This is a genomic window from Tritonibacter scottomollicae, assembly GCF_032924845.1.
GTDB classification, from domain to species: Bacteria; Pseudomonadota; Alphaproteobacteria; order Rhodobacterales; family Rhodobacteraceae; genus Epibacterium; species Epibacterium scottomollicae.
This window is the reverse complement of the sequence record NZ_CP136704.1, coordinates 3,100,839-3,329,316: the sequence shown is the minus strand read 5'-3', so window position 1 is coordinate 3,329,316 and position 228,478 is coordinate 3,100,839. Positions and strand designations below refer to the sequence as shown.

The 228,478-nt window shown below is 58.3% G+C and carries 217 protein-coding genes, 2 tRNA genes, 2 pseudogenes and 1 riboswitch (2 of these 222 only partly in view); of the genes and pseudogenes, 106 read left to right on the top strand and 115 right to left on the bottom strand.

The window, feature by feature from the left end; translation table 11 throughout:
• The 5 genes from R1T40_RS16530 to R1T40_RS16510 form a co-directional block, all read right to left on the bottom strand.
• Positions 1–127, bottom strand: the beginning of a protein-coding gene (locus tag R1T40_RS16530) for an ABC transporter permease (RefSeq protein ID WP_317384897.1). The gene continues 1,553 nt to the left of window position 1, outside the view; the window shows 127 of its 1,680 coding nt (coding positions 1–127); it begins with the start codon at positions 125–127; its stop codon lies beyond the left edge, outside the window.
• A 136-nt stretch (positions 128–263) separates the two neighbouring features.
• Positions 264–1,367 carry an extracellular solute-binding protein gene (locus tag R1T40_RS16525; protein WP_317384896.1) on the bottom strand — a complete coding sequence of 368 codons (1,104 nt, stop codon included), beginning with the start codon at positions 1,365–1,367 and terminating at the stop codon, positions 264–266.
• 95 nt (positions 1,368–1,462) lie between these two features.
• A complete protein-coding gene (locus tag R1T40_RS16520; RefSeq protein WP_106162710.1) occupies positions 1,463–2,563 on the bottom strand; it encodes an ABC transporter ATP-binding protein in 1,101 nt (366 codons plus the stop codon).
• Between the two features lie 311 nt (positions 2,564–2,874).
• Positions 2,875–4,272: an aspartate aminotransferase family protein gene (locus R1T40_RS16515; RefSeq protein ID WP_317384895.1), complete on the bottom strand. Its 1,398-nt coding sequence runs from the start codon at positions 4,270–4,272 to the stop codon at positions 2,875–2,877.
• A 64-nt stretch (positions 4,273–4,336) separates the two neighbouring features.
• A complete protein-coding gene (locus R1T40_RS16510) occupies positions 4,337–5,083 on the bottom strand; it encodes a GntR family transcriptional regulator (protein ID WP_317384894.1) in 747 nt (248 codons plus the stop codon).
• 86 nt (positions 5,084–5,169) lie between these two features.
• On the opposite strand from R1T40_RS16510, the gene R1T40_RS16505 reads away from it, so the two are divergent.
• The 5 genes from R1T40_RS16505 (at position 5,170) to R1T40_RS16485 (ending at position 10,484) form a co-directional block, all read left to right on the top strand.
• Positions 5,170–6,255, top strand: a complete 1,086-nt coding sequence (locus tag R1T40_RS16505) for a polyamine ABC transporter substrate-binding protein (RefSeq protein WP_317384893.1) — start codon at positions 5,170–5,172, stop codon at positions 6,253–6,255.
• A gap of 89 nt (positions 6,256–6,344) precedes the next feature.
• Positions 6,345–7,484 (top strand): ABC transporter ATP-binding protein, encoded by a 1,140-nt coding sequence (locus R1T40_RS16500; RefSeq protein WP_317384892.1) that lies wholly within the window; start codon positions 6,345–6,347, stop codon positions 7,482–7,484.
• Complete coding sequence (locus R1T40_RS16495; RefSeq protein ID WP_243394928.1) at positions 7,484–8,365, top strand: ABC transporter permease subunit; 882 nt, start codon at positions 7,484–7,486, stop codon at positions 8,363–8,365. The genes R1T40_RS16500 and R1T40_RS16495 overlap by 1 nt, the downstream gene beginning before the upstream one ends.
• Positions 8,362–9,180 (top strand): ABC transporter permease, encoded by an 819-nt coding sequence (locus R1T40_RS16490; RefSeq protein WP_106162403.1) that lies wholly within the window; start codon positions 8,362–8,364, stop codon positions 9,178–9,180. Before R1T40_RS16495 ends, R1T40_RS16490 begins: the two co-directional genes overlap by 4 nt.
• A complete protein-coding gene (locus R1T40_RS16485; RefSeq protein ID WP_317384891.1) occupies positions 9,177–10,484 on the top strand; it encodes an NAD(P)/FAD-dependent oxidoreductase in 1,308 nt (435 codons plus the stop codon). The genes R1T40_RS16490 and R1T40_RS16485 overlap by 4 nt, the downstream gene beginning before the upstream one ends.
• Here R1T40_RS16485 and R1T40_RS16480 read toward each other — a convergent pair.
• The 3 genes from R1T40_RS16480 to fliK form a co-directional block, all read right to left on the bottom strand.
• Positions 10,457–11,302 (bottom strand): phosphotransferase family protein, encoded by an 846-nt coding sequence (locus R1T40_RS16480; protein WP_317384890.1) that lies wholly within the window; start codon positions 11,300–11,302, stop codon positions 10,457–10,459. The genes R1T40_RS16485 and R1T40_RS16480 overlap by 28 nt on opposite strands.
• Before the next feature lie 66 nt (positions 11,303–11,368).
• The gene (locus R1T40_RS16475; protein WP_317384889.1) at positions 11,369–12,067 is read right to left on the bottom strand and encodes a flagellar hook capping FlgD N-terminal domain-containing protein; all 699 of its coding nucleotides are present in this window, start codon (positions 12,065–12,067) and stop codon (positions 11,369–11,371) included.
• 4 nt (positions 12,068–12,071) lie between these two features.
• Positions 12,072–13,439: a flagellar hook-length control protein FliK gene (fliK, locus tag R1T40_RS16470; protein ID WP_317384888.1), complete on the bottom strand. Its 1,368-nt coding sequence runs from the start codon at positions 13,437–13,439 to the stop codon at positions 12,072–12,074.
• Positions 13,440–13,808: 369 nt separating this feature from the next.
• Here fliK and R1T40_RS16465 point away from each other — a divergent pair, with 369 nt between their 5' ends.
• The 6 genes from R1T40_RS16465 (at position 13,809) to R1T40_RS16440 (ending at position 18,342) form a co-directional block, all read left to right on the top strand.
• Positions 13,809–14,099, top strand: a complete 291-nt coding sequence (locus R1T40_RS16465) for a rod-binding protein (protein ID WP_106162408.1) — start codon at positions 13,809–13,811, stop codon at positions 14,097–14,099.
• A complete protein-coding gene (flgN, locus tag R1T40_RS16460) occupies positions 14,096–14,464 on the top strand; it encodes a flagellar export chaperone FlgN (protein WP_106162409.1) in 369 nt (122 codons plus the stop codon). Before R1T40_RS16465 ends, flgN begins: the two co-directional genes overlap by 4 nt.
• Positions 14,465–14,679: 215 nt before the next feature.
• Positions 14,680–15,528 (top strand): flagellin N-terminal helical domain-containing protein, encoded by an 849-nt coding sequence (locus R1T40_RS16455; protein WP_317384887.1) that lies wholly within the window; start codon positions 14,680–14,682, stop codon positions 15,526–15,528.
• An 86-nt stretch (positions 15,529–15,614) separates the two neighbouring features.
• A complete protein-coding gene (gene flaF, locus R1T40_RS16450; protein ID WP_106162411.1) occupies positions 15,615–15,986 on the top strand; it encodes a flagellar biosynthesis regulator FlaF in 372 nt (123 codons plus the stop codon).
• A 2-nt stretch (positions 15,987–15,988) separates the two neighbouring features.
• Entirely contained in the window at positions 15,989–16,393 is a 405-nt protein-coding gene (gene flbT / locus R1T40_RS16445) for a flagellar biosynthesis repressor FlbT (protein WP_106162412.1), read from the top strand.
• A complete protein-coding gene (locus R1T40_RS16440) occupies positions 16,390–18,342 on the top strand; it encodes a DUF1217 domain-containing protein (RefSeq protein WP_317384886.1) in 1,953 nt (650 codons plus the stop codon). The genes flbT and R1T40_RS16440 overlap by 4 nt, the downstream gene beginning before the upstream one ends.
• Positions 18,343–18,909: 567 nt before the next feature.
• Here R1T40_RS16440 and R1T40_RS16435 read toward each other — a convergent pair.
• From R1T40_RS16435 to secA, 3 genes are all read right to left on the bottom strand, one after another.
• Positions 18,910–20,463 (bottom strand): phosphate ABC transporter substrate-binding/OmpA family protein, encoded by a 1,554-nt coding sequence (locus R1T40_RS16435; protein ID WP_317384885.1) that lies wholly within the window; start codon positions 20,461–20,463, stop codon positions 18,910–18,912.
• 23 nt (positions 20,464–20,486) lie between these two features.
• Positions 20,487–21,029, bottom strand: a complete 543-nt coding sequence (locus R1T40_RS16430) for a hypothetical protein (protein ID WP_317384884.1) — start codon at positions 21,027–21,029, stop codon at positions 20,487–20,489.
• A gap of 486 nt (positions 21,030–21,515) precedes the next feature.
• The gene (gene secA, locus R1T40_RS16425; protein ID WP_317384883.1) at positions 21,516–24,209 is read right to left on the bottom strand and encodes a preprotein translocase subunit SecA; all 2,694 of its coding nucleotides are present in this window, start codon (positions 24,207–24,209) and stop codon (positions 21,516–21,518) included.
• A gap of 177 nt (positions 24,210–24,386) precedes the next feature.
• On the opposite strand from secA, the gene R1T40_RS16420 reads away from it, so the two are divergent.
• Genes R1T40_RS16420 through mutT form a run of 3 tightly spaced genes read left to right on the top strand, consistent with a single transcriptional unit; the run spans position 24,387 to position 26,912 of the window.
• Complete coding sequence (locus tag R1T40_RS16420; protein ID WP_317384882.1) at positions 24,387–25,238, top strand: peptidylprolyl isomerase; 852 nt, start codon at positions 24,387–24,389, stop codon at positions 25,236–25,238.
• A gap of 34 nt (positions 25,239–25,272) precedes the next feature.
• Complete coding sequence (gene argJ, locus R1T40_RS16415) at positions 25,273–26,499, top strand: bifunctional glutamate N-acetyltransferase/amino-acid acetyltransferase ArgJ (protein ID WP_317384881.1); 1,227 nt, start codon at positions 25,273–25,275, stop codon at positions 26,497–26,499.
• A gap of 2 nt (positions 26,500–26,501) precedes the next feature.
• Entirely contained in the window at positions 26,502–26,912 is a 411-nt protein-coding gene (gene mutT, locus R1T40_RS16410; protein WP_317386990.1) for an 8-oxo-dGTP diphosphatase MutT, read from the top strand.
• Between the two features lie 276 nt (positions 26,913–27,188).
• Here mutT and infB read toward each other — a convergent pair whose 3' ends face one another.
• From infB to pip, 6 genes are all read right to left on the bottom strand, one after another.
• A complete protein-coding gene (gene infB / locus R1T40_RS16405; protein WP_317384880.1) occupies positions 27,189–29,693 on the bottom strand; it encodes a translation initiation factor IF-2 in 2,505 nt (834 codons plus the stop codon).
• A gap of 8 nt (positions 29,694–29,701) precedes the next feature.
• Positions 29,702–30,319, bottom strand: a complete 618-nt coding sequence (locus tag R1T40_RS16400; RefSeq protein ID WP_106162420.1) for an RNA-binding protein — start codon at positions 30,317–30,319, stop codon at positions 29,702–29,704.
• A 28-nt stretch (positions 30,320–30,347) separates the two neighbouring features.
• Positions 30,348–31,964, bottom strand: a complete 1,617-nt coding sequence (gene nusA / locus R1T40_RS16395; protein WP_106162421.1) for a transcription termination factor NusA — start codon at positions 31,962–31,964, stop codon at positions 30,348–30,350.
• Entirely contained in the window at positions 31,964–32,575 is a 612-nt protein-coding gene (gene rimP / locus R1T40_RS16390) for a ribosome maturation factor RimP (protein ID WP_106162422.1), read from the bottom strand. Before rimP ends, nusA begins: the two co-directional genes overlap by 1 nt.
• A gap of 284 nt (positions 32,576–32,859) precedes the next feature.
• On the bottom strand, positions 32,860–33,717 hold the full coding sequence (locus R1T40_RS16385) for an ABC transporter substrate-binding protein (RefSeq protein ID WP_317384879.1): 858 nt from the start codon (positions 33,715–33,717) through the stop codon (positions 32,860–32,862).
• Positions 33,714–34,694, bottom strand: a complete 981-nt coding sequence (pip, locus tag R1T40_RS16380) for a prolyl aminopeptidase (protein ID WP_317384878.1) — start codon at positions 34,692–34,694, stop codon at positions 33,714–33,716. Before pip ends, R1T40_RS16385 begins: the two co-directional genes overlap by 4 nt.
• A gap of 50 nt (positions 34,695–34,744) precedes the next feature.
• Between pip and ubiG the strand changes: the two genes are divergently transcribed.
• Positions 34,745–35,488: a bifunctional 2-polyprenyl-6-hydroxyphenol methylase/3-demethylubiquinol 3-O-methyltransferase UbiG gene (gene ubiG, locus R1T40_RS16375; RefSeq protein ID WP_317384877.1), complete on the top strand. Its 744-nt coding sequence runs from the start codon at positions 34,745–34,747 to the stop codon at positions 35,486–35,488.
• 293 nt (positions 35,489–35,781) lie between these two features.
• Here ubiG and R1T40_RS16370 read toward each other — a convergent pair whose 3' ends face one another.
• The 4 genes from R1T40_RS16370 to R1T40_RS16355 form a co-directional block, all read right to left on the bottom strand.
• Positions 35,782–36,222: a MarR family winged helix-turn-helix transcriptional regulator gene (locus tag R1T40_RS16370; protein ID WP_106162426.1), complete on the bottom strand. Its 441-nt coding sequence runs from the start codon at positions 36,220–36,222 to the stop codon at positions 35,782–35,784.
• Positions 36,222–37,055, bottom strand: a complete 834-nt coding sequence (locus R1T40_RS16365) for a carbon-nitrogen hydrolase family protein (RefSeq protein ID WP_317384876.1) — start codon at positions 37,053–37,055, stop codon at positions 36,222–36,224. The genes R1T40_RS16370 and R1T40_RS16365 overlap by 1 nt, the downstream gene beginning before the upstream one ends.
• Positions 37,056–37,060: 5 nt before the next feature.
• Positions 37,061–37,318, bottom strand: coding sequence for a glutaredoxin 3 (gene grxC, locus R1T40_RS16360; RefSeq protein WP_106162428.1), 258 nt, complete (start codon positions 37,316–37,318; stop codon positions 37,061–37,063).
• A 71-nt stretch (positions 37,319–37,389) separates the two neighbouring features.
• Positions 37,390–38,121, bottom strand: coding sequence for a ComF family protein (locus R1T40_RS16355; protein ID WP_317384875.1), 732 nt, complete (start codon positions 38,119–38,121; stop codon positions 37,390–37,392).
• Between the two features lie 11 nt (positions 38,122–38,132).
• Between R1T40_RS16355 and R1T40_RS16350 the strand changes: the two genes are divergently transcribed.
• Both R1T40_RS16350 and hemH read left to right on the top strand, forming a co-directional pair.
• A complete protein-coding gene (locus R1T40_RS16350) occupies positions 38,133–38,972 on the top strand; it encodes a methyltransferase domain-containing protein (protein ID WP_317384874.1) in 840 nt (279 codons plus the stop codon).
• A 105-nt stretch (positions 38,973–39,077) separates the two neighbouring features.
• Positions 39,078–40,139 (top strand): ferrochelatase, encoded by a 1,062-nt coding sequence (hemH, locus tag R1T40_RS16345; RefSeq protein ID WP_317384873.1) that lies wholly within the window; start codon positions 39,078–39,080, stop codon positions 40,137–40,139.
• 107 nt (positions 40,140–40,246) lie between these two features.
• Here the strand turns inward: hemH and R1T40_RS16340 are convergent, their stop codons facing one another.
• Both R1T40_RS16340 and R1T40_RS16335 read right to left on the bottom strand, forming a co-directional pair.
• Entirely contained in the window at positions 40,247–40,429 is a 183-nt protein-coding gene (locus tag R1T40_RS16340; protein WP_106162432.1) for a hypothetical protein, read from the bottom strand.
• Positions 40,430–40,567: 138 nt separating this feature from the next.
• Positions 40,568–41,185, bottom strand: a complete 618-nt coding sequence (locus R1T40_RS16335; RefSeq protein WP_106162714.1) for a L,D-transpeptidase — start codon at positions 41,183–41,185, stop codon at positions 40,568–40,570.
• Between the two features lie 168 nt (positions 41,186–41,353).
• Here R1T40_RS16335 and R1T40_RS16330 point away from each other — a divergent pair, with 168 nt between their 5' ends.
• The gene (locus R1T40_RS16330) at positions 41,354–41,848 is read left to right on the top strand and encodes a CAP domain-containing protein (protein WP_106162433.1); all 495 of its coding nucleotides are present in this window, start codon (positions 41,354–41,356) and stop codon (positions 41,846–41,848) included.
• Between the two features lie 84 nt (positions 41,849–41,932).
• Here the strand turns inward: R1T40_RS16330 and R1T40_RS16325 are convergent, their stop codons facing one another.
• From R1T40_RS16325 to hslO, 8 genes are all read right to left on the bottom strand, one after another.
• Entirely contained in the window at positions 41,933–42,448 is a 516-nt protein-coding gene (locus R1T40_RS16325) for a L,D-transpeptidase family protein (RefSeq protein WP_317384872.1), read from the bottom strand.
• Positions 42,449–42,523: 75 nt separating this feature from the next.
• On the bottom strand, positions 42,524–43,309 hold the full coding sequence (locus tag R1T40_RS16320) for an ion transporter (protein ID WP_106162435.1): 786 nt from the start codon (positions 43,307–43,309) through the stop codon (positions 42,524–42,526).
• A gap of 25 nt (positions 43,310–43,334) precedes the next feature.
• Positions 43,335–44,579: a class I SAM-dependent RNA methyltransferase gene (locus R1T40_RS16315; protein ID WP_317384871.1), complete on the bottom strand. Its 1,245-nt coding sequence runs from the start codon at positions 44,577–44,579 to the stop codon at positions 43,335–43,337.
• 56 nt (positions 44,580–44,635) lie between these two features.
• Complete coding sequence (locus tag R1T40_RS16310; RefSeq protein WP_317384870.1) at positions 44,636–46,480, bottom strand: ABC transporter ATP-binding protein; 1,845 nt, start codon at positions 46,478–46,480, stop codon at positions 44,636–44,638.
• A complete protein-coding gene (locus R1T40_RS16305; RefSeq protein ID WP_317384869.1) occupies positions 46,477–48,315 on the bottom strand; it encodes an ABC transporter ATP-binding protein in 1,839 nt (612 codons plus the stop codon). Before R1T40_RS16305 ends, R1T40_RS16310 begins: the two co-directional genes overlap by 4 nt.
• 242 nt (positions 48,316–48,557) lie before the next feature.
• Positions 48,558–49,712, bottom strand: a complete 1,155-nt coding sequence (locus tag R1T40_RS16300; protein ID WP_317384868.1) for a CCA tRNA nucleotidyltransferase — start codon at positions 49,710–49,712, stop codon at positions 48,558–48,560.
• Positions 49,709–50,308, bottom strand: coding sequence for a CoA pyrophosphatase (locus R1T40_RS16295; protein WP_317384867.1), 600 nt, complete (start codon positions 50,306–50,308; stop codon positions 49,709–49,711). The genes R1T40_RS16300 and R1T40_RS16295 overlap by 4 nt, the downstream gene beginning before the upstream one ends.
• A 4-nt stretch (positions 50,309–50,312) precedes the next feature.
• Positions 50,313–51,290, bottom strand: coding sequence for an Hsp33 family molecular chaperone HslO (gene hslO / locus R1T40_RS16290; RefSeq protein WP_106162440.1), 978 nt, complete (start codon positions 51,288–51,290; stop codon positions 50,313–50,315).
• A gap of 77 nt (positions 51,291–51,367) precedes the next feature.
• Here hslO and R1T40_RS16285 point away from each other — a divergent pair, with 77 nt between their 5' ends.
• Positions 51,368–51,811, top strand: a complete 444-nt coding sequence (locus R1T40_RS16285) for an NUDIX hydrolase (RefSeq protein ID WP_317384866.1) — start codon at positions 51,368–51,370, stop codon at positions 51,809–51,811.
• An 18-nt stretch (positions 51,812–51,829) separates the two neighbouring features.
• Here the strand turns inward: R1T40_RS16285 and R1T40_RS16280 are convergent, their stop codons facing one another.
• Positions 51,830–53,062 carry a PP2C family protein-serine/threonine phosphatase gene (locus tag R1T40_RS16280; RefSeq protein ID WP_317384865.1) on the bottom strand — a complete coding sequence of 411 codons (1,233 nt, stop codon included), beginning with the start codon at positions 53,060–53,062 and terminating at the stop codon, positions 51,830–51,832.
• Positions 53,063–53,274: 212 nt separating this feature from the next.
• Between R1T40_RS16280 and R1T40_RS16275 the strand changes: the two genes are divergently transcribed.
• Positions 53,275–53,598: an Hpt domain-containing protein gene (locus tag R1T40_RS16275; RefSeq protein WP_106162443.1), complete on the top strand. Its 324-nt coding sequence runs from the start codon at positions 53,275–53,277 to the stop codon at positions 53,596–53,598.
• Between the two features lie 14 nt (positions 53,599–53,612).
• On the opposite strand, the gene ilvA is transcribed toward R1T40_RS16275, so the two are convergent.
• Both ilvA and R1T40_RS16265 read right to left on the bottom strand, forming a co-directional pair.
• On the bottom strand, positions 53,613–54,839 hold the full coding sequence (gene ilvA / locus R1T40_RS16270; protein WP_317384864.1) for a threonine ammonia-lyase IlvA: 1,227 nt from the start codon (positions 54,837–54,839) through the stop codon (positions 53,613–53,615).
• An 85-nt stretch (positions 54,840–54,924) separates the two neighbouring features.
• On the bottom strand, positions 54,925–55,683 hold the full coding sequence (locus R1T40_RS16265) for a hypothetical protein (RefSeq protein WP_317384863.1): 759 nt from the start codon (positions 55,681–55,683) through the stop codon (positions 54,925–54,927).
• 131 nt (positions 55,684–55,814) lie between these two features.
• Between R1T40_RS16265 and R1T40_RS16260 the strand changes: the two genes are divergently transcribed.
• The 4 genes from R1T40_RS16260 (at position 55,815) to R1T40_RS16245 (ending at position 58,361) form a co-directional block, all read left to right on the top strand.
• The gene (locus R1T40_RS16260; RefSeq protein ID WP_106162446.1) at positions 55,815–57,038 is read left to right on the top strand and encodes an argininosuccinate synthase; all 1,224 of its coding nucleotides are present in this window, start codon (positions 55,815–55,817) and stop codon (positions 57,036–57,038) included.
• Positions 57,038–57,499, top strand: a complete 462-nt coding sequence (locus R1T40_RS16255) for a DUF1810 domain-containing protein (RefSeq protein ID WP_106162447.1) — start codon at positions 57,038–57,040, stop codon at positions 57,497–57,499. The genes R1T40_RS16260 and R1T40_RS16255 overlap by 1 nt, the downstream gene beginning before the upstream one ends.
• Before the next feature lie 101 nt (positions 57,500–57,600).
• Entirely contained in the window at positions 57,601–57,987 is a 387-nt protein-coding gene (locus R1T40_RS16250; RefSeq protein WP_106162448.1) for a DUF1036 domain-containing protein, read from the top strand.
• Positions 57,988–58,079: 92 nt separating this feature from the next.
• Positions 58,080–58,361, top strand: a complete 282-nt coding sequence (locus R1T40_RS16245) for an SCP2 sterol-binding domain-containing protein (protein ID WP_106162449.1) — start codon at positions 58,080–58,082, stop codon at positions 58,359–58,361.
• Between the two features lie 26 nt (positions 58,362–58,387).
• Here the strand turns inward: R1T40_RS16245 and R1T40_RS16240 are convergent, their stop codons facing one another.
• Positions 58,388–59,101: a sulfotransferase-like domain-containing protein gene (locus R1T40_RS16240; RefSeq protein ID WP_317384862.1), complete on the bottom strand. Its 714-nt coding sequence runs from the start codon at positions 59,099–59,101 to the stop codon at positions 58,388–58,390.
• Positions 59,102–59,280: 179 nt separating this feature from the next.
• On the opposite strand from R1T40_RS16240, the gene msrA reads away from it, so the two are divergent.
• On the top strand, positions 59,281–59,946 hold the full coding sequence (msrA, locus tag R1T40_RS16235) for a peptide-methionine (S)-S-oxide reductase MsrA (protein WP_317384861.1): 666 nt from the start codon (positions 59,281–59,283) through the stop codon (positions 59,944–59,946).
• Between the two features lie 75 nt (positions 59,947–60,021).
• Here msrA and R1T40_RS16230 read toward each other — a convergent pair whose 3' ends face one another.
• A complete protein-coding gene (locus tag R1T40_RS16230) occupies positions 60,022–60,894 on the bottom strand; it encodes a ribokinase (RefSeq protein ID WP_317384860.1) in 873 nt (290 codons plus the stop codon).
• Positions 60,895–60,915: 21 nt separating this feature from the next.
• Positions 60,916–63,171, bottom strand: coding sequence for an NADP-dependent malic enzyme (locus R1T40_RS16225; RefSeq protein WP_106162453.1), 2,256 nt, complete (start codon positions 63,169–63,171; stop codon positions 60,916–60,918).
• Between the two features lie 322 nt (positions 63,172–63,493).
• On the opposite strand from R1T40_RS16225, the gene R1T40_RS16220 reads away from it, so the two are divergent.
• The gene (locus R1T40_RS16220; RefSeq protein WP_106162454.1) at positions 63,494–64,339 is read left to right on the top strand and encodes a flagellin; all 846 of its coding nucleotides are present in this window, start codon (positions 63,494–63,496) and stop codon (positions 64,337–64,339) included.
• A 125-nt stretch (positions 64,340–64,464) separates the two neighbouring features.
• Complete coding sequence (gene mutS, locus R1T40_RS16215; protein ID WP_317384859.1) at positions 64,465–67,119, top strand: DNA mismatch repair protein MutS; 2,655 nt, start codon at positions 64,465–64,467, stop codon at positions 67,117–67,119.
• Positions 67,120–67,189: 70 nt separating this feature from the next.
• Here the strand turns inward: mutS and R1T40_RS16210 are convergent, their stop codons facing one another.
• On the bottom strand, positions 67,190–67,753 hold the full coding sequence (locus tag R1T40_RS16210) for a nucleotide exchange factor GrpE (RefSeq protein WP_106162455.1): 564 nt from the start codon (positions 67,751–67,753) through the stop codon (positions 67,190–67,192).
• A 9-nt stretch (positions 67,754–67,762) separates the two neighbouring features.
• Positions 67,763–68,827 carry a heat-inducible transcriptional repressor HrcA gene (gene hrcA, locus R1T40_RS16205; RefSeq protein WP_106162456.1) on the bottom strand — a complete coding sequence of 355 codons (1,065 nt, stop codon included), beginning with the start codon at positions 68,825–68,827 and terminating at the stop codon, positions 67,763–67,765.
• A gap of 141 nt (positions 68,828–68,968) precedes the next feature.
• Here hrcA and rph point away from each other — a divergent pair, with 141 nt between their 5' ends.
• From rph to R1T40_RS16185, 4 genes are read left to right on the top strand one after another with little or no spacing between them, the layout of a single operon-like run.
• Positions 68,969–69,682, top strand: coding sequence for a ribonuclease PH (gene rph / locus R1T40_RS16200; RefSeq protein ID WP_317384858.1), 714 nt, complete (start codon positions 68,969–68,971; stop codon positions 69,680–69,682).
• Positions 69,679–70,293: an RdgB/HAM1 family non-canonical purine NTP pyrophosphatase gene (gene rdgB / locus R1T40_RS16195; protein ID WP_317384857.1), complete on the top strand. Its 615-nt coding sequence runs from the start codon at positions 69,679–69,681 to the stop codon at positions 70,291–70,293. Before rph ends, rdgB begins: the two co-directional genes overlap by 4 nt.
• On the top strand, positions 70,286–71,440 hold the full coding sequence (hemW, locus tag R1T40_RS16190) for a radical SAM family heme chaperone HemW (protein ID WP_317384856.1): 1,155 nt from the start codon (positions 70,286–70,288) through the stop codon (positions 71,438–71,440). Before rdgB ends, hemW begins: the two co-directional genes overlap by 8 nt.
• 3 nt (positions 71,441–71,443) lie before the next feature.
• A complete protein-coding gene (locus tag R1T40_RS16185) occupies positions 71,444–71,797 on the top strand; it encodes a YbaN family protein (RefSeq protein ID WP_317384855.1) in 354 nt (117 codons plus the stop codon).
• Here the strand turns inward: R1T40_RS16185 and R1T40_RS16180 are convergent.
• From R1T40_RS16180 to R1T40_RS16150, 7 genes are all read right to left on the bottom strand, one after another.
• On the bottom strand, positions 71,787–72,686 hold the full coding sequence (locus R1T40_RS16180; RefSeq protein WP_317384854.1) for a ParB/RepB/Spo0J family partition protein: 900 nt from the start codon (positions 72,684–72,686) through the stop codon (positions 71,787–71,789). The genes R1T40_RS16185 and R1T40_RS16180 overlap by 11 nt on opposite strands.
• 18 nt (positions 72,687–72,704) lie before the next feature.
• On the bottom strand, positions 72,705–73,517 hold the full coding sequence (locus R1T40_RS16175) for a ParA family protein (RefSeq protein ID WP_106162461.1): 813 nt from the start codon (positions 73,515–73,517) through the stop codon (positions 72,705–72,707).
• Positions 73,510–74,127, bottom strand: coding sequence for a 16S rRNA (guanine(527)-N(7))-methyltransferase RsmG (rsmG, locus tag R1T40_RS16170; protein WP_317384853.1), 618 nt, complete (start codon positions 74,125–74,127; stop codon positions 73,510–73,512). Before rsmG ends, R1T40_RS16175 begins: the two co-directional genes overlap by 8 nt.
• Complete coding sequence (gene mnmG, locus R1T40_RS16165; protein WP_317384852.1) at positions 74,124–76,007, bottom strand: tRNA uridine-5-carboxymethylaminomethyl(34) synthesis enzyme MnmG; 1,884 nt, start codon at positions 76,005–76,007, stop codon at positions 74,124–74,126. The genes rsmG and mnmG overlap by 4 nt, the downstream gene beginning before the upstream one ends.
• Before the next feature lie 3 nt (positions 76,008–76,010).
• A complete protein-coding gene (gene mnmE / locus R1T40_RS16160; RefSeq protein ID WP_317384851.1) occupies positions 76,011–77,297 on the bottom strand; it encodes a tRNA uridine-5-carboxymethylaminomethyl(34) synthesis GTPase MnmE in 1,287 nt (428 codons plus the stop codon).
• 29 nt (positions 77,298–77,326) lie between these two features.
• Entirely contained in the window at positions 77,327–78,598 is a 1,272-nt protein-coding gene (gene rho / locus R1T40_RS16155) for a transcription termination factor Rho (protein ID WP_106162464.1), read from the bottom strand.
• 129 nt (positions 78,599–78,727) lie between these two features.
• A complete protein-coding gene (locus tag R1T40_RS16150; RefSeq protein ID WP_317384850.1) occupies positions 78,728–79,183 on the bottom strand; it encodes a CopD family protein in 456 nt (151 codons plus the stop codon).
• A gap of 417 nt (positions 79,184–79,600) precedes the next feature.
• Here R1T40_RS16150 and R1T40_RS16145 point away from each other — a divergent pair, with 417 nt between their 5' ends.
• Genes R1T40_RS16145 through dnaQ form a run of 4 tightly spaced genes read left to right on the top strand, consistent with a single transcriptional unit; the run spans position 79,601 to position 82,344 of the window.
• Complete coding sequence (locus R1T40_RS16145) at positions 79,601–80,200, top strand: Maf family protein (RefSeq protein ID WP_317384849.1); 600 nt, start codon at positions 79,601–79,603, stop codon at positions 80,198–80,200.
• A complete protein-coding gene (locus R1T40_RS16140) occupies positions 80,197–81,030 on the top strand; it encodes a shikimate dehydrogenase (RefSeq protein ID WP_317384848.1) in 834 nt (277 codons plus the stop codon). Before R1T40_RS16145 ends, R1T40_RS16140 begins: the two co-directional genes overlap by 4 nt.
• Positions 81,027–81,620 (top strand): dephospho-CoA kinase, encoded by a 594-nt coding sequence (coaE, locus tag R1T40_RS16135; protein ID WP_317384847.1) that lies wholly within the window; start codon positions 81,027–81,029, stop codon positions 81,618–81,620. The genes R1T40_RS16140 and coaE overlap by 4 nt, the downstream gene beginning before the upstream one ends.
• The gene (gene dnaQ / locus R1T40_RS16130) at positions 81,613–82,344 is read left to right on the top strand and encodes a DNA polymerase III subunit epsilon (RefSeq protein WP_317384846.1); all 732 of its coding nucleotides are present in this window, start codon (positions 81,613–81,615) and stop codon (positions 82,342–82,344) included. The genes coaE and dnaQ overlap by 8 nt, the downstream gene beginning before the upstream one ends.
• 62 nt (positions 82,345–82,406) lie before the next feature.
• Here dnaQ and secB read toward each other — a convergent pair whose 3' ends face one another.
• Positions 82,407–82,898 (bottom strand): protein-export chaperone SecB, encoded by a 492-nt coding sequence (gene secB / locus R1T40_RS16125; protein ID WP_106162470.1) that lies wholly within the window; start codon positions 82,896–82,898, stop codon positions 82,407–82,409.
• Between the two features lie 64 nt (positions 82,899–82,962).
• On the bottom strand, positions 82,963–83,460 hold the full coding sequence (locus tag R1T40_RS16120) for an FxsA family protein (protein ID WP_317384845.1): 498 nt from the start codon (positions 83,458–83,460) through the stop codon (positions 82,963–82,965).
• Between the two features lie 114 nt (positions 83,461–83,574).
• Between R1T40_RS16120 and R1T40_RS16115 the strand changes: the two genes are divergently transcribed.
• From R1T40_RS16115 to R1T40_RS16105, 3 genes are read left to right on the top strand one after another with little or no spacing between them, the layout of a single operon-like run.
• Positions 83,575–84,231, top strand: a complete 657-nt coding sequence (locus R1T40_RS16115) for a Tim44/TimA family putative adaptor protein (protein WP_317384844.1) — start codon at positions 83,575–83,577, stop codon at positions 84,229–84,231.
• Positions 84,228–85,286 carry a murein transglycosylase A gene (gene mltA / locus R1T40_RS16110; protein WP_317384843.1) on the top strand — a complete coding sequence of 353 codons (1,059 nt, stop codon included), beginning with the start codon at positions 84,228–84,230 and terminating at the stop codon, positions 85,284–85,286. The genes R1T40_RS16115 and mltA overlap by 4 nt, the downstream gene beginning before the upstream one ends.
• Positions 85,286–85,888, top strand: a complete 603-nt coding sequence (locus R1T40_RS16105; protein ID WP_317384842.1) for a Smr/MutS family protein — start codon at positions 85,286–85,288, stop codon at positions 85,886–85,888. The genes mltA and R1T40_RS16105 overlap by 1 nt, the downstream gene beginning before the upstream one ends.
• 3 nt (positions 85,889–85,891) lie before the next feature.
• Here R1T40_RS16105 and R1T40_RS16100 read toward each other — a convergent pair whose 3' ends face one another.
• The 4 genes from R1T40_RS16100 to hslV all read right to left on the bottom strand — a co-directional run bounded on the left by R1T40_RS16100 (position 85,892) and on the right by hslV (position 90,024).
• The gene (locus tag R1T40_RS16100; protein WP_317384841.1) at positions 85,892–87,013 is read right to left on the bottom strand and encodes an alpha/beta hydrolase; all 1,122 of its coding nucleotides are present in this window, start codon (positions 87,011–87,013) and stop codon (positions 85,892–85,894) included.
• A gap of 75 nt (positions 87,014–87,088) precedes the next feature.
• On the bottom strand, positions 87,089–88,399 hold the full coding sequence (gene hslU, locus R1T40_RS16095) for an ATP-dependent protease ATPase subunit HslU (protein WP_317384840.1): 1,311 nt from the start codon (positions 88,397–88,399) through the stop codon (positions 87,089–87,091).
• Positions 88,400–88,414: 15 nt separating this feature from the next.
• Positions 88,415–89,470 (bottom strand): hypothetical protein, encoded by a 1,056-nt coding sequence (locus tag R1T40_RS16090; RefSeq protein ID WP_317384839.1) that lies wholly within the window; start codon positions 89,468–89,470, stop codon positions 88,415–88,417.
• Positions 89,467–90,024 (bottom strand): ATP-dependent protease subunit HslV, encoded by a 558-nt coding sequence (gene hslV / locus R1T40_RS16085; protein ID WP_106162478.1) that lies wholly within the window; start codon positions 90,022–90,024, stop codon positions 89,467–89,469. Before hslV ends, R1T40_RS16090 begins: the two co-directional genes overlap by 4 nt.
• Before the next feature lie 235 nt (positions 90,025–90,259).
• Here hslV and R1T40_RS16080 point away from each other — a divergent pair, with 235 nt between their 5' ends.
• Positions 90,260–90,454, top strand: coding sequence for a DUF1127 domain-containing protein (locus R1T40_RS16080; protein ID WP_106162479.1), 195 nt, complete (start codon positions 90,260–90,262; stop codon positions 90,452–90,454).
• A gap of 142 nt (positions 90,455–90,596) precedes the next feature.
• On the opposite strand, the gene trxA is transcribed toward R1T40_RS16080, so the two are convergent.
• The 8 genes from trxA to regB all read right to left on the bottom strand — a co-directional run bounded on the left by trxA (position 90,597) and on the right by regB (position 102,501).
• Positions 90,597–90,917 (bottom strand): thioredoxin, encoded by a 321-nt coding sequence (gene trxA, locus R1T40_RS16075; protein WP_106162480.1) that lies wholly within the window; start codon positions 90,915–90,917, stop codon positions 90,597–90,599.
• A gap of 62 nt (positions 90,918–90,979) precedes the next feature.
• On the bottom strand, positions 90,980–94,345 hold the full coding sequence (gene addA / locus R1T40_RS16070; protein ID WP_317384838.1) for a double-strand break repair helicase AddA: 3,366 nt from the start codon (positions 94,343–94,345) through the stop codon (positions 90,980–90,982).
• A complete protein-coding gene (gene addB, locus R1T40_RS16065) occupies positions 94,342–97,275 on the bottom strand; it encodes a double-strand break repair protein AddB (RefSeq protein WP_317384837.1) in 2,934 nt (977 codons plus the stop codon). Before addB ends, addA begins: the two co-directional genes overlap by 4 nt.
• Positions 97,268–97,957 (bottom strand): nucleotidyltransferase family protein, encoded by a 690-nt coding sequence (locus R1T40_RS16060; protein WP_317384836.1) that lies wholly within the window; start codon positions 97,955–97,957, stop codon positions 97,268–97,270. The genes addB and R1T40_RS16060 overlap by 8 nt, the downstream gene beginning before the upstream one ends.
• Positions 97,954–98,952 carry an aminoglycoside phosphotransferase family protein gene (locus R1T40_RS16055; RefSeq protein ID WP_317384835.1) on the bottom strand — a complete coding sequence of 333 codons (999 nt, stop codon included), beginning with the start codon at positions 98,950–98,952 and terminating at the stop codon, positions 97,954–97,956. Before R1T40_RS16055 ends, R1T40_RS16060 begins: the two co-directional genes overlap by 4 nt.
• A complete protein-coding gene (gene tsaE / locus R1T40_RS16050) occupies positions 98,949–99,425 on the bottom strand; it encodes a tRNA (adenosine(37)-N6)-threonylcarbamoyltransferase complex ATPase subunit type 1 TsaE (RefSeq protein WP_317384834.1) in 477 nt (158 codons plus the stop codon). Before tsaE ends, R1T40_RS16055 begins: the two co-directional genes overlap by 4 nt.
• A gap of 41 nt (positions 99,426–99,466) precedes the next feature.
• Positions 99,467–101,017 (bottom strand): PAS-domain containing protein, encoded by a 1,551-nt coding sequence (locus R1T40_RS16045; protein WP_106162485.1) that lies wholly within the window; start codon positions 101,015–101,017, stop codon positions 99,467–99,469.
• 86 nt (positions 101,018–101,103) lie between these two features.
• Positions 101,104–102,501: a sensor histidine kinase RegB gene (regB, locus tag R1T40_RS16040; protein ID WP_317386989.1), complete on the bottom strand. Its 1,398-nt coding sequence runs from the start codon at positions 102,499–102,501 to the stop codon at positions 101,104–101,106.
• Positions 102,502–102,620: 119 nt separating this feature from the next.
• Here regB and R1T40_RS16035 point away from each other — a divergent pair, with 119 nt between their 5' ends.
• The 3 genes from R1T40_RS16035 (at position 102,621) to R1T40_RS16025 (ending at position 105,106) form a co-directional block, all read left to right on the top strand.
• Positions 102,621–103,244, top strand: a complete 624-nt coding sequence (locus R1T40_RS16035; RefSeq protein ID WP_317384833.1) for an SCO family protein — start codon at positions 102,621–102,623, stop codon at positions 103,242–103,244.
• 81 nt (positions 103,245–103,325) lie between these two features.
• The gene (locus R1T40_RS16030; RefSeq protein ID WP_106162488.1) at positions 103,326–103,880 is read left to right on the top strand and encodes an ActR/PrrA/RegA family redox response regulator transcription factor; all 555 of its coding nucleotides are present in this window, start codon (positions 103,326–103,328) and stop codon (positions 103,878–103,880) included.
• A gap of 74 nt (positions 103,881–103,954) precedes the next feature.
• Positions 103,955–105,106: a glycosyltransferase family 61 protein gene (locus tag R1T40_RS16025; RefSeq protein ID WP_317384832.1), complete on the top strand. Its 1,152-nt coding sequence runs from the start codon at positions 103,955–103,957 to the stop codon at positions 105,104–105,106.
• Positions 105,107–105,120: 14 nt separating this feature from the next.
• Here R1T40_RS16025 and R1T40_RS16020 read toward each other — a convergent pair whose 3' ends face one another.
• Positions 105,121–105,717, bottom strand: a complete 597-nt coding sequence (locus R1T40_RS16020) for an HD family hydrolase (RefSeq protein ID WP_317384831.1) — start codon at positions 105,715–105,717, stop codon at positions 105,121–105,123.
• Positions 105,718–106,085: 368 nt separating this feature from the next.
• Here R1T40_RS16020 and ahcY point away from each other — a divergent pair, with 368 nt between their 5' ends.
• Both ahcY and R1T40_RS16010 read left to right on the top strand, forming a co-directional pair.
• On the top strand, positions 106,086–107,471 hold the full coding sequence (gene ahcY / locus R1T40_RS16015; protein WP_317384830.1) for an adenosylhomocysteinase: 1,386 nt from the start codon (positions 106,086–106,088) through the stop codon (positions 107,469–107,471).
• Positions 107,472–107,701: 230 nt separating this feature from the next.
• A complete protein-coding gene (locus R1T40_RS16010; protein ID WP_317384829.1) occupies positions 107,702–108,043 on the top strand; it encodes a DUF2853 family protein in 342 nt (113 codons plus the stop codon).
• 462 nt (positions 108,044–108,505) lie between these two features.
• Here the strand turns inward: R1T40_RS16010 and R1T40_RS16005 are convergent, their stop codons facing one another.
• Genes R1T40_RS16005 through tsaD form a run of 4 tightly spaced genes read right to left on the bottom strand, consistent with a single transcriptional unit; the run spans position 108,506 to position 111,258 of the window.
• Positions 108,506–108,928 (bottom strand): EVE domain-containing protein, encoded by a 423-nt coding sequence (locus R1T40_RS16005; RefSeq protein ID WP_106162493.1) that lies wholly within the window; start codon positions 108,926–108,928, stop codon positions 108,506–108,508.
• Positions 108,928–109,200: a YciI family protein gene (locus tag R1T40_RS16000; RefSeq protein ID WP_317384828.1), complete on the bottom strand. Its 273-nt coding sequence runs from the start codon at positions 109,198–109,200 to the stop codon at positions 108,928–108,930. Before R1T40_RS16000 ends, R1T40_RS16005 begins: the two co-directional genes overlap by 1 nt.
• A gap of 1 nt (position 109,201) precedes the next feature.
• Positions 109,202–110,164 carry an NAD(P)H-dependent glycerol-3-phosphate dehydrogenase gene (locus tag R1T40_RS15995; protein ID WP_317384827.1) on the bottom strand — a complete coding sequence of 321 codons (963 nt, stop codon included), beginning with the start codon at positions 110,162–110,164 and terminating at the stop codon, positions 109,202–109,204.
• Complete coding sequence (tsaD, locus tag R1T40_RS15990; RefSeq protein WP_317384826.1) at positions 110,161–111,258, bottom strand: tRNA (adenosine(37)-N6)-threonylcarbamoyltransferase complex transferase subunit TsaD; 1,098 nt, start codon at positions 111,256–111,258, stop codon at positions 110,161–110,163. Before tsaD ends, R1T40_RS15995 begins: the two co-directional genes overlap by 4 nt.
• A gap of 74 nt (positions 111,259–111,332) precedes the next feature.
• Between tsaD and R1T40_RS15985 the strand changes: the two genes are divergently transcribed.
• Genes R1T40_RS15985 through R1T40_RS15975 form a run of 3 tightly spaced genes read left to right on the top strand, consistent with a single transcriptional unit; the run spans position 111,333 to position 114,951 of the window.
• Positions 111,333–112,070, top strand: a complete 738-nt coding sequence (locus tag R1T40_RS15985; protein WP_317384825.1) for a uroporphyrinogen-III synthase — start codon at positions 111,333–111,335, stop codon at positions 112,068–112,070.
• 51 nt (positions 112,071–112,121) lie between these two features.
• Positions 112,122–113,435, top strand: a complete 1,314-nt coding sequence (locus R1T40_RS15980) for a COG4223 family protein (protein WP_317384824.1) — start codon at positions 112,122–112,124, stop codon at positions 113,433–113,435.
• A 10-nt stretch (positions 113,436–113,445) separates the two neighbouring features.
• Complete coding sequence (locus tag R1T40_RS15975) at positions 113,446–114,951, top strand: heme biosynthesis protein HemY (protein ID WP_317384823.1); 1,506 nt, start codon at positions 113,446–113,448, stop codon at positions 114,949–114,951.
• 277 nt (positions 114,952–115,228) lie between these two features.
• Here R1T40_RS15975 and R1T40_RS15970 read toward each other — a convergent pair whose 3' ends face one another.
• Complete coding sequence (locus tag R1T40_RS15970) at positions 115,229–115,993, bottom strand: substrate-binding periplasmic protein (RefSeq protein ID WP_317384822.1); 765 nt, start codon at positions 115,991–115,993, stop codon at positions 115,229–115,231.
• A 212-nt stretch (positions 115,994–116,205) separates the two neighbouring features.
• Positions 116,206–116,349: a hypothetical protein gene (locus tag R1T40_RS15965; protein WP_317384821.1), complete on the bottom strand. Its 144-nt coding sequence runs from the start codon at positions 116,347–116,349 to the stop codon at positions 116,206–116,208.
• A gap of 182 nt (positions 116,350–116,531) precedes the next feature.
• Between R1T40_RS15965 and R1T40_RS15960 the strand changes: the two genes are divergently transcribed.
• Complete coding sequence (locus R1T40_RS15960) at positions 116,532–118,088, top strand: trimethylamine methyltransferase family protein (RefSeq protein ID WP_317384820.1); 1,557 nt, start codon at positions 116,532–116,534, stop codon at positions 118,086–118,088.
• 120 nt (positions 118,089–118,208) lie between these two features.
• Here the strand turns inward: R1T40_RS15960 and R1T40_RS15955 are convergent, their stop codons facing one another.
• The 4 genes from R1T40_RS15955 to R1T40_RS15940 are packed head-to-tail and all read right to left on the bottom strand — an operon-like array spanning position 118,209 to position 122,687.
• A complete protein-coding gene (locus tag R1T40_RS15955; protein ID WP_317384819.1) occupies positions 118,209–119,549 on the bottom strand; it encodes an NAD(P)/FAD-dependent oxidoreductase in 1,341 nt (446 codons plus the stop codon).
• Entirely contained in the window at positions 119,546–121,045 is a 1,500-nt protein-coding gene (locus R1T40_RS15950) for an aldehyde dehydrogenase (protein WP_317384818.1), read from the bottom strand. Before R1T40_RS15950 ends, R1T40_RS15955 begins: the two co-directional genes overlap by 4 nt.
• A 4-nt stretch (positions 121,046–121,049) precedes the next feature.
• Positions 121,050–121,967: a dihydrodipicolinate synthase family protein gene (locus R1T40_RS15945; RefSeq protein WP_317384817.1), complete on the bottom strand. Its 918-nt coding sequence runs from the start codon at positions 121,965–121,967 to the stop codon at positions 121,050–121,052.
• Between the two features lie 9 nt (positions 121,968–121,976).
• On the bottom strand, positions 121,977–122,687 hold the full coding sequence (locus tag R1T40_RS15940) for a GntR family transcriptional regulator (protein WP_317384816.1): 711 nt from the start codon (positions 122,685–122,687) through the stop codon (positions 121,977–121,979).
• A 157-nt stretch (positions 122,688–122,844) separates the two neighbouring features.
• Here R1T40_RS15940 and R1T40_RS15935 point away from each other — a divergent pair, with 157 nt between their 5' ends.
• The 4 genes from R1T40_RS15935 (at position 122,845) to R1T40_RS15920 (ending at position 126,965) form a co-directional block, all read left to right on the top strand.
• Positions 122,845–123,942, top strand: coding sequence for a quaternary amine ABC transporter ATP-binding protein (locus tag R1T40_RS15935; protein ID WP_317384815.1), 1,098 nt, complete (start codon positions 122,845–122,847; stop codon positions 123,940–123,942).
• A gap of 15 nt (positions 123,943–123,957) precedes the next feature.
• Positions 123,958–124,932: an ABC transporter permease gene (locus tag R1T40_RS15930; protein ID WP_317384814.1), complete on the top strand. Its 975-nt coding sequence runs from the start codon at positions 123,958–123,960 to the stop codon at positions 124,930–124,932.
• A gap of 24 nt (positions 124,933–124,956) precedes the next feature.
• Positions 124,957–125,946, top strand: coding sequence for a glycine betaine/L-proline ABC transporter substrate-binding protein ProX (gene proX, locus R1T40_RS15925; protein WP_317384813.1), 990 nt, complete (start codon positions 124,957–124,959; stop codon positions 125,944–125,946).
• A gap of 68 nt (positions 125,947–126,014) precedes the next feature.
• Positions 126,015–126,965: a GlxA family transcriptional regulator gene (locus tag R1T40_RS15920; protein WP_106162508.1), complete on the top strand. Its 951-nt coding sequence runs from the start codon at positions 126,015–126,017 to the stop codon at positions 126,963–126,965.
• 158 nt (positions 126,966–127,123) lie between these two features.
• On the opposite strand, the gene R1T40_RS15915 is transcribed toward R1T40_RS15920, so the two are convergent.
• The 6 genes from R1T40_RS15915 to R1T40_RS15890 all read right to left on the bottom strand — a co-directional run bounded on the left by R1T40_RS15915 (position 127,124) and on the right by R1T40_RS15890 (position 130,644).
• A complete protein-coding gene (locus R1T40_RS15915; RefSeq protein ID WP_317384812.1) occupies positions 127,124–127,792 on the bottom strand; it encodes a lysozyme in 669 nt (222 codons plus the stop codon).
• Positions 127,793–127,854: 62 nt separating this feature from the next.
• The gene (locus R1T40_RS15910; RefSeq protein ID WP_106163722.1) at positions 127,855–128,181 is read right to left on the bottom strand and encodes a hypothetical protein; all 327 of its coding nucleotides are present in this window, start codon (positions 128,179–128,181) and stop codon (positions 127,855–127,857) included.
• Positions 128,182–128,190: 9 nt separating this feature from the next.
• On the bottom strand, positions 128,191–128,598 hold the full coding sequence (locus R1T40_RS15905) for a DUF4376 domain-containing protein (RefSeq protein ID WP_317384811.1): 408 nt from the start codon (positions 128,596–128,598) through the stop codon (positions 128,191–128,193).
• A complete protein-coding gene (locus tag R1T40_RS15900) occupies positions 128,595–128,930 on the bottom strand; it encodes a hypothetical protein (protein ID WP_317384810.1) in 336 nt (111 codons plus the stop codon). Before R1T40_RS15900 ends, R1T40_RS15905 begins: the two co-directional genes overlap by 4 nt.
• A 523-nt stretch (positions 128,931–129,453) precedes the next feature.
• Positions 129,454–130,419 (bottom strand): tyrosine-type recombinase/integrase, encoded by a 966-nt coding sequence (locus R1T40_RS15895; protein ID WP_317384809.1) that lies wholly within the window; start codon positions 130,417–130,419, stop codon positions 129,454–129,456.
• Positions 130,420–130,568: 149 nt separating this feature from the next.
• Positions 130,569–130,644 (bottom strand) — tRNA-Thr (locus tag R1T40_RS15890).
• A 425-nt stretch (positions 130,645–131,069) separates the two neighbouring features.
• Here R1T40_RS15890 and R1T40_RS15885 point away from each other — a divergent pair.
• From R1T40_RS15885 to R1T40_RS15865, 5 genes are all read left to right on the top strand, one after another.
• Positions 131,070–133,328 carry a hybrid sensor histidine kinase/response regulator gene (locus R1T40_RS15885; RefSeq protein ID WP_317384808.1) on the top strand — a complete coding sequence of 753 codons (2,259 nt, stop codon included), beginning with the start codon at positions 131,070–131,072 and terminating at the stop codon, positions 133,326–133,328.
• 221 nt (positions 133,329–133,549) lie between these two features.
• Positions 133,550–133,764: riboswitch (cobalamin riboswitch) on the top strand.
• Positions 133,765–133,851: 87 nt separating this feature from the next.
• The gene (locus tag R1T40_RS15880) at positions 133,852–134,571 is read left to right on the top strand and encodes a (2Fe-2S) ferredoxin domain-containing protein (protein ID WP_317384807.1); all 720 of its coding nucleotides are present in this window, start codon (positions 133,852–133,854) and stop codon (positions 134,569–134,571) included.
• Positions 134,558–135,490, top strand: coding sequence for an ABC transporter substrate-binding protein (locus R1T40_RS15875; protein ID WP_317384806.1), 933 nt, complete (start codon positions 134,558–134,560; stop codon positions 135,488–135,490). The genes R1T40_RS15880 and R1T40_RS15875 overlap by 14 nt, the downstream gene beginning before the upstream one ends.
• 21 nt (positions 135,491–135,511) lie before the next feature.
• Entirely contained in the window at positions 135,512–136,498 is a 987-nt protein-coding gene (locus tag R1T40_RS15870; protein ID WP_106162512.1) for a FecCD family ABC transporter permease, read from the top strand.
• Positions 136,488–137,282 carry an ABC transporter ATP-binding protein gene (locus R1T40_RS15865; RefSeq protein ID WP_317384805.1) on the top strand — a complete coding sequence of 265 codons (795 nt, stop codon included), beginning with the start codon at positions 136,488–136,490 and terminating at the stop codon, positions 137,280–137,282. Before R1T40_RS15870 ends, R1T40_RS15865 begins: the two co-directional genes overlap by 11 nt.
• A gap of 11 nt (positions 137,283–137,293) precedes the next feature.
• On the opposite strand, the gene R1T40_RS15860 is transcribed toward R1T40_RS15865, so the two are convergent.
• Positions 137,294–139,471, bottom strand: a complete 2,178-nt coding sequence (locus tag R1T40_RS15860; protein WP_317384804.1) for a methyl-accepting chemotaxis protein — start codon at positions 139,469–139,471, stop codon at positions 137,294–137,296.
• 279 nt (positions 139,472–139,750) lie between these two features.
• Between R1T40_RS15860 and R1T40_RS15855 the strand changes: the two genes are divergently transcribed.
• The 7 genes from R1T40_RS15855 (at position 139,751) to R1T40_RS15825 (ending at position 149,113) form a co-directional block, all read left to right on the top strand.
• On the top strand, positions 139,751–141,379 hold the full coding sequence (locus tag R1T40_RS15855; protein WP_317384803.1) for a GMC family oxidoreductase: 1,629 nt from the start codon (positions 139,751–139,753) through the stop codon (positions 141,377–141,379).
• A gap of 37 nt (positions 141,380–141,416) precedes the next feature.
• Positions 141,417–143,030, top strand: coding sequence for a long-chain-fatty-acid--CoA ligase (locus R1T40_RS15850; protein WP_317384802.1), 1,614 nt, complete (start codon positions 141,417–141,419; stop codon positions 143,028–143,030).
• 230 nt (positions 143,031–143,260) lie between these two features.
• Positions 143,261–144,100 carry a flagellar motor protein MotB gene (locus R1T40_RS15845; RefSeq protein ID WP_106162516.1) on the top strand — a complete coding sequence of 280 codons (840 nt, stop codon included), beginning with the start codon at positions 143,261–143,263 and terminating at the stop codon, positions 144,098–144,100.
• Between the two features lie 130 nt (positions 144,101–144,230).
• On the top strand, positions 144,231–145,499 hold the full coding sequence (locus R1T40_RS15840; RefSeq protein ID WP_317384801.1) for a flagellar hook protein FlgE: 1,269 nt from the start codon (positions 144,231–144,233) through the stop codon (positions 145,497–145,499).
• Between the two features lie 51 nt (positions 145,500–145,550).
• Entirely contained in the window at positions 145,551–146,999 is a 1,449-nt protein-coding gene (gene flgK / locus R1T40_RS15835; protein ID WP_317384800.1) for a flagellar hook-associated protein FlgK, read from the top strand.
• Between the two features lie 3 nt (positions 147,000–147,002).
• Positions 147,003–148,010 (top strand): flagellin, encoded by a 1,008-nt coding sequence (locus R1T40_RS15830; RefSeq protein WP_106162519.1) that lies wholly within the window; start codon positions 147,003–147,005, stop codon positions 148,008–148,010.
• On the top strand, positions 148,010–149,113 hold the full coding sequence (locus R1T40_RS15825; RefSeq protein WP_106162520.1) for a flagellar basal body P-ring protein FlgI: 1,104 nt from the start codon (positions 148,010–148,012) through the stop codon (positions 149,111–149,113). The genes R1T40_RS15830 and R1T40_RS15825 overlap by 1 nt, the downstream gene beginning before the upstream one ends.
• A gap of 428 nt (positions 149,114–149,541) precedes the next feature.
• Here the strand turns inward: R1T40_RS15825 and fliP are convergent, their stop codons facing one another.
• From fliP to fliF, 4 genes are read right to left on the bottom strand one after another with little or no spacing between them, the layout of a single operon-like run.
• A complete protein-coding gene (gene fliP / locus R1T40_RS15820; RefSeq protein WP_317384799.1) occupies positions 149,542–150,288 on the bottom strand; it encodes a flagellar type III secretion system pore protein FliP in 747 nt (248 codons plus the stop codon).
• Positions 150,285–150,581, bottom strand: a complete 297-nt coding sequence (locus R1T40_RS15815) for a FliM/FliN family flagellar motor switch protein (protein WP_106162523.1) — start codon at positions 150,579–150,581, stop codon at positions 150,285–150,287. Before R1T40_RS15815 ends, fliP begins: the two co-directional genes overlap by 4 nt.
• On the bottom strand, positions 150,574–151,170 hold the full coding sequence (locus R1T40_RS15810) for an ABC transporter ATP-binding protein (RefSeq protein WP_106162524.1): 597 nt from the start codon (positions 151,168–151,170) through the stop codon (positions 150,574–150,576). The genes R1T40_RS15815 and R1T40_RS15810 overlap by 8 nt, the downstream gene beginning before the upstream one ends.
• Positions 151,167–152,843, bottom strand: a complete 1,677-nt coding sequence (gene fliF / locus R1T40_RS15805; RefSeq protein ID WP_317384798.1) for a flagellar basal-body MS-ring/collar protein FliF — start codon at positions 152,841–152,843, stop codon at positions 151,167–151,169. Before fliF ends, R1T40_RS15810 begins: the two co-directional genes overlap by 4 nt.
• A gap of 119 nt (positions 152,844–152,962) precedes the next feature.
• On the opposite strand from fliF, the gene R1T40_RS15800 reads away from it, so the two are divergent.
• The 9 genes from R1T40_RS15800 to R1T40_RS15760 all read left to right on the top strand — a co-directional run bounded on the left by R1T40_RS15800 (position 152,963) and on the right by R1T40_RS15760 (position 162,616).
• Positions 152,963–153,487, top strand: coding sequence for a flagellar basal body-associated FliL family protein (locus tag R1T40_RS15800; protein ID WP_317384797.1), 525 nt, complete (start codon positions 152,963–152,965; stop codon positions 153,485–153,487).
• A 9-nt stretch (positions 153,488–153,496) separates the two neighbouring features.
• Complete coding sequence (locus tag R1T40_RS15795; RefSeq protein ID WP_106162526.1) at positions 153,497–153,967, top strand: hypothetical protein; 471 nt, start codon at positions 153,497–153,499, stop codon at positions 153,965–153,967.
• Entirely contained in the window at positions 153,967–154,584 is a 618-nt protein-coding gene (locus tag R1T40_RS15790) for a MotE family protein (protein WP_317384796.1), read from the top strand. The genes R1T40_RS15795 and R1T40_RS15790 overlap by 1 nt, the downstream gene beginning before the upstream one ends.
• Positions 154,585–154,658: 74 nt before the next feature.
• Complete coding sequence (gene motA, locus R1T40_RS15785) at positions 154,659–155,528, top strand: flagellar motor stator protein MotA (protein WP_317384795.1); 870 nt, start codon at positions 154,659–154,661, stop codon at positions 155,526–155,528.
• Positions 155,525–157,939, top strand: a complete 2,415-nt coding sequence (locus R1T40_RS15780) for a hypothetical protein (protein ID WP_317384794.1) — start codon at positions 155,525–155,527, stop codon at positions 157,937–157,939. The genes motA and R1T40_RS15780 overlap by 4 nt, the downstream gene beginning before the upstream one ends.
• A 372-nt stretch (positions 157,940–158,311) precedes the next feature.
• Positions 158,312–160,351 (top strand): flagellar biosynthesis protein FlhA, encoded by a 2,040-nt coding sequence (gene flhA, locus R1T40_RS15775; RefSeq protein ID WP_394804997.1) that lies wholly within the window; start codon positions 158,312–158,314, stop codon positions 160,349–160,351.
• Positions 160,348–161,127, top strand: a complete 780-nt coding sequence (locus tag R1T40_RS15770; protein WP_317384793.1) for a flagellar biosynthetic protein FliR — start codon at positions 160,348–160,350, stop codon at positions 161,125–161,127. The genes flhA and R1T40_RS15770 overlap by 4 nt, the downstream gene beginning before the upstream one ends.
• Complete coding sequence (flhB, locus tag R1T40_RS15765; RefSeq protein WP_317384792.1) at positions 161,124–162,215, top strand: flagellar type III secretion system protein FlhB; 1,092 nt, start codon at positions 161,124–161,126, stop codon at positions 162,213–162,215. Before R1T40_RS15770 ends, flhB begins: the two co-directional genes overlap by 4 nt.
• Positions 162,212–162,616, top strand: coding sequence for a hypothetical protein (locus R1T40_RS15760; RefSeq protein WP_317384791.1), 405 nt, complete (start codon positions 162,212–162,214; stop codon positions 162,614–162,616). Before flhB ends, R1T40_RS15760 begins: the two co-directional genes overlap by 4 nt.
• Before the next feature lie 101 nt (positions 162,617–162,717).
• Here R1T40_RS15760 and R1T40_RS15755 read toward each other — a convergent pair whose 3' ends face one another.
• Genes R1T40_RS15755 through R1T40_RS15715 form a run of 9 tightly spaced genes read right to left on the bottom strand, consistent with a single transcriptional unit; the run spans position 162,718 to position 167,311 of the window.
• Positions 162,718–163,239, bottom strand: a complete 522-nt coding sequence (locus R1T40_RS15755) for a flagellar basal body-associated protein FliL (RefSeq protein WP_106162534.1) — start codon at positions 163,237–163,239, stop codon at positions 162,718–162,720.
• 9 nt (positions 163,240–163,248) lie between these two features.
• Positions 163,249–163,986, bottom strand: a complete 738-nt coding sequence (gene flgH / locus R1T40_RS15750; protein ID WP_106162535.1) for a flagellar basal body L-ring protein FlgH — start codon at positions 163,984–163,986, stop codon at positions 163,249–163,251.
• Complete coding sequence (gene flgA / locus R1T40_RS15745) at positions 163,986–164,402, bottom strand: flagellar basal body P-ring formation chaperone FlgA (protein ID WP_106162536.1); 417 nt, start codon at positions 164,400–164,402, stop codon at positions 163,986–163,988. The genes flgH and flgA overlap by 1 nt, the downstream gene beginning before the upstream one ends.
• Position 164,403: 1 nt before the next feature.
• A complete protein-coding gene (gene flgG / locus R1T40_RS15740) occupies positions 164,404–165,189 on the bottom strand; it encodes a flagellar basal-body rod protein FlgG (protein ID WP_106162537.1) in 786 nt (261 codons plus the stop codon).
• A 9-nt stretch (positions 165,190–165,198) separates the two neighbouring features.
• Positions 165,199–165,915 carry a flagellar hook-basal body complex protein gene (locus R1T40_RS15735; protein WP_317384790.1) on the bottom strand — a complete coding sequence of 239 codons (717 nt, stop codon included), beginning with the start codon at positions 165,913–165,915 and terminating at the stop codon, positions 165,199–165,201.
• Positions 165,915–166,190, bottom strand: coding sequence for a flagellar biosynthetic protein FliQ (locus R1T40_RS15730; RefSeq protein WP_106162539.1), 276 nt, complete (start codon positions 166,188–166,190; stop codon positions 165,915–165,917). The genes R1T40_RS15735 and R1T40_RS15730 overlap by 1 nt, the downstream gene beginning before the upstream one ends.
• Positions 166,191–166,193: 3 nt before the next feature.
• Positions 166,194–166,490: a flagellar hook-basal body complex protein FliE gene (gene fliE / locus R1T40_RS15725; RefSeq protein WP_106162540.1), complete on the bottom strand. Its 297-nt coding sequence runs from the start codon at positions 166,488–166,490 to the stop codon at positions 166,194–166,196.
• Between the two features lie 23 nt (positions 166,491–166,513).
• Positions 166,514–166,906: a flagellar basal body rod protein FlgC gene (flgC, locus tag R1T40_RS15720; protein ID WP_317384789.1), complete on the bottom strand. Its 393-nt coding sequence runs from the start codon at positions 166,904–166,906 to the stop codon at positions 166,514–166,516.
• 15 nt (positions 166,907–166,921) lie between these two features.
• Positions 166,922–167,311 carry a FlgB family protein gene (locus R1T40_RS15715; RefSeq protein ID WP_207796886.1) on the bottom strand — a complete coding sequence of 130 codons (390 nt, stop codon included), beginning with the start codon at positions 167,309–167,311 and terminating at the stop codon, positions 166,922–166,924.
• 88 nt (positions 167,312–167,399) lie between these two features.
• Here R1T40_RS15715 and R1T40_RS15710 point away from each other — a divergent pair, with 88 nt between their 5' ends.
• Positions 167,400–168,728, top strand: coding sequence for a FliI/YscN family ATPase (locus R1T40_RS15710; RefSeq protein ID WP_317386988.1), 1,329 nt, complete (start codon positions 167,400–167,402; stop codon positions 168,726–168,728).
• A gap of 408 nt (positions 168,729–169,136) precedes the next feature.
• On the opposite strand, the gene radC is transcribed toward R1T40_RS15710, so the two are convergent.
• From radC to dnaK, 3 genes are all read right to left on the bottom strand, one after another.
• Positions 169,137–169,901 carry a RadC family protein gene (gene radC, locus R1T40_RS15705; protein ID WP_317384788.1) on the bottom strand — a complete coding sequence of 255 codons (765 nt, stop codon included), beginning with the start codon at positions 169,899–169,901 and terminating at the stop codon, positions 169,137–169,139.
• Between the two features lie 154 nt (positions 169,902–170,055).
• Positions 170,056–171,213, bottom strand: a complete 1,158-nt coding sequence (gene dnaJ / locus R1T40_RS15700; protein ID WP_317384787.1) for a molecular chaperone DnaJ — start codon at positions 171,211–171,213, stop codon at positions 170,056–170,058.
• Between the two features lie 76 nt (positions 171,214–171,289).
• Complete coding sequence (gene dnaK / locus R1T40_RS15695) at positions 171,290–173,221, bottom strand: molecular chaperone DnaK (RefSeq protein WP_106162545.1); 1,932 nt, start codon at positions 173,219–173,221, stop codon at positions 171,290–171,292.
• Positions 173,222–173,428: 207 nt separating this feature from the next.
• Here dnaK and R1T40_RS15690 point away from each other — a divergent pair, with 207 nt between their 5' ends.
• Positions 173,429–174,031, top strand: coding sequence for an alpha-ketoglutarate-dependent dioxygenase AlkB family protein (locus R1T40_RS15690; RefSeq protein ID WP_317384786.1), 603 nt, complete (start codon positions 173,429–173,431; stop codon positions 174,029–174,031).
• A 17-nt stretch (positions 174,032–174,048) separates the two neighbouring features.
• On the opposite strand, the gene R1T40_RS15685 is transcribed toward R1T40_RS15690, so the two are convergent.
• Positions 174,049–174,870 carry an ABC transporter permease gene (locus tag R1T40_RS15685; RefSeq protein WP_106162547.1) on the bottom strand — a complete coding sequence of 274 codons (822 nt, stop codon included), beginning with the start codon at positions 174,868–174,870 and terminating at the stop codon, positions 174,049–174,051.
• 120 nt (positions 174,871–174,990) lie between these two features.
• Between R1T40_RS15685 and cysQ the strand changes: the two genes are divergently transcribed.
• The 8 genes from cysQ (at position 174,991) to R1T40_RS15645 (ending at position 184,050) form a co-directional block, all read left to right on the top strand.
• Positions 174,991–175,788, top strand: a complete 798-nt coding sequence (gene cysQ, locus R1T40_RS15680) for a 3'(2'),5'-bisphosphate nucleotidase CysQ (RefSeq protein ID WP_317384785.1) — start codon at positions 174,991–174,993, stop codon at positions 175,786–175,788.
• Complete coding sequence (kdsB, locus tag R1T40_RS15675; RefSeq protein WP_317384784.1) at positions 175,789–176,589, top strand: 3-deoxy-manno-octulosonate cytidylyltransferase; 801 nt, start codon at positions 175,789–175,791, stop codon at positions 176,587–176,589.
• 170 nt (positions 176,590–176,759) lie between these two features.
• On the top strand, positions 176,760–177,653 hold the full coding sequence (galU, locus tag R1T40_RS15670; protein WP_317384783.1) for a UTP--glucose-1-phosphate uridylyltransferase GalU: 894 nt from the start codon (positions 176,760–176,762) through the stop codon (positions 177,651–177,653).
• A gap of 101 nt (positions 177,654–177,754) precedes the next feature.
• Positions 177,755–178,738: a UDP-glucose 4-epimerase GalE gene (gene galE / locus R1T40_RS15665; protein ID WP_317384782.1), complete on the top strand. Its 984-nt coding sequence runs from the start codon at positions 177,755–177,757 to the stop codon at positions 178,736–178,738.
• Between the two features lies 1 nt (position 178,739).
• Complete coding sequence (locus R1T40_RS15660; protein WP_317384781.1) at positions 178,740–179,774, top strand: glycosyltransferase family 2 protein; 1,035 nt, start codon at positions 178,740–178,742, stop codon at positions 179,772–179,774.
• Between the two features lie 159 nt (positions 179,775–179,933).
• Entirely contained in the window at positions 179,934–180,920 is a 987-nt protein-coding gene (locus R1T40_RS15655; RefSeq protein ID WP_317384780.1) for a glycosyltransferase family 2 protein, read from the top strand.
• Complete coding sequence (locus R1T40_RS15650; protein WP_317384779.1) at positions 180,917–182,617, top strand: DUF5927 domain-containing protein; 1,701 nt, start codon at positions 180,917–180,919, stop codon at positions 182,615–182,617. The genes R1T40_RS15655 and R1T40_RS15650 overlap by 4 nt, the downstream gene beginning before the upstream one ends.
• 5 nt (positions 182,618–182,622) lie before the next feature.
• Positions 182,623–184,050: a sulfotransferase family 2 domain-containing protein gene (locus tag R1T40_RS15645; protein ID WP_317384778.1), complete on the top strand. Its 1,428-nt coding sequence runs from the start codon at positions 182,623–182,625 to the stop codon at positions 184,048–184,050.
• A gap of 63 nt (positions 184,051–184,113) precedes the next feature.
• Here R1T40_RS15645 and R1T40_RS15640 read toward each other — a convergent pair whose 3' ends face one another.
• The 6 genes from R1T40_RS15640 to R1T40_RS15615 all read right to left on the bottom strand — a co-directional run bounded on the left by R1T40_RS15640 (position 184,114) and on the right by R1T40_RS15615 (position 188,017).
• The gene (locus R1T40_RS15640; RefSeq protein ID WP_106162556.1) at positions 184,114–184,578 is read right to left on the bottom strand and encodes a PTS sugar transporter subunit IIA; all 465 of its coding nucleotides are present in this window, start codon (positions 184,576–184,578) and stop codon (positions 184,114–184,116) included.
• Positions 184,579–184,633: 55 nt separating this feature from the next.
• Positions 184,634–185,197, bottom strand: a complete 564-nt coding sequence (hpf, locus tag R1T40_RS15635; RefSeq protein ID WP_106162557.1) for a ribosome hibernation-promoting factor, HPF/YfiA family — start codon at positions 185,195–185,197, stop codon at positions 184,634–184,636.
• Between the two features lie 278 nt (positions 185,198–185,475).
• Entirely contained in the window at positions 185,476–186,234 is a 759-nt protein-coding gene (lptB, locus tag R1T40_RS15630; RefSeq protein ID WP_106162558.1) for an LPS export ABC transporter ATP-binding protein, read from the bottom strand.
• Positions 186,234–186,731, bottom strand: a complete 498-nt coding sequence (gene lptA, locus R1T40_RS15625) for a lipopolysaccharide transport periplasmic protein LptA (protein WP_317384777.1) — start codon at positions 186,729–186,731, stop codon at positions 186,234–186,236. Before lptA ends, lptB begins: the two co-directional genes overlap by 1 nt.
• A 3-nt stretch (positions 186,732–186,734) precedes the next feature.
• Complete coding sequence (lptC, locus tag R1T40_RS15620; RefSeq protein ID WP_106162724.1) at positions 186,735–187,334, bottom strand: LPS export ABC transporter periplasmic protein LptC; 600 nt, start codon at positions 187,332–187,334, stop codon at positions 186,735–186,737.
• Between the two features lie 68 nt (positions 187,335–187,402).
• Positions 187,403–188,017 (bottom strand): ribonuclease D, encoded by a 615-nt coding sequence (locus R1T40_RS15615; protein ID WP_317384776.1) that lies wholly within the window; start codon positions 188,015–188,017, stop codon positions 187,403–187,405.
• A 491-nt stretch (positions 188,018–188,508) separates the two neighbouring features.
• Here R1T40_RS15615 and R1T40_RS15610 point away from each other — a divergent pair, with 491 nt between their 5' ends.
• The 7 genes from R1T40_RS15610 to R1T40_RS15580 all read left to right on the top strand — a co-directional run bounded on the left by R1T40_RS15610 (position 188,509) and on the right by R1T40_RS15580 (position 196,403).
• Positions 188,509–189,195, top strand: coding sequence for a potassium channel family protein (locus tag R1T40_RS15610; RefSeq protein WP_317384775.1), 687 nt, complete (start codon positions 188,509–188,511; stop codon positions 189,193–189,195).
• Positions 189,192–190,538 carry a TrkH family potassium uptake protein gene (locus R1T40_RS15605; protein ID WP_317384774.1) on the top strand — a complete coding sequence of 449 codons (1,347 nt, stop codon included), beginning with the start codon at positions 189,192–189,194 and terminating at the stop codon, positions 190,536–190,538. The genes R1T40_RS15610 and R1T40_RS15605 overlap by 4 nt, the downstream gene beginning before the upstream one ends.
• Before the next feature lie 187 nt (positions 190,539–190,725).
• Positions 190,726–190,986 carry a hypothetical protein gene (locus R1T40_RS15600; protein WP_317384773.1) on the top strand — a complete coding sequence of 87 codons (261 nt, stop codon included), beginning with the start codon at positions 190,726–190,728 and terminating at the stop codon, positions 190,984–190,986.
• A gap of 337 nt (positions 190,987–191,323) precedes the next feature.
• Positions 191,324–192,775, top strand: a complete 1,452-nt coding sequence (xylB, locus tag R1T40_RS15595) for a xylulokinase (RefSeq protein ID WP_317384772.1) — start codon at positions 191,324–191,326, stop codon at positions 192,773–192,775.
• The gene (gene xylA / locus R1T40_RS15590) at positions 192,772–194,082 is read left to right on the top strand and encodes a xylose isomerase (RefSeq protein ID WP_317384771.1); all 1,311 of its coding nucleotides are present in this window, start codon (positions 192,772–192,774) and stop codon (positions 194,080–194,082) included. Before xylB ends, xylA begins: the two co-directional genes overlap by 4 nt.
• Complete coding sequence (locus R1T40_RS15585; RefSeq protein ID WP_317384770.1) at positions 194,083–195,096, top strand: aldose epimerase family protein; 1,014 nt, start codon at positions 194,083–194,085, stop codon at positions 195,094–195,096.
• Positions 195,087–196,403 carry a cytochrome-c peroxidase gene (locus R1T40_RS15580; protein WP_317384769.1) on the top strand — a complete coding sequence of 439 codons (1,317 nt, stop codon included), beginning with the start codon at positions 195,087–195,089 and terminating at the stop codon, positions 196,401–196,403. Before R1T40_RS15585 ends, R1T40_RS15580 begins: the two co-directional genes overlap by 10 nt.
• A 5-nt stretch (positions 196,404–196,408) precedes the next feature.
• On the opposite strand, the gene R1T40_RS15575 is transcribed toward R1T40_RS15580, so the two are convergent.
• A complete protein-coding gene (locus tag R1T40_RS15575) occupies positions 196,409–197,947 on the bottom strand; it encodes a CRTAC1 family protein (RefSeq protein ID WP_317384768.1) in 1,539 nt (512 codons plus the stop codon).
• A complete protein-coding gene (locus R1T40_RS15570) occupies positions 197,934–199,148 on the bottom strand; it encodes an ROK family transcriptional regulator (protein ID WP_317384767.1) in 1,215 nt (404 codons plus the stop codon). Before R1T40_RS15570 ends, R1T40_RS15575 begins: the two co-directional genes overlap by 14 nt.
• A gap of 186 nt (positions 199,149–199,334) precedes the next feature.
• On the opposite strand from R1T40_RS15570, the gene xylF reads away from it, so the two are divergent.
• The 3 genes from xylF (at position 199,335) to R1T40_RS15555 (ending at position 202,529) form a co-directional block, all read left to right on the top strand.
• Positions 199,335–200,363 (top strand): D-xylose ABC transporter substrate-binding protein, encoded by a 1,029-nt coding sequence (gene xylF, locus R1T40_RS15565; protein WP_106162570.1) that lies wholly within the window; start codon positions 199,335–199,337, stop codon positions 200,361–200,363.
• An 85-nt stretch (positions 200,364–200,448) separates the two neighbouring features.
• Positions 200,449–201,747, top strand: coding sequence for a sugar ABC transporter permease (locus R1T40_RS15560; RefSeq protein WP_106162571.1), 1,299 nt, complete (start codon positions 200,449–200,451; stop codon positions 201,745–201,747).
• Positions 201,747–202,529, top strand: a complete 783-nt coding sequence (locus tag R1T40_RS15555) for an ATP-binding cassette domain-containing protein (RefSeq protein WP_106162572.1) — start codon at positions 201,747–201,749, stop codon at positions 202,527–202,529. The genes R1T40_RS15560 and R1T40_RS15555 overlap by 1 nt, the downstream gene beginning before the upstream one ends.
• Positions 202,530–202,565: 36 nt before the next feature.
• Here the strand turns inward: R1T40_RS15555 and R1T40_RS15550 are convergent.
• Positions 202,566–202,879: pseudogene (locus R1T40_RS15550) on the bottom strand (transposase); the annotation flags it as partial.
• Positions 202,880–203,111: 232 nt separating this feature from the next.
• On the opposite strand from R1T40_RS15550, the pseudogene R1T40_RS15545 reads away from it, so the two are divergent.
• Positions 203,112–203,380 (top strand): annotated as a pseudogene (locus R1T40_RS15545) (integrase core domain-containing protein); the annotation flags it as partial.
• Here R1T40_RS15545 and R1T40_RS22355 read toward each other — a convergent pair.
• The gene (locus R1T40_RS22355; protein WP_455569311.1) at positions 203,343–204,911 is read right to left on the bottom strand and encodes a helix-turn-helix domain-containing protein; all 1,569 of its coding nucleotides are present in this window, start codon (positions 204,909–204,911) and stop codon (positions 203,343–203,345) included. The pseudogene R1T40_RS15545 and the gene R1T40_RS22355 overlap by 38 nt on opposite strands.
• Before the next feature lie 151 nt (positions 204,912–205,062).
• Between R1T40_RS22355 and R1T40_RS15535 the strand changes: the two genes are divergently transcribed.
• Positions 205,063–205,764 (top strand): hypothetical protein, encoded by a 702-nt coding sequence (locus R1T40_RS15535; protein WP_317384766.1) that lies wholly within the window; start codon positions 205,063–205,065, stop codon positions 205,762–205,764.
• A gap of 686 nt (positions 205,765–206,450) precedes the next feature.
• Here the strand turns inward: R1T40_RS15535 and R1T40_RS15530 are convergent.
• Positions 206,451–206,527 (bottom strand) — tRNA-Arg (locus R1T40_RS15530).
• A gap of 122 nt (positions 206,528–206,649) precedes the next feature.
• Between R1T40_RS15530 and R1T40_RS15525 the strand changes: the two genes are divergently transcribed.
• Positions 206,650–207,675: a LacI family DNA-binding transcriptional regulator gene (locus R1T40_RS15525; protein WP_106162727.1), complete on the top strand. Its 1,026-nt coding sequence runs from the start codon at positions 206,650–206,652 to the stop codon at positions 207,673–207,675.
• Positions 207,676–207,748: 73 nt separating this feature from the next.
• Here R1T40_RS15525 and R1T40_RS15520 read toward each other — a convergent pair whose 3' ends face one another.
• From R1T40_RS15520 to R1T40_RS15505, 4 genes are all read right to left on the bottom strand, one after another.
• Positions 207,749–209,254: a TRAP transporter large permease gene (locus tag R1T40_RS15520; protein WP_106162592.1), complete on the bottom strand. Its 1,506-nt coding sequence runs from the start codon at positions 209,252–209,254 to the stop codon at positions 207,749–207,751.
• Positions 209,251–209,832, bottom strand: a complete 582-nt coding sequence (locus tag R1T40_RS15515; RefSeq protein ID WP_317384765.1) for a TRAP transporter small permease — start codon at positions 209,830–209,832, stop codon at positions 209,251–209,253. Before R1T40_RS15515 ends, R1T40_RS15520 begins: the two co-directional genes overlap by 4 nt.
• Before the next feature lie 90 nt (positions 209,833–209,922).
• Positions 209,923–210,969 carry a TRAP transporter substrate-binding protein gene (locus R1T40_RS15510; protein WP_106162594.1) on the bottom strand — a complete coding sequence of 349 codons (1,047 nt, stop codon included), beginning with the start codon at positions 210,967–210,969 and terminating at the stop codon, positions 209,923–209,925.
• A gap of 212 nt (positions 210,970–211,181) precedes the next feature.
• On the bottom strand, positions 211,182–213,050 hold the full coding sequence (locus R1T40_RS15505) for a putative bifunctional diguanylate cyclase/phosphodiesterase (protein WP_317384764.1): 1,869 nt from the start codon (positions 213,048–213,050) through the stop codon (positions 211,182–211,184).
• Positions 213,051–213,624: 574 nt separating this feature from the next.
• Between R1T40_RS15505 and betC the strand changes: the two genes are divergently transcribed.
• The 4 genes from betC to amaB all read left to right on the top strand — a co-directional run bounded on the left by betC (position 213,625) and on the right by amaB (position 218,458).
• A complete protein-coding gene (betC, locus tag R1T40_RS15500) occupies positions 213,625–215,142 on the top strand; it encodes a choline-sulfatase (RefSeq protein WP_317384763.1) in 1,518 nt (505 codons plus the stop codon).
• Positions 215,143–215,272: 130 nt separating this feature from the next.
• Positions 215,273–215,701, top strand: coding sequence for an Lrp/AsnC family transcriptional regulator (locus tag R1T40_RS15495; RefSeq protein WP_106162597.1), 429 nt, complete (start codon positions 215,273–215,275; stop codon positions 215,699–215,701).
• Between the two features lie 118 nt (positions 215,702–215,819).
• A complete protein-coding gene (locus tag R1T40_RS15490) occupies positions 215,820–216,941 on the top strand; it encodes a saccharopine dehydrogenase family protein (protein ID WP_317384762.1) in 1,122 nt (373 codons plus the stop codon).
• 8 nt (positions 216,942–216,949) lie between these two features.
• On the top strand, positions 216,950–218,458 hold the full coding sequence (gene amaB, locus R1T40_RS15485; protein ID WP_317384761.1) for an L-piperidine-6-carboxylate dehydrogenase: 1,509 nt from the start codon (positions 216,950–216,952) through the stop codon (positions 218,456–218,458).
• A 135-nt stretch (positions 218,459–218,593) separates the two neighbouring features.
• Here the strand turns inward: amaB and R1T40_RS15480 are convergent, their stop codons facing one another.
• The 3 genes from R1T40_RS15480 to R1T40_RS15470 form a co-directional block, all read right to left on the bottom strand.
• Positions 218,594–220,144: a DUF427 domain-containing protein gene (locus R1T40_RS15480; protein ID WP_239368008.1), complete on the bottom strand. Its 1,551-nt coding sequence runs from the start codon at positions 220,142–220,144 to the stop codon at positions 218,594–218,596.
• Between the two features lie 230 nt (positions 220,145–220,374).
• Entirely contained in the window at positions 220,375–221,076 is a 702-nt protein-coding gene (locus R1T40_RS15475; RefSeq protein ID WP_317384760.1) for a winged helix-turn-helix domain-containing protein, read from the bottom strand.
• The gene (locus tag R1T40_RS15470) at positions 221,048–221,341 is read right to left on the bottom strand and encodes a hypothetical protein (protein WP_005624313.1); all 294 of its coding nucleotides are present in this window, start codon (positions 221,339–221,341) and stop codon (positions 221,048–221,050) included. The genes R1T40_RS15475 and R1T40_RS15470 overlap by 29 nt, the downstream gene beginning before the upstream one ends.
• Positions 221,342–221,510: 169 nt before the next feature.
• Between R1T40_RS15470 and R1T40_RS15465 the strand changes: the two genes are divergently transcribed.
• The 4 genes from R1T40_RS15465 to R1T40_RS15450 all read left to right on the top strand — a co-directional run bounded on the left by R1T40_RS15465 (position 221,511) and on the right by R1T40_RS15450 (position 225,507).
• Positions 221,511–221,978 carry a hypothetical protein gene (locus R1T40_RS15465; RefSeq protein ID WP_106162601.1) on the top strand — a complete coding sequence of 156 codons (468 nt, stop codon included), beginning with the start codon at positions 221,511–221,513 and terminating at the stop codon, positions 221,976–221,978.
• 106 nt (positions 221,979–222,084) lie between these two features.
• Complete coding sequence (locus R1T40_RS15460) at positions 222,085–222,702, top strand: ribonuclease HII (protein WP_317384759.1); 618 nt, start codon at positions 222,085–222,087, stop codon at positions 222,700–222,702.
• 108 nt (positions 222,703–222,810) lie between these two features.
• Positions 222,811–223,917: a site-specific DNA-methyltransferase gene (locus R1T40_RS15455; RefSeq protein WP_106162729.1), complete on the top strand. Its 1,107-nt coding sequence runs from the start codon at positions 222,811–222,813 to the stop codon at positions 223,915–223,917.
• A gap of 192 nt (positions 223,918–224,109) precedes the next feature.
• Positions 224,110–225,507: an adenylate/guanylate cyclase domain-containing protein gene (locus R1T40_RS15450; protein ID WP_317384758.1), complete on the top strand. Its 1,398-nt coding sequence runs from the start codon at positions 224,110–224,112 to the stop codon at positions 225,505–225,507.
• 61 nt (positions 225,508–225,568) lie between these two features.
• Here the strand turns inward: R1T40_RS15450 and R1T40_RS15445 are convergent, their stop codons facing one another.
• Together R1T40_RS15445 and mutY are read right to left on the bottom strand one after the other, a co-directional pair.
• Positions 225,569–226,711 (bottom strand): alkane 1-monooxygenase, encoded by a 1,143-nt coding sequence (locus tag R1T40_RS15445; protein ID WP_317384757.1) that lies wholly within the window; start codon positions 226,709–226,711, stop codon positions 225,569–225,571.
• Positions 226,712–226,785: 74 nt separating this feature from the next.
• Positions 226,786–227,856: an A/G-specific adenine glycosylase gene (gene mutY / locus R1T40_RS15440; protein ID WP_317384756.1), complete on the bottom strand. Its 1,071-nt coding sequence runs from the start codon at positions 227,854–227,856 to the stop codon at positions 226,786–226,788.
• A gap of 84 nt (positions 227,857–227,940) precedes the next feature.
• On the opposite strand from mutY, the gene R1T40_RS15435 reads away from it, so the two are divergent.
• Together R1T40_RS15435 and R1T40_RS15430 are read left to right on the top strand one after the other, a co-directional pair.
• Entirely contained in the window at positions 227,941–228,462 is a 522-nt protein-coding gene (locus tag R1T40_RS15435) for a DUF721 domain-containing protein (protein WP_106162606.1), read from the top strand.
• A 2-nt stretch (positions 228,463–228,464) separates the two neighbouring features.
• Positions 228,465–228,478, top strand: the 5' end (the start) of a protein-coding gene (locus tag R1T40_RS15430; protein ID WP_106162607.1) for a DsbA family protein. It continues 679 nt past the right edge of the window; 14 of the gene's 693 nt are visible here — the first part of the coding sequence; its start codon is at positions 228,465–228,467; its stop codon lies off the right edge, out of view.

Genomic DNA, 228,478 nt, shown 5'->3' with positions numbered 1-228,478 from the left:
AGAGCAGAAGCGGTGCGATAAGCATCAAGGCCCGCACCTTCTGCATCCTCAACGCACGGGCCAGGCTGCGCTTCAGCGGCGTACCGTCTGCCGCAAGGACCGGGCCGGATTGAGTTGTGTCACTCATGATTGTCCCTGTTGTCTTCCCGCGTCGTTTTTTGAGAGCGGGGTTTATCTCTTCGCCGCAGGCGGGTCATGCGATGCCGCGCCGAAGAGGAGACCGGAGAGCGAAGATCGCTCTCCGGTACGGGCGGTGCGCCCTATTACTTAGCGAGCCAGGCTTGGAACTTCGCATCGATATCGTCGCGGTAGTCAGCCCAGAAAGAGTAGTTGTACAGGAAGGTGTTCGTGGCGTTTTCCGGATCGGTCGGCATGTGCGGCGCCATGTCGATACCCAGTTCGGCATGCTGACCAACCAGCGGTGCGGAAGACGCACGGGCCGGACCGTAGGAGATGTACTTGGCCTGATCCGCAAGACGCTGGGTATCGGTGGCAAAGTAGATGTAGTCCAGAGCACGGGCCTTACGCTCGTCCGAGAGACCTGCCGGGATGATCCAGCCGTCCAGGTCGAACACCTGCGCGTCCCAAAGCATCGCAACCGGCTGGTCCTGCTCCTCGATCACCGAGAACAGACGACCGTTGTAGGTGGAGCCCATAACGACTTCGCCATCTGCCAGCAACTGCGGCGTATCTGCACCAGCGGACCACCAGATCACGTTGTCTTTGATTGTGTCGAGCTTCGCCAGTGCGCGTTCCTGACCTTGCTCGGTTTCGAGAACGTCGTAGACTTCTTCCTTGGCAACGCCATCACAGAGCAGCGCCCATTCCATGTTGTTGATCGGACGCTTTTCCAGGGCGCGCTTGCCCGGGTAGGCTTCGAGATCAAAAACATCACAAACGCTGGTCGGCGCGGTGTCACCCACGAGGTCCGTACGATAGCCGAAAGTGGTGGAATAAACGATCTGCGGGATGAAGCAGTCGGACACCAGCAGGTCGCCAAAGTCTTCCTCGGCGGAGGTGCCATCAGGTGCTGGGGCGAGATGCTCGTCCGGGTCGATTTCCATCGCCAGGCCTTCATCGCACAGACGCATCGCATCCGCCGCAACGACGTCAACAACGTCCCAGGTCACATTGCCCGCTTCGTCCATTGCACGCAGCTTGGCAACAGCCTCGGCAGAGCTTTCGTCATTGATGATCTTAACGCCGGTCTTTTCGGCATAGGGCTCGTTGTAGGCTTTGATCTGGGAGTTGGAGTAAGCTCCGCCCCAGGACACGATGGTCATCTCATCCGCCATATCCGCGGCAAAGGCCATCGGCGCGCAGAGTGCGGTCGTGGCGACAAGTGCCGTCAGTTTACGCAGTTTCATATTCGTATTCTCCTTGTTGAGACACTAATTTTCAGATGTTTCGTCCCCCGATCCTTTGGTCTTGCCGGGGGTTCCGATACGCAGTCGAACGCCGTTCAGGCGTCCAACGCGCGACAGTCTTCGGGCAGCCAGCCGATTTCGATCTGCTGTCCGGGCTGAAGACGAACCTGGTCAGGAGCGTTCCGGGTCTTGATGATGAACTCATCATTGCCCGCCACTTTCAGACGCGTGCGGAAAATATCACCCATGTAGATGAATTCCAGCACCTCGGCCTTGAGCGTGTGAACACCCTCCTGCAGGCGTTCCTTGTTGTATTCGACACGCTCCGGGCGGATCGAAACGCGGGTGCGCTGACCGACTTCGGAAACGTTGATCGGCATGGCATCGATGACTTCGCCGCCGTCCAACTCGACCAGCGCACGACCGTCACTGATTTCCTTAATCACACCCTCAAGCGTGTTATTCTCCCCGATGAACTGCGCCACAAAGCTGTTCGCAGGCTCTTCATAGAGCTGATCCGGCGGTGCCAGCTGCTGAATGCGGCCATCGTCAAATACTGCGACGCGGTCCGACATGGTCAGCGCCTCGGTCTGGTCGTGGGTCACGTAAACGGTTGTAATCCCCAGCTGGTGCGCAAGATGCGTAATCTCGAACTGCATCTTTTCGCGCAGCTGCTTGTCGAGGGCGCCAAGCGGTTCGTCCATCAGAACCAGTTCCGGTTCGAAAACGAGAGCGCGTGCGAGTGCGACACGCTGCTGCTGACCGCCCGAAAGCTGAGAGGGGCGACGGCCGCCGAAGCTGCCCATCTCTACCATATCCAGGGCGCGGGTCACTTTGGCTTCACGCTCGGACTTGCCCATGCCACGCACCTCAAGCGGGAAGCTGAGGTTTTCGGCAATGGTCATATGCGGGAACAAGGCATAATTCTGGAACACCATACCAATACCGCGTTTGTGCGGCGGGATGTTGTTGATCGAGACCCCATCGAGGCGGATGTCGCCGTGAGTGGCAGTCTCAAAACCAGCCAGCATCATAAGGCAGGTGGTTTTCCCCGACCCTGACGGCCCAAGCATTGTCAGGAATTCGCCCTTGGGCAGAGTGAGGTTCAGGTCTTTGACGACGAGTGTCTCACCGTCATAACTCTTTTGCACGCGTTCGAATTCAACGAACGCATCAGTATTCGACGCATCGGCCAAATCAGGCTCCCCGTTTGTTTTCTTTTTAGCGGCGGTTTTGTCCCGCTCTTTGTCTCTTAGTGTAAGCACAGCGCCGTTCCACTGTGCAACCGGATCATTGCTGTCCATATCGGCGTCTTGACCACTGCCTCGACACTCCGGGACGATCGGGTCACCAACGCCAGATATAGCGACCCAATAATGTCCATTTGCGTCATATTGGGATAATTTCACCCGTGAGTACAACAGGTGACGCTACTATTTTTTTCGCAATGCACAAAAAAGGGGCCGATGACGGCCCCTTTCCAGATGTTCGAATCACGGCCTCTAGATCAATCAGCTGCCTTCAGCAGTCCTTGGTCCTTCAGCTCTGCGTAGCATTCGTCGAGCGATTTGGTAGCGCGCGCGATCAGCGTGTCGATTTCCTCACAGGTGATGACCAGCGGTGGAGAGATGATCATGCGGTCGCCGACATGGCGCATCACCAGGTTGTTGGCAAAGCAACGCTCACGACAGATGAAGCCGACTGTCCCTGCCTCAGCTGCAAATGCGGCGCGCGTTTCCTTGTTCGGCGTCAGCGCGATGGAGCCCATCATACCGACGATCTTGGCCTCCCCCACCAGAGGATGATCGCTCAAGGCCTCCCACTTCTCTTTCAGGTAGGGTCCGGCCACATCACGAACGTGCTCCACCACCTTTTCTTCCTCGATGATTCGCAAGTTCTCAAGTGCGACGGCCGCCGCCACCGGGTGACCGGAATAGGTGTAGCCGTGGTTAAACTCGTCCTGCGCAATCACGCCTGCAATCTCATCCGATACGATCGACCCGCCGATCGGCGCATAGCCTGACGACAGGCCCTTGGCGATCGTCATGATGTCGGGACGGATGCCCATGGTCTCGGATCCAAACCAGTTTCCGGTACGGCCAAACCCGCAAATCACCTCGTCCGCGATCAACAGGATCTCATATTTATCGCAGATGCGCTGGATTTCCGGCCAATAGCTCGCAGGTGGCACAATCACGCCCCCAGCCCCCTGCACCGGCTCCGCGATAAACGCGGCGACGCGGTCTTCACCCAGCTCAAGGATCGCCTGTTCAAGCTCCTGCGCCCGAGCGAGGCCGAACTCCTCAGGATCGTGGTCACCCCCTTCGGCCCACCAGTTAGGCTGGTTGATGTGATGAATGTCGGGGATGGGCAGCCCACCCTGCGCATGCATTCCCGACATGCCCCCGAGTGATCCGGAACCCACGGAAGAGCCGTGATACGCGTTTTTGCGCGAAATGAGGATCGACTTTGTCGGCTTGCCCTTCATTGCCCAGTAGTGACGCACCATACGGATGTTCGTGTCATTTGCCTCGGAGCCGGAGCCCGCGAAGAAGACATTGTTCAAATCCCCCGGTGCCAGCTCGGCGAGCTTCGCCGCCAGCGCGATGGCGGGCACATGGGTGGTCTGGAAGAAGGTGTTGTAATAGGGCAGCTCGCGCATCTGGCGCGCGGCAACCTCGGCCAGCTCGTCACGACCATAGCCGATGTTGACGCACCACAGACCCGCCATCGCGTCGAGGATTTCGTGGCCCTCGCTGTCGGTCAGGGTGACCCCGCTGGCGCGCGTGATGACGCGAGCCCCCTTCTGCGCGAGGCCGCCGTTGGCCGTAAAAGGGTGCATGTGATGCGCCGCATCCAGCGCTTGCAGTTCTTCGGTAGGTAGATGGTTGGTAATGACCGTCATTGATGACACTCCTGAGCGAGACCTTTTGCTCAGAATATGATCAAAAATGGGACTGTCAATCGAATCAGTTGATCGGCGTCAGCCCCGCTCGGACCTGCTCCATGCCCTGCAACACGTCCCGTTCCATCGCCAGTGCCACCAAATCCGCATCTTTTTTGCGCAGCCCCTCAAGGATGTCCTTGTGGCGGTCCGGAAAGCTCTGGGTGCCGAAGCGCCCGCAGACGACCCGGAGCGACGGGCCGAAGCGCAGCCAGAGCCGATCAGCCAGGTCCGCGAGAATGGGTGCATTGGCATGGGCATTCAGCTCAGTATGGAATTGGTAGTTGAGCGCGAGATACCCGGGAACGTCGCCAGTTGCTATGGCCGTGTCCAACGTCAGATCAAGCGCCTCCAAAGCGTCTACATCAGTCTCTGGCATGCGTGTCGATGCGCGACGGGCAAGTTCACACTCTATTGTTTTTCTTGCAAAAATCAGTTCATCCACATCCTCTGCTCGCAATTCGGGCACCGAAACGCGACGATTGCCCTGAAACACCAGCGCCCCATCAGAGATCAACCTGCGGATCGCCTCACGCACAGGCGTCATGCCGGAGTCCAGCGCCTCCACCAGACCCTGAATGGTGACCGCTTGTCCCGGCGCCAGTTCCCCGAACAGGATCTGCGCCCTCAGACGCTGGTAGACCTGCTCGTGGGCGGGCAGTTTGGCGGCCCCTTCAGTGGGGGAAACAGATGGCGAATTTGGCACATTCACGAAGCTCGGATCCTTCTCAATTTCGGGCAGCTTGCACCAACGAAATGCAGATGAAAACATAAAGTGTCTTGCCGGATGCGGCAAAACTTGATCAAAATAGCCCACAGCCGGACGAAAAGACTCCGGCATACACAGGGGAGATTCTCATGACACTCAAAACGGCCACCATCGTGTCCGCCATCGCGCTCGGTGCCACTGCCGCCTCGGCGGACGAAGTGCGCGTCTACAACTGGTCCGACTATATCGACGAATCACTGCTAGAGAAATTTGAGCAGGAAACCGGGATCGACCTGATCTACGACGTCTTCGACTCCAACGAGCTTCTGGAGACCAAGATGCTCGCTGGCGGCTCCGGCTATGACGTCGTGGTGCCCACCGGCTCCTTCCTGCAGCGTCAGGTTCAGGCTGGTGTGTTCCAGAAGATCGACCAATCGAAGCTGGAGAACTACGGCAACGTCTGGGATGTGATCCAGGACCGCACCGCACGGTTTGATCCGGACAATGCCTATTCCATCAACTACATGTGGGGCACCACCGGCATCGGCGCCAATCTCGGTAAGGTCACCGAAGCGCTGGGTGAGGATGCCCCCGTGGACAGCCTGGCACTGGTGTTTGACCCTGCCAACATGGAAAAACTCTCCAACTGCGGCGTGCATTTCCTCGACGCCCCGGACGAATTGATCCCGGCGGCGCTCACGTATCTCGGCCTCGACCCGAACAGCCACGACAAGGATGACCTCGAGCAGGCCGCCGGCGTTCTGGAAGCGGTGCGCCCCCATGTGCAGAAATTCCACTCCTCCGAGTATATCAACGCGCTGGCCAATGGTGATATCTGTGTGGCCTTCGGCTGGTCCGGCGATATCCTGCAGGCCCGTGATCGCGCCGCCGAGGCCGACAACGGTGTCGAAATCGCCTTTAACGCACCCTCCGAAGGGGCGTTGATGTGGTTCGACCAGATGGCGATCCCGGTGGATGCACCAAACCCGGAAGCCGCGCATAAGTTCCTCGACTTCATCCTTGATGCCGAGAACATGGCCGCTGCCTCCAACTACGTCTACTACGCCAACGGCAACAAGGCCTCGCAAGAGTTTCTGGCCGAGGACGTGATCGGCGATCCGGCGATCTACCCGACCCCCGCGGCGATGGACAACACCTACATCAAGGCCCCCTACCCGCAAAAAGTGCAGCGCGTGGTGACACGCCTGTGGACCCGAGTGAAGTCCGGCACCTGATCCGATATCAGGCCGATCCTTACGGCAGGGCGTGCTTTTGCGCCCTGCCCTCACTACAGACAAGAACGGGCCGGCCACACGCCGCCCGCATGGGGGCAGATTTGGCAGTACCGGTTTTTGAACCCTGGACCGATCCGCAGGCGAAGCCGCTGATCCAGTTCCAGAACGTGACCAAGCGCTTTGGCGATTTCACCGCGATCGACGACCTGACCATCGACATCTTCGAGTGCGAGTTCTTTGCACTACTAGGGCCATCGGGCTGTGGCAAAACCACGATGATGCGCATGCTCGCCGGGTTCGAAGCCCCTACTGAGGGCAAGATTTTCCTTGCTGGTCAGGATATTGCCCCCGTTCCGCCGAACCAGCGCGCGGTCAACATGATGTTCCAGTCCTATGCGCTGTTCCCGCATCTGAGCATCTGGGAAAACATCGCCTTCGGTCTCAAGCGCGAGGGCATGCCCCGCGCCGAGATCGCCGCCCGCGTTGAGGAAATGCTGCGATTGACGCGACTAGAGAAATTCGCCCGCCGCAAGCCGCATCAGATCTCCGGCGGCCAACGCCAGCGAGTTGCCTTGGCCCGCAGCCTCGCCAAGGCCCCGAAACTGCTGCTTCTGGATGAGCCGCTCGGCGCGCTGGACCGCAAGCTGCGCGAGGAAACCCAGTTCGAGCTGATGGACATCCAGGAAAAAACCGGCACCACATTCGTGATCGTGACCCACGATCAGGAAGAGGCGATGACCGTAGCCAGCCGGGTCGCGGTGATGGACAATGGCAAGGTGATCCAGGTGGCCACCCCCGCCAACATCTACGAAGCGCCGAATTCGTCCTATGTGGCTGATTTCATTGGCGACGTGAACCTCATCCAGGGTCAGGCCACCGCCACCGGCGAAGATACTTATGCCCTGCATTGGCGCGAGGGCGCGGCGCCGCTTACCATCAAGTCGCCCAATGCGATCTCCGACGGGCAAACCGCGCATCTGGCGATCCGGCCCGAAAAGGTCACCATCAGCGCCGACAAGCCCGAAGGGGCTGACAATGTGGTGCAGGGCAAGGTGCTGGACATCGCCTATCTCGGCAATCTCTCCACCTATCACGTGGAGCTGCCCACCGGGGATGTGATCAAGGCGCAGACGGCGAACACCCGCCGCATTTCGCGCCGTGCCTACACTTGGGAAGACACCGTCTGGCTGTCCTGGACAGCCACCGGCGGCGTCTTGTTGGCCGACTGATGCGCCGCTTTGTCCTGATCGCCGTCCCTTATGTCTGGCTCCTGGCGCTGTTCCTGGTGCCCTTTGTCATCGTCCTGAAGATCTCGTTGTCGGATGCGGCCATTGCGCGTCCGCCCTATGTTCCGCAATTCGACTGGGTCGAAGGCATCTGGGCCTTCCTGTCACAGCTGGATTTCGAGAATTTCACTTGGCTCATAGAGGATGACCTCTACTGGAAGGCCTATCTCAGCAGCCTGCAGATCGCGCTCACCTCGACCTTGCTGACGCTGATCGTGGGCTACCCGATCGCCTATGGCATGGCCCGCGCGCCGCAGGAGTGGCGCCCGACGCTGATGATGCTGGTGATCCTGCCGTTCTGGACCTCCTTCCTGATCCGCGTCTATGCGTGGAAGGGCATCCTGTCGAACGAGGGCTTCCTGAACCAGTTCCTGATGTGGACGGGTCTGGTGTCAGAACCGCTGCAGATCCTGAACACCACCACCGCCGTCTATATCGGCATCGTCTACACCTATCTGCCGTTCATGATCCTGCCGATCTATGCGGCTCTGGAGCGCATGGACGACAGCCTGATCGAAGCTGCCGAGGATCTCGGCTGTTCGCGCATGTCGGCCTTCTGGCTGGTGACCATACCGCTGTCCAAGGGCGGCATCATCGCAGGCTGTTTCCTCGTCTTCATTCCGGCGATGGGCGAATTCGTGATCCCCTCACTGCTGGGCGGGTCGGATACGCTGATGATCGGCAAGGTGCTGTGGGAGGAGTTCTTCTCCAACCGGGACTGGCCGGTGGCAAGCGCGGTCGCGGTGATCCTCTTGCTGATCCTGGTAGTGCCGATCGTGCTGTTCCAGCGTAACCAGCAGAAAGAACAGGAGGGCGACGCATGAAACGTCTGAGCGCATTCAATGTGGTCTCGCTGACGCTGGGCTTTGCCTTTCTCTATATCCCGATGCTGATCCTGATCCTGTTTTCCTTCAACGAAAGCAAGCTGGTGACGGTCTGGTCGGGGTTCTCGACGAAATGGTACGGCGAGCTGATGCAGAACGAGGCGATGCTGCAAGCTGCCTGGGTCACGATCAAGGTTGCGGTAATCTCTTCCAGCATTGCCACCGTGCTGGGCACCATGGCCGCCTACGTCATGGTGCGCAGTGGACGCTTTCTGGGCCGGACCCTGTTTTCCGGTATGATCTACGCGCCGCTGGTGATGCCCGAGGTGATCACCGGCCTGTCGCTGCTGCTGCTGTTCATCGGCATTGGGCTGGACCGCGGCGTGCTGACCATCGTGCTGGCGCATACCACCTTTTCCATGTGCTACGTCTCGGTGGTGGTCTCCTCGCGGCTGGCGACCTTTGACATGTCGCTGGAAGAGGCGGCGCGGGATCTGGGCTGTTCGCAGGCGCAGGCCTTCCGGCTGGTGACCCTGCCGATCATCGCGCCTGCGGTGGTCTCCGGCTGGCTTCTGGCCTTCACTCTGTCGCTGGACGATCTGGTGATCGCCTCGTTCACCACAGGCCCTGCCGCAACCACCCTGCCGATCAAGATCTTCTCGGCGGTGCGTCTTGGGGTCAGCCCTGAGATCAACGCGCTGTCGACCATCATGATCGGCATCGTAACAGTTGGCGTGATCAGCGCCTCACTGGTCAGCAAACGGGCGCTGGTGAAACAGCGACGGGAGGAACAGGAAGCGGTACGCGCAACATGATGCGCCGGATCTTCCCCGACTATGCCTATGGTCTCGGCCCGCGCAGTAATTGCTGGTGGGACGAGACCTGCCCCGCCCCGAGCTGGCCGCGCCTCGAAGATACCCGTCAGGTGGATGTGGCTATTGTAGGGGGCGGTTTCACCGGCCTTTCCACAGCGCTGCATTTGGCCGAAGCAGGTCTCGAGGTCGCGGTGCTGGAGGCCGAGACACCCGGCTGGGGCGCGTCCGGGCGCAATGGCGGTTTTTGTTGCCTCGGCGGGGCCAAGCTCGGCTCCCACGCGATGGCACGCCTGCACGGGGAGCGCGAAACGCAGGTCTATCAGGCGGGCGAGGAGAGCGCTGTCCACCTTGTTGAACATCTGATCGCCCGCCATGACATCAACGCTGACACCCACTCGCAAGGTGAAACGGTCATGGCGCACCGCCCCAAGACACGGGACGCGCTGATGAAAGAAGCGCATGCCTCAGGGGCCGAATTCATCGATGGCCCCGATCTCGTCAAAAACGGGCTTGGGGGCGAATTCCATGGTGCGCTGACCACGCCAACGGGTTTCGCTCTCAACCCGCGCAAATATCTATTTGGGCTTGCCCGCGCTGCGCAGTCCGCAGGGGCGGAACTATATCAAAACAGTGCAGCTTTCGACGTGCAGAACAATAGTGGGCTGTGGCATATCTCCAGCCCCAAGGGCCGGTTGAGCGCATCGCGCTTGGTCATCGCCACCAATGGTTACTCCAGTGAAAACCTGCCTGACTGGCTTGGCGGACGTTACATGCCCGCGCAGTCGACGGTGATGGTAACAAGACCGATCACGCCAGAAGAACAGGCCGTGCAAGGATGGACCACGGCGCAAATGGCCTATGACACCCGTCATATGCTGCATTATTTTCGCCTGATGCCCGACGGTCGTTTTCTGTTTGGCATGCGCGGCGGTCTGACATCGTCTCCCCGCTCAGAGGCTAAGATCCGCGCCCTGCTGCGCCGCCATTTCGAGCAACTGTTCCCCGCCTGGCGTCAGGTTGAAACCACCCATAGCTGGTCTGGCATGGTCTGCCTGTCGCGCAACCTCGTTCCGTTTGTGGGGGCCGTGCCCGAGCATCCAGGCCTGTTTGCCGGGCTATGCTATCACGGCAATGGCGTTGCGATGGGCAGCTATGCTGGCGCGTTGTTGGGGGACCTCGTGCAAGGCAAGGCACCAACGCTCCCCTACTCCAAGATCATGCAAAGGTTGCCGAAGTTTCCGCTGGGCCGTGCGCGCCGTGCTTTGATGCCGCCTGCCTATGCGGCTCTGGGTTTGCTGGACTGAAGCGCAGCCACCTCCAGCCCCATCGCATCAAGATCTCCACGCCAGCAGCAGTAGGCCGCCATGCGCCAGTGGAACCAGGGCTTCAGCGCATAGTACCGTGCGACAACGCGATGATCCGGATATGCGGCAGCGAATTGCGCTTCTTCATCACGCGTCAGAACATTCCCACGATAAAGCGACTGCATCGCCGGTGACAGGAACATCGCCAGATCCTCTGCCGGATCACCGTTCTGAGGACATTGCCAATCGATCAGCGCCAACGTCCCGTCATGCGCCAGTAGATTGCCCGGAACCGGATCACCATGAATAAGGCAGGTCTGCGCGACGGCAGGCACCAGGCCGATAGGTTTGCAGTCCATCAACGCTTTTCCGCCCGGGCACTCCTGCAGGATCGTCACAGTTTGTGCTTCCAGCGCGCGCGATCCATTGCACCCCTTTGGAAGGTCATCGAAACCTGCCTGATCGTGCAAGATCCCCAGCAATCGTGCCACATGCGCTGTGTCCTCCTGCCAAGGCGCACCAGCCAGATGGCTGTAGATCAACCAGTCCTGATTCTCCCACGATCCATGCGCGATGTAGCGTGGCGCCATGCCAGTGCCGCCCAGCGCCTTGAGGACCTCGCGCTCCCGGATCGGGTCGTTTGCAAACAGTGGGTTGCTGCGACGGGCGGGGTAGAGTTTCACCACAAGATCGCCGGATTTCCAGACATGATTGCTACGCCCCCCCAGCAGCTGGGTCGGCTCCAAAAGAGACCAGCCCTGCCGCGCAAGATGGCGAAACAGGGCTGGGTCTGTCTGTGTCTGCTCCGGTGTCAGCATTTCTGCTCCGCCGTTCGCATCGCCGCCACGCCCCGGCGATCAGAGGGGCCTGGTCAATGCCGCAGGTCAGGAGGAGCCGGTGTCAGCATCCGGATCCCGAAGCGCGGTGACCGAGGATGCAAGGATGGCGCTTCCGCTCTCCAGGATCAAGGCAACTTCACCGTTGACGCTCTGGGTTTCCTCGACACGACCGTAGACTTCCGCAACCTCCGACAGGATCACTTCATCATCGGAATAACTTTCGACAACAAATGTATAGGAACCCTCTGGCAAGGTCTCACCATCGCCATTGTCCCCCTGCCACTGGTAGGGTTCGGCAGAGACCGGAAGATCGATACGCCCGACTTCATTCTCTTCTGCATCATAAATGACCATCTTCACCTCATCGGCAACAGCGGCCGGATTTGGTGCGATGGCAACCGGGGTCGATCCGTCAAAGTGGGCGGCGGCCTGCGCACGAACCTCTTTACCAACCCAGCCTGTCAATTGAGACATGTTCGACAATGACAGCGCGCTCAGCATGCTGGTCAGTGTCTCATTGGTCATGACCTGCTGTTCAACCGAGGAGAACTGCGCCAGCTGCGCGGTGTAGTCTGACGAATCCATCGGCTCCAACGGATCCTGATACTTCGCCTGTGTCGTCATCAGCCGCAGGAACGTCTCGAAATCGGACGTCAACGCCGACGTCGCGGATTGGCTCCCAGCGGCTCCTCCAGCGCTATTCGTTGGTGGCGGAGCGCCTGCACCAGTAATTGCTGTAGTCATGCTCTCAGATCCTCATATCCAGCCCATCGGCTGCAATGTTTAAGTGTTGCGACAGGGGCAAATCGGGCTGCCCTTCTTCAACGGCATCCCCCTCACCCTTCAGACCGGCACCGCCAGCATCGCCAGAGGTCCCTCCTTCACCGGATTGCCCGGTCTGGGCATCAGATCCGAACTGGAAGGAAATATCAGAAAACCCCATGTCCTTGAATTCGCGAGCGAGGTCCTGAATGTGTCGCCGCATCAAGTCTTCGGTCTCGGGCCGTTCTGCATTGATAACGACGGTGACCCCGACATCCGTTGTCGTGACCCGCATGTTGACATGGCCAAGTTCGCGCGGGTTCAGCGATACATCGACGTTGCGTTTGCCAGCAGTGGCGACTGCCTCAGCCAACTGCTGCGCTACGTGGCGCGGTGTTTCTGCACGAAAACTCGATGCGCCTGAGCGTACCGACGCTTCGGCAAGCATTTGCGGCAATGCAAAACTCTCGGCCCCGCGCTGTGTCAGAATTTCTTCACCGGGGCGAGGCGTATGTTCGCTGCCCGCGATACCTGTCACCACCGCCGAAGTCGACTGCAGTACCGTATTGGCTACCAGGCTTTGTGATTGCGCGGTCGTCTGCACGCCGCCAGCAGGATTTGCCACCCGCACGTCAGCTATATTAGCCTGAGCTCGCACGGTGGGTGACATCGCCACAGCCTGTACCGCCTGAGGCATTTCGCGCAGTCGAACGGGAGTGTCCTGCAGTTCGGCAGTCACTGGTTTGCCCGGAGTTTGTCCCTCAGGCTTTGTGAGCGCAGCGTGCGGAACCTCAGCCTGAGACCGGACGGCGGCAGGTTGCTGTCGCGCCACCTCCCGATGCCCGTCCAGCAGAACCGAAGTGCTGTTTCGAAGTTTCTGATCGGTCGCAATATCCGCACGCGGTGAAGTCTCGCCCCCCATTTCCTTCGCCGAAATGGGAAGCGCGCCGCTCTGAGGAGCCGTATCAGCTCCACCCTTTGACGCGAGGCCGTCTGGTGCACGCGCAGCAGCAGCTCCATCAAGAGTGACATCGGATTTCGCCGCCGTCGCGCTGCTATCCGGCGCCGTGGGCAAAACAGCACCACCAGAACCCGTTTTGACGGCAGCTTCTTGTACTTGGGCAGACACCTCGGCCGACTGAAGCATCTCACCTTGCGTAGAATCGGGGTCAGTTCGTGTGCTCTGGAGCGGGATATCCGTCGGAGGCTGTTCTTTTGGCCCATCGGAGCTCGCCTCGACAGGCTCGTCAGGCAGATCTGTCTCCCGCTCGAGCGACGATGCATCCCCCTCTTCATCGGGTGACGCTTCTGAAATTTCCTTTGAAGGGTCTCCACTCACCTCGGTGTCGGGCACCTCAGTCTTGGGTTCGCTGCCACCCTCGGCGTCATGAGTGATCGATTCCTCTGGTTGAACTGGCGTTTCGCCCTCTCGCATCTCCGCATGCATGGCATCGCCTGCAGAGATCTGGGCTTTTTCATTCGCGCCACCGGCAAGAACGGACTCGAAGGTGTCCCCCCTAAGTCGCTTTGGGTCGGAGCGCTGAGTCGACTCAGCAGGCGTGCTGCCAACTGATTGAGTCGAAAGGAGTTTCGTAATCATGTTCCACCGGATGTTCTATCTCGTGTCCCTCCTAAATAACTCAAACCGGTTACGGCAATTTTAACCGGTTTTTGTTCAAACTGACAAAATCGAAGAATTCGACACACAAAGGACTGAGGCAAAATGCCCGTATCAAACGTTTCGCTGCCCTCTGCGGCGGCTCCTTTGCAGCAGGTCGCCGACCCTCGGGACACCATGCTGCGTCAGGCTGCGATCGATCTCGAAGCCTCATTTTTATCTGAAATGCTGAAGTCAGCCGGCTTGGGGAAGTCTCCCGAAGCCTTTGGTGGTGGGTCAGGCGAAGATCAATTCGCCAGTCTCCTCGTCAATGAGCAAGCGCGTGCGATGGCCGAATCCGGCGGCATCGGCTTGGCAGAATCCATCTACAACTCACTGAAGGAGGCGCAAGAATGAGCGCACTTACAGACCAGACCCCGCAAACCCTCATCAATGCCCTCGACGAGCTGCTCGAAGAAGAACGCAGTGCCCTGACACAAGGCGAACTGGATAAACTGGAAGGCATTCTTGCTCGTAAGGAAGAGCTATTCGACAAGCTCAACCGGATCACCGACCTTGAACAGGGCGCGCTGGACACAGTCCACAGCAAGGTAACGCGCAACCAGGCACTACTAGGAAGTGCGATGCAAGGGATCAAAGCTGTGGCAACACGGATGGCCGAACTGCGCAAGGTGCGCAGGGGTTTGGAAGTATACAACCGCTCCGGCCAGCGCACGTCCTATACGACCAGTGGCAGCATGAAGCTGGAGAAGCGCGCTTAAATCGCTTGGAGGTCTGGACAATTTTAAAAATGCAAATTGCAGCTTTAGCACTCTCTTAGGACCTCATACGCCAATGTCACCTTGCATCTCAGGCGAGGTGGCGCGGAAACCGCTAGGTGAAGCACAGTCAGAATGACCACAGAGAAAGCTCCGGTAACGGAGCTGGGATTACCATATCAGGGGCTAAAGTGCCCTAACTCAAAGGAACTTATGCTATGTCCAGCATTCTGACGAACAATGGCGCAATGGTTGCACTTCAGACTCTCAAGTCTGTGAATGACGACCTGAACACCACTCAGTCCAATATCTCCACCGGTAAAGAAATCGGCACCGCCAAAGACAACTCCGCTGTTTGGGCGATCTCCAAGACTATGGAATCCGACATCGCGGGCTTTGAAGCCATCGAAGAAGGTCTCGCCGTCGGTGAGGCAACTGTTGCTGTTGCCTCTGCAGGTGCGGAACAGATCGTTGAGAAACTGACGGAAATCAAGGAGCTGATCGTTTCCGCTCAGTCCGAGAACGTCGACCACGGTAAGATCCAGACAGACATCACCTCCAAGGTTGAGCAGGTCGAAGCTATCATCTCTGCCGCTCAGTTCAACGGTGCCAACCTGCTGGCATCCGACATCGACGGCAACACCACGACCGAGCTGGGCGTTCTTGCCTCCCTCGACCGCGTGGGTGCTGGCGGCGCCGTGACCGCTGTGGAAATCACCATCGCGACCGTCGATTTTGAAGGTGATCTGGATCTCTCCTCGTCGCTGACTGCGATCACCGACACCACGACTGCTGGGTCGGCTCTGGGCGAAATCGAAACCTTCCTGCAGACCGCCATCACTGGCGCCGCTGCGTTGGGCGCATCCGCTGCACGCCTCGACGATCAGTCCGAGTTCGTTGGCAATCTTGTCGACTCGATGACTATGGGCGTTTCGACCATGACCGACACCAACATGGAAGAAGCCTCCGCACGACTGAGCGCTCTGCAGACCCAGCAGGAACTCGCGGTTCAATCGCTGACCATCGCAAACGAAGCGCCGGGCTCGCTGCTCCAACTCTTCCGCTAACAGGCTACCGGTCAGGGCGCATGATCGCGCCCTGACCACCCTACTTCTCTGAGAATCAGTGAATAACTAATACGTTAGGATAACACGTGAATGCCCTTCTAAAGGCGAAGAGCGCCTACGCGGCGGCAAAAGCCCCTACCCGCACCGCACGAAACACCGAATATGAGATCCTTGCACGTATCACGCATCGGATGATCGCGGCGAATAGCAAGGGATCGGACGGCTTCAAAGAGCTCGTGGCAGCAGTTTCCGACAATCGTAAACTCTGGGCGCTCTTCACTTCGGATTTGGCCAAGGATGGCAACAAACTGCCAGTCGAGTTGAAACAACGCCTGTTTCATCTGGCCCGCTTCACGCGTGAACACAGCAGCAAGGTCCTGGCTCGCAAGGCTTCGGTCCAGCCGCTAGTAGAAATCAACACGGCCATCATGCGTGGCCTCAGAAGCGGAGCGTCCTGAAAATGAGTGGATTGGTCCTTAAACTCGCACCAAAAGAGCGTGTCTTGGTCAACGGAGCAGTGATCGAGAACGGAGATCGCCGCAGTCGCCTGTCGATCGTCACACCCGACGCGCATATCCTGCGCCTCAGGGATGCGATCCATCCCGAGCAAGCGAATACACCGGTACGTCGTGTATGCTATTCAGCACAGCTGGTTTTGTCTGGCGATATCGACCCAGAGGAAGATCGCCTGCCAATGTTGCGTCGCATCGAGGAGCTGAGTCAGGTCTTCACCGACCCGGACAGTCGCGCGGCCTTGTCAGAGGCAACTGAAGCAGTGATCAGCAACAACCATTATCGCTGCCTCAAGGCCTTACGTGCCTTGCTGCCGCGAGAGGAACGGCTCATGGCCGTAAGATCACAATGACTTTCACTCCGCTCATTCCATCATCTGGGGTTGCGGGCTGGAATTTTCTGCAATCGACTTACGACCGGCAATATGACGCCTTTGTTCAGTCTGGTCAGTTAAAGAACGAGAGCGAGTACTTTGCCGAGGAGATCGGCAAAGTCACTTCTAGTGATGACCTTCTCAATGACCGCCGCCTGCTTCAGGTGGCGGTTAAGGCGTTTGGTCTCGAAGAGGAGATCAATTACCGTGCGCTTCTGCAGCGTGCGCTGAACGAGGGCACCTCTGCCAAAGACGCGCTTGCGAACACGATGAACGACGAGCGCTATGTCGAGTTTTCGAATGCATTTGGGTTTGGTCCTGGCCAATCTCCCATGACCAGCGACAGCAAGGCCATGGAAGCGGTGGTCAACAAATTCCAATCGGCCTCTTTCGAGGAAGCGGTGGGCGAAGTTGATGAGACCATGCGCACAGCTCTATTTGCCAAACGCGCAATGCTCGAGGTTTTTGGCGAGCCTGATGAAAACGATTTTTCACAACTCAGCGTCAAGGAAAGAGCCCTGCGCGAATTTGATCTTTCAATGAAAGAGATCAACGGAGCGATAGACGATGTTCCGGGCGTTACCTCGGTCCAGGATCAGTGGGAAGACATTATTCAGCGCGATACGTTGACAGATTTTTTCAACACGACCTTGCGCATGCCGGCCGCCGCATCGGGCCTTGAAGACGATGAGCTTATCCAAGCATATCAGGACCGTGCAAAGATCGTGTTCGGAACTGACGACCCCACTGTCTTCTTCTCCGCCGAAAACAAGGACGTGCTCGTCGCCGCCTACAAGACACGCGCGACCGTCGATGGCGATCTGCCGGAAGACATAGCAAAAACCGCCCAACTCGCGGATCAGATATTGGGACAGATGGTGGCCCGAGACGCCGCCCTCAATGAAGAGTGGGACTATATTTCTCGTCAGGAACCGCTGGTAGATTTCATGAAAATCACGCTGGAACTGCCCGACAATATCGAGTCCCTTAAGACCAGTGACGCGATGCGCGTATACCGGGAAAAGGCTATCGAAGTGTTTGGCACTGATGACCCCAATGTCTTTGCCGATGCCGGGAACCTCGACAATATACTTGATATCTACCGCGAAAAAGCAGCCGAATCTGGCATGCGAAATGGCGAAATCTCGGCAAGCTTGCGAACAGCTGAAACGATCCTGAAATTCTCTTTCAGTGAGAACGACGTCGTCGACGACGATAGCTTAGCGGCGTCTGAAACCGCAAAAATCGATGCAGGCTGGTACAGTATCATGGGGCAGACCGGTGTGCCGAGGTTCCTGCAAACCGCTTTGGATGTGAATACGGCCCTCGCACCAGATCAGACCTTTGATGAACTGACTATTGAAGAGCAGCTTGCCATCTACAAAGACAAGGCGGTTGAGCTTTTCGAAACTGATGACCTGAGCGAGCTGACGGGCCCCTATCAGATGAGCACGCTCAGTGATGCATATCGCACCAATGCAGAAGCGGCAGGCGAAAGCGAATTTTTCATCACCTACTATTCGCAAATCGCCGAACGTGAGTTGAACGGGCTGTTCCAGAGCGATGAAAGTGATGCAGACCAAGAGTTTGAGGACGCGCTTGAAGAACTGCGCACGATGAATGATGAGGACAAGGGGCCCAGTGCGAGCTCGCAATGGTTTACCATCATGGGCCAGCAAGCCATGACCGACTTCATGCAAGTGGCACTTGGGTTGCCGAAAGAGGTAACCCAGATGGACATTGACAAGGCGGTCGATGTCTACAAGCGCAAAGCCCAGGAAGTCCTTGGCACCGACAAGCCTTCTGAGTTCATCGCTGGCGACAAAATGGACGATCTGGTCAATCGCTACCTCACGCGCTCGCAAATGAACGATATAAACAGCGGCTACAGCTCGGGCAGCGCTGCATTGATGATGCTACGAAGTTGATGCGCTGCCGTAACATAGGAAAGCGCCTCGGGACTCCGGGGCGCTTTTCAGGTTAACGCAATGATGCTGAGCCGACACTGTTCTGACCATATGGCTGGGCGTATTGCTAGGGCTGGAGGTTACTGATCGGTCTTTTCGATGAAAACTCACGATGTCGATGAGCATCCAGTTCAGATAACCGTGCACACTGAACCCGTTAAGTCTACAGGTTTCTATGACCGAGGCTATGAAGTCCCAGTACTACGCCGAGGCTTCTTGACCTAAGAAAAGACTGTCATGCTAACCGGCCGAATGGTGCGTTCGACGGTACTGTGAGCCAACTCGACCAGTCGATCTGTTAAATCAGGACAGCCTGTCCCAATGTTCTGAGATATATTTGATGGTGCCACCGCTTTGGCGGGGCATTGCGGAACATACGCAGCGGTTTTCAATTCCATGCGGGCGCCATCCGTCATTGCTGTTATTAGGTGGCTCGCTTTTTAACGTCGGAGCTATTTGGTTGCTTGGACGTTTTTCTTGCCGATGACTACCGAAGTGTATTGCCCCGGCCAAGCGCGCGGGGCCTATCTATTTCACCCAGACTTCAACGCGCCTATTCGCCTGCCGACCCCATGCGCTGTTATTGCAAGCGATCGGTAGAGTCTCACCATAGGCTTCGGTTTCGAGAGAGATACGATCCAGGTTTGCGGTTTCCGCTGCGCGCTCCACAGCTTGCCGCACAACGTCCGCGCGTTTGAGTGAGATAGCCCGATTGGTATCGGCGGGACCTTCACCATCGGAGAAACCGACAAAGACCATACGCTTGCCATCATAAACACCTGCCTCAATTTCTCTGGCGAGCAGGTCCACGTTGTTTCGAGACTGCGCGTCAGGCCGGGAAGAGCCGGTTTCGAACCGAAAAGAGGTCGTCAGACGCTGCAGGCCATCCAGACCAGAAATCATGCGTTGCAACTCTTCTAAGGGAGTGTCTTCGCCCGCGGCCTTAATAGCGTTGCTGAGACGCTCACCCTGAGCCGCAAGTGGGATACGCTCGGCAGCCTGATCGACGAAACCGGCGCGACGAATAACTATCTGTGCCGCCGGGCCGCGGACATAGGTCAGAAAGTCCCGCGCGACCCGTGGCAACCGATGCGCTGGCAAATAAAGAAACATCGGTGCGGTCAGCGGATAGTCCTCGGTCTTGATCGTTCGACGCCCCGCACTGAGAGAGAAACCGCAACTCCCGGTCAGCGTAAGTATTCTTGCCGTGCCGGTTTCAGAATAGCTGGCAATGCCAATTGCAAACGGATCCGTGGCCACAGTTCGCACCAGAGTATCGCTACGATCATGTCGCCGGATCTCTGCAGAGAGTGATAGGGCAGCGGGGGTCACCAACTTGTCCTCCACCGCCTGTGCCAAACCCGATCCCGCCACCGGCAAATGGACCGTGATCGGTGCGTCCGGGCCATCCAACTCTTGCCAGTTGGTGATTTGTCCGGCGTAGATCTGTGCCAATTGAGGCAGGGAAATGCGCCGGACCGGATTGGTCGGCGCCACGATCGGAACCATCGCATCCAGGGCCAAAACCCGGCCGCGGTTCGACACTGACATGTCGCCCATCCCGGCCTCTGTCGCAAGGATGTGTTCTGCCTCCCGAATCTCCCGCAGAGCCATGACAATATCCGCCTGGTTCGCAAGTAGGTCAGCAAAACCTTCGTCAGTACTGCTGATATGGAAATTGAACCTGGCCGCCACGCGCCCATCCCGCAACAGCGTATATTCAAACTGCCGCGCATCATATTGCTCGCGCGCGGTCTGGAACCCATTTCGCAGGGCAAAGCCTTCGATCAATGCCGGGAGAAGCACGTCCGCCATGGTTGATGACCCGGAAAACGTGAGTTCCGCGACATAATCCGACAGGCTAGGACAACCCGGTCCATCACACCGCACACCCGATCCATCCACGGTCAGCTCGCCGAACTGAGTATCGACGCGATAGAACTCGCCATCGAAGCCCAACAGGTTACCTGTCACCTCGATAGCACCATCGGGCGAGGACAGCGTCACGTCTTGTCCCAGAACCGGAAAGCTTGCGCCGAAAAAACAGAGTGCGGCGCAAACCGCCGCACGAAAATAGCTCATGAGAAATCCCGGTGTCGTCCCCGTCAGTTGGCGGCGATTTTCAGACTTTCGACGAGATTATTCAACACCAGAAAATCACCAACGGCAGAACATTCCGGAATGTTCAGGGTCAGATCCCGCGTCTGCAAGCGGTCCCCGCGATATTCCATCAGTTGCGCATCGACCGAGCGGTCGCAGTTGAGAGCAGTGATCTCCGCTTCGATCGATACGGAAACTGCTCCAGTCCCAGCATCCTTTGGCAGCGTGTAAACTTCGACACGCTGTGCCGCAATCTGATCTGAGTCCCCTAAAGACAGAACCTGCCCCGCAGCAAAACTTGCCTCAGATCCTTTCCACACGTGGCCCGGCTCGCCATAGGTGGCGCCAAACTCCAGCGCATGGACCTCAAGACCGCTCTCGCCCTGCCATTGCAGAACGACACGCTCCACAGTGTCGAGATCATCGACGGTAACAACCGCGTCGAGATCCCGCCCGGACGCAAAATCCGCGATCACCACCGCGTGCGATGCAAGGGCCGGAACAACGCCAGAGAACTTCCCCTCTGCATCCAAAGCATGAGTTATCATTACCCCGCCATGATGCAGCGTAAATCGCTCACCCGCGCGACAGGGCGCGCTGAGGTCAACCTGAAGCAGCGCATCAGGACGCGCTGACAGCAGCATGTCCCCATCACAGCTCGACATTTCTGCACGAACGTCATCCGCACTGGATTGAGGCGACCGTTCAAGCGGTCTCGCAGAGGTGAAAGCGACATCTTGAAAGACGAGCTTTCCCGTTTCCGGTTCTGCTGGCAAGGCGGCTGGTTCTGAGGACTTCGCCTCCGCGGTTGCGCGTTGCAAGTCCGCGGTTTGCTGCATGTACAAACCGGTTCCCAATGCACAAACAGCGGTGGCCGCGACGATCAGGACTGTCACTCGTGTACCCATACGAACTCTCCTCACCTCAAAAGGTTAAGGAATGGTATCGAGCGAAGGCGGCCAGACTGTGGCAAGCACCGGGACAGAACACGGCCATTGCCACAGTCTTTAATCGTTTTTGCCAATTCGGTGGGTTTAACCCAACTTTCCATGACAGTGCTTAAACTTCTTGCCGGATCCACAGGGGCATTTGTCGTTCCGTGACGGGTTCCCCCAAGTGCTTGGATCAGATTCGACGAATCCCGCACGTGGCTCTTCTGCAAGCGGCTCTTCCGCTGGTGCAGCTGCCTGCTGCGCCGCAGACTGACGTGCGGCCATTTGCATCATCATTTCACGCTGTTCGTCTTCGCTCAGCGGGCGCACGCGGGACAATTGCTGCGTGACAGCTTCCCGTAGCGAATCGAGCATCGTCTCGAACAGCTGGAAGCTTTCGTTCTTGTACTCGTTCAGCGGATCGCGCTGCGCATAGCCCCGGAAACCCACGACGGAGCGCAAATGTTCGAGAGTCAGCAGGTGTTCGCGCCATTTGGCGTCGATCGCTTGCAACAGAACCTGTTTCTCAATGTTGCTCATGCCTTCTTCGCCAAAGGCCTCGACTTTTTCGGCCATCAGCTTGTCGGATGCTTCGACCAGACGCTCACGGATTTGTTCATCATCGACACCCTCTTCGGCCGCCCATTCGACAACCGGGACGTCAATGCTGAGCTTGTCCTTTACGTCTTCGTGCAGACCTTCGGTATCCCATTGGTCGGCATAGGTCTTGGGCGGCATATACGTGTCGATCAGATCGTCGATAACCTCGTGACGCATGTCGGTGACGATTTCATGGGTATCGTCAGAGGCCATGATCTCGCGCCGCTGAGCAAAGACCACCTTGCGTTGGTCGTTCATCACGTCATCAAACTTCAGCACGTTCTTGCGCATGTCGAAGTTGCGGCCCTCGACCTTGGCCTGGGCACGTTCCAGCGACTTGTTCACCCAAGGGTGCACGATCGCCTCGCCTTCCTGCATGCCGAGGCCGGACAAAAGCTTGTCCAAGCGCTCGGAGCCAAAGATCCGCATCAGATCATCTTCGAGGCTGAGGTAGAAACGGGTGCGGCCCGGGTCCCCCTGACGGCCGGATCGACCGCGCAGCTGGTTGTCGATACGGCGGCTTTCGTGACGCTCGGAAGCCATCACGAACAGACCACCGGCGTCCAACACCTTCTGTTTCTCTTCCGCGTGCTTGGCTTCTTCGTCTGCTCGCAAGGCCGCCGGATCTGCATCCGGGTTGGCCTCCAGCGCCTCCATCACCTTCAGATCGACATTCCCGCCGAGCTGAATATCGGTGCCGCGACCAGCCATATTGGTGGCGATGGTGACCGTAGCGTAGCGCCCGGCTTCGGCAACGATCTTGGCTTCCTGCTCGTGGTGACGGGCGTTCAGCACGTTGTGCGCGATGCCTTCCTCCTGCAGCAGATTGCTCAGCAGATCGGATTTCTCGATAGAGGTCGTGCCCAGAAGGACCGGCTGACCTTTCTCATGCGCAACCTTGGCATCCGCGATCATCGCTGCGTATTTCTCGGTGGCGGTGCGATAGACCTGATCGTCCTCATCCACACGGGCAATAGGCCGGTTGGTCGGCACGGCGACGGCGCCAAGACCATAGATTTCGGCAAATTCCTCTGCTTCGGTCATTGCAGTGCCGGTCATACCCGACAGCTTGCTATAGAGACGGAAGTAGTTCTGGAAAGTGACCGATGCCAGCGTGGTATTTTCAGGCTGGATCTGTGTGCCTTCTTTTGCCTCGATCGCCTGATGCAGGCCATCCGAAAGGCGGCGACCAGGCATCATACGGCCGGTGAACTCATCGATCAGAACCACATTGCCGTCGCGCACGATGTAGTCTTTGTCGCGCTGGAACAGTTTGTGCGCGCGCAGCGCCTGATTGACGTGATGCACCACGGTGGTGCTCTCTGGATCGTAAAGGCTTGCGCCCTCTTCCAGCAGACCGGCCTGCAGCAGCGACTGTTCAAGGAACTCGTTACCATCGTCGGTAAAAGTCACGCCGCGTGTTTTTTCGTCGATCTCAAAGTGTTCATCGTCCAGCGTCGGGATCAGCTTGTCGATGGTTTCATACAGCTCAGAGCGATCTTCAGCCGGGCCAGAAATGATCAGCGGTGTGCGCGCTTCGTCGATCAGGATCGAGTCCACCTCATCGACGATCGCAAAGTTGTGGTGCTTCTGGAACACCTGATCCAGCGAGGGCTTCATATTGTCCCGCAGGTAGTCGAAACCCAGCTCGTTGTTGGTGGCGTAGGTCACATCGCACTGATAGGCGGCCATCTTTTCCGCCTCGGGCTGATTGGAATAGATCACCCCGGTGGTCATACCCAGCGCGTCGAACACCTTGCTCATCCACTCGCTGTCGCGCTTGGCGAGATATTCGTTCACCGTGACCACATGCACACCCTTGCCGGTGAGCGCGTTGAGATAGGCCGGAAGGGTCGCAACAAGCGTTTTGCCTTCCCCGGTCTTCATCTCGGAAATGTTACCTTGATGCAGGAAGATGCCACCCATCAACTGGGTGTCGAAGGCCCGCAGACCAAGCGCCCGGCGGGCGGCCTCACGTGCGTTGGCAAAGGCTTCGGGCAGAAGGTCGTCCAGACTTTCACCAGCGAGAGCCCGCTTACGCAGATCCTCGGTCTTATCCCTCACCTCCTGGTCACTCATCGCCTCGAACTCAGGCTCCAGCGCGTTGATTTTTGCAATCAGCGGCCGCGTCGCCTTGATTTTGCGGTCATTCGGCGTGCCGAAGACCTTTTTGGCGAGAGTTCCGATACCCAGCATGTGCGCTCCAAAAGTCCTGTTCACGGCCTTGTTTAGCGGCAGGCTTGCCCGCCGTGTTCTCAACCCATAAACAATGGTGGAAAGACGGTCCTGCCGCAGGCCTTATGGCGATGTAAGGGGCAGGAAAATAAGTGTCAACGCCGCGACCCGTCGCGGCACCAAGATAGGATAGTTTCCATGCGCAAAGGTCTCACTTTTTTGCAAAGCGTCGTGGCCGCCACAGTTTTTGGCCTCGCGATCCCCGCATATGCCGATCAAAACGCACAGACCGTCGTCGCAAAGGTGAACGGCGAAGAGATCACGGTAGGTCACATGATCGTCGCGCGCTCCAAATTGCCAGCGCAATACCAAAGCCTGCCGGATGATGTTCTGTTCAAGGCTCTGCTGGATCAGCTGGTCCAGCAAACCACGCTGAAACAGCAGCTGCACGGTGAAGTTCCCGAACGCGTCCGTCTTTCTGTGGAAAACGAGCAACGCTCTCTGCTGGCCTCTGAGGTGATCGAAGCGATCATGGAAAGCTCCCAATCCGAGGATGCGATCCGTGATGCCTATGATGCACGCTATTCTACCGGGGATGGCGGAGACGAATTCGACGCCGCGCATATTCTGGTTGAGACGGAAGAAGAAGCCAACGAAATCAAAAGTCAGCTGGACGAGGGTGCAGATTTCGCCGCCTTGGCAAAGGAATCATCAACCGGCCCATCCGGCCCAAATGGTGGTGCACTGGGTTGGTTCACCAACGGTCAGATGGTGCCGGAGTTTGAAGAGGCCGTCATGGATTTGCGTGCCGGCGGTGTGTCCGAACCTGTGAAAACCCAGTTCGGGTGGCATGTGATCAAGCTCAACGAGCGCCGCAAGCTGGAGGCCCCGGAGTTTGACGAGGTGCGGGATGAGATCGCGCAGGAACTCTCGGTTCAGGCCGTGGAGGATCGCGTCAGCCAACTGACGGCGAACGCGACCATTGAACGCCCCGTGATCGAGGATCTGGACCCGTCCATCCTGCGCGATATGAGCCTGATCAACAACTGATCTCCTTCTGCCTTTCTGAAACTGGAAATCCAAGATGGCAAAATCTCTGCCCCGTTCTCCGCTCGCCCCAGCCGAGTTTCCCGCCTTGCCCGCGATTGGTGGCGTGCGTTTCGCCGCCGCCGCTGCGGGGGTGAAGTATCAGGGTCGTACCGACGTTATGCTTGCGGTCATGGACCCCGGCACGTCGGTTGCGGGCGTGTTTACCCGCTCTGCGACGCGCTCAGCACCGGTTCTGGACTGCCAGGAAAAGCTTGGCGGGGGAACGGATCAAGGGGCTGCCATTTTGGTGAACTCCGGCAATTCCAACGCTTTTACTGGGCACTATGGCCAATCCTCCGTCGCGGAAATCACCGCGGCGGTTGCCGCGCTGACCGACCTGCCGCAAACGCGTATTTTCACCGCATCGACAGGCGTCATTGGTGAGCCTCTGCCTCATGATCGGATTGTTGCGAAGCTCGACGAGCTGAATGCCGGTCTGTCTGATACCGAGATGAAGGCCGCCGCCGAAGCGATCATGACAACGGATACCTTCGCCAAAGGCGCCTCCACCACGGTCGAGATTGAGGGCAAACCTGTGCAGATCGCCGGTATCGCCAAGGGATCCGGCATGGTCGCGCCCGACATGGCAACGATGCTGGTCTATATCTTTACAGATGCTGCCTACGAACAAGCAAGCCTGCAAGCGCTACTCTCTGCCCAGAATGAAACCTCCTTTAACTGCATCACGGTCGACAGCGACACCTCAACTTCGGACAGTCTGATGCTTTGCGCAACGGGTGCGTCGGATGTGGATGCGACCGGCAACGCAGACTTCGCCAAGGGGCTGAGAACTGTCATGCTGGACCTTGCACATCAGGTTGTGCGTGACGGCGAAGGCGCGACAAAATTTGTTGAAATTCAGGTGACCGGTGCAGCAACCGATGCCGACGCCAAGATCCACGGTTTGGCGATCGCAAATTCGCCGCTGGTGAAGACAGCCATCGCTGGCGAGGATCCCAATTGGGGCCGTGTTGTCATGGCCATCGGAAAATCCGGTGCCAAAGCGGACCGCGATCTCCTGTCGATCTCTTTCGGCGATGTTCTGGTGGCCGAAAACGGTTGGGTCGCCCCCACCTACAAGGAAGAACAGGGAGCAGCAGAAATGCAAAAGGCTGAGATCGCGATCAAAGTTGATCTCGGCCTCGGGGATGGAACGTCGACCGTCTGGACCTGTGACTTGACCCACCAGTACATCACCATCAATGCAGATTACCGCTCATGACCATGACCCAAGGCAAAAAGGTGGTACTCGTTTCAGCAGCCGCCCTGATCGATGTGGAGGGCCGTATCCTCTTGGCGCAACGGCCTGAGGGCAAGTCTATGGCAGGCCTGTGGGAGTTTCCCGGCGGCAAGGTGGAGCCCGGTGAAACACCGGAAGAGGCGCTGATCCGCGAATTGCAGGAAGAGCTCGGCATCAACACCTGGTCAAGCTGCCTCGCGCCGCTGACGTTTGCCAGCCACAGCTACGAAACCTTCCATCTGCTGATGCCACTCTTTGCCTGCCGAAAGTGGGAAGGCATTCCGCAGGCGCGCGAAGGTCAGGTGCTGAAATGGGCACGAGCGCAGGAGCTGCGCGACTATCCGATGCCTCCCGCGGACATTCCGCTGATCCCTATCCTGCGCGATTGGCTCTGACTGAAGACACCAGCGTTCAAAGATTGCTCCACGATCACGACATGCACCCAGCCCTGCGATCCGCATAGCTGGGTGTTGTTGTATCCGCGGTGCGACCGTCCCAGGGTGCCAGTGCGTTAGGTTCAGTCAAGAAGCGGCTGTAACATGGTGGAGTACGAACAACTGCCTGAGCGCCTCTGCGCGCATAGTGAATACACTGCCAGGTTCCTTCACCCTCGCACGAAAAAGCCCCGACCTTTGCAGGCCGGGGCTTTAAAATTCTCAGGTAACTTCAGGTCAGTCGAGGGTACGGGTCACTTCCACACGCTCGAAAATCTCGATCACATCCTTCGGACGGATATCTTCGTAGTTCTCGAAGGCCATACCGCATTCTTGACCGGACTGAACCTCTGCCACTTCGTCCTTGAAGCGCTTGAGGGTCTTCAGAGTACCCTCGTGGATCACCACGTTGTCACGCAGCAGGCGAACACCTGCGGAGCGGCGTGCGACACCTTCGGTGACCAGACAGCCAGCAACCTTGCCAACGTTGGAAACCTTGAAGACGTCCTTGATCTCGGCATAACCGATGAAGTTCTCTTTGATCTCCGCAGAGAGCAGGCCAGAGGCTGCCGCCTTCACATCATCCACCAGATCATAGATCACCGAATAGTAACGGATCTCCACGCCCTTCTGGTTGGCAGTGTTGCGCGCAGACGCATTGGCACGAACGTTGAAGCCCATGACCGGCGCACCCGAGGCCTCGGCAAGACCGATATCGGTCTCGGTGATCGCGCCAACACCGGAGTGCAGCACCCGCACGCGGACCTCGTCGTTGCCGATCTTCTCCATCGCCTGAACGATCGCTTCCGCAGAACCCTGCACATCCGCTTTGACCAGAATCGGCAGCTCGGAGACGGTTTCGTCATCCTTGGCCTTCTGCATCAGCTGTTCCAGCGTTGTCGCGGCACCGGCGGCGGCACGTTTGTCCTTGGCCGCGTGCTCACGGTATTCCGCGATTTCGCGGGCCTGAGCCTCGGTCTCGGTCACGTTCAGCACGTCGCCCGCTTCGGGTGTTCCGTTCAAACCCAGAACCTCAACTGGCACCGAAGGTCCCGCCTCCTGGACGCGTTCACCCTTGTCGTTGATGAGCGCGCGGACCTTACCGTACTGCTCACCCACAACGAAGATGTCGCCCTGACGCAGGGTCCCTTTTTGAACCAGAACCGTAGCAACCGGACCGCGACCAACGTCAAGCTGAGCTTCGATCACAGCACCTTGAGCCGCCCGATCGGGGTTGGCTTTCAGTTCGAGAAGTTCAGACTGCAGAGCGATGGCTTCGAGCAGTTCATCTAGACCCTGACCGGTATGGGCAGAGACTTCGACGTCCTGAACCTCACCAGACATCGCTTCCACAATCACTTCATGCTGCAGCAGCTCTGTCCGGACCCGTGTCGCATCTGCTGCGGGTTTGTCGATCTTGTTGATCGCCACAATCATCGGCACACCGGCCGCCTTTGCGTGGGCGATCGCCTCGATGGTCTGCGGCATGACCGAGTCGTCGGCAGCAACCACCAGAACCACGATATCCGTGACCTGAGCACCACGCGAACGCATGGACGTAAAGGCCGCGTGGCCCGGTGTGTCGAGGAAGGACAGCACGGCACCGCTATCGGTGGTCACCTGATACGCACCGATGTGCTGGGTGATTCCGCCAGCTTCGCCGGACACAACCTTTGCATCACGGATCGCATCAAGCAGCGACGTCTTACCATGGTCAACGTGACCCATGATCGTGATGACCGGCGGACGCGCTTCCAGATCGTCATCGGCGTCGATGATTTCCTTGATGACATCCTCGACGTCAGCGTCGGAAACACGGACCACCTTGTGACCGAATTCCTCGATGATCAGCTCGGCGGTATCGGCGTCGATGGTCTGGTTTTGTGTGACCATCATGCCCATTTTCATCAGAGCCTTGACCACATCGGCCACGCGCTCAGCCATACGATTCGCCAGCTCGGATACCACAATGGCCTCCGGAAGCTGCACTTCACGAATAACCTTTTCGCGCTCGATCTGCCCCATGGCTTTCTGACGCGCACGCTCTTGCTTGCGCTTCATCGACGCGACGGAGCGTTGACGACCACCTTCGCCACCAGTTGCCTGGCTCAGCGTCAGCTTGCCGGAGCGACGACCGCCATCATTGCGAACCTTGGTGCCACGACCACGTTCTTCACGCTCGCGTTCCGCTTTGCGCGGAGCTTGTGCCGCGGGCTTGGCTGCACCTGCAGGGCCGCGCGCTTCGGCAGGGGTACCGGCGGTCTTGTCGGCTTTCGGCGCAGCTTTCTCGGCAGCGGCACGCTTGGCGGCCTCTGCGTCTTCTTTGCGCTTGCGCTCTTCATCTTCTGCTTTTTGGCGGGCCCGCTCTTCAGCTTCGCGCTGTTCGCGTTCCTTCACCTCTTGTTCGGCACGGCGGCGCTCACGCTCTTCGGCGCGGGCCTTCTCCTCGGCTTCACGCTGGGCAGCCTCTTCGGATTCGCGGGCCTTGGCGGCCTGGAGCGCCTTCAGGCGACGTTCCATTTCCGCATCAGAAATTCCAGCAGGGCGCCGCGAAGCATCGCCGGCCGCAACGCCGCCGGCGCCGCCTTTGCCTGCGCCCGGCTTGGGGACAACCACGCGCTTACGCTTGGTTTCCACCACAACATTCTTGGTCCGACCGTGGCTGAAGCTCTGTTTAACGTTCCCGGGACGAGACCCGCTACCACGAAGACCCAATGTCTTTTTGCCGTCACTATCGCTCATAAAGCTCTTTATCCTTCCGTGCGGCCGTTGCCGCCCTTTTCGCGCAAACCCTGCAATCGCTGGGCTTCCTCTACAACACGTTGGCTGAGTCCACCAGAGGCGAGCGCGGCATGTATGACAGTTTCACGCCCAAAAGCCATCCCAAGCTCGTCCGCTGTCATGCATCCGATGTATTTGCCGCGATGCGGCGTGCTTAGTTTTGACTTACCTCGCCCGGATCCGTCAGAGGCTTGGATCAGAACCCGTGCCTCCTCTTTATCCAGCCAATCCTTGACCTTCTCATACCCCCCAACGGCGTCGCCCGACTTGCGAGCAAGGCTGATCAGGTCAACAGTGCGGCGCAAAACTTGTCGCTCCACATCGTCAACCAGACCATCCTGAACCGTGACCTGCGCCTTGAAGCCGCGGGCGAAAAGTTTTTTCTTTACCGCCTGCGTCAGCGCATCGCGCGTCGCAGAGACATAGACGCCGCGACCGGGCAATTTCCCCATCACATCGGCAAAGACCTGATTGTCAGGCCCCAGCACGAAACGAATGAGCCCGGCTTTGGGCTCTGTCTCGCCAGTGGCGACACATTTCCGTTCCGGCCCGTCTGAACGGGATTTTTCTGCACCACCACGGGTCATTTACGTCTCCTGGGAGTCGGGAAGCCGATCAGGCTTCCACATCCCCTTCCACTTCTTCTTCGGGGTCTTCTGCATCCGCTTCAAGCTCGGCCGGGTCTACCCAGCCCAACATGATGCGGGCAGTCATCACCAGCTTTTGCGCCTCTTCCAGGCTCATGCCGAAGGGCTCAAGGATGCCTTCATCCTTCACCCGCTCACCATTGGCAGTGGTCCAGCCACCCGCAAGTTCCCAGTCAGCGCAAGTGGCAAAGTCGTCAACAGTCTTGACGTCGTCCTTGGCCAGCGCCTCCACCATCTGGGGTGTCAGGCCCTCAAAGTCAATAAGACTGTCCTCGGCACCCAGGCTGCGGGCATTATCAAGCGCCGCCTTGGCCTGCGCTTCGAGATAGTCTCGCGCCCGGGCTTGCAGCTCTTGGGCGGTGCCGTCGTCCACACCATCAATGACCAGAAGCTCGTCCAGCTCAACATAGGCAACCTCTTCGAGGTTGGTGAAGCCTTCGGACACCAGCAACTGGGCAAAGAACTCGTCCAGATCGAGGGTCTCCATGAACAATCCGGTCCGCGCCTCGAATTCCTTCTGACGGCGAGCTGATTCTTCCTCTTCAGTCATGATATCGATGTCGAGGCTGGTCAGCTGCGAGGCCAGACGCACGTTCTGACCGCGACGGCCAATGGCCAGGGACAGCTGTTCGTCCGGAACCACCACTTCGATCTTGCCGGCTTCTTCGTCCAGAACCACCTTGGAAACCTCGGCAGGCTGGAGCGCGTTCACCAGGAAGGTCGGCTGATCTTCATTCCACGGGATGATGTCGATTTTCTCGCCCTGCAGTTCGTTGACCACGGCCTGCACGCGGGAGCCGCGCATACCAACACAGGCACCAACAGGATCGATGGAGCTGTCATAGGACACCACGGCGATCTTCGCGCGCGAGCCGGGATCACGGGCCACGGCCTTGATCTCGATGATGCCGTCATAGATTTCCGGAACTTCCATCTTGAACAGCTCGGCCATGAATTCCGGCGCGGTCCGGCTCAGGAAGATCTGCGGGCCGCGCGGTTCACGGCGCACGTCCTTGATAAAGCAGCGAATACGGTCGTTCGGGCGGTAGCTTTCGCGGCCGATCTTCTCGTTGCGGCGCAGGATACCCTCGCCAGAGCCAACGTCGACAATGACATTGCCGTATTCTTCACGCTTGACGAGACCATTGATGATGGTGCCGTTGCGGTCCTTGAATTCTTCGTACTGACGGTCCCGCTCGGCTTCACGCACTTTTTGCAGAATCACCTGCTTGGCGGATTGCGCGGCGATGCGGCCCATTTCAACCGGGGGAACTTCATCGACGATGGTATCACCGATCGTCGGGTTCTCCATGTATTGCTTTGCCTGCGCGACTGTCAGCTCAGCCTGATAGTTTTCCAGCTCTGCATCCTCGACCACGGTCCGGACGCGGGTGAAGGTCGCCTTGCCGGTTTTGCGATCGATGGAGACACGAATGTCCATCTCGCTGCCGTAGCGGCTCTTGGCCGCACGGGCGAGGGATTCCTCCATCGCGTCGACGACCAGACCCGGGTCGATCATCTTCTCGCGCGCCACGGCCTCGGCGGTTTGCAACAGCTCCAGCTGGTTTGCAGAGGTGATAGCCATTACTCGTTCTCCTCTTCGGACCCTTTGGTCCCTTCTGCGGACCCTTCGGTCTCGATGTCGTCAAAGGCGTCGTCGTTCAATACGCCAGCGGCCTTGCGCTGACGCAGCATTTCCTTGATCAGATCGTCCGTCAGCACCAGCTTGGCATCGCTCAACCAGTCGAATTTCAAACCGATCGTCACGGTTTCGCCGTGCTCTTCGATGTTGATCAGGACTTCGTCCCCTTCGACTCCGGCCAGCTCGCCCTTGAAGCGACGGCGGCCATCGATCAGCTCAGCCGTTTCAAGTTTCGCTTCATACCCTTCGAACATGTCGAAGTCTTTCAGACGCGTCAGGGGCCGATCAATGCCGGGGCTCGAAACCTCAAGCGTATAGGCATCAAGAATTGGATCCTCGACGTCGAGTGTCGCGCTGATCGCGTTCGAGATCGCGGCACAGTCATCAACTTCGATACCGCCATCGGGACGGTCTGCCATGATCTGCATCGTGGTCATCTTTCCGGACATCAACCGGATACGCACCAGCTCATAGCCGAGATCCTCGATCACCGGGGTGATGATCTCGGCCAGGCGGCGGTCGATCGCAGCTTTGGCAATAAGATCGTTGGTCATCAGACCTCCAAACACAAAAAAACGGGCCGCGGCCCGTCGAAATTAATCGTTGGTACCTCAGGCCCAGAGCCCGACGCGCCGCTGTTGAGCGTGGATATACGCCCACACGCGCGGTTTTGCAACCCTTTCCTCCGGCGGCAAAGCTTAACTCTGCCCAAGGGGCGCTTGCGCATCCCCAAATCAGGCAGGGACGGGTGTCGAATCACCCAGTCTGATCGTCTTGAGGGCGTTCACGATGGATGCTGTCAGTCGGCGCATCTCTTTGGCTCGACGCAGAGGTCAGATCACGCCATCCACCACCGCTCAGTGATGCGATGATCATCCAAGGAGCCGCGGTTGGAAATCCGCCGGGGCATAACGATATGCTGACCGGCTGCCAGTGCCATATCCCCCTCGGAAGGATGATAATTGAAACTGCCGCGCCCTCTCAGACCCTCCGGCGTTGGCAGGGAGGCAACATCCACAAAGCCATCGCGCAAGGCCTCGGCCCGAACGGCCGCGTCTGAAATCACGATCAGATCCAACGCGTCAAACCAGCCGGCACTGCCATCCTTGTAGTGCTGCTCTCTGCGGCGGGCCCGGAAGTGACGCCCGTCTTGCGCGCGCTCAACCGCGTAAAGGCCTGTTCCCGTCATCGTCGCCAAGCTGGCCTGCACATCGCCGTCAGCGGCGATCACCAGACCCGTGTCGGCCAGCCGATAGGGCAAATGGGGGTTGCCTTCATCGAGCACAAATTCAACCGCGTCATCATCCTTCAGGGTCAACGCACGCAACCCTTCCAGACGCAGATCACCTCGCGATGCATGTGCCTCAAGCGAGGAAATCACATCGCTTGCCCTCAAATTCAAACCATCGTGAAAGGACACGTCCTGCCGCAGCTTCACAATCCACCGCCGTGCGGAATCGTCACTGTGCCAGCCGGTTGCCAGTTCCCCCCGCAACAGACCGTCAGGCGCTACTTCCGTCAATTGATCATAGACCGCGCCACGGGCCACCCGCTCAAGGAGGCCCCCGTCGCGCGGCACTGCAAGGCGCAGCGTGCCGCCCCGGCGGGGCTGCTGCGCCAGACTGGTGCCCGTCGCCGCCAATAGCGCGGCGGCCGCACCGCTGGCAAAGAGAGCACGACGGTCCAGGCGCTTCATGTCGTCAGTTCCTCGGCCAGTTGGTCCATCGTCTTGACCAGCTCTGCGCTGATTCCAGGCTCCGACAGCGCGTGGCCTGCATTTCGCACCATGATCAGGTCGGAGTTCGGCCATTGCTTGTGAATATCGTATGCGGATTGCGGTGGGCAGATCATGTCATACCTCCCCTGCACGATGACGCCGGGAATATGCGCAATGCGCCCCATATTTGCAAGGATTTGACCATCCATATGCAGAAAGCCACCGTTCGAGAAATAGTGATTTTCCAACCGGGCGAAGGCCCGCGCGTAGTCACCGGGGCTCTCTCCCGACACGCCGTTCGAGTAAACGGACGCCAGCGCGTTTTCCCACGCTGACCACGCGCGTCCAAAGCGCACTTCTTCTTCGCGATCTCCCGAAAACAGGCGCCGATGATAGGCTGCGATCAAATCATCATGCTCGTCCTCGGGAACAAGCGCTGTGAACTTCTCCCAAGTCTCCGGCCAGAACTTGCCCGCGCCGCCCCCGTAGAACCATGCAAGTTCAGACTGCGTCATCAGGAAAACACCGCGCAGAATGAGGTGGGTAACCCGGTCAGGGTGTGTCTGAGCATAGACCAACGCCAGGGTCGCCCCCCAGCTGCCACCAAACACCATCCAGCTGTTGATCTCCAAGAGCTCGCGGATGAGCTCCATATCCGCCACCAGATGCCAAGTGGTATTGTCCTCGCAGGAGGCGTGCGGACGAGAGCGGCCACAGCCCCGCTGATCAAACAGGATAATCCGGTAGACACTCGGATCAAAATACCGCCGCATCGCAGGGCTGGTTCCACCGCCAGGGCCGCCATGGCACACGATAACCGGCACGCCATCGGGATTTCCGGACTGCTCCAAATAGATCCGGTGCCCTTGGCCCACGTCCAGCATCCGCTGATCAAATGGCTCGATCGGCGGATAGAGAAACTGCACTGCGCGCTTTTGATCCGGGTATTTGTCCATTACTGACCTAACTAACGACTGAACCCACAAGAAAACACACGGAGACAGGAATGCAAGCGCAACAGTCCACGGTTGACCCCTCCGAGATTGCCAAGTTCGAGGCAATGGCTGCGGAATGGTGGGATCCCAATGGGAAATTCAAGCCCCTGCACATGCTCAACCCGTGTCGCCTAGACTACATCACCCGCCAGATTGCCGGGGAGTTTGAGCGCGACCTTACATCTGACGCTCCGTTTGCGGGCCTGCGTATCCTCGATATCGGTTGCGGGGGTGGACTCCTGAGTGAACCCATGGCCCGCCTCGGCGCAGATGTGGTCGGGGCCGACGCCGCCGAAGGCAACCTGCCCGTTGCCCGAATTCACGCAGAGCAATCAGGTCTGGAAATCGACTACCGCCACACCACGGCAGAGGCACTCGCAGAGGCTGGTGAGGCCTTTGATGTGATCTTGAACATGGAAGTGGTCGAACATGTCGCTGACCCGCTGAGCTATCTCACTGCGACACAACAGCTGCTGAAGTCCGGCGGGTTGCAAATCTGCTCCACAATCAATCGCAATCCCAAGAGCTATGCCATGGCAATCGTCGGCGCCGAAGTCGTGATGCGCTGGCTGCCGCGTGGTACTCATGAGTGGTCCAAGTTCATCACCCCGGATGAACTATTCGATCTGCTGAGCCAAGCTGGGTTGACGCCGGTGGACCGCAAGGGGTTTGTCTTCAACCCGCTGTTGTGGAGTTGGTCGATCTCTGACCGCGACCTCAGTGTAAATTACGTCACGGCAAGCACAAAGCCCTGATGCGATGCCGCGCCAGCGCGAATTCACAGTCAATTTTCGGTGCGACCGCTTGCTTTGGCCTGCTGCCTATACTTTAGTATATGCACTCATCCAAACGCGTCGTTGCGAAGATCCGCTGTAGCTCCTAGATGTCCCGTCTTGCACAGGGAACATGCTGCTCTGGTAGGCACTCGATGCCCGACGGAACAGAATTTGTGCAATTGGGGACACACTCACACCACTCACGGCCCTAATTTTAAAGAGAGCGCCGGAATTACCCGGCGCTCTCTTTCATTCAGCCAATCGTTGGTATCTCAGTCTTCGGTTTCCAACTTGCCGCGAAACTCTCGCAGGATCGGGAGCGCCGCACGGACACGGTCTCCCCCCAACTCGCTCACCACTTCGGAAATCATGGGAATGATCGAGGCCAACGCCGCATCGCGCGCTTTGCGCCCTGCCGGACTGATGGCGACCATCTTGCGGCGCGCATCATCCCAATCCGGCCGGACGTGCACATAACCAGCGACTTCGAGCTTGTTGATCGTGTTCGTCATGGCACCACGCGTCACATGAAAGGCCTTGGCCAATTGCGCCGGGGATCGCTCCAGCCCCGCCCGTGCAAGGTGGTTCAGAACCGAAAAATGTGACAGCTCCATTCCCTTGGGCAGAGCCTTGCCCAATCGTGCCCGCGCAAGCTGGTCAGCCATCAGTATTTCGCTGAACAGCGAAATGGCAAGGGAATGGTTCTCATCCATCAGGGTCCGTCAAACTCCCGGTCATGGGTCAGCGAAGGTACGCGTTTGCGTGCCTTGTTCACCTCTTCGAGGTCGAGGTCAACGCAAGTAATTCCGACCTCAGTACCCGCATCGGCCAGAACCTCTCCCCAGGGGGCAATCGCGACCGAATGACCGAAGGTCTGGCGCTGCGCGCCGCGGCTTGCCGGATGCACACCCGTCTGGGCAGCAGCCAAGACAAAACAGCCTGTTTCGATCGCCCGAGCCCGAAGCAGACTATGCCAATGGGCCGCCCCCGTCACATGCGAAAACGCTGCTGGAGCGGTCAAGATCGTTGCCCCGCCCTGAGCCAATCGGCGATGCAGCGTTGGAAAGCGCACATCGTAGCAAATGGTGAGGCCAATCTTTGCAAAATCAGTTTGCGCAACAACAGCCTGCGTTCCCGGACGATAGCCATCAGATTCCCGGTAGGTCTCCTCTGGGGTCACTTCAACGTCAAACATATGGATCTTGTCATACCGCGCCGCGATCTCACCATTTGGTGTGATTACGAATTGCCGGTTGGCAAAGCGTCCATCGCCGTCCTTCGTCTTGAGTCCCAAAGAACCGATGGACACCCACACACCATGTTTCGCGGCGGCGCTACGCAGGCCGGACAGCGTCGGATCATCCTCTTCGTGACAGAGCACCTCACGCTGATGGGTCCGGCTTGTCGACAGGCAGTTTGTAACTTCCGGGGTCAGAATGAACTCCGCCCCCTGCGAAACCGCATCCGCCATCATTTGCCTGACCGCTATGAGGTTTTCATCCGGCACATCGGAAGAGGTCATCTGTAGAAGTGCGGCACGTACCATGGAGCTCAGGCCGCAAGCAGCGGATCGAGCTTTCCAGCGCGATCCAGCGTGTAAAGCTCATCACATCCGCCGACATGCGTCTCACCAACAAAGATCTGTGGCACCGTACGACCGCCATTGGCGCGTTGGATCATCTCTGCCTTGCGATCCGGGTCAGCCAGTACATCGATTTCGGAAAAGCTGACGCCCTTCTGGTTCAGCAGACGCTTGGCTGCGTGGCAAAAACCGCAAAGGGGTGAGGTATAGATTTCGACCGGTTTCATGTTGGTCTCCGTAGGCTTGGTTCATGGATGCTGAGCCATGTGGTACTTTTTATCAAGCTTTGCCAGCCTTTTCACGCCGCCGTGACCCGGGCAAGCACGACAACATTGACAGAAGCCGCCCCCGCAACGATGCATGCACTCGCACATGCGGAAAGCGTCGCCCCGCTGGTCATCACATCATCCACAAGCAGAATCTCTCTGCCCTGCATCCGACATCCCATTCGTGGATGCGGGCGGATCGCGTCCCTCAGGATCGTCATGCGCTCGTCCCGGCTGCGCCCTTCCAGCATCGGTGTCTGTAGGGACCGTATCAATGCGTCTGGGCAGCAGTCCTGCCCCTCGCGTGCAGCCAGCGCCTGCGCCAATAAGGCAGACTGGTTATATCGGCGGCGCACCAATCGTGTCCAATGCAGCGGCACGGGCACAATCAACGGATCGTTGGTCAAGAGGTCGGCGGCGGCGCGGCCCATCCAGGCCGATGCCGGACGCACAAGATCGGTTCGGTCCCCGTGTTTCAAAGCCAGTACTAGGCGACGCCCTTGCCCGCTGTAGATGATCGCCGCACGCCCCTGCTGCCAGTTTCGCGGGGTTTGCAAACAGTCATCGCAACGCACGATTTGCCCGTCGTCCTCACCCGGCACCGGCACCCCGCAGCTGTGACATACAAGACCCGAGATGAAGGATGTATCGCGCCAGCACGCGCTACAAAGTCCAAAATCGCTTTCGACCAACCCGCCACAATTCAGACAGCGCGCCGGGTAAATCAATGAAACTGCCGTTTGAAACCGTGTGCGCAACGTCATAGGTACACCTCATGACTCAAGAACCAATGGCTCATCCCCAGATCTTCGATCACGACGCACTTCGGCAATGCCGCACCCGACGTAAATCGGATGCGATGTTCCTGCACGACATGGCGAGAGACGAGGTCGAGGATCGGCTGAGCATGGTTAAGAGAACCTTTACCAAGCCAGCGATTGTTGCGCCTTTTGCGGAACCCTGGGAGAACGTGCTCCCTGGGCAAAAAATCGTTCTCGACAACGACGTTCTGGCGCTGGAACCACAAGCACATGACGTGATCATTCATGTCATGGCGCTGCACTGGGCCAATGATCCAGTCGGGCAGTTGATTCAGTGCCGACGCGCCTTGCAGGAGGACGGTCTGCTTCTCTTGGTGACACTAGGTGGTCAGACGCTGCATGAGCTGCGCACTTCGCTTGCAGAGGCCGAAACCTATATCAGCGGCGGCCTGTCGCCGCGCGTTGCACCAATGGGTGAAATTCGCGACCTCGGCGCTCTTCTGCAACGAGCGGGCTTTGCTTTGCCCGTCGCAGACGTGGTGCCGCTTTCGGTGCAATACCGCGACCTGCCGCATCTGATGCAAGACCTGCGCGCCATGGGGGAAACCAACGCGATGACCAACCGGCTCCGCAAACCGACGCGCCGGGCAGTGTTCGACTTGGCGAATCACATCTACGGTCAGAATTTTGCCACCGAAGACGGCAAGCTGAACGCAACATTCGAGCTTGTGTGCCTCACCGGTTGGTCGCCCGCCGACACCCAACCACAACCACTGCGTCCCGGCTCTGCAAAGATGCGCCTGGCAGATGCGTTGAAAGTCCCGGAGACCAAGGTTCCAGATCGAGACCAATAACCTGAGCCAATGGTCGCAGTCAGGTGATCCAATTGGCCATCAGCCCCGTAACACCGTATCAATTGTTAAAATCTCTCACTGCGATATCACACAGGACCCCTACCTATGCTGGATGCTAGCCCGACTGCGACCTGCCCTGCTCATGCCCCCGCGGACCATCCGGCGGTCAAGCCTGAGAAGGTCGGTATCCTGCTGGCGAATCTCGGTACGCCGGATCACTACAGCTATTGGCCCATGCGTCGTTACCTAGGCGAATTCCTGTCCGACAAGCGCGTCATCGACTACCCCGCGTGGAAGTGGCAACCGCTGCTGCAGCTTATCATTCTCACCAAGAGACCGTTCGCATCGGGCGCTGCCTACAAATCCATCTGGAACCACGACAAGGGCGAAAGCCCGCTTATGACGATCACCAAGGACCAGACCCACGAGATGGCGCAGGCGATGGAAGCGATCTACGGCGATCAGGTCATGGTGGATTTCTGCATGCGCTACGGCAATCCGTCGACCAAATCCAAGGTTGACGAAATGGTGGCTGCCGGTTGTCGCAAGATCCTCTTTGTACCGTTGTATCCGCAGTATGCTGGCGCCACCTCTGGCACCGCGAATGACGAATTTTTCCGTGCCCTGATGGAACAGACCTGGCAACCTGCCGCTCGGACAATCGAACCCTACTTCGATCAGCCTGAGTATATTGATGCTCTGGCGAAGTCGGTGGAGGAAGCCTATGCGAAGGCGGAGAAGAAACCCGATATTCTGGTCTGCTCCTATCATGGCATGCCAAAACGCTACCTGATGCAGGGGGATCCCTACCACTGCCAGTGCCAGAAAACGACTCGGCTGCTGCGCGAACGGCTGGGATGGGGCGAATCACAGATCACCACCACATTTCAGTCGGTCTTTGGCCCTGAAGAGTGGCTGCGTCCCTACACGGTGGAACATGTCGCGGAGTTGGCGAAGCAGGGCAAGAAGCGGATTGCGGTGATCGCCCCGGCATTTTCCGCCGACTGCATCGAGACTCTGGAAGAGATCAACGAAGAGATTTTCGAGAGCTTTGAACACGCGGGTGGGGAAGACTTCACCTACATCCCCTGCCTGAATGAAAGCGCAGGTCACATTTCAGCCCTGTCGAAGATGATCCAGAACAATCTCAAAGGGTGGCTGGACTGACTGCGCATGATCGTCGCTAGGCAGGTATGTCTCGCTCTAAACATCTTTAAAGGCACGAAAAAAGGCGGCTGGTGATCCAGCCGCCTTTCTCATTCTTTTGGCAACGATTAGTTGCTTGCGGCAGCAGCAGCTACGATAACGAGCAGCAGCAGCGGCAGCAGGATGCCGGAAGAAGAACCGGTTGCTTCTTCGATGATAACCGGTGCTTCAACGATCGGTTCTGCCAGGTTGCCAGCGGATGCTGCGGATGCAGCAGCGACCAGAGCGGCAGCGATAATGAGTTTCTTCATGTTAACCTCCAGAATACGCGCACAGCACACATATGATGTGCGCACTCAAGACTTACCTCGTGGTTTTTTTTAAGCGGGAAACACACCGGATTGCAATTGGTTGTTAAATCTCTCGCGTCGAGCTTTGGGTGGTTGTCGTCAAATAAGCAACACCTGTGTCCCGGTCCGCGTCAGTTTGTAGAGTTCCGCGATGTGCTCATTGTAGAGGCCGATGCAGCCATTGGAGGATTTGCGCCCGATCTTGCGCGTATCGTGCGTTCCATGAATGCGGTAGTACTTCCAACTGAGATAAAGCGCATGTGTCCCCAGTGGGTTATCAGGTCCGGGCGGAATGTAGGCGGGCCACTCCGGATTGCGTTTTCGCATGTTCGGCGTCGGCGCCCATCCCGGACCTTCAACCTTGCGAGTGATCTTGGTGCGACCACGGCGTGTCAGATCATCACTCAGCGGCACCGACGAAGGGAACAGCTTGTAGACCGACTGATCTTCGGACCAGAAATGTAACGCGCGGCTGTTGATATCGACGAGAATCGCTCCGCGGCGCAGGGTGTCGAAGTAAGGGCGCCAGTCCTTGGCCCGAAATGCGGAAATATTGCGGGCAACATTCGGCTCCGGTTCCGGTGGTGGGCGCAGGGGATCAAAGGTTGGCTCTTCCGTCTCAGCTACGCCCTGCGCAAGCGCTGGGGTTGCGAGAAGCGAGACAGATCCCGCAAGAAATTGCCGGCGCGACGGCTTCAAAGGGTTCTTAGGTGTCATCAGAAGATACTCTGTACTGAAGGGATCCATTGTCGGGCAGTCTATGGCTGGAATGCCTCAGTCGCAATTCAATCCCCCCATATCTCGTCATTGTGACCCAACCGGGTTTGCCTATAAGTCACAGGAGAGCTAAGGGACGCTCTGACCGAACACTTTTTAGGGTTTAGAATGACACGTGTTTTCCTGATTCTGGCTACACTGACGAGTTTTGTGCTGGCGGCATGTACCACTGGCAACGATGGCACCGCGACCGGGTCCGGTGTTTACAAAATTCGGAACGAAGAACGTGTCCAGTTCCGCATGCTGGACTCCGTCAACGCCCTGCGTGAGGCTGCTGGCAGCCCCACAGTGCAGTTGGACGGCAAGCTCAACGCAGCGGCAGCCACTCATTCCCGTGATATGTCAGTGCAAAACCGGCCCTGGCACTTCGGCTCTGACGGCTCTTCCCCTCTCGATCGGGTCAACCGGGTTGGCTATACGGGCCAGCTTGTTGGGGAAAACATTTCGGAATCCTACGAAAACGAAGTGCAAACGCTGACAGCCTGGATGGAAAACAGTGGCACGCGCTCTGTTGTCATGGACCCCAAGGCCCGCAACATGGGCTTTTCCTGGTTCCAGGAAGCCAACGGCAAGATCTGGTGGACGTTGTTAATGGCGGAGTAGTCACCGCTTTCAGTCCCCCGCAATAGGAAAGGCCGCATCCATATGGAGCGGCCTTTTTCGTCTGTATCGGCATATCTGGCACTGTCACGGGCGAAGCGTGATGATTGTCCCGTCGTTGACCATAGCCCAGATTTCCTCGATCTCGTCATTGCTCACGGCAATACAACCAGCCGTCCAGTCCTGAATCCGTGCAGCCCGGCGACGATCCTTGCGCTCATTCGGTTCGCCGTGGATGAAGATATCCCCACCCGGGCTTGCGCCCAATGTCCGCGCATGGGCCCGATCCGAGGTGTTCGGGTATGAAATCCCCAGCGACAAGTAAAATTGGCTGCGGGGGTTACGACGGTCGATGCGATATGTGCCTTCTGGTGTGCGGCCGTCGCCCTCGATTTGTTTATGTCCGACGGGGGCAAAGCCCAAACCGACGTCGTACTCACGCAAGACCTTCGCCTCGTTCAAAAGGTACATCTTCCGCGTGCCCTTGTTCACCACGATCGATGTTACGGGAGGTCCATTGTACCGTCGAATATTGGGGCCGCTGGAACAACCAGCTGCTCCGAGGGTGGCCAGAATACCTGCCCCGAATGTACGCCTGTGCATTGTCTTGATCTGTCCGCTCTTGATGGCTTTATGCTCTTTGTTAGCATTACAGCAAACTTGGTTAAGAAAAGATAATCACTTTTCTGTCGTCTCGTCCTGCAGCCGGGCAATCCGCGCTTCGATCGCTTCGAGACGAGAAATGACCTGATCCCGATAGGCGTCGGTGCGCTCTCCCTCTTCTTCGGAATGCGCATCCTGCATGGAGTTCACGATCAAGCCGACAAGAAGGTTCACGACAGCAAAGGTCGTGACCATGATGAAAGGCACGAAGAACGCCCAAGCATATGAATAGAGTTCCATCACCGGACGCACGATCCCCATCGACCAGCTTTCCAACGTCATGATTTGGAACAGGGAATAGGCCGACAGGCCAAGCGTGCCGAACCACTCCGGAAAACTGCTACCGAACAGCTTCGTCGCCATGACCGATCCGATGTAGAAGATGATCGCCATCAGCAAGAAAACCGACCCCATTCCGGGCAGTGCGGTGATGAACCCTTCGACCACGCGGCGTAATCTCGGTGCAACGGAAATAACACGCAATACCCGCAGGATACGAAGTGCCCGCAGGACCGAGAACCCCTGTGCCGCCGGCGCCAACGCAATACCAACGATCAGAAAATCGAACACGTTCCAACCATTGCGAAAGAAGCGCAACCGCCAAACAATCAGCTTCGCCCCGATCTCAAGAATGAAGATGACCAGGCAGAGCTTATCAATCAGTAGAACCAGCTCTCCGATACGTGCCATCACCGCATCCGAGGTCTCCATCCCCAATGTCACCGCATTCACAAGAATAACAGCTGTGATGAACCGACCAAAGACATCGCTGTCCAGAACGGATTTCATACGGTCGATCATCGGGGAGACACTCCTATGGTTCGGCTCAGGACAGGGTCAGGCTGGCTGCCAGCTCGGTATGCGATGACCAGCGGAACTGGTCAACGACCTGCACCCAGTTGAGCGAATAACCTGCAGCAACAAGAGTTTCAGCATCCCGAGCAAACGTAACTGGATTGCACGACACATAAGCAACGGTCGGAACCTTCGCGCGCACGATTTCTGCCACCTGGGCTTCTGCGCCAGCACGCGGCGGATCAATCACTACCGCATCATACGCAGCGTCAAACGGCTTCAGGTCTTCGGGCAGCATCGGGTTGCGGAACAGGTCTCGCGTTTCGGTGGTGATTTTTTTGAGACCGCGCGCCATGCGCCATCCTTGCTCGAGCGCCTGCAGCATATCGCGCTCCCCTTCGACAGCATGGACCTCGGCCTTCTGTGCCAGCGGGAGTGAAAAGGTCCCACACCCGGCAAAGAGATCCGCGATCCGGCGCGCCTCTCCGACGGCTTCCTGCACCGCAGCAACCAGTGCCGCCTCACCTTCATGTGTCGCTTGCAGGAACGACCCCGGAGGAGGGCAGACCCTTGCCGCGCCAAAGCGCTGTGTCGGCGGCTGTTCCATTCCGATCGGCTCGTCTTCCCAGGTCAAACGAGCGATTTCATAACGCTCGATGGATTGCGCCAATTGAATACGCAACGGCCCATCGAGAGGTTTGCCATTCCGCACCAGCACATCCAGACCAGCGGCGGACGTCGTCAAAGTCACCGACAAGGGTGCCTTGCGACTGGCCCCAACAATGGCGAGAGACTCAACCATCGGGATTGCCGCCATCAACTCTGGCGCAAGAAGGTGACAATCCGTGATCTCTGTTACAATGTCGGAGGCCCGGCCATGAAAGCCGACCATGGCCCCCTTCTTCGTACGCTTTGCAGACAGCGTTGCCCGGCGTCGGGAGCGTGACGGTGACGTTTGAATAGGCCGAAAATCAGTCTCTAATCCACGGGTTCGCAGTGCGTGGCGAACCACATCGACCTTCCAATCTGCCACGAAGTCATCGCTCGCGTGCTGCAACTGGCAGCCCCCGCAGGACTTGTAGTGGCGACATGGTGCCTGCACGCGGGTCTCGGACGGTTCTTCGATGCGGATATCCGTCAAGGTCTGCCCTGAGATCACACCGGAGATGATCTCTCCCGGCAATGTTCTGGGTGCAAAGAGTGGTCCCGGGGCGATCCCGTCGCCCTGGTGTCCCAAGCGTTCAATCGTGGCTCTGGTTCTGGCTGCGTTTGTCATGCTCCTGCCATAGCGCGGGACGTCCGGCGGCAAAAGGAGGAAACGCATTGCGCCCCCTACTCGGCAGCTTCTGTGGCCTCGTCTTCCGTGCGGATGAAGCCACCTGACTGACGGGTCCAGAATTGAGCGTAGAGACCGCCCTGCGCGAGTAGTTCATCATGACTGCCCTGCTCGACGATACGCCCTCGATCCATGACAATGATTCGATCCATCTCCGCCAATGTCGACAGTCGGTGCGCAATGGCCAAGACCGTCTTGCCTTCCATCACCCGCGTCAGGGCAGACTGGATTGACGCCTCGACTTCAGAATCGAGTGCTGAGGTGGCCTCATCCAACACGAGGATCGGCGCATCCTTCAGGATAGCCCGTGCCAACGCAATCCGCTGACGTTGCCCGCCTGAGAGCTTAACGCCACGCTCCCCCAGATAGGCGTCATACCCTTCCCGTCCCTGCCCGTCTTGCAGGTCGGTGATGAACTCATGCGCCTCGGCTGCGGACGCCGCCGCGATCACCTCTTCTCTACTGGCGTCGGGACGCCCGTAGAGAATGTTATCCATTGCTGATCGATTGAACATCGCAGTCTCCTGCGTGACCATGCCGATCTGGCTGCGCAAACTGTTCTGATTGACGCTCGAAACGTCGGCCCCATCGATCAGAATGCGGCCCTGCTCAGGCTCGTAGAGACGCAGTAGCAGTGACACAAGTGTCGACTTCCCGGCCCCGGAAGCACCAACGATCCCGAGCTTTTCGCCCGGTGGAATGGTCAGTGACAGATCTGATATGCCGCCAATATCGCGCCCATAACTGAAACTCAGGTCATCCAGTACAATCTCGCCCTTGCGCACCTGAAGCTCCTGCGCATCAGGATCGTCCTCGATCCGGTCCGGCCGCGCGAGCGTCTTCATTCCATTCTCGATTTCGCCCACGTTGGAATAGATCGCCATGAGGGTGAAGCTGACCCAGCCCGTCATCTGTGCAATCCGGATAGAAACTGCGCCAGCGGCAACAATGTCGCCTTCGCTGGCGACGCCGCCCTGCCACAGCCACAACGTTGCACCGATCAACAGGACCGGCAGCAGCCCCGCCAGCGTCATCAGGCAGAAACGGAACGACGCCGACAGGTATCCAAACTCAAGCGCCTTCTCACGGAAGGTCACCATCGCGTCCTGCGCGCCACGTTCCTCATGATCGGCATGGGCGAAGAGTTGCACCGTCTTGATGTTGGTAATGGTGTCCACAACCTGTCCGGTCACATTGGCACGGGCGCCGGCGCGACTGGCAGACCGCTTGCGAATACGCGGCAAGAACCAGCGAATGGTGGCAAAATACCCCAGCAACCAGATCAGGAACAGCAGCGTGATGCGCAGATCAACGGCCCCCAGTAGGATCAACGCGCCGGCCAGAGAGGCCAAGGCAAAGGCCACAACATTGATGACCTCAACCACAACTGAGGTCACTGCATTGGCGGTCTGCATCTGCTTTTGTGCGATCCGGCCGGCAAAATCATCATCAAAGAACCGCACCGACTGTCCAAGGGTCCAACGATTGATCCGTGACAGGACCAGCGGACTTACGTTTGGCTGCACAATAATGGCGTTGGTCGCCGCCGAAAGGCCAAACAGCACCGGCCGCACCAGCAGGAAAAACGCCAGAGCCGCGACGATGGTCCCAAGATTGGCACCGAAGAAACCCTCCGGGCCACTTGCGATGGCCGTATCAATCACCACACCGAGGATGAAGGCCGTTCCCGCCTCCATACCACCCGCAAGCGCGGAACACACCGCCGCGAGCACCAACATCGGCCCGGCTCCCGACAGACACCAGCGGATGAACGCGCCTAATGTCTGTGGCGGCGGCCCCTCCGCGGGTTGAAACGCGTCGATCAGATTTCCAAGCTTCATTCTGCTGCCTCTACATTCAGGAACCCGCCCGACTGGCGCGCCCAGAATTGTGCATATAGGCCGCTCTGGGCCAAAAGCGCCTCATGCGTGCCTTCTTCGACGATTTTTCCCTGATCGAGCACCAGGATCCGGTCCATCTGCGCGATGGTGGACAGGCGGTGCGCGATCGCAATCACAGTCTTACCCTCCATCATGCCGTAAAGCGTTTCCTGAATGGCGGCCTCGACCTCGGAATCAAGCGCGGATGTCGCTTCGTCCAGCAGCAGGATCGGTGCGTTTTTCAGGATAACGCGCGCCAAAGTCACACGCTGTCGCTGGCCACCTGACAGCTTCACACCACGCTCACCGACATGCGCATCATAGCCAGTGCGCCCCTGCGGGTCCTCTAAATCAAGAATGAAATCATGGGCATGCGCCTTGCGTGCGGCAGCAATCATCTCCTGCTCCGCCGCATCCGGACGGCCATAAAGCAGGTTGTCCCGCACGGAACGATGCAAGAGCGAACTGTCCTGCTGCACCATGCCGATGTTCTGACGCAAACTGTCCTGTGTCACGGTTGAGATATCCTGACCGTCGATCAGAATGCGCCCGTCTTCGGTGTCATAGAACCGGAGAAGCAGCTTAACCAACGTCGATTTGCCAGCCCCAGATCGCCCGATCAGTCCGACTTTCTCGCCGGGGTGTATGGTCAGATTCAGCTGATCAAGCCCTCCTGATCCGCGCCCATAATGATGGGACAGATTATCGAATGTGATCTTGCCTTTGGTCAGATGCAGCGGTTTGCAGGTCTTATCATCCACCAGGTCGATCGGCTGAGCGATGGTTTGCATCCCTTCTGAAACAACACCGAGCTGACGGAAGAAGCTGGTCAAGGCCCACATGATCCAACCCGTCATGGAGTTCAGCCGCAATGTCAGCGTTGTCGCCGCAGCAACCACGCCGACACTGGCCAATCCTTGCATCCAGAGCGCAATGCCCCACCCGACCACGCCCACGATCAGCAACCCATTGAGCATCACGAGGGCACCATCCATGATGGTGAATATCCGCATTTCAGCCTGAAACGTCGTGCGCGTCTCCTCGATCGCGGACTTGGCATAGTCCAACTCGCGATCATGATGCGCGAACATCTTGACCGAGTGAATGTTGGAATAGCTGTCGACCACGCGCCCAGTAACTGTGGATCGCGCATCAGATGCGGCCTGACTGGCAGGTCCGACGCGAACAACAGTCCACCTGATCAGCGCCGCGTATAGAACGAACCAGATCAGCAACGGCAGCAGCAAGCGGGCATCTGCCGCCCACAATAGCAACGCCGCCCCGAGCATATAAGCCAATGCAAAGGTAATCGCATCAAAGACCTGGAACACCACCTCGCCAGCCGCGGGGGGTGTTTGCATGATGCGATTAGCGATCCGGCCTGCAAAATCGTTCTCGAACCAACCAACAGATTGACGCAACACATGTTTATGCGCACGCCAGCGGATCAGGGTGCCGAAGTTCGGCAGGATCGTGTTGTTGAGCAACATGACATCGATCAGCTGGATCACCGGGCGCAGAAACAGAATGAACACGGCCATCAGGATCAGCTCAGTGCCATGCATCGCCCAGACCTCTTCGGGAGATCCGGACAAAATATCGACGACACGGCCCATGTAGGAGATCAAACCGATCTCCACTGCGGCAACAACGACCGAGATCAGACCCGTTGCCCAGAACACCTTTTTGAAGGGCTGCGCATAGTCGCGCATAAACGGCCAGAGCTTGGTCGGCGGGCGATCAGTTTCCGGATAGTCGCAATAGGGGTCGATGAGGTTTTCAAAGAAGCGAAACATGTGGTTGCTCCATTAATTTGAGCAAGGAAAGTCAAAGAATGCGATAGGCATGGTGAATGGTGGCGACCGAGGCCCCCGACACACCCTACGGGTCGGACTCGGACGTCAATCGTCGTTCCAGATCCCGTAATACATCAGCATTCCTCCTGAACCTTCAGCTTCCACAAGCTAAGGGGTAGCGCGCAGAAACGCGTTTGTCACGCCCTTCAACCATGAAGAATATCTGACGCAACCTCACACACCTATTGCCGAACACTGGACAGAAGTGTCTCGCGACTCGCCGAGAAACCGGACGATATCCACTCTGCCTCCAGCGCTTTGAGCGCACGGCCAAGCTCTGCGCCCTGAAACTTCGGCATCAGATCTGTGGCATTGAGCGGAAAGCGGGCTGCCGCGCCACGCGCAATATCAGTGTCTAAATAGGCTTTAATAGGCATTTCCAGCAATGCGGCGCGTAGTCGTGCGGCCTGGTAGGCGGTGACAGCATCATGACGATACGCGATCTCTGCCGGGCCCTGTAGCCCTTCCGCGAGGTCGCGCAGAAGGCTGACACGGGCAGACATGGCCTTGCTCAGCCGCAGGGCGTTTTGCAGATCTTCACCGCCAAGAGCCGCAAGGCGGGTTTCCGCCGCTACATCGCTCTGTCCTTCCAGATGGATCAGAGGAGCGAGCGCACGGTCATCGGCGCCGGGAAGAACATGCCCCAGAACTCCGATCTGTCGCATGGTCGCGATCGAAGGTGCGGGATCAGGCGCGCGCAGGAGTTTGACCATCTCAGCGCCGACCCGCTCGCGTGACAGCTGATCGAGCCCCTCCTGCGTTTCCGAAATCGCAGCCAGCGCTTCGGGGTCAAACCCAAGACCAACGTCGCCGTACCAGCTGTGAAAACGAAAATAGCGCAGAATCCGAAGGTAGTCTTCTTTGATACGATTACAGGCTTGGCCGATAAACCGCACACGGCGCGCCCGCAGATCACCCAATCCACCCAATGGATCAACGACTTCGCCATCTGGGCGGGCGTACAGCGCATTCATGGTGAAATCCCGGCGCCGCGCGTCCTCTGCAATATCCGTGGCAAAGGCCACAACGGCACGCCGCCCGTCGGTCGCCACATCCTTACGGAAAGTGGTGATCTCATGGGGAACACCCTCGGCGACGACCGTGACCGTGCCATGATCAATCCCGGTCGGGATCGCCTTGAGACCGGCGCCTTCTGCGGCGGCGATCACCGCCTGCGGGACCACATTGGTCGAGAGGTCGAGGTCCGTCACATCCGCGCCCAGCAACGCATTCCGCACACATCCTCCGACAAAATAGATCTCTGCCCCAGCACCGCTGAGGGCATCGCAGACCCTGCGTGTGGATGATGCGTGAAGCCAGGGCTGGTCGATTTTCATGTCGCATCCATCATGGAGGCAAAGCCACGCAACATGCGCGCGGTAGCACCCCAAATGTAGTAGGGACCAAAGGGAACCGTAAAATAGTGCCGACGCGTTTTGCGCCAGCGGCGGGATTGAATTTGATAGCGTTCAATATCAAGCACGTGAGCCAAGGGCGCGCGAAACACTTCTGCGACCTCGCCAACCTCGGCGCGCACCTCAAATGGGCGCTCGATCAACGCAACCACCGGGGTCACCTGGAACCCGGTCACGGTTTCATGTGCAGGCAGTTGACCAAGAATGCGGGGCAAATCGCGCGGCAAGGCAATCTCTTCCCAAGCCTCGCGCAGGGCCGCATCAGTCACATCGCGATCTCCGGCATCTACCTTGCCACCGGGAAATGCAATCTGCCCGGGGTGATGCTTCAACGCAGATGATCGCTTGGTCAGGATAACCTGCGGTACCGTGTCAAACGTCTCGATTCCGATCAACACTCCGGCTGAACGCAGCTCACGCTCAACCGGCAGCACGGTGCCCGGATTCAAATCGAAATCTGAGGTCGCCTCGTGATTGCGCGTCAGCGCCTTGGTGATTTTCGCCGCCAGCGCTGACACGTTTTTACTCCTTGGTGGCCTCAAAGCCCACTTCGGCCGGATCCAAATCATAGTGCGCGCCGCAGAACTGACAGTCCGCTGTCACACGACCCTCATCCGTCGTCATCGTTGCGATATCCTTGGCCGAATAGATCGACAGACTCTGCCGAACACGATCTTCCGAGCATGTGCATCCGAAGCGGACCGCCTGCGTGTCATAGACGCGCGGTTGTTCCTCGTGAAACAATCGCAACAGCAACTCTGTCGGCGAAACCGAGGGGCCGATCAACTCAAGATCCTCGACGGTCGCCAGCAGCATGTTGACCCGGTTCCACTGCTCTTGCTCATCGCCCGAGACCAGATCTTCGGCAGTCAGGACCTCGCCGGTGCCTTCACCTTGAGCGGCAAAGGGCGACGCTTTTGGCATGTGTTGCAACATGACGCCGCCAGCGCGCCAATGCTCCGGTCGGCCCGGCTCTGACGATTTCCCAAAGCTGAGCGAGAACCGTGTCGGCAATTGCTCGGATTGCGCAAAATACGCTTCGGCACATTGCGACAGCGACGTTCCCGCAAGCGGTGTGATGCCCTGATATGGCTGCGTCCCCTCGCCCTGATCGATCAGGATGGCAAAGTACCCCTCGCCGACCTGCTCAAACGGTGCACCATCGGTAACACGCTCCTCATCGAAGCTGGCATACGCACGGATACGAGCAGGCTCACCCTCTTTTTCGGGGGCGTAGTAATCTGTGGCGATCATCCGCACAGGGCCCTTGGATTGAACCTGAAGCGACAGTTTCCAGCGCAAACTCATGGTCTGCCCAATCAGCGCGGTCAGCAACGCCATCTCTGCCACGAGCGCTTCTACCGCTTGTGGGTAATTGTGTTGTTTCAGTATCCCATCCAGCACACCGTCCAACCGCGCCACGCGGCCGCGCATGTCGGATGCATCAAGTTGGAAGGGCAGGACGGTATCGTCCCACGCGATTTTCGAACCAAGTGTCATGGGGTTTCCTTAACGGCCGGCTATTGGCATACCGACGCTATATAGGCTTTTCAGCATCAGAGGAAAGGGGGGAGCCAGTGATCAAACGCTTTGGAGAGGTGCCGCGCAAGGATCAGCACTATCGTATCCGCCCCGGTGTCTATGCGTTATTGCCCCGTGATGGTCAGCTGCTGCTGACCTGCCAGTACGATCCTGCACCGGATTTTCAGCTGCCAGGAGGAGGTATAGATCCCAATGAGGCGCCAATCCCGGCCCTCCATCGTGAAGTCATGGAAGAGACTGGTTGGAAAATATCCACGCCACGGCGCGTCGGTGCGTTTCGCCGGTTTGTCTACATGCCGGAATATGACCTTTGGGCAGAGAAAATCTGCCATATCTATCTCGCACGCCCCGTTCTATGCCTCGGCGCACCGACAGAAGACGGTCACAGCGCGCTTTGGATGCCTGCACAGGCAGCGTCTAGTATATTGGGAAATGCGGGAGATCGTCATTTTTGCAAGCTGCTTTCGGATTGCAGCTAAAGTTTGAGCTGGGTCGTTTCAGGGGCCCTGAAACTCAAACAGGGTGGCAGAGATATCATCTTCCAGCCCCTTATCGTCCCCCATGACCTGTGTCAGCTGCCAATAGAGTTCATCAAGGAAAGCCTTGCCGCTTTGATGTGGGTCGCACCGCTTCACCAGCTCGACCAAGCCTTCGGTGTCGAGCATCGCACCGTTTTTCAAATGTGCCTCGGTAAACCCATCCGAATAGAGAAGTAGGCGATCACCCTTCTCCATCATAAATTCTTCCTGATCATAGGTGACATCCGGCACCAGACCGACCGGAACGCCGCCCTTGCCAATGAACTCCATTGAGCCATCAGCGCGCAAAAGCAGCGGGTGGGGATGACCAGCCTGTACCATCTTAACCAGACCTGTACGCAGATCTGCGATGCAGTAGGCCATGGTGAAATACTCTTCGATACCAGTGTCTGCGATCAGACGAGCGTTCAGGACGCTGGCCACATCCTCGGGGGGCCGCAATGCATAGAACCGGTTGAATTTATTCTCCATGCCGACATTTTGGTCAAAATAGGTCGACGAAAGATAACCACCCAAACGGGCAGTCATCATGGCAGAGGTAATACCATGGCCAGACACGTCGATCGAATAGAAGCCGAGGCGGTTTATACCCGGTGAGAACATCCCCACCAAATCACCTCCGATGTGGCCACAGGGCTCGAGCAACAGATTGACCTCGGACGCACCGAAGGATCGCGTCAACTCTGGCACCAGGGATTCCTGGATCTTGCGCGCCTGGATCAGGTCCTTGTCGATCGCATCATAGACGGTTTGCAGCTCATCCAGCGTTTCCGAAACGATACGGTTCTTTTCAAAGAGTTCCCGCTGCATACGCAGGATCCGTTCGCCCGCAGAGATACGCGCACGTAGCTCATCAGAGCTGACCGGTTTGGTGAGGAAGTCATCTGCGCCCGCGTCGAGACCCTCGGCGACCTCGTTCTTCTCGCTCTTGGAGGTCAGCAGGATGAAGTAGCTATAGGCCTCATTTGCTTCCGCCCGAAACGACCGGCAGAATTCAATCCCGTTCATGCCGGGCATCATCCAGTCACTGAGAATGAGATCGGGGGGATCGGCACGACAGATATCCATCGCTTCTTCACCACCTTCGGCTTCAACGACGTCGAAGCCCCACTTTTTGAGCGAGGCCACCAGGATGCGACGTTGCAAACGGCTGTCATCCACCACCAACACGCGTCGGATGGAGCCGCTCATAGGCACGTCTTCACCTTTAACTGAATGCTCTGGCAGCACCGACAATCCCTCATTAACGCGGCGTGTCCCCTTATGACCGTCTTAGAAAACACTTGATCGGCTTAATAGCTGATGAAAAATAAAATTTTAGTCGATTTTTTTTTCTTTACTATACTTTTACTTGCTTTGACATAGGCTACACACGTCTCGCCCGGAAGTGTTGGAAGAAGACGATGATTGATTGGCCACGTGTACGCGAACTGAAAGATGAAGTCGGCGAAGACGGCTTTGAGGAGGTGATCGAGCTCTTTCTCGAAGAAGTTGAAGGCGTCATCGAGAAGCTGAAATCGGGAGACCGATCCCAGCTCGAGCAGGATCTTCACTTTCTCAAGGGTAGCGCCCTGAACCTGGGGTTTCGTCACTTTTCCAGCCTGTGTTTTGATGGTGAGCGCCTGTCCGCCAACGGGAAGGCCGACAACGTAAATCTGTCCCAGGTGTTTTCCAGCTACGACCAATCCAAGTCGGAATTTCTTGCGGAAGTGAACAGCCAAGCCTGATTGCACTGGCGATGTCAGATCACGAATTGAGCAAGTGTCTCGTCGCTTGTGATATCCGTGTAGGTAAACCCAGCCGCGTCCAACTGCGCAAACAGCGGCGCAAAATTCTCCGGTCGCTTGGTTTCGATCCCGATCAAGACTGAGCCGAAGTTTCGCGCCGATTTTTTCATATACTCAAATCTTGCGATATCATCCTCGGGACCGAGGATGTTGAGGAACTCTTTCAGCGCACCGGGGCGCTGCGGCAAACGCAGCAAGAAGTACTTTTTCACCCCGGAATAGCGCTGAGCACGCTCCTTGACCTCCGGAAGCCGTTCGAAGTCGAAGTTTCCGCCAGACGTCAGGCACACAACTGTTTTGCCCTTGATCCACGTACGCAGGTCGCCCAGCGCCTCAACCGCAAGCGCGCCCGCCGGTTCCAGCACAATGCCCTCGACATTCAGCATCTCGAGTATCGTGTTGCAGATCCGATCCTCAGGCAGGGTCAACACATCAGGCAGCGGCACGTTGCGCAGTATGTCGAAGGGCTGCGCGCCGATGCGACCCACGGCAGCGCCGTCCACAAAGGTGTCCACATGGCCAAGCGGCACAGGATGCCCTGCCTCCAGCGCGGCCTTCAGGCAGGCACCGCCCTGCGGTTCGACAAACAGCGCGTGCACCTCTTCGCCGAAATATTGCACCACGCCAGAAGACATGCCACCGCCACCGACCGGCAGCACTACATGATCCGGTGCCTTGCCCAGCTGAGCCTCGATTTCCACGGCGATCGAGGCCTGGCCTTCGATCACATCTGCATCGTCAAAGGGTGACAGGAAATAGCCACCCTCCTGAGCGCACCACTCCTGAGCGGCCTTCAGCGTGTCGTCGAAGTAGTCGCCGATCAGGTGGATTTCCACTGTGTCGCCACCGAACATCCGGGTCTTTTGGATCTTCTGCTGCGGCGTCGTCACGGGCATGAAGATCACGCCCTTCTTGCCCATTTGGCGGCACATATAGGCCATGCCCTGCGCATGGTTGCCCGCCGAGGCGCAGACAAACAGATCCTTGGCCCCCTGCTTGCGCATCGCGTTCAGCGCGCCGCGGATCTTGTAGGACCGCACGGGACTCAGGTCCTCACGCTTGAGGTAGATGTCCGCGCCAAAGCGCTGGGACAGGAGTTCGTTGCGTTGCAGCGGCGTGGGCGGGAAGACATCGCGCATCGCCGCCTCGGCCGCCTTGGCCTGGGTCCGGAAGTTGGTCATGGGGATTTGGTGACCGAAAGCCGCGCCCAAGGCAAGAGGGCGCGGCAAAGCATTCGTTCGTATGCAGTCGATCTTAGAGAAGAGATCAGATTGGGCGCCCCTGCACGTAATGCCCATAAACGGTGGTCAGGATCGATACATTTACAAGGGTCATGATCAAGGCCATCGCGATAGCAAACACGAACCCGAGCGGTGCGAAGATGTAGATCGAAGCGCTGGTGATAACCTGAAGGAGCAGCTGAACGCCAATAAGAACCAGGAATAGAATGATCGCCGTACCAGCGGACCCTTTTGTGGCGTCAAAAGACGCGCTAAATGTCAGCTTTTCGCCGATCGCAGCTGCAGGCAGCACCGGCAGAAGCCGGAACAACAACACTCCGATCCCAATCACGGCGGGAACCAGCAAAATGAGCGAAAATATCGGAGAGCCGATGGCCGCTGCGACCCCTGCGATGACGAAGCTGGCCAACATCCAAAACAGAATCATGAACAATCCCAGCAACAAACCCATTCCGAAATACGCCAGAACGCGGTCTACGTGAAACTTCGGGATCCAGCCCGTCGGGTATTCCTCCAGCAAGACAAAACGATGCCAGCTGACAAACACCCACATCTCCACTGCGATAAAGATGATGATCGATAACAGAAGCGCCCCAACAAATCTGCCGCTTGGCACGTAACCTGCACTTCGCTGGATCTGCTCCAATTGACCGAATTGCCCCCACATAAGGGCAGTGACGCAGGCAAGCCCAATCAGGACGGGAACCAGCGCAATACGCACTGCCCAGCCCAAATTGCGCAGTACCATATTCAAAGAATGAGAAAATATTTTCCAACCAGTCACTTAAATACCCTCTAGGTCTAGAAACTCGAAGCGTACAATATCATCAGTTCACCAGTGCGAAACCCCGTAAACCTTGCAACCCGATGCAAAAGGCGCTACGGCGCTTGACGTTCTGATCAAGAGGAAAACCCATGTCCGCGCCCAAGAAAGTTGTGTTGGCCTACTCCGGTGGCCTTGATACTTCGATCATCCTGAAATGGCTGCAGACCGAGTACGGCTGCGAGGTTGTCACCTTCACCGCCGATCTCGGTCAGGGCGAGGAACTGGAGCCGGCGCGAAAAAAAGCCGAACTGCTCGGTATCAAGCCGGAAAACATCTTCATTGAGGACATCCGCGAAGAATTCGTGCGCGACTTCGTCTTCCCGATGTTCCGTGCCAATGCGGTCTATGAGGGGCTTTATTTGCTGGGTACTTCGATCGCCCGGCCACTGATCTCCAAACGTCTGGTCGAGATCGCCGAAGCCACCGGCGCCGATGCGGTGTCTCACGGGGCAACCGGCAAGGGCAACGATCAGGTACGGTTCGAACTTTCGGCCTATGCGCTGAACCCCGACATCAAGGTGATTGCGCCCTGGCGCGAGTGGGATCTGACTTCCCGCACCCGTCTGCTGGAGTTCGCCGAAGCCAATCAGATCCCGATCGCCAAGGACAAACGCGGCGAGGCACCTTTCTCGGTCGACGCGAACCTCCTGCACACCTCCTCCGAAGGCAAGGTGCTGGAAGATCCCGCCGAAATGGCGCCAGATTACGTCTACCAGCGCACCGTCAATCCCGAGGATGCGCCGAATGAGCCGGAATTCATCGAGATCACCTTTGAACAGGGCGACGCGGTTGCAATCAACGGCGAGGCACTGAGCCCGGCAACGATCCTGACCCAGCTGAATGAGTATGGCCGCAAGCACGGCATCGGTCGTCTGGATTTCGTCGAAAACCGTTTCGTTGGCATGAAGTCCCGCGGCATCTATGAGACCCCCGGCGGTGATATCCTGCTGGAAGCGCATCGGGGTATCGAGCAGATCACCCTCGACAGCGGTGCTGGCCACCTGAAGGACTCGATCATGCCGCGCTATGCTGAGCTGATCTACAACGGCTTCTGGTACTCCCCCGAACGCGAAATGCTGCAGGCCCTGATTGATGAGAGCCAAAAGCATGTCACCGGCACTGTGCGTCTGAAGCTCTACAAGGGCTCTGCCAAGACCGTAGGCCGCTGGTCGGATCATTCGCTTTATTCCGAGGCGCATGTGACATTCGAAGAAGATGCAGGCGCCTACGATCAAAAGGACGCTGCTGGCTTCATCCAGCTGAACGCGCTCCGCCTGAAGCTGTTGGCAGCACGTGATCGCCGGGTGAAGTGATGAGTATCGACGACGACTTCGAAGAAGAGTTCCCGGAAGACGATCTGGAAGAAGAGCTCGACATGTTTGTCGAAGCTCAGGACGCGGTTTGGGCGGATGTCGTCACAGAGTTGAAAGCTGGAAAAAAGACGAGCCACTGGATGTGGTTCGTCTTTCCCCAGCTCGCGAGCCTCGGCAAATCGCACATGGCGCAACTCTACGGGCTGGAAGACCTGAACGAAGCCCGCGTGTATCTGGATCATCCGATCCTGCGCCAGCGCCTGATCGAAGTATGCGATTTGATGCTGACCCACGAGGGAGCGGATGCAGCAACGATTCTGGGACCGGTTGACGCAAAAAAACTAAGGTCATCGATGACATTGTTTGCCGCGGCCCCCAATGCGCCGGAACAATGCGCTATGATCCTGCAGGTGTTTTATGCGGCGACGCCCTGCCCTCATACAGCTGAAGAGGTCGCCTGACCTATTCTGGCGGTGATAGGAAGATTTACACGTAGTAGGCCTGTCGCCGAACTGGCGAGGTTTGGTAACGTCACCTTGAGTGAGAAGAATAGGAGGGCAGCATGAAGCCTTTTATCCTGAGCGGCCTGATGGTGTTTCTGGCTGCCCCTGCATTCGCGGATTTTGAGATCTGCAATGAGACTGCAAGCAAGGCGTTTGCGTCGATCGGCTACAAGGACGGTGATGATTGGGTGTCCGAGGGATGGTGGACCATTCAACCCGGAGACTGCAGCATCCCTGTCGTCGGAGATCTAGAGAATCGCTACTACTACATCCGTGCCGAGAGCGAGACCGGCAATTGGACGGGCGATTATTCCTTTTGCTACATCAACGATGAGTACACCATTCGCGGTGACGAGAACTGCACATCACGCGGGTACAAAACCGGTGGTTTCTTTGAGGTCGATACCGGCAATGCACTCGACTGGACACAGAACCTGACAGACTGAGCGCCGGTGGCTCCCCTTCCCTTCGGTCACGCTTGTCACATCGCGCCCGCAGCTCCTATGGCTGTGGGCGTTATCGTTGTGGGAGGGACATTATGCTGGAAGACATCGCAGGTGATATTCGCAAAGGCCTGGACGGGAAACGCTTTGACGGATCTCTGAAATTCGACTGTGGTGACGATGGCGTGATTATCCTCGACAATGGTCATGTTGCAACCGACGACCAATCAACAGATTGCACACTTCGCTTGAGCACCGACAACCTCAAGAAACTTTTGCGTGGCCAGCTGAACCCGATGACCGCGGTCATGATGGGAAAAATCAAGATTTCCGGCGACATGGCCGTCGCGATGAAGCTGGGAAAGCTGATCGGCTGACGTCGCCACAAGTATCAGGTGAACTCTCAGATCTTGATTGCCCGCATCTCTTCGTAGAGCGACAGTGCGTCATCCAGAACAGGCTGCAGGGCCTCTGGCACGGATGGCAGGTCCCCCTCAGGGCCGGCAAATCCGGTAGAATTCCATACGGCCCCGTACCAATGCGCAGCCCAGGCACCGTCGTCCTTGTGACCGCCACGCGGCCAACTCAGCATCTCGGGCGAGAACGGCAGGTTGATCGCTTCGCAAAGGTGTTCCAGTTTTTCGGCAGGATTTTGACGAATGTCATAGCTGTCGATCACGACTGGCCTATGTCCCCAACCGCGCAGCATGGCAATTAGGTCCGCCTGCTGGGTGAACCCGATATCCTCCAGGCCAACCCTGTCATACTTCGCTGCGAAGGAGGCAATCACCCTTGCCGGATGGCGGATCAGAAAGACATTGGTCACCTCGCGCATCCAGTCACGGGGCACAGATTCAATCATGTGCTGCGACATGTGCTTTTGGTAAAAATGCGGACGGGCACCTGGAATGGGACCCAGAAGCTGTTGGGAAACCGCATTTGGGTCCTGCGATTGGCTCTCCAATATCTCTTCCCGCATGGGATGCTGCAGCCCGGTCTGTGCCAGATAAGACGCGTAGAAAGGCTCATCGACCACAGCGCAATCGCTCCGAGCGCCAAAGGCATACATCATCGCAGTCGACAGGTTCCTCGGGCCGGACCACATGGCTATCCGCATTCTACTACTCCCTGACCTCTATTGGTTTTTGCCAGACGCTAAAAGAAACGCAGGGTGGTTCCAACCAGTAAACTACCGTCACCGATGCGTGACATTCGATGACAACGCCTTGGCCAGTCGTGCAGCGTCAGGCAGTTTGGTGGTCAGACAACGGAGGCCCTAGCAGTCAGGAGCACAGAATGGGACATCTGGATACACTGAAGCATGTCGCGCTTGCCGCCCTGATTGTTATTGGTTCACTCACCAAGGGCGCTGAACTGCGCGCTCAATCACAAGAAAGTTTGATCGTCGCCGGTGGCTGTTTTTGGTGCGTCGAAAGCGATTTTGAATCGGTGAAAGGCGTCAGCGAAGCAATCTCCGGATACACCGGCGGGACCACCAAGAACCCGACGTACAAGCAGGTCGGACGTGGCGGAACCGGTCACTACGAGGCCGTCAAAATCCTTTTTGATCCTGCGATCGTCAGTCGCGAGGCGCTGTTGAACCTGTTCCTGCGCTCCATCGATCCAACCGATGCGGGTGGTCAATTTTGTGATCGCGGCGAGCCCTACCGCACAGCCATATTTGTCTCTAACAAAGCGGAAAAGGCCCTAGCAGATCAGGTCAAGGGTGAAGCTCAGACAGAGTTGAGCCGCGATATCGTGACGCCGATCCTCGATACTGCGACGTTCTACGAGGCAGAGGATTACCATCAGGACTACTACAAGGGCGACGGGTTGGTATTCACGCGTTTCGGTCCCTTGCTGCAATCCAAGGCTTACAAACGCTATCGCACGGCATGCGGGCGTGACGCCCGGGTTTCCGAGCTCTGGGGTGACGCTGCCCCCTTCGCGAAGCTCTACTGACAGATAAGAAAAAGGGGCCGCAGTGGCCCCTTCATCCTTTTTACCCGGTGCAGCTTGTGGTGGAATCCACGGAGCCTAGAATTTCGCCTCTTGGACTTCCTTCAGATCCGGGATCACATCCGCAGCGCCGTGGCGCGTGACCATCAAGGCACCTGCCCGCGACGCCTGTGTCATCGCCTGTGCCATCGGCAACCCTCGATCCAGCGCCGCCAGCACATAGCCCGTAAACGTATCCCCTGCCCCTGTGGTATCCACGGGCGTAACGCGTTGCGCTGGGACATCTATCTTTGAACCGTCTCGACCATTGAAATGGCGTGCCCCCTTTGCCCCCAGAGTGACGATCACATCGTCAACACCGAGATCTTGCGGGGCCTTGCCGGTAGCAGCTTGTAGCTGCGCCGCTTCGACCTCGTTCAGGAACAACAGATCGATGAACGGCAGCACGGCCTGCACCGCCTCGGCATCAAAGGGCGCGGCGGCGTAGGCGACACGCAGGCCAAGCTGATGACCGATCCGTGCGGCTTCGGCCTGCATGTTGGTTTCATTCTGCATCAGCAGGATGTCCCCGGCATTGGCAGCCGTGAGTGCCTGACCGATTTGATCTTCGGTCAGGGCACGGTTGGCACCCGGGTAGAGAATGATCTGGTTCTCACCGCTGGGATCAACTGCAATGATCGCGTGACCGGTGGCAGTGTCCAACTGCGCTATGTAACGCGTATCGACACCATATTCAGTCAGGCGATCAACGGTCCATTTGCCCTCCGGACCGACCGCACCAATGTGGCAAGCATGCGCCCCGGCCCGGGCCGCAGCAACGGACATGTTGGCTCCCTTGCCGCCGAGCCCCTGATCAAAGGAGCTGGCCGCAAGTGTTTCACCGGGCTCCGGCATATGTGGCAGAGCATAAACCATGTCGATGTTGATCGACCCGAGGTTCCAGATTGCCATGGTGATGCGTCTCCCCGTGCGTCAGCCGATATTGCAAGCCGCCAGAACGGCCATGTTCAGCACGTCATTGGCGGTCGAACTGGTAGAACAGATCTGGATCGGCTTGTCGACGCCGGACAGGATCGGACCCACAACGGTCGCGCCCCCCATTTCCTGCATCAACTTGACCGAGATAGAAGCCGAGTGCCGCGCGGGAACCACCAGAATGTTGGCGGGGCCGGACAGACGCTGGAACGGGTAATGCTCCTGTGCCTTGGCGTTCAGCGCGACATCCACGGTCATTTCGCCTTCGTATTCGAAATCCACCCCGCGTTTATCAAGCACGGTTGGCGCGATATGCATCTTCTCGGCGCGTTCTGAGACCGGATAGCCGAAGGTGGAGAAGCTGACGAAGGCCACGCGCGGCTCCAGACCCATATGGCGGGCAACACCGGCGGCGCGTTCCGCAATGGTGGCGAGATCATTCTCGTTTGGCCATTCATGCACCAGCGTATCGCCGATCAGAACGATCCGCCCCTTGTGCAAAAGCGCTGTGACCCCAGCAGCCCCATGGTCGGCATCCGCATCAAAGACGTGGTTGATCTTTTCCAATACATGCGCGGACTTGCGCGTCGCGCCCGTCACCAGACCATCCCCATGCCCATGTGCCAGCATCAACGCCGAGAACACATGCCGGTCACGCGCCACCAGACGGTGGATGTCTTTCCGGTCAAACCCCTTGCGGTTCAGACGGTTATAAAGAAAATCCCGATAGGTGTCGAAATGCTGGGTGTTGGCCGCGTTGACCACATCAAGCTCGCGCACCGCATCGCCAAGTCCGGCCTCTTCAAGCTTGGCTTTGACGTCGTCCGGCCGTCCCACGACCAGCGCCTTGCCAAAACCGGAGCGCTGATAGGTTACCGCCGCGCGCAGCACACGGGGATCGTCGCCCTCGGCAAAGATCATCCGGGATTGGGCGGCACGGGCACGGGCATTGAGGCCGCGCAGGATGGATTGCGTCGGATCCATGCGACCACGCAGACCGTGTTCGTAGGCATCCATGTCGATGATCGGACGACGCGCCACGCCGGTGTCCATGCCCGCCTTGGCAACAGCAGGCGGAATGCGGTGGATCAGGCGCGGATCAAAGGGCGTCGGGATGATGTAATCGCGCCCGAAGGACAGCGATTTGCCATAGGCCAGCGCCACCTCGTCTGGCACATCCTCTCGTGCAAGACGCGCCAGAGCGTGGGCGCAGGCGATCTTCATTTCATCATTGATAGCGCGGGCGTGAATGTCGAGCGCCCCGCGGAACAGGTAGGGAAAGCCCAGCACGTTGTTGACCTGGTTCGGATAGTCAGACCGCCCGGTGGCAACAATGGCATCCACACGCACCTCATGCGCCTCTTCCGGGGTGATCTCCGGGTCCGGATTGGCCATGGCAAAGATGACCGGGTTGTCGGCCATGGACTTGACCATCTCCTGGGTCACAGCACCCTTGACCGACACGCCAAGGAACACGTCCGCACCATTCATGGCGTCTTCGAGGGAACGCAGCTCCGTCTTTACCGCATGGGCAGATTTCCACTGGTTCATACCCTCGGTACGACCCTGGTAGATCACGCCCTTGGTGTCGCAGACGATGCAATTGTCGTGCTGTGCGCCCATGGATTTCAGCAATTCGATGCAGGCAATGCCCGCAGCGCCTGCACCGTTGAGGACGATGCGCACATCCTCGATCTTCTTGCCGCTGAGGTGCAGAGCATTGATCAGACCGGCAGCACAGATCACCGCAGTCCCGTGCTGGTCGTCATGGAAGACCGGGATGTCCATCTCTTCCTTGAGCTTCTGCTCGATGATGAAACATTCAGGCGCCTTGATGTCCTCAAGGTTGATGCCACCGAAGGTCGGCCCCATCAGCTTCACCGCCTTGATGAATTCATCCGGATCCTCTGTGTCCAGCTCGATGTCGATGGAATTCACATCGGCAAAACGTTTAAAGAGAACCGATTTGCCTTCCATCACCGGCTTGGAGCCGAGCGCGCCAAGGTTGCCGAGCCCCAGAACCGCCGTCCCGTTGGAGATCACCGCAACCAGGTTGCCCTTGTTGGTGTAATCATAGGCCAGCTCCGGGTTTTCGGCGATCGCCTCGCAGGGAACCGCAACGCCGGGGCTGTAGGCCAGCGACAGGTCGCGTTGCGTGGTCATCGGCACTGTCGCCGACACTTCCCATTTGCCCGGCGTGGGCTCCAGGTGAAAGGCCAGCGCCTCTTCATTGGTGATCTTGGCTTTGGGCATGTCGGTCTACGTCCTCTCCTAGTCAAAAACCGTCATATCCCAGTGCCGAGATCCCCTCAATGCACGGCTTTCACAATTCACTGTTTTGCATTTCTTTCAAATCGCACCTTAAAATCGAAAGGGTTTGTCAAATTTCGGCCCCATTTCAGACCCGCATTCGCTATAGTTCTTTGGTGTTTCTTAACCGCACTTGTTGACCAAGTGGCGCAACGGCAGACCTGTCGCTGCATATGCCAGAATGGCGCCCCCGTCTGTTCGGGACCTGTCCCAGCAGACCAATGAAACACGCATGCCAGTTTTTTGGTTATATAGGGGTGTACGTATGACAAGTATCAACACCAATCCAGGCGCCGAGATCGCGCTTCGGGTTCTGTCAAACAATCAGGTAGAGAAGGAGGATGTCCAAGACGACATCTCTACCGGCAAGGAGGTCGACAAGGCCAAGGACGCGCCAGCGATCTGGGCGATTTCCGAAATCATGGGGTCCGATCTGGCCGGGTTCGAGGCCACCTCGAACGGGCTGAACATCGGCGAAGCCACCGTTGCGGTGGCCTCTGCCGGAGCGGAACAAGTCACCTCGCTGCTGACCGATATGAAGGAGCTGACAATCCAGGCCGGCTCCGGCGTAGCGGATTATGCCATGATAGAGGAGCAACTGGCCCAGAAGACGGAGCAGATCAACACCATCATCTCTTCCTCTTCCTTCAACGGGGTCAACCTTCTGGCCACCAACGCGGATGGCAATGGCGGCACCGGCTTGGCAGTTGCGGCCTCGCAGGATCGCGCTGGCGACAACGCGCCGACGCAATCCACCATCACCGTGGACAGCGTCGATTTCGAGGGCAGCACAAGCTTTGACATCAACAACCGCACGGCGGTGACCGATGCCGCCTCAGCCCGTACCGCACTTGGCGAAATCGAGGGATTCCTGCGCTACGCCACCGACGGCGCCGCCGCCCTTGGGGCCGGTGCGCAGCAGATGGCCGAGCAGGATGTCTTCCTCGACAAGCTCAGCGATGCCGTGAAGATGGGCATCAGCGAGTTGACCGACACCGACATGGAAGATGCTGCCGCCCGTTATGAGGCGCTGAGCGCTCAGGAGCAGTTAGGTGGCCTGTCGCTGTCGATCGCCAATGCATCCCCGGGTTCGCTTTTGTCGCTCTACTGACGACGACCCTGAAACAACGCCTTTGGCCGAACTCCGCGACTGTAGGGTTCGGCCTTTGGATTGCCGGGTTTTCCTCACGACTCGAGCCATGTAAACGTCATGCGACGTGACCGATGGGGGCCCGCATGACCGTTACGCCGATGATGGCGCAGTATCTCGAAATCAAGGCGCAATATCCTGATGCCCTGTTGTTCTATCGCATGGGCGATTTCTACGAGATGTTCTTTGAGGACGCGGTCAACGCGGCCGAAGCGCTGGATATCGCGCTCACCAAACGCGGCAAGCATGAGGATCAGGACATCCCCATGTGTGGTGTGCCTGTGCATGCCGCCGAGGGCTATCTACTGACCCTGATCCGCAAGGGATTTCGCGTCGCCGTGGGCGAACAGCTGGAAAGTCCGGCAGAAGCCAAGAAACGCGGTGCCAAATCCGTGGTGAAACGCGATGTTGTGCGTCTGGTGACCCCAGGCACCCTGACCGAGGATTCGCTTCTGGAGGCCCGCCGCCACAATTTTCTCGTGGCTTATGCCGAGTTGCGCGATCAGGCCGCACTGGCCTGGGCCGACATCTCCACCGGCGTGTTCCACGTGATGCCGATCGCCCGCGTGCGCCTCAGCCCGGAACTGGCCCGGCTGGCCCCCTCGGAGCTGATCGTTGCGGATGGCCCCGTGTTTGACGCCACACGGCCCCTCGCCGATGAATACAAGATCCCGCTGACGCCGCTGGGCAAGGCGAGCTTTGACAGCAGCGCTGCGGAAAAACGTCTCTGTACCCTGTTCAATGTCGGTGCACTCGATGGGTTTGGCAGTTTCAGCCGGGCGGAGATTTCCGCCATGGGCGCGGTGGTCGACTATCTGGAGATCACCCAGAAGGGCAAGCTGCCGCTGCTGCAACCCCCTCTACAGGAGGCCGAGGACCGCACCGTCCAGATCGACGCTTCCACCCGGCGCAATCTGGAAATCACCCGGTCTCTGTCCGGTGGCCGCGCTGGATCACTGCTGTCGGTCGTGGATCGCACTGTTACGCCCGGCGGCGGGCGACTGCTGGAGCAACGCCTTTCAAGCCCCTCGCGCAATCTCGACGTGATCTCCGCACGCCTCGCAGCGCTGGACGCAACGGTCGAGGACCCTACCCGCTGCGACGCACTGCGCGGCATGCTGCGCAAGACGCCCGATATTGACCGCGCCCTGTCCCGCCTCGCGCTGGATCGAGGTGGCCCACGTGATCTTGCCGGTATCCGCAACGCGCTGACCCAGGGCGAGGAGATCGAACGCGAGCTGCAGGGTCAGGACCTGCCGCCTCTGCTGACGGAGGCGGCACAGGCCTTGCGCGGCTTTGATGACCTGCTGGCCCTGCTGGACGCCGCCCTGATTGCAGAGCCGCCTCTGCTTGCGCGGGATGGCGGCTTCATCGCGCCGGAATTCGATCCCGAGCTAGACGAGGCCCGCACCCTGCGCGACGAGGGACGGTCCGTGATTGCCGGCCTGCAAAAGAAATATGCCGAACACACCGGCGTCACCTCGCTGAAGATCAAGCACAACAACGTGTTGGGTTATTTCATCGAGACCACAGCGACCCATGCCGCCAAGATGCAATCCGCACCGATGTCGGAGACCTATATCCACCGTCAAACCACCGCCAATCAGGTGCGCTTTACCACGGTGGAGCTGAGCGAGATCGAGACCAAGATCCTGAACGCCGGAAATCAGGCTCTGGAGATCGAAAAGCGGCTCTATCAAAGGCTTTCTGGCGCTATTCTCGACTGTGCCGCCCGGCTTAACCAAGCCGCGCGGGGCTTTGCCGAACTGGATCTGGTCACCGCCCTTGCCGATCTGGCGAGGGGCGAAAACTGGACCCGTCCAAAGGTCGACGCAAGCCGCGCGTTCCACGTGGATGGCGGTCGTCACCCGGTGGTCGAGCAGGCTCTGCGCCAACAGGGCGGCGAGACATTTGTGGCCAATGACTGCGACCTCAGCACCGAGGATGGCGCCGCAGTCTGGTTGCTGACCGGTCCCAACATGGCGGGTAAATCGACCTTCCTGCGCCAGAATGCTCTGATCGCCGTGCTCGCCCAGATGGGCAGCTATGTCCCGGCAGAGGCCGCGCATGTGGGCATGGTCAGCCAACTGTTCAGCCGCGTCGGTGCGTCGGATGACCTCGCCCGCGGTCGCTCCACCTTCATGGTAGAGATGGTCGAAACTGCCGCCATCCTGAACCAGGCCGACGACCGCGCGCTGGTGATCCTCGACGAGATCGGTCGCGGCACCGCCACCTATGATGGCCTCTCGATCGCTTGGGCAACGCTGGAACACCTGCATGAGGTCAACCGCTCGCGCGCGCTGTTTGCCACCCACTACCACGAGCTGACGCAGCTGGCCGCCAAGCTACCCGGCGTTGACAATGCCACTGTCACCGTCAAGGAGTGGGAAGGCGAAGTCATCTTCCTGCATGAGGTCAAGAAAGGCGCTGCAGATCGGTCCTACGGTGTACAAGTAGCCCAGCTCGCTGGCCTGCCAGCCTCCGTCGTGGAGCGCGCGCGCAGTGTTCTCGACATGCTGGAGAAAAGCAGCCGCGAAGGTGGTGGCGCAGGCAAGGTGCAGATCGACGACCTGCCGCTTTTTGCCGCCGCTCCGCCGCCCCAACCAAAGGCCCCGGCCGCTTCACCAGTGCTGGACCTGCTTGAGGGCATCAATCCCGATGACCTCAGCCCGCGGGAGGCGCTCGAGACCCTCTATCGCCTCAAGGAAGAGGCCCTGATCAAGAAAGAACGGCGCGCCTGAGGCACGCCGCTCTTTCGTCTTTTCAAAAATATCCCCGCCGGAGGCCCGGGCCCGTATGGGCCCGATCACATCACGACGCCGGTGTGGACGATACGCCAACCTGCGCCGGACGCAGCAGACGGTCGTGCAACATGAAGCCCTCTGCCGACACCTGAATGATGTCGCCAGCCTTTGTGCCGGGCACCGGTGCCTCGAACATCGCCTCATGCACCTGCGGATCAAAGCGATCTCCGACCTCAGGCGTGATCACCTGAATGCCGTGCTTCTGGAAGACATCCCGCAGCGCCCGCATGGTCAGCTCGACCCCTTCGATCAGCGCGGCTGCAACCGCCTTCTGCTCGTCACTTGCGGCTTCGACAGCGCGTTTCATGTTGTCATAGACTGGCAGCATGTCGCGTGCCAGTTTGGAACCACCGTATTGCTCTGCCTCGCGCCGTGCCTTGTCACCGCGCTTGCGGGAGTTTTCGGCATCGGCAAGGGCACGCATGAAGCGGTCCTTGTATTCGTCACGCTCGGCACGCAGGCTGTCCAGCTCCAGCGCCTCGTCGTCATATTCCTCGGTCTGAGCCGACAGCTCCTCGGCTTCGGCTGCCTCGATATCATCCAAAAAGTCTTCGTTCTTGGGCTCTGCCATAATCCACCTCTAGCTCCGGTCGGATACCATTTTCCCGACCAGCTGTGCCGTGTAGTCCACGATCGGCACAATCCGTCCGTAGTTCAGGCGCGTCGGGCCAATGACCCCCACCGCGCCGATGATCTTTCGATCCGCGTTCATATAGGGAGACACCACCAAAGAGGAACCCGAAAGTGAGAAAAGTTTGTTCTCCGAGCCGATAAAAATGCGCACACCGTCGCCATCTTCGGTCAGTTCCAGGAATTCTGCGATGTCCCGTTTGCGCTCCAGATCGTCAAACAGGCTGCGGATCTTCTCCAGCTCATCCGGAGCCCCCTCTTCCGAGAGGAGATTCGCCCGTCCACGCACGATAAGCCGCGCCTGATCGCTGCCATCATCTTCCCACGCGGCGAGCCCGCTCTCGATCATGTCACTGGCAAGCGTGTCGATTTCCTGCCGGCGTTTTTCGATTTCGGACTGCACGTCCTTGCGCACCTGACCCAGCGTGCGCCCTTCGATCAGCGCATTGAGAAAATTCGCCGCCTCCCGCATCGAACTGGGTGTCTGTCCCGGCGGTGGTGTGAACAGACGGTTTTCCACATGCCCGTCGGAGAACACCAGAACCACCAGCGATCGGTCCTGCGCCAGAGACACAAACTCGATATGGCGCAACTCAGCCTCATGCTTGGGCGTCAGCACCAGAGAAGCACCATGGGTCACCCCCGACAGCGCCGCGCCGACACGGTCCAGCATGCCACTGACGTCACTGGAATTGTCACCCAGCGTCCGGTCGATCGTCTCACGGTCCTGCATGCTGGGATCGCCCATCTGCAGCAACCCATCGACAAACAGCCGCAGCCCCATCTGGGTCGGGATCCGGCCTGCGCTCACATGCGGGCTGTCCAGCAGCCCTAGATATTCCAGATCCTGCATAACGTTGCGGACAGTGGCAGCACTGACCTTCTCGCTCAGCGAACGCGTCAGGGTACGGCTGCCGACTGGCCCACCGGTATCTAGGTAGTTTTCCACAAGAATACGAAACACCTCGCGCGAGCGATCGTTCATGTCTTGAAGTATGGAATTTGCGTCCGTCATCTCAATCCCACTGTTCCCGACAGATACGGTGAACGTACCTCCCCTTTTGTCACTAAAGCGCTTCGCTAGATATGGTCAATGACCCTTGCATCGCCAACCCCCCGGACGGTATCGACGGGGCAACAGCAAAAGGATATCCACATGCGACCCTCCGGACGTGCCCTGAACGAAATGCGCACCGTTACTTTCGAAACCGGCTTTACCAAACACGCGGAAGGCTCCTGCCTGATCAAGATGGGCGATACCCATGTTCTGTGCACCGCCACCATCGAAGACCGTGTGCCGCCATTTATCAAGGGGTCCGGTCTTGGCTGGGTGACGGCAGAATACGGCATGCTGCCGCGCGCTACCAACACCCGTATGCGCCGTGAGGCTGCCTCCGGCAAGCAAGGCGGACGTACAGTCGAAATCCAGCGCCTGATCGGCCGCGCCCTGCGGGCTGGCGTTGATCGCGTCGCCCTGGGCGAACGTCAGATCACCGTCGATTGCGATGTACTGCAGGCCGATGGCGGCACCCGCTGCGCCTCCATCACCGGTGGCTGGGTCGCCCTGCGACTGGCCGTCAACAAGCTGATGAAGGCCGGAGACGTGAAGATGGATCCGCTGGTGGATCCGGTTTCCGCGATTTCCTGCGGCATTTACGCCGGTCAGCCGATCCTGGACCTGGACTACCCCGAGGATTCCGAGGCAGGCGTTGACGGTAACTTCATCATGACTGGCTCCGGCAAACTGATCGAAGTTCAGATGAGCGCTGAAGGCTCGGTCTTCTCCCGGGATCAAATGAATGAATTGATGGACCTGGCCACCAAGGGCACATCTGAACTCGCCGAGATGCAAAAGGCCGCCTGCGCATGACCCGCAAGTTCGAAGGCGACACCTTGTTGGTCGCCACACATAACTCAGGGAAGCTGGGCGAGATCACCGAGATCCTCGCCCCCTTTGGGGTCAAAGTTGTTGGCGCGGCTGCGATGGACCTGCCCGAGCCAGAGGAAACCGAAGACAGCTTTGTAGGCAATGCAAGGATCAAGGCCCATGCAGCGGCGAAGGCCACCGGCCTGCCCGCGCTGTCCGACGACAGCGGTATCACCATCGACGCGCTGGACGGCGCGCCGGGGGTCTACACCGCCGATTGGGCCGAGACCGGTCAGGGACGTGATTTCATGCTGGCGATGACCCGCGCCAATGATGAAATTACCGCAAAAGGGCCAGACGCCCCCCGCAGCGCCCAGTTTCGTTGCACGCTGGTTCTGGCCTGGCCCGATGGCCACGACGAGGTGTTTGAGGGTGTAATGCCCGGTACGCTGGTCTGGCCCATCCGTGGCGAAGGTGGATTTGGCTACGATCCCATGTTTATGCCCGAGGGGTATGACGTGACCTGCGCTCAAATGGATAAGGCGGAAAAGAACCGCATCAGCCACCGAGGCCGTGCATTGGCCCAGTTCGTGCAGGACTGCTTTGGTGGATGATTGGCGGAATGGGGGCTTTGGTCTCTACGTCCATTGGCCCTTCTGTCAGGCCAAATGCCCCTACTGCGACTTCAACAGTCATGTGGTGTCCCAGATCGATCAGTCGGTCTGGGTCACCGCGTACCAGACCGAGCTGCGCCGTATGGGCGAATTGGTCCCTGATCGGCTTCTGAACAGCATCTTCTTTGGCGGCGGCACCCCGTCCCTGATGCATCCTGACACGGTTGCCGCGGTGATCGACACTGCACGTGAGATCTGGCCCTTCGCCAATGACATCGAAATCTCGCTGGAAGCCAATCCAGGATCGGTCGAGGCCGGTCGATTTGCCGGCTATCGCGACGCCGGCGTCAATCGGATTTCCATGGGTATTCAGGCGTTGAACGATGAAGACCTCCGCCGTCTTGGCCGCATTCACTCAGTGGAAGAAGCACGCAAAGCCTTTGACGTCGCCAGGAACTGCTTCGACCGTGTCAGTTTCGACCTGATCTACGCACGCCAAGGTCAAACCCTTGATGCGTGGAAAGCTGAGCTCTCAGAGGCGCTCAGCATGGCGATCGACCATCTGTCGCTTTATCAGCTGACAATCGAAGACGGCACCGCATTTGGGGATCGCTACGCAAGAGGCAAACTGCGCCACCTGCCCACAGACGACAATGCAGCTGACATGTACCTCGCCACCCAAGAGATTTGCGAATCCTACGGGCTACCAAGCTATGAGATTTCTAATCATGCCCGACCGGGCGCCGAGAGCCGTCACAATCTCATTTATTGGCGGTACGGAGACTACCTCGGGATTGGACCAGGCGCGCATGGTAGATTGTCTCTGAACGGCCAGCGGATGGCGACAGAAGCCCCTAAGGCACCAGGTGCTTGGCTTGAAGCGGTTCGCCAAGGAAACGGCACACTCCCATTTGAACGGCTTTCCCAAGAAGATCAGGTCGTCGAACACATGATGATGGGGCTTCGACTACATGAGGGGCTAGACCTTGAGCGCCACGGCAAACTCGCCTCGCCCCCCATTTCCGACGCCAAAATACACGCTCTTCGTGATCTAGGTATGATAGAAATCATCAATAACCGATTGTGTGCGACCTCCCAAGGTCGCGCGGTTCTGAACGCCGTTCTCCGAGAACTCCTAACGGATTGATAAATGAAAGCTATTTACCTCTGCCTTGGTCTTCTCAGCCTCCTTCTGGCAGTGGTGGGCATTGCTCTTCCTCTCCTGCCGACGGTGCCTTTCCTGCTTCTCGCTACCTTCTTCTTCGCAAGATCATCGGAACGGCTACATGTATGGCTTACCAGCCACGGGACCTTTGGCCCGATGATTCAGGACTGGCACGAATATGGCGCCATCCGTCCAAGAGCAAAAAAGGCGGCGACCTTATCAGTCGCCGCCGTTCTTTGCATTTCGCTATTACTTGAACTATCTTTTCATATCATAGCGATACAGGCGATCACCCTTAGTGCGGTGATGATTTTCATTTGGACCCGGCCTAACGGCTAAGACGATTGCACAAGTCATCCAGCTGATCCAAAGTTTCGTAGGATATCGTCACAGCACCGGCCTCGCCGCCTGGTTTGTGATCGATTGATACCTTCATTCGGATCATCGCAGACAAATCAGCCTCCAATGCACGTGTATCGGCATCTTTCTCCGCCTGAGTTTTCGGCTTCTTTGCAGCAGTACTACCGGAGATACCGGCCGCGTCCTTCTTAACCAACGACTCGGTTGCACGAACCGAAAGCCCACCTTTTACGATCTTTTTAGCGAGCTCAGATGCATTGTCTGACGTGATCAATGCTCGCGCATGACCCGCAGACAGTTTTCGATCAAGAACAAGATCTTGAACATCGTCAGGTAGGTGGAGCAGCCGCACCAAATTCGCGATATGGCTTCGGCTCTTCCCAAGCGCCTCTGCCATCTTTTCTTGCGTATGCCCGAATTTGTCCATCAATTGCTTATAGCTCTGAGCTTCCTCGAGAGCATTGAGATCGGAACGTTGAATATTCTCGATGATCGCAACTTCAAACATCTCGACATCAGAATAGTCGCGAATGAGGACAGGAACTTCATGCAGCTGCGCGGCCTGCGCAGCGCGCCATCGACGTTCCCCTGCCACGATCTCGTACATTCCGCCATCGCGTGGGCGCACGATCAAAGGCTGGAGAACACCCTTTTCCTTGATCGACGCGGTAAGATCGTCGAGGTCTTCCTGCAAAAACTGGCGACGCGGCTGATCAGGATTTGCCTGAACTTTCTCAATCGGGACAAGAATTTCAGCATTGCGTGGCGTCCGTACACCATCTGTGCTGACAGGTTCCGCGTTCACGTCGGCCATCAATGCAGAGAGGCCACGCCCCAGGCCGCGCGGTTTGGGTTTCTTATCTGCCATTCTGTGCCCCTTCTATTCTTATTCGGCCGCAATTTTTTGATGTTTAGATATAATCTCATCCGCCAATTGACGATAAGCCTTGGCACCCAACGATGCGGAGTCGTAGTTCAGCACCGGCATGGCATATGATGGCGCTTCGCTAACACGCACATTACGCGGTATCTTGGTTCTAAACACCAAATCACCAAGGTTATCACGCGCGTCCTGCTCCACCTGTTGAGAAAGGTTGTTGCGACGATCGTACATTGTCAACACAACTCCCTCGATCCTCAAACTTGGATTTGCAGCATGACGAACCTCACGAATAGTCAACATCAGCTGCGAGAGCCCTTCGAGCGCGAAAAATTCGCTTTGCAGTGGAATCAAAACAGAATCCGCCGCCACCATCGCGTTAACGGTCAATAGATTGAGAGAAGGCGGACAATCAATCAGGATATAGTCCCAGTCATAATCCGTCATCGCGGGCTGACGAAGCGCATCATGAAGGAGATAGCTACGCTTTTCGTTGGAGAACAGCTCAATATCAGCAGAACTCAAATCCACGGTCGCTGGTATGATACACAGGTCTTCGAGGTCAGTTTGTCGAATAACCGCAGAAAGTTCGACTTCATCCACCAACAGATCGTACGTCGTGTGTTCGCGATCTTCTGCCTCGATTCCCAGGCCGGTAGACGCGTTCCCCTGCGGATCCAGATCAACGAGGAGCACTCTCATACCCTCTTCGACCATGGCCGCGGCGAGGTTAATCGCTGTAGTTGTCTTTCCTACCCCACCCTTCTGATTTGCGATGGCAATAATGCGGGGCGTTCCCGAACGGGACATGTCAGACACGCGCTACTCCCTTGATCTTGAGAATGACAGCCTCAGGCTCAGTAAGACTTGTAATCTCTTCGCACTCAAATCGCCATCTTTTGCGGGCGTTATCCACCTCTTTTTTCCAGTTGGCGCCCTTTGGGAACACTGCAGTCCCAGACTGGGCAAGATGGTGCTCGGAGAACGACAAGAGATCACTCAAATCAGCGAGTGCACGTGCGGAAAGAACATCAGCCTGAATGCCCTCAACCGCCTCTATGCGCTGCGACCTGACAGATACCTTCACGCCACATTCTCTCCCAACATTCCGCAAGAAAGCACATTTGCGCTGATCACTTTCAATCAAAGTGACTTTCATGTCAGGGGCTTTCTCTGCAGCGAGAATAGCGATGATAATCCCAGGAAGGCCTCCGCCGCTTCCAATATCGAGCCAGCTCGTGCCCAATTTTGGAACTCCAAACACCTGAACGCTATCAAGAATGTGGCGCGTCCACAGATCACCCAAGCTGTTTTTGGAAACCAGATTTATCTTTGGATTCCACTTTTCAAGAGTTTCTGCGAATATCTGTAGACGCTCGCATGTTTCACGTGAAACATCATATTTCGATTGAATAACATCAACACTCATGCGGACTTCGCCCGCACACGCGCTTGTCGCTTTAAGTTTCCCAAAATTAGCGCCAAAGCGGCTGGAGTAATGCCATCAATTCGGGCTGCTTGGGAGAGGTTTTCCGGACGGGAAAGACTGAGCTTCTGCCGAAGTTCATGCGAAAGCCCTTCAATCTCGTAGCTAAAGCCTGCCGGAATACTATGTTCCTCGTCCTTCTTCAGCGCCGCGACTTCTTTCTCCTGGCGTTCTATATAGTTGACATAAAGCGAGTCACGAACAATTTGACTTCGAATTTCCGCTTCTGTTGTCGCCAATTCAGGGAAGAGTGGGAGAATTTCGTCAAACCCAACTTTGGGGAAGGCAAGTACTTCCATACCATCACGTTTGTTTCCGTCCTGGTTAACCTGTATTCCAGCACCCAAAAGCTGGTTCGGTGTCAGCTTTGCAGAAGTCAGAACACTTTTGACAGAATTAAGACGTTCCATCTTGCTTTCGAAGATACGGCGCCTCTCTGGCGCAACGCAACCTACGGAAACCCCAAGCGACGTGAGACGCTGATCAGCGTTGTCGGCTCGTAGAGATAGCCTGAACTCAGCACGCGACGTAAACATGCGATAAGGTTCGGTAACACCGTTGGTTGTCAAATCATCAATCATCACACCGATGTAGCTAGAGGCGCGACTAAAGATGATTTTTTCACTTTCCAAACATTTTGCCGCGGCGTTAAGTCCGGCGACAAGTCCCTGCGCGGCTGCCTCTTCATAGCCAGTAGTTCCATTAATTTGGCCAGCAAGATATAGACCTCCTACTTCTCTAAGTTCCAGTGTCGCTTTCAACGCGCGTGGATCGACATAATCATATTCGATCGCATACCCGGGTTGCATAATGACGGCGCTTTCCAATCCAACAATGGAATGGACATACTCTTCTTGAACCTGCTCGGGCAAACTCGTCGAGATCCCATTGGGATATACGGCGTGATCAGAAAGTGACTCAGGCTCAAGAAATATCTGATGAGATGACTTATCTGCGAAACGCACAACTTTATCTTCGATCGATGGGCAGTACCTTGGTCCAATCCCATCGATGTGCCCGCCATACATTGCAGACAGCTCAAGATTCGTACGAATAATATCGTGCGTTTTTTCGTTTGTGTGCGTAATCCCACAAGATATTTGCTGGGCCGATACGGATTTGCTCAAAAAAGAGAATAGAGTAGGATCATCGTCACCAGGTTGTTGATCAAGGATATCCCAGTTGACGGTCCGGCCGTCTAGTCGGGGCGGTGTTCCCGTTTTCAAACGTCCCAACGGTAGATCAAATGACTTCAATCGATCAGCAAGCTTAATTGACGGCTTATCGCCCATGCGACCACCGGATCGAGCAACATCACCGATATGTATGACCCCGTTCAAAAACGTACCAGACGTAAGTACGACAGCTTTAGCTGTGAGTTCAACGTCATCAGAAAGAACTACTCCGGTGACCTCGTTCTCCCCTTTCATAATGAAGTCAACGACTTCACCTTCGACGATGTCTAGATTTCTCTGTTCTTCGGTGGCCCGAAGCATTTCAGATCTGTATATAGCACGATCAGCTTGGGCGCGCGGTCCTTGCACAGCAGGACCTTTGCGACGATTCAGAAGTCTGAACTGAATACCTGCGAGGTCCGCGACGCGGCCCATTACGCCGTCCAACGCGTCGATTTCTCGGACAAGATGTCCTTTTCCCAAACCACCAATTGCAGGATTGCAGGACATAACACCAATACCATCACGGCGGAGCGTTACCATCGCAGTCCGGGCGCCCATTCTTGCCGCAGCGTGGGCTGCTTCGGTTCCGGCATGCCCGCCGCCTATGACGATGACATCGTAATGCGGATGTTTCACGTGAAACACTCCCTACTTTCCTAAGCAAAAACTCGAGAATATCTCGTCCAGAAGATTCTCTACATTGATACGACCTACCAACAGTTCAAGAGCCCGTATCGCAGATCTCACATCCTCGGCCACAATATCATAGAACTCCGGTCCATCGTGGAGGTGTTCCATTGCGCGAGCCAAGCTGTCTGATGAACGTCGCAGTGCGTCACGATGGCGCGTACGTGTCGCAATCCCAGTATGAGCTGACCGATCCTTTAACGTCATAGAAACATGAGTCACAAGTTCATCAACCCCCTGCCCTGACTTTCCGGAGATCGCCCCTTCCGAACTTACTCTCACATCAGCCTTCGGCAAAAACCGGAGATCGCCGGGCTTAAATTCGACGTCGAGTATTTCGTCCTGTTCTGCGAGAAATATACGTAGATCCGCGGCCTCTGCTCGCTCTTGTGCAAGTTTGATGCCTATTCCTTCTACGTGGTCGTCCGTATCGCGAAGGCCAGCCGTATCAAGTAGTGTAACCGGAAGGCCCGCCAGGTCCATACGAACCTCGATAACATCACGGGTTGTGCCGGCGTATTCGGACGTGATTGCCGCATTTCGACCGGCAAGTGCGTTTAGCAGCGTCGATTTTCCTACATTCGGAGCGCCGATGATTGCAACTTCAAAGCCGTCCCGAATTCGCTCCGCTATGGAAACACCGTCAATTTCTCGTTTGAGATCCCGAGCAACGCCATTGAGGAGGTCCGTTACCTCTGGCGTCACATCCACCGGCACCTCTTCATCCGCGAAGTCGATCGTGACTTCAATCAGCGATGCTGCTCGAATCAGGTCAGATCTCCAACGATCAGCGAGCTTGCCCAATCCACCTGACAGAACGACTTGCGCCTGCTTACGCTGTGCTTCGGTCTCTGCATCGATGAGATCTGCGAGACCTTCAACCTGAGTCAAGTCGAGTTTGCCATTATCCATCGCGCGTCGCGTGAATTCTCCCGGCTCGGCGATACGCGCCAAGCCCGTTTCTTCGATCGTCTGCAAAATCGACGATACGACCGCGCTGCTGCCATGACACTGAAACTCGACCGTATCTTCACCAGTAAAGCTGTCAGGCATTGTAAACGACAAGACAAGCGCCTCATCAAGAAGATCGCCATGACTGTCGCTTAAACGCGAAAAAGTCATCCCCCGACTGGGCAATGACTTTCGCGACAGCTTTTCTCCGACGATGCGTGCCTCTGGTCCAGATACACGGATGACGGCGACACCGGCCTTTCCCTGGGCGGTGGCCAACGCAAAGATCGTATCCATGGGATGGCCTCTCTCTCCACCGACGCTGGTCAGGTATTCATTGAATCAAAGAACTCTGAATTTGTCTTTGTTTGCTTGAGCTTAGAAAGAAGGAACTCGATCGCATCTGTGGTTCCCATCGGATTTAGAATCCGACGCAGGACAAATGTCTTGGCGAGATCCACTTTGTCCACCAGCAGCTCTTCTTTCCGTGTGCCAGATTTGAGAATATCGATCGCCGGGAAGACACGCTTGTCCGCAATTTTACGGTCCAGAACGATCTCAGAGTTACCCGTCCCTTTGAATTCTTCAAAGATAACCTCATCCATACGGCTGCCCGTATCGATCAGCGCGGTGGCAATGATGGTGAGCGAGCCACCTTCTTCGATATTACGCGCAGCACCAAAGAAGCGTTTTGGACGTTGCAGGGCGTTGGCATCCACACCACCGGTCAGAACCTTACCCGAGGACGGCACAACGGTGTTGAATGCCCTACCAAGTCTTGTGATCGAATCGAGAAGGATCACTACATCTCGTTTGTGCTCAACAAGGCGTTTCGCCTTCTCGATCACCATTTCGGATACAGCAACGTGGCGCGTAGCGGGTTCATCAAAGGTCGAGGACACGACCTCCCCTTTCACTGATCGCTGCATGTCAGTGACTTCTTCCGGACGCTCATCGATCAACAGAACAATCAGATAGCACTCAGGATGGTTCTGCTCGATCGAGTGCGCAATATTCTGCAACAGAACGGTTTTACCCGTCCGCGGGGGAGCCACGATGAGCGAACGCTGGCCTTTACCGATCGGAGAAACCAAATCGATCACGCGTGCCGAACGGTCCTTCACAGTGGGATCTTCGATTTCCATATTCAAACGCTCATCCGGATAGAGCGGTGTCAGGTTATCGAAAGCAATCTTGTGACGCGTTTTCTCGGGCTCTTCGAAGTTGATCTTCGTCACCGTGGTCAGCGCAAAATAGCGCTCGTTCTCCAATGGAGCCTTGATCTGCCCATCGACCGTGTCTCCGGTGCGCAAGGAAAACTGGCGGATCATGTCAGGCGAGACGTAGATGTCATCCGGGCCCGGAAGATAGTTCGCTTCGGGCGAACGCAGAAAGCCAAACCCGTCCTGCAGAACCTCGAGAACCCCATCCCCGAAAATATTCCAGCCTTCATCCGCGCGCTCACGCAGGATCTGGAACATCATCTCACCCTTGCGCATGGTGGAAGCGTTTTCGATCTCAAGCTCCTCTGCCATGGTCAACAGCGCTTTGGGGCTTTGGATTTTGAGATCAGAAAGGTTCAGAGATTGCTCGGTCATATGCACACGGCCCTTGTTCCCTCTGCCAACAGAGGGCGTCACAGTATAAAATACGGAAAACGCGGGAATCCCGGACGGGTCCGCTTTCACGCTTGATAGTGGGTCTCTGTGAGCGAGTCAAACGCGGCGTTAGAACTTGAAGATGACCGAGATCACGATGACCACCATCAAGAGCGTGGGAACCTCGTTCATAAGGCGATACTGGCGCCCTGTGAGCCTGTTCTGCCCCTCTCTGAAGTCCTTGTGGCGAAACATCAGCCAATGATGAAACCAAGTCATCCCAAGCACTGAGATGCCCTTGGTCCAGGGCCAAAGGTATGACCAGTCCACCAACCCTGGCGTGAACACCATGAACAGCCCTGCAGCCCATGTGACAACGCTTGCTGGCCCCATGATCACTCTGAGGAGTTTGTCCTCCATGGTGAGGAAGATTGGTTTCACCTCTTCGACCTTCTCTGCCTCCTCCACGTGATAGACGAACAGGCGTGGAAGGTAGAATAACCCTGCCATCCAGCTGATCACGGCCATGATGTGGAGCGACTTCGCGTAAGGATAGAGCGTAAACATCAGATCAGTGAGATCCATGACGTGTCCTCATGCTGAGCGGTCCCGTTGGGCCACCCTATATAAATATATAAGTTTTATAAGGATGATGTTTTTGTAGTACACCCCGAAAACAGTGGATTATCGAGTTTTCATACCGGTTCTGCACAGCGTGGATAATCTCAGCGCCCTGTTCCTGCCTTGAGGATGAATTTTTGGTTAACGCCATAAAACATGGGGGCGTTAAGGGTTTCTTTACGAAGGTGAAGGTGGGGATAAGATTGGGAAAAGCTGGGAGTGACCGACTTATCCACTTGTTCAAAGTTATCCCAATACCGGATGGAGGAATCGCGGAGGAATCACCTGAGATTTCGAGGTTTATCCCACCCTTGCGTTGAGGGGGGTAAATCATACAAAACGTCCCTGAATGATCAGACGTTTTCCCATAGGGTTGTCCACATGAATACCCACATCATCTTGGCGTCTCGTTCCGAGATCCGCGCTCAGTTGCTCCGTCAGGCTGGCGTGGACTTCCGCGTAGAGGTCGCGCGCGTTGACGAAGATGCGATAAAGGCCGCGCTGTTGGCCGAGCAGGCTGCACCGCGTGATATCGCGGATACACTGGCCGAAGCCAAAGCACGCAAGGTTTCGGGCAAGTGTCCCGGTGACATGGTCCTGGGGTGTGATCAGGTGTTGGATTTTGAGGGGCGATTGCTGTCGAAGCCAGAAACCGCCGACGATGCGCTGAAACAGCTCCGGGCGATGCGCGGCAAACGTCATATGCTTCTGTCGGCTGCCGTGATTTATAAAGACGGAGAGCCGCTCTGGCGGCACGTAGGTCAGGTGCGACTTGTGATGCGACAGGCGAGTGATGTCTATCTAGAGGGGTACGTCGACCGCAACTGGGACAGTATCAGACATGCGGTGGGCGCGTACAAACTCGAAGAAGAGGGTGTGCGACTGTTTACAACCATTGACGGCAGCTACTTTAATGTCCTGGGGCTACCGATGTTGGAACTCATGAACTATCTGGGACTGCAGGGGATTATCGAACAATGACAGAGCACAAGATCCCGCTCGCTGCTGTGATCGGTTGTCCGATCGCCCACTCCAAATCCCCGCAATTGCATCGACATTGGCTCACGACCAACGAGATTGCGGGACATTATATGCCGATGCATGTGGAGCCAGACGATCTAGAGGCGGTTGTACGCATGATGCCGCGTATGGGCTTTGTCGGAGCAAATGTGACTATTCCTCACAAGGAAGCGATCATGGAGATCGCGGATAAGGTCACGGACCGGGCAAAGTTGATGGGGGCGGCCAATACCCTGATCTTCCGGGAAGACGGGTCTATCGTCGCTGACAATACGGATGGATACGGCTTTATCACCAACCTGCATGAGGGCGCACCCGATTGGGATCCTAAGTCCGGACCCGCGACGGTTTTCGGTGCCGGTGGTGCCAGCCGTGCAGTGATTGCCTCGCTGATCGAAGCTGGCGTGCCTGAGATCCGTATCACCAATCGCACGCGCTCGCGCGCCGAGGATTTGGCAGAAACGTTTGGCGCTCGAATAACTGTCATTGATTGGGTTCAGGCAGGCAACATCATCGAGGACGCGGCACTTATCGTGAATACGACGTCGCTCGGGATGATGGGCCAGCGGCCCTTGCGCGTTCCGTTGGACGGGTTGCACGCCGGGATCGTCGTTACCGACCTGGTTTATGCGCCGCTCAAGACCAAATTGTTGCTCGCTGCCGAAGACGCGGGATGCACGGTCGTTGATGGGCTTGGCATGTTGTTGCATCAGGCTGCCCCCGGATTCGAGCGCTGGTTTGGTCAGCGGCCGGAGGTTGATATGTCTGCGCGTACCGCCGCAACCGGATGACATTTTCGCTAGGATTGACCGGCTCGATCGGAATGGGAAAATCCACGACCGCGACCCTCTTTGCAGAGGCAGGGTGTGCGATCTGGGATGCGGACGCGGCCGTTCATCGACTATATGCCGATGGAGGGGCGGCGGTTGAGCCGATATCTCTTCTGTTTCCGCAGGCCACGCGGGATGGGAGCGTGGATCGATCTGTCCTCAAAGATCTGATATCAAAGGATAAAGATGTCATTTCTCAGCTGGAGGCGATCGTTCATCCACTGGTGAAGGCAGATCGAGAGCTATTCAGACAAACCGCACGCGCCGATATCTTGGTCTTTGACATTCCACTGTTGTTTGAGACGGAGGGCGACGCGGAGATGCACGCCGTGGCCTGTGTCCATGTGGCCCCGGAGGTTCAGCGTGATCGTGTTCTTGCCCGCGGAACAATGACCGAGGACCAGTTTCGGCAGATCCTTGCAAAGCAGCTCCCGATCGCAGAAAAACTGGCACGAAGCGACTACCAGATCGAGACCGATACCCCCGATCATGCCCGGAGCCAGGTGGCAGAGGTGCTTGCAGATATCAGACGGAGAATGGCGCATGCGTGAAATCGTACTCGATACGGAAACCACCGGCTTTGACCCCTTCTCAGGTGATCGCATTGTCGAAATTGGTGCGGTGGAACTGCTCAACCATATGCCTACGGGTGAGACGTTTCATGTCTATATAAACCCGCAACGCTCCATGCCGCATGAGGCATTTGGTGTGCATGGTATCGGGCCTGATCTTCTCGAACCACCACAACCGCCCGGCCCCGGACAGGTGATCCTGAAGGATAAGCCCCTGTTTGCCGAGGTTGGTCAGGCATTCTTGGATTTCGTGGGCGAGTCTCAAATGGTGATCCACAACGCCAGCTTCGACATGAAGTTTCTCAATGCAGAACTGGGATGGATGAACCTGCCTCAGCTGCCCATGGAGCAGGCGATCGATACGCTGGCCATGGCGCGAAAGCGCTATCCCGGCTCGCCGGCCACGCTAGATGCGCTTTGCCGGCGTTTCAGCATCGACAACTCAAATCGGACATTGCACGGCGCGCTTCTCGACTCTGAGATCCTTGCGGATGTCTATCTGGAATTGATTGGTGGACGTCAGCCTGATTTTGGCCTGTCGTCAGGATCCTCCGGCGGTCCAAGTGCGGTGGACCTCAACTGGCGCCCGTCACCACGTCCGGCCCCCCTGCCCTCACGCCTCACGGCAGAGGAAAAAGCCGCACATGAGGAATTTGTCGCCAAGTTGGGCGAAGATGCGCTCTGGGCTTCGACCTCTGAATAAGAAAGGCGCCGCGACCTCTGGTCGCAGCGCCTGACAAAGCTCACAGATGTGAAGCTTTCCAATCAGTTTGGCGTTTCGCTTGCACCTTCGGTCTGACGACGTGCCAGCTCGTTGCGGTAGATCGCCACGAAGTCGATGTTGTCGAGGTTCAGCGGCGGGAAGCCACCGTCGCGGCTGATGTCGGAAACGATACGGCGCAGGAACGGGAACAGCATCCGCGGGCACTCGATCAACAGGAACGGGTGCAACTGATCTTCGGGCACACCTGCGATGTTGAAGATGCCGACATATTCCAGCTCCAGAACAAACAGCACTTCACCGCCTGTTTTGTTCTTGGATTCGATGGTCAGCTTGGTGATGACTTCATACTGGTTTTCGGTGCTGCGCTTCTTGGCATCGAGCGCCACCTGAACGTTGACGTCGGGCTGCACTTCGCCACCGACGCCTTTTTGCGCCATCACGTTCTCAAAGGACAGATCGCGAATGAACTGTCCGATAATGTTCATCTGGACTTGCGGTTGCTCCGCGCCCTCGGCTGCGCCATTTTCGGCCATGGAAATCTCCTGAATTTAACATGTCGCAGCGTGCTTACCAGCTTGGAGAGCCATCCTCAAAGTCTTATTTCGGCCCTTCAACCCAACCGGAGGGATCATCCCGGCGCGGTCGTGGTGTGACCTCTTTATAGTCGCCATCTATGACGTCGCCCCGCGAGTCGGCAGGACGCGGTCGGGCACTGTGGCGTGGGTCTGATCCCATTTGAAATGACGCCACGGTGACCTTGGATCGCAGGTAGGCAAAAGCACGGGTGCGAAATCCGGGAACCAGAAGCAGAAAACCAAATGCATCGGTGAAAAAACCGGGCGTCAGCAACAACGCCCCGGCCAGTAGGATCATCGCGCCATGCGCCAAGGGTTCAGTCGGATCGGAGAGTCTCTCAAATGATCCGCGGAGTTGCCCAAGCGCCAACTGGCCTTGAGTGCGCACGAGCCATGTCCCAAGAACAGCCGTCAATATGACGATGCCGAGGGTCGGCCACAGCCCAATCAGGCCACCGACCTGTATGAACAGGGCGATTTCAATAATCGGCACTAGCAAAAAAGCCAGAAAAAGGGGCATGATAGGCGTCCTCTCTTTAGGGCAGAACGGTGGACTTGGTCCCGCCTGTCACCTACATAAGAGCAGAACACGTCGGTTTCAAACCGACAGGTCCTATTGGACGATGAGGTATGAATGGAGTCGCCCTTGGTAGAGCTTTTGGTCCTGGCTGGCATCGCGGTTTTTCTGATCCTGCGCCTGAAGAGCGTTCTGGGTACGCGCGAGGGGTTTGAAAAGCCTCCTCTGGCGGGCAGTGAAGCGCGTTCGCCGCAACGCAAGTTTGAAGTTATCGAGGGAAGCCCTGATGACGACATTATTGCCTACGTCGATGAAGGCAGCCCGCAGGCGCAGGCTCTCGCCGAAATGAAGCGTGTGGACCCGTCGTTCCACGTGGCCGAGTTTGTGCAAGGCGCGCGCGGTGCCTATGAGATGATCTTGATGGGCTTCGAAACCGGTGAACTCGACGGGATTCAGCCCTTCATCTCCGATGAGATTTTCCAGAGCTTTGTTGATGCCGTGTCGGCACGCGAAGATCAGGGGCTTACCATTGAGGCTGAGTTCATCGGGGTTCGCGAAACCACCATCGCCGACGTCAGCTTTGATGCGGCAACCACGACAGCAGAAGTAACGGTTCGATTTGTTGGTGAGCTGACCTCCGCGGTGCGGAACCGTGCTGGTGAAATTGTCGAGGGTGATCCAAAGGCCGTTAAACGCCAGAAGGACACCTGGACATTCTCGCGCAAGATGGGCGCGGATGATCCGAACTGGTTGCTGGTGGCAACGGACGCATGACGGGGACGCTTCGGCGGGGACTGGGCGCGGCATTTCTGGCTGCGACCCTCTGTTCCGGCGCCGGAGCGCAGCCCGAAACAGGTCCGTCTCTGCGGATAATGGAATTCAGCGAACTTTCAGACTGGGACCTCGACAATCATGTCGAGGCCCTTCGTGTTTTCAGGGAAACCTGTATGGATATGGAGGGCGCGGACTGGCAATCACTCTGCGCCTTGGCTCAAAATGCCGATGACAGCGGCGCGCGCGCGTTCTTCGAGCTGTTCTTCCGTCCGGTGCTGATCGAAGATGGCAAAGATGGTCTGTTTACTGGTTACTTTGAACCCGAGCTCAACGGCTCCCGCCACCGTACAAATCGCTATCGCTATCCTGTCTACCGTATGCCGCCAGAAGCACGCGCGACATCGCTTTGGCTCTCACGGCGTGACATCCTCAGTACCGACGTACTGAAGGGACGCGGGCTGGAAATCGCCTGGGTCGAAGATCCCGTTGAGCTGTTCTTTTTGCAAATCCAAGGGTCTGGACGCATTCGTCTGCAAGATGGTTCAACCATTCGCGTGGGGTATGGCGGTGCAAATGGGCATCCCTACCGGTCGATCGGGCAAGAGCTTGTTCGGCGTGGCATCTATAGCCTGCATCAGGTCAGCGCTGGTGTCATTCGCAATTGGGTGCGACGCAACCCCGAGCCTGGCGCGGAGCTGTTGATGCATAATCCCTCTTATGTCTTTTTCCGTGAGGTCAATCGCGTTGCTGCAAACAGGGGGCCTCTGGGTGCGATGAACAGATCCATCACCCCCATGCGGTCGATCGCGGTGGATCCGGCCTATACCCCGCTCGGTGCGCCGGTCTGGATCGAAAAAAACGGTCAGTCCAAGATGCGGCGGTTGATGATCGCACAGGATACCGGATCGGCCATCAAGGGCGCGCAACGGGCCGATATCTTCTTTGGTGCGGGCGATGAGGCCGGGCGCAAGGCTGGCCAGTTGAAGGACCCCGGACGTCTGATGGTTCTGATGCCGATACAACGCGCCTATGCCATGTTGCCGGATGATCTGTGATGACGCGGCGCAAACTGACAGATGAAGAAATCGACCTCTGGCAGAAGGTTGTGAAGCACGCAGAGCGTCTTCAGTCAGATCGTGAGAAAATGGGCGGAGACCATGCGGATCCCCCTGCCCCGCGACCCAAGCCAAAACCGCACCGCACACCAAACGCTGCCTTGCCGCATTTTGAAGTGGGCAGCCATGCGCGCGGGAAAATGCCGACGCATGACCTCAAACCCTCTCCCGGGCGCAAGCTGGCAGGAGATCCCGTGCGAATGGATGAGAAAGCCTTTCGCCGCATGAAGCGGGGCAAGCTGAAACCGGAAGGAAAGCTCGATCTGCACGGTATGCGGATGGAGTCTGCACACGGGGCGCTGAACCGCTTTATCCTATCGGCGCAGGCCTCCAACAAGCGGCTGGTCTTGGTCATTACAGGTAAGGGCAAGGATCGCGACGCGCCTGGACCGATGCCTGTCCCGCGCGGTATTCTGCGCCACCAGGTTCCACAATGGCTGTCGCTTCCCCCGTTGGCGCAAGCGGTCCTGCAAGTGACCCCCGCGCACATCAGTCATGGTGGTGAAGGTGCGTACTATGTCTATTTGCGGCGTATCCGCTAGGCCTCAACGCGCCTCGCGCCGTCGCTGACGTTCGACCATCAGTTTTCCATGTTCACTTACAATTGTCTGGGACTGTGGCAGGATCTGTTCAAGCAGACTGGGATCGACCGGACCAAAAACCCGGCTTATGTCGCCTGCGGATTTCAGGACTGCCAACAGGCTTGGTGATGTGGCCGCAACAAAGTGACCCGAAGCCGCGTCTGCGTTAAAGGCGGTGAGGTCAATGACTTCGATTGGCCAGCTTTGCAAACGATTCGCGGACTTTATGTTGCCAAGCCGCTCTCCCTGGCTGGTACCGCGGAGCCGACCAGAAATATTCAGAATGCGATCCTTTTCGGAGACCATAAGTGCAAAGGGCTGCGGAACGACGTTCAGATCGGCCATCTGGCTTTCAAACAGATCCACGTCCAGATCAGGTGATATCAGCATGACGCCGCCGTTCAGCGTGCGTGCCGCCCAGCCGGGACGACGCATGTCCGCCTGTCGCAGCATCTCCATGGCAAGTGCGGTGCCCATAGAGTGCGCAACCAGAATGATACGCTGCGCGCCGGCTGCTTTCACCCTGCGTATCGTTTCCTCCAGACCATCGCGCGCGAAGAGCATGCTGTCGAGATCGTAGGCGTAGCCAAAGGCTCGACCTCGACTGGGCCAGGAATACATCACCAGAGACCCGGGCAGATCGACATCATAAGCCATCTGCGCGGCTCTATATGCGGTTTCTGGATGGGTACTGTTGTAGCCATGTACAAAGATCGTCACTTCGCGCAGCGGCCAGTTATTCTCACGCTGTTCGCGAAGGAACCGCTGACGCAAGTCTGAGACTGACGCGACCGAAACATTCTCTGCAATGGTGAAATTCTTGTGGGGATCGGGGTTCTTGTGGCGATACGAGAGTTCACCGGGCGAGTGGCTGGGAGGGATGGTGACGGTCATTTCCATCATCCGCAATTGGTCGGATCGGCCAAATCCCAATGTTCCGTCCGGTTCCTCTTCCCGGGTCGTGGTTGCAAACACCGTGAAGGGCGTACCGATGCTGACGGCGTTGGGAACGATCGGCATCAAATCGCGATCAGCGCAGGCCGCCAGCAAAATTGCCGCGCAAAAAGCCAGCACGGTTCTCTTCATTCTATGACCCTTCACACCGGATAACGACCTTGCCCGAACATATCTCGGGCAAGGTAGCGAAGTTGGCGCAAAGATCTAGAGCACGTAGCGGCTGAGATCCGCAGACTTGGTGAGTTCGCCGAGATTTTTGTGAACAAAGGCCTCATCTACGACGATTTCCTCGCCGCCGCGATCCGGCGCGGCAAAGGATATTTCCTCAAACACCCGCTCCATTACCGTGTAGAGACGCCGCGCGCCGATGTTCTCGACGCTGTGGTTCACCTCGGCCGCGATCTGCGCCAGCGCGTGAATGCCGTCCTTGGTGAAGGTGACCTTGACCTTCTCGGTGCCCAGAAGCGCTTCGTATTGACGGGTCAGCGCATTGTCGGTCTCGGTCAGGATGCGGACAAAGTCTTCTTCACTCAGTGCGCGCAGGTTGACCCGGATCGGCAGGCGACCCTGCAGTTCCGGCAGCAAATCCGAGGGCTTGGCGATGTGGAAGGCACCGGAGGCAATGAACAGGATATGGTCGGTCTTCACGGGGCCATGTTTGGTGCTGACGGTGGTGCCTTCGATCAGTGGCAGCAAGTCGCGCTGCACACCCTCGCGGCTGACATCGCCGCCACGTGCATCGGTGCGGGCACAAACCTTGTCGATCTCGTCAAGAAACACGATGCCGTTCTGCTCAACCGATTCCAATGCGGCCTTGGTCACCGTCTCGTCATCCAGCAGCTTGTCGGCTTCTTCGCTGATCAGGATGTCATAGCTTTCGGCGACGGTCAGTTTCTTCTTCGTGGTGCGCCCGCCCATGGCTTTGCCGAACAGATCGCCGAGATTCATCATCCCCATGTTGCCGCCGGGTTGTCCGGGCACTTCGAACATGCCGCCCATCGGGTTTGAGGTATCGGTGATGTCCAGCTCGATCACCGTGTCATCGAGTTCGCCGGATTTCAGCTTCTTGCGGAACATGTCGAGCGTGCTCTCGCGGGCGTCTTCACCGGCGATGGCATGCAGAACGCGGTCCTCGGCGGCCTTGTGCGCCTTTGATTTCACATCTTCACGCATGTGCTCGCGGGTCTGGACGATGGCTGTGTCCACCAGATCGCGCAGGATTTGCTCTACGTCGCGACCAACGTAGCCCACTTCGGTGAACTTGGTCGCCTCGATCTTGATGAAGGGGGCGCGGGCCAGTTTGGCCAGCCGGCGCGAGATCTCGGTTTTGCCGACCCCGGTGGGGCCGATCATCAGGATGTTCTTGGGGTGCACCTCGTCGCGCAGGTCATCCGGCAGCTGCTTACGCCGCCAGCGGTTGCGGAGGGCCACGGCCACGGCGCGCTTTGCGTCCTTCTGGCCGATGATGAACCGGTCGAGTTCGGAAACGATTTCGCGGGGGGTCAGATCAGTCATGTCTATCCCTTGAGGTCAGTGAGAGGGCGGCAGCCGGTGAAGGGGCAGCACGCCGGAAAGGAGCGAAAGCAGCGCGGCTCGGATCCGCGCCCAAAAGGCGCCAAGGACCACCAGAACCACGCCAAGCGCCAGGATGCTGATCCCGGTGCCCTCGCTGTCGAAGACGGTTGTGCTCAGCGCCACGATATAGCCGATGGCGGTGATCAGGAATGACCGGCGATCAATTACGATCGCGATGAGCGCAAAGATCCCAAGCACCAGCGCCAGGATCAGGCCCTGGTCGCCTTCGAGCAGCGACAGCGCGATGGTGTTCACAAGCGCCGGTGCCGCCACCACATGCAGCCAGAAGCCTTGCGCGGAACGGCGGGTCACCCGATGCGGATCGCTGAGGTCAAAGGCCATGGCAACGGCAAAGACCAGAAGCCCCACCACAAGCGTGACCCAGGCGAAGGGGCCATTGGCGCTGAGGCGGAACAGGTCACCCAGTTCGGTGGGCACGCCAGATTGATCTGCCGCAACAATCAGCGCCACAGCAAAAAGGCCAAGCGCGATCAGCGCCATGGAAAAGGGCACCCGGAACCGCCACCAGAAGACAAAGAGCGCCAGCGTCGACAAGCTCAAGGCCATTGGCAGCGAGGAATAATCCTCCTGCGCGATCATGAAAGGCTGGGCATATTGGGCGATGAAGCCTGTGGCGGCATTGCCCGCAAACATCACCGACAGTGCGATGGCAGGCGCCACCATACGACGGCGGCGGATGAAATACTCCGCAAGTCCCCAGAGCAGCACAGCCCCGATCAGCGCCGCGGTGGTGGCCTGCGCCCGATAGTTGACGATCTCGGTCAGCATGGAGGCGGTGTTCACCGCAACCCAGCCCATGGCGAGGATCACCAGGCCAACAACAATGAAGATCTCGTTGAAGCCTTTGAACAGTTCAAACGGTTCATCACCGGGCGACAGGTCCTCGCGCGCGCCACGACGGCTGTCCGCCAGCGCTGTGAGGGAAACCGCCTGCGCCTCGGATAACAGCCCGGAGCCGACAGCCGCCCTGAGATCGTCGCGCGAGATCATTTGGAGATGCTCTCTACCGTGAGATTGCCATTGGTGTAGACGCAGATTTCCGAGGCGATCGCCATCGCGTCCCGTGCCACGGTTTCGGCATTGCGGTCGCTGTCCATCATGCCGCGGGCGGCCGCCAGTGCGAAATTGCCGCCAGAGCCGATCGCCGCGACGTCATGTTCCGGCTCCAGCACATCGCCGGCGCCGGTGATCACGTAGAGATCCTTGCCGTCAGTGACGATCAGCATCGCTTCCAGCTTTTGCAGGTACTTATCGGTGCGCCAGTCCTTGGCCAGCTCGACACTGGCGCGCTGCAGTTGACCCGGCGTGGCTTCCAGCTTGGCCTCGAGCCGTTCCAGCAGGGTAAACGCATCTGCGGTGGACCCGGCAAACCCCGCCACCACGTCATAGCCGCCCGGCGACAGACGACGCACCTTGCGGGCACTGCCCTTGATCACGGTCTGTCCCAGCGATACCTGACCGTCCCCGGCCACAACAACCTCGCCGCCCTTGCGGACGCCGATGATGGTGGTGCCGTGCCAGCCGGGAAATTGATCCTCTGCCATAAAAGCCTCCGTTTCTTTGCTGACCTATATGGAAGTATCACTGCCCCGGCACAAGGGCGGCGCTCTGCTGGGACAGTGCGCGGCGGATATCGCAACTGTTTACAAACTGCTTAATTGCTATGCGCCCAGTGCATCCCGGGGCTGAGGAATGGGCAATTGTGAGACTCACTGCACGATCGTACATGAGCATCAACAACCGACAAGGGGTCGGCTGGATCTATCAAGGAACACGATCATGGCAAACGCAAGCAACGTTATTGCACCGGCCGGCTCTGTCGCAGTTCTGCGCGCAGTCGACTTCTTCTTCAACCTGCGCACCAAACTGGCCGACTGGAACGAAGCCCGCATCACCCGCAAGGCTCTGTCCTCCCTGACCGACGCACAGCTTGAAGACATCGGCCTGACCCGCGCCGAAATCCAAGCGATCTAAACCCAGATGACATATCCGGTGAAGTGAGAGCCGTCCTGACGCAGGGCGGCTTTTCCTTTGTGCGGGGCTGGCGAGCCGATACGCCATGAAAAAAGGCGCCTCCCGCGGGACGCGCCTTTTTCTATTTCGGTGATCGGTTGAGTCAGATGGACTCGTCGATCCAGCTCTTCAGCGCGGCTTTCGGGGCAGCGCCGGCGCGGTTGGAGACCACCTGGCCGTCTTTGAAGACGAAGAGCGCGGGAATGCCACGCACGCCCATGGCGGCTGCAGCGTTCGGGTTGCTGTCGACGTCGACCTTGGCAATCTTGATCTTGCCATCATATTCGGCGGCCAGCTCTTCCAGAGCGGGGCCGATCTGTTTACAGGGGCCGCACCATTCGGCCCAGAAGTCCACCACTACGGGGACATCGGAATTCTTGACTTCGGCGTCGAAAGTCGCGTCGGTGACGGCTACGGTGGACATTGGGATGTCTCCTGAGAAGTTTGGCAACTGGACCCGGAACCTATGGACGCTGGCAGGCGGCGTCAAGGTTCCAGTCGCTGGAAACCAGCCCGTTCACGCGCCTGTGTGATCAGGGTGACCGGAAGCGGCATCAAAGTGGCGGTTCGCGTCCACAGGATTGCGGTCTCGATTCTGCGGTCCGGGTAGATCTGGCGCAGCGCCGCATCATAGGCGCCCATCTGCCGTAACAAGCCTTCGGGACAGGCCTCTGGGGCGCTCGGCACCACCGCATTGGATTTGAAATCCACCGCCAGCACACGCTCCGGTGTCACGAGAAGCCGGTCGATGACACCGTGCATTCGCGCAGCACCCAGATCTGCTGAAATTGCAACTTCGGCAAGGGCGTCCGTGGCAAAGACCTCGGCGCAGCCCGGCGCAGACAGAACCTGACGCGCCTCCATCAACAGGGCCTGCCAGTCCTCATGTCGGGTGATCTGTTCGGCGCGGCTGTTCCATTCGTCTTCGGGCATCTCGGGCAGATGTTCCAGAAGCAGATGCAGCGCGGTTCCACGCGCCTTGGCCTCGTCTTCGCTGAGGCCGCTGTCACCGGGCAGGGCCTTTGCGCCGCCCAGATCCTCGGAGGGGCGCAGGGTGGCCGCGGGCGCGACATAGGGCGGCGCGGCGCGGCGGAAAACCTCCGGCAGGGTGATTTCGTCTTCTTCGGTCAGGTCGGAGGGCACGAAGGGCAGGGCGTCCCAGTCCCCATGAGCCCACCTTAGCCCCTCGCCGCCTGGGGCGTCACAGGGCAGGGCGCCCATAGTCTTCATTGCAGCCTCGACCCGCTGATACCAACTGTCACCGCCCTTATCGAGATCACCAGCCCCGGCCACGATCAGCCATTTTTCCGCCCGCGTCAGCGCCACGTACAGCAGCCGCAACCGTTCGTTGGCCTGTTTCTCCTGCGCAAAATCTTTGGCTGCCTCCATCGCGGGGGGCATCTGGTCACTGCTTACCCGCCACAGCGGTGTGCCTGCGACCTCCATCACTTCGGACGGGGGAGAGGGGCGGCGTTTGGTGGTGTCCGGCAGGATCACGATCGGCGCTTCCAGACCCTTGGACCCATGCACCGACATCACTCGGATCATCGCACTGGCGGCGCCCATCTGGCGTTTGATCTCCAGATCATCGGTCTGCATCCAGACGAGAAATCCGGTGAGGCTGGGCACTTCGGTACGCTCATAGGCCAGCGCCTGAGACAACAGCGCGTTGATGCCATCCTCAGCTTCGGTGCCAAGGCGGCCCAGCAGTTTTGCCCGCCCCAGATGGCGTGTCAGGATGCGTTCGATCAGGTCGTAGGGGCGCAGGAAATCGGCCTGCCCACGCAGGTCGTTCAGGATCTCCATCGTTTCAGGAAACTCCGCGGCGCGCGCGCGCAGGGCGGGCCAGAGGTGCATATCCGTGCGTCGATGGGAGAGGTCGAACAACATCTGTTCGCTCCAACCAAAGATCGGAGATTTCAGCGCTTCGGCGAGCGACAGGGAATCCTCCGGCAGAGCGAGGAACCGCAACAGTGCCGCGATGTCCTTGACCGCCAATTCCGCCCCCACTTTTAGCCGGTCCGCCCCAGCGATCGGCAGGTTTGCCGCCTTGCAGGCGCGGATGATCTCGGAAAACAAGTCGGACCGCCGCTGCACCAGGATCAGGAAATCCCCGGCATGCACGGGGCGACGCTGGAAAGTGCCGCGCTCGACCCCGTCTTCCGGGATGGTCACGCCGCTGTCGATCATCTCCTTGATCTGACCGGCTATGCGTTCGGCCAGGATCACCGCATGGTGGCGCGGGCTGGGGCGATCAACAGGATCGGTCCAGTCGCGATCCTCCTCGTCCTCGGTCTTTTCCACCAGCGGCCAAAGGTCCACCCGTCCCGGCAGGTCGGATTTGAACGCCTGGTGTTTGGCATCCTGCACAAAGCCTGCGCGATCCTGCCCATCAAACACCACGTCGACCAGCCCGAGAATCGCCGCCGAGGAGCGGAAGGAAAACGCCAAGCTCGCGCTTTGCAGCCCGTCGCCGGTGTCTTCCAGCCTGCGGCCAAATTCCGCCTGCATGCGGTCAAAGGCATCCGGGTCCGCGCCCTGAAAGGAATAGATCGACTGTTTCTTGTCGCCGACCACAAAGATGGTGCGCTCCACTTCCTGACGCGCGCCGAGGCCAGCAGTGAATTCCTGCGCCAGCTTTTCAACCACGTCCCATTGCACCGGGCTGGTGTCCTGTGCTTCGTCCACGAGGATATGGTCGATGCCACCATCCAGCCGGTACAGCACCCAGGCCGCCACAGCGGGATCAGTCAACAAGTTGCGGGCTTTGACGATCAGATCGTCAAAATCGAGCCAACCGCGCAGCTGTTTGCGCCGCTCGTATTCCGGCAGAAACACGCGGGCGAAATCATGCAGCACCAGCGATTTGTCCATCGCATCGAGGGCCAGGCGACGCGGACGGGCAGTTTCCACCCGCGCCATGAAAGGCTCCAGCTGGTCCATCAGAACGCCGTGGCTCTCGCGCAGCTTCTTGGTGGGAAAGCTGCCGATCTTGGCGGCGAACGGTTCTTTTGCCCCCTTGCCGGTGAGGAAAACATCCTCCAGCAGTGGCAGCACATCTGGCGTGATCGCGGTGATCCGCGCCAGTGTCGAGGCGTTCTTGCCGTCTGTGGCCCCGCCGGTCTTCAGCATCTCCACCGTGCGCGACAGGATCTCCGCCTCATTGCCGAGAAACACCTCAGCCGTCAGCGCGTCCAGATTGTAGCCTTTCGGCAGATCAAATACCTCGCCAAGCGTGTCGCGGTTCAGATCGGGATTGAAACCCGCTTGCCGGCGGCAGATCTCTGCCGTCAGCGTCTCGAAATCCATCCCTCCGATGTAATAGGACGCGGCCTCAACCACATGCGCGTCGGGTCCCTGCGCCATATCTTCGGTGATCTCCGACCGCAGCATCGCGGCGGCGCGATCTTCCATTTCCGAGAACTGCGGGCTCACCCCGGCTTCCAGCGGGAAACGCCGCAGGAGTGACGAACAGAACGAATGGATGGTCTGGATCTTGAGGCCACCTGGGGTCTCGATCGCACGGGCAAAGAGCGTTCGCGCCTGTGCCAGACCGTCCCCCAATGCGGCGTCCTCTGCGCCCAGATCCACCAGCGCGGCCCGCAGTTTTGTATCCGGCAGCATCGCCCATTCTCCGAGCCGCTGGAACAATCGGTTCTGCATCTCGCTGGCGGCGGCCTTGGTGTAGGTCAGGCACAGGATGTGCTGAGGCTCCACCCCGCGCAACAGCAGTCGCGCGACCCGGTCTGTCAGTACCTTAGTTTTGCCCGATCCCGCGTTGGCTGCAAGCCAGGTGGAGGCATCGGGACGGGCGGCGCGAAACTGCGCTTCGGAGGCGGCGTTGCGGTTCATGTCAGATCCTCAGGCACCGGGTCCGAACTGCGGTCCCATTCGCCGTAGCGGGCGAGGTGGTCATAGTCGCCGGCAAAGTCATCGCGGTGTACCATGCGGCGGCTGCTATATCCTTGGGTAACGTCGAAATAGGCCTCGATCAGGCTGCGCAATTCCGCCCAGACCTTGGCCGGTGGTTCATCAAGGATCGGCGCGGCGACTTCTTTCACGGGAGGTTTCAGCCCGATATAGAGTGCGCGTTCCACCCGGGCCGCACCGTAGTCCGAAAATGCACCCTGTTCGGCCATTGCAGTCTCGATCAGCAGCTGTTTTTCGAAGGACTTCTGCTGTTTCTCCGAGGGTGGTTCGCCGGTTTTGTAGTCGTAAAGATGCAAGAGCCCACGGTCGTCTACATCGATCCGGTCGGCCTTGGCCGCGATCTCGAAATCGAGCGGATCAAGCCTCACGTTGCCGGATTTCTCAAATCCCGATGGGCGCGCGCGCGACTGGCGTTCGTGTTCACCGCGCACAAAATCATCGGCCACCTTTTTCAGTCGCGTGAGCCAGAGGGTGCGGGCGACCGGCCACGGTACATCCTCCTCAAGAATACGGCGTGACTGTTCAATGAAATCCTGTGCCGAGAGGGTTTCCGGTCGTTCTTGAGCCGATTTTATGAACTCTTCCAATATCTTGTGGATTACCGTGCCACGCAACAATGCGTCGGGTTCCTGCAAGAGCGGGTCGACGGGGCGCAAGCGCAGCACGTGCTTGGCATAGATTGCGTAAGGGTCGCGGATCAGTTTCGGGATCTCGGTCACGGTCAACCGCCGTGGCCGTGCCGCAACCGGCGGACGCGGCGAGGGGCGCGGGCTGAGTGGCGTAGGCAGGGGCGCATCCAGCACGCTGGCCCAGTCGAGCCAGACTTGACCGCGCATCTGCATGGCCGACAGTGCGGTTTGACCGCCTTGATCCGGCAGACCACCCAGGAGATTTGTCAGCCGGTTGAGCCAGCGCGAGGGCACGGTGTCGGCCTCTTCGGACCGTACCGCCCGGGTGAGCCAGACTTCGGGCGCGGCGATCGCCTGTTGGAAATCATGCGCCGACAGGCCTATGCGTCGTTCCGGGAGCAGCAACCCGGCTTCGTGTCGCAGTTTGCGGTTGAGCCAGGGATCCGGGCGTGCGGCCTCCGGCCAGCTGCCCTCGTTCAAGCCGCCAAGGATCACCAGATCCGCGCCCTGTACACGGGCCTCCAGCGTGCCCCAGATCAGGATCGACCCATAAGGGGCATCGCGGTCCCGGACCTCGCCCTGCGACAAGACGGCGCCAAGAAGGTCGGCAAAATCACGCGCGGTCATGTCGCCGCCATGGGGCGCCTCGGCCTGCAATTCGTCGATCACATCGCGTGCGGCGATGCCCGCCTTCTTGTCCCACAGCTCGCCGGTGCCCTCTGATTGCGATCCGGCAGCGATCACCTCCGCAGTTTGACGAAGATCGGCGACCCAATCGCTGAGGGCGCGGCTGCCGGACAGGTCTCGCCCTGCAAAGCTCCGGGCCAGCCAACCGGCCCAACCGGGCAGAAGATCTCGGGTGGAGCCGAATGCGATCAGGCTGTCTTGGTCCGGAAACGGCGGGCCATAGCGCCTCATGTGCAGTTCCAGATCGCGCGCGTGCAACAGGTGCTGTCCGCGCGCCTCGCCGGAATGGGTCAGCGGGTGTTTTAGCAGGGTCAGCAGCATGTCGGCCTGCAGTGGTCGGCAGAACAGATCCGCCACATGGCGCAAAAAACGCCCCGGCGGCGAGAGCTGAAGGGGCAGGCCGGCGGAATCGTCGGGCAGGATGTTCCAGCGGTCCAGCGCTGCAGAGACTTGCCGGGTCAGCATCCGGTCCGGTGTGATCAGCGCGGCGGTTTGACCGTCCTCGGCGGCCTGGCGCAGGCGGAGGGCAATGGCCAGCGCCTCGCTGCGTGGGCTGTCGGCCTCGATCAGGGTCAGTGCCTTGGTCGCCTGATCAAGCTGCGTCAAATGCGGGCCTTCGCTCATCCAGGCGTCGGTCACCGGGGCAGGGCGCAGGGCGAGAGACACCAGACGGTTGCGTGGCAGTGAGGGCGGCGTCATGTCGACCCAGCCGTGGATATCCCGGGGCCCAAGGTCCAGATCCCGCATCAGCTTGCAGAACCGGTATTGCGGGTGGTCTTCGGCAACCAGCCCATCGGTCAGAGTGTCCCAGACCTCTGCCGGTTGATCGAAGTCGAACCCGGGCAGCACCACGGCGCCCTGCGGCAGGCGGGCGATCGCTTCCATCAGCAACAGCGTGGTGCCGCGCGACCCGGTGGAGCCTGCGAGGATGATCGGATGTTGCGGCGGCCTGCGCTGCCATTCAGCGATCAGGTCTAGGACCACCTGCCGCTGGCGCGCGTTCACGTCGAGCGCGTTTTCATGCATGTCCACAAACTGATCGGCGATCCCGATGAAATCCTGCGCCCGTTTCCAATGCCCCGACATATCAGAGACATCCAGCGCACGGATCTGGTCTGTGGTGACGCCCTCGCTTTGCATTTCATCGATCAGCTCGGCGAGGCTGTCGGATAGATCATAAAGCGAGGCGCGCGCGGCCAGATCCGGCTGCGCATCCAGCAATCTGGCGATCAGCTGCGACAGTTCCAACCGGCGGCGCAGGGGCGGCAGGGCAGGTGGCAGACCGCGCAGGTTGGCCTGTCGGCTGAGACCCGAGAGGAGCGATATTCGTGGCAGGAGACCCGCCGGCCCGCTGTCGAACAGCTGCCTCACCCGGCGGCTCATCCGTTCGGTGTTTAGGATCAGTTCGACCCTTGCCAGCGCCTCTGGCGGATGATCGGCGAACCGTTGTCTAAGCCCGTCGACCAATGCGCGCGGGAAATCCACTCCGCAGGGCACCGCAAACAGCCGCGGGGTGCTGTGGTCTGGATCAAACATCTGCGCCTGCCATCATCTCTTCTGCGAGGGTGACGCCTTCTGGGCGGCCGACGTCGCACCAATGGCCGGGATACTCCACAGCGGATGCCCGTGTGTCGGAGATCATCAGATCCCAAAGCCGGTTGAGAGAAAACACCGTCTCCGCCACCCGGTCCATATGATCCAGTTTGAGAATTTGCGCACCAGTGTAGACAAGGTCACCGCCCCGGCTGATGTTACCGGCGTCATCGGTGGAAAAATCTCCCGAACCCAGCCGCCCGACAGCGCGCGCCGTCGGCACGCAGAGAAGCAGCGCATCCATATCGTCCGCGCGCCACATGTCCTGCAACACGCGCAGCGGGTTGGGGCCGGACCAGGTTACATCTGGGTTCAACGTATAGGCGGACTTCGCGTTGAGGAGCGGGCGCGCCTGTTTCAATCCGCCGCCGGTATCGAGGATCTGATCGGCCTCATGGCTGATCAGCAGGTCGCGGTGTGCGAGATGGGCGTGCAGGACATCCGCCTTGTAATGGGAATTGATCACGATGCGTTCCGGGTGCACCTCGGCGGCCAGATCCAGCGCATGGTCGATCAGGGGGCGTCCTGCAACGGGGATCATCGGCTTTGGCCGATCAGCCGTCAGGGCGCCCATGCGGGTGCCGAAACCGGCGGCAAAGATCATCACGGCGGTGGGCGAACTCATGCGCGCAGCCTTTCCAGAGCGTCGGGTGTGGGCGCGGGCAGGGCGCTTAGCAGCTCCTCCGCTACGGGTGCGAGGGCTGGATGGTTCAGGCCGTGCTCGAAATGGGCCCAAACCCGTGGCACGTAGTCGATATAGTGGTGCTTGCCCGCGTTCTGCGACAGGCGGGCAAAAATGCCAAGGATGCGCATATTGCGTTGCACTCCGATGACCGCATAGGCGCTGCGGAAAGCCGAGTCATCTATGTTGGTGGCGTGGATGTAATGATCGATCATCTGCAGTTCGACCCCGGCGGGCACGTCGCGACGAGCGTCCTGCAGTAAGGACACTAAATCGTAGGCACGATGCCCCAGCTTTGCGTCCTGAAAATCAATCACCCCGACCCGCGCGATGCCCGCGCGTTCGGGCAGCCACAGCAGGTTCTGTGCGTGGTAGTCGCGATGCACGAACACCATGTCGCCCTGCAGATGTTCACGCAGGATATCCTCGAACCGATTCTCAAATCGCGCCTGCACATCCTCTGCTGGATCGCCAAGGACGGTCTGGCGATATTCGCTGAAGGCCAGCGAGGTCATCTCGGCCATGATCCGGGGGCCAAGTGGGGGCAGGTCGGCCACGGGCGTGTCCTGAAGATGTACCAGAAGATCGGTCGCGGCCCGATAGAGCGGCATTTCGGCGGAGGAATCCTGCGCGATGACCTCGGTAAAGAGCGCATCTCCGAGATCTTCTATCAACAACAGCCCGCGCGCGTGATCCCGGGCGATGATTTCCGGGGCGGAGACGCCTTTGTGACGCAGGTTCTCTGCCAGATCGGCAAAGGGTTGGGTGTCGCCGCCGTCTGCGGGCGGCCAGTCCATCAGGATGGCGCTGGCGCCCCTTTCCGACGTCAGCCGCTGGTAGCGGCGGCTGGAGGCATCCCCGGCCAGCGGTTTGGCCGTCCAGCTGTCGTAACCACTTGCGGTCAGAAACGCGGTGATCTCACCGTTACGGGTGCTCATGAGAGAATCCCTTCGAGACGTTGCGCCCAGCCCTCGGATGTCCAGCTCAGCTCAGCATGGCGCGCGTCATCGGTGGTCTCGTCGAGCGACAGGCGCAGAGTCAGCGCCGTGTCCGGGCGCAACTCTTCCAGCCGGTCGGGCCATTCCACCAGGCAGATCGCATCATCGAAGGCGGTGATGAGGCCGAGTTCCTCGACCTCGTCCACATGCGACAGACGATAGAGATCCGCGTGCCAAAGTTCCCCGCAGGACACATCGTAGGTTTGCACCAGCGTGAAGGTGGGAGAGGGCACATCCTCGGGCACTTCCAGCAAGGACTGGATCAGGCTGCGGGCAAAATGCGTCTTGCCCGCGCCGATCGGTCCCTCAAGCAAGACAACATCGCCCGGAAGAAGGATCCGGGCGATGCGTTGGGCCAGTTCTGTTGTTGCAGCGCTGCTGGGCAAACTGCAGGTCGCGGAGCTCTGTATCATGGCGCCACAATGACGTTGCGCGCGAGGCTCCGCAAGCGGGTTCAGGCTTCCTTCGAGGCGGCAAACCGCTCTTGTTCTGGCGGGGCCAGTGGCGCACCAACCTTCTGGAAACGCACCATGGTGGAGCCATTCTGCAGCGATTGAACCCGGCAAATCATATGGTCGCCGTTGCGCATTTCCACACGCGACCACCAGTCACTGTGATCTTCGGTGCCACCGGCGACAAAATCGCGCACCTCACCCCAGGTCGGGGTCGGACCCGATAGTTCCTGCCAGGTGCGGCAAGCATCGGCGATGGAGACCTTGGCAAAGCTCGCTTCCGGGTCGGTCTTCCACATGTGGTGGTATGCGGTGTTGGAGTAGACCATGCTGCCATCGGTGCCGAAGACTGCAAAGGCATCGTCAATGTGATCGAGGATCGACTGGCCCAGCTCCAGTTCGGAACGGAACTGACGGGTCAGGGTGATTTCTGCGGTGATATCCTCAAACAGGAAGGCGATCGCCCCGTCGGGGTGCGGACGGCCAGAGACCGAGTAGACCGATCCAGAGGGAAGCGACCAGGTTTCCTGATAACGTCCTTCAGCTGCGGCTTCGAGCAGATCCGCCATCTGGTGACGCCAGCTGGAATAGTTCTTTGGTTCCGGCATCATGCGCTGATCGCGCAGGCGGTCAAAGAAGGACATCATATTGGGGCGCGAGCTGAGGAAGCTTGCGGGCAGCGCGGTCAGGTCGATCAATACAGGGTTGAACAGCACCAGTTGGCGGTTGCGGTCAAAGATCGCCAGACCGATCGAAAGCTGGGCAAAGGTCTTGGCCAGGGTCTGAACAAAGTTCCGCTGGGCCACCTCCGCATCGACAACGGCATTCACATCCATCGCGTGGCAGAGCCAGCCGGCTTCGGTCTCTGTGGTGGAGACATTGTACCAGAGCTTCTTGTCGGTTTCCGGCAGCTCGATCGAGACCCGTTCTGGCCGACCGCTGTTCATCGGCGCATCGAGGTTGGGAAACAAAGGCGCCGAGGTATCATTGCCGCGGCCACGGATTTTCTGGTTCAAACGGTCATAGGCGAGATTGGTCCAGGTGACGCGGGCGTCATCGGACTGCAGCCAGACCGGGTAGGGGGCCTGATGTACGGCGGCGCGCAGGGTTGTCAGCTCCTGATCATCTCCCGCCTGACCCAGCTCGGTCGAGGTGCGGCGCAATTGCACGCGGGTGACGCCATCGATCCACTCGCAATGGGCTTCGCGGCTGTCTGCCTCTGCGGTGCCGGATAGTGTCAGAGAGCCGACATCGCGCAGAAAACCGGGGGATTGTGGCAGGCCAGGATAGCTGCGGGATAGTTTGTCGCGCAGTTTGGTCCAGCTGAAATCGTCGGCATTTTCACCAAGGAATTTGCGGGCACCGGATGACCAGGCAATCAGCGTCTGATCGTCGAAGAGGAACACGGCATCGGTGCGTCCATCGGCCAGCAGAAGATCCTGCTCCATGCCTTTGCGTTCCGTCTTTGGATTAAGGAACCAGACCGCAACGGCTGCGCTGGCGATGCAAAGGCTCGCCAGAATAAACCACTCAACGGACATCAAATCTTGCATGGACACAGCCTCGCTTGTTCTCCTTGAGCCTTATGTTCTCTGACAATGGTTAAGCGAAGTTTAACTGGTTTACCAAAAGTGAATTGTTAAAATTGTAACGGGACGTTTTTTCCGGCTGGAACCGGAGTGTCGCCGCTGATGGCATCGATTTTGCGTCGGGGCCAAGTGACAACGACAAGTGCGCCATTTTGCGAGGGCGCCAGATTATGAGAAATTCGAACGTCGCGGGCATTTGCAAACTCCAGCCGTGCGCCGGTGCGTTCGAGAAGTGTTTTTGCGATAAATAGGCCCAGACCCATGCCTTCGTATCCTGGGCGTTTGCTGCGATCAGAATGCGTTGACCGCCGCCGCATAAACGGGTCACCCAGACGACCAAGCAGATGGCCGGGGAATCCATTGCCATCATCGCAGATCCGCACCGTGATATGATCAGCGCTCCAATGCAGCTCGATCCAGACTGTCGTTTGCGCAAAGTCCACGGCGTTCTGCACAAGGTTGCGCAGTCCGTGGATGATCTCTGGTTTGCGCAGAATGCTGGGCTGGTGCAGCGCATCCTCGTCAGCGGGATGTTCACTGAAGCGAATGTCCTTGCCCCGGTCGAAATGTGGTTCTGCAGCCTCATGCATCAAGGCGGACAAAGGGGTCTGACGCAGATGCAGGTCATCGTTGCCCGTGCGCCCCATGCTCCGAAGGATGTCGCGGCAGCGATCAGCCTGCTCGCGGATCAGCCGTGCGTCTTCCTGAAGTTCGGGCAGCTCATCGAGTTCCTCGATCAACTCCGAACTTGTCAGCTTGATAGTGGCAAGCGGTGTCCCGAGCTCATGAGCCGCTGCTGCAACCACACCGCCAAGGTCCGTCAGTTTCTGCTCGCGCGACAGGGCAAATTGCGTTGCTGCCAGCGCATCGGACATCGACCGGATTTCGGCACTGATCCGATAGGAATACGCACCGATAAAGAGGATGGCGATGACCAGCGCACACCAGTGGCCAAAGACGAACAGGGATGGCATGCGCAAGATTGTTCCCTCTGCTGTTTCCAAAGGGATATGCAGCGGAACAAGGAGCGAAACCAAGAAGATCGCACTTGCCCCGATGATCAGGGTTGATCGCAGCCCCATCACGGTGGCCGAGATTGTCACGGGGCCCAGAACAAGCAACGCAAAGGGGTTGTTCAGACCTCCGGTCATATAGAGCAGGAAGCACAGCTGGAGCAGATCGAACAGCACCATCAGAAAGTTCTGGAACTCTGACAGCCGCTTGTTTTCCGGAAACACGATGAGCGCAACCAGATTGGCCAGAGCCGAGACTCCGATCGCGAAATAGCAAGGCAATACCGAAAGTTGCAGGTTGTACTGTGTTTGCGCCGCGATGATCGCCGTAGCTTGGCCGATGATCGCGACCCAGCGTAATACGATCAACGTGCGCAGGCGAATCCAATGGCTGCGTTCCTGGCCACCCATCAATCCAAAAGTGGTTTCGCTCATGTGACGTTTGCTCCCGTTGCATCGCCGGTAATTGTTGATAGGTCTAGCGCCAACCGGGTTCAACTGCGGCACGTCTTCCCAGCGTGTCTATCCCGTGCAGCTCTATGAGGAAACGAGACATGGTTCGAAATATTGCAATTCTGGCGTTCGCTGGCATCGTCGCTGTGCTGGGTGGCGTTTGGTACATGACCCTGCGTGGGAGCGGTTCGGACGATGCATTCGCGCAATGCCGGGCGAGTGCGGTCGCAGGTGGCAGCGGCGCTATTGGCGGGCCTTTTGAATTGGTGAATGCAAAAGGCGAAACTGTGACCGACACGGATGTGATCACCGAACCTTCGATTCTCTATTTTGGGTATACATTTTGTCCGGACGTCTGCCCGCTCGATACAGCGCGTAATGCTGAAGCGGTGGATGTGCTGTCTGATAAGGGCTACTCGACCACGCCGGTCTTCATCTCGATCGACCCCAAGCGTGACACACCAGAAGTGGTTGGAGATTTTGCCTTTAACCTGCACGAAAAGATGATCGGTCTCACCGGGTCACCTGAACAGGTGAAAGCCGCCAGCCAAGCTTATAAGACCTATTACAAGGCCCAGGACGGGGATGAGGACTACTATCTCGTGGATCACACGACCATGTCCTACCTCGTGCTGCCCGAACATGGTTTTGTGGATTTTTTCCGTCGCGACGTGACGCCCGAACAGATGGCGGATCGCGTCGCCTGTTTCATCGACAACAGCTAATGCACAGCAGAGATTTGACGTTTCGGATCCGCGACGTAGTATCTCAAATAACAAATGCGCTTGACGCTGGAAGGAAAGTGAATGGCCGAAGCAGCACAGTCCGCAATTGGACCTGATCCCTCGCTACTGTTGGTCGATGATGACGAGCCATTTCTGCGCCGGTTGGCCAAGGCAATGGAGAAACGTGGTTTTGCAGTTGAGACCGCGGATTCAGTTGCCTCAGGACAAGCGATCGTCTCTGCACGACCGCCGGCCTATGCCGTGGTGGATTTGCGTCTTGAGGATGGAAATGGCCTCGATGTGGTGGAGGTTCTGCGGGAAAAACGTCCCGACAGCCGCATCGTTGTGCTGACGGGCTATGGCGCGATCGCCACTGCCGTGGCCGCGGTGAAAATCGGTGCGACTGATTACCTGTCGAAGCCGGCAGATGCCACGGACATCACCAATGCGCTTCTGGCAGGGGATGATGCGCTGCCGCCACCACCGGACAACCCGATGAGCGCGGACCGGGTGCGCTGGGAACATATCCAGCGGGTGTATGAGCTGTGTGATCGCAATGTGTCAGAAACCGCGCGGCGCCTGAACATGCATCGACGTACACTGCAACGCATCCTTGCCAAGCGTAGTCCGAAGTAGGGCTGCCGATGACCATGCGTGGCGATTTGGATCCGACGATATTACCCTCGCCGAAGGGCGGATGGTCGGAATCCATGACAATCCTGCGTGGCGCCATTGTCGTGCCGCCAGTGGAGAGTAGCATGGTGCAGGCCGCAGGCGTATTAAACGCGGATGGCAGCTATTGCCCACAGGGGGCGCTATGGCGACGGCACCGCGCAATCACGACCGAACCCGAGATGCCGCAGAATATTGCGGAGAAAATTCCAGGTCGCTGGCTCTGGGGAGGCGTGCTTTGGGCGCATTTCGGGCATTTCCTGGTGGAGAGCACGGCGCGCCTCTGGGCATTGGAGAATTTGGACACACCGGTGGATGGCGTGCTCTTCATTCCCAAGCGCCCGGCCGTGCGGGATCAGGTGCGCGGGTTTCACTCGGAATTCCTGGGCCTGATGCAGGAGGGGCTTGCGATCCGTGTTGCCGCAGATCCGGCGCAGGTAGAGGAGTTGGTGGTGCCCGGTCAGGGCTTCGGTCTGGGCGCGATTACCGAGGCGACGCCAAAGTACCGGAACGCGATACATGCGCGGTTTGCGCGCGATGTGCGCCCTGAAGGTCCCGAAAAGCTCTATATCTCCCGGTCAAAATTAGGACTGGGCAAAGGCGGCCTGCTTGGTGAGGAGCAGATGGAAGACTATCTGGCTGCTGAGGGCTATGAAATCTATCACCCGCAGGAGCACAGCCTGAGCGCCCAATTGGCGCGCTACAAGGCGGCAAAATATGTCATTGCCGCTGATGGCTCTGCGCTGCACCTCTTTGCAATGGTTGGGCGGCCGGATCAGAAGGTCGCCATGGTGCTGCGGCGCAAGTCCACGGCGCATACCCTGCTGACAAACAACGTCCGTCACTTCTGCAAATGCGATCCTTTGGTGATCGGAGCGCTGCGCACCGAGTGGGTCCCCAAGAACAACCAACGCTCCAGCCGGTTGAGCTTTGGGGAGCTGGACCACTCCCTGATCGGGCGTCAGTTGAAGGCGGGTGGTTTCATCTCCGGTGATGGTGATTGGCCGGTTCTGGATGACGCGGCGCGTGAGCAGGTGCTGACGGACAAAGGCATCAAGAGTAACCGATTTGTAGAGTCGCCGGAGTTCCGGCAAGCCCGCGAACAGGCTGAGCGCGCGGAGCGGCGCGCCCGAAGGGCGGCGCGGAAGGCCCGCCGACAGGCCCGTGAAGCCGAAAAAAGTCGAAGCTGATTATTGGACGAGGTTCAGAGCTGGCATAGCAGCTCTTCGTGGCGGGCAACGAAATCCCGCCGGACGTCCACGGGTGGTCTGAGGTGAATATCAAGATCGTCAATCAGATCCGCGTTTGGTCTGCCGAAGATCTTAGTGGCCTCGCTTTCGGAAAATCCCGCGATTTGAACCGCTTCCATCCAGGCTGACACCTTGTCGGCCCGTTTGATTTGCGCTTTCACCGTCTTTGGCAGGGTGGCGGGCAGGCCAAAGCGAATGTGGATTGCAGCCGTTAGTCGAGCGTCCAGATCGCCGTAGCCTGACCCAACAGCAGCTTTCACCGGAGAGATCATGTCGCCGATCACGTATTCCGGTGCGTCATGCAGAAGGGCCGCAAGCTTCCATTTGAGGGGGGCCTTGGGGAACATGCGACCGTGGATATTCTCCACCAGCAACGAATGTTCGGCGACGGAATAGGCAAAGTCACCCCGTGTCTGCCCGTTCCAGCGCGCCACAAAAGCAAGGCCGTGGGCGATATCCTCAATTTCGATATCGACAGGAGTCGGATCCAGCAGATCAAGGCGGCGTCCGGACAACATGCGTTGCCAGGCGCGTGGAGGTTTCGGGGCCATGATAAATCCGTCGTAGTCGCAATAGGTCCTAGCTATCCCGGTCGGACTGCGGTTGCAAACCTACAGTGCAATGCTGTGGAAGGGAGGAGCGAACCATCTCCTGTGAACCTTGGCTTTGCGGTGATTGGCCTCGTTACATCCGCGCGTGGTTTCCTCACAGGTCGGAGTGACTATGGTGAGGGAGATGCGACCAATTTCTGGCGCCACTGACGTTTCTAGGACCTCAGAGATTCTCAGGCGGCTTATCGCTGCTCTGTCTTGGTTCCAGAGTAGGGCGCGCCAACACTCACCCATCTTCGTTGCTTGTAAACCATTGGGGTGTTACCTCACGACCCAAGTACCTGTGGAACATTTATACGGAGCAGAAAATGGCCGAAGATTACATCGTCAAGGACATTTCGCTGGCGGGCTTTGGCCGCAAAGAGCTGGACATCGCTGAGACCGAAATGCCAGGCCTGATGGCGCTGCGCAAAGAGTACGGTGAAGAGAAGCCCCTGAAAGGATCTCGCATCGTCGGCTCGCTGCACATGACGATCCAGACTGCTGTCCTGATCGAAACCCTGGTGGCGCTGGGCGCTGACGTGCGCTGGGCTTCCTGCAACATCTTCTCGACGCAGGATCACGCAGCCGCTGTGATCGCCGAGGCGGGCGTGCCGGTCTTTGCGATCAAGGGTCAGAGCCTGGAAGAACACTGGGACTATCTCGACAAGTCGTTCCAGTTCCCGGAGGGGCCAAACCTGATCCTCGACGATGGTGGCGATGCGACACTCTACATTCTGTTGGGCGCGCGCGCTGAAGCGGGCGAAGACGTGATTTCGGTGCCCACCTCCGAAGAAGAAGAAGCGATCAAAGCGCAGATCAAGAAGCGGATGGAGCAATCCCCCGGCTGGTTCACCAAGATGCGCGATCAGATCAAGGGCGTATCGGAAGAGACCACTACCGGTGTTCACCGTCTCTATGAGCTGGTGAAACAGGGCCAGCTGCCCTTCCCGGCGATCAACGTGAACGATTCTGTCACCAAGTCGAAGTTCGACAACAAATACGGCTGTAAAGAGAGCCTCGTGGACGGCATCCGCCGCGCCACCGATACAATGATGGCGGGCAAGGTCGCGGTTGTCTGTGGTTATGGCGACGTGGGCAAAGGCTCTGCTGCGTCCTTGAGTGGCGCTGGCGCGCGTGTCAAAGTGACCGAAGCAGATCCGATCTGCGCGCTGCAGGCTGCGATGGACGGCTATGAGGTGGTCTTGCTGGAAGAAGCGCTGGATGCGGATATCTTCATCACCACCACCGGCAACAAGGACATCCTGCGCATTGAGCATATGCGCGAGATGAAGGACATGGCCATCGTTGGCAATATTGGTCACTTCGACAATGAAATTCAGGTCGCCAACCTGAAGAATCACAAGTGGACCAACATCAAGGAACAGGTGGATATGGTCGAGATGCCTTCGGGCAATCGGATCATTCTGCTGTCCGAGGGTCGCCTGCTTAACCTCGGTAATGCCACCGGTCACCCGTCGTTTGTGATGTCGGCATCCTTTACCAACCAGGTTCTGGCGCAGATCGAGCTTTGGGTTCGTGGTGATGATTACGACAATAAGGTCTATATCCTGCCCAAGCATCTCGATGAGAAGGTCGCGGCACTGCATCTGGAGCGCGTCGGTGCAAAACTGACCAAACTGACACCGGAGCAGGCAGCCTATATCGGCGTAAAACCGGAAGGTCCGTTCAAGCCGGAGCACTACCGCTACTGAGTAGTGAGACATTTGGAAAATTGGAAAACCCGGCGTTTCGCGCCGGGTTTTTTGTGTGATGCTGTCCGGCGCTCGTTCTGGCGGAACATCGCCCCACCCACCATCCCGCTGCGCATTTCTGACACCAAACTCGAAGAAAAACCCCTTTGTTGGCTTCAGAAACCCTCCTACCGTCAGGTCACTATAACTCTGCCAAAGATGCAGAAAGCCAAAGACAGGAGAATGTGACGATGGGAAAGCGTGAAGACCTGATTGCGCAATATGCGGACGATCTGAAAACCAAATGCGGTATGGACCCGGATATGGACCTTCTTACCAAGGTGACAATTGGGTGTGGGCCCGCGATTTACAATGCGGATGCATCCACTGTGGCGTCCAGCCAACCCGAGGAGCTGGAAACGGTCAAGGCGAACTTCCTGATCAAGAAACTGGGGTTGCCGGATGGCCCAGAGCTCTTGGATGCAATCAACAAGGTGGTCGAAACCTACGGAAAATCCGAGCGCAATAAATATCGCGCTGTCGTCTACTACATGCTGACCAAACATTTCGGCAAAGAGGCTGTCTACGGCTAACTTTGTTCAGGCAATTCGCCACGAGCGCCTACCAGTTCAGTCTGGTTTTAATGACTTTGCAATGTCGCGCCAATTGCCGTGCACAGCTCTACCGAGGTAAGAAGAAGGTAAGCGCAACTTGCGCGAGAATATCTTTGGACGTGCGCGGTGGGAGTGGGCGTCGAGTGTGCAGAAGGCCGCGGCATCAGTCAGCGGCCTTTTGTCAATGCGGCTTGGGTGATCAGAAGAACGTCAGTGCAGCCTGATTATCGGATCGGTCATGACCGCATAGCCATCTTCAATGTGTGTCGGCATCCTTGAGCGTATGCCGCAAATGTAAATGGACGCAATCCAAGCCATGATAAAGAAAGACCGCAGCCCAAACCCGCTCAGGCGACTATGAATGCGTAGAGAAGGTTCATGATCTTGCACCCTACCCGTGAGGCTAGGCTAGAGGCGGGAGTGACAGAATAATCAGTCCTGTTAATCTGCTTTTGTTTTCCCCATCTTACAGATCTCCTGCCATTCTGCATCTGTAACTGGCTGCACGGAAAGGCGGGAGTTTTTCACCAATACCATGTCTACCAGCGCCGAATTAGCCTTGATCTGCTCCAGCGTGACCGGCTGGGTGAAGGCCCGCACCGCCTTGATGTCTACGCATTCCCAACGTGGGTCCTCGGTGGAGCTGTCGGGGTGGATCTCGGTGCAGACCTCGACGATACCGACGACAGATTTTTCCTTCAGCGAGTGATAGAAGAAGCCGCGATCCCCCAGTTTCATCTCGCGCATGAAGTTCCGGGCCTGATAGTTGCGTACGCCGTCCCATTCCTCGCCCGCGTCCCCCTTGGCAAGCTGATCGTCCCAGCCCCAGGTGTTCGGTTCGGATTTGAACAGCCAATACGCCATCAGCCGATGACCTTCTTCCATGTGATCAGCTCGACGGCCTCGAACAATCCGGCCTTGTTGTAGGGATCGTCCGCGGCCCAGGCTTCACCTGCGGCCATGTCATCTACGTCAAGGATAATGAGGGAGCCGACCATCTCGCCAGCTTGATCGAGCAGAGGGCCCGCTTGCGCCACCACGCCGGTCTCCTCGATATAGGCGAGATGCGCCGTGCGGTTGTCGAGACGAGTTTGCAGGTGATCCGGTTTGTCGCGGGCAATCAATGCAATGAGCATTTTATTCCTCTTTGAGTGGTCTTTTAAGTAATTGATCCACAGCCTCGGTGATCGTCAACCTTTGATCCAGCAAATTGGTTACCGTTTGAGTGATCGGCATCTCCAGCCCCATCTTCTGGGCAGCTTGCGCGGTGGCCCGGGCGGTGGCTGCACCCTCAACGGTGATTGCGGGATCAAATTCTTCGCCCCGCCCAAGGCTGAGCCCAAGGCGGAAATTGCGCGACTGCTCGGAGCTGCAGGTGAGCGTGAGGTCGCCGAACCCCGACAGGCCCGCAAGCGTTGCGGGTTTTGCCCCGCGTGCCAGCGCCAATCGCTGCATTTCGGCATAGCCGCGGGTCATCAGCGCGGCACGTGCGCTGTCGCCCAGCTGAGCGCCGATGACGGCACCGCAGGCGATGGCGATGACATTCTTCAGTGCACCACCGATCTCTGCCCCCACCAGATCCGTGGTGCGGTAGAGGCGCAGGTTACTGGTCGACAGCGTGGTTTGCAGGGCTTCGCCCATGCCGTCCGGCGCGCAGGCCAGGGTCAGCGCGGTAGGTAGGCCCTGTGCGATGTCGGCGGCAAAGCTGGGGCCGGTCAGCAATGCTGCCGTGGCCTCTGGCACCGCTTCGCGCAGGACGGAGACCGGACCAAGCCCGCTGTCAAGTTCGATCCCCTTGCAGCTGGCCACCAGAGTCTTGTTGGCCAGCACTGCGCGATGTTGCATCAGAAACGCGCGCATCTTTTGCATCGGTACGGCAAGGAGCAACGTGTCATGCGCCTCAAAGCTGCTAACATCCGAGGTCACGGTCAGCCCATCGGGTAGGGGAGCGCCGGGCAAACGGCGGCTGTTTTCGCGCGCGGCTTGCATCTCTGCCGCGTGATTAGCGTCTCGGCACCAGAGCGTTGCCGGGGCCTTGCGGGCCAGAGAGATAGCCAGGGCGGTGCCAAATGCCCCGGCTCCAAGAACCGCGACGCTCATGCCTTTGCCCCTTTCTTGCCACTGCCGATGAGGGCCGGACTGGTCTGATCCAGCGGCCAGCGGGGTCGGGCGATCAGATCCATGCCATCACGTGCCCCGTTGCGAAAGCGCTCGAGCCCCGCATAGGCGATCATCGCGGCATTGTCGGTGCAGAGCGCCAAGGGGGGCGCCATGAAATCAGTCTCTAACTCGGCACAAAGCGTCATTAGTTCCCCCCGGATCGCAGTGTTGGCAGCAACGCCTCCGGCCACGGCCAAAGTCGGAGCAGAAGGGTTTTCGGCAAGGTAGAGATCCAGCGCGCGACGGGTTTTCTTCACTAGAGTGTCGACAATGGCGTCCTGAAATCCGGCGCAGAGGTCGGCGCGGTCCTGTCGGGTCAGCCCGCCTTTCTCGGCCACGATCTGATCCCGCATCCGCATCAACGCAGTCTTCAGCCCGGAAAAGGAGAGGTTGCAATCCGGGCGGTCCAGCAGCGGGCGGGGAAAGCGGAACCGTTTGGGATCTCCGTGTTCCGCCTCGGCCTGTACCGAAGGGCCACCGGGTTGCGGCAAGCCGAGCAGACGTGCGGTCTTGTCAAAGGCTTCACCCGGGGCATCGTCAATGGTTCCGCCGAGGCGCGAAAACGCCTCTGGCCCGCGGACGATCAGGTATTGGCAATGGCCACCGGAGACCAGCAGCATCAGATAAGGATAGGCGATATTATCCGTCAGGCGCGGCGTCAGCGCATGGCCCGCAAGGTGATTGACCCCGACCAGTGGCAGGCCCTTTGCGGCGGCAATCCCCTTGGCGCACATCACGCCCGACATTACGCCACCGATCAAGCCCGGTCCGGCGGTCACGGCGATTGCGTCGAGGTCGTCCAGCGTCAATTGAGCGTTTGTCAGCGCATCACGCACGCAGCTGTCGAGCTTTTCCGCATGGGCGCGGGCGGCGATCTCCGGCACCACGCCGCCAAAGGCGCTGTGCAGTGCGGTTTGGCCAAAGACCACCGATGACAGGATCTCTGCGCGCGCATCTGTCTTTTGGCGCACAATAGCCGCCGCAGTGTCATCGCAGCTGCTTTCCAATCCAAGTAGCGTCAGCGTTTGGGTCATGGGCCTACCGTTGCATCCTCTGTGCTGCGGGGCTACCACCAAGAGGTGATGCAAACAATCCCGGGAGCGCGCAGGTGAAGACAAACGGGCCGGCCCTGTTGATGACGCGACCGCGCGACGCGGCTCAGCGGTTTCTTGATCTTCTGCCTGCGGATCTGCTGTCGGATCTGTGCGTTATACATTCCCCACTGATGGAAATCACCGCGTTGCCGTCGACGCTGAAACTTGACGATACGACAACGGTTGTTTTCACCTCCGGTGCGGGAGTGCGCGTGGCATCAGAGCGCATGGCCGAGCGTCAAGTCGCCTATTGTGTGGGCCAGCGCACGACAGAAGCTGCGTTATCAGCTGGATGGGATGCGCGTTTTTGCGGAGAAACCGCGGATGCACTGGTTGCGAGTTTGCTTGCAGCCCGGCCGTCAGGAACGCTGTTGCATCTGCATGGAGAATACACCCGTGGGGCCGTGGTAGACCGTTTGACAGAGGGTGGGCTCCCTTGCAGGGGGGAAGTGATTTATCGTCAGGATCTGCAACCTCTCAGCGCCGAAGCAGAACAGGCACTGGGGGCGCAAATCCCCCTGATCGTACCGCTTTTCTCACCACGTACCGCCGCACATTTTGCAAGCTTATGTCCGAAAACCGCGCATTTAACACTGATTGCGATGAGTGACGCTGTGGCGCAGGCCATGCCGCGCTTGCAAAGTGGCGCGCTAAAAGTAAGTAAAGCACCTACGGCTGGAGCAATGGCGGATTTGCTGCGCGATGTCGCACAGTCGGTGCTTTGGGTTGAGACAGACGCACCCAAGGAATAGGGTCGGTGCGTATCGTATTGAGCATGTTTGGGGAATCGGGGGGAGGCCACTGTGGCTGAAGACAAGAAATCCGGCGACACGGTGAAACCGGATCCAGAAACGTCACGGGCTGACGTTCATCAGGACACCGTAACTCCCGACGTTGGCGCAGAAGAGATCGAGGAGCGTCTTGCCACGGAAGAGCTTGACGACTTTGCTGAAACCGAAGTTCCTCTTTCCGAGACCGAGACCGAGACCGAGACCGAGACCGAGACCGAGACCGAGACCGAGACCGAGACCGAGACCGAGACCGAGACCGAGACCGAGACCGAGATCGCCTCTGCAGAGAATGAGGTTGCGTCTGCGACGCAGGCACAAGAGCGTATCGTGGGAAAACGTGGTGGATTTGGTGCGGCCCTCTTGGGCGGCGTTGTCGCGGCAGTCGTTGGTTTTATTGCCGGCAAGGGGGACGTGCTGGACGACTTCTTGCCGCCGTCCATGCGGGATGCATCGGTTGATGTTGAACCGCTCAAATCGGCTCAGGCTGAGCTGGACTCTGAACTGGCACGCCTGCGCAGTACTGTCGCCGAGATCAACGTACCTGATCTGCAACCGCTCCAAGACCGGATTGCGGCGGTTGAAACCGAGATGGAGAGCGCCGCCACTGATCAGGAGAATGACCCCGTCGGCGCGGAACTGGAACAAACACTTCGGTCCCTCGTGCAGCGTGTGGACGCTCTGGAGGCGCGCCCGATCACAGAAGGCGCCTCGTCCGACGCCGTTGCTGCGTTTGAGGCGGAGCTTCAGCGAGTGCGCGACAGTTTGACAGAGCAGCAAGCGGACGTTGAACGCATGGTCGCCGAGGCCCAAGAAATGGAGCGCGTCAGCGCAGAAGCCGCACGTATCGCCGCGGCACAATCCGTGGTGTCGCGCCTGCGTTCTGCGTTGGATTCAGGAGTGAGCTATAGTGATCTCGTCGAGGAGTTGACACGTCTGCAGATCACAGTGCCGGACGAGATCAAGAGCGCGGCTGATACCGGTGTTGCGACATTGTCCGGGCTGCAAGACGGGTTCGCACCTGCGGCGCGAGCGGCCCTGGCCGCAGCGCGTGAGGAAACCAGAGGGTCTGGCGGTATTATGGCCTACGTCAATCGCCACCTTGGTGCGCGCTCAGTTGCGCCGCGTGAAGGGGATGATCCAGATGCCATCCTGTCCCGTGCTGGAGCTGCAGCTGACAGCGGTGATATCGCCGCCGCACTGGACGAGATTTCAGCCCTTCCTGAAAGTGCACAGGCGGAGCTTGCCGATTGGCAAAGCGCAGCCCGCACGCGTCTGGAAGCAGAAGCTGCCACCGACACGCTCTCGCAAAGCCTGAACGCCAACTAAGGACGTCGCCATGCTCTGGTCATTGTTGAAGATTCTCGTATTCGTCGCGATCGTTGCGCTGCTGGCCTTCGGCGCGAGCGTTCTTTTGGAAACTGCCGGTGGCGTACAGATCACCCTTGCCGGGACTGAGTACACGCTCGGCGCGCTGCAATCCGTCATTGCGCTGTTGGTGCTGATGGTTCTGACGTGGCTGTTCTTCAAGCTGCTGTCTCTCTTGGTTGCCACGCTGCGGTTTCTGAACGGTGATGAAACCTCGCTGTCGCGTTTCTTCGACAAGGGACGCGAACGGCGCGGGTATCAAGCGCTGGCTGACAGCTTGATGGCGCTGGCCGTTGGCGAAGGGCGCGCTGCATTGTCCAAGGCTGAGCGGGCCGAACGTTATCTGCAGGATCCCGCATTGACCAACCTTGTGGTAGCGCAGGCCGCGGAATTGGCCGGAGATACGCGCAAGGCGTCTGAGGCCTACAAGCGCTTGTTGTCCGATCAATCCACCCGCTTTGTGGGGGTGCGTGGGATCATGAAACAGAAACTGTCCGAGGGCGATACAGAGACGGCCCGGCAATTGGCAGAAAAGGCGCTCGCCTTGCGGCCGAAGCATGAAGAAGTGCAAGACACGCTGTTGAAACTGCAAGCTCAGGCCGAGGATTGGGCGGGTGCACGTCAAACCCTCGCCACCAAGCTCAAGACCGGAACCCTGCCGCGCGAGGTGTTCAAGCGCCGCGATGCAGTGTTGGCGTTGTCGTCGTCCAAGGCATTGTTGGCTGAAGAGGCGACGCCGGAGCAGCAGGAGCAGGCGATCGAGGCCAACCGCCTGTCGCCAGATCTCGTGCCCGCCGCCGCGTTGGCCGCACGTAGCTACATCGTGAAGGGCAAGCCGCGCTACGCAGTGCGTATTCTCAAGAAGGCCTGGGAGGCACAGCCGCATCCGGATCTTGCCCATGCCTTTGCCGAAATTGCGCCTGATGAGACGGCACAGGAGCGCGTGAAACGCTTCGAACAGCTTCTGCGCCTGAAGCCCGACCACGACGAAACCCGGCTGGTGAAGGCGGAACTGTTGATTGTGGCCGAGGACTTTCCCGAGGCGCGTCGGGCATTGGGCGATCTGGTGGATCGCGCCCCGGATGCCCGTGCTCTGACGTTGATGGCGGCGATCGAGAAAGGGGAAGGTGGCCCGGATGTGATGGTGCAAGGGTGGCTTACCAAAGCGCTGTCAGCGCCACGCGGCCCGCAGTGGGTCTGTGAGAGCTGTAATCATATCCACGCTGAATGGGCGCCTACCTGCGAAAACTGTGCCAGCTTTGATACGCTGACCTGGACACGACCCGATGCGCATGAATACAGCTCCGCGACCGGCGCTGCCATGCTGCCACTGCTGGCAGCGCGACAGGAACACACCACCGGTGCGCTGGCCATCGTCGATCCGGACCTTTTGGAGGTTACGAACGGGACATCTGACGTGGGGTCTGAAAACCCGACCAAGGATGATCCGGACAACCCTGATACGTTGCCCAAGTAAAGCGTTTTCAGGCCGCGCGCGACGACCACTGCGCGCGGCCGATCAATACATTCGGCAAAGCGTCTGAGCTGGCTGGCACCAAATACGTGTTGTCTAATGCCAGCCAGACGCAAAGAGCTTTGCAAAGCCGGAGATTCAAGGATCTCGCTCAGCCCGGTAGAGCGAAGCTGCACCAAATGCCGCTGGTCAAGACAGTAAAGGCTGTTAGGTGACCAAAGGTTTGCCAACCAGAGACAAACCAATCCAACCTTTCGGTCCGGTACTGCCTTGTTTTGTCTTACTTCCAATCTTCCAAGCCGTATTTGGCAAGGATTGAGGCAAGGCGCCCATCTGCCCGCATTTCGGAAACTGCGGTCTCTAATTGGGCTGCCAAAGAAACAGAAATCTCTAACTCGGGAGAGAACGCCGCATAGAGTGAAGAGGGCTCATCTACTGAGATCAGCTCGAATGCGTCCTGAAGGCCAAGGCTCGCGATCGTGTATCGCAATACCGCTGCGTCATCAGGGACCATATCTACACGACCTGAAGCCAGCTTGCGCAGATTGCTTTCCAACGGCGTTTCACCGCCAACCAGTTGAACTATGGTATTGTCCGCGGTGTGTTCCTCGATATAGGCCGTGATAATGCCGCCATACTCATACCCACGGATGGCGCCAATGGTACGTCCGCGAAAAGGGGTGTCCGACGTCATATCCACAGCTTCACCTTTGCGTACTGCAATAGCCAAATCCCAAACGCCAAGCTCTGGACTAAGGCGGAAGCCCGGCACCTCTTCTTCCGATGCGCCGACGACACCGGTGATCTGTCCAGTCTTCGCCATTGCAATGCTGCGAACCCAGTTCATGTTCTGATAGTCAATACTGTGGCCGTGGGGCTCGAGCGCGGCTTCCAGAAGTTCGATCATATAACCCGGTTTGTCAGATCCAGGCTCACAATTGTAAGGGCACCAAGTATCAGCACGAATTGAAACAGACTCCGCGACCGCCGCTGCAGCCATTGAAAGGCCGCATAGAAATGTTACAAGCTTCAGGCCGGTTTTCATCTTGAACTCCTATTGTTTGCCAATCGGCATCCCGATTTAGTTAACGCCTTTCTACCTCAGTCGCCCTAACGGCGGGTAAAGGCTGATTTTCAGTGCTTGAAGGGTATATCTAGAGACTGCGCTCAGGGGAGGGCGGGTCAACTCGTTTGTCAGACACCAATGCACGGGGGGGATCGTTGCGTGTTAGGGCTGCCTCTGGGACGTGAACCAGTTCAGCCTTTGTATCGCTTCCGGTGCTCACGCCCCGGCGGGTCGACAAGCATCAACCGGGCGGTCTGCGCCATGACGATTGGCACCAGAAACCGGCCGACCAGCTTGAGGTCGAGACATTCGAGACCCAGAAAGGCGAAAAACATCTCTAACCGTGCAATCGCGGTGATCGGCCTACTGGAGCGCACCAAGGGGCATTTTTGAACACCGATTGGGGGGACAAGAATGGGTGCCGATTGGCAGAGGTCGTTTACTGCAAACATATATCGGAATTCTACAGGCGCATCGGGAATGGGGTTGAAAGACTGACGTCAAAGGAGACGCCAACATGACCGAAACCCTGCCCCGCTCCCGTAGCCGCTCTGGTGGCCGTTCCGCCCGCCGCAGCCTGCGCACCGCAAGCGATTTCACCATGCTGCCGGGGCTGACCCGCGCTATTCCATGGTGCGAGGTGATGGATGGGGCGCAGGTTGAAAAGATCGACGCGGCGTCGATGGATATCCTCGAAAACGTTGGCGTGCAGTTTCGCGACGACATCGCGTTGGCCGATTGGAAACGGGTCGGTGCCAAGGTCGAAGGCGAGATGGTTTACCTTGACCGGGGTCTTGTGCGCGAGTTGATCGCCTCAATCCCGACAGAGTTCACCTACCACGCCCGCAACCCGGCCAATAACCTGCGTCTTGGCGGCAAGCATTCGGTCTTTGTTCCCATGACTGGCGCGCCCTTCTTGCGCGACCTCGAAGATGTGCGCCGCAACCCGACGCTCGACGATCTGGCGATGTTCCACAAGCTCAGCCATATGCTGCCCGGGTTGCATTCCTCGGCGCACCACATCGTGGAGCCCTATGATCACCCGATCAGTCAGCGGCACCTCCAGATCACCTATTCGTCGATGAAGCACTCCGACAAGATGTTCATGGGCATGACCACCAGCCCGAAGAACGCCGAAGACGTGATGGAGATGTGCGCGATCCTCTTTGGCGAGGACTTCCTGGAGGATCATGCGGTCACCACCGGCAATTGCAACGGCAATTCGCCATTGGTGTGGGATGAAACCATGCTTGGCGCCATGCGGGCCTTCTGCAAGCGCAAGCAGCCGGTGCTGTGCTCGCCCTTCGTGCTGGGCGGCGCCAATACGCCCGCCTCGGTTCCGGCGGCGGTGGCGCAGCTCAATGCCGAAGCGCTTTCGGCGTTGGCCTATACGCAGGTGATCCGCAAGGGTGCGCCTGCGATCTATGGTCACTATCTGTCGACCGTCAGCATGAAGTCGGGCGCGCCGATGGCGGGCACACCGGAAATCTCGCTGATGAACTTCATGATCGGCCAGATGGCACGCTACTACGGGGTGCCGTGGCGGACCTCGAACACGCTCGGCGGCGCCAAAACCTTTGACGCGCAAGCCGGGTATGAGAGCGCCACGACCCTCTCGGCGGTGCTGCATGCGGGCGCCAACTACATCTGGCACTCTGCCGGCTGGAACGAGGCGGGGATGCATTGTTCTGTGGCGAAATTCATCGTCGATGCGGAGCAATGCGCCATGGGACACCGCATGGCGTCGGGGCCGCGCTGGGATGATTTCGATCAGGCGGTTGCAGCGGTGCCGGATGTCGGCCCCGGCGGTCACTATCTCGGCCATCCGCACACGCAGGAGAATTTCCAAAGCGCCTTCTTCATGCCGGAGATGTTCGACAACAACTCAATCGAGCAATGGCAGGCAGAGGGTGGTGTTGAGATCACCGAACGGGCGCTCACCCGCGCCAAGAAACTGTTGTCGGAATATCAGGAACCCAAACTTGATGAGGCCAAGAACGAGGAGCTCCTCGCTTATATCGCGCGCCGCGAGCGGGAGATCCCAGCGGCGGACGAGCTGAACCAGACGTACTAACTCCTCTCTCCGGAGTACCTTGCCCGCCCTTGACGCGAGGGGCGGGCTTTTTTGCGTGCTTTCAGCACAAAAGAGCGGCCGCAGTGCGACCGCTCAGAGCGAGGTAACAAGGCGAGGAGGTCATTCCGCGCGGGCGCGCCATTCCTTCCAGCGCAGCACCGCATTTGCGCCGATCTGCTGGAATGGCTGCGGTGGCAGCAGTTTCGGGCGGGCCTCGGTGCTGAAATGGCGTGAGATTTCGCTGCTCTCGCCCGCCGCCAGTTCCGCCGCTGAAATACCGGTGAGGGTGCCGCGCGCCGTGCCAAGCCCATTCTGCACACAGCCAGAAAACACGCCCTCCTCCAGCTGCCGTGTCACGCTCACACCGTTGAGACTGAGGCAGAGGTGCCCTGCCCAGGCATGCTGCATTTTCATACCCGCAAGCTGTGGAAAACGCTGATCAAATTTGCGCTGCATCACCCGCGCGGCACGGGTCAACTCTCGCGCTGAGGGACGTGTATTGGGCAACAGGGTGGCGCAAGTGCGGGTCACGATGCGGTTGCCGCCCTGCCCACTGTCGATCCGGCGCATGGTGGTTCCCATCGGGTCCGAAGGCGTGATGCCCCAGCGTGACTCTCCCCCCAGCCGCGCAAGCGCATCGGCGTCCAGCTCCGGCGTCATCACCGCATAGAGGAAAAGCTGCATCAGCCGTCCCTTCTCAAAGCCAAAACTCTCCAGATGGCCATTCACCGTCAGGATCACACGCGGCGTGGTCACTTGCGCGACCTTGGTCTTGACCACCCAGTCGGACCCATTGCGGACAAACCCGGTTACGGGTGAGTTTTCGCAAACCCGCACGCCTGCCCGCTGTAAGCCCGCCGCCAAGCCGCGAATATAGCCTGCGGGCTGCAACATCACCGTGCCCGCCGTATAAAGCCCACTGATGTAGTGCGCAGAGCCGGTCAATTCCCGCATCGCCTGCGCATCCAGCATCTCGCTAGCCTCGCCGAGCGACGCAAGATGTGCCGCATAGCTCTCGTTGTGACGCGCAGCCTCCGGGCTGGCCGCACCATTTACCTTGCCCGCGCGGTCAAAATAGTCTGGGTTGATCTGATATTCATCCACCGCGCCCCCGGCAAAGGCGATGGCCTGCCGGTTAAGGTCGATCATCTTGCGATCATCGCCAGCGCCTGCGTAGTCATCCGATGCCAGATCGTGCGGCAGGTCGATCATAAAGCCAGAGTTGCGCCCGGCAGACCCTTCAGACAGCCGCCCCGCCTCCAGCACCACCACACGGGCAGTGGGGTGCAGATGCATCAGCCGTCGCGCGGCGGAAAGCCCTGCAAATCCTGCACCCACAACGACAAAATCTGCCGTGCTGTCCTCGTTCAGCGGCTGAGGGGCCGCTTGCGGGCCGAGGATGCTGTTCCAGGCTGCCGGCCCCTCATGGACCGGCAGTCGTTTGGCCGCATAGGCCGTCAAGACACGGCCTCGTCCGCGTCGTCGGCGAGGTCGATCCAGATGGTTTTCAGCTGGGTATATTGGTCATGCGCATGCACGGAATTATCCCGCCCGCCAAACCCCGACTGCTTGTAGCCACCAAAGGGCGTGGAAATGTCCCCCTCGCCAAAGCTGTTCACCGTCACAGTCCCGGCCCGCAGGCTGCGCGCACCGCGAATGGCGCGTTTGGCATTGGCGGTGAAGATTGACGCGCAGAGCCCGTATTCGGTGTCATTGGCGATGCGGATGGCCTCGTCAAAGCCCGTAACCTCGATCACGCTCAGCACCGGGCCAAAGATCTCTTCCTGCGCCAGCACCGCGTCATTGCCGGAAACATTGACCACGGTCGCCTCGACAAACGCGCCATCATGGGATTTGCCACCGATCACCACGTCATCGGCCTGTTCCAGATAGCTGCACACCTTGTCGAAATGCGCCTTGGACACCAGCGCGCCCATGCGGGTTTCGGGGTCCAGCGGATCGCCAACGTTCCAAGCCTTGGCGTGGTGGGCAATGCGGTCCAACAGGTCTGCCTTGACCGATTTATGCACGATCAGCCGCGACGAGGCCGAGCAATTCTCGCCCATGTTCCAGAACGCGCCCTGCACCAGATGTTGCGCCACCCGGTCGAGGTTCTCGGCGTCGTCCATGACAATGGCGGGGTTCTTGCCGCCCATCTCCAGCACCACCTCCTTGGCGTTGCTCTCGGCGGAATAGCTGAGGAACCGCTTGCCGGTCATGGTGGAGCCAGTGAAGGACACCATGTCGATGTCCATATGGCGGCCGATCACCTCGCCCACATCCGCGCCGCCGCCGGGGACCACGTTGAAAACGCCGCGCGGCACGCCGGCCTCATGCGCCAGTTCCGCGACGCGCAGGGCGGTCAGCGTGGTTTCCTTGGCTGGTTTCACCACCAGCGAGCACCCCGCTGCCAGCGCCGGGCCGATTTTCCACGCCAGCATCAGCAGGGGGAAGTTCCAGGGCAGCACCAGCCCGACCACGCCAATCGGTTCGCGCACCACCATGGCGATATGATCGTCGGAGGCAGGCGCGACCTGATCGTAGATCTTGTCGATCGCCTCGGCGTGCCATTTCAGGCAATGGATGGTTTCCGGCACATCCACCGTTTCGCAGTCAAAGATGGTCTTGCCACTGTCGAGGCTCTCCATCACCGCCAGTTCACGGGCGTTACGGGTCAGAAGCTTGCAGAACCGGATCAGCACGTCCTTGCGCTCGGACGGATGCAGACGCGACCAGCGGCCATCCTCAAAGGCCTCGCGCGCCTTCTCGACGGCAAAGTTCACATCCTCCGCCGCGCAGGCGGCGATCTCGGCAAGGGGCGCGCCAGTGGCCGGGTTCACGGTGGTGAAGGTCTTGCCCGAGGCCGCCGGGCGCGCGGAGCCGTCGATAAAAGCACCGGTTGGCAGGTTCAGGGTCGCGGCAATGGCGCGGTATTCGTCTTGTGTCAGCAGATCCATGTTCTTAACCCTCGGCCACGATGTCGGCAATTGTGGTTTTCAGCACGCGCACAACCTGTTCCAGCGCGCGCTTGTCGTCCTTGTTGAGCCCGGTGAGCGGCGCCCGCATGGCGCCAGCCTCAATCCCATTGAGGGTCACCCCGTGCTTGATCGTCTGGATGAACTTGCCACCCTGTTCCAGCACCCGCATCAGGGGCATCATCGCCGACATGATCCGCCGGCCTTTGGTGTAATTGCCTTCGATCACGCAGGCATTATAGAGCGCCACATGTTCCGCCGGCAGGAAGTTGGACCCGCCGCAGACCCAGAACGGCGCGCCCCAGGCAAAGAACTCCAGCGCCTGATCGTCCATGCCGCAGCCCAGCTGAATATGCGGATAGTCGCGCGCCAGGAGATGCACCCGGTTGATGTCGCCAGAGCTTTCCTTGATGCCGCAGAAGTTACGGCTGCGGCCCACGCGGTCGAGGAACTCTTCGCCCATCATGGTGCCGGTGCGGTGGGGGTAGTTGTAGAGCATGATCGGCAGGTTCGCCGCCTTGTCGATCGCCAACGCATTCAGCGCATTTTCGCGGTCCGTCGGCACCGAGTAGGGCGGGCTTGCCAGCAGGATCGAGTCAGCGCCGATCTCCTTGGCCCCCGTGGCCAGCGCAATGGAATCCGGTGTCATCATCGCGCCGGTGCCCACCACCAGCGGCAGCCGCCCGTTTAGGCATTCCTTGGTGAATCGCGCCAGCTCCAGTCGTTCTTCGACCGTCTGGGCATAGTTTTCGCCGGTCGACCCCCCAGAAACCAGTCCATGCACGCCCTGTTCGACGAGGAATTCGATCTGGTCCGCCAAAGCGTCCCAAATGACGTCGCCGGCGCCCGTATAGGGCGTGACAACAGGGGTATAGATCCCTTGAAACTGAAAGATGGGGGTCATCGAAGTCCTCTAGGCTGATGTGTTTCGGCTAAACGTCCCCATCGGCACATCCAGCGCCGTTGGCATGACGAACAATTCAATCTGGCCGCGCGACAGGTTCCAGTGGTCCTCGGCCAGTTTGGCGGCGGCGCTTTCATCTCCAGCCTCGATGGCGGCGATGATGGCGTCGTGCTGGTCGGCGGCCTCGGTGAGGTTTTCCGCCATTTCATTGGTCTGCGGCCGATAGAAGGTCATGCCGATGCGAGCATGGTCGATCAGTAACCGCTTGAACGACGGCAACAGGTAGACATTCGCCGCCATGTCGCCGGTGATCTCGTGGAAGCGGTTGTTGGCCAGCGCCCGCTCGGCGCTTGAACCGCTGCGCAGCGCGGCGCGGAAGTCCTCTTGCGTGGCCTTCAACTCAGCGATCTGGGCCGATTTTGCATGCTGCGCCGCCAGCCGCAGGATAGCGCCATAGATCATCGGTGCCGCCAGGAAGAAATCGCGCAAGGTCGTATAGGACATCTCCGTCACCCGGGCCCCCCGGTTCTCGCGCAGGTCAACGTAACCCTCGCCCGCCAATTGCCGCAGCACCTCGCGCAGCGGTGTGCGTGACAGGCCGAAGCGTTCCGACAGGTCGCTCTCATCCAGATCCGCCCCGGGCCGCAGCTCCAGGGTCAGGACCTGCTGCTTCAGGGTGTCATAGAGGGTCGATTTGCGCTGTTTGGCTGCGTCTTTCACCGGGCTTCTCCATCCGAAGGTCTCGTATCGCATCAGAATTCATCGAAGCGACTCTGAGTTCAATCAGAACCTATCCTTTGTCCTAATTCAAAATACAATTTGTGTACAAGTAAAAAATCTGCTGTGTTTATGACCATAGCGAACACGGAGAAACGTGATGACAGACAGGGACCCAAGCGGGGAAAGCGCGGTGATCGATTGCCGCAATCTATGGAAGATCTTTGGCAAGCGGGCCGATGAAGCCATGAAAGCTGTGCGCGAACAGGGGCTTGGGAAACTCGAAGTGCGCGACGCCTTTGGCTGCGTGGTGGGGGTTCAGGATGCCAGCTTCACCGTCGCCCGGGGCGAGATCTTCTGCATCATGGGGCTTTCGGGCTCCGGAAAATCGACTTTGATTCGCCATATCAACCGGCTGATCGAGCCCACATCGGGGCAATTGTTCATCGAAGGACAGGACGTCAACGCCCTCTCGGCTCGTGATCTGCGGGGCCTGCGCGCCGAAAAAATCGGCATGGTGTTCCAGAACATGGCGCTGATGCCGCATCGCACGGTGCTGGAAAACGTCTCTTTCAGCCAGGAAGTGCGCGGCCATGACGCCCGGGCCCGTCGCGAAACCGCTCTGCGCGCCATTGATGCGGTGGACCTCAACGGCTGGGATCAGAAATACCCCGACGAGCTGTCGGGCGGCATGCAGCAGCGTGTGGGCCTGGCGCGCGCCATCGCCGCCGATCCTTCGATCCTGTTGATGGACGAACCCTTCTCCGCCCTTGATCCGCTGATCCGCCGCCAGTTGCAGGACAAGTTCATGTCTCTGTCGGCGAATATGAAAAAGACCACGCTCTTCATCACCCATGACCTCGACGAGGCGATCCGCATCGGCGACCGCATCGCCATCATGAAGGACGGCCAGCTGGTTCAGGTCGGCACGCCAGAGGACATCGTGACCAATCCTGCCGACGACTATGTGGCCGATTTTGTCGCCGGCATCTCCAAGCTCGAACTGATCTCCGCGGGCAAGATCATGGAACCGGTCGCCGCCTTTGAGCAACGCCGCGGGCCGATTGATCTCTCTGACTGGCCGGAGGCGCATCCGGACCAGCCGCTCGATGATCTCGTCAACCTGTCCATCGCGACCCAGCATCCGGTGGTGGTGAAGGTCGACGGCAAACCCCTCGGGATTGTCACCAAAAACGCGCTCCTGCGCGGCATCAAGGGCGAAATCCCGGGCAAGGATATCGCCCGCGCGGCGCAGTAACGGAAGGGCAGACCCATGGCAAACGAGACGGCTTTCAACATCCTCGATCCCTTTTCCTCGGTCGACCTCGGCATCGCCGACAAGACTGACGGTATCAAGCAGTGGGCGATTTCCAATCGCGACCTGATCCAGCCGATCAAGCGTTTTTTCAACGAGATGATCGTAGGCATCGACAATGCGCTCAACACGGTGCCTCCGCTGGTGATGCTGTTAATCCTGGCGCTGATCGCCTGGCAGGCGGCCGGGCCTCGTGTCGGCATTCTGGTGGCGACCAGCCTCACATTTCTTGGGTTCCTAGCCCCCAACGCCTGGGAACTGGCGATGACGACACTTGCCATAGTCGTCTCGGCAGTGATTCTTTGTTTCCTGATCGGCCTGCCGCTGGGCATCTTTTCAGGCAAGAACGACCGCTTCGAGGCGGTGATGCGCCCCATACTCGACACCATGCAAACGATCCCCGCCTTTGTGTATCTGGTGCCGGTGGTGATGCTGATCGGGATCGGCAATGTGTCTGGTGTCATCGTCACCATCATTTTCTCACTGCCACCGCTAATTCGCCTGACCTCGCTTGGCATTCGTGGCGTGAACCCATCGGTGGTGGAGGCGGCCCGCGCCTTTGGCGCTAGCCCTGCGCAAGTGCTGTTCAAAGTAGAATTGCCGCTTGCCACGCCCACCATCCTCGCCGGTGTGAACCAGACCATCATGCTGTCGCTGTCGATGGTGGTGATTGCCTCGATGATCGCCGTCAAAGGCCTCGGCAACGAGGTGCTGCGCGCCATGGGCCGACTGGATGCGGGCAAGGCCATCGTCGGCGGGCTCGGCATCGTGATCCTCGCCATCGTGCTCGACCGCATTACCCAGGGCATGGGCCAGTCGGGGCGCGAGCGTGGCCACCGCCACTGGTGGCAGGGCGGCCCCATCGGCGCGGTTCTGCGTCTGCTGTCCAAACCCAATCAGAACGCCACCGGCGATCTGAAAACCGAAAACTGAACAACACACAGGGAGTTATAAACCATGTTCAGAACGACCCTCACCGCAGCCTTGGCTGCCAGCACATTCCTCGGCACCGCCGCCCTGGCGCAGGAGATGCCAGGAGAAGGCACCACCGTACGCCCCGTCATTGGCCTGATCGCAGAGGAGTATTTCCAGTCCCGCATCTTGTTCCGTGCTCTTGAGGACCTCGGCTACGAGGTGGCAGAGCCGCTGGAAACCGAGATCCAGACCGCCCACCTCGCGGTCGGCACCGGTGATGGCGATTTCTATCCGATCCACTGGGGCAATCTCCATCAGGCGTTCTTCAACGAGTCCGGCGGCGATGACGTGCTGGAAAAGGTCGGCCCCTTCGTCGAGGGCATGTTGCAGGGCTATCTGGTGGACAAGGCCAGCTATGATGCGGGTGTCACCAATCTCGGCGATCTTGCGGATGCAGAGGTGGCCGCAAGGTTTGACGCCGACGGCGATGGGAAGGCGGACCTAGCAGGGTGTGTCCCAGGCTGGGGCTGTGAGCGCATTATCGAGCATCAACTGAGCGAATATGGTCTGCTGGATACTGTGTCTCACAACCAGGGCGCGTACAATGCGATCATCGCAGACTCGATGGCACGTCACGGTAATGGCGACGCGATCCTGTACTACACTTGGACCCCCTACTGGGTGTCCGGCGCATTGGTTCCCGGCGAAGATGTTGAGTGGCTAGAAGTCCCCCATACCTCCCTGCCTGACGGGGTCGAGGTGAACACCACCTTTAACGGCAAGAACCTCGGATTTGCGGTCGACAGCATGTATGTGCTGACCACCGATGATTTCGTGGCCGAGAACCCCGCGGCGGCGAAGTTGTTTGAAGTTGCGCGCCTCGATGTGAATGACATCTCCGCCCAGAACAAGCTGATGGCAGATGGCGAGGACAGCTCTGACGACATCGACCGCCATGTGGACGAGTGGATCGCAGCACATCAGACCGACTATGACGGTTGGTTGGACGCAGCCCGCGCCGCCGCGCAATAGTACTTCAGCCCCAGTGTCGCCGCGCGATCCTCTCGGGTGGCGCGGCACATGCCGCTTTGGAGCCTGCCATGGCAGAAACCCAACATTTCGTCTTTGCCCTCGTCGAGGACTTCACACATATGGCGCTGTCTTGCGCTGTGGACCCCTTGCGTATTGCAAACCTGATCGCCCGCAGACCGCTCTACCGCTGGTCCTTCGCTTCCGAGAATGGTGAGACTGCGCGGGCATCAAACGATTCCGTGACGATGGTGCATCACGATTTCTCTTCCCTTCCGGAGTGCGATCGGCTGTTTGTTCTGTCTGGCATCCATATGAAAGAAAAGGACACCACTCGGCTTGTTTCAGCCTTGCGGCGTGAACGCGCCGTCGGCACCCCCATAGGGGCGTTGTGTTCCGGGGCCTATATCCTTGCAAGTGCCGGGTTTCTGGAAGGCATGCAGGCCGCGATCCACTGGGAGTTCCACGACAGTTTCATGGAAACCTTTCCGGAGGTGAATTTGGTCCGAAATGTCTTTGTTGCGGACGAGAAACATGTGACCGCCTCTGGCGGCACCGCCACTGCCGACCTGATGCTTCATCTCATTGAACGCGACCATGGTTATGACCTCTCCGTCGCAGTGGCCGATCAGATGGTCTATAATGCGGTGCGCAATGCCACGGCGGCGCAACGCGTGTCACTGCAGTCCAGGAACGGTATGCGGAACACTCATCTCGCCAAAGCAATTCAAGTCATGCACGACAATCTAGAGACACCGATTTCGCCTGCTGTGATTGCTCGCGATTTGGGCATTTCCACGCGTCAGCTTGAGCGATTGTTCGGTAAATACCTCAACTCCTCGCCCAAGAAATACTTCATGGAGATGCGTCTGGAACGGGCACGTCATCTGCTATTACAAAGCGAAGCATCAATCACGGAGGTCGCTATGGCTTGCGGTTTTGAAAGTCCCGGCCATTTCTCCCGCGTCTATCGGGCAACTTTTGGCGTGACTCCCATGCTGCAACGCGACCGAATGAATTGAGATGGTCCTGACCTGCCACATTTTTCAGGACGGCTCGTAAATCGAGTTTACGGGGGCTCTGTTGCACAAATCTCGTGAGATATTCATCTCGTGAACCCTGTGTGTTAGCTGGGTTCCATGAGCGAATCCGGCCCCCAACCTACAAGACCAGAAACCGGTCAGCCTACAATGAAGCGCTCACCTGCCCGGTTCCAACGCGGCAGCTCATTGCAGGCTCCGGCGAGATCGCCAGCGTTCGTCTTGCGTACCAGAGTGGATCGGCAGGCCGCGCCAGGCCCGACATTGTAGGTCCAGGACACCAGCGCGATCTTCATGCCCACCGGCACCTCTGGCTGCAGACAGCGATCCAGCGCCGCCTCGTCGGCGATGATCTCGCGCGCCAGCATCGCGTCGCATTCGGCCTCACTGTAGCGATCACGGGGGTGCACGCCCTTGGTCTCGCCATAGCAGACGGTCCAGACGCCGACGATATCGCGGTAGGCAGTTGTCCTGAGGCCTTCCCAATCTCCGATGAAGGTGACGGCCGAGGCGAGCGCGACACCGCCGGCAGCTAGCACGCCGACAGTCTTCTTGTGCACGGCCCCGCTTTCATCGCGCCGGAAGGCCGCCCACAGGCCGGAGGTTGGCTGCACCAGAACCCGCGCCGGGATGGCGATCAGATTCACGCCGGCAGCGATGGCGGCAAAGATCAGCGGATCCAGCCCAAGCAGATCCGGGCTGACCAGGGCGATGAACACCGGCAGCACCGAGATCACCGCTGCCAGGAGCAGCAGGCGGATAGACCAGGCACCGGCGAGGGTGGATTTCCAATCAGTGATGAGTTTCATGGGATGTCTCCATGGCAAAAGAGCCCGCTAGCGGGCTGGTTGAGTTGATAAATTCGCGGGGGTTAGCGGATCGGCAGGCGCTCCATGCGCTCCAGCCGGTTGTCGATCTTGTTCAGCGTCGAGAGGATCAGAGACAGGCGCTCATCCTGACGGGCGAGGCTTGTTTCATTGGCGCGCACACGCCCGGTCAACGCAGTCTGCCGCGCCTCTGAGGCCGTCAGATCAACCCGCAGCCCGTTGATGGTTTGGGCGAGGCTCTCGGTTTCTCCGCGCAGCGTTGCGACCTGCAAGCCAACCCAGAGCCCCGCGCCCACCAGCCCACAGGCGACGGTCCAGGCAAGCGACTTGTTCAACGTGATGCCGCGGTCGCTGTTTTCGATCATGGTCATATCCTGTCCTCAGATTGCCAGCGCCGCGCCAAAGGCCGCAGCCACGTCAAAGCCCGCCGGATCACCCGCTGCCTCGATCTGCGCGGCCACACTGGCCTCGGCGACAAAGCAGGCCTGAATATGCTGCACCACCGCCTGCGCCGCCGCCTCGACCTGCGGCTTGGTCAGCTCGACAAAGCCGGTGGGTGTTTTCCACGCCAGCGGCGCGCTGATCATGCCCTGCTGCAGGGCGCTGACCGCGCCGGAGAGCGCCAGCCGCGTCGCCTCATCGCCCGGCACTTGCAAGCCACCCGGCAGGACCACGCCTGCCACGGAACACTGCCAGCGAATGTCGGCGAGCTTTGCCAGTGCCTTGGCCCGGTCCTGCTCGATGCGCGCGTTAGCGGTGACCACTTTGGAATAGTCGATATTGCTCATGCTTCACCTTCGGGTTCATCCGTTGGGGTCTGCACCACCTCATAGGGCGGCAGGGGCACCGGCCCGTCGCCGGTCAGGGTCACTGGCTGCGGAAAGCGGGTTTCCTCTGGCGCGTCCGCACCATGCGGCAGGATCAGGGTCAGGTGGAGCGCGCCGCCTTCGCGGGTGATCTCCGAGGCCAGCCAGTCGCAGGCCACCGCCTCGCGGGGCAGCACGTCGCCCTCAGCCAATGCGGTAAAGTCGAAGGCTTCGCCGTTGAGGGTCAGCATGTCGCCCTGACGGGTTGCGGTCAGCGCCGTGTCGCAGCGCGTCGGAGTGAATGAGATTTGCATGATGTGATGCTCCCTTAGAACCAGCGGCCAATTGCCATCAGCTCGACCACCTCCGCACCCCGCGTCTCGAAAGAGGTAAGCACAAAGGCCCACTGGGATGTGCTAGTTGCCCGAACATTTGCCCAACAAGTCGAAGTGTTGGAACAAGCACCAGAGCAAACAGGAGACGCAACGAACTGAGCAGGAAACGTCTGAAACCCAACCCCACTTTGAAAAAGACTTGCTCGCGTCAAGTTTACCTCAGATGCCGTAGCTTTCGCGGTGCAGATCTGAGTGCCATCCGCAAAGCGCACGTATTCACCGTTGGCATTGCTGCCGCGCTCGACCACCGCACCGGTGGGCGTGCCGCCGGAATGCGAGACCGTGCCTATGAAGCGGGTGTATGCGAAAGACCAGCTGTCTTTTCGCGTAAAAGATTTCGGTCTTCAGCCAGACAAAAAACGTTCCGCTCCGAATCCGGTACTCGGTGATTTCGGACAACCGTTACTTTTTCATGATCAATGATCGATAAAATAACCATCGATCATTGATCAAGCCGCTTCGCAAGGTCTTCGGCGCTCTCGTTGTAGTACGTCAGAAGCTGATTTACGTTTCGATGTTCAACCATCCGAGCCAGATCCATCACATCAAGTTTCTTGGCGAGCATCGTGATTGCCCAATGTCGCGAGTCGTGAAAAGTTAGACCCTCAACTGCGGCTCGATCCCTCACCTTGCGCCACAAGACGTCTAGTTGCCGCGAGTCTAGTGCGAACACCGGATCAGATTCTGGTAGCCTCTCAAGCATCTCTACGGCGCGGCGTGAAAGCGGAACCTGGCGTGAGGTCCCGTTCTTGGTCATAGGCAACTCCACAACCCGGCGCTCAAGGTCGATATGCTCCCACTTCATGCCGACGATTTCTCCGGCCCGCATCGCAGTTTCTCCTGCAAACAAGAATGCATGAAACGCGCGCGCCGTCGCGTTATTGAGGTCATTTCCTGCGGAAAGCTCAAGCCGCTCCAACTCTGTGCTCGTAGGTAGGCGGTCCCGGGCAGCTGCTTCTTGCGGCTTGCGCACATCGGTCAGAGGCGAATCTCCTATCAATCCCCACTCCCGCCGAGCCACGGAGAACACAGACCCCATGAGAGTCATCTCTCTTCGCACTGTCGAGGGCGCTACCTTTTGCAACCGGGCGTCGCGCCATGCGGCGAAATCTGCAGGCGAGAGTTCGGATAGGCTCTTTTCGCCAAGATCAGATTGGCCCCAACGATTCAAGCGGAGCGCTTCCCACTTATACCCGCGCTTCTTCGAGCTCACCTCACTGGCGTACTGCTCAACGAGCTCGCGCAGCTTCATCTTGGCGGAGATCTTCGACCCGTTCAGGATCTCATATTCCTTGCGGCTGGCCCAATCTTGCGTTTCCCTTTTTGATGGGAAAACCTTGCTGGCGCGCACGCCAGCCCTGGCTACCTCGGCTCGCCATCCTGTCTTGGTTTTACGAAAGGTCGCCATGAATTACGCACCACGCTCTAAATGCGGAAAATATGCGTAACAACATGCGCATTTTTACGCTTCATAGGCGAGCGGCTGCCGCATCGCCTCGAGAATAACCGATATTTTGCGGATATTTGGGTGATCTTGACCACCTGCAAAGGAGTGGGTGGTGCCTCAAGAGGGACTCGAACCCCCGACCTTGTCCTTACGAAGGACCTGCTCTACCAGCTGAGCTATTGAGGCGAAGCGCCAGCCCGTTTAAACGCATCGGGCGCACCCTTCAAGCCAGATTCACAGAACTCTGCCAAGAATTCGTCGTAGGCCGTCGATCAATCCAATCTGTTCGGTGTGAACCTCGTCCGTTGCGCTGCATGCGTTTCATGAATGGCCCATCAAAATGAAACGGCGTCGAGCGTTCGTTGCAAATAGGCCTTAGACGCGGTCAGGTCAGAAAGAGTCTGATAGGCGCCCTGGCGAGAATATGAAGAGATTTTGAATTCTAGGAATCGGGTCCAGTTAACCGAACGGTAGCAATTCTCTCACATTCTGCGCACGTTCGTTTGTTTTTTGTGACGGTTACGCAGCACTCGCATTTTAACCCAAAAAGCTCCAATGTGACCCAAGTATCGCGCGTTACATTCTGTAGACTTGATTTGGCAAGGTAGATTATGACCTGCCTTTTAAACTTGGAAATGAATCTGGCCTCTGGCTCTGCAGCCGCCTTATGGGTGGTGTGTTCTGTTGTGCTGTTTCGAATCACACGAAACAACTCATTCGCAGGGCAACTGGCCTTTGTTTTGACCTTGACCGCGATGTTGTGGTGGCTTTTTACCGTTGTTTTAGACTTGGCCTCACCGAGCGAAACCTGCAAAATTGGATGGTCTCTGGCGGCTTGGCCGGGGATCGTCGTGCTGCCGGTCGCATGGACATTCTTTGTCTGCGATTACACCTCAAACACACGCGCAAGAAGGCGAACGCTCCGGATTTTTGCCTATATGTCGCCGCCCATTTTGGTCAGCGCGATTGCTCTCACGAACGCACAGACACATCTACTCTATGGTGTGGATACTCGGCTTGTGACCGAGGGGGCATACACCTATGTCGAATTTGATCATGGGCCTTTGTTTTTTGTTGTTGCCGCGGGTCTCTATGTATTTCTCGTGATTGCCTTAGGGGTGCTCGCGTTTGCTTTTCTGAGAGCAAAGAATGTGATCCGCCCATTTTTGGCGGCATTGATCATTATCACCGCGGCGCCGATGGCGGCAAACCTGTCCTATATTGCGTGGGATTTAACCGTTTTCGGCTTCGATCCGACTCCCTTCACATTTGCAGTTTCGCTCATAGCGCTGAGCTGGCTTCTCGTGAACAATTCCATGATGGACACCGCATCTCAGGGGCGGACCCTTATGTTCTATGCCACCCGCGACCCAGTGCTCCTGATGGACGCGGATGGACGGCTTGCGGACGCAAACCCTGCGGCAAGGAATGTGTTCAGGGAGCCAATTTTGCATCAGGGGATGACCCTCGACCAGCTAGACCAAGTTGGACCAATGTTGAGCGACCTCTGCAAGACGGGTGAAATCCAATGCCTCAAGCCGATCAGGTTCGGCGGGCGTGTCTTCGATTTACGCACGGCTTTGATCGAGAGTCCGATCCAGACCAAGACGCCGTTACTGGGTTGGCTGGTTTCTCTTGTCGACATCACCGAGAGAGAACGTTCCGCTGAGGCGCTTCGTGAAGCGCTGGCACATGCGGAGGCAGCAAACCGCGCAAAGACCAATTTCCTCGCCAATGTCAGCCATGAAATACGCACGCCACTGAATGGCGTGCTGGGGATGGTATCGGTATTGAGCGATACTGTGTTGGATAGCGAGCAGCAGGAATACCTGAAGGTCATCGAAGGCTCCGGGCAAGTTCTGCTCACAACGATCGGGGATGTGCTTGATCTGTCCAAAATCGAAGCAGAGCAGATGGTGCTGGAAAACAGCCCCTTCGTTCTGCGAGACATCGTCAAGGGCGCAGGCTCCCTGTTTGCGGCAACGGCGGGCGAGAAGGGATTGACGTTGAGCGTCGACATCGAGGACAGCTTGCCCAAGGTTATCAACGGGGATGTTCACCGGTTTCGACAAGTACTGCACAACCTCGTTTCAAACGCCGTCAAGTTTACCGAAGTCGGACAGGTTTTGATAAGCGCCAGAGCCATTGACGATGGCATGACCCTATTGGTGCGTGTCAGCGATACCGGGCCTGGGGTGCCCGACGAGGCTCGTGATGCGATCTTCCAGCCGTTTCGTCAGGCCGATAGCAGTGATACGCGAAAATTCGGTGGCACTGGCCTGGGGCTTTCAATCTCCCGAGAGCTTTGTCATCTGATGGGGGGGGAATTGCGACTGGCACCTTCCGCTCCAAAGGGTGCGGTATTCGAAATCAGACTGCCCTTGATCCCGGCAGATGATATCTTGGATCTCGAAAACCGCCCTGACGCGTTCTCAGATGTATTGCCCGTTATGCCCGTGATGGATGTTCTGGTGGTCGACGACAACAAGACAAACAGGTTCATTTTGGAAAAGTTCCTGTCTTCATCATCCTACCGGGTTCAATCCGTCTCAAGTGGAGCAGAAGCAATCGAACTGGCGCGCGATCTGGCGTTCGATATCATCTTGATGGATATTCAAATGCCTGGAATGGATGGGGTCGAGACCACTCGACGGATCCGCTCTCTGGAGCAGGCAGGCGCGCGCGAGCCCGGGTTTATTGTGGCTGTGACTGCGAATACGATGCCGGAGCAATCGGCTCACTACCTGTCGGCGGGCATGGATGAGGTATTGGCAAAGCCGGTGTCCAAAGAGCCATTTCTTAAGATGATCCAAACCGTTCGCCGCAAGGTCGCGCAGTGCGCCGAAGACAAGGCGGCGTTGCCGCGGTGACCGACATAACCCGGCGGGCAGACGGCATTGGGCAGGACCTATTGCGCAAACAAGACCGCCAAGAACAGGCTCCATACCACTCTCTGTGCACGAGACCTCCACCCGGAAGGTGATCGAATGGTCTCTCTCGGCGCACCTGGCATCCATATTTTCGCGTGATTATGCAGTCTGAAGCAACGACGACAGTTTCGCCATGCCGCTTGACAGTGATTGCGCTGCTGACGCAAGAGAGGGGCGATGGTTCCCCGACGCCAAAGGCAAGTGGGATGAAAAGGGAATTCGGTGAGGAGGAGCCCAGAGGCGCCAAATCCGAAACTGCCCCCGCAACTGTAAGCGGCAAGTGCCCCGTCACGCACCACTGATCCACCGGGATCGGGAAGGGACGAGAGCGCAATGATCCGCAAGTCAGGAGACCTGCCATCACGACTGTAAACCAAGCGGGCGGTGGGCCTGCGGAGGACGTGATGACAGATGCCAAAGGTCTTATGAACCGCAGCGACCCGTCTCCTGTCAGGAGGTTGGTATGCACGCGTATCTTTACCTGATTTCCGCCACCTATGTGAGCGCGCAACGCTTTGCCATGTTGGCACAAAAGCTCGAAGGCGCAACTGCGGGTCCTGCATTGGCGATCCGGCTGGAAGCGGAAGGTGCGGGCCTCTGGTCTGCTCTTGATGAATTGCGCGCACGCGGCGCAACACGAATTGATCTGCGGCCCGTGGGGTTGCCGTTTTCGCAGTCATTGGAGAAATGGCTTCCCGGGGCTGCAGGCGCATGGCTTGCCCGGCAGGACCTGCCAGTGCCCGAGTTGTATTTTGCTGCCAGCCCAGAAAGTGACATGGGTGTGATCACTGCAGTCGCCCGGGCCGAGCTGCCAATGCGCCGAATTTCTGCGCAGCCACAGGGGGAAAGAGGCAAGGGCTGGGACCTGCCACCAGCTCATCAGCACCACTTGTTGGTCTGCACGGGGCCTCGCTGTCACGTGAAAGACGCCCCAAACCTCGCCGACGTCCTGAAAGTCGAAATCCGTCGGGCAGGGCTTGGGGACAGTTGTCTCGTCACCACGACGGGCTGTGTTTTTCCCTGCAACGCCGGCCCGGTGATCGTGCACTACCCGCGTGGGGACTGGTATCGCATGGCGGACCGTGCGCACATTCAGAATTTTGTCGCCACCGTTCTTGCGCGCGGTGGCAGGCTTGAATCACTTATTTTCCATCAAACTGGAGTCTCCCATGAAACTGCGTAGCCTGCTGCTGCCGCTTGGTCTTTTTGCTTCCGCTGCACACGCTGACCCTATCAAAGTCGAAAGCTGCGGCGTGTCTCATACGTTTGAAAGCGTGCCATCCCGGACCATAACCCTGAACCAGCAGGCTACAGAAGTCATGTTGGCCCTAGGGCTCGAGGAATCTCTGGTCGGCACGGCCTATATGGACGACGCAATTCCGGAGCAATGGCGGGCCGCGTATAACAGTATTCCTGTGCTGGCAGAGAAATACCCAGCCGCCGAGGTGGTGTTGGCGAAAGAACCAGACTTTCTTTTTGCAGGATTTGGGTCAGCGTTTTCCGAGGACAACCTGGGCGCGGCAGAGAAGTGGCACGGGTTGGGTATCGGGACCTATCTTGTGGATGCCTCCTGCAAGGTCAAACACCCGAAGGATGTTCCGCTGACGGTTGAGCCGATCTTTCATGACATCGAAACTGTCGGAAAGCTGTTCGCGGTCGAAGCCCATGCTGATGAGCTTGTAACGGGGCTGAAGGCACGCCTCGATGTGGTGCAGGAGGACCCGGCAGGCGCGGAACAAACGGCATTCATCTATGATAGCGGCACCGATACGCCGTTTTCGATCGGGTGTTGCGGTGGCCCTGCGTTGCTGGCCAAGCTGACCGGGCTCGAGAGTATCAGCGCCGATGTGCCTGGTACTTGGGTGGATTTGTCGTGGGAGCGTGTGATGGCGGCCGACCCGGATGTGATCCTGTTAATCGAAGCGGATTGGTCCACGGCTGCGGACAAGCGTGCGCATATGGAGGCCGATCCGGTACTGAGTGAGCTTCGGGCCGTCAAAGAAGGGCGCTTCGTGACCGTGCCCTTTTCCGAAACCCTGCTGGGCATGCGATTTGTTGATGGGGTCGAGACCGTTAACCGCCAACTCGCCGGGTTGAAGTAAGTGTCACGGGGATCGCCACTGTTGCTGCCGCTGTCCGTCGTTGCGTTGTTCCTCGCGATGGCGGCCGGTATCCTATGGGGGACGGCTGAGATCTCATGGAGCGAGCGGTTGGCGATTCTCATGCGGAGCGAGGACGCTCCGCGCGGTCTGTCTCTGATCATCTGGCAGTGGCGTGTCCCACGTGTGCTGGCGGTTGGCATGATTGGTGCGGGGCTGACGCTTGCGGGGGTGTTGATGCAGACGGCGCTGCGCAATCCTATGGCCGACCCGTACCTGATGGGGTTGTCCTCCGGTGCGTCGGCGGCGGCTGTGGGGGCGATCATCTGGTTTCCCGCCAGTGTGACGACGACGCTTGGGCTGCCGTTGATTGCATTTCTAGGCGCGGCATCCGCGTTCCTGTTGACCATCGGCCTATCCACCCGGCGCGGGAGGTCTCTCGACCCGTTGGTGGTTATCTTGGCGGGAGTTGCCGTGTCTCTGATGTTCCAGGCATTGACCGCGTTTTTCCTCTATGTCGGTGATCCGCACGCGACCCGCAATGCCATGGGCTGGTTGATGGGAACCGCTGCAGGGACCGATTGGCAGGAACTTCCGCTGTTGTTTGCGGTGTTGCTTGTGTCCCTAGCTTTGGCCCTCTTCACGACGTCAAAACTGGATGCGACACTTCTCGGTGATGAGCGTGCGCTGTCGCTTGGGGTGCATGTGGGACGTATGCGCGTCCTTGTTTTTCTCATTACCGTCGCTCTGACAGGTGTGGCTGTCGCGGTTGCGGGTATCGTTGGGTTTATCGGCTTGATCTTGCCCCATATGGGACGTTTGCTGGTGGGCGCCCGTCACCGAGTTTTGATTCCTCAGGCAATGGTGTTGGGGGCGGTCACCTTGATCCTTGTCGACTTGGCCTGTCGGGTTGTGCTGGCCCCGGAAGAGCTTCCGCTTGGAGTCCTGCTGGCTTTGCTGGCGGCGCCGCCGTTCATCTACATATTACGAGGTATGTCACGTGTCCGCTGATCCCATCCTTGAAATTCGCGATCTCTCCATTGCCGTTGGAGGTCTGCCCTACGTGAGCAACCTGTCACTGTCGGTCGGTCGTGGTCGTTTTCATGGGCTGCTGGGGCCAAACGGGGCGGGCAAGACCACCGTATTGCGGGCACTCTACCGTGCGTTGCAGCCGCAAGCAGGCGAAGTCCTGCTGGATGGCCAACCGCAACAGGGTTTCAGCCCAGCGGCATGGTCCCGACGCGTTGGCGCATTGGTGCAGGGCGGTGGCTTGCTGTCCGGCTTGACGCCGGCTGATATCGTGGAAATCGGGCTGACCATGCGCGCAATGACCGCCCGAGACCGGGGACGCGCGACACAAGACGCATTGCAGCTGGTGGGACTGGCCGACAAGGCGGAGCAGGATGCCGAGAGCCTGTCTGGCGGGGAATTGCAGCGATGTTACTTCGCGCAGCTTCTGGCCTGCGATCCCGAAGTCTATGTACTGGACGAGCCAACCAACCATCTGGATCTGCACTACCAGCTGCGCTTGCTCGATGAGGTGAAGCGACGAGGACGTACCGCCATCGTATCATTTCATGACCTCGGTATCGCTGCGCGCTACTGTGACTATGTGCATTTGATGTGTGATGGCGCTCTGGTCGCGGAGGGAGAGCCTGCCGCGGTTTTGACCAGAGATGTCCTGTGCCGCTACTATCGGGTGGACGGTGTTCTTGAGGGGCATAGTCTCAGACTGGAGGGGCCGGTCCTTGACGATAGGTCCGCCCCCGCGCCGTTGATGCATGTTGCTGAGTAGCGCTGCGCCCTTCAGGCGACCTTGTCGGAGCGGTGCATCTCATCCCAACCTTGGTCGGCACCAGCAGAACGCGGCGTATCCTGTTCGATCTTGAAGCGTTTGACGGATGCCACGAGTTTTGCGGCTTCGTTGCGCAACAATTGTGCCGATGCTGCCGTTTCTTCGAGCATGGCAGCGTTTTGCTGCGAACTCTGATCGAGCTGGGTCACCGCGGAATTGACCTCTGTCAGGCTGCTTGACTGATCCACCGTGGCGGCCGCGATCTGGTCCACCATCGTCACCATGTTCGTAACCGTTTCCTTGATGGCGTTCAGCTCTATGCCGGTGCGGCTGACAAGCTCCACGCCTTGGGTCACCTCGTTGGAACTATGACGGATCAACTGGTTGATTTCCTCGGTGGCATCGGCAGAGCGCTGCGCCAAAGCTCGCACTTCAGATGCAACGACTGCAAATCCCGCGCCTGCTTCGCCGGCGCGCGCGGCTTCGACACCCGCATTCAGCGCCAAGAGGTTTGTCTGGAACGACACGCCCTCGATCATGTCGGTGATCTTGCTGATGGCCTCGGAAGCTTCGCGAATTCGGTTGATCGAGGCGGTGGTTTCCTCGGCTACGACAAGCGTGGAGTTCACTCGATTTTGTGCGTCCTGTACAAAGGCATGCGCTTGCTTTGAATTGGACGCCGTGCCTTTCACGGCATCGCTCAATACCTGCATCGCACCTGAAGTCTCCTCCAGAGATGCGGCAGAGTCCTCACCCCGTTTGGAGGCATCCAGCGAAGCAGATGCGATTTCGTTGGCCGTGTGGTTCAGCGTGACGCTGCTTTCGGCAAGTTGCTTGATCACCCCGGTAAGTGTCTGGCTCAATTCGTCGACTGCGCTTGATATTTCCGAGAACACGCCTTTGTGGTTGTCCGGCATGCGTTCTGTCAGGTCACCCTGAGATAGGGCATTGATCGTGAACCGCACATCGCCAAGACCTCTTTCTACCACGTCGCCGATCGCGTTGACCCCATGTCCAAGCACGGCGAAGTCCCCGCTGTCATCCTCTATCGGAATGCGCAGTGAGAAATCCCCTTCCGCACAGGCGCTTATGACTTTGGAAATTTCGGTAGAAAGACGGTCCTTTTCTTGCTGTCCCTTCCGAAAGTTCTCGATTGCTTTGCAGACAGCCTTCACTTCTCTGATGGCGGATCGAGGGGTCTCCTCGTCGAATTGTCCAGCCAGCATTTTTTCCAGAACTGTTTGCACGCGCAGCAAGGGCTTCGCAATCTTCTGAGCGAGGGTAAAGGCCAGCGTCACGAATATGGCAAGCCCAATCAAACCTGCGACAGCCGCGCGTTGCACCAGAACCTGTTGCGCCGCCTTTGAGGTGATGACGACCTCTTCTCGACGCTGATGTATATTTTGCAAAATCCCGGCAAGGATCGGTTCTGCTGCAGCATATCGATCAGACAATGTTTCGGTCAGCTGCTTTGCGCTGAGGGTCTCTTTGACATAGGCGCTGAAGCTATCCTGATAGTGGGTCAGGAGCTGCTCGATTTCCGCCTGTTGGTCCGCGCTGTCATAGTAGGAGGTCGGGAAGTTGCGGAATTCGTCAACCCGGGCGTTCAGCCGGTCCAGGTATTTTGTGTTCTGCCGCATTATGAAATCTTTTTCATGCCGGCGCATCATCAGCATCTTTACCTGCATTTCCGGATAGCTTGTATTCTTCAGGCTTTCCTCGACCTCGTGAACTGCCTTACGCAATTGCCCCTGTAGTCCGGTTGTCTCGTCAAAGCCGAGCGCCCTGTTGCTCTCCACAACATCGGCAAAGCTGGTCGCATAGGCGGTCACGGCGGTTTGAAGAGCCGTTAGATCTGCCGCGGACTGGTCCAAGCCATTGAGCTCGCCCAACTGTGTTTGTGCAGAAAGCAGTGTCTCGTTCAGATGTGCAATGACATCCGCGTGCCGCGCGACATCGGCGTCGCCCAAGCGCAGGAGAAAGTCCTTTTCCGCTCGGCGTGCCTGCAAGAATGCAAGTTCCAGCTGCACGATCGTCGCATCCAGTTCCTGAATTTTCTCGATTTCAGTCTGGTGGCCGTCCCGCGCATCGTGTGTGTAAAAGGACAGGCCGATCAGGGAAAACATGATAAGGGCCGCCAGTCCGACGATGGACAGGATTGCGGTACGGATGGAGATACTCATGGGCATCGCGAGTCTCATGTACAGTTTCGATGCCATTTTTATATCGAGAATAAGTTAAGTTATCGTTCTGATGTGAACCTCTCGTAGACAGTGGGAGTCATGGTTTTCAGTGGAATTGTAGCCAAACGTGGAAAGCGCCCCTGTGTGGATTTCAAGTTTTCCAAACAGTGGTTGTGGAGGGTTCAGTTCCCTGACGCACCGTAAAAGTAGACAGGGCACACCTTCTGCGTGCTGATCAGCGCAGGGGAGATGCAGCTGTGTGCCGCGTGGCGGAGGAGAAATGTCATGGAGTTTGACTACGTGATTGTCGGCGGTGGATCTGCAGGATCGGTGCTGGCGGCGCGCCTCTCTGAAGATCCCGCAACCTCGGTCTGTCTGCTGGAGGCGGGCGGGAAGGGCGACGGCCTTCTGGTACGGGCGCCAGCAGCGGTTGTCGCCATGCTGCCGGGGCGCCCGAAGATCAACAATTGGGGGTTTGAGACGGTGCCGCAGGCCGGTTTGAACGGGCGGCGCGGCTATCAGCCCCGGGGCAAGGCGCTGGGCGGGTCGAGCGCGATCAATGCCATGCTCTATGTACGCGGCCATGCGCAGGACTATGACGAATGGGCCGACCTCGGCTGCCCCGGCTGGAGCTGGCAGGATGTGCTGCCCTATTTCCGCCGGGCCGAGAACAACGAGCTGGGCGACGATGCCTTGCATGGGGCGCAGGGTCCGCTGCAGGTCAGTCAGCAGAAAGCGCCCCGCCCGGTCACCGAGGCTTTTGTTCAGGCCGGTGAAGCGCTGCAGATCCGCCGGATGCAAGATTTCAACCGTGGCGACAACGAGGGGATAGGCCACTACCAAGTGACCCAGTTCCACGATCCCGCCCGCAATGGGGAGCGCTGCTCGGCGGCGGCGGGCTATCTGCACCCGGTGATGGGACGTCCGAATTTGACCGTGCTGACCCGGGCGCAGGCCACAAGAATCCTGTTTGAGAACAAGACCGCCACCGGCGTCGAATTCAGGCAGGGCAGGACGACCAAGACTGTGAGCGCGCGCTGTGAGGTCCTGCTCTGTGGCGGTGCGTTCAACTCGCCGCAACTGCTGCAACTCTCTGGTGTGGGCCGGGCGCAGGATCTGCAACCGCATGGGATCGAGGTCCGGCACGACCTTCCTGGCGTGGGGCAGAACCTGCAGGACCACCTTGATTTTACCCTCGCCTACAAGACGCGGGACAAGGACAACTTTGGTATTTCGCTGGCCGCTGGGGCCAAGCTGCTGCGGGAGGTTCTGGAATGGCGCCGCACCGGCCGCAGCATGATCGCCACGCCTTTCGCCGAAGGAGCGGCGTTCTTGAAGACCATGCCTGAATTGGACCGTCCGGACGTCCAGCTGCATTTTGTGATTTCCATCGTCGATGATCATGCCCGCAAGCTGCATCTTGGCCATGGGATCAGCTGCCATGTCTGCCTGTTGCGGCCCAAATCCAGAGGCAGTGTATCGTTAGCCTCTGCCGATCCGCTGGCGGCTCCGGTGATCGACCCGCAATTTTTGGCAGAGCGCGACGATCTAGACGGTCTGATGCGGGGCGTGCGCCTCACCCGTCGGATCATGGCGCAAGCCCCGCTGGCCGACTATCTGGCAAAGGAGCTGTTCATTGATGCCGAACCCGATGATGCCGCACTGGAAGGCCATATCTGCGCCCGCGCCGACACTATATATCACCCGGTGGGCAGCTGCCGGATGGGCACCGACGCGCAAGCTGTGGTCGGTCCGGAGCTACGGGTGCGCGGCCTCAGGAACCTGCGGGTGGTTGACGCCTCGGTCATGCCGCGTCTCATTGGCGGCAACACCAACGCGCCCACGATCATGATCGCCGAAAAGGCTGCCGACATGATCCTGGGCCGCCCGGCGCCTGCGCGCGACGGGCCCTGACACAACAGGCAACACAGAACAACAAGGAGGAGACCCCATGCTGGGCAAGATGATGACGCAACCGCTGACCATCAGTTCGCTGATCGAACATGCGGGCAAGTACCATGCCGGCACCACCGTGGCCTCGGTCGAGACAACCGGCGACGTCGAGCATACGACCTGGGGCAATGTCGCCAGCAATGCGCGAAAACTGGCGGCGGCACTGGACAAGCTCGGCTTAAAACCGGGCACCCGCTGCGGCACGATCGCCTGGAACAACCGCCGTCACCTGGAGATCTATTTTGGTGTCGCGGGTGCGGGCTATGTCTGCCACACGCTGAACCCGCGCCTTAAGCCCGAGCAACTGATCTACATCATCAACCACGCCGAGGACGAGGTGCTGTTCATCGACGCGACCTTTGTCCCGGCAGTGGCCCAGCTCAGAGCACATCTGCCAAAGCTGCGCCACGTGGTGCTGATGGGGCCGGAAGACGCCGAAGCCGCCGCGCAGATCGATGGGCTGCTTTTCTACGACAGCCTGCTGGCCGCGGAGAGCGGTGACCATAGCTGGCCTGATCTGGACGAGAACGCCCCCTCCAGCCTGTGCTACACCTCAGGCACAACTGGCAATCCGAAGGGTGTGCTCTATACCCATCGCTCCACCGTGCTGCACTCGCTGGGCGGCAACCAGCCCGATGGGCTGGCGCTGGCGGCGCGTGACAGCGTGATGGCGGTGGTGCCGATGTTCCACGTCAATGCCTGGGGGGTGCCCTATATCACCGCCGCGGTGGGGGCCAAGCTGGTGCTGCCGGGGCCGAACCTTGATGGCGAAAGCCTGGTTAGGCTGATTGATGCCGAGGAGGTGACCATCGCTCTGGGGGTGCCGACAATCTGGATGGGGCTGCTGCAGGCGCTGAAAGCCACGGGCAGCACAGTTCCGAGCCTGGAACGCACTGTTGTGGGCGGCTCCGCCTTGCCGACAGTGATGATCCCCACCTTCCGCGACACCTACGGGGTGGAGCTGATACACGCCTGGGGCATGACCGAGACCAGCCCGCTTGGGACCCTGAATCAACTCCTGCAAAAGCACCACGCGCTGAGCGATGCCGAGAAAGGCGCGATCCGCGAAGGCCAGGGCCGTCCGCCCTTTGGCGTGGAGCTGCGCATCGTCGATGAGACGGGTGCAGCCCTGCCCGAGGATGGCAAGACGCAGGGGGAGTTGCAGGTCCGGGGGCACTGGATCGTCGATACCTACTTCGGACAGGAGCAGCCGGCGCTCACCGAGGACGGTTGGTTCGACACCGGCGACGTCGCGACCATCGATGCCGACGGTTATATGATCATTCGGGATCGCTCCAAGGATATCATCAAGTCGGGTGGTGAATGGATCTCCACGGTCGAGCTGGAGGACATCGCCATGTCGCATCCGGGCGTTGCTCAGGCAGCGGCGATCGCGGCCCGTCATCCCAAGTGGGACGAACGCCCGGTACTGATTGCGGTAAAATCTGATGATACGCTTACGGAGGTAGAGCTTCTTAAACACTATGATGGCAGGGTCGCCTCGTGGCAGGTCCCGGACGCCGTGGTGTTCGTGGGGGCTCTGCCGCTCGGTGGAACCGGCAAGGTTCAGAAGAACAAGCTCCGCGAATCGTATGGTGACATGCTGCTGTGATGGCGGCAAAGGAGGCGGGAATTTGACCCGCCTCGGCCCCCGCCACAAAGGGGCCACATTGCCGCCCGTAGCCTGCCACAAGTCTTCCCCCGAAAAGCCAGGATGGCCTCAATTTTGCCTTGGAAACCATACGTTTAGGTGTGTTACTGGGGCCAATTTTATCTGTTAAGACCTGGTTAAGGAACCCCTCTGTATCCCGGTTTTGGGTGAACAGAAAAGGTGGTGGGAACATGACTGCTCAGAGCAACGTAGCTCCTATTATTATCAAGCGGAAAAAGGTTGTCGGTGGTGATGGTCACCACGGCGGCGCATGGAAAGTGGCCTATGCCGACTTCGTTACGGCGATGATGGCGTTCTTTCTTCTCATGTGGCTTTTGAACGCGACAACGGAAAAACAACGCAAGGGTTTGGCGGATTATTTTTCACCGTCCATTCCGCTGAGCCGCGTATCCGGCGGTGGTAATGGCGCCTTTCAGGGCGACACCATGTTCACTGAGGATGTGAAACCTCAGAACGGTATTGGCGCGACGAAGGAAAACCCGACAGATGCGTCTCGGGCGCAGGGTGACTCCGGTGTCGCCGACAGCCAACAGAATGACGAGGCCGAAGAGGCGAGCTTCCGCAAGATCGAAGAAGAGCTGATGGGACGCGGGGGCGAAAGCATGGTCAGCATTGATATGGCGCGCCATATCGTGACCCGAGTGACAGATGAAGGTTTGATCATCGAACTCTTCGAGACCGACGATGCCAAGCTGTTCGAAACCGGTACGGAACGTCCGAACGTAATGATGCGCGATCTGCTGCGGATGGTGGCTCGGGTTACGGCTGCGGTCGAGAATGACGTGGCGATCGGTGGGCATGTGGCCTCGACCCCTGTGGTCATCGCCAACAACCCGGTCTGGGCCCTCTCTCACGCCCGTGCCAATGCGACTCGGGAGCTGCTGGAGACGGGCGGTATGAAATCCAAGCGAATCTCCCGCGTGACCGGCTACGCAGATCGCGACCTTGCCTCCCAGAATCCGATGGCTGCGCGGAACAATCGCATCAGCATCACCCTTCTGCGGAAGTAATCGCCCATAAAACAAAGGCAAAAGCGGCTGGCAGATAGATAGGATTTTATCTGTTAGCCGCGCGTTAAGTACAAGCGCGCTAATCCTGACAGCGAGAAAAAACTCAAGATGCAGCAGAAAGGCGTATCTAATGACCATTTCCTCTTCGCTGAATGCTGGCGTAGCCGGGCTTGCCGCGAACTCCAGCCGCCTGGCGGCCATTTCAGATAATATCGCGAATTCCTCGACCGCCGGCTACAAGCGCGTAGTGACCTCATTTGAATCCATGGTCATCTCGCAGTCCGGCGGCACCTACGCCGCGGGTGGGGTCTCCGTCGGCAACACGCGCATGATTGACGAGCGCAGTTCCCTGATCTCCACCAACAACTCCACCGACATTGCTGTTGACGGAAAAGGTTTTATCCCCGTCGCAAGCCTCGCTGAGGTGGAAGCGGGCGGTGATCCGAACATGCTCTTGACCACTTCCGGTTCCTTTCGGACCAATGAGGAAGGCTATCTGACGACGTCGTCTGGGCTTGTGCTCTTGGGTTGGCCAGCTGATGCGGATGGCTCAATTCCCACAGTTGCTCGTGACACCGATGATCCGCTTGAGGCGATCAAATTCGATACTTCACAGTTGAGCGCAGCGCCGACGACAGCGGTGAGCCTTGGCGTCAATTTGCCAGCTGAGAGCGCAGTGACCGGGGCTGCGGGTGATGCTGAAGAGAATACCATTCAGTACTTCGACAACCTGGGCGGTCAGCAGGATCTGGATATCGTTTACACGCCAACGGGTGTGAACGACAACGAATGGTCAATGACCCTCACCGATGGTGCGACGGGTACAGTTGTCGGGGAGTACACTCTGACATTTGACGACTCCGCAACCGGCAAGGGCACGCTCGACACTGTCGCCACGACCACCGGCGGTGCTTATGATCCCGCTTCCGGTACCATCATCGTGACCACCGACAGCGGCCCGATCGAGGTTGAAATCGGTGTGATGACCCAGCTCTCGAGCGCATTCTCTGCTGCTACCATTGAGAAGGACGGCTATGAGGCTGCCAGCTTTGCCGGTGTTGAGGTCGATGAGGGCGGGCTTGTGCATGCTCTTTACGAAAATGGCAGCAGTCGTGTTGTGTATCAGATTCCTCTTGCTGACATGCCGAACGCAAACGGGATGAGGTCTCTCGACAGTCAGACTTTCATGCCGTCGCCTGACAGTGGTGCGTTCTACCTTTGGGATGCGGGCACCGGACCGACTGGAACCGTGGCTGCCTACCGTCAGGAAGAGTCGGCAACCGATGTCGCGACTGAATTGACCTCGATGATTCAAACACAGCGCGCCTATTCCTCCAACGCGAAGGTCATTCAGACCGTCGATGAGATGCTGCAGGAAACCACAAACATTAAGCGCTGATAAAATCAGCGCTTTCAAATGATAATATGTAATCACAGAAGGTGATCTGGGATGTCTCTTTCGACCGCCCTTAATAGCGCGATGACCGGTATCACGGCGGCCAGCAGGTCGACGTCGGTGGTGTCAGACAATCTCGCGAACGCCCTGACTGAAGGGTACTATCGCCGCACTTTGAATCTCAGTTCGAACGGCGCAGCCGGCGGCGTGAGCATCGGGTCGGTGCAGCGCATGATCGACCCTGCTATTCAAAAGAGCGTACGGTTGGCAGAGGCAACTCACGCTTCCAACTCGGTCACCTCCAGCTTCTATGCACAGGTTTCCGATCGGGTAGGGACAGTGAATGATGCCTACTCGGTTGCGCAACGACTGACGGATATGGAGACCGCCCTGATCGAGGCGACCTCCTTGCCGGACTCGGACGCGCGTCTCAATGATCTGTCGATGCAGGCTGAAGAACTGGCGATGTCCATTCGGGATGCGGCGGATGGTGTTGCGACCTTGAGAAACAAGGCCGAGGGTTCCATCAACGCTCTGGTCAACGGCCTGGAAACGGACCTTGAGAACCTCAACGAGATCAACAAGAAAATTCTTGCTGCGGAGATCCGCGGCCAGGATCCGTCTGGCCTTCAAGATCGGCGTGACAACCTGATTGACTCCATCAACGAGGTCATCCCGGTTCAGGTGTATCAGCGGGATAACAATCAGACTGCTCTTTACACCACGTCAGGTATCAAGCTGATCGACGGTGGCTCTGTCGCTGAGTTCTCCTTCAATAAGACGTCTCTGGTCACGCCTTACATGTCCATCGGCAATGGGCAGCTGTCAGGTCTGGAGATTGATGGCAGGTCCATCGATACATCCATCGACGGCAAAATCGGTGGCGGCAGTCTCGCGGCGCAATTCCATGTTCGGGATGTTGCTGCGGTACAGGCGCAGAACGATCTGGACACAATGGCGGGCGATCTGATTGAGCGTTTCCAGGATCCGACTGTGGATCCCACGCTTGGTGCCACAGACCCGGGGATATTTACCGATAACGCGGCCTACTATGACAATACGAACGAATTGGGTATCGCCAATCGGATAGAGATCAACAGCGTCATCGCCATGAGTGGTGATGCAGAAACCTGGCGCTTGCGTGACGGTCTGAATGCGGCAGCGATCGGCAATCGTGGGGATACAACGATCCTCAACAACTACGGCGCCGCACTGGATGCAACAAATACGATCTCGTCGCCCGGGTTGGGGTCTGGTGACTACAGCGCATATTCGATCGCCGCGAACCTGATGACCAATTTCACCCAGGAAAACACTTGGGCGGAGCAGCAACTGGCTTTCTCGTCGGCCATCTATTCCGACATCCAGGCTCGCGAATTGGAACAGGGCGTTGATACCGACTCGGAACTTCAAACGCTGATGATGGTCGAAACGGTCTATGCCGCGAACGCCCGGATGATCCAGGCGATCGATGAAATGATGCAGGAACTGATGAGGCTCTAAGCTATGAATGTGCAATCTTTTGGTGATATGGCGCAGTTTCTGTTTCTGCGCGGTCGTTCGGTAGAATTGAACAAGACCCTGGACACGCTGACCCAGGAAATGAGTACGGGCGTTTCGTCGAACCTGCCGGCACGCCTTGGCGGTGATCTGGGGTTTGTTGCGGATCTCGAGCGTTCAATCTCGAAAATGGACAGCTACAAGGTCGCAGCGCAAGAGGCCGCACTATTTTCTTCTACTGCGCAGGACTACCTCGAACGGATCAATGACAATGCGTTGAACCTCGGTGCGGATATCCTTTCGTTGTCCAGTACGGCCAATGACACCACCGCGCAGGAGCTGGCCTCTCAATCGATGACCTATCTGAAGGAGGCTATTTCTAATCTAAATGGTCAGCTGTCCGGGCGAAGCCTGTTTGCCGGTACCGACACCAGCACATCGCCGCTGGAAAGTGCGGACACCATGATGACAGCACTGGTTGCTGAAGTCGGCGCGCTGACGGACGAGGATGATATCGTCCAGGCGGTGCAGGACTGGTTCGCGGATCCTGCGGGGTTTGATGCGATCATGTATAACGGTTCGACCGACAACATGAGCGCCGTGCGGATCGGCGTAAATGAAGAGGTCAACTTCGCCCTCCGTGCCGACGATGAGCGTCTCAAACAGGCCATGAAAAGCTTCGCACTTGGGGCGCTGGGCAGTCAGGATTATCTTGGCCATCTGTCCACGGTGGAATCTTCGGCTCTGGTGGCGCGGGCTGGCACTGAACTGATGAATGCGCAGACCAGCCTGACGGATGTGCAGTCCGATCTTGGCTTCATTCAGGCGCGGATCGAGGAAACACAGACCCGCAATACCGCCGCTTTCACATCCATGGCCACGACCCTCAATGATCTGATCCTGGCCGATCCTGCTGAAACCGCCAGTCGCGTTGAGGAGGTCCAGTTCCAGCTGGAAGCGCTCTACTCGATCACCGTGCGGTCCTCGCAGCTTAATCTGTTGAACTACATGTAATGCGCAAACTCCTTCATATCCTGATGACATGTCTGTTGCTGCCGACGCTGGCGCAGGCCAATGCAATCCGCCTCAAGGACCTAGTCGAATTTGACGGGGTCCGAGGCAACGATCTGGTGGGCTATGGCCTCGTGGTTGGTCTGAATGGTACCGGGGATGGTTTGCGCAATTCACCATTCACCGAAGAGATCATGACGAATATCCTCGAACGCCTCGGCGTCAACGTGAGTGGCGAGCAGTTCCGACCCAAAAACGTGGCGGCCGTGTTTGTAACCGCCTCCCTGCCGCCCTTCGCGCGGGTGGGCGGAACGATTGATGCGACGGTGTCTGCGATCGGTGATTCCAGCAGCCTGTTGGGTGGGACACTTATCATGACGCCTCTCAACGCAGCCGATGGGCAAATTTATGCAGTGGCGCAGGGCACGATCCTGGCCGGCGGTGCGGTGGCCGAAGGTGAGGCCGCAACCGTGACAAAGGGCGTGCCGACGTCCGGCGTGATCCCGTCGGGCGCGCGGGTCGAGCGAGAGATCGATTTTGACCTGTCGTCGCTCGATTCCATGCGGTTGGCCTTGCGAGAGCCGGACTTCACGACTGCAGGCCGCATCGAAAGTGCAATCAATAGCGAGTTTGGTCGCAATGTTGCAGTGATGCGTGACTCCGGCACGGTTGAGGTCAATATCCAGCGCACCAACGCACGTTCGACCGCCCATGCGGTTGGCCGCATGGAGAACGTGTTGGTAGAGCCGCAGCGCAAGGCACGTGTCGTCGTGGATCAAAGCTCTGGCACCATTGTAATGGGCAGTGATGTGCGGATCTCTCATGTAGCCGTGGCCCAGGGCAACCTGACACTGCGTGTAGAAGAAGCGCCGCTGGTTTCTCAGCCCAACCCCTTTGCCGATGGTGAAACCGTGGTGGTGCCGCGCACCGGTGCCGCATTGGAGGAAGAAGAGGGAATACAACTCGCTGAAGTCCGCGAGACGACCTCTTTGTCTGAGGTAGTGGCTGGTCTGAATGCGCTGGGCGTATCCCCGCGCGACATGATCGACATCCTGAAAAGCCTCAAGGCTGCAGGGGCGCTGCATGCGGAGTTCGTCGTGCGCTAACTCGCAGATCTCAGCCCCCTGACGAAGCACCCCGGGAGACCCGCCCGGGGTGCTTTTTTGTGCAGGACTAGGACGGAGAGCATTGGGGCGAGTATCATCATGCGCAGGTTGCGGGCGGTATGGTCTAGCTTGTGCAGTTTTGATGGATTGATCGCGCTGTGGCCGTCGGCCATGATTTCACAGCACAGCACAGCACAGCACAGCACAGCACAGCACAGCACAGCACAGCACAGCACAGCACAGCCAACGCTGATTCCATGTGTGAGTGCCAGCGAGGTGGATGTCGTTTGCTTGAGCCGCCGCCCGACGGGTGTCGGCGTGTCGCGTGCCAGGGAGCGCCATGCTCGAAATTCGCGGGACCCATAAATGAAAGAAGCCCGGGCTGCTGGACAACCCGGGCTTCTTTGTTTCGAGGTGTTGGGGTTGCGTCAGCCCGGATAATAGCTCCGGACCAGAGCGCTCGCGATCAGGCTCCAACCGTCAGCGACAACGAAAAACGCCAGTTTGAACGGAAGAGAGACGAGTGCTGGCGGCACCATCATCATGCCCATCGACATGAGAACAGCGGCCGTTACAAGATCGATAACCAGGAACGGCAGAAACACCAAGAAGCCGATTTGGAAGGCTCGGGTGATTTCTGAGAGCATGAAGCTTGGGATAAGTACCGAAAGTGACGAGTCGGGCGAGGGGTCCGTGCCCTCTGTAGCCGGTCTGAGATCGGCGATGGCGTAGTAGGTGTCAGCATCGAGCCTGTTGGCCATGAAGACCCGAAAGGGTTGAACGGCACGTTCCAGCGCCGGCACGACTCCGAGCTCCTCATCAATCAGCGGGGCGATTCCGGTCTCCCAGGCTTCGGTAAACACCGGTTCCATCACGAAATAGGTCAGGAACATCGCCAAGCTGATCATCAGCATGTTCGGCGGTGCCTGCTGCAGACCGATACCCTGACGTAAGATCGACAGAACCGTGATCAGGAATGGAAAACAGGTGAGCATGACCAGGAGGCCCGGCGCAACGCTGAGCACAGTGATCAAAAGGATGAGCTGGATGGTTCGGGCCGAAATCGACTGTCCATCCGCGAGGTTAAGGCTCAATTCTTGAGCCAGCGCTGCCTGAGGTTGCGCCAGCAGTACAAAGACCGCCAGCGCTCCCAGAGCGATAAATTTCCGTGTCATCCCAGCCCGCTTTGCAGATCTGCAATTTCTGTCAAACGTACGGCCAGCTGGCCGGCCTGATCGCCTTCCATTTCTTCCAGTTGACCGCGCGCCACCAGACGGTCTCCGACATAAAGGTCCACGGGATCTTCGACCTTCTTGTCCAAGGTCAAAATCGCGTTTTCACCGAGGTTCACAAGGTCGCGAATCAGAGGGCGCGCCTTGCCAACTGACACGATCACCTCCACCGGGACCGAGACAAACGGATTGGAGGCATCGGCGGATTTCGGGTTCAGTTCGCCAGACTCATCCATAGTGGCTTTCCTCTTTGAATTGATAGGAGAAGGCATCGATCGACTCGCGGATGGATTCGATGAGTGCCTCGGAGTTCAGTTCACGTTCGCTCTGCCCAACCCGAAGTTGGGCCTGCCCTGCATTGAGATTTGCATCTTCGCGCACGCGGACATCGAGGGATGTTTCATCACCAAGCAGCGCCCGGATGGCAGTCCCTTCTCCGGCTGCGGCAACGACCTCCATCGGTTCATTGATCCGGCTTTTAGCCATTTCATTGAGATGGTCGATGATGTGGTGGCCGAAGGTCGCCGCCATCGTGTCGGGAAGGATGGCCGAGGTCAGGACCTTGAACATCGGATCAAGCGATTCCATCAGCTGCGACTGAGCCTCATGATAGGTGAAGCTCAGATCCTCGAGCGAACTGGCAAGGGTCGCAGAAACATTGGTGACTTCCTTGTCCTTGGCATCGATCGCGTCATCCCAGCCCGCAGTGTAGCCTTTTTCGAAGGATACCAGCTTTGCTTCTTCGACGACTTCTTCGGAAAAGTTGCTGACAGGCTCGACGGGAGTTTTGACGCCAAAGTCCTCCAGAAGATGTGCAATTGTCATCCGGCACGCTCCTCATTGTTTTCTTCCAGCCACCCGCGCAGGATTTGCACGGTTTCTTCCTGGCGGTCGCCGATCATCGATCGCAGGCGATCCACGGGATCAGCGCTCATACCGCCGCCAAAGCTGTTGAGCCCGTCGCCCATGCCCGGTAGCTCGCCCATGGGCTCGAAGCCACCCTGACCGCCACTGTCGATTTCCCCATCAAGAGCAATGTTGGCGCCCAGGTCGGGGTTGGTCATGAAGTTGGCATCACCTCCAGCCATATGCGGAAGCTCTGGCAGGCCGCCGTCCAGAGTTGACCCGTCCGGTGCGGCAAGGGACCGAACCGACGCGCCATTTCCTGCGAGGATCGGACGCACCACGAACAGGCCAAGGATCAGGGCAACCAGCGCCAGTGCCGCCATCTGGATGATCGACATCACGTCAAAATACAGATTGTCGAAGAAGGATGCGGTGACCGCTGTTCCTTCAGGTTCTACATTCGGCAGATCCATGGACTTCAGCGTGATCACGTCGCCGCGATTCGGATCGAACCCAACCGCAGAAGAAATCAACTCGCGCAGTGCTTCGAGCTCTTCTTCAGGGCGCGGCTGGAATTCAGTCTGACCCTCGGCGATTTCGGTTGTGACACCGTTGACCAGAACCGCGACGGTCAGGCGTTTTATCGCGCCAGGACCGCGTACGATTTCCTTTTCGGTTTCGGACACTTCGTAATTGACCCGCTCCCGGGTGGCGTTGGTGTTGGCACGCGATCCTTCACCAGTACCCGCATCACCATCTGGAATATTCGATGCCACGGTGACTTCGCCGGCCTGATTCTGCGAGGAGTCGGTACGTTCCTCGACATCGGTACTGATCGCGACACGGCTTTCCGGGTCGATCCGCTTTTCACGGATCGATTCGGTATCAGTCACCGTCTCCACGCTGATTTCGACAACGGCATTGCCATGTCCGACGCGCGCCTCCACTAGGCGCAGAACACGTTCGCGCAGGGTCTGAGATCGATCATCAGTGCCCGCACCCGCGGCAGCAGCTGCTTCAGGCGATCCGATCAGGGCGCCATTGGCGTCGATAACTGCCACGTTATCCACCGCAAGCCCGGCAACAGCAGAGGCCACGAGAAAGCGAATCGCGTTGGCCTGCGCTGGTGTGACCGGTGTCCCCATCGGCGTCACGGATACAGAAGCCGTGGGTTCGATTGTTCGTTGGAACGGGTTGCTCCCGGTGTTAGCGATATGAACTCGCGCCTGACTAACATGAGGGTTCGCCACAATGGTGCGGGCCAATTCGCCTTCTTTCGCGCGCCAATAGGCAGCGTCAAACATTTGCGAGGTGGTCCCGAACCCGCTGAGCGAATCGAGTAGCTCGTACCCTTTGCCGCCATTTGCTGGCAAACCCTGGCTGGCCAGGGTCATTCGCAGTTCATCGCGTTTGTTCGACGGGACGTAGATCGACCCGCCGCGTATTTCATAGTCGACAGCGCTTTGTTCGAGCGCGCTGACGACATCTCCGGCCGAGCTGCTCTCGAGCCCGGCATATAGTAGTTGCATGGATGGCTTATTCGCCACCATGGACATGAGGAAGAAGGTGAAGATCACGGCGAGAGTCGCCCCGATTGCCATCAACCGCTTCCGCGTATCCAAACCTGCCCAGACATTCTTGATCTGCTGCACATTAACCTCCGTCGCACCGGCGTTCTCTCCGGCCTGCAACCCTTTTCTCCGATTGGCCTTAACATTCGGTTAGTTCCTGTCGGGTTATGAACGGGGTGCACGACGTTTTAGGGATAGCCATGACAGACGCTGTAGCTGATGTAGGAACAGATGGACCGGCCAAGAAGAGTAAGATGCCCCCTATCATAGGGCTCGTACTTGGACTCGCCGGTGCAGGGGGCGGTTTTTATGCCGTTCAGTCGGGCCTTCTTCCTTTTGGAGATAAGGCTGGGTCGGAAGTTGCCCATGCCACCAAAGAGGCGCCAGAAGGCGTAGACAAGGGTGAGACGGCGGGAGAGATCGCCAACCTTGCCTTTATCGAAATGGAACCGATCGTAATCACGCTGAACAAAGCCAGTGGCGTTCAGCAGCTTCGGTTCCGCGCTCAACTCGAGGTCAATCAGGCCGATCAGGTCGAGGTTGAAAAAGTCCTCCCCAGAGTTGTCGACGTTCTGAACAGCTACCTGCGGGCGCTGGAGCTTGAGGATATGACAGATCCGATGGCCCTGCCGAAACTGCGGGCACAGATGCTACGGCGGATCAACATTGCGACCGGTCAAGGACGCGTGCGTGATCTGCTGATCATGGATTTCGTACTCAACTAGGAGGACAGGATGGAACTTATAGCTGATATCCTGCTTGCGGCCGGAGCACTGGGTGCTGGGTTTTATTGCCTGGTGCTATCGCGCCGACTGAAACGCTTCAACGATCTCGAAAAAGGGGTCGGAGGCGCGGTGGCGGTGCTCTCGTCGCAAGTGGATGATCTGAACAAGTCGTTGGTTGCAGCGCGCAAGATGTCGGATGGATCTAGCCAGGCGCTGGAGCAATTGACTGGCCGGGCCGAATCCGTATCGCACAAGCTGGAACTGATGATGGCGTCGATGCATGATATCGCGCCACAGCAGGAACCGGCGTCTCAAGCGGCAGCGACGACCGAAGAAAATGACGCGCTTGCAGAAGCTTATGAGGCTGATGCACAGGACGACGCGGCTGCAGATGCCGTCCAGTCGGAGCCTCAGGAAGAAGCAAAGCCTTCTGGTCTGATGTTCGTGCGTCATAACCGGAATCAAAATCGGGTAGCGTGATGGCGAAGGCTGAAAAATCCAAGAGAATGGAAAAGGCTAAGCGCGGTACGTTGATGCTGTTGGCGATTTTCCTGATGGGGTCAGCGGCGGTTCGAATCGCTCTCGAAGCGGCCCCGGCCATCGCGCTTGAAGTTTCCGAGATGCAATCTTCAGACGACGGGTCAAACGTGCCAACGGCTGGTGGAGGCCGCTCCGCTGTCCCCGATTCGGCAGAGATGCAAGCCATGCTTGCGGCCTTCAAGAAACGTGAAGCCTTGCTGAATGAGCGGGAGGCGGAGCTGGAAGATCGTATGCGAGCACTGGAGATCGCCGATCAGGCGATCAACAAGAAGCTTACGGACTTGCAGCAGGCAGAGGAAAAGCTATTGGCCACTCTCGCGCTTGCCGATGGTGCCGCCGAACAGGATGTCACCAAGCTGACCAGTGTCTACGAGCAGATGAAGCCAAAGGAAGCGGCTGCATTGTTCGAAGAAATGGACCCGACCTTTGCAGCTGGATTCCTGGCACGTATGCGGCCAGAGGCGGCTGCTGGTGTCATGGCTGGTCTCAGCCCAGAAGCGGCCTATACCATCAGCGTGGTACTGGCCGGGCGAAATGGTGAGGTGCCCAAGGAATAACTTGGGCCTTCACTCAGTCTTTCTTAACAAGACTCATCTACCTTCCAAGCAGTGATAGAATTTGGAGCTTACCTATGATCGGGATTGTGGGGATCGTTGTGATCTTTGTCATGGTGTTCGGTGGCTACCTGCTTGCAGGCGGGAAGCTGGGCATCATCGTCAAGTCTCTTCCTTTTGAGATGATGATGATTGGTGGCGCGGCTATCGGGGCTTTCCTGATCAGCAATGACATGAGCGGCGTAAAACATACGCTTAAGGACATGGGTAAGGTCTTTAAGGGGCCCAAATGGAAGCCGGATGACTACAAAGATCTGCTGTGCTTGCTATTCGCTCTCATCCGCATCGCCCGAGCGAATCCAGTCGAGGTGGAACAGCATATCGAGGATCCGGAGAATTCCTCCGTATTTGGAAAATATCCCAAGATCCTGGCGGATAAAGAAGCCGTAAATCTGATTAGTGACACGATGCGCTCTGCGTCCATGAACTACGATGACCCGCATCAGGTCGAAGAGGTTCTGGAAAAGCGGATCGACGCCAACCTGCATCATGCGTTGCATTCAAGCCATGCGTTGCAGACCATGGCCGACGGTCTGCCCGCGCTGGGCATTGTGGCCGCTGTTCTCGGGGTGATCAAGACGATGGCGTCTATCGATCAGCCGCCTGAAGTCCTTGGCAAGATGATTGGTGGCGCGCTCGTCGGGACTTTTCTTGGGGTTTTCCTGTCCTATGGTCTGGTCGCCCCCTTCGCTGGCAAGGTGAAATCTGTCGTCGAGGAAGACGCGCATTTCTATCAGCTGATCCGAGAGGTTCTGGTGGCGAACCTTCACAACCACGCCGCCGCCATCTGCATTGAAGTGGGGCGTCAGAATACGCCTTCCCACATCCGGCCCGGGTTCTCCGAGCTGGAGGAAGCCTTGAATTCGGTGAAACAGGACGCAGCATGATTTCGCGAGCAATCGCATTGGCGACCGCAGTAGTGGTCGCCGGATATGCAGAAGCACAAACCATCGTAACGCGCTCGGGTGAACACGAAGACTTTTCCCGGCTCGTAATGCGAATCCCTGATGGGGTAGAGTGGTCTCTGACGCAAAGTGATCGCATTGCCACCATCAACGTCGGATCTCCGACGGCAGTGTTCAATACGCGTGGCGTATTCGATCTCATCCCCCGCACCCGCATTCAAGACATCAGACAGTCCGGCCCAGGCCAGCCGCTGCGAATTGATCTGGGTTGTGAATGTAGCGTCGACTATTATCAGCAGTCGGATGGCTATCTCGTTGTAGACGTGCGTGAGGGGCGTCCACTTTCACTAGCGGAACCGTCTGATAGAGCAAGTCTGCCACTGACCTTCCCGACGTCCGGGGAGGGCTACAGCTTTAATCTGGAGCGCCAGAACTTGGCCAGTGCGCGGGTCGCACTGAACCTCGAGGACGCGGTCGAGCAGGCATTCGGTTCTTCAAAGCAGCAACCGCTGCACACCGGGCCATTGGAACTGCCGCTTCGTGACGCGGAAGAGGCGGGGCCCACAGCCGAGAGCGCGCTTGCTGAGGCAAAACCTCCCGCCGAAAAAAACAAAGATGGTAAATCCGAACCCAAACCTTTGGATGCGAATGCCAGCCTTCTAATGGATTTCGACGAAAGCCAGCGGGCTGCCATGGTGAATGACACCGAGGCGCGCATCCTGCAGCAAATCGGGCGCGCCAGTAACCAAGGGCTCCTACAGCCCAACGCTGAGACGCAGGAGAACCAGCAACTTAATCCTCTGGATAATGGCAACCGCCCTCTCAACCCTTTGGACAACATTTCGGTCACATCAGCGATTGATCGCGAAACAGGATTGTTCGCGGCCGGCGCAGGGGATGAGAATGTTGATACGCACTGTATCGCGGATAGAGAAATAGCGATTAACAAATGGGGCGATGAAACACCGTTCGCTGAACAGATCGGAGAGTTGCGTAACAAGGTTCTTGGCGAATTTGACGAGGTAAATCGTGATTCAGCGCTGAAGTTGACACGAACCTATCTGTATTTTGGCTTCGGAGCTGAGGCGATAGCAGCCTTGGGGCTTCTGTCCGAACGAGACTTGAACCCGCGCTCTCGTGAAGTGATGATCACGATGGCTAAGATTCTCGATGCTTCTGACATGCCCGTGAACACGATTTTCTCGGGACAGCAGACCTGCAACGGTGACGCTGCTTTCTGGGCTGCGCTATCAGATGGGCTGGTCAAGAAAAGCGCGAATACTGACGCAATTCAGCAGGCATTCGCGCGCCTTCCAGCGCATCTTCGGGTGCAGCTGGGCCCACGCCTAAGCACGTTTTTTGCAGATGCAGGCGATCCAAGCGTCGCAAAAGCGGCTCTGCGATCTGTGGACCGCACGGGTATTGAAGCGGTCCCGGATCGCAATCTCGCCGAGGCCGCGATCGCTGAACTCGAAGGTGATACAGATGAAGTGGTCCGCAATCTCAACGAGGAAGTCGCAGAGCAGAGTCAGAATACGCCTAAAGCGCTCATCGACCTTATCAAGCTGAGCTATGCGGAACGTCGCGCTTTGACTCCGGATGTTCCGGACCTGACGGCCTCTTACGAACTGGAGAACCGTCATTCCGCGCTCGGTGCCGAATTGCGTCTAGCTGAGGTGACTGCTTTGGCGTTAACGGGCGACTTTGACAGGGCTTTCCAGCAAGTGTCCGTTTTGGAACAACGCGATGGCACCAATGCCAGAAATGCAGCCAATGTACCTTTGATGACGTTGCTGACAGAGAATGCTGACGACGTAACCTTCCTAAAATACGCGTTGATTTTTGCAGAAGAGGCGGGTGCGACGCGTGCAGGCCAAGTTGGTGATATGGTGGCCCGCCGGTTGCTTGATCTGGGGTTTGCGGAGCAAGCAGAAATGTTGTTGGTTAAGATGAGCCTGGAGCCGCAGAATAACGAACGTCGCATGATGAGTGCTGAAGCACATCTCCAAATGGATCAGCCTCAGCGGGCTCTGGTTGAGTTGATGGGGCTCGAAGGACAGCAAGCAGATCGTATGCGGGCCGAGGCCCTGTGGCGTAACAAGGAGTATGAACGGGCGAGCCAGTATATGGTGTCCGCACAGGATTTGAACGAAGCCGCACGTGGGTTTTGGTTGTCTGAGGATCTGGACGCAGCGGAAGCATTGGATGAAGAAGCCGCCCCTTTCCGTGCAGTTGCAGATCTGACCAAGCAGATTGACACAGCAGTCCAGGAACCGCAGGGCATGCCCCCACTGGCAGAAGCACGTGCGCTGATCGAGAGCAGCGCCGGGGCGCGGACGTCGATCGAGGAACTGCTTCGTCAGGTTGAGCGAACTGCGCCTGAAGAAGAATAGGGTATCCCTTTCATTTTGCATTGGCATGGCCGTCCCGGAGGACGGCCATTTCGCTTCGCCTGATAACATTTTGTAAAGCATGTCGGCCTACCGTGAGGACAGGGAAGAATCCTCATTTGGAACAGGCAAAATGCCAGTGAAAAAGACGACAGCAACCGGGCAACGATCCCGGCATTTTTTGACCGTGCGGCAAGGGGCTCCCCTGCTGGCGCGGTTTTTGGCGTTTTCGCGATGGATTATCGCCAGTCTTAGCGGACCTCTCTATCTTCCGACCGGTACTGCCGGGCCGATCCTGATCGCTTTCATATAAGAGAAAAACTCGTGCCGAATCTGTCAATCAAAGAGCTTTTCAGCCCGACGATCCTTCTTGCGATGGCGCTTATGGCGATCATTGTGATGATGATATTGCCAATGCCGGCGTGGGTGTTGGACGTGGGGCTCGCCACTTCGTTCGCACTTGCGATCCTCATATTCACAGTGACCCTCTTCATCGAGAGACCTTTGGATTTTTCGTCGTTTCCGACGATCCTCCTCGCATCCTTGATGCTGCGCCTGTCCTTGAATGTGTCATCGACCAAGCTGATCATCGGACAAGGCCACACCGGTACGGATGCGGCCGGCAATGTGATCGAGGGGTTCGCGAACTTCGTGATGGGCGGCAGTGTCTTTCTCGGGCTTGTGGTCTTCGGGGTTCTGCTGATCGTGAACTTCATGGTCATCACAAAGGGTGCGGCGCGCATGGCGGAAGTTGGCGCGCGCTTCGCGCTCGATGGGATGCCGGGTAAACAGCTCGCGATTGACAGCGACGTGTCTGCGGGTGCGATCGATCACGCCACTGCCAAGGAACGCCGGGAGACCGAACAGCGTGAAACCACATTCTTCGGCTCGCTCGATGGCGCGTCGAAATTTGTGAAAGGCGATGCAGTCGCAGGCCTTCTCATTACTCTGCTGAACCTGATTGTCGGTCTTTTGATGGGGGTTCTCATCCACGGCATGCCGATTGGAACGGCTTTTGAAACCTACGCGATTCTGACCGTTGGGGACGGTCTCGTGTCGCAGATCCCATCGGTGATCATCTCTATCGCAGCCGCGCTTCTGCTGGCACGAGGCGGTGCCACCGGTGCCACAGACACCGCGATTTTCTCGCAGTTTGCCAAGTATCCAGGGGCGATCGCCGCAGTATCCGTGCTGATGATCCTCTTCGCCCTGGTTCCGGGTTTGCCGTTTATTCCATTCATCACCGGTGGCGCTCTCCTTGGGTACCTTGCCTACCGCGTCCAGAAGAAGAATGCCGAGACAGAACAGTCGGAGCTGGATGCGAAAGTCGAGGAGGTCCAGTCGCCCGAAAAAGCCAAGGCGCTTGGTGATATCCTGGACCTCGATGACCTGCATCTGGAGTTTTCCCAAGATTTGGTATCGATGGTTCTTGATCCCGGAACCGGACTGGACGCACGCATTGCGAATATGCGCACGCATGTAGCCACGACCTTTGGTCTGATTTTGCCGGAAATCCGCCTGACGGATGAGGCCGAACTGGAGAACGGAACCTATGTCGTTCGTATTCAGGGTGTTGAGCAAGCACGCGGTACGCTGCATCCGGATATGGTTTTGGCATTGATGCCAGATAATCATGCTGCGTTGCCGTCCGGAACTGATGTGACAGAGCCCGTCTACGGTGCACCCGCCCGCTGGATTTCGACCAAGCATCAAGAAGACGCCGCCCTGATGGGGGCGACTGTGGTGTCACCGCCGGAGATCCTTGCCACGCATCTTCTGGAAGTCGTCAAACAAAGCTTCCCGCGCCTGTTCACGCTCAAGGCCCTGCGCCGCTTGCTGCGCGAGATGACGGATCTGACAGATGAGTTTCGCGCCAATGCCAACAAGAAACTGTTGGATGAGTTGATCCCGGACAAGGTGCCGATCGATACTCTGCACGCAGTGTTGCGCCTTCTGCTCGAAGAACGCGTGTCGATCCGAAATATGCCGCTGATCCTTGAGTCCATCGCCGAAGCGCGCATGCGAACCACGTCGCCGGAGCTGATTACAGAGCATGTGCGTCAACGCCTCGGCTTTCAGTTGGTGGCAGAAATGAAGCGTGACGATGGTACCATTCCGCTGGTACAGCTGGCCCCTGAATGGGAAGATGCGTTCACCACTTACCAGGTTGAAACCCAGTCCGGCCTTGATATTGCCTTGCCCCCGGACACGTTCAACAAGCTTGTTGATGCCATGAGCGACAAGATCAACCAGGTCACCGAGCAAGGTATCTTCGCCGCCATCGTCACCTCCACGCGACGTCGCCGGTATCTTCGCACGATCCTGCGGTCCCGCGGCATTCAAAATCCGGTATTGTCCTTTGAGGAAATCGGATTGGAGGCCCGCCCGGCACTTGTAGGTATGGTCGCGGCATGAACTTTGAAGGCATTACTCCTGAATTGCTAGCACTGTTCGGTGCAGGGTTCTGGCAAGGAGCCATTGTGTTCCTGCGCATCGGAGCAATGACTGCGGTCATGCTCGGGTTTGGGGAACAGCTCGTCCCGACTCAGATCCGACTCGTTTCAGGTTTGGTGTTTACCGCCATTGTCGCCCCGACTTTGCCCCAGATACCGATGCCGCAATCGACCATGCAGTACGCCGGGCTCGTTGCGACAGAGGCGGTTGTGGGGCTGTCGCTTGGGGTCGCGCTGCGGATGTTCATGCATATGTTGCAGACCGCAGGGTCGATTGCGGCTCAATGTACCTCGCTCAGCCAAGTGCTAGGCGGTGCAGGGGCCGATCCGATGCCGGCGCTTGGTGCTGTCTTGTGGATCTCCGGCATAGCGGTAGCGGTCATGCTGGATTTTCACATTCACGCGGCAGAGTTGATGATCAGGTCCTATGATCTGTTTCCCATTGGCGTCTTCCCGGATGCCTCGGGGCTATCGGAATGGGGAGTCCACCGCGTGTCGGAAACGTTTTCGATCGCGTTCACACTGGCAGCGCCGTTCCTGATCACTGCAGTTATCTACAACCTCACGCTTGGAGTCATCAATCGTGCGATGCCACAGCTGATGGTGGTTTTTGTCGGTGCACCAGTGATCACGTTTGGTGGCTTGTCGATCCTGATGATTGGCGCGCCGATGATGCTTCAGGTCTGGGGGCGCAATCTGTTGATGTTCTTTGCAGACCCGGGTGTTGGAATGCCATGAGCGACGATAGCGAAGACTCAGACAAGTCATTTGAACCAACGCCCGAAAAGCTGCGCAAGGCACGTCAGGACGGCGATGTCCCGAAGTCGAACGACCTGCTGCAGGCGGCCTCATATCTGGGTCTGTTAATCGCGCTTTACGCGGCCGGACGGTCTTCCATTGAAGAACTCGGCACCGTCTTGATGAGTATGATCGACCAGCCTGATCGACTGGTCCCGGTATTCTTCGGCGATGGCAGCGCCTCCCCCATTGCGGGGGAGTTCATATCTGCAGCGTTTGGATCAATACTGTCGTGGTTTGTTGTCCCGGCGGCACTTGTGTTGCTGGCGGTGTTTGCACAAAAGGCCATGGTCTTTGCCCCAAAGCGGATTGAACCGAAGCTCTCGCGCCTCTCCATCATCAAGAACGCCCAGAACAAGTTTGGTCGCTCCGGCCTGTTTGAATTTGCTAAGAGCTTCTTCAAGCTGGTTCTGTATTCTGTTGCTCTGGGAGTTTACCTGTCTTGGCGGTTGCCTGAGATGATCGCATCTGTGGGCACCAGCCCTTTTACGGTTGTTCCATTCCTGGCGCAGCTTGCCATGGAGTTCCTGATCCTGACGTTGATCATTGCCCTGGCGATCGGTCTTGTGGATGCATCATTTCAACAATCTGAATTTATTCGGAAAAACATGATGTCGCGCAAGGATGTCATGGATGAGATGAAGCAATCTGAGGGCGATCCGCACATGAAAGGCCAGCGCAAGCAGAAGGGGCGTCAGATCGTGAGCAAACAGATTGCCGCTGCGGTTCCCGATGCGGATGTGGTTATCGTGAACCCGACGCACTATGCGGTAGCCCTGAAATGGACCCGGGTTGCGGGTAGCGCGCCTGAGTGCGTTGCCAAAGGGGTCGACGAGGTTGCTGCCATGATCCGCGAGATCGCGCAGGAGAATGGCGTACCGCTGCACAGTGATCCACCAACCGCACGCGCACTTTATGCAACGGTTGAGGTCGGTGAGGAAATTTCCGAGGAACATTACGCTCCAGTGGCGGCTGCGGTTCGTTTTGCCGAAGAGATGCGTAAGAAGGCGAAGGAGAGTGTCGTATGAAACAGGACAAGATGCTTGCGCAGATGAAGGCGGTGACGAATGCCGTTTACCTGCGGGAACACGCCAAAGTTAAACCCATTCTTGACCGTGAGGCACAGCTGCGCGGCAAGCTGGCAATGTTGAAACAGCAAGTGGAAGAGTCCAGGTCCCTGATTGACGAAAGCCATGAGATGAAGACTCTCGGTGTCGATCTGCAATGGCAGAGATGGCACACCAATGCACGCCGGGATATCAATCAGGACCTTGCTCAGGTCACGGCACAGAAGTTTCGTGCAATGGACAAGCTGCGTCACGCCTTCGGCCGTAAACATGCGGTAGAGACTATGGAAAATCAGCATAAATCGGATGCCAAGGAACGTCGCAACAAGATGCTGTTTGATCGGTTGATGAACCTCGACTGAGGCGGGCCTGGGAACAGCCCTGGCAAAGAGCTAGATGCCAAGAGAGGCCGCCTTCGAAGTTGAAGGCGGCCTCTCTTGTTAAGTGGTGCGCGCGATTGTGATCAGACGTCCTGGCGGGTGATTTCCAGAATGAGTACATCGATCAGATCCGAGCCGAGAAAACGCCGTGCCTCTTCGCGCAATGAGGTGCGCAACGGATCGAGAACCTCGGAACGCGTGAAAGCACCGCGGAATCCACCCATGTTGGCGTGATCGAACAGCACGCGCAGAAAGACATCGCGCAGCTTGGGCTCGAAGGAGTGTACCTTGCCGGCCATTCCGGGCTTGGTCTCAAGGCTGAGGGAGATAACCACCATCGAGGTCAACTGTTCGCGCTCCACGACGGGGATCACGAACTGGTTTTTGATCTTTATGAAATCGTTCGGTATCTCATCGTCCTGAGCGGCCATGGTTTCGTCGGCCTTGTCATCCGCCGCCATCTCTGGATTTTCGCTAGAGCCTTCACCCTCGGCGCCGTCGGCGGATTGTGTATCCTCAGGGGGCGGTGCGAGCATGATGCCCGCACCTATGCCACCGCCGATGCCGATCACCAGCATGAGTATGGGAAGCAGTTTCGACAACATGTTTGTACCTCAGAAAGGAAGGACTGCGTCCAGCACCTGCTGGCCATAGCGGGGTTGCTGTACGTCGGTAATTTGACCGCGACCACCGTAGGACACGCGCGCCGAGGCGATCTTGTCATAGGTGACTTCGTTTTGACGGGTGATATCATCCGGGCGCACGTAGCCGGAGACCAATAGTTCGCGCAGCTCGAAGTTCACGCGCAACTCCTGAGAGCCACTGATCGCCAGAACACCGTTTGGAAGCACGTCTACAACGGTCGCCGCCACCCGCAGCTCCAGCTTCTCGCTGCGGCTTACGGATCCGCTGCCGCCGGAGGAAGACGAGCTGCCCAAATCTACCAGGTCGGCGCTGGATGCTCCATCTGGAAGCGAGTCGTCGAGACGCTGCGGCAGGCCCAGAAGTTGAGGCACTTGCATGCTTTCCGACGAATTCCGGGAACGTTCAGTGTCGTTGGAGATGGAGGCTTGCTCGTCGATCTCTATCACCACCGTAAGGATATCGCCTTTCTTGGTTGCACGACGATCCCCGAGCAGAGACTGGCGCGAGCCACTCCAGAGCGAGGCGTTGTCGACCGCACGTTGCTGCTGTGAGGTCAGCGGTAGACCCTGGTAAAGCATGGCGACATGTTCCTGGGTTTCATTTGCTGGCGTGAAGCTCGGCGGCTTGCCCAGATGGTCAAGACGCGCGCATCCGCCAAGGAGCCCCAGGCCGAGAACTGCACATTTGACTGCGAGAATAGGTTTCATCAATTTACCTCAATATTTCCGTCCGCCCTGATCCGGCCGGTGACCGTGGTGCGCGAGGATAAGTTCATGACACGGATCAGTTCGCCTTCCGCGCCGCGGCCAAGCGAGCGGCCCTCCGTGGAGATTTCGAGACCGCCGTGACGAAAGATGAGCTTCACCAGATCGTTGCGGTCCACGAGCGCCGGCGGCCCGATGTCGCCAGCGTGAATGGGGCGGCTCGCATAAAGCGCAATCCGCGCTTCCTGCCCGATGACCTCCTCGGGGCTGCTCAGCGCGCCAGGAGACTGGATGTTCTTGAACACCAGATCTTCGGCCGCGATGATTTCCTTGGCCCGGATGGTCCGAACCGGCACGAGGATTTCGGCCAGTGCAGAGTGGGCAAAGACAATCCCGATAAGGATGAGCAGGATTCTCATGTTAGCGTACCTGCGTGGTTGCCGACATCATCTGGTCAACAGCGGAAATCACCTTTGAGTTCATTTCGTAGCCGCGCTGGGCTTCGATCAGATCAGTGATCTCGCGTACCGCATCGACGGAACTGTCTTCCAGATACCCCTGGCGCAAGGTCCCCACGCCGTCTGACCCGGGGTCTGTCGTGGTGGGCTGACCGGAGGCTTCGGTCTGTTTAAACAGATTGCCGCCGACCGCTTCGAGTCCCTTGGGGTTGGTAAAACCGGAGATGGTGAATTGCCCAAGTAGTTCCGCTTCCACCGTATCGCTGAAGTAGGCATAAAGCTCACCTTCGGCGTTGATGGAGACGGAGGTCGCATCCTCCGGAACGGTGATTTCGGGTGACACGGGGTAGCCGTCGTTGGTCACGACCAGTCCTTCGGCAGAACGTTTGAAGGAGCCGTCACGGGTATAGGCAGTCTCGCCCGAAGGCAGTGTGACCTCAAAGTACCCGTTGCCGTCGATCGCCAGGTCCAGGTCATTCCCGGTCTGCGATAGGGCGCCTTGGTTCAGGTAGATGGACACGGCAGAGGGTCGCACGCCCAGGCCAACCTGAACACCGGTTGGCAGAACAGTGCCATCGGATGCGTTGACGGTGCCGGCGCGGGAAACCTGCTGATAGTGCAGATCGGCAAACTCTGCGCGTCGCGCGTTGTAGGCGGTGGTGTTCATATTGGCGAGGTTGTTGGAGATCGTTTCGACACGCAGCTGCTGTGCGCTCATCCCCGTGGCGGCAATTTGAAGTGCACGCATGATTATCTCCTATGATTTCATCAGATTGTCGATTGCCGCGCGGATACGCTTGTCTTCATTGTCGAGAAAGCTCTGGCCCATTTCATAGGCGCGCTGAACTTCGATCATGCGGGCAAGCTGGTTAATCGTGCTCACGTTTGAGCCTTCGAGGAACCCTTGCAGAACCTGCGCGCCGTCCGCCGCGAGCGTCTCGCCCTCGACGCGGAACATCACGCCATCTTCACGCAGGATTTGCGCTTCCTCATCGGGCATGAAGAGCCCAATTTGGCCAAGCTGTTGCCCGTCTGCGCTGAGTGTACCATCTGATCCGAAGGCGATGGTTTCTGCATCGCCAGGCACGAACATGGGCGCTTGGCCGGCATCCAGAACACGATAGCCGTCAGCTGTTACCAAGTCGCCTTCGGCATTCGGGGTGAAATTCCCGGCCCGGGTCAGGCGGTTGCCTGCAGGTGTTTCCACCATAAAGAACCCGTCTCCCTCGATCGCAAGATCGAAGCTGCCGTTGGTCTGGTTCAGCGTGCCCTGCTCCAGCGAGGTGTTGCGAATGCTCGCACGCCCCATAGACAGGCTCTCCTGCCCCGGCGCAGACTTCACGTACTCCGAAAAGATCAGCCCCTCAGACCGGTAGCCTGTCGTGGACGAGTTCGCGATGTTGTTGGCCACGACCTGAATTTCATTCAGAAGGCCCGACTGGCGTGATAGGGTGGTGTAACCGATAGATCCCATTAAAGACCTCCTCCATGAATGAGGGGAATGACGTGCCCGTCAAAAAACGCGACGAGCGCTTGCGTCATGATTCCCATGGTGAGCCAGAATACGACGAGGATTCCCGCCAATTTCGGCACGAAGGTCAGTGTCATTTCCTGAATCGAGGTCAGGGCTTGAAACAGACCAACGCTGAGGCCGATCACCAAGGCCACAACCAAGATTGGCAGTGACATGGTGATCGCCGCCAGCATCGCCTGGCGCAGCGTGTCGTAAAATACGCCTTCGCTCATCATGGCTCAGACCGGCATCCGGAGGATTTCTTGATAGGCTTCGACGACCTTGTTGCGGACGGTTACGGCTGTCTCAACGGCTAGCTCTGTTTGCGCCAGCGCCTGGACCATGGCATGCGGCCCCGCATTACCGGTCATCGCCTGAACGGACACCTGTTCACTGTTGTTCAGTGTGTTGGTGAAGTCCTCAAAGCTGGTTTTTGCCTGCTCCTGAATGGAACCAGGCGTGTAGCTTGGGTCGATCTTGGTTGCAGGGCGGGCTGCGGCATAGCCGGAGGTGGCGGTAAGTGAACGAATATCCATTCTGGATCTCCAATCTGTTCAGGTTAGCGACGCAACAAGTCCATCAGAGAGGACGACATTTGCCGTGTCTGATCGAACATTTTCAAGTTTGCTTCGTAGGTACGCTGCGCTTCGCGCGCGTCGGCGACTTCGATCATCAGATCGACGTTGGACCCTTCGTAGTGACCAGTTTCATCGGCCAAAGGGTGTGAAGGGTCGTGAATTTGATCCAACTCACTGCGGTCCAGCGAGACACGGCCCACCTTGACCTGGCTCACGTCCGTTTCCAGGTCACGTACGGCCTGAAAGGAAACGGTTTTACGGCGATAGCCTGGCGTATCCGCGTTCGAGATATTCTCGGAGACGTGGGTCAAACGGGCTGCCTGAGCACGCAGTGCGCTGGCAGTTACTGCCAGGGATTTGGAAAACTCATTCATGATTCATACTCCGATTCAACTGCGGCCAAGGCTGGCGCGCAGGATGTTCATGGATGAACGGTAGATTGCCAATGCGCGGTCATGCTGCCGCTTGGCTTCTACCCCGTTGAGGATTTGTTCCTCGATCGAAACGGAGTTGTTATTGGGGTCCACGGACGAATCGTTCGTGGTTACCGCCCAATCGAACCCAGAGCCGTCGGCGCCGTTGATATGCGACCCGCGTGTGGCGATCATGTCGCCCTGCGCTTCGCCAGCGGCAAAGACTTCCTTGAAGGGTTTGATATCCTTTGCGTGATACCCTGGGGTATCCGCATTTGCGATATTCTCTGAGATAAGCGCCTGACGCTTACCCGCATGTGTCGCCATGGAAAATGCGACGTTAAAAACATTCAGTCTTTCGAACACCGGGGCTTCTCCCTCGATTAATTTCAATCAAGGCTTAACCCTGATTCCTTTAGAAATTGTTTTCAGAGGAATGTTGGAGAACCCGCAGATGATGAAATCGATCCAGGCGCTCAGCCAAGAACTGGCCAATACTCGGCTGGCGGCCCCAATGGGACGGGTGACCGGAATTTCCGGTGGCGAGATCGAAGTATCAGGTCTCGAAGATCAGGCGCGCATCGGGGACCGGCTGGTGTTGCGTCGCGGCAAACGGGACGATCTGCATGGAGAGGTACTGGCGATCGGTGCGGAGCATATTCGAATGCTGCCAGACACCGCGCCCGAACGTGCGTCTATCGGTGATGCGGTGCTGCTGTTCCAGACGCCGGAGTTCGCGCCGGACAACAGTTGGATAGGTCGCGTGATTGATCCGTTTGGAGAGCCACTGGACGGCAAGCCGATGTTGGGCGGGGTCGACAGTCGTGATCTCATGGCCAGCCCACCCAAGGCAGCGGCGCGCCGCGGTTTGGGGAAACGATTGTCCACTGGCCTTGCGATTCTCAACACGGTGCTGCCGATCGTGACAGGGCAACGTATTGGTCTGTTCGCAGGTTCCGGTGTCGGGAAATCCACCCTGATGGCGCAATTGGCCGAGAACATGGAAGCAGACGTGGTTGTCATGGCGCTGATCGGCGAGCGCGGACGCGAGGTCAATCACTTCGTAAAAGAGGTTTTGGGCCCCGAGGGTATGAAGCGTGCAGTCGTTGTGGCTGCGACATCGGACCAATCGGCGTTGGTGCGCCGCCGGTGCGCATGGGCCGCGATGTCCGTGGCAGAACACTACCGAGATCAGGGTCTCAACGTGCTCTTCATGGCGGATTCGATCACACGTTTTGCAGAGGCGCATCGTGAGATCGCCGTCGCCTCCGGCGAGGCGCCGGCTTTGCGTGGGTTTCCCCCTTCCGTAACGCCGCTTATCACAGGCTTGTGTGAGCGTGCTGGGCCCGGTTCGGACGGGCAGGGCGACATCACAGCGGTGTTCAGTGTTCTTGTCGCGGGCTCGGATATGGACGAGCCGATAGCAGATATCCTGCGCGGGGTTTTGGACGGGCACATTGTACTCAACCGTGAAATCGCCGAACGTGGGCGCTTCCCGGCGATTGATGTCTCCCGCTCGGTATCGCGAAGTCTTCCAGCGGCGGCCACAAAGGATGAGAATGAAATGATTCTTGCGGTTCGCAGATTCCTTGGCGCCTATGAGCAATCCGAGGTGATGATCCGTGCGGGCCTTTACTCAGAGGGGAACGATCTTGTCCTGGATCAGGCTGTGAAGATTTGGCCGGAACTCGACGGTTTCTTCGGCCGTGCAGAAGCAGATGGGGTTAAGGGCAGTTTCAACCGACTGGCGCTTCTCCTGCGCAGGGCTGGCAATGGTCGCTGACGGGAGTCTCTCTACTGTGCGCCAGTGATCGCGCTTTCAGCGCCGAAAGCGGTGTGTTCTATCCGTTCCTCCGCGCTGAGCTCTTATCTGATACTGAGGCCCTTGCTAGAATTGAGTAAGTGCCTTGATCACAGTTATCAGAGAGTTTTTCATACCTTTGCCTCGGGTTCAGGTGTGAGAAACTGCGCCTGTAGGCACTTCCGTCGATGCAAGACGGTTAGATGCCGATCCACTGAAGTGGCAATACTCCAGCACATCAGCCGCATTTTCTATCTGCGCCCGAGGCACTCAGCGTGGTGACAACAGTCCGGTCGGTTTCGAAAGCAAATTGGCCTGAACGAGCACCAGAGATGGCACGCGAGCGGGGCACGTCCATTGCGCCCAATGTGTAGCATTCTGGGTGTCGGATCAAAGAAGCCCGTCAGATCGAAAGGAAAGTTCCGCCGAGGCACCTATAATCAGATGATCATGTAGCGTGATGCTGAGCGCTTCCAGGGCCATCTCAATTTTGCGTGTCATCGCTATGTCGGACTGCGACGGAGTTGGGTCGCCAGATGGATGATTGTGTACGAGAATGATCGCACTGGCGTTCAGTTCCAGCGCACGTTTTGCAACCTCGCGAGGATAGACCGGAACGTGGTCCACGGTGCCCTCTGCCTGCTCTTCATCGGCGATGAGAACATTCTTGCGGTCGAGAAAGAGCACGCGGAACTGCTCGGTTTCACGGTGGGCCATGGTGGTGTGGCAGTAATCCAGAAGCGCGTCCCAGCTGGAAATCACTTGTCGCTGCATGATTCTGGCCCGGGACATGCGTTGGGCGGCAGATTGGATGACCTTTAGATCGCAGATGACTGCGTCACCAATGCCAGACATCTTCGAAAGCCGTTCCGGAGAGGCGCTGATGACGCGATTGAAGTCACCGAATTGGTCCAGCAACGCGCGGGCAAGAGGTTTGACATCTTTGCGCGGGATAGAGCGGAACAGGATCAACTCTAACAGCTCGTAGTCGGGCATGGCGTCCGCACCACCGCTCATGAAACGTGCGCGCAATCGGGCGCGATGATCCTTGATGTAAGATGGGAGGCGCCCTTGCGGCACAGAAGTCGCAGGAGCTTCGTCATCGTCCCCGAATAAGGGGAGCATCTGTTCGTTGAAATGACCAGGCTTTCCCATCACTCCATGGTGAGGGCGATATGGTTAGCGAGTTCTTAACGCCTGCGATTGTCCGCGTGATACTATCAAAAAGAAAAACGCCCAATGGGCGTTTTACAGAATAAGCCGGGCCTTCGAATTCGATGGCCCGGCTACTTGGTGTTTGCCTCGTGGTTCAGCCCTTCATGCCGTCCCAGAAGCTTTTGACGGAAGAGAAGAAGCTACGGCTTTCAGGATTGTTGTTTTCCTCCGAAAGCTCATCAAACTCCTTCAAGATCTCCTTCTGACGGGCGGTCAGGCTGACTGGCGTTTCCACCGCAAGCTCGATGAACATATCACCAACGCCACCACCGCGAAGCGCAGGCATGCCCTTGTTGCGCAGGCGCATCTGACGGCCAGATTGGCTGCCCTCTGGGATCTGCACGCGGCCACGACCACCGTCGATGGTGGGCACCTCAATGGCGCCACCCAGCGCCGCCTTGGCCATGGAGACCGGGACGCGACAATGGAGATTGTTGCCTTCACGTTCGAACAGCTCGTGCCGTGCAACCTCGATGAAGATGTAGAGGTCGCCGGGCGGGCCACCGCGCAAGCCTGCCTCGCCTTCGCCGGCAAGTCGAATGCGAGTGCCGGTTTCAACACCTGCGGGGATGTTCACGGAAAGCGAACGATCCTTTTCCACCCTGCCGTGACCGTGGCAGGTCTTGCAGGGGTTCTTGATCATCTGACCAAGACCCGAACAGGTCGGACAGGTGCGTTCGACGGTGAAGAAGCCCTGCTGAGCGCGTACCTTGCCCATGCCGGAACAGGTGGGGCATGTTGTGGGCTCTGCACCACCCTCGGCCCCCGTGCCCTCGCAGGAGGAACAGCTGACAGAGGTCGGCACGTTGATGGTCTTGTGTAGCCCGGCAAAGGCTTCCTCAAGGGACAGGCGCAGATTGTAGCGCAGGTCTGCCCCGCGAGATGCGCGTTGGCGCCCACCTCCGCGTCCGCCACCGCCCATGAAATCTCCGAACAGGTCGTCGAACACGTCGGAGAAGGCGGAGGAGAAGTCACCGCCTGGGTGGCCGCCGGGACGTCCGCCGCCACCGCCGCCGCCCATGCCGTTTTCGAAGGCGGCATGACCATAGCGGTCATAGGCAGCCTTGCGTTCTGCATCTTTCAGAACATCATAGGCTTCGTTGGCTTCCTTGAACTGTGCTTCTGCATCCGGATTGTCGGAATTTCGGTCCGGGTGCAGTTCCTTGGCCTTCTTGCGAAAGCCCTTTTTGATCTCGTCGGCGCTGGCCCCTTTAGAGACCCCGAGCACCTCGTAGTAGTCACGTTTTGACATCGGAAAATCCCTTCTGCCTCAACGAAAGAGGGCCGGCCCGGGATCGGACCGGCCCACCTTTGGCCAAGGTGCAGCCTTAGCGCTTGTTGTCGTCCAGATCCTCGAACTCGGCATCAACGATGTCATCGTTTGCAGAGCCAGAGGACGCTTCATCATCGGCTGCTGCGGGTTCATCCGCCTCGCCACCTTCGTCCGCCTGAGCCTTGTAGATCGCCTCGCCCAGACGCATCGCCGCTTCGGTGACGTTCTGGATGCCGGATTTGATCTTCTCGGCGTTCGCCTTGTCGCCTTCCAGATCATCCTTCAGCGCGGCAATCGACAGCTCGATCGCTTCGACGGTGGACGGATCGACCTTGTCGCCGTGCTCCTCGACAGATTTCTCGGTCGAGTGGATCAGGCTTTCGGCTTGGTTGCGGGCTTCGATCAGCTCGCGACGTTCCTTGTCCGCCTCGGCATTGTCTTCGGCGTCCTGCACCATCTTTTCGATGTCGTCGTCCGAGAGACCACCGGAGGCCTGGATGGTGATCTTCTGCTCTTTGCCGGTGCCTTTGTCCTTAGCAGACACGGAAACGATCCCGTTGGCATCGATGTCGAAGGTCACTTCGATCTGCGGCATGCCGCGCGGTGCCGGCGGGATGTCCTCAAGGTTGAACTGGCCGAGCATCTTGTTGTCGGACGCCATTTCGCGCTCACCCTGGAAACACCGGATTGTCACGGCGTTCTGGTGATCCTCAGCGGTGGAGAAGACCTGAGACTTCTTCGTGGGGATCGTGGTGTTGCGGTCGATCAGGCGGGTGAAGACGCCACCGAGGGTCTCGATACCCAGCGACAGCGGGGTCACGTCGAGAAGAACAACGTCCTTCACGTCACCCTGCAGAACGCCAGCTTGAATGGCGGCGCCCATGGCGACCACTTCGTCCGGGTTCACACCCTTGTGCGGTTCCTTGCCGAAGAACTTGGTCACCTCTTCGATGACTTTCGGCATCCGGGTCATACCACCGACCAGAACCACCTCATCGATATCGGAAGCAGAGAGGCCCGCATCCTTCAGCGCGGCGGCGCAGGGCTTCATGGAGTTCTTGATCAGGTCACCGACGAGGCTTTCCAGCTTCGCACGGGTCAGCTTCATAACCATGTGCAGCGGCTGGCCGGTGGAGGAGTCCATCGAGATGAACGGCTGGTTGATCTCGGTCTGGCTGGAGGAGGACAGCTCGATCTTTGCTTTCTCGGCGGCTTCTTTCAGACGCTGCAGCGCCATCTTGTCCTTGGTCAGGTCAACGCCATGCTCTTTTTTGAACTCACCAGCGAGGTAGTTCACGATGCGCATGTCGAAGTCTTCACCGCCGAGGAACGTGTCGCCATTGGTGGATTTCACTTCGAACAGACCATCGTCGATTTCGAGGATGGTGACGTCGAAGGTACCACCACCGAGGTCATAGACTGCGATGGTCTGAGTCTCAGCTTTGTCGAGGCCATAGGCAAGCGCAGCCGCGGTCGGCTCGTTGATGATGCGCAGCACTTCGAGACCGGCGATCTTGCCGGCGTCTTTGGTGGCCTGACGCTGGGCGTCGTTGAAGTAGGCCGGAACGGTGATGACCGCCTGGGTTACTTCTTCGCTCAGGTAGCTCTCTGCGGTTTCTTTCATCTTGCCGAGGATGAAAGCGGAAATCTGGGAGGGAGAATAGGTCTCGGTCTTGGCTTCTACCCACGCATCACCATTGCCACCGTCAACGACGGCGAACGGCAGGTTCTTCTTGTCCTTGGCGAGGTCGCTATCGTCGAACCGACGACCGACGAGGCGCTTCACACCAAAAATGGTGTTGTCCGGGTTGGTCACGGCCTGGCGTTTTGCCGGCTGGCCAACAAGGCGCTCTTCATCGGTGAAGGCGACGATGGAGGGGGTGGTGCGCGCACCTTCAGCGTTTTCAATCACGCGGGGCTGAGACCCATCCATGATGGCAACGCAGGAGTTGGTGGTACCGAGGTCGATCCCGATCACTTTGCTCATTGTGTTTGATCCCTTTTACTTCACAAGGCGATTACCCGAAGCCGAAACCCGTTTTGGCATTCCGGCCCCGATTCAGTTGCGATAGGGTCTGCACCCGACCGCTTCCCGGCGTATATAGGGAGCGAAAATCACCCCTGCAACCGCACGATTGCCCTGTTATGGGCAATTCTGAACGCTTTTGCGACAAACAGAGTGAAGATTGGGTAAATGACGCGACTGAAGGTGCGTGGATTCGAAATTCACAAGGGTTTCCTGCCCCCAGAGACGCAGCGCGCGCTCATCGAAGCTTTGCGCCCGGTTCTGCGTTCTGCGCCGTTGTTCGCGCCCGATGTGCCGGGGGGGGGGAAGATGTCAGTCCGCATGACGTCGGCTGGCGCCTTCGGCTGGTTTAGTGACAGCAGCGGATATCGCTATGAGGCCGAGCATCCGTCCGGACGGCCCTGGCCCGGCATCCCCGCTGAGGTGCTCGATGTCTGGCATGGGCTGGTTGATTCGGAACGCGCACCGGAGTGCTGCCTGTTCAACTACTACGGTGAAGGCGCGCGGATGGGTTTGCATCAGGACAAGGATGAGGCGGATTTTTCCTATCCTGTGGTTTCGATTTCGCTTGGCGATGACGGGTTGCTGCGGCTTGGAGGTACAAGCCGCAAGGAAAAGACCGAGTCGATCTGGCTCAATTCAGGCGATGTGGTCGTGATGGGTGGTTCGGCTCGGCTGGCCTATCACGGCGTTGACCGTATTCGTTTCAAGTCGTCGCGCCTGTTGCCGAAGGGAGGGCGGGTCAATCTCACACTGAGGGTGGTGACCTGACAATCGCAATGCCGGGATCAGCGACGGGCGCTCCAGCTGAGGGAGACCGCACGGCGTGTGTAAAACTCGCCCATCAGGCCAAGGACAAAGAACACGAGTGCCAACCACGCCGTGTATTCCCACCAAGTGACATGCGGGTTGTAATTGATGAAAATATAGCCGCGGGCCTGATCGATGACGTGAAACAGGGGGTTCCATATGAACAGCGGCAACATGTTTCCGGGTAGCGTGTTGGCGAGCACCATTTTGCCGGAAAACAGCATGTTGGAGCGCTGATAGACCGTTGATATAATCCCGATCAGGCCCGGCATCCAGGGTTTCAGAACATATAGAACCAGGCCAATGGCCGCACCCGACGCCCAGCCGAGCAGCAACATGCCAAAGGCCGGAATGGGCTCTTCAATCTGGATCGGCGTGAAGGCGACGTGATAGATGAACAGGATGATCAGCATCGACAGCACCTGGACATAGAGTGCCCCGATCGCTGCGGACAGAATCGCAATGGTTGTGTTCATTGGCGCATGCTGCATCATCGGGCTCGACGGGCCTTCAGCGCCAACAACCGCGCCGACGGTTTTGGTGTGTGTCATGAACAGGAAGACGCCTGACATCATGTAGAGAAGAAAGTCTCCACGGATTGCAGCGCCACGCATGCCGAGGACAGTGAACATGAAGTAAAAGAACATCACGAACATCACAGCCTGAATGATGTTCATACCCAACGCGAAAAATGCGTTGTGATGTTTCGAGCGAATGCTGCGCACGACCGAGTGGAAGACAACTTCACTCAGCGTAATGGCGCGGGACAGCGATGATCTATCGGTGCGATATCGAAACATGGCCTCAATTTCAGCAGTGTGTTGCCTATAATCGCATGGATTCCTTGCTGACCCATTGCGAAGTAAGCATAAGAAGCGCAATTCTTTGTGGCAACATGTGGATCTTTGGGGGGTCTTACGGTGAATTATGACGATCTGGTCGTCGCGATGCGACGTCTTGCGCTGGAAGCTGGGCAGAAGATCATGGAGATCTACGAGGCGGATGATTTCGACGTAAAAGTCAAATCAGACGACAGTCCGGTTACCGAGGCAGATGAGGCAGCCGATGCATTGATCTCGGCCGGTCTGCGCGCAGCGTTCCCGGATATCATGCTGGTGACCGAGGAGCAGGCCGACTCTCACAAGAGCAAGGGTGATACGTTCCTGATTGTGGATCCGCTGGATGGAACTAAGGAGTTTATCAACCGTCGTGGCGACTTCACGGTGAATATTGCCTTCGTCGAGGCCGGTGTTCCGACCCGCGGTGTGGTGTACGCCCCGGCGCGTGATCGTATGTTCTACACTCTTGCTGACGGCTCTTCGGTTGAGGAGCAGGGTCCGTTTGGCTTGGAAGCCGCTGGCACCACAACGCAACTCCGCGTGGCCGCGAGCGACAATGACGCGCTGATGGTGGTCGCCTCTAAATCGCATCGGGACCAAGCCACGGACGATTACATCAATAGATACAGCGTAAAGGACATGAAGAGCGCCGGATCGTCTTTGAAGTTCTGCCTTGTCGCGACTGGTGAGGCTGATCTCTATCCGCGCGTCGGGCGCACGATGGAATGGGATACGGCAGCAGGTCATGCGGTCCTGAGCGGTGCAGGAGGCGCGGTTGTCCGTTACGACGATCACAGCCCGCTGCGGTATGGAAAAGAGGGATACGCCAATCCGTTTTTCATCGCCTATGCCCCTGGTGTCGAATTGAAAGAGGCCTGAATGTCCGTTCTCATCGTGATCCCGGCACGCTATGCGTCCTCTCGTTTTCCCGGCAAGCCGCTCGCGGAGCTGACCGGTGCATCTGGCCAGGCGCGCACGCTTATCGAGAGATCCTGGCGCGCTGCAATGGAGGTTCAGGGTGTGGACCGGGTTGTTGTTGCGACCGATGACGACCGGATCAGAACCGTGTCGGAAGGCTTCGGAGCAGAAGTTGTTATGACGTCTGCAGACTGCGCCAACGGAACTGAACGATGTGCGGAGGCCCATGCGGCACTGGGCGGAGCCTACGAAATTGTGGTCAATCTGCAAGGGGACGCGCCTCTGACGCCGCCATGGTTCATCGAGGACCTGATTTCTGGGTTGAAGGATGCAACCGGCATGGGGCTGGCGACGCCGGTTCTGCGGTGTGACGGCAGCACACTCAACAGTTTGTTGGAAGATCGCCGGTCCGGGCGCGTTGGTGGGACGACAGCCGTATTCTCTGGCGATCATAGTGCGCTCTATTTCTCGAAGGAAGTCATCCCGTTCTGTGCCGAGACCTACCAAGATGCGGATGAGACCCCAGTGTTCCATCACGTCGGTGTCTATGCCTATCGTCCGGACGCGCTAAAGGCTTATCCGCAGTGGAAGGTGGGGCCGCTTGAAACACTCGAAGGGTTGGAGCAGCTGCGGTTTCTGGAGAATGGGCGCAAGATCCTCTGCGTCGAGGTCGAGGCGCGTGGTCGAGAGTTCTGGGAACTCAACAATCCGCAAGATATGCCAAAAATTGAGCACATGATGCGAAAAATGGGCCTGAGCTAGGTTGGTTTTTCTAGAACCCTATGGGTCTCACCATGTTAAATTGAGTTGTGCAGTGGTGCCGGGAGCCCTGATCCGAGCCATGCATTGCGCGAATTGTAGTACCCGAGATGCGATCCTCTTGCGAGGCAATGGGAATGCGCACTCGTGTCCTTAGAAAATTGAGAGTTTAAATGCGTAGAAAAGTCACCAAAGCTATCTTCCCAGTCGCCGGTCTGGGGACACGTTTTCTGCCTGCAACAAAGTCCGTGCCAAAGGAAATCATGACGCTGGTTGATCGTCCGTTGGTGCAGTACGCCATTGATGAGGCGCGGGCTGCAGGGATCAAGGAGTTCATCTTCGTTACGTCGCGCGGCAAGGGGGCGTTGGAGGATTATTTCGACCATTCTCCAGTTCTTGAGCAGGAGCTGCGTAAGAAGGGCAAGGATGATCTGCTCGAAGTGCTCAAATCCACCAATATGGATTCTGGAGCCATCGCCTATATTCGCCAGCACAAGGCTCTGGGGTTGGGCCACGCTGTATGGTGTGCGCGTCGCCTGATCGCAGATGAGCCATTCGCGGTGATTTTGCCTGATGATGTCATCGCGGGAGAAAAGCCCTGCCTCCAGCAGATGGTCGAGGCCTATGCCGAGACTGGAGGCAACATGGTGGCGGCTATGGAAGTCGCGCCCGAGAAAACGTCGTCTTATGGCGTGCTCGACGTAAAAGAGGACATGGGGTCCGTTGTATCGGTTAACGGGATGGTCGAAAAACCCAAAGCTGAGGATGCACCTTCGAACCTCGCGGTGATTGGGCGCTATATCCTGTCCCCTTCGGTTTTGCGCAATTTGAACCAACTCAAGCAAGGGGCTGGCGGGGAGATCCAACTCACCGATGCTATCGCCGCGGACATCTCATCCGATGTGCCAGTGTATGGCTACCGCTTTGAAGGCGAGAGGTTTGATTGTGGTTCGAAATCCGGCTTCTTGCAGGCAACCGTGGCTTTCGCGTTGGAACGCAAAGAACTGCGTGATGACCTGATGAATTACATCACGACCATCACACAAGATCGTCGGGCCGCCGAGTAAATTTCGCATTTCTACACGACAGTTCGAGCCTGCCCTGTTTGAAGGGACGGCTCTTTCTGTGCAAAGTGCAGGCGAACTATTGTTGCAGGAGAAGACCCTCATTGACCTATGTACTGGTAACAGGAGGGGCTGGTTATATCGGCTCTCATGCTTGCAAGGCACTGAAACTGGCTGGCTATACACCCGTCACCTACGATAATCTCGTGACGGGCTGGCAGGATGCGGTGAAATTCGGCCCGTTTGAACGCGGCGAACTGACGGATCGCGCCCGCCTTGATGAGGTTTTTGCGAAGTACCAACCAGCCGCTGTCATGCACTTTGCGGCACTGAGTCAGGTTGGCGAGGCTATGAGCCAGCCCGGTCGGTATTGGGCAAACAATGTCGGTGGCTCGTTATGCCTGATTGAAGCGGCCGTTCATGCGGGCTGTATGAATTTCGTGTTTTCCTCGACCTGTGCCACCTATGGTGAGCACGACAATGTTGTGCTGGATGAGGCAACTCCGCAAAAGCCACTGAACGCCTATGGCGCATCAAAGCGCGCGGTCGAAGACATCCTTGGAGATTTCGAGGCTGCATATGGGCTGCGGTCGGTGATCTTTCGCTACTTCAACGTCGCTGGTGCGGATCCAGAGGCCGAGGTTGGTGAGTTTCATCAACCGGAGACACATTTGATCCCGTTGATGATCCAGGCGATCCGAGGCGAACGTGCAGCGCTGACAGTGTTTGGGACGGATTATGACACGCCCGATGGAACCTGCATTCGCGATTACGTGCATGTCTGCGACCTTGTTGACGCACATGTCCTTGGGTTGAAGTGGCTGGAAAACGGCAAGGGCAGCCGGGTATTCAACCTTGGTACAGGATCGGGCTTCTCGGTGCGCGAAGTGATTGATCATTCCCGTGCGGTCACCAATCAGGAGGTGCCATATTCCGTTGGTGATCGGCGGGCCGGTGATTGCACCAAACTGGTGTCGGGCTCGACGCGGGCCAGTGAGGAACTGGGCTGGGAGCCAAAGCGCTCAACGCTTGAGAAGATGATCGCAGACGCATGGCAATGGCATCAAGTCGGCCAGTACGAGCGCTGATATGTCGGTTGGCCATGGGTGGCATAGTGCGCTTCTCGCGGCCTACCGTATGCGATGGAAACGACGGCGTTTTCTTTGGCGCGGTCTGCAGGCCCGTCATGCACTTCGGGTGATCGCGGATCGCACCGATCAACGCGCGACCGATAGTATCCTGTGCCTGTCTACGGTGCGCAATGAATGCCGCCGGCTCCCGTATTTCCTGACACATTACCGACGACTGGGAGTCGGGCATTTTCTCTTTGTCGATAACGGCAGCACTGATGATACGCGGGCGTTTCTTGCTGAGCAGCCGGATGTGTCGCTTTGGATCACCGGGGCCAGCTATAAGGCGGCGCGATTTGGCGTCGATTGGCTGACGTGGCTACAGATCCGTTATGGCCACGGGCATTGGTGCCTGACGGCGGATGCGGATGAGCTGCTGGTGATCCCGCATATGGAGCATCGCGGCCTTGGGGATCTGACTGCGTGGCTGGATGCGCAGGGGGTTCCCGCATTTGGTGCAATGATGTTGGATATGTACCCCAACGGCCCAGTTGCGGAGCAGACCTATACGGTTGGCGATGACCCCGCCCGCACATTGAACTGGTTCGACGGCTGGGGTTACACATGGGAACGCCAGTTGAAATACGGCAATATTTCAATCCGGGGCGGCCCTCGGCAGCGGCTGTTCTTTGCGGACTGTCCCGACTTCGCACCGCATCTCCACAAGGTGCCGTTGGTCCGTTGGAACCGACGTTACGCCTACGCCAGCTCAACCCATATCGCGCTGCCGCGACGTCTGAATGCAGTCTTTGACGCGCGCAGCGGGATGCCAACTGGCATCTTCTTGCACACAAAGTTCTTGGATGAAATCGTCGATAAATCAGTCACGGAGAAGACGCGTGGAGAGCATTTCACGCACGCGGACCGATATGATGAGTACTATGATCGTCTGAGCGAAAACCCGACCCTCTGGCATAGCGAGTCTGAGCGATATCAAGGCTGGCAGCATTTGGAAACGCTAGGGCTGATGACGCGTGGCAACTGGTCAGGCTGAGACCGATTATGTGAGGTCGGCAATGGTTTCTATACGCATTGTTTCCATTATGTTTACATGAGATACATGGCTGAAAAGAGATAATAGCCTGGCTGATGGTTTGGCCAGCGGTGTTCAGTTGGGGGCAGTTTACTGGTGAAGGGCTGGGACTCGTATCGCATGCGCCTGAAGCGGAAGCGTCGGCTCCTTCGGGCGCTGCGCAAATCGCGTGAGTTGCGTACGGTGCAGGACAGTACCGGTCGAATTCGTCCGGGTGATATCCTGCTGTTCTCGACATTTCGCAACGAGACCATTCGCCTTCCATATTTTCTGCAGTACTACCGTAGCCTTGGCGTAAATCACTTCTTCTTTGTGGATAATGATTCAGACGATGGCTGCCTGTCCTACCTGAAGGGCATGCCCGACGTGTCGGTTTGGCACAGCAAGTCCAGCTACAAGCGGGCGACGTTTGGTGTCGACTGGATGAACTACTTGCTGCGCAAATACGCCGATGGCCACTGGTCGCTCGTTGTCGATCCGGATGAGCTTTTCGTTTACCCCTTTTGCGATACACGCCCTGTGCGGGCGCTTACAGACTGGCTTGATGAAGCCCGTATTCGCAGTTTCTCGGCCATGCTTCTGGACCTCTATCCCAAGGGACGTATCGACGAGGTACCATATCAGGCGGGGCAGGATCCGCTTGATATTGTTCAGTGGTTCGACAGCGGGAACTACACCATTCGCAAGAATGAAAGGTTTGGAAACCTCTGGATTCAGGGTGGGCCGCGGGCGAGGGTCTTCTTTGCGGATCGGCCCAAAATTGCTCCGGCGCTGAACAAGATCCCTTTGGTCAAGTGGAGTCGTAAATACGCTTATGTCAGTTCGACCCACATGCTGTTGCCGCGCGGATTGAACCAGGTCTACGATGACAATGGTGGCGAGAAAGCCAGCGGCATCCTGCTGCACACGAAATTTCTCGATACGTTCTCCGCCAAGGCACAGGAAGAGCTGCGCCGCCGCGAGCATTATGCCGGCTCGGTCGAGTACAAGGCCTATGCCGAGCTGCTGCAGGAGCGGCCTGAGCTTTGGTGTAAGTGGAGTGAGAAATACATCAACTGGCGGCAGCTGGAGATCCTCGGCCTGATGTCCAAGGGGAACTGGGCATGAGCACCGTGGGTATCGTCATGCTGGTCCACACGGCTCTTGACCGCGCAGAGCAGGTGACGCGCCACTGGACGGCCGGGGGCTGCCCCGTCGTAATACATGTGGATCGTAAGGTTGAAGCGCGCACGTTCCAGGCCTTTCGCGAACGGTTATCGAAGAACCCACTGGTGCGATTTTCCCGCCGACATCGCTGTGAATGGGGCACATGGGGGATTGTATCCGCTTCCCAGTCCGCATCGGAGCTGCTGCTTAAGGAGTTTCCGGATGTGGGTCACGTGTATCTGGCCTCTGGGTCCTGTCTGCCACTGCGCCCGGTGCAGGAGCTGGTAGACTACCTGCAGCAGCGACCCGAAACCGATTTTATCGAAAGTGCGACAACCGCGGATGTGCCGTGGATCGTGGGTGGCTTGAGCACGGAGCGTTTCACGCTTCACTTTCCCATTTCCTGGAAGCGTCAGCGCAAGCTGTTTGACGCCTATGTGAATGTTCAGCGCAAACTGAAGGTCCGTCGCCGCATTCCGGCCGGGTTGGTCCCGCATATGGGCAGTCAGTGGTGGTGCCTGACGCGAAAGACGCTGTCGGCCATTCTTAACGATCCGGAGCGGCCCCGCAACGACGCCTATTTCCGGTATGTGTGGATTCCAGATGAAAGCTACTATCAGACTCTGGCACGCCTGCATTCCAGCAAGATCGAGAGCCGCTCACTGACGTTGTCAAAATTTGACTACCAGGGCAAACCGCACATCTTTTATGATGACCACTTGCAGCTGTTGCGGCGGTCTGATTGCTTTGTTGCGCGCAAGATATGGCCTCAGGCTGAGCGGCTCTATCAGGCGTTTCTCTCGCCGCCATCCGCTGAAACGAAGCGCACGGAGCCCAATCCCGGCAAGATCGACAGGATCTTTGCCAAGGCGGTGGAGCGACGCACGCGCGGCCGCCGTGGGCTCTACATGCAGAGCCGATTTCCGCGACACGGTGCGGAGAACGGCCTGACCTCGGGCCCTTATTCGGTGTTTCAGGGGTTTGCGGAGCTGTTCGAGGACTTCGAAATCTGGCTCGGGCGTGCAACCGGCACACGGGTGCACGGGCATCTATTCGCGCCTGAGCGGGCGGAATTTTCCGGCGCTCAGCCGCTGTTCAATGGTTGCCTCAGCGACAGCGCGGTGCAGCGTGACCACAACCCCGAGAGCTTTCTTGCCAATTTGATCTGGAACACGCGCGGAGAGCGGCAGTGTTTTCAGTTTGGCCCGCGGGATACGCAGAAGGCCAACAGTTTCATGAGCCGCGATACCAACGCGCAAATTTCGGTGATTTCCGGGGCATGGGCTGTGAGCCTGTTCCGATCAAACCGGAACTTCGCCGATTTGCGTCGCGAGGCTGCGCGTCTGCAGTGGATTGAAGCCAATCATCTGAAGCTGCTTCGCTCACAATGGGCGAGCGCTCGTATTCGCATCTGGAGCATGGCGGAGTTTATCGAGGCGCCGATGGAGAATCTGCAAACGATCATTGACGAAATTGGGCCATCTGCCACCAACCACATCGGCGAGGCGCCCCAACTGGTTGACCTGGACGGGTTTGGTCAGTTTCTTCAGAATTTGAAAAACCAGGGGATGCATCCCTATCTGATGGGTGATTTCCCGGTGGAGGCTACGCCCTCCCGTGCGATGCAGCGCCCGCGTAAAGTCTATCTGGTAAAGTAAAGCATATGACCGGCAGCTTCTCCTCATTCGTCGTGTTTGCTGAAATGCGTACAGGTTCGAATTTTCTCGAGACGAACCTCAATGCACTTGAGGGCGTGGTTTGCCACGGTGAAGCGTTCAATCCGCATTTTATTGGCTACCCAAACCGGACGGAGATCCTTGGCATCACACAAGATATCCGTGACGCAGAGCCTTTGCAGCTCTTGGATGCGATCCGGTCGGATGCGGGTGCACTACGTGGATTTCGTTACTTTCACGATCATGATCCTCGAATTCTGGACCAGGTTCTCGATGATCCTCGCGTCGCGAAGATCATCCTGACCCGCAATCCGCTCGACAGCTACGTCTCATGGAAAATCGCGCAGGCCACCGGCCAGTGGAAGCTGACAAATGTGGCCAGGCGCAAAGATGCCAAGGCGACCTTTGATGCAACGGAATTCAGTACGCATGTCGACGATCAGCAGGCCTTTCAGGTGCAGCTGTTGAACCACATGCAACGCACGGGGCAGACGGGATTCTACATTGCGTATGAGGACCTGCAGAACCTTGACGTGATGAATGGGTTAGCAGCTTGGCTTGGTGTTTCAGATCGTCTGGAGGCTCTGGATGACAGCTTGAAGCGGCAAAACCCAGCTCCGGTGACATCAAAGGTGACGAACCCTGAGGATATGGCGGCGGCGCTGTCCGGTTTGGATCGGTTCAATCTGTCGCGAACGCCAAATTTTGAACCACGTCGTGGTCCTGCAGTGCCAGGATATGTTGCGGGAGTTGTGACGCCGCTCCTCTATATGCCGATCCGCAACGGGCTTGAGCAAGTGGTGACAAACTGGATGGGTGAGTTGGACCATGTGTCTGCTGAGGGTCTGATCTGCGGCATGAACCAGAAACAGCTGCGGCAATGGCGACGCGGCACCCCCGATCATCGCAGCTTTACGGTTGTGCGGCATCCATTGGCGCGGGCACATGACGTGTTTTGCAGGAAGATATTGACGACGGCGACAGGAAGTATGACCCAGATCCGCAACACGTTGCGCCGACGTTTTGACCTCACTGTACCGGAAGGTGAGCCAGATCAATCCTACACGCGCGCGCAGCATCGTGCAGCGTTTGAGCAATTCCTGATCTTCCTGAAAGCAAATCTTTCCGGCCAAACCGCAATTCGCATAGATCCGCATTGGGCAAGCCAAACGCAGATCATCAAAGGGTTTTCTGAGTTGGGTGCACCGGATTTTATCTTCCGAGAGGCCGACATGACAGAGGATCTGCCGTGGCTTGCACGCAAGCTGGGGCGCATGAAGCCGGCCTCCGTCCCTGCCTGTGGCACCGGGAAGCCATTCTCATTGGCGGATATCTATGATGACAAGCTGGAGGCCATCTGCCGATCGATTTACGCGCGCGACTATCTTACCTATGGTTTCGGAGATTGGTCGTAGCCGCCGTCGGCAGCTGTGCGGACACCTGGCAACGGCATGCCTGCAGCGCCGGCGTTATCGGGTTCAGGCCGCTTGCACCGATTGGCTTTCCGTCAGGATTGTGTGGAGCGTCGACGGGTCCGGATTGGCCCGCAGCTTGGTGCAAAAACTCTGTTCGCGCAGGGTGCGGGAGACCAAAGCCAGTGCCTTGAGGTGTTCGACCCCGGCGTCCACCGGCGCAAACAATGCAAAGACCACATCGACTGGCTGGCGGTCGACCGCGCCAAAATCCAAAGGCTTCTCTAGTGAAACAAACACACCGACCACGCGATCAATGCCACTGAGCCGGGCATGCGGCAGGGCGACCCCATGGCCAACGCCGGTGGGACCGAGGCTTTCGCGATCCAACAGCGCTTCTACGGTTGGAGATGCGTCAAGCCCATAGGCTGAATGGGCCACTTCGGCGACTTCCTGAAACAGGCGCTTCTTGCTCGATGCCGCTCCGATGACTCGGACGGCCTCCTGCTTGAGGATGTTCGAAATCTGCATTGCCACTGCTCCACTCGGGGTGAAGGGGCCGTTCTGAGGCCCCTTCGAAATTCAATCAGGGATCGATCCAGCCGATGTTGCCATCTTCGCGCCGATACACCACGTTCAGTCCGTCTTTTCCTTCGTTGCGGAATATCAGAACGGGAGAGCCAGCCAACTCCATTTGCATCACGGCTTCACCGACCGACAAAGATGGGATTTTGGTCTCCATCTCAGCCACAATGATCGGTTGCAGCGATTCCGGCTCCGCGTCGGATTCCACTTGATCAGACGCGAGGATATACGAGCTGGCCCCCATAAGTTCAACCGGAACGGCTCGATCCCGGTGATGGTCCTTCAGCCGCCGCTTGTAGCGCCGCAGCTGTTTATCCATTTTTTCCAAGCATCCGTCAAAGGAGCTATAGATTTCAGTGGCATGGGATTTGGCCTGACAGGTCAGGCCTGTCGACAGATGAACAATTGCTTCGCAGACAAATTCATGCGCATTGCGGGAGAAAACGACCTGCGCGTCGGTAGGTCGGCCTGCGTATTTCTCCAAGACCGCACTTAGCTCGGTCTCTACATGAGTTTGTAGAGATTCGCCGATGTCGATCTGTTTTCCGCTGACTTTGTAACGCATGTGATCTCCTTTTTGTTTTGCCTGGACCCGTGCAGAACGGTGCAAGGAACTTGCTCAGTCTGTCTTAGGATTGCCAGGAAGGATGGGCGCCACGTGCGGCATGCAGCGTGCCGGACCCTGAAGACAGGATCATCGCGGAGACTGCAGCGGGTCGCACATGTGCCATGCTTCAATTCGATGACAAAGCCTGCACGGAGTCAATGTAATTCAGCGTGCAAAGGAGGTGTCCCAACAACCTTTCGGCGAGCGCTCGCCGGTGTGGATCGCTGTAGGGCTATCTAGGAGATGCGGAAGTTGTCGCCGAGGTAGACGCGGCGGACATTTTCGTTCTCGACAACCTCTGCTGGGCTGCCTGACATCAGTACCTGTCCATCATGAAGGATATAAGCCCGATCCACGATTTCCAGAGTCTCGCGCACATTGTGATCCGTTATCAAAACACCGATTCCACGGGTCTTAAGATCAGAAACGAGGCCGCGGATGTCTCCAACGGAGATCGGATCGACCCCGGCAAAGGGTTCATCAAGAAGGAGGTATTTTGGATCAGCCGCAAGGCAGCGGGCGATTTCGACACGACGGCGCTCGCCACCCGACAGCGCAAGCGCAGGGGCGCGGCGCAGGTGTTCTATCGAAAAGTCCGACAACAATTCTTCCAAACGCTCCCGGCGTTTGTGTTCGTCCGAAACCGCAATATCGAGCACGGCAGAAATATTGTCCTCCACCGACAGGCCGCGAAAAATCGACATTTCCTGCGGTAGATAGCCGATACCCAAACGTGCCCTGCGGTACATCGGCAGGGTGGTGACATTCTGACCGTCGATGGTGACGCTGCCTGCTTCCGGAAAGACGAGGCCTGCAATCGTGTAGAAACTCGTGGTTTTGCCGGAACCGTTGGGGCCGAGCAACGCAACAACTTCGCCGCGGTTCAACTCCATCGACACGTCGCGGATGACCACTTTCTTACGGTAGCTCTTGCGCATCTTCTCAATACGCAAACCAGATGAGCCTGAGGTAACTTTCAGATCTGGACGGGCCATCAGTCGCCGCCGCTACCTGGCAAGGTGGTGCGCACGCGCCCGTTGAGGGTTGCGTTGCCGGTTGTCAAATTCACAGTCATTTGTTCCGCGCCCAGGGTGTTGCCCTTCTGCGTGAGGAGGACATCGCCCCGCATCACGACCGTTCCGTTTTCGATGGTATAGTCTGCGGTTCTGGCTTCAGCCGCATCCTCACCACTGACCAACAGTACATTTCCGCGCGCTTCGAGCCGTTCGATCCCGTTGCCATCCGTTTTCCGGACCACCAACACATTATCAGCGCTCAGTCGCATCTCACCTTGAATGATCAACACGTTTCCGGTCAGCAAGGCTGAACCGTCTTCCTGATTCACACTCAAATTGTCGGATGTGATATCAACAGGTTGCGACGTGTCTGTTTGGAGAACGCCGAATGAGACCCCTGTCCCTTGTGCCATTGCGACAGGGGAAAGGAGCAGTGTTGTAAGGCCAAAAAGAATAACGAATGTCAGTCGTAGCACGGGCTATCTTTCTACTTTTGCAGGATCGTACACCAGCTTTACGCCGTCCGTGAACTCAATATGTACGGGACCGTTCTGAGAATTTGTGAATATCCGCATCGTGCCCGCTTCGAAATCTCCCAACGGGCCGGTTGCCGTGACGGTTCCGGGGCTGGTGATCTCCAGCCCGTCGAGCAGCGCATTCAGTGTTTCCGTTTCGACACGTGTGCCATCTGCCGTGATGATCCGAACATTCCCAGTCAGCACTGCGGTGTTCTTGTCCGGACGAACAGAACCCGCGTCTGACAGCATCAGGATGCTGCGCCCGTCAGACGTGCGGATTTCGGCTTCGAGATCACTTGCCGATGCAGTGTTTCCTTCGCCACCCGGCAAGGCTTTGGTCGCTGCGATAGTGACTTCGTGCCCGGTCTTGGTTGTACCGGTGAAGAATGGGGCAGTGACTTGTTGTCCGCGCAGACGACTTTCGAGGTCGACCTCTGCAAATGGTATCGCAGAATCGGTTTCGATCCGACGTGAAATGAGAAACAGGGTCGAAAGCAGCGCAAGCGCCGCAAGCGGCAATGCGACCTTGAGATAGGCAACGATACGCGAATAGCGATCCACCATGTCCGTGCCTCCTCTCAAACTCTAGTATGCGGTGGTCCCGTCAGGGACGTGAAACGTGATGTTGCTCAGGAATGGGCAAAGATGTCGGTGTCCGGCCATCCGGCCAGATCAAGCCGTGCGCGGGTGGGCAGGAAATCGAAACATGCCTGAGCCAAATCTCGGCGATCTTCTCGCTCCAGGCGGAGATCCAATTCCTCGCGCAGCCTGTGCAGGTGGAGCACATCAGAGGCGGCATAATCACGTTGTGCCTGCGTCAGGGTCTCGGCGCCCCAATCGCTCATCTGCTGTTGTTTGGAGATATCGAGGCCAAGCAGATCCTGTGTCAGGTTCTTAAGCCCGTGACGATCCGTGTAAGTGCGCACCATGCGGCTGGCGATCTTGGTGCAGTACACCGGGGCGGTTAGGGCCCCGAAGGTCTGATACAAGGCAGCGATATCGAAGCGCCCAAAGTGAAAGAGCTTCAGCACCTTGGGGTCTGTCAATATGCGTGTGAGGTTCGGCGCTTCGCTCTGCCCTTTGGCTATCTGAACCAGATGCGCATTGCCGTCGCCGCTGGACATCTGCACCACGCAAAGCCGGTCCCGATGCGGGTTGAGGCCCATGGTTTCGCAGTCGATGGCCACAACAGGTCCAAGGTCAAGGGTGTCGGGAAGATCATTCTGGTAAAGATGCGTGGCCACGTGGCTGTCCTTGATCCTGCGAGGATTTCTAGGGTGCGGGTTAACGCCGACATAGGCGCTTTATGGTCTAAACTCAACAGGCGGTCAGATCAGTACCTGTGGTGAGTTTGCGCGTATTTTCTGCCGATCCTTTGCATGTCGCGCCGCAGAATGTCTAAGTCATGATCGGGTCGCCAACTGCGCCCGACATGCGAAATACGGGCACGAGTCTTGCAGGCGGGACATATGTGCATCGCAGGCTCGGCGGTCTATATCTGATCGTACAGCGACAGGCGTCTCTATCGGTTTCTTTGGCATACCCTATATAATTCATTGCCTTACCCCGGTGTGTCTTGGGCAAGGTGAGGCGCATAATTTCCGCTTGTTCAAGACGTCTGTTGCCAAGTTGACGGCTCGCAAACTCTCGACGAGGGCTTGCCAAGATACCGCGCCTTTGCTTTGTCCCGTTCTTGCCGGGGTTAACCGGCAACGCCATAGAGAGCAAAATGCGCATGCTGGGTGCAATACGCAAGAACCCGGACCGACGTCAGACCTTTGTGATCGTCGGCCTTGGAAATTTCGGATCGACCGTCGCCAAGGAACTGAGCCGCTTCGGCAATCATGTGATCGGAATAGACTCCAATGAGGCGCGGGTCAGTCAATATGCTGATGAATTGTCTCAGGCATTGATCATCGACGCCCGCGACGATCTTGCCCTGCGACAGGCAGGAATTGCGGATTGCGATGTGGCGTTGGTCGCGATGGGCTCCGATCTGGAAGCTTCCATCCTGGCGGCCATCAACCTCAAGACCCTCGGCGTGCCTGTGGTCTGGGCGAAGGCCACTACCAAGACTCATCACCGTATCCTCAGCAAGCTGAAGGTGGATCGGATCATCCACCCGGAGGTCGACGTGGGCATGCATATCGCACAGGTTCTGCACAATCCGCTGGTGCGTGATTACGTGAGCCTTGGCAACGGCTACCATGTGGTGAACTTCAAGATCCCACGGTCGCTGGAAGGCAAGGCGCTGGTGGATATCCCCTATGCCGCCGGCCACAACTTGCGCTGCATTGGCGTGATGCGCGGTACCGAGTTCCTCGGACAGGATGGCTCTGACTGCACCCTCGCGCAGGACGATCTGTTGATCCTGCTCGGGAAACGCTCCGACTTGCGAAATTTTGCGGCCAGCCTGTCTTGAAACGCCCCGCAGTAAAGGCCGCTCCACCGGTTGATCGCGGATTGCCGCCGCCATTGGTGCTGGCACTCCTTTATTTCTCCAGCATCTTCATCGGCGCGTTGCTGTTGTGGATGCCGATGTCGCATACCGGCGCGGTCGGCTTTGGCGATGCGTTTTTCACCTCTGCCTCGGCGGTGACGGTGACGGGGCTGGCAGTGGTGGATACCGGCAGCGATCTCACGCTGATCGGGCAGGCCATTCTCGCGCTTCTGATCCAGCTTGGGGGACTGGGGCTGATGGCCTTTGCGGTGCTGCTGTTGTCGGCGCTGGGCCTGCCTGTTGGGCTGCCGCAACGGCTGGTGCTGCGCGAGGACCTCAATCAGCGCACCCTCGGCGGGCTGGCGATCATCGTGCGCACCATCATGCTGGTGGCGCTGGTGTGCGAGCTGGCCGGGGCAGCGATTCTGTCCTTTGTGTTTGTGCCGGAACTGGGCTGGTCCTTGGGGCTATGGCATGCGGTGTTTCACAGCATCTCGGCCTTTAATAACGCAGGTTTTGCGCTCTATCCCGACAGTCTGTCGGGCTATGCAGATGACCCCATCATCAACATCACGATTCCGGCTTTGTTCATTCTTGGTGGCCTGGGCTTTATCGTGGTAGGCGATCTGGTCCGCGCACGTTCATGGCGGCGGCTCAGCCTGCACAGCAAGTTGATGCTGACGGGAACCCTGTCGTTGATCCTTTTTGGTTGGGCAGGTTTCGCCGCACTTGAGTGGACAAACCCCGCCACGCTTGGCGGTATGCCCGACACGGCCAGCCGCCTCTGGGCGAGTTGGTTTCAGGCGGTGACCCCGCGCACGGCTGGCTTCAACACGATCGACACCGGCGGGATGCACGACAGCACCTCCCTGATGACCATGTCGCTGATGCTGGTGGGCGGCGGAAGCACATCCACCGCGGGCGGTATCAAGGTGACCACGCTGATCGTGTTATTGATCGGCACCGTTGCCTTCTTTCGCCGTCAAACCGCGCTGCATGTTTTTGGCCGCAGCCTCGGGGTGGAGGATGTGATGAAGGTCATGGCGCTGACCACCATCAGCATTTTCGTTGTTTTGGTGGGGATCTTCCTGATCTCCGTTTCACATGACGATGCATTCCTCGATCTTGCATTTGAGGCCACGTCTGCCTTCGGCACCGTTGGACTGTCGCGTGGCGCAACCGGAGAGCTCGATGGTTTTGGTCGCGCAGTCATCATTGCAATCATGTTCTTGGGGCGGGTCGGGCCGCTGACACTGGGCTTTTTCCTTGCCACGCACAGCAGGCCGCGCGTGCGCTATCCCAAGGGTGATGTGTATCTGGGCTGAGACGTGACTTGGGTCCGCCATATTGCATTTTGGGAGTGTGAGGAATTCTCGCCATCACTGGCGGGATTCCGCTCCTCTTTCAGTTGAGATCAATTCACCTCTGGAACGCTACGCGTGATCTGGGTAGGTGGGCGCGGCCCGGATTGTCCGGCGCATCACCATCCCATATGATTTATAGGCTATTGTTATGAAAACGAAACTTGTCGCACTTGCACTGACCGTTGCTTTCTCCGCACCTGCTCTGGCTGAAGAGTGCACCGCGGAACTCGCACAGGCGAAATCCATGGAAGTAAACGCAGGTCTGCAGAAGCTGGCGGCCAAAGATCCGCAGCGCATGCAGGAAGTGGCGACCGAGATGATGGAAAAATCCGCCATGTTCGAAAACGCCGATGATCTCTCCGAAGTGTGCGAATACTACGATGGTCTGCTGGAAGAAATGAACTCCTAAGCCACCACGATATGCCTGCGGAGTTTGTTTCCGCAGGCACCCCCGCAGAAATGCGGATGTATTGGCGTCGCCACTGATTGACGCACCCGCGTGCCGCACGCATGCAGGCACTTCCGATACCGCAGGCTGTTGTGCTCATGACACCATGCGATGTTCGGCCAAATGCTCTTTCCACCAAAACCTGTTTCCTTAGCACCGGGCCACCGGGGAGATCCCTGTGCCGGTTGCTTGCTCGCTGATTGACAGGCTGTGCCAAACCTGTTTTATTTTATTTGCCGAAATAAATATGTATACGACCCTGATGGGCGTGTGCATCTGGCGATTGGGAGGACATCGAATGTTTCTGGGTCTTGACGTGGGGACGTCGGGGCTGCGCGCGTTGCTGGCCGATGAGGGTGGCAATGTCATTGGCGTGGCGGATGCAGCTTATGGGGTCTCACACCCGCATACCGGGTGGAGCGAACAGGACCCGCAGGACTGGATCACCGCCTGCCAGACCGCGATTGCAGCTCTGCGTGGGGACCATCCGGCCGAACTGGCCGCTCTGCGCGGCATTGGCCTGAGCGGCCACATGCATGGGGCAACCCTGCTGGATGCGGCGGGTAAGGTTCTGCGCCCCTGTATTTTATGGAACGATACGCGTTCGGCTGCCGAGGCAGCCCAGCTGGATGGCGCAGAAGGCGTGCGGGATCTGTCGGGGAATATCGTGTTTCCGGGCTTCACCGCCCCGAAACTGGCCTGGGTCGAGGCGCATGAGCCGGAGATTTTTGCTCAGGTCGCCAAGGTGCTGCTCCCCAAGGACTATCTGCGCTACTGGCTGACCGGCACATATGTCTCTGATATGTCAGACAGCGCCGGGACGTCGTGGCTCGACGTGGGCGCGCGGGATTGGTCGGAGCAGTTGCTGGAAGTGTCCGGCATGCGCCGGGATCAGATGCCCGACCTGGTCGAAGGCTCCGCCGCCGGTGGTGATTTGCGTGACGCGCTTCGCGATGAATGGGGCATCGACGGCCCGGTGGTTATTGCAGGGGGTGGTGGCGACAATGCAGTTGCCGCCTGCGGGGCCGGGTGTTTCCGTGAAGGTGAGGGCTTTGTGAGCCTTGGCACCTCCGGCGTGCTCCTGGCCGCCAAATCTGCTTATAAACCTGACCCGGCCTCGGCTGTGCATACCTTCTGCCACGCGGTGCCTGATACGTGGTATCAGATGGGGGTGATCCTTGCGGCGACGGACTGTCTCAATTGGCTGTCGCGCACGCTTGGGCAGACCCCGGCGACGCTGGCGGGACTGCTGCCGAACCAGATCTCCGGCCCCTCTTCGGTGACGTTCTTGCCCTATCTCTCTGGCGAGCGTACGCCGCATAACGATGCCAGCATCCGCGCCACGCTTGCAGGGCTTGATATTGGCGATGGCCCGGCAGAGCTGACACAGGCGGTGATGGAGGGCGTGGCCTTTGCACTGCGCGATTGCCTTGAGGCGTTGAAAGGCACCGATACCAACCTCACGCGCCTGCTCGCAGTGGGGGGCGGCACCCGCTCGCCCTATTGGGTGGAGACCCTCGCCACCGTTCTTGGCGTATCCCTCGACATTCCCGACAAGGGCGAGTTTGGCGCGGCATTGGGCGCCGCCCGACTTGCGATGACAGCCACCGGCGCGGACATTTCCGCCGTGATGACTGCACCGCCCATCGCCCACACCATTGATCCACGCAGCGATCTGACTGAGGCCTATGACGCCTCATACGCCCGGTATCGCGCGCTCTATCCCAACATGAAGGCACTGATGACATGACCACCGGCTTCTTTGGCGACGTTTCCAAAATCCAATATGAAGGCGCAGACAGCACCAACCCGCTGGCCTTTCGCCACTACAACCCCGACGAGGTGATCCTCGGCAAGCGGATGGAAGAGCATCTGCGCTTTGCCACCTGCTACTGGCACAACTTTGTGTGGCCGGGCGGCGATCCTTTTGGTGGCCAGACCTTTGATCGCCCATGGTTCAAGGACACGATGGAGGCCGCCAAGCTCAAGGCCGATGTGGCGTTTGAGATGTTCACCCTGTTGCAGTCGCCCTACTACTGTTTCCACGACGCCGATGTGCGGCCAGAAGGGGCAAATTTTGCGGAAAACACCCGCAACCTGAATGAGATCGTCGAGTATTTCGCGCAAAAGCAGGAAGAAACCGGCGTCAAATTGCTCTGGGGCACCGCCAACCTGTTTTCCAACGCGCGGTTCATGTCGGGGGCGTCGACCAACCCGGACCCGGATGTCTTTGCCTTCTCGGCGGCGACCATCAAGACCTGCATGGATGCAACACATCGTCTCGGCGGCGAGAACTACGTGCTCTGGGGCGGTCGTGAGGGCTATGAGACGCTGCTGAACACCGACCTTGCGCAAGAAGATCAGCAGATGGGCCGCATGCTCAACATGGTGGTCGAGTACAAGCACAAGATCGGCTTCAAGGGTGCGATCCTAGTGGAGCCGAAACCGCAGGAGCCCTCCAAGCACCAATACGATTATGATGCGGCGACGGTCTACGGCTTCCTCAAGCGTCACGGGTTGGAAAACGAGGTCAAACTGAACCTGGAGCAGGGACACGCAATCCTTGCGGGCCATTCGTTCGAGCATGAGATCGCCACCGCGCAGGCGCTGGGCGTCTTTGGCTCCATCGACATGAACCGCAACGATTACCAGTCCGGCTGGGACACCGACCAGTTCCCGAACACCACCCCTGAGGTGGCGCTTGCGTATTACCACATCCTGAAACACGGAGGGTTCAGCACCGGCGGCACCAACTTCGATGCCAAACTGCGCCGCCAGTCCATCGACCCCGAAGATCTGTTGATGGCGCACATCGGTGGCATGGATATTTGCGCTCGTGGTTTTAAGGCCGCTGTCGCGATGGTCGAGGACGGCACATTGGATCAGTTCGTCGCCGACCGCTACGCTGGTTGGCAGGGCGCGAGCGCGCAGGATATGCTGAACGGAAAGCTGTCCCTTGAGAGCATAGCGGAAAAGGTTGAGGCCGAGGGCATCAACCCGAGGCCGCGGTCCGGCCGCCAGGAGTATCTGGAGAATGTCGTTAATCGGTTCGTCTGAATGAGTATGGCGCAGATCGTCAATCACGGCCTTCACCAAGGTCATATACTGAAGGAGGTCTGTCTGCGAAGTGACAGGCTCAGCCTCAGTCTGTTGAACTTCGGTGCGGTGACGCGCGATCTGCGCCTGCATGACCAAGGCGAAAACCGATCTCTTGTGCTCGGCTTTCGCAACCCTGCGGACTATTTAACCAATCCCGGATACATGGGGGTGATCGCGGGGCGCGTCGCGGGCCGGATCAAGAATGCCCGCTTTGCGCTTGACGGGCAGATGGTGCGGTTGGCCGAAAACGAAGGAGGCAACCAGCTTCATGGTGGTCCCTCTGGGCTGTCTCATGTGCTGTGGGGTATCGAGCCGCTGACGTCTGCCAGCGCGCGTCTCACCTATCACTCACCCGAAGGGGAAAACGGCTATCCGGGCGCAGTAGATTTCACTGTCACCGTTACGCTTGACGAGTTTTCGGTAGAATACGAGATGATCGCATCCGTCAGCCAGCCAACCCCGATCAGCCTTGCACAGCATAGCTACTACAATTTGTCGGGTGGTCAGCAGGCAATCTGGGATCATCGCTTGCAGGTTGATGCCACAGGCTATCTCGTGCTGGATGATACCAATGTGCCGAACGGCACAATCGCTGACCTGTCCGATACCGGTTTTGACTTTCGTCTTGGGCGCAGTTTTGGAGAGTTGGACCCCGAACACCAGGGGTGTGATATCAACCTTGTCTTCGACACAGATCGCACACAGGCGCTCCCGGCGGCAAAACTGACTGCGCCTGATGGCTTGCAAATGACGGTGACGACCGATCAGCCCGGCGCGCAGATTTATACAGCTGGTGGTTTGCCGACACAGCCCGAGGGGCATTCAGGGCAAATACTTGGTCCCGCCATGGGGGTCTGCTTTGAACCGCAGGGCTTTCCAAACGCGGTAAACCAGCCAGATTTCCCGTCGGTGATCGTGTCGCCAGATGTGCCGTATGTTCAAAAGTTGCGTCTGGATTTCGGATGGATCTGAGGGCGGTTGTGATCTGTACTGGTGTTCTGGTCGTCTCTGCGGTTCGCGCTGACGAGCTGCCGGATCTCGGCCCGCGGCCAGTCTTCCCTGCCGTCGATATGGCCGCAGTCGAGCTGGGGCAGCTGCTTTTCTATGATCCGGTTCTTTCGGGAAACCGCAATATCGCATGCTCCACATGCCATCATCCGAAATTCGGCACGGGGGATGGTGTTGCGCTTGGGCTTGGTGAGGGCGGCATTGGCCTCGGCCCGGATCGTACGCCCGACCCCTTGAATATACCCGAACAACGCATTCCGCGGAATGCGCCGGGTCTTTGGAACCTCGGTGCGCCGGAATTCACCGTGATGTTCCATGATGGTAGACTGGAAGATGATCCTGCGTTTCGCAATGGCATTCGCACTCCCTTGGGCGAGGACATGCTTTCCGGATTTGACGACGCCCTTGCGGCGCAAGCCATGTTCCCGGTGCTCTCGGCGGATGAAATGGCTGGCCACTATTCGGAGAACGATGTGGCGCAGGCGGTGCGGTTGGGGCAGCTCTCCACGCCGGGTGGGGCTTGGGACCTGATAGCGGCGCGGGTCGAGGCCATACCGGAATACCGGACGCGTTTCGATACGGTCTTGGCAGAGGGGGAGGCGATCACCTTTGCCGATATCGCCAATGTCCTTGCCGATTTCATCCGCTTCGAATGGCGCGCGGATATGAGTGCCTTTGATGCGTATATGTTGCAGCAGGGTGAACTGCTGCCCGATGCGCAGAGCGGCATGAAGCTGTTCTATGGCAAGGCGGCCTGCAGTCAGTGCCATTCCGGCTGGTTGCAGACAGATCACGATTTTCACGCTCTTGCAGTGCCTCAGTTGGGGCCGGGCAAGGCCGCACGTTTCGAAGCCCACAACCGCGATGAGGGGCGTTTACGGGTGACCGGCGCAGCGGAGGATGCCTATGCCTTTCGCACGCCGTCGTTGCGCAATGTCAGCCTGACAGCGCCTTATGGACATTCCGGCGCGTTCGCGACGCTGGAGGCGATGGTTGAGCATCACCTGTCGCCCGAGGCCTCGCTGGAGAGTTTCGATATTGCGTCCGTTGTCTTGCCGCCGTTGGAGGGCAAGGACGATTGGCGCGTTTATCGCGCAGCGGCAGAGCGCGAGGCAGTACTTCGGGCGGTGGATCTGACGCCACAGCCGCTGTCTCCAGCCGAAGTGGACGATATCGTGGCGTTCCTGCGAGCGCTGACAGATGAGGACGCTGCAAAAGGTCGGCTGGGCGTCCCGGAGAGTGTGCCCAGTGGCTTGCCTGTGGACCGTTAGGGGCGCTAGTCTTGCGGAGACAGGGTGATGTGCTGATTGGCGTGAACCGCCTGCCAGTCGCTCAGCGTACCATCCGGCCAAGTGACACGTAGATCAACGGTGTTGGCCTGGCCAAGGCCGAAGTGTAGATCCCCCAAATCCCCGCCCGCATGCCCGCCGCCAACAGTGATCTCGCGCGTGAGGGTCCGGTCTTGGGTTTTGACTTCTACAAACGCACCAATGGCGTCTGGGTTGGGGGCGCCTGCCCGCAGGCGTAGCAGCAGCCAGTTGCCGTCCAGATCGCTGGTATTTTCCCACACTTCCATCTGGGCGCGGCGATTGACGACTGCGATGTCCAGCAACCCGTCACGGTTCAGGTCCACCAGAGCGCCGCCACGACCGCGATGCAGGCTGGCAACTCCGGCTGCGTCACCGACTTCTGAAAACGTACCGTCCATATTCTGCAGCATCAAGTTGTTGGGATCTTTCTGCGCGGCGTCGGGCATCTGCTCGACATTACCTTTGGTCACAAAAATATCGTCACGCCCATCATTGTTCACATCGCCAAAAGCGGCGTGCCAGCCGGTTGACGGGCGCCCATCTCCGCCAGTGTAGGGCCGATGGGCGGTGGTGCCGAAGCCGTAGGTCACGTCTTCCCAGACCGGACCCTTCGCTTTGGCGTCACGCAGCTGAAATTTTTGATCCCCCATCGAGGTCAGGTAGACATCCTGAAACCCGTCACCGTTTATGTCACGCGAGGCGATGCCCATGCCCCATAGAGCATATGGCCTCCAGCCTTCGTCGGCCGTGTACAGCCGCGGCGTGTCTTCCATTGCCCACATCTGTTCCTGTCCACCGCGCACGTAGTAGTGTCGGTCATTGGACAGGCGCAGGTCTGCGTGACCAGTCCGGTTCCAGTCGCTGAACAGGACCGACAACGCGCAGTAACCCGGAGCTAGGGATTGCGTGGCTTGGTATGTTTCGCCGTCCGGGCGATACAGAAGGGTGTCGTCGCAGGTGCCAAACGGGCCGTTGGGGTCCTGGCGGTCCACGTAGGTGCCAAAGGCGAGCGTCGGCAGAGTATTGTCGCCCTCCCAGGTTGCGGAGAAGCCGGTGGTCCAGTGATCATCACTCACGAAACCGAGGTGATCGAAGGGCTGGAACTGACATTCGCCGGAGCCTTGCATCAGGAGGTCCGGTCCCGCCCGCAGGATCGCAAGGTCGGTCCACCCGTCGCCGTCAATATCTAGCGGGTAGGCTCCGGTGACGCCGGTCAGGGCCAGGGACGCCGGTGTTTCGGCAGTAAAAGCCAGGGACGCGCCATTGGTGGGGGGGGTGTTCTGAAACAGTTGCGCTGTGTTTTCGCCGCCGGCAGCGTAAAGTTCTGGCAGGCCATCGCCGTTGCAGTCAAAGACCGCAAGGCCGCCCCCAACATAGTGCTCCCAGCCGCCGCCATATATGTGTTCGCTCATCGCGACCGGCGTGAAGCTTGGGGTCTGCGTGCCGGCATTCGCCGCATGGGCACATATGATCGCAGTTAGGGCAATCCAGCTACGCGGCAGCATTGGCAAGCTCCTTCACGGTACGCGCCGTGACTTCCTCGATTCCATAGGCCGCGGCGCCCTTGGCCCACATCAGATCGCCCCAGTCATGCACGATGACCTCGGGCAAGGGCGCATCGACCTGCACCACCCATTGGCGCATCTCACCAATCACTTTGCCGGAATAAAGGTGGTCAAAGGACAGTCGCGCACCGGCAAGAATGATCTTTGTAGGGTCGAATATATTGACAACATTCGCCAATCCCATGGCGAACATGCGCCGTGCCCTGTCGAGGATGGACAGCGCCATCGCGTCGCCCTTCTCTGCGGCCTGAAAAAGCGAGGCCAAGGTGCGGTGTCGTTCGCTGCCGCTGGAGATATTGGCCTCTCGCAACAATGCGTAGTCGCCCACATAGGCCTCCAGACAGCCGCGCTGGCCGCATTGGCACAAAGCGCCTTCCAGGTGGACCTTCGTATGACCAAACTCCGCGCCGCATCCACGTGTGCCGCGATAGATCTTCCCGTCGATTACGATACCCATGCCGACGCCATGCTCGATGGTGATGACGATGAAGTTGTCGCAGGTGCGCCCTTCACCGAACAGATGTTCGGCCTTGGCCACAAGGTTTGCGTCGTTGTCGAGGAAGACCGGGCAGGGCAGCTCCCTGGCGATGGCCTCACCAAAGGGGACATTGCGCTCCTCCAGCGAAGAGGACCAATATATAAAGCTGCGCTCCGCATCGATCATGCCTGCAAGACCAAGCCCAACGCCAGACAGATCGTCAATCGTGAAGCCGCCCTTTTGACACGTCAGCTCCAGCGCGCGGCGGATTTGCGAACATAGGACGGGCACCGGCATGCGGCCCTGTGCAAGCGGCATCTCATGGCTCGCCAGTTCCTCGCCCACAAAGTCTGTAATCACGGTGGAAATCACATGGTGAGACACCTTGAGGCCGGCGATCAGATGCGCGCCGCCGCGGATTTTCAGCGCGACGCGTGGGCGTCCGCGACGGGCTTCGGAGGAGCTCTCGGGGGCAACCTCTTCGATCAGGCCTGCAGCAAGAAGCTCTGCGGTGATCGCTGTAACCGTAGCAGGACTTACGCCCGTGGCCTTGGCAATGTCGATGCGGGCAATGCTCTCGGCCGCACGGATCACATCCAGTATCTGCTGACGCCCGCTTTCGCGCTGATCGCCGCTTGGCGACAGCCGTCCTGATCGTGCCAAATCGATGCTCCTCCACTACCAGCCCGGCCCAGACGCGCTAGGGTATGACACTCTGGGCAGGTTCCGGCAATCTCTCCCTTCGAGAGAGGATACATGATTTAATTTGAAACTCAAAAAAAATATTGCTACACATGAATCACCGTGCAGGTCAGCAAACGAATGGGCCGCACGCCAAGGGAGGAAAATATGAAATTCTTGAACGGACTTTCCGTTATCGCACTGAGTGCATTTGCAGCATCCTCGGCCTTTGCCGCGGATCTGACCGTCGGCGTAAGCTGGTCGAACTTTCAGGAAGAACGCTGGAAAACCGACGAAGCAGCCATCGTGGGCGCATTGGACGAAGCCGGGGCTGAGTATATCTCTGCCGACGCGCAATCCTCCTCTGCCAAGCAGCTTTCTGACATCGAAAGCCTGATCGCACAGGGCGTGGATGCGCTGATCATCCTCGCGCAGGACGCGCAAGCCATCGGTCCGGCGGTTCAAGCCGCAGCGGATGAAGGCATTCCGGTGGTCGCCTATGACCGCCTGATCGAAGACAATCGCGCCTTCTACCTGACCTTTGACAATGTCGAAGTAGGTCGCATGCAGGCGCGTGCCGTGTTCGAAGCGATGCCCAAGGGCAACTACGTGATGATCAAAGGCTCTCCCACCGACCCCAACGCAGATTTCCTGCGTGGCGGTCAGCAGGAGGTCATCCAGGCCGCAGTCGACTCCGGTGACATCAATATCGTCGCGGAGGCCTACACTGATGGTTGGCTGCCCGCGAACGCGCAGCGCAACATGGAGCAGATCCTGACCGCCAATGACAACAACGTCGACGCGGTTGTGGCCTCCAATGACGGGACCGCTGGTGGTGTTGTCGCCGCGCTGACCGCGCAGGGCATGGAAGGCATCCCGGTCTCCGGCCAGGATGGCGACCACGCCGCACTGAACCGTGTCGCCAAGGGCACCCAGACTGTTTCCGTCTGGAAAGACGCCCGTGACCTCGGCGCGGCAGCGGGCGAGATCGCGGTGGCCATGGCAAGCGGCACCGCGATGGAAGAGATCGACGGCGCGACCTCCTGGACCTCTCCGGCGGGCACCACCATGACCGCGAAGTTCCTGGCGCCGATGCCGGTGACCCAGGACAATCTCTCCGCAGTCGTGGACGCGGGCTGGATCACCCAAGAAGCGCTCTGCCAAGGTGTCGAAAGCGGCCCTGCACCCTGTAACTGATCTTCGTATCACCACAACCGGGCGCTCCGGCATCTTCCGGAGCGCCTATCCCACCTCATAAAATCGCTGATTACTGGAGCCGGATATGACCGACACCACGTCTCAGCCAATCACCCCCCAAACCAAACGCAATATCTTCCAGCAGCTTGAGCTGGATGTGCGGCTATTGGGTATGATTGGTGCCTTCATCATTCTTTGCATCGGGTTCAACCTGGTGACCGATGGGCGCTTCCTGACGCCGCGCAACATCTTCAATCTGACGATCCAGACTGTTTCCGTGGCGATCATGGCTTCGGGCATGGTGTTCGTGATCGTCACCCGCCATATCGACCTGAGTGTCGGGGCCTTGCTGGCCACCTGCTCGGCGGTGATGGCAATGACCCAGACCGAATTTGTGCCGCATGTTCTGGGACTTGGCCTCAACCACCCGATCACATGGGTCGTCGCCGTTCTGGTTGGTCTGGTGACCGGCACACTGATCGGGGCGTTTCATGGCTGGATGGTCGGCTATCTGACAATCCCTGCCTTCATCGTTACGCTGGGCGGGTTCTTGGTCTGGCGCAACGTGGCCTGGTACCTGACCGACGGCCAGACCATCGGCCCGTTGGATTCCACCTTCATGATGTTCGGGGGCATAAATGGCACTCTCGGTGTCTCGCTCAGCTGGATCCTCGGCATCGTGGCGACCGTGCTTGCACTATTGACCCTCTGGAACAGCCGTCGCGCCAAGCTCGCGCATGAATTCCCGGTAAAACCTCTCTGGGCCGAGGCGGTTATGGCTGTCATCGTCTCCGGCGCGATCCTCGGGTTTGTCGGCATCCTCAACGCTTACGAAATCCCCAGCCGCCGTTTGGCGCGCCTGTTCGAAGCCCGCGGCGAGGTCATGCCCGAAGGTCTAACCATGGGCTACGGCCTGCCGATTTCGGTACTGATCCTGATCGCGGTCGCGGTGGTCATGACCATCGTTGCCCGCCGCACCCGGCTGGGCCGCTACATCTTTGCCACAGGCGGCAACCCCGACGCGGCAGAGCTGTCGGGCATCAACACCCGCCTGCTGACAGTGAAGATCTTTGCCATCATGGGCTTTCTCTGTGCGCTGTCGGCGGTCGTGGCCTCGGCCCGTCTCGCCAACCATTCCAACGACATCGGCACACTGGACGAGTTGCGGGTGATCGCGGCAGCCGTGATTGGCGGTACTGCGCTGTCGGGCGGCTTTGGCACCATCTACGGCGCCATCCTCGGCGCGCTGATCATGCAGAGCCTGCAGTCCGGCATGGCCATGGTCGGTGTCGACGCGCCGTTCCAGAATATCGTCGTCGGCTCCGTGCTGGTCGCAGCCGTCTTCATCGACATCGTCTATCGCAAACGCGTGGGGGCCAAGTAATGACCACTCCCAAGGAACTCCGCGCCCAAGGCGCAACTCCGATGGTGGAGATGAACAATATCTCCATCTCTTTCGGCGGCATCAAGGCGGTGGACGACGTCTCGGTCGATCTGCACCCCGGCGAGGTCGTTGGCCTGCTTGGCCACAACGGCGCCGGCAAGTCGACACTGATCAAGGTGCTATCAGGCGCCTACAAGATGGACAGCGGCGAGATCCGCATCAACGGCAACAAGGTGGAGATCACCAACCCCCGTGATGCCCGCAGCCACAATATCGAGACGATCTATCAGACGCTGGCGCTGGCGGATAATCTCGATGCGGCATCCAACCTGTTTCTGGGGCGCGAGATCGTCACCGCAACGGGTCTGGTGAACGATGCTGCGATGGAGGCTGAGTGCCGCAAGATCATGGGCCGCCTGAACCCGAACTTCCGCAAGTTCAACGAACCGGTCTCGGCGCTTTCGGGTGGGCAGCGGCAATCGGTGGCGATCGCCCGCGCTGTTTATTTTAACGCCAAGATCCTGATCATGGACGAGCCCACTGCGGCGCTAGGACCGCATGAAACGCAGATGGTGGCGGAGCTGATCCAGCAGCTGAAGGCACAAGGCATCGCGATCTTCCTGATCGATCATGATGTACACGCCGTGATGGAGCTGTGTGACCGGGCGTCGGTGATGAAGAACGGTCAACTGGTCGGCACCGTGGACATCGATGATGTGACCGATGACGATCTGTTGTCGATGATCATTCTTGGCAAAAAGCCCGGCCAAGATACGGCATAGCCCAGAAGGCAGTCCGGATCAAAATCTGGGCTGCCTGTCATAGGCGCCGTCCGCGGGAACCGATCCAACGCTCTGATCGAGTGGGATTTGATCGCGTAGCTCGGCAGCATCGGCGCGGCACCCACATTGCTGGTCGTGACGTCCACCGCTCGCACTACCAGCGATTCTTCGTCAATTCCTATGCGCATATTTCGCCAGATGCGGCGCTTGTCGGCCGTGTTTGCGGGCGGTGGCGCTCTCCATGTCATTTCTGGCTCAAACCAGATCGTCAGCGATCCGCGCCGCTTCAAAGCGTCATTGTAAGCCGGCCGGTTCGTGGTTTTGTACGTCGTAGGCGCCCAACTGCTCATGTGATCCAGCTATCATACTGGATTCATGCAGTGAATTACTCGAGAATCTGTTAGAGGCCGTCCCCAGTCGAACTCACACGATCCTGACTGACTGAGCCATTGGAACGCCATTGGTCCGAGAGACAATGGCGAGGGGCATCAAGTTCGCCGTACAGCCTCGCAAGCGGAACACAGCATACCCCCGGCAGATGCGCTTTGACATGATCTGCGACGTGAATGGGATCGAGTGGAACTGATAAAGGTGAACCATCCGTGGACCAATGGCCAAGTCGAGCGGATGAACGAACGATTAAGGAAGCGACAGTCAAACGTTCCCATTACGACAGCTATCATCAGCTGCGCACGCACCTCACCGATGTCATGGCCGCATACAACTTCGCATGCAGGCTAAAGACCCTGAACGGCCTCACACCCAACCAATACACCTGCAAAGTCGGGGCTCCAGAGCCAGATCGATTTATCATCAATCCGATCCACCAGATGCCGGGACTGAACAGCTAGGCGCCGCAGAGTGTCGTAAGACAGAAGGCGTTACGCCAAGGTGCTTCTTAAAGGCAGAGTAGAAGGATGATTTTGAATTGAACCCCACGTCATATGCGATTGCCAGAATGGTATCACTGCTGTCTCGCACCCGGTTGGCCGCTTCTTCAACGCGCCAGCGATTTACGTAGTCAAAAAACGTGCTTCCTATCGTTTCATTTAGGGTCTGGGAAAGATGATTGGACGTAACCCCAATGTGTTTTGAAAGGTCCCACAACGACAGATTTGGATTGCGGTACAAATGGTCATTTTCCATCGCCAAGTTGATCTTGCGGGCCAGGCGCTGCGCTTGTTCGTCAGACAAAGCAGAGCGTACATACTTTGGTGCGGCTTCTGCAGCCTTAACCTCCTTCGCTGCAGCTGATGCAGACAAGCAGGCAAGACCGGGTTTCTGACGCAGCCCCCAAAGTGCAAGGAGCCAGATTGTCCCAGCGCTGAATGTCAGATCAACAACAGGCGATTCCACCAACCTAGCAGGAAGAATATGTATGCCCGATAAGGCGGCCAGTGAATCGTCGATGTCAAAAATCAAAAACGCCATCAGGGCAACAATGATCCACCAGAGCCAGTGAAGTTCTCGCTCTTCGGTGCTGGCGAACAGATCTTTGAGCCGGGTGGTGTAAGATGTGAGCAGTCGAACGATCAAAAATAGGTAAATGAGAATCTGAGCGTAAAACATGATTGTCAGCGCCCAAACTCCGAAAATACCAACCGGCATCAAAGGATGATCTACTGTCTCACTGCGCTCGAAGGACTGATACACATCGTTTGGCAGCATCAGGAAGAGAAACATTAACACGAACGCGCAGAGCGCTGGCGCGGCGTGCCACCCCTTGTATTTGATATCAAGATGGCTGGCTTCAGTCGTCAAGCCGCGCACATACATCCAGAACAGCGGTACCTGCAGTAGGGCGAAGGGCATGCTAAGCGGCAAATAATATCTGGATACCTGCCTGATATCATAGACATTTGCGACCGCATCTAGAACCAATGTCAGGGATGAGATGCCTTGCGACAGGAAGAATAGCCCCAAGGGCCAGTACGCTTGCCGATACTCTTTCTGAGCAAATAAAAGGCTGGCGCAAAACAATGATAAGCCGACCATGAAGCTGCCAAAGCTAAGATGCAATAATTCTGCGCTTTTCATAATCGGCTCATTCAATTCAGCAATGATATGACTGATCGGTTGGCGCACAGCCCCCCTGCTCAGGCGCATCATAGAGTGTGTTGATAGGGACCACCATTGATAGCGGACATCGTGTCGGCAGATACGCGGCTTTACGAAGCCGGCGGCGCTGCCTAACAGACACTGGAGGTGGATCTGTCCTTTTGTGTTTCGTGGCCGGCAAGGTGACCGATCAAGATGATCTGGTGGGACCCACAAGCTTGGCTGGCAGACGCGCTCGCCCGCATTCCAAGCGACAAGATTAATCGTGTCGACGATCTGCTGCGATGGAAAACCGCTTAAAAGCGGCATCAGATCATTTTGCACATCCAAGTATCTGTCCTTGCGTACAGGCAAGGACGCGTGAATCTGTCCTTGCCTTTGGTACCGGACGATAGCCCAGCAGCTTGGCGGCTACATCTACTTCATCCTGACCGCCTGGTCTTTGACAGGCCCACCAAATATTGGAGTAGAGTGAATGAGCACAATTTCGGACAGTCACATCGATTTCCTAGAGCCTGCGCTGTTAGAGACACGTCGCAAGCTAAGATCTGTCGTAATTGAATTTCTGGCGCTGACGGGGCTGCTGGTGGGCGTCGTTCTTGCCGTGATGATTGATTTGAAACTCCTCAAGAATTCCGTGTCAGAAGCATCTCTCACTGAAGCGCTGCAAGCTGTGCTTGTGCTGGCTTCCGCGCTCATATTTATCTGGCGCGCGATGCGTGAGGTCGAGGCGCGGGGGTACCTGATCGGGCTTGCAACACTATTTACCTGCATGTTCATACGGGAAAACGATGCGTACCTTGATCAGGTTTACCATGGCTTTTGGGCGGTGCCGGTGGGCATTGCCGCGGTAGCTGGCGCCGTGTTGATAGGGCGGTATAAAGCCACCTTAGTCGAACCACTTACGAGTCAAATCGAAGAACGTCACTCGACTTTCATGTTTATGGGGCTCTTGATTGTTCTGGTGTTCAGCCGCTTGTTTGGCACAGGTGCTCTTTGGCAGGCGGCCATGGGGGCGGAGTACAACGCAACATTCAAAACCATCGTGCAGGAAGGCTTGGAACTGCTCGGCTACGCGCTGATCGTTTTTGGTTCTGTCCTGTCGTTGACGTATTGCAGATTTGAGCGGCGGCACCCTGAGGCAAACCCCACGAATGGGATCGCTGCTTCGATCTGACCACACTGTCAGACACCGCACGACAACCAAGTCAGCCCGGACAAAAAATCACCGTTCTGCGCTATGGGCAGCTTAGTGATTACCACGCGGCACAATGCGAACATCCTCTGTGGATTGCGCCCGCATAGCACGGATTAAACGTGGCTGAATGCCTTTGCGTCTTCTTGTGTCCGGCTCGGCTGTGAAGTTTTGACCGCTGGCCCTGATGGGATCCGCAGATCAGGTTGCTTACTGCTTTGCGAGCAAAAACACCGACTACATTTGACGGAGTATCCTGGTCGTTGCTGCTGAAGGATACTCCATCACGTCATTGGCTTTGCTAACGCGTTGTTTCTTGGGTGTTCAGGTGAGCGAAACTGAAGGTCCGCTCTCGGGCATCTTTCGGGTTTGTTGGCTCTTTCAACGGAGGCTTCGCTGCGCTTCGTATGAATGTCGCGATTGGGCTTGGAGCCGCCGATTGCACCCGCAGCGAAGGTTCGGCGCGCGTGCGGTAGCTATAGCTCACTTGAGACTTTCACCGCACAGGATCCGAAAGTCAGGTTCTTGCTTCGAGCTCATTCTACCTATTCGCCAACACAGACCTTAGCACCCTTGTGCAGCGGCACATAAGAACCCTTGATATGGAGGGGGTATGAAAACCGCCAAAACGTGCAAACTTATGGTGCAATGGCACAAACATAGGGAAATGGTGACCCCGGCAGGATTCGAACCTGCAACCTGCCCCTTAGGAGGGGGCTGCTCTATCCAGTTGAGCCACGGGGCCGTTGGGGAGGCGATAGCAAATAGCCATTACCACCACAAGCTTCATGCCGCGCGTGCAAGGGCCATTGTGTCCCTCTGCGGGACTGGCTAACCTCGATGCAACAAAGCAAAGAGGCCAAGCACGTGACCAACGACTCCAAGCGTCCGCTGACGCTGCGCGATGTTTCCGATGCCACCGGTGTGTCGGAAATGACCGTCAGCCGTGTACTTCGCAACCGCGGGGATGTGTCAGAGAAGACCCGTCAGAAAGTGTTGCTTGCCGCAAAGGAACTTGGCTACGTTCCCAACAAGATCGCCGGCGCTCTGGCCTCCAAGCGGGTGAACCTCGTGGCCGTGATCATTCCATCGCTGTCCAACATGGTCTTTCCGGAGGTCCTGACCGGTATCAACCGAGTGCTGGAGGATACCGAGTTACAGCCCGTGGTCGGTGTCACTGACTATCAGCCTGAGAAAGAAGAAAAAGTTCTCTACGAGATGCTGTCATGGCGGCCCTCCGGTGTGATCATCGCAGGTTTGGAGCATACAGATCCAGCGCGCGCGATGCTGGCGGCTGCTGGCATCCCCGTGGTCGAGATCATGGATACCGACGGGAACCCTGTGGATTCCATGGTCGGGATTTCCCATCGTCGTGCAGGGCGAGAGATGGCCAAGGCGATCCTCAAGGCGGGGTACCGCCATATCGGCTTCATGGGGACCAAAATGCCGCTGGACCATCGCGCCCGCAAACGGTTCGAAGGGTTCACCGAAGCGCTGGCGAAAGAGGGTATCGAGATCGAGGATCGCGAGTTTTACTCCGGCGGTTCAGCGCTTGCGAAGGGGCGTGAAATGACGCAGGCGATGCTTGAACGCTCGCCTGAACTCGATTTTCTTTATTATTCCAATGACATGATCGGCGCCGGCGGGCTGTTGTCCTTGATAGATCAGGGAATCGACGTGCCTGGCCAGATTGGGCTCGCAGGCTTCAACGGAGTCGAATTGCTCGCGGGTTTGCCGCGTCAGCTGGCTACGATGGATGCGTGCCGTCAGGAAATCGGCATGAAGGCCGCGCAGATCATCGCGGCGCAACTCGAAGATCCGGATGTGGAGCTTGAGAAGCATGTGACGCTGACGCCGACGATTTCATACGGCGATACACTGAAAAGACGCTGATTCAACTCGTTTGGATGACGAAAAACGCGCGACCCTGATGGGTCGCGCGTTTCTTTTTTGGATGTGTGCACCGTCAGTAGAGGAGCATCAGGGGCAAGAGTGTGATCACAGGGAACAACACCAAGATCACCACCCGGATCAGATCGGATCCGACGAAGAACATGACCGCCTTGTACGTGTCCACCATGCGCGATTTGGGATCCATCGCATTGATGACAAAGAGGTTCATTCCCACGGGCGGCGTGATGAGGCCAACCTCGACGACGATGAGCGTCAGAATGCCAAACCAGATGGCGACATATTCAGTCTCCAACCGGTTTGCGATGCCTTGCGTCACGCGAATGCCGAGTTCTTTCATTTGCTCGCGGGTCAGCTCTGCGCCATTGGCGATCGCGTCCTGAATCGAGACGAGCATTTCTGCACCCATGCCCTCCGGCACACCATTTCGAAGGACCTCCATCGCGGCCTCCGCCTGCATGGCAGGGAGCGATACGAGGCCGAAATCCATCGCCGAGATCACCGGATAGAAAATCGGGATTGTCAGCAGGATCATCGAAAGGCTGTCCATCAGGCAACCTAGGAACAGGTAGAACACAAGGATCAGTGCGAGGACCATCCATGGGCTGAGGCCTTGCGCCACCACGAAGTTCGCCAGTTCCTGTGGCACCTGCGTCAGAGCGAGGAAGCCGTTGTAGAAGGCGGCACCCAGCACAATGAAGAAGATCATCGCGGTGGAGCGTGCGGTGACCAGAAAGCTATCGGTCAGCGTGCTGCGAGTCAGGCCCCCGTTTGCCAATGCGATCAACCCGGTTCCCAACGCGCCCACGGCGGCACCTTCGGTCGGGGTGAACCAACCGGCGTAGATGCCACCCACCACAAGGCCAAAAACCAGAAGCACCGGCCAGACTGCGATCAGCAGCGCAAACCGTTCGCGCCACGGGATCGGTTCCCGGGTGCCCGCGCTTTCAGGGAAGAGGCGCACGTAGACGGAGATTGCGATGACATACCCGATTGCTGCCAGAAGGCCGGGAATGAAGGCCGCGAGGAACAGCTTGGCGATATTCTGTTCGGTCAGAATGGCGTAAATCACCAAAACCACAGAGGGCGGGATCAGGATGCCGAGGGTGCCGCCGGCCGCCAGCGTAGCGGTGGAAAACCCGCTGGCGTATCCATAGTTCTTCAGCTCGGGCAGGGCGACGCGTCCCATGGTGGCGGCGGTCGCCAGTGAGGAGCCGCAAATCGCGCCAAAGCCGGCACAGGCGCCGATGGCAGCCATGGCCACGCCGCCTTTGCGGTGGCCGATAAAGCCTTCGGCGGCCTTGAACAGAGCCGTGGACATGCCGCCCAAGGTTGCGAATTGCCCCATCAGGAAGAACATCGGAATGATCGACAGCGAATAGGAGGAGAAGGTCGAGTAGGTCTCGTTCTTCAGGCGACCAAAAGCCACCAGGGTGTCGCCAGTGACGGCAACCAAACCGCCCAGTCCGACCAGGAACATTGCCAGACCGATCGGAACACGCAGGAAGATCAACCCCATCAGAACGGGGAAAGACCAGATACCGATTTCGAGTGCGCTCATGATTGTGTCTCCACGCCGTCCTGGACGAGGATCCGGCCAGTAAGGGCTTCGATGCTGCGAACAGCGGCCATGTATATTCCGACGATTGCGGCCACTACAGCGGCCACAAGGCTCGTGCCATAGGCCCACCAGGTGGGGAACTCCAACAGGAACGACGTCTCGCCATTTTCGAATTTGCTGACCGTGCCTGCACCCAGTCGCCAAGCAATCAGAACCAGCACAAGGGCGAAGATTATCTCGGTCACCATGCGCAGTATCCGGTTTGCCTTGGGCGGAAAGCTATTGGCAAAGACATCAACCGCTGCATGACCTGCAGTAATCTGGCACAGCGGAATGAACGAGAAGATCGCGAAAGCAACGCCCGCTTCGACCAGTTCGAAATCCCCGTTCACGGGGCCGACATGCGCCGTCATCCAGTCCGCGAATTGGGGCATCATGGCTTCGATCCCGTCGCTGTGAAACACGCCATTCAGCAGGCGCCCGGCGATCGAGATACAGGTCAGAAGAATGAGAAGTGTCAGGACCGCGCCGCCGATCATCGCCATGATCCGCGCCAGCCCCATCATGTAGTTATGCATGCCTTTGCCCACCTTTGGCTTTATACAGCACCATTGCATGCGACGGGGCCCGCTGCACAGGCAGGCGGACCCCGTCAATGGATGTCTCGATTAGTTCTCGTACTGCGGCGTGTATTTTTCGATCAGCATGGTTGCCTCATCCAGAAGCGCCTGACCGTCGATTCCGCGCTCGGTCATGTCAGCCAGCCAGTTGTCGTAGATGGGCTGGGACCGCTCGCGCCATACGGCGGTCTGTTCTGCGTCCAGAGTGATGACGTTGTTGCCAAGATCCAGCGCATTCTCACGGGCGGGCATGTCGGAATCCGCCATGGTGCCGCCAGCAAAAACAGACATTTCAAGGCCGGAGTTGTCATCGATGACTTTCTGCAGGTCATCCGGCAGGCTGTCATACTTCTCTTTGTTCATCGCCAGAACAAAGGTCAGGGTATAAAGCGCGCGCCCTTCGAACTCGGTGTGGTTTTCGACCAGCTCCGGAACCTTCAATGAGGTGGTGACTTCCCACGGAATCGTTGTCCCGTCGATCACACCCTTCGACAGGGCTTCGGGGATGGCTGGCACGGGCATGCCAACGGGGGTCGCACCCATTTCCGTCAGGAGTGCGTTCACGGAGCGCGAGCCGCCGCGAATTTTCACGCCTTCGAGATCTTCCGGCGTCTCAACCGGGTCAGATGTGTGGAACATGCCTGGGCCGTGAACCCACCCCGCCAGGATTTTGAAATCCTTGAACTCGCTGTCCAGCCAATGGGATTCCATCATATCCCAATACGCGTGGCTGACGGCGCGCGCGTTGGTCATCATGAAGGGCAATTCAAAGACTTCGGTCGACGGAAAACGGCCCGGCGTGTAGCCGACGACGGTCCAGACGATATCGGCAACACCGTCCTGCGCTTGGTCGATCAGCTCTGGCGGTTTGCCACCCAGCTGCATCGACGGGTAACGGTCAATCTTGATCCGATCACCAGACGCCTCTTCGACCTTGTCGGCCCAGACATCCAGGATCAGCTTTGGTACGTTCGCCTGCGCGGGCAGGAACTGGTGCATCTTTAGTGTCACCTCCTGTGCGGCAACGGGCAATGCGCCCATGGCGGACATTGCCAGTGCGGTGGCGGCACCGAGAATTGCTCTGCGAGTGGTCATGCGTTTCCTCCCTTTGACCGGGACCATTTACGGCTCCTCAACGGCAACCTTACCGCATGAGATCTCGATGTCGTGCCCGTTTTTTGAGCACGCATGAAGCTGAGCCATCCAAATGCCCTTGATGCAGGGCTATTAGGTGCTTTTGTAACTATCAACGGAAGAGGTGGGGTGTTTTTGCGCGAATTTCACTTTGGTGGCGGTCACATGCGCCGTCAGGTAGAGGTGCCGATGAAGGCGTGTGGGCGATTGCATTTCAGCCAGCCGTTGGAAAAGTCATGCGCTTTGATCGGGCGACTGAACAGGAACCCTTGGGCTTCGGTGCACCCGAGCGAGATCAACCTGTCCCGCTGTTCACGCGTTTCAACACCTTCTGCGATCACGTTGATTCCGAGACTGCGGCCCATGGCAATGATCGCTGCGACGATACGATCATCTTTGCTATCGTGGGGCAGGGATTTTATAAAGCGGCGGTCGAGCTTGATGCGATCAATCGGCAGGTCCTTCAGCATCGCAAGAGAAGAGTACCCGGTCCCGAAATCGTCAATGGCAAGGGTCACCTCCAGGCTTCGCAGCTCCTCTATTGTATTCATGGAACTGCGCATACGCGGGAAAAGCGTGCTTTCCAGGACTTCGATTTCCAGTTGGCTCAAATCCAGACCGTGGGCATCTGCCGTGGCCTTCAGGTCGCTGGCAAAGTCCGGAATCAGCAGCGTGGTTGCAGATATGTTGATCGAAATCTTGCCCGGCGCAAAACCATCATCCTTCCACTGCCCGATCTGAGCGCAGACTTCCTGTATGACAAAATTGTCAATCGCTGTGGTCAGACCCACGTCGACGGCGAGGGGAACAAAACCGCCGGGTAGCAACAACCCCTTCTTTGGGTGCTGCCATCTCAACAAGGCTTCGGCACCGATACAGCTCCCGGTGCGCAGGTCAACTTGGGGTTGGTAAAACATCAGCAATTCGCTGTCCGAAATTGCGCGCCGCAGATCGATTTCCATCTGCAGGCTGTCGCTGGAACGTTGCTCCATGTGTTCGGAATAGAAGCAAATCTGACCGCGGCCCTTCGCTTTGGCGTGGCAAAGCGACACGCCAGCCACCTGCATCAGGCCTCGCTGCCCTTCGCCATCCTTGGGGTATTGAGCGATGCCCATGCTGGCGCTTAATCTGCACGTCAGGCCGTCAACGGCAACTTCATCCCCCAGTGTGGTGCTGATATCGTGCGCGATGTTGAGGACGGCCTCAGCGTTGGCGATGTGCTCGACCAGCAGAATGAATTCATCCCCCCCGATACGACCCGCCGTGATGTTCGAGGATTCAACGGTGCGTAATGCATTCGCAAGTCGCTCCAGAACGCGATCGCCGATGTCGTCGCCGAAAATGGAGTTGATATCTCGAAACCGGTCCAGATCGATGGTGATCAACGCCAGTTCAGTATGCGCGGCCTTCGCACGGATAATTGCAAGTTCCACTTGTGCCTTCATCGCCCGCCGAGTTGGAAGACCGGTGAGCGCATCGCGCATTTTTGTCTCGACTGAAGACGCTGGTTTTGGCGTTGGCTTGAAGGGCCGGCGCGACCGGAACTCAAAGGTTATATCGGCGCCGCCGCTCTCGTTATGAGCGCGCACCGACATGTTCTCTGTTTCTGGCAGATGACCGTGATCGAGTGTTCGTGCCTCGCCGTTCCAAGACCCGCTGCGTCGTGCCTCATCCAACGCGCTGTCCCAGAATAGTCTGCCAAATCCTTTGGCGTGAAGCGCCCAGATGGGTCGTCCCCGGATCTTGGCCAGTGGCAATCCGGTTTCGGACTGAAATTGTGGGTTGGCGTCAATGACACGCGCCTCCGCATCCAGAATGGCAACGCTATCTGTGCCGGGGCGGAAAACGGCGATGGGGGAGGTTGCAGCAAGAGGCGGCGATCTCTGTTCCGGCACGCGCCGGAGACGTCGAAGAGTCTCTGCGAGGAGCAGTGCAAGAATTATGGCGGCACATACTAGATAGAGCACGCCCACAGCCGGTGATTGCTGTGCGTAAAACGCTTCCGTGATTGTGGTTCCAGATGGGGCGGTATGTGCGCCCATGGCGTCGGGGCCGCTTAACCCCGTTTTCTGGTGACTGGCCTCGCCACTCTCGGCGCGGGCGGTGTCCGTCGCCGCAAACACAAGGAGAAACACGAGAAGCGGTTGAGCGCAGACCGTGCCAATCCGTCGAGAGACTTTTTTCCACGCCGTCCGTCGCCGCATTCTGCCGCAGAGCATTGATAGCCTCCCGATCTTTTAGAACCGTAGCATCCAAGCTTCACCTGTCAACTGGAGGTTGTTGATAAAAATACCGTTAAATACCCAACGCGGGCGCAATCGCTCTGACCGTGCAGCTTGGGTCTATTCCGCACCCATGGCGGAGCCCTCACGTGGGCGCAGATTCCTCACTCGTTCGGCAGCCAGTCGAATGCGCCAAACACGCAAGTGGAAAATGATTTGATTGACTGATCAGTCAATAACTAGATAGGGTGCACCATGAACCAAGAAGCCGCTGAAGCAACCACACGACAGGATCTCGGATCCGGTTGACTCGGCTTGGCGGCAGGCAGCAATCATTGCTCTCAACTCTCTCAGAGCGGCCTGCACCCCATTGAGCCACCAGAAAGACGCCCAGATGACATCTCCCAACATCCTGATTTTCATGGTCGACCAGTTGAACGGAACACTGTTTCCGGATGGCCCGGCGGACTGGCTGCACGCGCCGAACATGAAGGCACTGGCACAACGCTCCACCCGGTTCAAAAACTGCTACACCGCCAGCCCCCTCTGCGCACCGGGGCGGGCCAGCTTCATGTCCGGACAGCTGCCCTCCGCCACCGGCGTCTATGACAATGCCGCCGAATTCGCCTCCTCCATCCCGACATACGCCCACCACCTGCGCCGTGCGGGCTATTACACCTGCCTCTCCGGCAAGATGCACTTTGTTGGCCCCGACCAGCTGCACGGCTTTGAGGACCGGCTGACGACCGACATCTACCCGCCCGATTTCGGCTGGACGCCCGACTATCGCAAACCGGGCGAGCGTATCGACTGGTGGTATCACAACATGGGCTCGGTTACCGGCGCCGGGGTGGCCGAGATCTCCAACCAGATGGAATTCGACGACGAGGTCGCCTTTCACGCCACCCAGAAGATCTATGATCTGGCACGAGGCAAGGACGACCGGCCTTGGTGCCTCACCGTCAGTTTCACCCACCCGCACGACCCGTACGTGACCCGCAAGAAATACTGGGATCTCTATGAGGACTGCGACCACCTGCTGCCGGAAGTAGGCGACCTCGGCTATGACAATCAGGACGCCCATTCCAAACGGATCTTCGACGCCAATGACTGGCGCAACTTCGACATTTCCGAAGAGGACGTGCGCCGCTCCCGCCGGGCCTATTTCGGCAATATCTCCTATCTCGACGACAAGATCGGTGAGGTGATGGAGGCCCTGCGCGGCACCCGTCAAGATCAGGACACCATCATCCTGTTTGTCGCCGACCACGGCGACATGCTGGGCGAGCGCGGGCTGTGGTTCAAGATGAGCTTTTACGAGGGCTCGTCGCGGGTGCCGATGATGATCAGTGCCCCCAACATGACCCAGGGACTGGTCACCGATCCGGTCTCCAACATCGATGTCTGTCCGACGCTCTGCGATCTGGCCGGGGTCAGCATGGACGAGGTCATGCCCTGGACCGCGGGCGAAAGCGTGGTGCCGCTGGGCCAGGGCGCAGAGCGGCAGAGCCCGGTGGCGATGGAATATGCCGCCGAGGCCTCCTATGCGCCGATGGTCTCGCTGCGGCAAGGGCGCTACAAGCTCAACCTCTGCGCGCTGGACCCCGATCAGCTCTACGATCTCGAGGTCGACCCGCACGAGCTGACCAACCTGGCCGAGGATCCCGCTCATGCCGACGGCTACGCCGCGCTGAAGGCGATTGCCGCTGACCGCTGGGATCTGGACCGCTTTGACGCCGATGTGCGCGCCAGCCAGGCCCGCCGCTGGGTGGTCTATGAGGCCTTGCGTGAGGGCGGCTATTTCCCCTGGGACTACCAGCCGCTGCAAAAGGCCTCAGAACGCTATATGCGCAACCACATGGACCTCAACGTCGTCGAGGATCAGGCGCGGGCGCCGAAGCTGGACACCTGAGCCCGGGGTCACGCGCCTGCTCGCGATTGGGCGTCGGGCGCGTGCTGTGGTATCAGCTTGCGTGCACAAAGCGCTTGCGTCCCGGGCGCAGGGTTTGCAGAAGTTTTCAGCAGACCACATCGGAGGCACCATGGACGATCTGGATCGCCGGATCATCGCGGCACTACAGCACAACGCACGCGAATCCACGACCAAGCTGGCGGCAAAGCTCGGCGTGGCGCGGACCACCGTGCATGAGCGGATCACCCGGCTGGAGGACCGTGGCATCATCGCGGGCTACACCGTGGTGCTGCGCGATCCCGATGAGGGAAATACTGTCATGGTGGTCGTGTTGCTTGAGGTACAGCAGAAGGAAACTGGTCGCATCACCAAGCGGCTGGAGGCCTACCCCGAGATCCGCCAGTGCCTGTCTATCAATGGGGAATACGATCTGATGGTCTCGGCCGAAGCGCCGCGGATTGAGGATCTGGATATTCTGGTCGATGAAGTGGGCCGCATTCCGGGCGTGCAGCGCACCAATACGCTGGTGGTCTTCGGCCGCCGGATTGATCGCGTTTGAACGATATGACGATTGATCCGTCATAACGGCGCGAATTTACGTCAGTCCGACAATCCAATCCCTACAAAACAAACAATGGAACCTGCACCCTGTTTGAAAACAAGGAGGTGCAGGTCACATGCAATGGAACATCTGTGTCGTGGGCGCGGGCAAGATCGGTCAGGCGATCGCCACGTTCCTGAAGACATCCCCCAATTATCAGGTCACCCTCGCGGATCATGATCTGAACGCGCTGAGCGCGGTTGCGGATCTGGGCGTGCCGACCCGGCAGATCGACGCCAAGGATCCAGTGGATCTGGCAAAGGGGCTTCAGGGCTTTGACGCGGTGATTTCTGCCGCGCCGTTCTTTTTGACGCCCATGATTGCCCAGGCCGCCAAAACGGCTGGCGCGCACTACTTCGACCTTACCGAAGATGTGGCCGCCACCGATGCCGTGCGCAGACTGGCGCAGGACAGCAAGACGGTGTTCATGCCCCAAAGCGGCCTTGCGCCCGGTTTCGTGGGCATCGCGGGCGCGTCGCTGGCGGCGGAGTTTGACGAGCTGGACAGCCTGCACATGCGGGTTGGCGCGCTGCCGAAGTTTCCGACCAACGCGTTGAAATATAACCTCACCTGGTCAACCGACGGGCTGATCAACGAGTACTGCAACCCCTGCGATGCCATCGTGAATGGCGCGCGCACCAAGACCGCGCCACTCGAAGATTACGAGCGTCTGAGCCTGGATGGGGTGGAGTATGAATGCTTCAACACCTCGGGCGGGCTTGGCACCCTGCCAGAGACGCTGGAGGGCAAGGCGCGGGCGGTCTCTTATCGGTCGATCCGCTATCCCGGCCACTGCGACATCCTGAAAATGCTGCTGCATGATCTGGGGCTGGAACGCCGCCGCGACCTGATGAAAGAGATTTTCGAGAGCGCCCTGCCGCGCACCGATCAGGACGTGGTGCTGGTCTATTGCACCGCGCGGGGCCGCATCAATGGGGAGCTGCGTGAAAAGAGCCTGATCAACAAGAGCTATTCCCGCCAGATCGGCGGCAAGACATGGAGCGCGATCCAAGTGACCACCACCGCAGGCGTTCTGGGGGTTGTGGATCTGGTGCGGCGCGGCGAGCTGCCTTCCAGCGGCTTTGTGCGTCAGGAGCAGGTGAACCTTCAGGCGTTCCTTGAGACCGAATTCGGCCAGCTCTACCGGGCGGGCGACATTGACCACATGACAGACACAACAAAATTGGCAGCTGAGTGATGAAAGACATGACACAAACAGCAGACGATATCCTGAAGAACCTCGACCTGACGGCAGCAGAATTGAGCGGTGGCAGCCGCGCGGTGCGCTCGCCCATTGATGGCAGCACGCTGGCCGAGGTCCACGACACCGCCGCAAGCGAGATGCCCGCGATTCTGGAACGCGCGCAGTCCGCGTTCAAGGCATGGCGCGTGGTGCCGGCCCCGCGGCGCGGTGAGCTGATCCGCCTGCTCGGCGAAGAGCTGCGCGCGGCCAAGGATGACCTTGGCGCGCTGGTCAGCTGGGAAGCGGGCAAGATCACCTCGGAGGGCCTTGGCGAAGTGCAGGAGATGATCGACATCTGTGACTTTGCAGTTGGTCTGTCGCGCCAGCTTTATGGTCTGACGATCGCCTCGGAACGTCCTGGCCACAGCATGCGCGAGACATGGCATCCCTCGGGGCCGGTGGGCGTGATCTCGGCGTTCAACTTCCCGGTTGCGGTCTGGTCGTGGAATGCGGCGCTGGCGATTGTCTGCGGCGATCCGGTGATCTGGAAACCGTCGGAGAAAACACCGCTGACGGCGCTGGCCTGCACCAAGATCTTTGAACGCGCGGTAAACCGCTTTGACGACGACGCGCCCGAGGGCCTGCTGCAGACCCTGATTGGCGATGCGGAACTGGGCAAGGTGCTGGTCGCCAGCCCATCCGTGCCGGTGATTTCCGCCACGGGCTCGACCCGCATGGGCCGCGCGGTGGCGCCTGTGGTGGCAGAGCGGTTCGGCAAATGCATTCTCGAACTTGGCGGCAACAACGCGATGATCGTGGCCCCCTCGGCGGATCTGGAAATGGCGGTGCGGGCGATCGTGTTCTCTGCCGTGGGCACCGCCGGTCAGCGCTGCACCTCGCTGCGCCGTCTGATCGTGCATAACTCCATCCGCGAGGATCTAGTGAAACGCCTGAAGGCCGCCTACGCGGGTCTGCCGGTTGGTGACCCGCAAGCCGAGGGCACTCTGGTTGGACCGCTGGTCGACGAGGCCGCAGGGGATGCGATGACCTCGGCGCTGAAGGCGGCCGAGAGTGAGGGCGGCACCGTGCATGGTGGCGCGCGTGTCACTGAGGGCGTGCCGGCCGGTGGTGTCTATATGGCGCCCGCCATCGTCGAGATGCCCGGTCAGAGTGCGTCGGTCAAAGAAGAGACCTTTGCGCCGATCCTGTATGTCATGGGCTATGACGATTTTGAGGACGCGGTGGAGATGCAGAACGACGTGCCGCAGGGGCTGAGTTCTTGTGTGTTCACGCTCAATATGCGCGAGGCGGAGAGTTTCCTCACCGCAGCCGGGTCCGATTGCGGCATTGCCAACGTCAACATCGGGCCTTCGGGCGCGGAAATCGGAGGTGCCTTTGGCGGCGAGAAGGAAACCGGCGGCGGGCGCGAGAGCGGCTCTGACGCGTGGAAATCCTACATGCGCCGCCAGACCAACACCGTGAACTATTCCGCAGAGCTGCCGCTGGCGCAGGGTGTGAAGTTCGACATCTAAGGTCGGGCCGGTCCTGATTTGGCTGTCGCGCAATCGGCAGCCGCGCGCCCGCCAGAGTGCGGCGGGACACGCTGTGTGATGGTAACGAGTGTCTGAGGGTTTCCCTCCCTGCCGACTGCGGCGGGGAGGTTTCTGTCAGTCTGCCGCGATGGCAAAGCTCTCGACCGGCTGCGAGACATTGTGCAGCTTCACATGTCCCAGCGGCTTTGCCTCGGCGGTCTCCGTCAGGATGTCGCGCGACACCACGATGCGGTGGCCAATGGTTTTGCCGTAATCACCCAGACGTGCGGCGATATTGGCGGCCTGACCGATCACGGTGAAATCCAGCCGCTCCTGCGAGCCGATATTGCCATAGAGCACCGACCCCGAGGCAATCCCGATGGCGCAGTCCAGATTGGGCAGCGACGGGCAGGGCTCGATCTCGGCCAGCGCGGCGACAATACCCCGTGCGGCAGCAAGCGCCTGCGCGCGGGCTTCGGCCGGATTCTGGCCTGCGGGGAAGACCGCCAGCACCGCGTCGCCGATGAACTTCAGCACCTCGCCACCGTTTTCATGCACCACATCGGAGGTGGTCTCGAAAAACCTGTTCAGCAGCTTGATGTATTTGTCGCGCGGCAGGGTTTCTTCGAGCAGGGTGGAGCCGCGCAGATCGCAGAACATGATCGCGGCGTCGATCTCATCGCCATCACCTCGGCGGATGTTGCCCCCAAGCACCCGCGCACCGGAGCGTTTGCCCACGTAGGTTTCCAGCACGGCCTGCGCGTTCTCACGCTGCATGAAGACCTCGTAATAACGCGCAATCACCGCAGAGCATTCAAAGATCAAGCCCAGATCAGCAGTGCTGAAGCCATCGGGGGCGTCTGATGCGACGGTCAGCACATTAATCCGCCCGTCCGAGAACGGCAGCGGCATGGCGACATAGTCGGTCATGCCGCGGTCGCGCAGGTCGCGCAGGATCGGGAAGTCCTCGGGCGGAGTCGCGCCGGTCAATCGATAGCGCAGCCCGCCAAGCCCCTTGGAGACATGGCGCAGCGGAGAGTTCTTGAACTCCGGCTTTTCGTGGATTTCGTAGGAGGGCGAAAACGTCTCCACCCCAGGTACGCCTTTTTCCCACAGGTAATGGTGGCCCGCGATCCGGGGGTGCAGGGCCCAGGCGAGGATGGTCAGGCGGCTGACGGGCAGACCCTGTTCGTGCAGTTTGGCGACGAAGGCCTGTGTGAAATCCTCGGGCGAGGGCAGGAAGGCCGCCTCGCGCAGGAGCCAGTCCACCAATGGGCCGGAGATATTGCCGTCATCGGGCGCTTGCAGGCGGTTCGGGCCCAGATCCAGCCGGTCGAGCGCCTCGGGGATGAAGCCGACATGGCCCTTGATCTGGCGCGCCTCGGGCAGGGTTTCGTCATAGCTCCAGACCGCGCTGCACAGCTCCTTCTTGCCGGGCAGGATCAGGTCGCGGTAATGGGCGGTGCCCTTAAAGGGGCAGAAGGTGGTCTTGCTGCAGGCCTTGTCCATATCCACCAGCAGGTCTTCCTTGGGGAAATAGACTACGGGGGAGAGGCGGGTTTCATACATCACCTTGGCACGGCTGCTCTGCGCGAGGAGCGTGTCGCCGTGATAGGCAGCAACCGGGCCGTCCAGTTGTTCCACAAGGATACCGTAACCGCTGCGCGGCGAGACCTGAATGTTCATGGGGTGTATCTGTCCAAAGCTAGCCTTCCTAATATGGGAAGGTTTGCGGCAGATTTCCAGCCCCTCGCCCGCTGCTGGGATCACATTTGAGGGATTGCGCCGTGCGCTGCACGTCGCCGGGGAGCAGGCCGCGCCCAACGGGCGGATGGGAATTTTCAATTCACAGACGACGGGCGGGAGCGCGCCGCCTTTTGCGTATCCGGGGTGACGGAGGGGGACCGGGGCGGGCGTCACACCATACGGATGACATCCTTGTTGATCGCCAGCACATAGCCGCGTTTGGCGATGTTCTTGACCAACAGCTCACTGATCATCTGATTGCCCAGCGTGTCGCGCAGGCGTTTGATCCGCGTGGCCCCGGCGGCCTCTTCGCAATCACTGCTTGATTTGCCGGAAATCACCGCCTCGATCTCCGCACCTGACAGCACATCATCATCGAGCCGCGCCTCGGCCAGCACCGAAAGTGTTTCCATCGCGGCCTTGGTGAGTTTGAAGCCCATGTTGTTGAGGTAGACGGTGTGTTCCTCTCGGCTGATCAGCAGTTCGGTCACCTGGATACCGGCCCGCTCGATCTGCGCCATGCGGCGGTTGAGCATCACCAGCATCGCCAGCACCACCAGTGCCGCGATCATCATCGCCGTTGCAAACACCAGGAGGACGAAGATCACCATCCGGTAGCTGGCCAATGTGTCGGCAAAGGCGGTGCCGGATTGCGCAAGGATCTCCAAGAGCTTGACCTCGGCTTGGGTGGTTAGGTCGTTCTCGACGAATACCCGTTCCACGCGCGCGTTAAACGCATTGCCATCGGGCAAAGTGAGCAACAACACCGTGCCTGCGATCACCAACAGCGCAACGATGGCGCCAATACCCAATGCGATCACCCGTGATCCGGCGTTGCGAACCTCAGAAACGGAGAAAGTTGGATCCGGCATCCGCTTTCCTTTTGTCGAGCCCCTCGGGGCCAAAAACGGACAGGACGTTCAGAAGCGTCCAGCCTGCGCGTTGCAGACGGGCGGCCACCTCATCGCGCGCGGCGGATTTGGAGCAGGCCCCGGAGAGTTCCATCACACCGTAATGGAGCTTCAGCGGCTGGTCCTGCTTTGCCTTGTAATCGGCATAGCACCCGGCCGCATGCGCGGGCTGCGCGAGGGCTGCGAGGAGCAGCAGAAGGGCGGGGATTTTGCGAATGTGTGTCATGCGCCCATCATGCAGTCGGGGGCCCTGATATTCAATGACAACAAGGTGTTGGGGCGCTGATATTCGATAACAAGCGGGCGTTATTGCCTGTCCTTCAGCGTCGGGGCGAAGGTTGGGTCATCCGGTTGACGTCCAGCCGACCCACGCACCTGACACAGGATAGACTGTTATGACCCAAGTTCCTCAAAACTCTCGCAACGCTCATCGCAAGTTCATCGCTGTCATTTTGGCAGCTGCCGTCGCGATTACCGGATTTTCGACCGCTCCGGCACGTGCTGACAGCGACGACATCGCGAAATTCATCGCCGGTGCCGCGATCCTTGGGATCATCGGTGCTGCGATCAACGACAGACGAGATGATCGCCGCGAGCGCCCGCATGTCGATCCCAAACCGCACCCAAAGCCGCTACCACCGCGTGTTCGCCGCTACGATCTGCCAGCCAAGTGTCTGACCAATATTCGAGTGCGCGGCAAGGATCGTCGCCTCCTTGGGATGCGCTGCCTGAACCGCAATTATGACTTTGTGCGCAAGCTGCCCAATCGGTGCTATGCAGAGCTGGAGAACCGGCACAAGAGCCGTCGTGGGTATCGTCCGGGCTGCCTGCGCAAGCATGGGTATCGTTTAGTTCGCCGATAAGCTGATCGGAAACCAAGCTATCGAGCAAAAAACTGGGGCGCCCTGTGCGCCCCTTTTTGTGTCAATCTCCCTTGCACGGCCCTTCAAAACCGGGTCTGTGGGTCGCATGGATTACCCTGATTTCTCTTTGGAAGAGGCCGCGCTGAGCCGTGGCTATCTGCGCATTGCCGGTGTTGATGAGGTCGGTCGCGGCCCGCTTGCCGGCCCCGTGACTGCAGCCGCGGTCGTTCTGAACCTTGCTGACATTCCTGCTGGGCTGAATGATTCCAAGAAGCTGAGTGCCAAGAAACGTGTCGCAGTTGAATCCGAAATACAGGCGCGCGCCGACTGGGCTGTTGCTCATGCGAGTGTCGAGGAGATCGACAACCACAACATCTTGCGTGCCTCGCATCTGGCAATGGAACGCGCCGTGGCGGCATTGGATCCGCTGCCGGACTATCTTCTGATTGATGGGAACCTGATTCCGCGCGGCCTGGCGATTTCTGCCGAAGCCGTGGTCAAGGGGGATGGTCGCTCCGTGTCGATTGCAGCGGCTTCGATCCTTGCAAAGGAAGCCCGAGATCGGGTCATGGTGGATTTAGCGCAACAGTTTCCCGGATATGGATGGGAGAAGAACGCCGGCTACCCATCCAAACAACATCGTGACGCTTTGGTGAAACTAGGGGTGACCCCTCATCATAGAAGATCCTTTAAGCCGGTACACAAGATATTGTATCAAGAGTGAACCGTAGTCAGCTGATTCAAAAAACAAATTGACCTCGAATCCGGGATGACTCATCCTGTGGACAACCAGAATGAGCGCATAAGCGCCGTGGTTATCGAGGCAGAGCAAATGAACAAAACCATCGCGAAGGGCGCCGCAACGGCGCTCCCTTTAAACACGATTCTAGATGGCGACTGTATCGAGAGGATGGCAAGCATGCCCTCCAACTCGATCGACATGATCTTCGCGGATCCGCCCTACAACCTTCAGCTCAAAGGGCAGTTGCACCGCCCTGACAACTCCATGGTGGATGCGGTCGACGACGAATGGGACCAGTTTTCCAGCTTCGGTGTCTATGACCACTTCACGCGCGCTTGGCTGAAAGAGGCCCGCCGCATTCTGAAGCCCAATGGCGCGCTTTGGGTTATCGGGTCCTACCACAACATCTTCCGTGTCGGCTCCGCGCTGCAGGACGAGGGCTTCTGGATCCTCAACGATGTGGTCTGGCGCAAATCCAACCCGATGCCGAACTTCCGTGGCAAGCGCTACACCAACGCGCATGAGACGATGATCTGGGCGTCGAAGTCCGAAGGGGCAAAATACACCTTCAACTACGAGGCGCTGAAATCCCTGAACGAGGGTATCCAGATGCGCTCCGACTGGGTGATGCCGATCTGCACCGGGCACGAACGCCTGAAGGACGCCAATGGCGACAAGGCGCATCCGACGCAGAAACCCGAGGCATTGCTGCATCGTATCCTGGTGGGCTCCACCAATCCCGGCGATGTGGTGCTCGACCCGTTCTTCGGCACCGGCACCACCGGTGCGGTGGCGAAGATGCTGGGGCGTGAATACATCGGCATCGAGCGTGAAGAGAGCTATCGTAAGGTGGCCGAGGCCCGCATCAAGGGCGTGCGCAAATTCGACCGTGAGGCGCTGCAGGTGTCGGCCTCCAAACGGGCGGAGCCACGCGTACCTTTCGGTCAGCTGGTGGAGCGCGGTATGCTACGCCCGGGCGAGGAGCTCTATTCCATGAACCGCCGCCACAAGGCCAAGGTTCGGGCAGACGGCACCTTGATCGGGGACAACATCAAAGGCTCGATCCATCAGGTGGGCGCACATCTCGAAAACGCCCCCTCTTGCAACGGCTGGACTTACTGGTGCTTCAAGAAGGATGGCAAAACCGTCCCGATCGACGTCTTGCGCCAGCAGATCCGGGCGGAAATGCAAAACTGAGCCACGGTTCTACAGAACATTCGAACGCCGACGGTGTGCTGCCCAATGAGCGCGGCACACTGCACCTTGCCCCGCCGTTCTGGCGGGGTTTTTTGCATTATCTTCTGGGAATAGGCGTGCAACTCAATTGCAGCCTGCCTATTTTGCAGCCAAGCAACCTATAAAAACCACGTTTCATAAGGGGAGGTCAGGATGGTCTCAGCCGCGACACCTGCATCCGCAGCGCCCGGGCGCGCACCATTGGACCCGATCCTGCAGGATGATGCGTTGAAGACGAGACACATCCGAGAGGCGCTGGAAGAGCATAAACGCCGCGGCGTGGAAATGGCGGTGCTGGCCCGCTGGATCATCATGCCGATCGTTGGCGTATTCCTTGCCCTAGTCTACCCGCACCCCTCGCAGCTCTACTACATCGCCCTTCTTGCGATCTTATGCGTCAACGGGTTCTTCATTCGACGATTTGCCCGCGTGGGGCGCTCGCATGCAGAAGTCGCACTGATCATGTTCGATCTTGTTCTGATGACCTTTGGCATGGTTTTCCCGAACCCGTTCGATCAGCAGGAAATGCCAATTCCTATGCTGTATCAGTACGATAACTTTATGTACTTCTTTATCATTCTCGCCTTTGGCACCCTCGCGTACAGTTGGCGCACGGTGATTGGAATTGGTGTTTGGGCGAGCGTGATCTGGCTCAGCGGGTCAGCGCTCATGTGGTACTTCATGACGCCAAACAACGAGATCGCGCAACGCCTGACCGAGGCTCTAGCGGAGTGGCCGCATGTCCTTGCGCTATATGATCCCAACGATGTCGGGTTTCGCTTTCGCATTCAGGAGGCGATGGTCTTTCTGATGGTGGCGGCGATCCTCGCGCAATCTACCCGCCGGTTCTATCTGATGTTGGATCGCAATGCAGACTTGGCCCGCGAACACGCGAATCTATCACGGTATTTTTCGCCCAACGTTGTGGAGCAATTGTCGCATAATGATGATCCGCTAAACCAGGTTCGCATGTCAAATATTGCGGTGCTATTCATCGACATTGTCGGATTTACCCGACTGGCGGCGGACAAGGATGCCGTTGAGGTGATTGAGCTGCTACGCGGGTTTCATGGGCGTATGGAGCAGGAAGTGTTCCGTTTCGGCGGGACGCTGGATAAGTACCTGGGGGATGGGTTGATGGCGACCTTCGGCACCCCCATGCCCGGCAAACATGACGCATCGCAAGCGCTGGCCTGTGCCCGCTCCATGTGTCGTGTGCTCGATCAGTGGAACCAAGAGCGCCGCAGTATCGGAGCCGCGGAAATCCACGCGGGCATCGGCATTCATTTCGGCGAGACAGTACAAGGCGACATCGGGGCCAACCGGCTGGAATACGCGGTTATCGGGACAGCGGTGAATGTCGCGTCGCGGCTGGAGGCGATGACGCGCGCGCTGTCAGCGCGGATTGCCATGAGTGACGCACTCTGCACGCAACTTCAGCAGGAAGGTGGGGCCGACGATCTGTTGGAGGGGTTCACCTTTCATCCAGATCAAACCATCCGAGGGCTGGACGGGCCGATGTCCGTCTGGGCGTTGCCGCGCGACAGATAGCAGCGTTGTCTATACGTCTATGCACAGGCTCGGTTTTCTGGGGCCATGCCGAAACGTAGTATCAGCGGGGCATTGGGTTGGTCACTCTGTTATAGGCGGTCCAGTCGGTGATCTCCGGGTAATACTGTTTGCGCCAGAGTCTCACTTTTGGGTTCATGACCCGGCGCCAGAGCGGGGGGATCATCGCGGCCACGGTCATCACCGGATATCCATAGGGCAACTGTGGGGCCTCGGATTTGGCAAAGTTCTGCAACAGCGGAAAACGTCGGTCCGGTTTGTAGTGATGATCCGAATGGCGCTGCAAATTGATCAGCAGCCAGTTTGATGCCTTCTGCGCCGCGTTCCACGAATGATGAGGTTTGACATGCTCATACTTGCCATCGCCAAGGTGTTTGCGCGTCAGGCCATAGTGCTCAATGTAGTTGACCAGCTCCAGCTGCCAGATCGCGACACCGGCCTGGACCAGAAAGAGTAACCCGCCTGAGATGCCGCCAATCAACAGCGCAAGCAACATCATGCCAGCCTGCAGCGCCCAGTAGCGCATGAAGGGATTGCTGCGGTGCATCCAGGGCAATCCCTTGCGCGCAAGGCGCTGGCGTTCCGCGTTGAATGCCGAATGCCAGCACTGCTTCAACACGCGGGGATAATACCTGTGGAAGCCTTCGTTATAGCGGGCCGTAACCGGATCACGCGGTGTGCCGACATAGCGGTGGTGAACAAGCAGATGTTCAGACCGGAAATGCGAATACAGGACCATCGCCAACAGGATGTCGGCCATCCAGCGCTCCCAGCGGTTGGTCTGGTGCATCAGTTCGTGGCTGTAGTTGATCCCGATGGTACCGGCGACCACACCCATGCCAAAGAAGGCGCCGAATTTCTCAATGCTGCTGAGGTGGTCGGCGCCGGTGACATAGGCGATCAGGCCGAAGAGCGTGATGAATTGCAAGGGCACCCAGGCCGTGGTCAGGCGAATATACCAAGTCAGATCCGCGTCGGATGACTCCGGATCCGCGTTGTCCAGTTCGAGGCCGAGAAAGCCATCAAGAACAGCAAAAAGATACCAGGTTGCCAGCGGCGGCAGCAGGACCCACCAACTGCCAAAAACAGCACCCACCCAGACCAGTGGCAGCAATGTCAGCGACAGCCAGAAGGGCAGGGCACGCCGCCAATCGCGCAGCTGAGCGGCAGGAATGAACTGGGTCATCGAATGGCTCCGGGTCTGCGGACAAGAGATGAGTCGAGCCTAATCCTGAAGTGTCGCCAACCCAATAGGGCGCATTAGCGCATTTCAGCCTGAACCAGATCAAATGCCTTTCGCATGACGGTTGGCAGGTCCGAGGGTCGGAAATCGTGACGTTTGACGATCTCTTGTCCGGCAGAGAGCTGAAAGTTCAAAGGTAATTCCGTGACGCGTACCTGCAGGATAAGATGAAAATGGGTGAAGGTATGGCGAACTTCGGCACCGAGATCTCGCCAATTGGCGGCGAAGGGGGGCGCCTCTTGTGGGCTCTCGTTCCAATCCGACCCGGGCCACCCGAGCATCCCTCCCAACAGCCCCTTGTCCGGGCGGCGTTCCAGCAACCAGTCACCCTCCGAGGATCGAGCGAGGTAGATGTATCCGAGCCTTGTCGGTTTGGGCTTCTTCGGTGTTTTCTTTGGCAGTTCGGCAGCGGTGCCTTCAACGCGGGCCTGACATGGGGCACGCCAGGGGCAGATGCCGCAGGCCGGTGATTTTGGGGTGCAGATCGTCGCGCCAAGGTCCATGACCGCCTGCGCATAGTCTCCGGGGCGGTTTTCGGGCGTCAGCTGTGCGGCGTGATCTTTCAGGACGGGTTTTATGCCGGGCAAGGGGGTGTGTTCGTCATGCAAACGGGCCATGACACGCTCGACGTTGCCATCCAGCACCGTTTCCTGCCGGTCAAAGGCGATCGCTGATATCGCCGCCGCCGTATAAGGTCCGATGCCCGGAAGTGCGATCAGACCATCATATGTGTCAGGAAAGACCCCCGCGTGATCGGCCGCTACCACACGGGCGCATTTCAGCAAATTTCGGGCACGGGCATAGTAGCCAAGCCCTGCCCACTCACCCATGACGTCGGCATCCGCCGCTGCGGCCAGATCAGTGACACGCGGCCAACGCCGCGTGAAACGCTCAAAGTAGTCCTTTACGGCGGCCACGGTTGTTTGCTGCAGCATCACCTCGCTCAGCCAAATCCGGTAGGGATCGGGGCGCACACCGGTTGCGCGATCACCCGGGCCAACCCGCCAGGGCATCTGGCGGGCATGGACATCATACCAGGCCAACAGTTCCTGGCTGAGTGTCTCTGGATGCACGGAGAGGTCACGCATTCTTTATCCTTTGGCTTATGGTTTGGCTGGTCTCTGACGTACGGCCCTTTACAATAGGGCGAACACACACGCAAAACCACCGGCATGGCATACAGACGACCCACCACACGCGGCTTTAAACGAACAGGCTCCTTGCTGAATGACCAGATTCGCAAGGCGGGAGAGACCCGTGGTTTCGCGGTTTCGCGGCTGCTGACCCATTGGGAGGACATCGTCGGTCCGGATCTGGCGGCGATGGCGCGCCCGGTCAAGGTCGGCTACGGGCGTGGCGGTATCGGTGCAACGCTGACTGTGCTGACCACGGGCGCCATGGCCCCGATGCTGGAAATGCAAAAAGCGGCGCTGCGTGACAAGGTCAACGCGGTTTATGGCTACAACGCCATTTCCAAGCTTCACATCACGCAGACAGCCCCGATCGGCTTTGCGGATGGCCAGGTGGATTTTCGCTATGCGCCGAAAACCCGCAAACAGGCCGAACCCGCGCCCGAGGATGTTGCGGCAGCCCGGGAGACGGCCACCGGTGTAGAGAACGACGAATTGCGCGCAGCACTCGAGCGGCTTGGGCGCAATGTGATGACACGACAAAAAACAAACCGAAAGGGGTAGAAATGACCCGTACGAT

What these genes read in the sequence shown, in the direction of transcription:
- R1T40_RS15640 (WP_106162556.1), bottom strand. Translation starts at nt 184,578, where the DNA reads ATGCAGATTTCGAACATCCTCAAGCAGGAGGCCGTCCGAGTCATCGGA.
- R1T40_RS15905 (WP_317384811.1), bottom strand. Translation starts at nt 128,598, where the DNA reads ATGAGCAATATCGACTATTCCAAAGTGGTCACCGCTAACGCGCGCATC.
- secB (WP_106162470.1), bottom strand. Translation starts at nt 82,898, where the DNA reads ATGGCCGAAAATGGCGCAGCCGAGGGCGCGGAGCAACCGCAAGTCCAG.
- R1T40_RS16305 (WP_317384869.1), bottom strand. Translation starts at nt 48,315, where the DNA reads ATGTTTCGCTTCTTTGAAAACCTCATCGACCCCTATTGCGACTATCCG.
- R1T40_RS16455 (WP_317384887.1), top strand. Translation starts at nt 14,680, where the DNA reads ATGTCCAGCATTCTGACGAACAATGGCGCAATGGTTGCACTTCAGACT.
- hemH (WP_317384873.1), top strand. Translation starts at nt 39,078, where the DNA reads ATGCTGGATGCTAGCCCGACTGCGACCTGCCCTGCTCATGCCCCCGCG.
- R1T40_RS15735 (WP_317384790.1), bottom strand. Translation starts at nt 165,915, where the DNA reads ATGGGATCTATCGGTTACACCACCCTATCACGCCAGTCGGGCCTTCTG.
- R1T40_RS15685 (WP_106162547.1), bottom strand. Translation starts at nt 174,870, where the DNA reads ATGTTTCGATATCGCACCGATAGATCATCGCTGTCCCGCGCCATTACG.
- R1T40_RS16505 (WP_317384893.1), top strand. Translation starts at nt 5,170, where the DNA reads ATGACACTCAAAACGGCCACCATCGTGTCCGCCATCGCGCTCGGTGCC.
- R1T40_RS16440 (WP_317384886.1), top strand. Translation starts at nt 16,390, where the DNA reads ATGACTTTCACTCCGCTCATTCCATCATCTGGGGTTGCGGGCTGGAAT.
- R1T40_RS16475 (WP_317384889.1), bottom strand. Translation starts at nt 12,067, where the DNA reads ATGACTACAGCAATTACTGGTGCAGGCGCTCCGCCACCAACGAATAGC.
- R1T40_RS16320 (WP_106162435.1), bottom strand. Translation starts at nt 43,309, where the DNA reads ATGATCGACCGTATGAAATCCGTTCTGGACAGCGATGTCTTTGGTCGG.
- R1T40_RS16185 (WP_317384855.1), top strand. Translation starts at nt 71,444, where the DNA reads ATGAAAGCTATTTACCTCTGCCTTGGTCTTCTCAGCCTCCTTCTGGCA.
- fliP (WP_317384799.1), bottom strand. Translation starts at nt 150,288, where the DNA reads ATGACACGGAAATTTATCGCTCTGGGAGCGCTGGCGGTCTTTGTACTG.
- R1T40_RS16485 (WP_317384891.1), top strand. Translation starts at nt 9,177, where the DNA reads ATGATGCGCCGGATCTTCCCCGACTATGCCTATGGTCTCGGCCCGCGC.
- mltA (WP_317384843.1), top strand. Translation starts at nt 84,228, where the DNA reads ATGACGGGGACGCTTCGGCGGGGACTGGGCGCGGCATTTCTGGCTGCG.
- R1T40_RS15945 (WP_317384817.1), bottom strand. Translation starts at nt 121,967, where the DNA reads ATGACCCCCATCTTTCAGTTTCAAGGGATCTATACCCCTGTTGTCACG.
- flgK (WP_317384800.1), top strand. Translation starts at nt 145,551, where the DNA reads ATGTCTCTTTCGACCGCCCTTAATAGCGCGATGACCGGTATCACGGCG.
- rsmG (WP_317384853.1), bottom strand. Translation starts at nt 74,127, where the DNA reads ATGAGTGTTGATGTTATTCAATCGAAATATGATGTTTCACGTGAAACA.
- R1T40_RS15860 (WP_317384804.1), bottom strand. Translation starts at nt 139,471, where the DNA reads ATGCCCATGAGTATCTCCATCCGTACCGCAATCCTGTCCATCGTCGGA.
- hslV (WP_106162478.1), bottom strand. Translation starts at nt 90,024, where the DNA reads ATGGCAGAGGATCAATTTCCCGGCTGGCACGGCACCACCATCATCGGC.
- tsaE (WP_317384834.1), bottom strand. Translation starts at nt 99,425, where the DNA reads ATGATACAGAGCTCCGCGACCTGCAGTTTGCCCAGCAGCGCTGCAACA.
- R1T40_RS16025 (WP_317384832.1), top strand. Translation starts at nt 103,955, where the DNA reads ATGACAATCCTGCGTGGCGCCATTGTCGTGCCGCCAGTGGAGAGTAGC.
- R1T40_RS15780 (WP_317384794.1), top strand. Translation starts at nt 155,525, where the DNA reads ATGATTTCGCGAGCAATCGCATTGGCGACCGCAGTAGTGGTCGCCGGA.
- R1T40_RS16045 (WP_106162485.1), bottom strand. Translation starts at nt 101,017, where the DNA reads ATGCAAGATTTGATGTCCGTTGAGTGGTTTATTCTGGCGAGCCTTTGC.
- R1T40_RS16300 (WP_317384868.1), bottom strand. Translation starts at nt 49,712, where the DNA reads ATGAAAATCGACCAGCCCTGGCTTCACGCATCATCCACACGCAGGGTC.
- trxA (WP_106162480.1), bottom strand. Translation starts at nt 90,917, where the DNA reads ATGTCCACCGTAGCCGTCACCGACGCGACTTTCGACGCCGAAGTCAAG.
- R1T40_RS16115 (WP_317384844.1), top strand. Translation starts at nt 83,575, where the DNA reads ATGGAGTCGCCCTTGGTAGAGCTTTTGGTCCTGGCTGGCATCGCGGTT.
- R1T40_RS15455 (WP_106162729.1), top strand. Translation starts at nt 222,811, where the DNA reads ATGAACAAAACCATCGCGAAGGGCGCCGCAACGGCGCTCCCTTTAAAC.
- R1T40_RS16240 (WP_317384862.1), bottom strand. Translation starts at nt 59,101, where the DNA reads ATGCGGATAGCCATGTGGTCCGGCCCGAGGAACCTGTCGACTGCGATG.
- R1T40_RS15445 (WP_317384757.1), bottom strand. Translation starts at nt 226,711, where the DNA reads ATGACCCAGTTCATTCCTGCCGCTCAGCTGCGCGATTGGCGGCGTGCC.
- R1T40_RS16225 (WP_106162453.1), bottom strand. Translation starts at nt 63,171, where the DNA reads ATGCCCAAAGCCAAGATCACCAATGAAGAGGCGCTGGCCTTTCACCTG.
- R1T40_RS15655 (WP_317384780.1), top strand. Translation starts at nt 179,934, where the DNA reads ATGCGCCTGAAGCGGAAGCGTCGGCTCCTTCGGGCGCTGCGCAAATCG.
- rdgB (WP_317384857.1), top strand. Translation starts at nt 69,679, where the DNA reads ATGACCCGCAAGTTCGAAGGCGACACCTTGTTGGTCGCCACACATAAC.
- R1T40_RS15535 (WP_317384766.1), top strand. Translation starts at nt 205,063, where the DNA reads ATGAGCACAATTTCGGACAGTCACATCGATTTCCTAGAGCCTGCGCTG.
- betC (WP_317384763.1), top strand. Translation starts at nt 213,625, where the DNA reads ATGACATCTCCCAACATCCTGATTTTCATGGTCGACCAGTTGAACGGA.
- flgC (WP_317384789.1), bottom strand. Translation starts at nt 166,906, where the DNA reads ATGAATGAGTTTTCCAAATCCCTGGCAGTAACTGCCAGCGCACTGCGT.
- hpf (WP_106162557.1), bottom strand. Translation starts at nt 185,197, where the DNA reads ATGCGTTACAAAGTCAGCGGAAAACAGATCGACATCGGCGAATCTCTA.
- R1T40_RS15610 (WP_317384775.1), top strand. Translation starts at nt 188,509, where the DNA reads ATGCTGGGTGCAATACGCAAGAACCCGGACCGACGTCAGACCTTTGTG.
- R1T40_RS15960 (WP_317384820.1), top strand. Translation starts at nt 116,532, where the DNA reads ATGACCGAAACCCTGCCCCGCTCCCGTAGCCGCTCTGGTGGCCGTTCC.
- R1T40_RS16355 (WP_317384875.1), bottom strand. Translation starts at nt 38,121, where the DNA reads ATGACGTTGCGCACACGGTTTCAAACGGCAGTTTCATTGATTTACCCG.
- R1T40_RS15845 (WP_106162516.1), top strand. Translation starts at nt 143,261, where the DNA reads ATGACTGCTCAGAGCAACGTAGCTCCTATTATTATCAAGCGGAAAAAG.
- R1T40_RS16510 (WP_317384894.1), bottom strand. Translation starts at nt 5,083, where the DNA reads ATGTTTTCATCTGCATTTCGTTGGTGCAAGCTGCCCGAAATTGAGAAG.
- R1T40_RS16515 (WP_317384895.1), bottom strand. Translation starts at nt 4,272, where the DNA reads ATGACGGTCATTACCAACCATCTACCTACCGAAGAACTGCAAGCGCTG.
- R1T40_RS15755 (WP_106162534.1), bottom strand. Translation starts at nt 163,239, where the DNA reads ATGTTGTCGAAACTGCTTCCCATACTCATGCTGGTGATCGGCATCGGC.
- R1T40_RS16430 (WP_317384884.1), bottom strand. Translation starts at nt 21,029, where the DNA reads ATGATAACTCATGCTTTGGATGCAGAGGGGAAGTTCTCTGGCGTTGTT.
- R1T40_RS15920 (WP_106162508.1), top strand. Translation starts at nt 126,015, where the DNA reads ATGGCAGAAACCCAACATTTCGTCTTTGCCCTCGTCGAGGACTTCACA.
- fliE (WP_106162540.1), bottom strand. Translation starts at nt 166,490, where the DNA reads ATGGATATTCGTTCACTTACCGCCACCTCCGGCTATGCCGCAGCCCGC.
- R1T40_RS16210 (WP_106162455.1), bottom strand. Translation starts at nt 67,753, where the DNA reads ATGGCAGAGCCCAAGAACGAAGACTTTTTGGATGATATCGAGGCAGCC.
- R1T40_RS15520 (WP_106162592.1), bottom strand. Translation starts at nt 209,254, where the DNA reads ATGAGCGCACTCGAAATCGGTATCTGGTCTTTCCCCGTTCTGATGGGG.
- R1T40_RS16220 (WP_106162454.1), top strand. Translation starts at nt 63,494, where the DNA reads ATGACAAGTATCAACACCAATCCAGGCGCCGAGATCGCGCTTCGGGTT.
- secA (WP_317384883.1), bottom strand. Translation starts at nt 24,209, where the DNA reads ATGCTGGGTATCGGAACTCTCGCCAAAAAGGTCTTCGGCACGCCGAAT.
- msrA (WP_317384861.1), top strand. Translation starts at nt 59,281, where the DNA reads ATGGGACATCTGGATACACTGAAGCATGTCGCGCTTGCCGCCCTGATT.
- flhB (WP_317384792.1), top strand. Translation starts at nt 161,124, where the DNA reads ATGAGCGACGATAGCGAAGACTCAGACAAGTCATTTGAACCAACGCCC.
- proX (WP_317384813.1), top strand. Translation starts at nt 124,957, where the DNA reads ATGTTCAGAACGACCCTCACCGCAGCCTTGGCTGCCAGCACATTCCTC.
- R1T40_RS16280 (WP_317384865.1), bottom strand. Translation starts at nt 53,062, where the DNA reads ATGAGCGGCTCCATCCGACGCGTGTTGGTGGTGGATGACAGCCGTTTG.
- R1T40_RS16245 (WP_106162449.1), top strand. Translation starts at nt 58,080, where the DNA reads ATGCTGGAAGACATCGCAGGTGATATTCGCAAAGGCCTGGACGGGAAA.
- grxC (WP_106162428.1), bottom strand. Translation starts at nt 37,318, where the DNA reads ATGAAACCGGTCGAAATCTATACCTCACCCCTTTGCGGTTTTTGCCAC.
- R1T40_RS16060 (WP_317384836.1), bottom strand. Translation starts at nt 97,957, where the DNA reads ATGAGTTCGCCCACCGCCGTGATGATCTTTGCCGCCGGTTTCGGCACC.
- R1T40_RS16385 (WP_317384879.1), bottom strand. Translation starts at nt 33,717, where the DNA reads ATGAAGCGCCTGGACCGTCGTGCTCTCTTTGCCAGCGGTGCGGCCGCC.
- R1T40_RS15470 (WP_005624313.1), bottom strand. Translation starts at nt 221,341, where the DNA reads ATGACACACATTCGCAAAATCCCCGCCCTTCTGCTGCTCCTCGCAGCC.
- R1T40_RS15815 (WP_106162523.1), bottom strand. Translation starts at nt 150,581, where the DNA reads ATGGATGAGTCTGGCGAACTGAACCCGAAATCCGCCGATGCCTCCAAT.
- R1T40_RS16370 (WP_106162426.1), bottom strand. Translation starts at nt 36,222, where the DNA reads ATGGATGAGAACCATTCCCTTGCCATTTCGCTGTTCAGCGAAATACTG.
- xylA (WP_317384771.1), top strand. Translation starts at nt 192,772, where the DNA reads ATGACCACCGGCTTCTTTGGCGACGTTTCCAAAATCCAATATGAAGGC.
- xylB (WP_317384772.1), top strand. Translation starts at nt 191,324, where the DNA reads ATGTTTCTGGGTCTTGACGTGGGGACGTCGGGGCTGCGCGCGTTGCTG.
- R1T40_RS15490 (WP_317384762.1), top strand. Translation starts at nt 215,820, where the DNA reads ATGCAATGGAACATCTGTGTCGTGGGCGCGGGCAAGATCGGTCAGGCG.
- flgN (WP_106162409.1), top strand. Translation starts at nt 14,096, where the DNA reads ATGAGCGCACTTACAGACCAGACCCCGCAAACCCTCATCAATGCCCTC.
- R1T40_RS16055 (WP_317384835.1), bottom strand. Translation starts at nt 98,952, where the DNA reads ATGAGCACCCGTAACGGTGAGATCACCGCGTTTCTGACCGCAAGTGGT.
- R1T40_RS15995 (WP_317384827.1), bottom strand. Translation starts at nt 110,164, where the DNA reads ATGAGCGTCGCGGTTCTTGGAGCCGGGGCATTTGGCACCGCCCTGGCT.
- R1T40_RS15460 (WP_317384759.1), top strand. Translation starts at nt 222,085, where the DNA reads ATGGATTACCCTGATTTCTCTTTGGAAGAGGCCGCGCTGAGCCGTGGC.
- R1T40_RS16005 (WP_106162493.1), bottom strand. Translation starts at nt 108,928, where the DNA reads ATGGCGTATTGGCTGTTCAAATCCGAACCGAACACCTGGGGCTGGGAC.
- kdsB (WP_317384784.1), top strand. Translation starts at nt 175,789, where the DNA reads ATGTCCGTTCTCATCGTGATCCCGGCACGCTATGCGTCCTCTCGTTTT.
- R1T40_RS15645 (WP_317384778.1), top strand. Translation starts at nt 182,623, where the DNA reads ATGACCGGCAGCTTCTCCTCATTCGTCGTGTTTGCTGAAATGCGTACA.
- mutY (WP_317384756.1), bottom strand. Translation starts at nt 227,856, where the DNA reads ATGCGTGACCTCTCCGTGCATCCAGAGACACTCAGCCAGGAACTGTTG.
- R1T40_RS16340 (WP_106162432.1), bottom strand. Translation starts at nt 40,429, where the DNA reads ATGAAGAAACTCATTATCGCTGCCGCTCTGGTCGCTGCTGCATCCGCA.
- R1T40_RS15560 (WP_106162571.1), top strand. Translation starts at nt 200,449, where the DNA reads ATGACCGACACCACGTCTCAGCCAATCACCCCCCAAACCAAACGCAAT.
- amaB (WP_317384761.1), top strand. Translation starts at nt 216,950, where the DNA reads ATGACACAAACAGCAGACGATATCCTGAAGAACCTCGACCTGACGGCA.
- R1T40_RS15760 (WP_317384791.1), top strand. Translation starts at nt 162,212, where the DNA reads ATGAAACAGGACAAGATGCTTGCGCAGATGAAGGCGGTGACGAATGCC.
- R1T40_RS15915 (WP_317384812.1), bottom strand. Translation starts at nt 127,792, where the DNA reads ATGAAACTCATCACTGATTGGAAATCCACCCTCGCCGGTGCCTGGTCT.
- hslO (WP_106162440.1), bottom strand. Translation starts at nt 51,290, where the DNA reads ATGACACTTGGTTCGAAAATCGCGTGGGACGATACCGTCCTGCCCTTC.
- R1T40_RS16495 (WP_243394928.1), top strand. Translation starts at nt 7,484, where the DNA reads ATGCGCCGCTTTGTCCTGATCGCCGTCCCTTATGTCTGGCTCCTGGCG.
- R1T40_RS16145 (WP_317384849.1), top strand. Translation starts at nt 79,601, where the DNA reads ATGAATACCCACATCATCTTGGCGTCTCGTTCCGAGATCCGCGCTCAG.
- R1T40_RS15450 (WP_317384758.1), top strand. Translation starts at nt 224,110, where the DNA reads ATGGTCTCAGCCGCGACACCTGCATCCGCAGCGCCCGGGCGCGCACCA.
- R1T40_RS15465 (WP_106162601.1), top strand. Translation starts at nt 221,511, where the DNA reads ATGACCCAAGTTCCTCAAAACTCTCGCAACGCTCATCGCAAGTTCATC.
- R1T40_RS16020 (WP_317384831.1), bottom strand. Translation starts at nt 105,717, where the DNA reads ATGGCCCCGAAACCTCCACGCGCCTGGCAACGCATGTTGTCCGGACGC.
- R1T40_RS16325 (WP_317384872.1), bottom strand. Translation starts at nt 42,448, where the DNA reads ATGCACAGGCGTACATTCGGGGCAGGTATTCTGGCCACCCTCGGAGCA.
- R1T40_RS15810 (WP_106162524.1), bottom strand. Translation starts at nt 151,170, where the DNA reads ATGACAATTGCACATCTTCTGGAGGACTTTGGCGTCAAAACTCCCGTC.
- R1T40_RS15975 (WP_317384823.1), top strand. Translation starts at nt 113,446, where the DNA reads ATGCTCTGGTCATTGTTGAAGATTCTCGTATTCGTCGCGATCGTTGCG.
- nusA (WP_106162421.1), bottom strand. Translation starts at nt 31,964, where the DNA reads ATGGCTATCACCTCTGCAAACCAGCTGGAGCTGTTGCAAACCGCCGAG.
- ilvA (WP_317384864.1), bottom strand. Translation starts at nt 54,839, where the DNA reads ATGACCAACTTCCGGACCCAGGCCAAGGCGGCCGAGGCGGCGATGCGC.
- mutT (WP_317386990.1), top strand. Translation starts at nt 26,502, where the DNA reads ATGACCCAAGGCAAAAAGGTGGTACTCGTTTCAGCAGCCGCCCTGATC.
- R1T40_RS15965 (WP_317384821.1), bottom strand. Translation starts at nt 116,349, where the DNA reads ATGTTTTTCGCCTTTCTGGGTCTCGAATGTCTCGACCTCAAGCTGGTC.
- R1T40_RS15730 (WP_106162539.1), bottom strand. Translation starts at nt 166,190, where the DNA reads ATGATGAGCGAAGGCGTATTTTACGACACGCTGCGCCAGGCGATGCTG.
- R1T40_RS15580 (WP_317384769.1), top strand. Translation starts at nt 195,087, where the DNA reads ATGGATCTGAGGGCGGTTGTGATCTGTACTGGTGTTCTGGTCGTCTCT.
- R1T40_RS16105 (WP_317384842.1), top strand. Translation starts at nt 85,286, where the DNA reads ATGACGCGGCGCAAACTGACAGATGAAGAAATCGACCTCTGGCAGAAG.
- R1T40_RS15475 (WP_317384760.1), bottom strand. Translation starts at nt 221,076, where the DNA reads ATGCCGGATCCAACTTTCTCCGTTTCTGAGGTTCGCAACGCCGGATCA.
- ahcY (WP_317384830.1), top strand. Translation starts at nt 106,086, where the DNA reads ATGGCCGAAGATTACATCGTCAAGGACATTTCGCTGGCGGGCTTTGGC.
- R1T40_RS15575 (WP_317384768.1), bottom strand. Translation starts at nt 197,947, where the DNA reads ATGCTGCCGCGTAGCTGGATTGCCCTAACTGCGATCATATGTGCCCAT.
- R1T40_RS15885 (WP_317384808.1), top strand. Translation starts at nt 131,070, where the DNA reads ATGACCTGCCTTTTAAACTTGGAAATGAATCTGGCCTCTGGCTCTGCA.
- R1T40_RS15910 (WP_106163722.1), bottom strand. Translation starts at nt 128,181, where the DNA reads ATGACCATGATCGAAAACAGCGACCGCGGCATCACGTTGAACAAGTCG.
- R1T40_RS16010 (WP_317384829.1), top strand. Translation starts at nt 107,702, where the DNA reads ATGGGAAAGCGTGAAGACCTGATTGCGCAATATGCGGACGATCTGAAA.
- flhA (WP_394804997.1), top strand. Translation starts at nt 158,312, where the DNA reads ATGGCGCTTATGGCGATCATTGTGATGATGATATTGCCAATGCCGGCG.
- R1T40_RS16260 (WP_106162446.1), top strand. Translation starts at nt 55,815, where the DNA reads ATGTCCGCGCCCAAGAAAGTTGTGTTGGCCTACTCCGGTGGCCTTGAT.
- R1T40_RS15930 (WP_317384814.1), top strand. Translation starts at nt 123,958, where the DNA reads ATGGCAAACGAGACGGCTTTCAACATCCTCGATCCCTTTTCCTCGGTC.
- R1T40_RS16465 (WP_106162408.1), top strand. Translation starts at nt 13,809, where the DNA reads ATGCCCGTATCAAACGTTTCGCTGCCCTCTGCGGCGGCTCCTTTGCAG.
- R1T40_RS16140 (WP_317384848.1), top strand. Translation starts at nt 80,197, where the DNA reads ATGACAGAGCACAAGATCCCGCTCGCTGCTGTGATCGGTTGTCCGATC.
- R1T40_RS15480 (WP_239368008.1), bottom strand. Translation starts at nt 220,144, where the DNA reads ATGAACATTCAGGTCTCGCCGCGCAGCGGTTACGGTATCCTTGTGGAA.
- R1T40_RS16525 (WP_317384896.1), bottom strand. Translation starts at nt 1,367, where the DNA reads ATGAAACTGCGTAAACTGACGGCACTTGTCGCCACGACCGCACTCTGC.
- R1T40_RS15555 (WP_106162572.1), top strand. Translation starts at nt 201,747, where the DNA reads ATGACCACTCCCAAGGAACTCCGCGCCCAAGGCGCAACTCCGATGGTG.
- hrcA (WP_106162456.1), bottom strand. Translation starts at nt 68,827, where the DNA reads ATGACGGACGCAAATTCCATACTTCAAGACATGAACGATCGCTCGCGC.
- R1T40_RS15875 (WP_317384806.1), top strand. Translation starts at nt 134,558, where the DNA reads ATGAAACTGCGTAGCCTGCTGCTGCCGCTTGGTCTTTTTGCTTCCGCT.
- R1T40_RS15515 (WP_317384765.1), bottom strand. Translation starts at nt 209,832, where the DNA reads ATGCATAACTACATGATGGGGCTGGCGCGGATCATGGCGATGATCGGC.
- R1T40_RS15900 (WP_317384810.1), bottom strand. Translation starts at nt 128,930, where the DNA reads ATGCAAATCTCATTCACTCCGACGCGCTGCGACACGGCGCTGACCGCA.
- R1T40_RS15710 (WP_317386988.1), top strand. Translation starts at nt 167,400, where the DNA reads ATGATGAAATCGATCCAGGCGCTCAGCCAAGAACTGGCCAATACTCGG.
- R1T40_RS15650 (WP_317384779.1), top strand. Translation starts at nt 180,917, where the DNA reads ATGAGCACCGTGGGTATCGTCATGCTGGTCCACACGGCTCTTGACCGC.
- R1T40_RS16365 (WP_317384876.1), bottom strand. Translation starts at nt 37,055, where the DNA reads ATGGTACGTGCCGCACTTCTACAGATGACCTCTTCCGATGTGCCGGAT.
- R1T40_RS16335 (WP_106162714.1), bottom strand. Translation starts at nt 41,185, where the DNA reads ATGACACCTAAGAACCCTTTGAAGCCGTCGCGCCGGCAATTTCTTGCG.
- R1T40_RS15935 (WP_317384815.1), top strand. Translation starts at nt 122,845, where the DNA reads ATGACAGACAGGGACCCAAGCGGGGAAAGCGCGGTGATCGATTGCCGC.
- R1T40_RS16120 (WP_317384845.1), bottom strand. Translation starts at nt 83,460, where the DNA reads ATGCCCCTTTTTCTGGCTTTTTTGCTAGTGCCGATTATTGAAATCGCC.
- R1T40_RS15435 (WP_106162606.1), top strand. Translation starts at nt 227,941, where the DNA reads ATGGCATACAGACGACCCACCACACGCGGCTTTAAACGAACAGGCTCC.
- R1T40_RS16000 (WP_317384828.1), bottom strand. Translation starts at nt 109,200, where the DNA reads ATGCTCATTGCATTGATTGCCCGCGACAAACCGGATCACCTGCAAACT.
- R1T40_RS16435 (WP_317384885.1), bottom strand. Translation starts at nt 20,463, where the DNA reads ATGAGCTATTTTCGTGCGGCGGTTTGCGCCGCACTCTGTTTTTTCGGC.
- R1T40_RS15660 (WP_317384781.1), top strand. Translation starts at nt 178,740, where the DNA reads ATGTCGGTTGGCCATGGGTGGCATAGTGCGCTTCTCGCGGCCTACCGT.
- R1T40_RS16180 (WP_317384854.1), bottom strand. Translation starts at nt 72,686, where the DNA reads ATGGCAGATAAGAAACCCAAACCGCGCGGCCTGGGGCGTGGCCTCTCT.
- R1T40_RS16035 (WP_317384833.1), top strand. Translation starts at nt 102,621, where the DNA reads ATGGTTCGAAATATTGCAATTCTGGCGTTCGCTGGCATCGTCGCTGTG.
- R1T40_RS16150 (WP_317384850.1), bottom strand. Translation starts at nt 79,183, where the DNA reads ATGGATCTCACTGATCTGATGTTTACGCTCTATCCTTACGCGAAGTCG.
- motA (WP_317384795.1), top strand. Translation starts at nt 154,659, where the DNA reads ATGATCGGGATTGTGGGGATCGTTGTGATCTTTGTCATGGTGTTCGGT.
- xylF (WP_106162570.1), top strand. Translation starts at nt 199,335, where the DNA reads ATGAAATTCTTGAACGGACTTTCCGTTATCGCACTGAGTGCATTTGCA.
- coaE (WP_317384847.1), top strand. Translation starts at nt 81,027, where the DNA reads ATGACATTTTCGCTAGGATTGACCGGCTCGATCGGAATGGGAAAATCC.
- R1T40_RS15825 (WP_106162520.1), top strand. Translation starts at nt 148,010, where the DNA reads ATGCGCAAACTCCTTCATATCCTGATGACATGTCTGTTGCTGCCGACG.
- R1T40_RS15895 (WP_317384809.1), bottom strand. Translation starts at nt 130,419, where the DNA reads ATGGCGACCTTTCGTAAAACCAAGACAGGATGGCGAGCCGAGGTAGCC.
- dnaK (WP_106162545.1), bottom strand. Translation starts at nt 173,221, where the DNA reads ATGAGCAAAGTGATCGGGATCGACCTCGGTACCACCAACTCCTGCGTT.
- R1T40_RS15795 (WP_106162526.1), top strand. Translation starts at nt 153,497, where the DNA reads ATGGAACTTATAGCTGATATCCTGCTTGCGGCCGGAGCACTGGGTGCT.
- flgH (WP_106162535.1), bottom strand. Translation starts at nt 163,986, where the DNA reads ATGAAACCTATTCTCGCAGTCAAATGTGCAGTTCTCGGCCTGGGGCTC.
- R1T40_RS15585 (WP_317384770.1), top strand. Translation starts at nt 194,083, where the DNA reads ATGAGTATGGCGCAGATCGTCAATCACGGCCTTCACCAAGGTCATATA.
- R1T40_RS15600 (WP_317384773.1), top strand. Translation starts at nt 190,726, where the DNA reads ATGAAAACGAAACTTGTCGCACTTGCACTGACCGTTGCTTTCTCCGCA.
- R1T40_RS16350 (WP_317384874.1), top strand. Translation starts at nt 38,133, where the DNA reads ATGACTCAAGAACCAATGGCTCATCCCCAGATCTTCGATCACGACGCA.
- R1T40_RS16500 (WP_317384892.1), top strand. Translation starts at nt 6,345, where the DNA reads ATGGGGGCAGATTTGGCAGTACCGGTTTTTGAACCCTGGACCGATCCG.
- R1T40_RS16230 (WP_317384860.1), bottom strand. Translation starts at nt 60,894, where the DNA reads ATGGCAATCTGGAACCTCGGGTCGATCAACATCGACATGGTTTATGCT.
- R1T40_RS15840 (WP_317384801.1), top strand. Translation starts at nt 144,231, where the DNA reads ATGACCATTTCCTCTTCGCTGAATGCTGGCGTAGCCGGGCTTGCCGCG.
- R1T40_RS16250 (WP_106162448.1), top strand. Translation starts at nt 57,601, where the DNA reads ATGAAGCCTTTTATCCTGAGCGGCCTGATGGTGTTTCTGGCTGCCCCT.
- argJ (WP_317384881.1), top strand. Translation starts at nt 25,273, where the DNA reads ATGGCAAAATCTCTGCCCCGTTCTCCGCTCGCCCCAGCCGAGTTTCCC.
- mutS (WP_317384859.1), top strand. Translation starts at nt 64,465, where the DNA reads ATGACCGTTACGCCGATGATGGCGCAGTATCTCGAAATCAAGGCGCAA.
- R1T40_RS16400 (WP_106162420.1), bottom strand. Translation starts at nt 30,319, where the DNA reads ATGACCCGTGGTGGTGCAGAAAAATCCCGTTCAGACGGGCCGGAACGG.
- R1T40_RS15770 (WP_317384793.1), top strand. Translation starts at nt 160,348, where the DNA reads ATGAACTTTGAAGGCATTACTCCTGAATTGCTAGCACTGTTCGGTGCA.
- R1T40_RS16080 (WP_106162479.1), top strand. Translation starts at nt 90,260, where the DNA reads ATGGCAAACGCAAGCAACGTTATTGCACCGGCCGGCTCTGTCGCAGTT.
- R1T40_RS15510 (WP_106162594.1), bottom strand. Translation starts at nt 210,969, where the DNA reads ATGACCACTCGCAGAGCAATTCTCGGTGCCGCCACCGCACTGGCAATG.
- R1T40_RS15950 (WP_317384818.1), bottom strand. Translation starts at nt 121,045, where the DNA reads ATGGATCTGCTGACACAAGACGAATACCGCGCCATTGCCGCGACCCTG.
- dnaQ (WP_317384846.1), top strand. Translation starts at nt 81,613, where the DNA reads ATGCGTGAAATCGTACTCGATACGGAAACCACCGGCTTTGACCCCTTC.
- pip (WP_317384878.1), bottom strand. Translation starts at nt 34,694, where the DNA reads ATGGACAAATACCCGGATCAAAAGCGCGCAGTGCAGTTTCTCTATCCG.
- ubiG (WP_317384877.1), top strand. Translation starts at nt 34,745, where the DNA reads ATGCAAGCGCAACAGTCCACGGTTGACCCCTCCGAGATTGCCAAGTTC.
- R1T40_RS15800 (WP_317384797.1), top strand. Translation starts at nt 152,963, where the DNA reads ATGACAGACGCTGTAGCTGATGTAGGAACAGATGGACCGGCCAAGAAG.
- mnmE (WP_317384851.1), bottom strand. Translation starts at nt 77,297, where the DNA reads ATGGATACGATCTTTGCGTTGGCCACCGCCCAGGGAAAGGCCGGTGTC.
- flgG (WP_106162537.1), bottom strand. Translation starts at nt 165,189, where the DNA reads ATGCGTGCACTTCAAATTGCCGCCACGGGGATGAGCGCACAGCAGCTG.
- rho (WP_106162464.1), bottom strand. Translation starts at nt 78,598, where the DNA reads ATGACCGAGCAATCTCTGAACCTTTCTGATCTCAAAATCCAAAGCCCC.
- regB (WP_317386989.1), bottom strand. Translation starts at nt 102,501, where the DNA reads ATGAGCGAAACCACTTTTGGATTGATGGGTGGCCAGGAACGCAGCCAT.
- R1T40_RS16490 (WP_106162403.1), top strand. Translation starts at nt 8,362, where the DNA reads ATGAAACGTCTGAGCGCATTCAATGTGGTCTCGCTGACGCTGGGCTTT.
- R1T40_RS16100 (WP_317384841.1), bottom strand. Translation starts at nt 87,013, where the DNA reads ATGAAGAGAACCGTGCTGGCTTTTTGCGCGGCAATTTTGCTGGCGGCC.
- tsaD (WP_317384826.1), bottom strand. Translation starts at nt 111,258, where the DNA reads ATGACCCAAACGCTGACGCTACTTGGATTGGAAAGCAGCTGCGATGAC.
- flbT (WP_106162412.1), top strand. Translation starts at nt 15,989, where the DNA reads ATGAGTGGATTGGTCCTTAAACTCGCACCAAAAGAGCGTGTCTTGGTC.
- R1T40_RS16310 (WP_317384870.1), bottom strand. Translation starts at nt 46,480, where the DNA reads ATGAAGCTTGGAAATCTGATCGACGCGTTTCAACCCGCGGAGGGGCCG.
- R1T40_RS15690 (WP_317384786.1), top strand. Translation starts at nt 173,429, where the DNA reads ATGACGCGACTGAAGGTGCGTGGATTCGAAATTCACAAGGGTTTCCTG.
- R1T40_RS15970 (WP_317384822.1), bottom strand. Translation starts at nt 115,993, where the DNA reads ATGAAAACCGGCCTGAAGCTTGTAACATTTCTATGCGGCCTTTCAATG.
- flgA (WP_106162536.1), bottom strand. Translation starts at nt 164,402, where the DNA reads ATGAGAATCCTGCTCATCCTTATCGGGATTGTCTTTGCCCACTCTGCA.
- hslU (WP_317384840.1), bottom strand. Translation starts at nt 88,399, where the DNA reads ATGACTGATCTGACCCCCCGCGAAATCGTTTCCGAACTCGACCGGTTC.
- lptB (WP_106162558.1), bottom strand. Translation starts at nt 186,234, where the DNA reads ATGGCCCGTCCAGATCTGAAAGTTACCTCAGGCTCATCTGGTTTGCGT.
- radC (WP_317384788.1), bottom strand. Translation starts at nt 169,901, where the DNA reads ATGGGAAAGCCTGGTCATTTCAACGAACAGATGCTCCCCTTATTCGGG.
- addA (WP_317384838.1), bottom strand. Translation starts at nt 94,345, where the DNA reads ATGAACCGCAACGCCGCCTCCGAAGCGCAGTTTCGCGCCGCCCGTCCC.
- rph (WP_317384858.1), top strand. Translation starts at nt 68,969, where the DNA reads ATGCGACCCTCCGGACGTGCCCTGAACGAAATGCGCACCGTTACTTTC.
- R1T40_RS16480 (WP_317384890.1), bottom strand. Translation starts at nt 11,302, where the DNA reads ATGCTGACACCGGAGCAGACACAGACAGACCCAGCCCTGTTTCGCCAT.
- R1T40_RS15830 (WP_106162519.1), top strand. Translation starts at nt 147,003, where the DNA reads ATGAATGTGCAATCTTTTGGTGATATGGCGCAGTTTCTGTTTCTGCGC.
- rimP (WP_106162422.1), bottom strand. Translation starts at nt 32,575, where the DNA reads ATGACCAACGATCTTATTGCCAAAGCTGCGATCGACCGCCGCCTGGCC.
- R1T40_RS15790 (WP_317384796.1), top strand. Translation starts at nt 153,967, where the DNA reads ATGGCGAAGGCTGAAAAATCCAAGAGAATGGAAAAGGCTAAGCGCGGT.
- R1T40_RS16275 (WP_106162443.1), top strand. Translation starts at nt 53,275, where the DNA reads ATGATTGATTGGCCACGTGTACGCGAACTGAAAGATGAAGTCGGCGAA.
- R1T40_RS16255 (WP_106162447.1), top strand. Translation starts at nt 57,038, where the DNA reads ATGAGTATCGACGACGACTTCGAAGAAGAGTTCCCGGAAGACGATCTG.
- addB (WP_317384837.1), bottom strand. Translation starts at nt 97,275, where the DNA reads ATGTTTGATCCAGACCACAGCACCCCGCGGCTGTTTGCGGTGCCCTGC.
- R1T40_RS16420 (WP_317384882.1), top strand. Translation starts at nt 24,387, where the DNA reads ATGCGCAAAGGTCTCACTTTTTTGCAAAGCGTCGTGGCCGCCACAGTT.
- dnaJ (WP_317384787.1), bottom strand. Translation starts at nt 171,213, where the DNA reads ATGTCAAAACGTGACTACTACGAGGTGCTCGGGGTCTCTAAAGGGGCC.
- R1T40_RS15850 (WP_317384802.1), top strand. Translation starts at nt 141,417, where the DNA reads ATGCTGGGCAAGATGATGACGCAACCGCTGACCATCAGTTCGCTGATC.
- R1T40_RS15855 (WP_317384803.1), top strand. Translation starts at nt 139,751, where the DNA reads ATGGAGTTTGACTACGTGATTGTCGGCGGTGGATCTGCAGGATCGGTG.
- infB (WP_317384880.1), bottom strand. Translation starts at nt 29,693, where the DNA reads ATGAGCGATAGTGACGGCAAAAAGACATTGGGTCTTCGTGGTAGCGGG.
- R1T40_RS16330 (WP_106162433.1), top strand. Translation starts at nt 41,354, where the DNA reads ATGACACGTGTTTTCCTGATTCTGGCTACACTGACGAGTTTTGTGCTG.
- R1T40_RS15495 (WP_106162597.1), top strand. Translation starts at nt 215,273, where the DNA reads ATGGACGATCTGGATCGCCGGATCATCGCGGCACTACAGCACAACGCA.
- galU (WP_317384783.1), top strand. Translation starts at nt 176,760, where the DNA reads ATGCGTAGAAAAGTCACCAAAGCTATCTTCCCAGTCGCCGGTCTGGGG.
- R1T40_RS15880 (WP_317384807.1), top strand. Translation starts at nt 133,852, where the DNA reads ATGCACGCGTATCTTTACCTGATTTCCGCCACCTATGTGAGCGCGCAA.
- R1T40_RS15505 (WP_317384764.1), bottom strand. Translation starts at nt 213,050, where the DNA reads ATGGGCGCACATACCGCCCCATCTGGAACCACAATCACGGAAGCGTTT.
- R1T40_RS16315 (WP_317384871.1), bottom strand. Translation starts at nt 44,579, where the DNA reads ATGACAAACGCAGCCAGAACCAGAGCCACGATTGAACGCTTGGGACAC.
- R1T40_RS16090 (WP_317384839.1), bottom strand. Translation starts at nt 89,470, where the DNA reads ATGATCTCGCGCGACGATCTCAGGGCGGCTGTCGGCTCCGGGCTGTTA.
- R1T40_RS16030 (WP_106162488.1), top strand. Translation starts at nt 103,326, where the DNA reads ATGGCCGAAGCAGCACAGTCCGCAATTGGACCTGATCCCTCGCTACTG.